The sequence below is a fragment of the Devosia sp. CAU 1758 genome, from assembly GCF_054482695.1.
Genome location: NZ_JBTLRJ010000002.1, coordinates 228,266 through 457,336 on the forward strand (window position 1 = coordinate 228,266; position 229,071 = coordinate 457,336).

The 229,071-nt window shown below is 62.5% G+C and carries 216 protein-coding genes, 2 tRNA genes, 2 pseudogenes and 1 riboswitch (2 of these 221 only partly in view); of the genes and pseudogenes, 103 read left to right on the forward strand and 117 right to left on the reverse strand.

From position 1 onward, the window contains the following. Positions 1-1,332 carry the 5' portion of a cytochrome ubiquinol oxidase subunit I gene (locus tag ACXYMS_RS07160; RefSeq protein ID WP_458904985.1) on the reverse strand. It extends 261 nt beyond the left edge of the window, so the window shows 1,332 of its 1,593 coding nt (coding positions 1-1,332); its start codon is at positions 1,330-1,332; its stop codon lies off the left edge, out of view. Between the two features lie 168 nt (positions 1,333-1,500). Between ACXYMS_RS07160 and cydD the strand changes: the two genes are divergently transcribed. Both cydD and cydC read left to right on the forward strand, forming a co-directional pair. After that, positions 1,501-3,225: a thiol reductant ABC exporter subunit CydD gene (gene cydD / locus ACXYMS_RS07165; protein ID WP_458904987.1), complete on the forward strand. Its 1,725-nt coding sequence runs from the start codon at positions 1,501-1,503 to the stop codon at positions 3,223-3,225. Further along, positions 3,222-4,874: a thiol reductant ABC exporter subunit CydC gene (cydC, locus tag ACXYMS_RS07170; protein WP_458904989.1), complete on the forward strand. Its 1,653-nt coding sequence runs from the start codon at positions 3,222-3,224 to the stop codon at positions 4,872-4,874. The genes cydD and cydC overlap by 4 nt, the downstream gene beginning before the upstream one ends. 80 nt (positions 4,875-4,954) lie before the next feature. On the opposite strand, the gene ACXYMS_RS07175 is transcribed toward cydC, so the two are convergent. Further along, a complete protein-coding gene (locus tag ACXYMS_RS07175; RefSeq protein ID WP_458904990.1) occupies positions 4,955-5,677 on the reverse strand; it encodes a Crp/Fnr family transcriptional regulator in 723 nt (240 codons plus the stop codon). A gap of 194 nt (positions 5,678-5,871) precedes the next feature. Here ACXYMS_RS07175 and ACXYMS_RS07180 point away from each other — a divergent pair, with 194 nt between their 5' ends. The 4 genes from ACXYMS_RS07180 to ACXYMS_RS07195 all read left to right on the forward strand — a co-directional run bounded on the left by ACXYMS_RS07180 (position 5,872) and on the right by ACXYMS_RS07195 (position 9,036). Then, complete coding sequence (locus ACXYMS_RS07180; RefSeq protein ID WP_458904992.1) at positions 5,872-6,096, forward strand: hypothetical protein; 225 nt, start codon at positions 5,872-5,874, stop codon at positions 6,094-6,096. Between the two features lie 70 nt (positions 6,097-6,166). Further along, positions 6,167-8,428, forward strand: coding sequence for a heavy metal translocating P-type ATPase (locus ACXYMS_RS07185; protein ID WP_458904993.1), 2,262 nt, complete (start codon positions 6,167-6,169; stop codon positions 8,426-8,428). Beyond that, positions 8,425-8,832: a Cu(I)-responsive transcriptional regulator gene (gene cueR, locus ACXYMS_RS07190; RefSeq protein WP_458904995.1), complete on the forward strand. Its 408-nt coding sequence runs from the start codon at positions 8,425-8,427 to the stop codon at positions 8,830-8,832. Before ACXYMS_RS07185 ends, cueR begins: the two co-directional genes overlap by 4 nt. Before the next feature lie 3 nt (positions 8,833-8,835). Then, positions 8,836-9,036, forward strand: a complete 201-nt coding sequence (locus ACXYMS_RS07195; protein WP_458904997.1) for a heavy-metal-associated domain-containing protein — start codon at positions 8,836-8,838, stop codon at positions 9,034-9,036. A 231-nt stretch (positions 9,037-9,267) separates the two neighbouring features. On the opposite strand, the gene ACXYMS_RS07200 is transcribed toward ACXYMS_RS07195, so the two are convergent. The 3 genes from ACXYMS_RS07200 to ACXYMS_RS07210 form a co-directional block, all read right to left on the reverse strand. Beyond that, complete coding sequence (locus ACXYMS_RS07200) at positions 9,268-10,221, reverse strand: substrate-binding domain-containing protein (RefSeq protein ID WP_458904999.1); 954 nt, start codon at positions 10,219-10,221, stop codon at positions 9,268-9,270. 77 nt (positions 10,222-10,298) lie between these two features. Further along, positions 10,299-11,303, reverse strand: coding sequence for an ABC transporter permease (locus tag ACXYMS_RS07205; RefSeq protein WP_458905001.1), 1,005 nt, complete (start codon positions 11,301-11,303; stop codon positions 10,299-10,301). Further along, on the reverse strand, positions 11,284-12,825 hold the full coding sequence (locus ACXYMS_RS07210) for a sugar ABC transporter ATP-binding protein (protein WP_458905003.1): 1,542 nt from the start codon (positions 12,823-12,825) through the stop codon (positions 11,284-11,286). Before ACXYMS_RS07210 ends, ACXYMS_RS07205 begins: the two co-directional genes overlap by 20 nt. Positions 12,826-13,029: 204 nt before the next feature. Between ACXYMS_RS07210 and ACXYMS_RS07215 the strand changes: the two genes are divergently transcribed. Beyond that, positions 13,030-14,052, forward strand: coding sequence for a LacI family DNA-binding transcriptional regulator (locus ACXYMS_RS07215; protein WP_458905004.1), 1,023 nt, complete (start codon positions 13,030-13,032; stop codon positions 14,050-14,052). A gap of 146 nt (positions 14,053-14,198) precedes the next feature. Here ACXYMS_RS07215 and ACXYMS_RS07220 read toward each other — a convergent pair whose 3' ends face one another. The 3 genes from ACXYMS_RS07220 to putA form a co-directional block, all read right to left on the reverse strand. After that, entirely contained in the window at positions 14,199-14,696 is a 498-nt protein-coding gene (locus ACXYMS_RS07220) for an SRPBCC domain-containing protein (RefSeq protein ID WP_458905006.1), read from the reverse strand. A gap of 11 nt (positions 14,697-14,707) precedes the next feature. Beyond that, positions 14,708-15,049 (reverse strand): ArsR/SmtB family transcription factor, encoded by a 342-nt coding sequence (locus tag ACXYMS_RS07225; protein ID WP_458905007.1) that lies wholly within the window; start codon positions 15,047-15,049, stop codon positions 14,708-14,710. Positions 15,050-15,168: 119 nt separating this feature from the next. Next, positions 15,169-18,549 carry a bifunctional proline dehydrogenase/L-glutamate gamma-semialdehyde dehydrogenase PutA gene (putA, locus tag ACXYMS_RS07230; protein WP_458905009.1) on the reverse strand — a complete coding sequence of 1,127 codons (3,381 nt, stop codon included), beginning with the start codon at positions 18,547-18,549 and terminating at the stop codon, positions 15,169-15,171. Between the two features lie 109 nt (positions 18,550-18,658). Here putA and cobF point away from each other — a divergent pair, with 109 nt between their 5' ends. Genes cobF through ACXYMS_RS07270 form a run of 8 tightly spaced genes read left to right on the forward strand, consistent with a single transcriptional unit; the run spans position 18,659 to position 25,487 of the window. Further along, positions 18,659-19,387 carry a precorrin-6A synthase (deacetylating) gene (cobF, locus tag ACXYMS_RS07235; RefSeq protein WP_458905010.1) on the forward strand — a complete coding sequence of 243 codons (729 nt, stop codon included), beginning with the start codon at positions 18,659-18,661 and terminating at the stop codon, positions 19,385-19,387. Between the two features lie 54 nt (positions 19,388-19,441). Further along, positions 19,442-20,632, forward strand: coding sequence for a precorrin-3B synthase (gene cobG, locus ACXYMS_RS07240; RefSeq protein WP_458905012.1), 1,191 nt, complete (start codon positions 19,442-19,444; stop codon positions 20,630-20,632). Beyond that, positions 20,629-21,261: a precorrin-8X methylmutase gene (locus ACXYMS_RS07245; RefSeq protein WP_458905014.1), complete on the forward strand. Its 633-nt coding sequence runs from the start codon at positions 20,629-20,631 to the stop codon at positions 21,259-21,261. Before cobG ends, ACXYMS_RS07245 begins: the two co-directional genes overlap by 4 nt. Then, the gene (locus tag ACXYMS_RS07250; RefSeq protein ID WP_458905015.1) at positions 21,258-21,983 is read left to right on the forward strand and encodes a precorrin-2 C(20)-methyltransferase; all 726 of its coding nucleotides are present in this window, start codon (positions 21,258-21,260) and stop codon (positions 21,981-21,983) included. Before ACXYMS_RS07245 ends, ACXYMS_RS07250 begins: the two co-directional genes overlap by 4 nt. Beyond that, a complete protein-coding gene (locus ACXYMS_RS07255) occupies positions 21,980-22,732 on the forward strand; it encodes a precorrin-3B C(17)-methyltransferase (RefSeq protein ID WP_458905017.1) in 753 nt (250 codons plus the stop codon). The genes ACXYMS_RS07250 and ACXYMS_RS07255 overlap by 4 nt, the downstream gene beginning before the upstream one ends. Then, positions 22,732-23,943 carry a precorrin-6y C5,15-methyltransferase (decarboxylating) subunit CbiE gene (cbiE, locus tag ACXYMS_RS07260; protein ID WP_458905019.1) on the forward strand — a complete coding sequence of 404 codons (1,212 nt, stop codon included), beginning with the start codon at positions 22,732-22,734 and terminating at the stop codon, positions 23,941-23,943. The genes ACXYMS_RS07255 and cbiE overlap by 1 nt, the downstream gene beginning before the upstream one ends. Continuing rightward, positions 23,940-24,701: a precorrin-4 C(11)-methyltransferase gene (gene cobM, locus ACXYMS_RS07265; RefSeq protein WP_458905021.1), complete on the forward strand. Its 762-nt coding sequence runs from the start codon at positions 23,940-23,942 to the stop codon at positions 24,699-24,701. Before cbiE ends, cobM begins: the two co-directional genes overlap by 4 nt. A gap of 9 nt (positions 24,702-24,710) precedes the next feature. Then, complete coding sequence (locus ACXYMS_RS07270) at positions 24,711-25,487, forward strand: SDR family NAD(P)-dependent oxidoreductase (RefSeq protein ID WP_458905023.1); 777 nt, start codon at positions 24,711-24,713, stop codon at positions 25,485-25,487. A gap of 5 nt (positions 25,488-25,492) precedes the next feature. Here ACXYMS_RS07270 and ACXYMS_RS07275 read toward each other — a convergent pair whose 3' ends face one another. The 12 genes from ACXYMS_RS07275 to ACXYMS_RS07330 all read right to left on the reverse strand — a co-directional run bounded on the left by ACXYMS_RS07275 (position 25,493) and on the right by ACXYMS_RS07330 (position 38,697). Continuing rightward, complete coding sequence (locus ACXYMS_RS07275) at positions 25,493-26,308, reverse strand: inositol monophosphatase family protein (protein ID WP_458905025.1); 816 nt, start codon at positions 26,306-26,308, stop codon at positions 25,493-25,495. Further along, entirely contained in the window at positions 26,305-27,141 is an 837-nt protein-coding gene (locus tag ACXYMS_RS07280) for a glycerophosphodiester phosphodiesterase (protein WP_458905026.1), read from the reverse strand. Before ACXYMS_RS07280 ends, ACXYMS_RS07275 begins: the two co-directional genes overlap by 4 nt. Continuing rightward, the gene (locus tag ACXYMS_RS07285; protein ID WP_458905028.1) at positions 27,134-28,177 is read right to left on the reverse strand and encodes an ABC transporter ATP-binding protein; all 1,044 of its coding nucleotides are present in this window, start codon (positions 28,175-28,177) and stop codon (positions 27,134-27,136) included. Before ACXYMS_RS07285 ends, ACXYMS_RS07280 begins: the two co-directional genes overlap by 8 nt. A 9-nt stretch (positions 28,178-28,186) precedes the next feature. After that, on the reverse strand, positions 28,187-29,041 hold the full coding sequence (locus tag ACXYMS_RS07290; protein ID WP_458905030.1) for an ABC transporter permease: 855 nt from the start codon (positions 29,039-29,041) through the stop codon (positions 28,187-28,189). A gap of 1 nt (position 29,042) precedes the next feature. Continuing rightward, positions 29,043-29,927 carry an ABC transporter permease gene (locus ACXYMS_RS07295; RefSeq protein ID WP_458905032.1) on the reverse strand — a complete coding sequence of 295 codons (885 nt, stop codon included), beginning with the start codon at positions 29,925-29,927 and terminating at the stop codon, positions 29,043-29,045. Then, entirely contained in the window at positions 29,924-31,075 is a 1,152-nt protein-coding gene (locus ACXYMS_RS07300) for an extracellular solute-binding protein (protein ID WP_458905034.1), read from the reverse strand. Before ACXYMS_RS07300 ends, ACXYMS_RS07295 begins: the two co-directional genes overlap by 4 nt. A 450-nt stretch (positions 31,076-31,525) precedes the next feature. Further along, on the reverse strand, positions 31,526-32,539 hold the full coding sequence (locus tag ACXYMS_RS07305) for a LacI family DNA-binding transcriptional regulator (RefSeq protein ID WP_458905036.1): 1,014 nt from the start codon (positions 32,537-32,539) through the stop codon (positions 31,526-31,528). A 66-nt stretch (positions 32,540-32,605) separates the two neighbouring features. After that, entirely contained in the window at positions 32,606-33,421 is an 816-nt protein-coding gene (locus tag ACXYMS_RS07310; protein WP_458905038.1) for a FadR/GntR family transcriptional regulator, read from the reverse strand. Next, on the reverse strand, positions 33,418-34,224 hold the full coding sequence (locus ACXYMS_RS07315; protein WP_458905040.1) for an ATP-binding cassette domain-containing protein: 807 nt from the start codon (positions 34,222-34,224) through the stop codon (positions 33,418-33,420). Before ACXYMS_RS07315 ends, ACXYMS_RS07310 begins: the two co-directional genes overlap by 4 nt. Next, complete coding sequence (locus ACXYMS_RS07320; RefSeq protein WP_458905042.1) at positions 34,221-36,005, reverse strand: dipeptide/oligopeptide/nickel ABC transporter permease/ATP-binding protein; 1,785 nt, start codon at positions 36,003-36,005, stop codon at positions 34,221-34,223. Before ACXYMS_RS07320 ends, ACXYMS_RS07315 begins: the two co-directional genes overlap by 4 nt. After that, positions 36,002-36,949: an ABC transporter permease gene (locus ACXYMS_RS07325; RefSeq protein ID WP_458905044.1), complete on the reverse strand. Its 948-nt coding sequence runs from the start codon at positions 36,947-36,949 to the stop codon at positions 36,002-36,004. Before ACXYMS_RS07325 ends, ACXYMS_RS07320 begins: the two co-directional genes overlap by 4 nt. 182 nt (positions 36,950-37,131) lie before the next feature. Continuing rightward, the gene (locus ACXYMS_RS07330) at positions 37,132-38,697 is read right to left on the reverse strand and encodes an ABC transporter substrate-binding protein (protein ID WP_458905046.1); all 1,566 of its coding nucleotides are present in this window, start codon (positions 38,695-38,697) and stop codon (positions 37,132-37,134) included. A 133-nt stretch (positions 38,698-38,830) separates the two neighbouring features. On the opposite strand from ACXYMS_RS07330, the gene ACXYMS_RS07335 reads away from it, so the two are divergent. Next, positions 38,831-39,478, forward strand: a complete 648-nt coding sequence (locus ACXYMS_RS07335; RefSeq protein ID WP_458905047.1) for a DUF1028 domain-containing protein — start codon at positions 38,831-38,833, stop codon at positions 39,476-39,478. A 21-nt stretch (positions 39,479-39,499) separates the two neighbouring features. On the opposite strand, the gene ACXYMS_RS07340 is transcribed toward ACXYMS_RS07335, so the two are convergent. Beyond that, the gene (locus ACXYMS_RS07340) at positions 39,500-39,919 is read right to left on the reverse strand and encodes a MarR family winged helix-turn-helix transcriptional regulator (protein ID WP_458905048.1); all 420 of its coding nucleotides are present in this window, start codon (positions 39,917-39,919) and stop codon (positions 39,500-39,502) included. Between the two features lie 362 nt (positions 39,920-40,281). Here ACXYMS_RS07340 and ectA point away from each other — a divergent pair, with 362 nt between their 5' ends. From ectA to ehuA, 9 genes are all read left to right on the forward strand, one after another. Continuing rightward, positions 40,282-40,857, forward strand: coding sequence for a diaminobutyrate acetyltransferase (gene ectA / locus ACXYMS_RS07345; RefSeq protein WP_458905049.1), 576 nt, complete (start codon positions 40,282-40,284; stop codon positions 40,855-40,857). 54 nt (positions 40,858-40,911) lie between these two features. Continuing rightward, a complete protein-coding gene (gene ectB / locus ACXYMS_RS07350; protein ID WP_458905051.1) occupies positions 40,912-42,201 on the forward strand; it encodes a diaminobutyrate--2-oxoglutarate transaminase in 1,290 nt (429 codons plus the stop codon). Between the two features lie 11 nt (positions 42,202-42,212). After that, positions 42,213-42,605, forward strand: coding sequence for an ectoine synthase (locus ACXYMS_RS07355; RefSeq protein ID WP_458905053.1), 393 nt, complete (start codon positions 42,213-42,215; stop codon positions 42,603-42,605). A gap of 35 nt (positions 42,606-42,640) precedes the next feature. Further along, positions 42,641-43,570, forward strand: a complete 930-nt coding sequence (gene thpD / locus ACXYMS_RS07360) for an ectoine hydroxylase (RefSeq protein WP_458905054.1) — start codon at positions 42,641-42,643, stop codon at positions 43,568-43,570. 70 nt (positions 43,571-43,640) lie between these two features. Further along, the gene (locus tag ACXYMS_RS07365; protein WP_458905056.1) at positions 43,641-45,098 is read left to right on the forward strand and encodes an aspartate kinase; all 1,458 of its coding nucleotides are present in this window, start codon (positions 43,641-43,643) and stop codon (positions 45,096-45,098) included. Between the two features lie 72 nt (positions 45,099-45,170). Then, on the forward strand, positions 45,171-46,037 hold the full coding sequence (gene ehuB, locus ACXYMS_RS07370) for an ectoine/hydroxyectoine ABC transporter substrate-binding protein EhuB (protein ID WP_458905057.1): 867 nt from the start codon (positions 45,171-45,173) through the stop codon (positions 46,035-46,037). Positions 46,038-46,119: 82 nt separating this feature from the next. Beyond that, a complete protein-coding gene (ehuC, locus tag ACXYMS_RS07375) occupies positions 46,120-46,791 on the forward strand; it encodes an ectoine/hydroxyectoine ABC transporter permease subunit EhuC (RefSeq protein ID WP_458905059.1) in 672 nt (223 codons plus the stop codon). 3 nt (positions 46,792-46,794) lie between these two features. Continuing rightward, positions 46,795-47,487: an ectoine/hydroxyectoine ABC transporter permease subunit EhuD gene (gene ehuD / locus ACXYMS_RS07380; protein WP_458905060.1), complete on the forward strand. Its 693-nt coding sequence runs from the start codon at positions 46,795-46,797 to the stop codon at positions 47,485-47,487. Then, on the forward strand, positions 47,484-48,260 hold the full coding sequence (gene ehuA / locus ACXYMS_RS07385; protein WP_458905062.1) for an ectoine/hydroxyectoine ABC transporter ATP-binding protein EhuA: 777 nt from the start codon (positions 47,484-47,486) through the stop codon (positions 48,258-48,260). The genes ehuD and ehuA overlap by 4 nt, the downstream gene beginning before the upstream one ends. A 44-nt stretch (positions 48,261-48,304) precedes the next feature. Here ehuA and ACXYMS_RS07390 read toward each other — a convergent pair whose 3' ends face one another. The 9 genes from ACXYMS_RS07390 to ACXYMS_RS07430 all read right to left on the reverse strand — a co-directional run bounded on the left by ACXYMS_RS07390 (position 48,305) and on the right by ACXYMS_RS07430 (position 59,250). Then, entirely contained in the window at positions 48,305-49,966 is a 1,662-nt protein-coding gene (locus tag ACXYMS_RS07390; protein ID WP_458905064.1) for a urocanate hydratase, read from the reverse strand. A gap of 2 nt (positions 49,967-49,968) precedes the next feature. After that, on the reverse strand, positions 49,969-51,057 hold the full coding sequence (locus ACXYMS_RS07395) for a DUF917 domain-containing protein (protein ID WP_458905066.1): 1,089 nt from the start codon (positions 51,055-51,057) through the stop codon (positions 49,969-49,971). After that, on the reverse strand, positions 51,057-52,310 hold the full coding sequence (locus ACXYMS_RS07400; protein ID WP_458905068.1) for a Zn-dependent hydrolase: 1,254 nt from the start codon (positions 52,308-52,310) through the stop codon (positions 51,057-51,059). Before ACXYMS_RS07400 ends, ACXYMS_RS07395 begins: the two co-directional genes overlap by 1 nt. Continuing rightward, positions 52,307-53,668: a dihydroorotase gene (locus ACXYMS_RS07405; protein WP_458905069.1), complete on the reverse strand. Its 1,362-nt coding sequence runs from the start codon at positions 53,666-53,668 to the stop codon at positions 52,307-52,309. The genes ACXYMS_RS07400 and ACXYMS_RS07405 overlap by 4 nt, the downstream gene beginning before the upstream one ends. A gap of 18 nt (positions 53,669-53,686) precedes the next feature. After that, a complete protein-coding gene (locus tag ACXYMS_RS07410; protein ID WP_458905071.1) occupies positions 53,687-54,439 on the reverse strand; it encodes an ABC transporter permease in 753 nt (250 codons plus the stop codon). Then, on the reverse strand, positions 54,436-55,368 hold the full coding sequence (locus tag ACXYMS_RS07415; RefSeq protein ID WP_458905073.1) for an ABC transporter ATP-binding protein: 933 nt from the start codon (positions 55,366-55,368) through the stop codon (positions 54,436-54,438). Before ACXYMS_RS07415 ends, ACXYMS_RS07410 begins: the two co-directional genes overlap by 4 nt. After that, on the reverse strand, positions 55,365-56,555 hold the full coding sequence (locus tag ACXYMS_RS07420; RefSeq protein ID WP_458905075.1) for an ABC transporter permease: 1,191 nt from the start codon (positions 56,553-56,555) through the stop codon (positions 55,365-55,367). Before ACXYMS_RS07420 ends, ACXYMS_RS07415 begins: the two co-directional genes overlap by 4 nt. Before the next feature lie 142 nt (positions 56,556-56,697). Continuing rightward, positions 56,698-57,609 (reverse strand): glycine betaine ABC transporter substrate-binding protein OsmF, encoded by a 912-nt coding sequence (gene osmF / locus ACXYMS_RS07425; protein WP_458905077.1) that lies wholly within the window; start codon positions 57,607-57,609, stop codon positions 56,698-56,700. A 54-nt stretch (positions 57,610-57,663) separates the two neighbouring features. Continuing rightward, entirely contained in the window at positions 57,664-59,250 is a 1,587-nt protein-coding gene (locus ACXYMS_RS07430; RefSeq protein ID WP_458905079.1) for an aromatic amino acid ammonia-lyase, read from the reverse strand. A 132-nt stretch (positions 59,251-59,382) separates the two neighbouring features. Here ACXYMS_RS07430 and ACXYMS_RS07435 point away from each other — a divergent pair, with 132 nt between their 5' ends. The 4 genes from ACXYMS_RS07435 (at position 59,383) to ACXYMS_RS07450 (ending at position 65,670) form a co-directional block, all read left to right on the forward strand. After that, positions 59,383-60,540 (forward strand): LysR family transcriptional regulator, encoded by a 1,158-nt coding sequence (locus tag ACXYMS_RS07435; protein WP_458905081.1) that lies wholly within the window; start codon positions 59,383-59,385, stop codon positions 60,538-60,540. Positions 60,541-60,589: 49 nt separating this feature from the next. Next, positions 60,590-61,975: an FAD-containing oxidoreductase gene (locus ACXYMS_RS07440; protein ID WP_458905083.1), complete on the forward strand. Its 1,386-nt coding sequence runs from the start codon at positions 60,590-60,592 to the stop codon at positions 61,973-61,975. A gap of 576 nt (positions 61,976-62,551) precedes the next feature. Then, positions 62,552-64,471 (forward strand): polysaccharide biosynthesis protein, encoded by a 1,920-nt coding sequence (locus ACXYMS_RS07445; protein ID WP_458905085.1) that lies wholly within the window; start codon positions 62,552-62,554, stop codon positions 64,469-64,471. Further along, the gene (locus tag ACXYMS_RS07450) at positions 64,468-65,670 is read left to right on the forward strand and encodes a sugar transferase (RefSeq protein WP_458905087.1); all 1,203 of its coding nucleotides are present in this window, start codon (positions 64,468-64,470) and stop codon (positions 65,668-65,670) included. The genes ACXYMS_RS07445 and ACXYMS_RS07450 overlap by 4 nt, the downstream gene beginning before the upstream one ends. An 8-nt stretch (positions 65,671-65,678) precedes the next feature. Here the strand turns inward: ACXYMS_RS07450 and ACXYMS_RS07455 are convergent, their stop codons facing one another. From ACXYMS_RS07455 to tviB, 12 genes are all read right to left on the reverse strand, one after another. Beyond that, the gene (locus tag ACXYMS_RS07455; RefSeq protein WP_458905089.1) at positions 65,679-66,860 is read right to left on the reverse strand and encodes a glycosyltransferase family 4 protein; all 1,182 of its coding nucleotides are present in this window, start codon (positions 66,858-66,860) and stop codon (positions 65,679-65,681) included. Beyond that, positions 66,857-68,368 (reverse strand): heparinase II/III family protein, encoded by a 1,512-nt coding sequence (locus ACXYMS_RS07460; protein ID WP_458905091.1) that lies wholly within the window; start codon positions 68,366-68,368, stop codon positions 66,857-66,859. Before ACXYMS_RS07460 ends, ACXYMS_RS07455 begins: the two co-directional genes overlap by 4 nt. A gap of 152 nt (positions 68,369-68,520) precedes the next feature. Beyond that, on the reverse strand, positions 68,521-69,627 hold the full coding sequence (wecB, locus tag ACXYMS_RS07465) for a non-hydrolyzing UDP-N-acetylglucosamine 2-epimerase (protein WP_458905093.1): 1,107 nt from the start codon (positions 69,625-69,627) through the stop codon (positions 68,521-68,523). Between the two features lie 66 nt (positions 69,628-69,693). Next, complete coding sequence (locus tag ACXYMS_RS07470; RefSeq protein ID WP_458905095.1) at positions 69,694-71,817, reverse strand: bi-domain-containing oxidoreductase; 2,124 nt, start codon at positions 71,815-71,817, stop codon at positions 69,694-69,696. Continuing rightward, positions 71,814-72,596: an AglZ/HisF2 family acetamidino modification protein gene (locus ACXYMS_RS07475; protein ID WP_458905097.1), complete on the reverse strand. Its 783-nt coding sequence runs from the start codon at positions 72,594-72,596 to the stop codon at positions 71,814-71,816. Before ACXYMS_RS07475 ends, ACXYMS_RS07470 begins: the two co-directional genes overlap by 4 nt. 1 nt (position 72,597) lies before the next feature. Then, positions 72,598-73,197: an imidazole glycerol phosphate synthase subunit HisH gene (hisH, locus tag ACXYMS_RS07480; RefSeq protein ID WP_458905927.1), complete on the reverse strand. Its 600-nt coding sequence runs from the start codon at positions 73,195-73,197 to the stop codon at positions 72,598-72,600. Between the two features lie 8 nt (positions 73,198-73,205). Next, positions 73,206-74,357 carry an N-acetyl sugar amidotransferase gene (locus ACXYMS_RS07485; RefSeq protein ID WP_458905099.1) on the reverse strand — a complete coding sequence of 384 codons (1,152 nt, stop codon included), beginning with the start codon at positions 74,355-74,357 and terminating at the stop codon, positions 73,206-73,208. After that, complete coding sequence (locus tag ACXYMS_RS07490; protein WP_458905101.1) at positions 74,342-75,424, reverse strand: glycosyltransferase; 1,083 nt, start codon at positions 75,422-75,424, stop codon at positions 74,342-74,344. Before ACXYMS_RS07490 ends, ACXYMS_RS07485 begins: the two co-directional genes overlap by 16 nt. Before the next feature lie 53 nt (positions 75,425-75,477). Next, complete coding sequence (locus ACXYMS_RS07495; protein ID WP_458905103.1) at positions 75,478-76,962, reverse strand: hypothetical protein; 1,485 nt, start codon at positions 76,960-76,962, stop codon at positions 75,478-75,480. A gap of 19 nt (positions 76,963-76,981) precedes the next feature. Then, the gene (locus ACXYMS_RS07500; protein ID WP_458905105.1) at positions 76,982-78,250 is read right to left on the reverse strand and encodes an oligosaccharide flippase family protein; all 1,269 of its coding nucleotides are present in this window, start codon (positions 78,248-78,250) and stop codon (positions 76,982-76,984) included. Positions 78,251-78,313: 63 nt separating this feature from the next. Next, positions 78,314-78,967: an acyltransferase gene (locus ACXYMS_RS07505; protein ID WP_458905107.1), complete on the reverse strand. Its 654-nt coding sequence runs from the start codon at positions 78,965-78,967 to the stop codon at positions 78,314-78,316. 23 nt (positions 78,968-78,990) lie between these two features. Then, entirely contained in the window at positions 78,991-80,274 is a 1,284-nt protein-coding gene (gene tviB / locus ACXYMS_RS07510) for a Vi polysaccharide biosynthesis UDP-N-acetylglucosamine C-6 dehydrogenase TviB (protein ID WP_458905109.1), read from the reverse strand. A 213-nt stretch (positions 80,275-80,487) separates the two neighbouring features. On the opposite strand from tviB, the gene ACXYMS_RS07515 reads away from it, so the two are divergent. The 4 genes from ACXYMS_RS07515 to ACXYMS_RS07530 all read left to right on the forward strand — a co-directional run bounded on the left by ACXYMS_RS07515 (position 80,488) and on the right by ACXYMS_RS07530 (position 84,829). Next, the gene (locus ACXYMS_RS07515) at positions 80,488-81,411 is read left to right on the forward strand and encodes a glycosyltransferase family 2 protein (protein WP_458905110.1); all 924 of its coding nucleotides are present in this window, start codon (positions 80,488-80,490) and stop codon (positions 81,409-81,411) included. Beyond that, entirely contained in the window at positions 81,404-82,087 is a 684-nt protein-coding gene (locus tag ACXYMS_RS07520) for a class I SAM-dependent methyltransferase (RefSeq protein WP_458905111.1), read from the forward strand. The genes ACXYMS_RS07515 and ACXYMS_RS07520 overlap by 8 nt, the downstream gene beginning before the upstream one ends. A gap of 68 nt (positions 82,088-82,155) precedes the next feature. Then, entirely contained in the window at positions 82,156-84,009 is a 1,854-nt protein-coding gene (gene asnB, locus ACXYMS_RS07525) for an asparagine synthase (glutamine-hydrolyzing) (protein ID WP_458905928.1), read from the forward strand. Between the two features lie 7 nt (positions 84,010-84,016). After that, complete coding sequence (locus ACXYMS_RS07530; protein WP_458905113.1) at positions 84,017-84,829, forward strand: class I SAM-dependent methyltransferase; 813 nt, start codon at positions 84,017-84,019, stop codon at positions 84,827-84,829. Between the two features lie 15 nt (positions 84,830-84,844). On the opposite strand, the gene ACXYMS_RS07535 is transcribed toward ACXYMS_RS07530, so the two are convergent. From ACXYMS_RS07535 to ACXYMS_RS07555, 5 genes are read right to left on the reverse strand one after another with little or no spacing between them, the layout of a single operon-like run. After that, positions 84,845-85,270: a DCC1-like thiol-disulfide oxidoreductase family protein gene (locus ACXYMS_RS07535; RefSeq protein ID WP_458905115.1), complete on the reverse strand. Its 426-nt coding sequence runs from the start codon at positions 85,268-85,270 to the stop codon at positions 84,845-84,847. Next, positions 85,245-86,861 (reverse strand): hypothetical protein, encoded by a 1,617-nt coding sequence (locus ACXYMS_RS07540; protein WP_458905117.1) that lies wholly within the window; start codon positions 86,859-86,861, stop codon positions 85,245-85,247. Before ACXYMS_RS07540 ends, ACXYMS_RS07535 begins: the two co-directional genes overlap by 26 nt. 20 nt (positions 86,862-86,881) lie before the next feature. Next, entirely contained in the window at positions 86,882-88,504 is a 1,623-nt protein-coding gene (locus ACXYMS_RS07545) for a hypothetical protein (RefSeq protein WP_458905118.1), read from the reverse strand. A 34-nt stretch (positions 88,505-88,538) separates the two neighbouring features. Further along, positions 88,539-88,889 carry a hypothetical protein gene (locus ACXYMS_RS07550; RefSeq protein ID WP_458905120.1) on the reverse strand — a complete coding sequence of 117 codons (351 nt, stop codon included), beginning with the start codon at positions 88,887-88,889 and terminating at the stop codon, positions 88,539-88,541. Positions 88,890-88,946: 57 nt separating this feature from the next. Next, positions 88,947-90,641 carry a hypothetical protein gene (locus ACXYMS_RS07555; protein ID WP_458905122.1) on the reverse strand — a complete coding sequence of 565 codons (1,695 nt, stop codon included), beginning with the start codon at positions 90,639-90,641 and terminating at the stop codon, positions 88,947-88,949. Between the two features lie 184 nt (positions 90,642-90,825). On the opposite strand from ACXYMS_RS07555, the gene ACXYMS_RS07560 reads away from it, so the two are divergent. Continuing rightward, on the forward strand, positions 90,826-91,848 hold the full coding sequence (locus ACXYMS_RS07560; RefSeq protein WP_458905123.1) for an NAD-dependent epimerase: 1,023 nt from the start codon (positions 90,826-90,828) through the stop codon (positions 91,846-91,848). 149 nt (positions 91,849-91,997) lie between these two features. After that, positions 91,998-92,846, forward strand: a complete 849-nt coding sequence (locus ACXYMS_RS07565) for an FkbM family methyltransferase (protein ID WP_458905125.1) — start codon at positions 91,998-92,000, stop codon at positions 92,844-92,846. A 295-nt stretch (positions 92,847-93,141) separates the two neighbouring features. Here ACXYMS_RS07565 and ACXYMS_RS07570 read toward each other — a convergent pair whose 3' ends face one another. Both ACXYMS_RS07570 and ACXYMS_RS07575 read right to left on the reverse strand, forming a co-directional pair. After that, complete coding sequence (locus ACXYMS_RS07570; RefSeq protein ID WP_458905126.1) at positions 93,142-93,660, reverse strand: hypothetical protein; 519 nt, start codon at positions 93,658-93,660, stop codon at positions 93,142-93,144. Positions 93,661-93,671: 11 nt separating this feature from the next. Further along, a complete protein-coding gene (locus ACXYMS_RS07575; RefSeq protein WP_458905128.1) occupies positions 93,672-95,909 on the reverse strand; it encodes an LPS-assembly protein LptD in 2,238 nt (745 codons plus the stop codon). Positions 95,910-96,221: 312 nt separating this feature from the next. Here ACXYMS_RS07575 and ACXYMS_RS07580 point away from each other — a divergent pair, with 312 nt between their 5' ends. Beyond that, positions 96,222-97,448: an O-antigen ligase family protein gene (locus tag ACXYMS_RS07580; protein WP_458905130.1), complete on the forward strand. Its 1,227-nt coding sequence runs from the start codon at positions 96,222-96,224 to the stop codon at positions 97,446-97,448. 136 nt (positions 97,449-97,584) lie between these two features. On the opposite strand, the gene ACXYMS_RS07585 is transcribed toward ACXYMS_RS07580, so the two are convergent. Then, positions 97,585-97,761, reverse strand: coding sequence for a DUF6634 family protein (locus ACXYMS_RS07585; protein WP_458905930.1), 177 nt, complete (start codon positions 97,759-97,761; stop codon positions 97,585-97,587). On the opposite strand from ACXYMS_RS07585, the gene ACXYMS_RS07590 reads away from it, so the two are divergent. Both ACXYMS_RS07590 and ACXYMS_RS07595 read left to right on the forward strand, forming a co-directional pair. Beyond that, positions 97,717-98,220 (forward strand): hypothetical protein, encoded by a 504-nt coding sequence (locus ACXYMS_RS07590; protein ID WP_458905959.1) that lies wholly within the window; start codon positions 97,717-97,719, stop codon positions 98,218-98,220. The two genes, ACXYMS_RS07585 and ACXYMS_RS07590, sit on opposite strands and share 45 nt — an antisense overlap. Before the next feature lie 17 nt (positions 98,221-98,237). Continuing rightward, the gene (locus ACXYMS_RS07595; protein ID WP_458905131.1) at positions 98,238-99,320 is read left to right on the forward strand and encodes an ABC transporter ATP-binding protein; all 1,083 of its coding nucleotides are present in this window, start codon (positions 98,238-98,240) and stop codon (positions 99,318-99,320) included. A 32-nt stretch (positions 99,321-99,352) separates the two neighbouring features. On the opposite strand, the gene ACXYMS_RS07600 is transcribed toward ACXYMS_RS07595, so the two are convergent. From ACXYMS_RS07600 to ACXYMS_RS07635, 8 genes are all read right to left on the reverse strand, one after another. Next, positions 99,353-100,354, reverse strand: coding sequence for an NAD-dependent epimerase/dehydratase family protein (locus ACXYMS_RS07600; protein WP_458905133.1), 1,002 nt, complete (start codon positions 100,352-100,354; stop codon positions 99,353-99,355). 96 nt (positions 100,355-100,450) lie between these two features. Next, on the reverse strand, positions 100,451-101,461 hold the full coding sequence (locus ACXYMS_RS07605) for an ABC transporter ATP-binding protein (RefSeq protein WP_458905135.1): 1,011 nt from the start codon (positions 101,459-101,461) through the stop codon (positions 100,451-100,453). After that, positions 101,443-102,414: an ABC transporter ATP-binding protein gene (locus ACXYMS_RS07610; protein WP_458905137.1), complete on the reverse strand. Its 972-nt coding sequence runs from the start codon at positions 102,412-102,414 to the stop codon at positions 101,443-101,445. The genes ACXYMS_RS07605 and ACXYMS_RS07610 overlap by 19 nt, the downstream gene beginning before the upstream one ends. Next, positions 102,404-103,441, reverse strand: coding sequence for an ABC transporter permease (locus ACXYMS_RS07615; RefSeq protein ID WP_458905138.1), 1,038 nt, complete (start codon positions 103,439-103,441; stop codon positions 102,404-102,406). The genes ACXYMS_RS07610 and ACXYMS_RS07615 overlap by 11 nt, the downstream gene beginning before the upstream one ends. Before the next feature lie 3 nt (positions 103,442-103,444). Further along, a complete protein-coding gene (locus ACXYMS_RS07620) occupies positions 103,445-104,419 on the reverse strand; it encodes an ABC transporter permease (RefSeq protein WP_458905140.1) in 975 nt (324 codons plus the stop codon). Positions 104,420-104,491: 72 nt separating this feature from the next. Beyond that, complete coding sequence (locus tag ACXYMS_RS07625; RefSeq protein WP_458905142.1) at positions 104,492-106,174, reverse strand: ABC transporter substrate-binding protein; 1,683 nt, start codon at positions 106,172-106,174, stop codon at positions 104,492-104,494. Positions 106,175-106,305: 131 nt separating this feature from the next. Further along, positions 106,306-107,328 carry a LacI family DNA-binding transcriptional regulator gene (locus ACXYMS_RS07630; protein ID WP_458905143.1) on the reverse strand — a complete coding sequence of 341 codons (1,023 nt, stop codon included), beginning with the start codon at positions 107,326-107,328 and terminating at the stop codon, positions 106,306-106,308. A 180-nt stretch (positions 107,329-107,508) separates the two neighbouring features. Continuing rightward, positions 107,509-109,170: a Na/Pi cotransporter family protein gene (locus tag ACXYMS_RS07635; RefSeq protein WP_458905145.1), complete on the reverse strand. Its 1,662-nt coding sequence runs from the start codon at positions 109,168-109,170 to the stop codon at positions 107,509-107,511. Positions 109,171-109,453: 283 nt separating this feature from the next. Here ACXYMS_RS07635 and ugpB point away from each other — a divergent pair, with 283 nt between their 5' ends. The 7 genes from ugpB to ACXYMS_RS07670 all read left to right on the forward strand — a co-directional run bounded on the left by ugpB (position 109,454) and on the right by ACXYMS_RS07670 (position 116,047). Beyond that, positions 109,454-110,779: a sn-glycerol-3-phosphate ABC transporter substrate-binding protein UgpB gene (ugpB, locus tag ACXYMS_RS07640; RefSeq protein ID WP_458905147.1), complete on the forward strand. Its 1,326-nt coding sequence runs from the start codon at positions 109,454-109,456 to the stop codon at positions 110,777-110,779. A 102-nt stretch (positions 110,780-110,881) separates the two neighbouring features. Beyond that, positions 110,882-111,766: a sn-glycerol-3-phosphate ABC transporter permease UgpA gene (gene ugpA / locus ACXYMS_RS07645; RefSeq protein WP_458905149.1), complete on the forward strand. Its 885-nt coding sequence runs from the start codon at positions 110,882-110,884 to the stop codon at positions 111,764-111,766. A 12-nt stretch (positions 111,767-111,778) separates the two neighbouring features. Then, positions 111,779-112,627: a sn-glycerol-3-phosphate ABC transporter permease UgpE gene (gene ugpE / locus ACXYMS_RS07650; RefSeq protein ID WP_458905150.1), complete on the forward strand. Its 849-nt coding sequence runs from the start codon at positions 111,779-111,781 to the stop codon at positions 112,625-112,627. A gap of 3 nt (positions 112,628-112,630) precedes the next feature. Continuing rightward, entirely contained in the window at positions 112,631-113,689 is a 1,059-nt protein-coding gene (locus ACXYMS_RS07655) for a sn-glycerol-3-phosphate import ATP-binding protein UgpC (protein ID WP_458905152.1), read from the forward strand. Positions 113,690-113,731: 42 nt separating this feature from the next. Further along, the gene (locus ACXYMS_RS07660) at positions 113,732-114,478 is read left to right on the forward strand and encodes a glycerophosphodiester phosphodiesterase family protein (protein ID WP_458905154.1); all 747 of its coding nucleotides are present in this window, start codon (positions 113,732-113,734) and stop codon (positions 114,476-114,478) included. Between the two features lie 10 nt (positions 114,479-114,488). Further along, positions 114,489-115,274, forward strand: a complete 786-nt coding sequence (locus tag ACXYMS_RS07665; RefSeq protein ID WP_458905155.1) for a DeoR/GlpR family DNA-binding transcription regulator — start codon at positions 114,489-114,491, stop codon at positions 115,272-115,274. Further along, entirely contained in the window at positions 115,271-116,047 is a 777-nt protein-coding gene (locus tag ACXYMS_RS07670) for an HAD family hydrolase (RefSeq protein ID WP_458905157.1), read from the forward strand. The genes ACXYMS_RS07665 and ACXYMS_RS07670 overlap by 4 nt, the downstream gene beginning before the upstream one ends. Here the strand turns inward: ACXYMS_RS07670 and ACXYMS_RS07675 are convergent. From ACXYMS_RS07675 to ACXYMS_RS07710, 8 genes are read right to left on the reverse strand one after another with little or no spacing between them, the layout of a single operon-like run. Next, complete coding sequence (locus tag ACXYMS_RS07675) at positions 116,044-117,504, reverse strand: carboxylesterase/lipase family protein (protein ID WP_458905159.1); 1,461 nt, start codon at positions 117,502-117,504, stop codon at positions 116,044-116,046. The genes ACXYMS_RS07670 and ACXYMS_RS07675 overlap by 4 nt on opposite strands. Next, positions 117,501-118,445, reverse strand: coding sequence for an ABC transporter ATP-binding protein (locus ACXYMS_RS07680; protein ID WP_458905160.1), 945 nt, complete (start codon positions 118,443-118,445; stop codon positions 117,501-117,503). The genes ACXYMS_RS07675 and ACXYMS_RS07680 overlap by 4 nt, the downstream gene beginning before the upstream one ends. Next, positions 118,442-119,461, reverse strand: a complete 1,020-nt coding sequence (locus ACXYMS_RS07685) for an ABC transporter ATP-binding protein (protein ID WP_458905161.1) — start codon at positions 119,459-119,461, stop codon at positions 118,442-118,444. The genes ACXYMS_RS07680 and ACXYMS_RS07685 overlap by 4 nt, the downstream gene beginning before the upstream one ends. Then, positions 119,458-120,402, reverse strand: coding sequence for an ABC transporter permease (locus ACXYMS_RS07690; protein ID WP_458905163.1), 945 nt, complete (start codon positions 120,400-120,402; stop codon positions 119,458-119,460). Before ACXYMS_RS07690 ends, ACXYMS_RS07685 begins: the two co-directional genes overlap by 4 nt. A gap of 1 nt (position 120,403) precedes the next feature. Then, positions 120,404-121,306 (reverse strand): ABC transporter permease, encoded by a 903-nt coding sequence (locus tag ACXYMS_RS07695; protein ID WP_458905164.1) that lies wholly within the window; start codon positions 121,304-121,306, stop codon positions 120,404-120,406. A gap of 3 nt (positions 121,307-121,309) precedes the next feature. Continuing rightward, a complete protein-coding gene (locus tag ACXYMS_RS07700) occupies positions 121,310-122,881 on the reverse strand; it encodes an ABC transporter substrate-binding protein (RefSeq protein ID WP_458905166.1) in 1,572 nt (523 codons plus the stop codon). Positions 122,882-122,902: 21 nt separating this feature from the next. Then, positions 122,903-123,283: an AtuA-related protein gene (locus ACXYMS_RS07705; RefSeq protein ID WP_458905168.1), complete on the reverse strand. Its 381-nt coding sequence runs from the start codon at positions 123,281-123,283 to the stop codon at positions 122,903-122,905. Then, the gene (locus ACXYMS_RS07710) at positions 123,280-124,644 is read right to left on the reverse strand and encodes an acyclic terpene utilization AtuA family protein (protein WP_458905169.1); all 1,365 of its coding nucleotides are present in this window, start codon (positions 124,642-124,644) and stop codon (positions 123,280-123,282) included. Before ACXYMS_RS07710 ends, ACXYMS_RS07705 begins: the two co-directional genes overlap by 4 nt. Positions 124,645-124,763: 119 nt before the next feature. Between ACXYMS_RS07710 and ACXYMS_RS07715 the strand changes: the two genes are divergently transcribed. Further along, complete coding sequence (locus ACXYMS_RS07715; RefSeq protein ID WP_458905171.1) at positions 124,764-125,438, forward strand: GntR family transcriptional regulator; 675 nt, start codon at positions 124,764-124,766, stop codon at positions 125,436-125,438. A gap of 34 nt (positions 125,439-125,472) precedes the next feature. On the opposite strand, the gene ACXYMS_RS07720 is transcribed toward ACXYMS_RS07715, so the two are convergent. The 6 genes from ACXYMS_RS07720 to ACXYMS_RS07745 all read right to left on the reverse strand — a co-directional run bounded on the left by ACXYMS_RS07720 (position 125,473) and on the right by ACXYMS_RS07745 (position 132,437). Beyond that, entirely contained in the window at positions 125,473-126,492 is a 1,020-nt protein-coding gene (locus ACXYMS_RS07720; RefSeq protein ID WP_458905173.1) for a zinc-binding alcohol dehydrogenase family protein, read from the reverse strand. Positions 126,493-126,643: 151 nt separating this feature from the next. Next, the gene (locus ACXYMS_RS07725) at positions 126,644-127,642 is read right to left on the reverse strand and encodes an ABC transporter permease (RefSeq protein ID WP_458905174.1); all 999 of its coding nucleotides are present in this window, start codon (positions 127,640-127,642) and stop codon (positions 126,644-126,646) included. An 11-nt stretch (positions 127,643-127,653) separates the two neighbouring features. Then, positions 127,654-129,150 carry a sugar ABC transporter ATP-binding protein gene (locus ACXYMS_RS07730; protein WP_458905932.1) on the reverse strand — a complete coding sequence of 499 codons (1,497 nt, stop codon included), beginning with the start codon at positions 129,148-129,150 and terminating at the stop codon, positions 127,654-127,656. Positions 129,151-129,285: 135 nt separating this feature from the next. Then, positions 129,286-130,233, reverse strand: coding sequence for a sugar-binding protein (locus ACXYMS_RS07735; protein ID WP_458905175.1), 948 nt, complete (start codon positions 130,231-130,233; stop codon positions 129,286-129,288). A 159-nt stretch (positions 130,234-130,392) separates the two neighbouring features. Then, a complete protein-coding gene (locus tag ACXYMS_RS07740) occupies positions 130,393-131,367 on the reverse strand; it encodes an NAD-dependent epimerase/dehydratase family protein (protein WP_458905176.1) in 975 nt (324 codons plus the stop codon). Positions 131,368-131,447: 80 nt separating this feature from the next. Then, on the reverse strand, positions 131,448-132,437 hold the full coding sequence (locus ACXYMS_RS07745) for a sugar-binding protein (protein ID WP_458905178.1): 990 nt from the start codon (positions 132,435-132,437) through the stop codon (positions 131,448-131,450). Positions 132,438-132,776: 339 nt separating this feature from the next. Between ACXYMS_RS07745 and ACXYMS_RS07750 the strand changes: the two genes are divergently transcribed. Together ACXYMS_RS07750 and ACXYMS_RS07755 are read left to right on the forward strand one after the other, a co-directional pair. Continuing rightward, positions 132,777-133,517 carry an ATP-binding cassette domain-containing protein gene (locus tag ACXYMS_RS07750; protein ID WP_458905180.1) on the forward strand — a complete coding sequence of 247 codons (741 nt, stop codon included), beginning with the start codon at positions 132,777-132,779 and terminating at the stop codon, positions 133,515-133,517. A gap of 24 nt (positions 133,518-133,541) precedes the next feature. Then, the gene (locus ACXYMS_RS07755) at positions 133,542-134,546 is read left to right on the forward strand and encodes an ABC transporter permease (RefSeq protein WP_458905181.1); all 1,005 of its coding nucleotides are present in this window, start codon (positions 133,542-133,544) and stop codon (positions 134,544-134,546) included. A 35-nt stretch (positions 134,547-134,581) separates the two neighbouring features. Here ACXYMS_RS07755 and ACXYMS_RS07760 read toward each other — a convergent pair whose 3' ends face one another. Continuing rightward, complete coding sequence (locus ACXYMS_RS07760; RefSeq protein ID WP_458905183.1) at positions 134,582-135,652, reverse strand: LacI family DNA-binding transcriptional regulator; 1,071 nt, start codon at positions 135,650-135,652, stop codon at positions 134,582-134,584. A gap of 289 nt (positions 135,653-135,941) precedes the next feature. On the opposite strand from ACXYMS_RS07760, the gene ACXYMS_RS07765 reads away from it, so the two are divergent. The 8 genes from ACXYMS_RS07765 (at position 135,942) to ACXYMS_RS07800 (ending at position 143,220) form a co-directional block, all read left to right on the forward strand. After that, positions 135,942-136,484 (forward strand): cytochrome c oxidase assembly protein, encoded by a 543-nt coding sequence (locus ACXYMS_RS07765; protein ID WP_458905185.1) that lies wholly within the window; start codon positions 135,942-135,944, stop codon positions 136,482-136,484. After that, on the forward strand, positions 136,477-137,568 hold the full coding sequence (locus tag ACXYMS_RS07770; RefSeq protein ID WP_458905187.1) for a c-type cytochrome: 1,092 nt from the start codon (positions 136,477-136,479) through the stop codon (positions 137,566-137,568). The genes ACXYMS_RS07765 and ACXYMS_RS07770 overlap by 8 nt, the downstream gene beginning before the upstream one ends. Then, positions 137,565-138,545 (forward strand): cytochrome c oxidase subunit II, encoded by a 981-nt coding sequence (gene coxB, locus ACXYMS_RS07775; RefSeq protein ID WP_458905189.1) that lies wholly within the window; start codon positions 137,565-137,567, stop codon positions 138,543-138,545. Before ACXYMS_RS07770 ends, coxB (ACXYMS_RS07775) begins: the two co-directional genes overlap by 4 nt. 2 nt (positions 138,546-138,547) lie before the next feature. Further along, positions 138,548-139,612, forward strand: a complete 1,065-nt coding sequence (locus ACXYMS_RS07780; RefSeq protein WP_458905190.1) for a sodium:calcium antiporter — start codon at positions 138,548-138,550, stop codon at positions 139,610-139,612. A gap of 4 nt (positions 139,613-139,616) precedes the next feature. Next, positions 139,617-142,154, forward strand: a complete 2,538-nt coding sequence (gene ctaD / locus ACXYMS_RS07785; RefSeq protein WP_458905191.1) for a cytochrome c oxidase subunit I — start codon at positions 139,617-139,619, stop codon at positions 142,152-142,154. Positions 142,155-142,159: 5 nt separating this feature from the next. Next, the gene (locus tag ACXYMS_RS07790) at positions 142,160-142,531 is read left to right on the forward strand and encodes a hypothetical protein (RefSeq protein ID WP_458905193.1); all 372 of its coding nucleotides are present in this window, start codon (positions 142,160-142,162) and stop codon (positions 142,529-142,531) included. A gap of 80 nt (positions 142,532-142,611) precedes the next feature. After that, entirely contained in the window at positions 142,612-142,857 is a 246-nt protein-coding gene (locus ACXYMS_RS07795; RefSeq protein WP_458905195.1) for a DUF6894 family protein, read from the forward strand. A 93-nt stretch (positions 142,858-142,950) separates the two neighbouring features. After that, positions 142,951-143,220, forward strand: a complete 270-nt coding sequence (locus ACXYMS_RS07800) for a hypothetical protein (protein WP_458905197.1) — start codon at positions 142,951-142,953, stop codon at positions 143,218-143,220. 195 nt (positions 143,221-143,415) lie between these two features. Here the strand turns inward: ACXYMS_RS07800 and ACXYMS_RS07805 are convergent. After that, positions 143,416-143,490 (reverse strand) — tRNA-Gln (locus ACXYMS_RS07805). A 172-nt stretch (positions 143,491-143,662) separates the two neighbouring features. Between ACXYMS_RS07805 and ACXYMS_RS07810 the strand changes: the two genes are divergently transcribed. The 3 genes from ACXYMS_RS07810 to ACXYMS_RS07820 all read left to right on the forward strand — a co-directional run bounded on the left by ACXYMS_RS07810 (position 143,663) and on the right by ACXYMS_RS07820 (position 144,147). Beyond that, positions 143,663-143,739 (forward strand) — tRNA-Pro (locus ACXYMS_RS07810). Continuing rightward, positions 143,714-143,860, forward strand: coding sequence for a hypothetical protein (locus tag ACXYMS_RS07815; RefSeq protein ID WP_458905199.1), 147 nt, complete (start codon positions 143,714-143,716; stop codon positions 143,858-143,860). Before ACXYMS_RS07810 ends, ACXYMS_RS07815 begins: the two co-directional genes overlap by 26 nt. 119 nt (positions 143,861-143,979) lie before the next feature. Beyond that, entirely contained in the window at positions 143,980-144,147 is a 168-nt protein-coding gene (locus tag ACXYMS_RS07820; protein ID WP_458905201.1) for a hypothetical protein, read from the forward strand. Positions 144,148-144,215: 68 nt separating this feature from the next. Here ACXYMS_RS07820 and ACXYMS_RS07825 read toward each other — a convergent pair whose 3' ends face one another. Then, complete coding sequence (locus ACXYMS_RS07825) at positions 144,216-144,830, reverse strand: biotin transporter BioY (RefSeq protein WP_458905203.1); 615 nt, start codon at positions 144,828-144,830, stop codon at positions 144,216-144,218. 94 nt (positions 144,831-144,924) lie between these two features. Here ACXYMS_RS07825 and ACXYMS_RS07830 point away from each other — a divergent pair, with 94 nt between their 5' ends. Then, positions 144,925-145,842, forward strand: a complete 918-nt coding sequence (locus ACXYMS_RS07830; RefSeq protein ID WP_458905205.1) for an MBL fold metallo-hydrolase — start codon at positions 144,925-144,927, stop codon at positions 145,840-145,842. Positions 145,843-146,006: 164 nt separating this feature from the next. Here the strand turns inward: ACXYMS_RS07830 and aroC are convergent, their stop codons facing one another. Then, positions 146,007-147,122 (reverse strand): chorismate synthase, encoded by a 1,116-nt coding sequence (aroC, locus tag ACXYMS_RS07835; protein ID WP_458905206.1) that lies wholly within the window; start codon positions 147,120-147,122, stop codon positions 146,007-146,009. Between the two features lie 48 nt (positions 147,123-147,170). Continuing rightward, entirely contained in the window at positions 147,171-147,812 is a 642-nt protein-coding gene (locus ACXYMS_RS07840; RefSeq protein WP_458905208.1) for a histidine phosphatase family protein, read from the reverse strand. A 119-nt stretch (positions 147,813-147,931) separates the two neighbouring features. Between ACXYMS_RS07840 and ACXYMS_RS07845 the strand changes: the two genes are divergently transcribed. Continuing rightward, positions 147,932-149,347, forward strand: coding sequence for an FAD-binding oxidoreductase (locus tag ACXYMS_RS07845; protein WP_458905210.1), 1,416 nt, complete (start codon positions 147,932-147,934; stop codon positions 149,345-149,347). Positions 149,348-149,453: 106 nt separating this feature from the next. Continuing rightward, on the forward strand, positions 149,454-150,062 hold the full coding sequence (locus ACXYMS_RS07850) for a hemerythrin domain-containing protein (RefSeq protein ID WP_458905212.1): 609 nt from the start codon (positions 149,454-149,456) through the stop codon (positions 150,060-150,062). A gap of 97 nt (positions 150,063-150,159) precedes the next feature. Here the strand turns inward: ACXYMS_RS07850 and ACXYMS_RS07855 are convergent, their stop codons facing one another. Then, complete coding sequence (locus tag ACXYMS_RS07855; RefSeq protein ID WP_458905213.1) at positions 150,160-150,903, reverse strand: SOS response-associated peptidase; 744 nt, start codon at positions 150,901-150,903, stop codon at positions 150,160-150,162. Positions 150,904-150,970: 67 nt separating this feature from the next. On the opposite strand from ACXYMS_RS07855, the gene ACXYMS_RS07860 reads away from it, so the two are divergent. The 3 genes from ACXYMS_RS07860 to ACXYMS_RS07870 all read left to right on the forward strand — a co-directional run bounded on the left by ACXYMS_RS07860 (position 150,971) and on the right by ACXYMS_RS07870 (position 152,287). Next, on the forward strand, positions 150,971-151,372 hold the full coding sequence (locus ACXYMS_RS07860; protein WP_458905214.1) for an NUDIX hydrolase: 402 nt from the start codon (positions 150,971-150,973) through the stop codon (positions 151,370-151,372). Positions 151,373-151,533: 161 nt separating this feature from the next. After that, the gene (locus tag ACXYMS_RS07865) at positions 151,534-151,914 is read left to right on the forward strand and encodes a TIGR02301 family protein (protein WP_458905216.1); all 381 of its coding nucleotides are present in this window, start codon (positions 151,534-151,536) and stop codon (positions 151,912-151,914) included. Positions 151,915-152,008: 94 nt separating this feature from the next. Further along, positions 152,009-152,287, forward strand: a complete 279-nt coding sequence (locus tag ACXYMS_RS07870; RefSeq protein WP_458905218.1) for a hypothetical protein — start codon at positions 152,009-152,011, stop codon at positions 152,285-152,287. Positions 152,288-152,310: 23 nt separating this feature from the next. On the opposite strand, the gene ACXYMS_RS07875 is transcribed toward ACXYMS_RS07870, so the two are convergent. From ACXYMS_RS07875 to ACXYMS_RS07885, 3 genes are all read right to left on the reverse strand, one after another. Then, positions 152,311-152,502, reverse strand: a complete 192-nt coding sequence (locus ACXYMS_RS07875; protein WP_458905219.1) for a hypothetical protein — start codon at positions 152,500-152,502, stop codon at positions 152,311-152,313. Positions 152,503-152,513: 11 nt separating this feature from the next. Further along, a complete protein-coding gene (locus tag ACXYMS_RS07880; RefSeq protein ID WP_458905221.1) occupies positions 152,514-153,020 on the reverse strand; it encodes a ferritin-like domain-containing protein in 507 nt (168 codons plus the stop codon). 111 nt (positions 153,021-153,131) lie between these two features. Beyond that, positions 153,132-154,451, reverse strand: coding sequence for a dihydroorotase (locus tag ACXYMS_RS07885; RefSeq protein ID WP_458905222.1), 1,320 nt, complete (start codon positions 154,449-154,451; stop codon positions 153,132-153,134). 67 nt (positions 154,452-154,518) lie between these two features. On the opposite strand from ACXYMS_RS07885, the gene ygfZ reads away from it, so the two are divergent. From ygfZ to ACXYMS_RS07900, 3 genes are all read left to right on the forward strand, one after another. After that, positions 154,519-155,361, forward strand: coding sequence for a CAF17-like 4Fe-4S cluster assembly/insertion protein YgfZ (gene ygfZ / locus ACXYMS_RS07890; RefSeq protein WP_458905224.1), 843 nt, complete (start codon positions 154,519-154,521; stop codon positions 155,359-155,361). Between the two features lie 60 nt (positions 155,362-155,421). Then, a complete protein-coding gene (locus tag ACXYMS_RS07895) occupies positions 155,422-156,039 on the forward strand; it encodes an HD domain-containing protein (RefSeq protein WP_458905225.1) in 618 nt (205 codons plus the stop codon). 114 nt (positions 156,040-156,153) lie between these two features. Then, complete coding sequence (locus ACXYMS_RS07900) at positions 156,154-156,606, forward strand: hypothetical protein (RefSeq protein WP_458905227.1); 453 nt, start codon at positions 156,154-156,156, stop codon at positions 156,604-156,606. A 7-nt stretch (positions 156,607-156,613) separates the two neighbouring features. On the opposite strand, the gene ACXYMS_RS07905 is transcribed toward ACXYMS_RS07900, so the two are convergent. The 5 genes and pseudogenes from ACXYMS_RS07905 to ACXYMS_RS07925 all read right to left on the reverse strand — a co-directional run. Beyond that, a complete protein-coding gene (locus ACXYMS_RS07905) occupies positions 156,614-157,282 on the reverse strand; it encodes a DUF2306 domain-containing protein (protein ID WP_458905229.1) in 669 nt (222 codons plus the stop codon). A gap of 93 nt (positions 157,283-157,375) precedes the next feature. Further along, a pseudogene (locus ACXYMS_RS07910) lies at positions 157,376-157,804 on the reverse strand (cell wall hydrolase); the annotation flags it as partial. 830 nt (positions 157,805-158,634) lie between these two features. After that, positions 158,635-159,189 carry a hypothetical protein gene (locus ACXYMS_RS07915; RefSeq protein ID WP_458905231.1) on the reverse strand — a complete coding sequence of 185 codons (555 nt, stop codon included), beginning with the start codon at positions 159,187-159,189 and terminating at the stop codon, positions 158,635-158,637. Between the two features lie 81 nt (positions 159,190-159,270). Then, a complete protein-coding gene (locus ACXYMS_RS07920; RefSeq protein WP_458905934.1) occupies positions 159,271-160,395 on the reverse strand; it encodes a putative PEP-binding protein in 1,125 nt (374 codons plus the stop codon). Further along, positions 160,390-161,541, reverse strand: a pseudogene (locus ACXYMS_RS07925) (PEP-utilizing enzyme); the annotation flags it as partial. The gene ACXYMS_RS07920 and the pseudogene ACXYMS_RS07925, both read right to left, overlap by 6 nt. A 120-nt stretch (positions 161,542-161,661) precedes the next feature. On the opposite strand from ACXYMS_RS07925, the gene ispH reads away from it, so the two are divergent. Genes ispH through rnhA form a run of 3 tightly spaced genes read left to right on the forward strand, consistent with a single transcriptional unit; the run spans position 161,662 to position 163,620 of the window. Beyond that, positions 161,662-162,633, forward strand: coding sequence for a 4-hydroxy-3-methylbut-2-enyl diphosphate reductase (gene ispH, locus ACXYMS_RS07930; protein ID WP_458905232.1), 972 nt, complete (start codon positions 161,662-161,664; stop codon positions 162,631-162,633). Beyond that, positions 162,630-163,157, forward strand: coding sequence for a GNAT family N-acetyltransferase (locus tag ACXYMS_RS07935; RefSeq protein ID WP_458905233.1), 528 nt, complete (start codon positions 162,630-162,632; stop codon positions 163,155-163,157). Before ispH ends, ACXYMS_RS07935 begins: the two co-directional genes overlap by 4 nt. Further along, complete coding sequence (rnhA, locus tag ACXYMS_RS07940; protein ID WP_458905234.1) at positions 163,150-163,620, forward strand: ribonuclease HI; 471 nt, start codon at positions 163,150-163,152, stop codon at positions 163,618-163,620. Before ACXYMS_RS07935 ends, rnhA begins: the two co-directional genes overlap by 8 nt. 94 nt (positions 163,621-163,714) lie before the next feature. On the opposite strand, the gene glyS is transcribed toward rnhA, so the two are convergent. From glyS to ACXYMS_RS07955, 3 genes are all read right to left on the reverse strand, one after another. Continuing rightward, positions 163,715-165,739 (reverse strand): glycine--tRNA ligase subunit beta, encoded by a 2,025-nt coding sequence (glyS, locus tag ACXYMS_RS07945; RefSeq protein ID WP_458905235.1) that lies wholly within the window; start codon positions 165,737-165,739, stop codon positions 163,715-163,717. 80 nt (positions 165,740-165,819) lie between these two features. Continuing rightward, positions 165,820-167,718, reverse strand: coding sequence for a DUF2207 domain-containing protein (locus ACXYMS_RS07950; protein ID WP_458905237.1), 1,899 nt, complete (start codon positions 167,716-167,718; stop codon positions 165,820-165,822). Between the two features lie 7 nt (positions 167,719-167,725). Beyond that, positions 167,726-168,283, reverse strand: coding sequence for a LemA family protein (locus ACXYMS_RS07955; protein ID WP_458905239.1), 558 nt, complete (start codon positions 168,281-168,283; stop codon positions 167,726-167,728). Between the two features lie 194 nt (positions 168,284-168,477). Between ACXYMS_RS07955 and ACXYMS_RS07960 the strand changes: the two genes are divergently transcribed. Beyond that, positions 168,478-169,233: a hypothetical protein gene (locus ACXYMS_RS07960; RefSeq protein ID WP_458905241.1), complete on the forward strand. Its 756-nt coding sequence runs from the start codon at positions 168,478-168,480 to the stop codon at positions 169,231-169,233. Between the two features lie 259 nt (positions 169,234-169,492). Beyond that, positions 169,493-169,906 carry a nucleoside diphosphate kinase regulator gene (rnk, locus tag ACXYMS_RS07965; RefSeq protein WP_458905242.1) on the forward strand — a complete coding sequence of 138 codons (414 nt, stop codon included), beginning with the start codon at positions 169,493-169,495 and terminating at the stop codon, positions 169,904-169,906. Between the two features lie 17 nt (positions 169,907-169,923). Here rnk and ACXYMS_RS07970 read toward each other — a convergent pair whose 3' ends face one another. The 4 genes from ACXYMS_RS07970 to ACXYMS_RS07985 all read right to left on the reverse strand — a co-directional run bounded on the left by ACXYMS_RS07970 (position 169,924) and on the right by ACXYMS_RS07985 (position 172,824). Further along, positions 169,924-170,847 (reverse strand): glycine--tRNA ligase subunit alpha, encoded by a 924-nt coding sequence (locus ACXYMS_RS07970; protein ID WP_458905244.1) that lies wholly within the window; start codon positions 170,845-170,847, stop codon positions 169,924-169,926. Positions 170,848-170,964: 117 nt separating this feature from the next. After that, positions 170,965-171,198, reverse strand: coding sequence for a hypothetical protein (locus ACXYMS_RS07975; RefSeq protein ID WP_458905246.1), 234 nt, complete (start codon positions 171,196-171,198; stop codon positions 170,965-170,967). Between the two features lie 9 nt (positions 171,199-171,207). Then, a complete protein-coding gene (locus ACXYMS_RS07980) occupies positions 171,208-172,050 on the reverse strand; it encodes a S49 family peptidase (RefSeq protein WP_458905247.1) in 843 nt (280 codons plus the stop codon). Between the two features lie 48 nt (positions 172,051-172,098). After that, entirely contained in the window at positions 172,099-172,824 is a 726-nt protein-coding gene (locus tag ACXYMS_RS07985) for a tRNA1(Val) (adenine(37)-N6)-methyltransferase (protein ID WP_458905249.1), read from the reverse strand. Between the two features lie 148 nt (positions 172,825-172,972). Here ACXYMS_RS07985 and ACXYMS_RS07990 point away from each other — a divergent pair, with 148 nt between their 5' ends. Beyond that, positions 172,973-173,992, forward strand: coding sequence for a polyprenyl synthetase family protein (locus ACXYMS_RS07990; protein WP_458905250.1), 1,020 nt, complete (start codon positions 172,973-172,975; stop codon positions 173,990-173,992). A gap of 2 nt (positions 173,993-173,994) precedes the next feature. Here ACXYMS_RS07990 and ACXYMS_RS07995 read toward each other — a convergent pair whose 3' ends face one another. The 4 genes from ACXYMS_RS07995 to ACXYMS_RS08010 all read right to left on the reverse strand — a co-directional run bounded on the left by ACXYMS_RS07995 (position 173,995) and on the right by ACXYMS_RS08010 (position 180,865). Then, on the reverse strand, positions 173,995-176,148 hold the full coding sequence (locus ACXYMS_RS07995; protein WP_458905252.1) for a S8 family peptidase: 2,154 nt from the start codon (positions 176,146-176,148) through the stop codon (positions 173,995-173,997). A gap of 347 nt (positions 176,149-176,495) precedes the next feature. Further along, complete coding sequence (locus ACXYMS_RS08000; protein ID WP_458905253.1) at positions 176,496-177,374, reverse strand: 4-(cytidine 5'-diphospho)-2-C-methyl-D-erythritol kinase; 879 nt, start codon at positions 177,372-177,374, stop codon at positions 176,496-176,498. A 7-nt stretch (positions 177,375-177,381) separates the two neighbouring features. Then, entirely contained in the window at positions 177,382-179,115 is a 1,734-nt protein-coding gene (locus ACXYMS_RS08005) for a tetratricopeptide repeat protein (protein WP_458905255.1), read from the reverse strand. Between the two features lie 97 nt (positions 179,116-179,212). After that, positions 179,213-180,865 carry an electron transfer flavoprotein-ubiquinone oxidoreductase gene (locus tag ACXYMS_RS08010; RefSeq protein ID WP_458905257.1) on the reverse strand — a complete coding sequence of 551 codons (1,653 nt, stop codon included), beginning with the start codon at positions 180,863-180,865 and terminating at the stop codon, positions 179,213-179,215. 69 nt (positions 180,866-180,934) lie between these two features. Here ACXYMS_RS08010 and ACXYMS_RS08015 point away from each other — a divergent pair, with 69 nt between their 5' ends. The 3 genes from ACXYMS_RS08015 to moaB all read left to right on the forward strand — a co-directional run bounded on the left by ACXYMS_RS08015 (position 180,935) and on the right by moaB (position 183,683). Then, positions 180,935-181,750 carry a uracil-DNA glycosylase gene (locus tag ACXYMS_RS08015; protein ID WP_458905259.1) on the forward strand — a complete coding sequence of 272 codons (816 nt, stop codon included), beginning with the start codon at positions 180,935-180,937 and terminating at the stop codon, positions 181,748-181,750. 96 nt (positions 181,751-181,846) lie between these two features. After that, positions 181,847-183,169 carry an MFS transporter gene (locus ACXYMS_RS08020; protein WP_458905261.1) on the forward strand — a complete coding sequence of 441 codons (1,323 nt, stop codon included), beginning with the start codon at positions 181,847-181,849 and terminating at the stop codon, positions 183,167-183,169. Continuing rightward, complete coding sequence (gene moaB, locus ACXYMS_RS08025) at positions 183,147-183,683, forward strand: molybdenum cofactor biosynthesis protein B (RefSeq protein WP_458905262.1); 537 nt, start codon at positions 183,147-183,149, stop codon at positions 183,681-183,683. The genes ACXYMS_RS08020 and moaB overlap by 23 nt, the downstream gene beginning before the upstream one ends. A gap of 76 nt (positions 183,684-183,759) precedes the next feature. Here the strand turns inward: moaB and ACXYMS_RS08030 are convergent, their stop codons facing one another. Beyond that, positions 183,760-184,518 carry an SDR family oxidoreductase gene (locus ACXYMS_RS08030; RefSeq protein ID WP_458905264.1) on the reverse strand — a complete coding sequence of 253 codons (759 nt, stop codon included), beginning with the start codon at positions 184,516-184,518 and terminating at the stop codon, positions 183,760-183,762. Further along, positions 184,515-185,024 carry a redoxin family protein gene (locus tag ACXYMS_RS08035; RefSeq protein WP_458905266.1) on the reverse strand — a complete coding sequence of 170 codons (510 nt, stop codon included), beginning with the start codon at positions 185,022-185,024 and terminating at the stop codon, positions 184,515-184,517. Before ACXYMS_RS08035 ends, ACXYMS_RS08030 begins: the two co-directional genes overlap by 4 nt. A 97-nt stretch (positions 185,025-185,121) precedes the next feature. Here ACXYMS_RS08035 and ACXYMS_RS08040 point away from each other — a divergent pair, with 97 nt between their 5' ends. After that, positions 185,122-186,024, forward strand: coding sequence for a LysR family transcriptional regulator (locus ACXYMS_RS08040; RefSeq protein ID WP_458905268.1), 903 nt, complete (start codon positions 185,122-185,124; stop codon positions 186,022-186,024). Between the two features lie 50 nt (positions 186,025-186,074). On the opposite strand, the gene ACXYMS_RS08045 is transcribed toward ACXYMS_RS08040, so the two are convergent. After that, positions 186,075-187,562 carry an MDR family MFS transporter gene (locus ACXYMS_RS08045; protein WP_458905269.1) on the reverse strand — a complete coding sequence of 496 codons (1,488 nt, stop codon included), beginning with the start codon at positions 187,560-187,562 and terminating at the stop codon, positions 186,075-186,077. A gap of 370 nt (positions 187,563-187,932) precedes the next feature. On the opposite strand from ACXYMS_RS08045, the gene ACXYMS_RS08050 reads away from it, so the two are divergent. Continuing rightward, positions 187,933-189,081 carry a PA0069 family radical SAM protein gene (locus tag ACXYMS_RS08050; protein WP_458905271.1) on the forward strand — a complete coding sequence of 383 codons (1,149 nt, stop codon included), beginning with the start codon at positions 187,933-187,935 and terminating at the stop codon, positions 189,079-189,081. Here the strand turns inward: ACXYMS_RS08050 and ACXYMS_RS08055 are convergent. After that, positions 189,078-189,659: a hypothetical protein gene (locus tag ACXYMS_RS08055; RefSeq protein ID WP_458905273.1), complete on the reverse strand. Its 582-nt coding sequence runs from the start codon at positions 189,657-189,659 to the stop codon at positions 189,078-189,080. The two genes, ACXYMS_RS08050 and ACXYMS_RS08055, sit on opposite strands and share 4 nt — an antisense overlap. Positions 189,660-189,730: 71 nt before the next feature. Between ACXYMS_RS08055 and ACXYMS_RS08060 the strand changes: the two genes are divergently transcribed. From ACXYMS_RS08060 to ACXYMS_RS08080, 5 genes are all read left to right on the forward strand, one after another. Beyond that, the gene (locus tag ACXYMS_RS08060) at positions 189,731-190,096 is read left to right on the forward strand and encodes a DUF4180 domain-containing protein (protein WP_458905274.1); all 366 of its coding nucleotides are present in this window, start codon (positions 189,731-189,733) and stop codon (positions 190,094-190,096) included. Positions 190,097-190,098: 2 nt separating this feature from the next. Continuing rightward, positions 190,099-190,791, forward strand: coding sequence for a ribonuclease HII (locus tag ACXYMS_RS08065; RefSeq protein WP_458905276.1), 693 nt, complete (start codon positions 190,099-190,101; stop codon positions 190,789-190,791). Between the two features lie 109 nt (positions 190,792-190,900). After that, entirely contained in the window at positions 190,901-192,010 is a 1,110-nt protein-coding gene (locus ACXYMS_RS08070; RefSeq protein ID WP_458905936.1) for a DNA methyltransferase, read from the forward strand. A 193-nt stretch (positions 192,011-192,203) separates the two neighbouring features. Then, positions 192,204-193,376, forward strand: a complete 1,173-nt coding sequence (locus ACXYMS_RS08075; protein WP_458905278.1) for a GGDEF domain-containing protein — start codon at positions 192,204-192,206, stop codon at positions 193,374-193,376. A gap of 6 nt (positions 193,377-193,382) precedes the next feature. Further along, positions 193,383-193,901 carry a GNAT family N-acetyltransferase gene (locus tag ACXYMS_RS08080; protein ID WP_458905280.1) on the forward strand — a complete coding sequence of 173 codons (519 nt, stop codon included), beginning with the start codon at positions 193,383-193,385 and terminating at the stop codon, positions 193,899-193,901. Here the strand turns inward: ACXYMS_RS08080 and mutY are convergent. Beyond that, a complete protein-coding gene (gene mutY / locus ACXYMS_RS08085; protein ID WP_458905282.1) occupies positions 193,867-194,919 on the reverse strand; it encodes an A/G-specific adenine glycosylase in 1,053 nt (350 codons plus the stop codon). The two genes, ACXYMS_RS08080 and mutY, sit on opposite strands and share 35 nt — an antisense overlap. Before the next feature lie 304 nt (positions 194,920-195,223). Here mutY and ACXYMS_RS08090 point away from each other — a divergent pair, with 304 nt between their 5' ends. The 12 genes from ACXYMS_RS08090 to gcvPB all read left to right on the forward strand — a co-directional run bounded on the left by ACXYMS_RS08090 (position 195,224) and on the right by gcvPB (position 208,133). Then, complete coding sequence (locus ACXYMS_RS08090; protein ID WP_458905283.1) at positions 195,224-195,739, forward strand: DUF721 domain-containing protein; 516 nt, start codon at positions 195,224-195,226, stop codon at positions 195,737-195,739. A 94-nt stretch (positions 195,740-195,833) separates the two neighbouring features. Beyond that, a complete protein-coding gene (locus ACXYMS_RS08095) occupies positions 195,834-196,604 on the forward strand; it encodes a thioredoxin domain-containing protein (protein WP_458905285.1) in 771 nt (256 codons plus the stop codon). 21 nt (positions 196,605-196,625) lie between these two features. Continuing rightward, a complete protein-coding gene (smc, locus tag ACXYMS_RS08100) occupies positions 196,626-200,081 on the forward strand; it encodes a chromosome segregation protein SMC (protein ID WP_458905287.1) in 3,456 nt (1,151 codons plus the stop codon). A gap of 399 nt (positions 200,082-200,480) precedes the next feature. Next, complete coding sequence (locus tag ACXYMS_RS08105; protein WP_458905289.1) at positions 200,481-200,876, forward strand: AtpZ/AtpI family protein; 396 nt, start codon at positions 200,481-200,483, stop codon at positions 200,874-200,876. Positions 200,877-200,894: 18 nt separating this feature from the next. Further along, the gene (locus tag ACXYMS_RS08110; protein ID WP_458905291.1) at positions 200,895-201,674 is read left to right on the forward strand and encodes a F0F1 ATP synthase subunit A; all 780 of its coding nucleotides are present in this window, start codon (positions 200,895-200,897) and stop codon (positions 201,672-201,674) included. 59 nt (positions 201,675-201,733) lie between these two features. Beyond that, positions 201,734-201,961: a F0F1 ATP synthase subunit C gene (locus ACXYMS_RS08115; RefSeq protein ID WP_254675660.1), complete on the forward strand. Its 228-nt coding sequence runs from the start codon at positions 201,734-201,736 to the stop codon at positions 201,959-201,961. A 98-nt stretch (positions 201,962-202,059) separates the two neighbouring features. Next, on the forward strand, positions 202,060-202,713 hold the full coding sequence (locus ACXYMS_RS08120) for a F0F1 ATP synthase subunit B (RefSeq protein ID WP_458905293.1): 654 nt from the start codon (positions 202,060-202,062) through the stop codon (positions 202,711-202,713). A gap of 5 nt (positions 202,714-202,718) precedes the next feature. Beyond that, the gene (locus tag ACXYMS_RS08125; RefSeq protein ID WP_458905294.1) at positions 202,719-203,207 is read left to right on the forward strand and encodes a F0F1 ATP synthase subunit B family protein; all 489 of its coding nucleotides are present in this window, start codon (positions 202,719-202,721) and stop codon (positions 203,205-203,207) included. Positions 203,208-203,472: 265 nt separating this feature from the next. After that, positions 203,473-203,561, forward strand: a riboswitch (glycine riboswitch). A gap of 148 nt (positions 203,562-203,709) precedes the next feature. After that, a complete protein-coding gene (gcvT, locus tag ACXYMS_RS08130) occupies positions 203,710-204,873 on the forward strand; it encodes a glycine cleavage system aminomethyltransferase GcvT (protein ID WP_458905295.1) in 1,164 nt (387 codons plus the stop codon). Positions 204,874-204,880: 7 nt separating this feature from the next. Further along, positions 204,881-205,246, forward strand: coding sequence for a glycine cleavage system protein GcvH (gene gcvH / locus ACXYMS_RS08135; protein ID WP_458905297.1), 366 nt, complete (start codon positions 204,881-204,883; stop codon positions 205,244-205,246). A gap of 2 nt (positions 205,247-205,248) precedes the next feature. Beyond that, the gene (gene gcvPA, locus ACXYMS_RS08140) at positions 205,249-206,592 is read left to right on the forward strand and encodes an aminomethyl-transferring glycine dehydrogenase subunit GcvPA (protein ID WP_458905298.1); all 1,344 of its coding nucleotides are present in this window, start codon (positions 205,249-205,251) and stop codon (positions 206,590-206,592) included. After that, positions 206,589-208,133, forward strand: a complete 1,545-nt coding sequence (gene gcvPB, locus ACXYMS_RS08145; protein ID WP_458905300.1) for an aminomethyl-transferring glycine dehydrogenase subunit GcvPB — start codon at positions 206,589-206,591, stop codon at positions 208,131-208,133. Before gcvPA ends, gcvPB begins: the two co-directional genes overlap by 4 nt. A 124-nt stretch (positions 208,134-208,257) precedes the next feature. Here gcvPB and ACXYMS_RS08150 read toward each other — a convergent pair whose 3' ends face one another. From ACXYMS_RS08150 to ACXYMS_RS08160, 3 genes are all read right to left on the reverse strand, one after another. After that, positions 208,258-208,842 carry a hypothetical protein gene (locus ACXYMS_RS08150; RefSeq protein ID WP_458905301.1) on the reverse strand — a complete coding sequence of 195 codons (585 nt, stop codon included), beginning with the start codon at positions 208,840-208,842 and terminating at the stop codon, positions 208,258-208,260. A gap of 21 nt (positions 208,843-208,863) precedes the next feature. Beyond that, positions 208,864-209,385 carry a redoxin family protein gene (locus tag ACXYMS_RS08155; RefSeq protein ID WP_458905303.1) on the reverse strand — a complete coding sequence of 174 codons (522 nt, stop codon included), beginning with the start codon at positions 209,383-209,385 and terminating at the stop codon, positions 208,864-208,866. Between the two features lie 67 nt (positions 209,386-209,452). After that, positions 209,453-210,289, reverse strand: a complete 837-nt coding sequence (locus tag ACXYMS_RS08160) for a protein-disulfide reductase DsbD domain-containing protein (RefSeq protein WP_458905305.1) — start codon at positions 210,287-210,289, stop codon at positions 209,453-209,455. A gap of 87 nt (positions 210,290-210,376) precedes the next feature. On the opposite strand from ACXYMS_RS08160, the gene ACXYMS_RS08165 reads away from it, so the two are divergent. Further along, positions 210,377-210,982 carry a YqgE/AlgH family protein gene (locus tag ACXYMS_RS08165; RefSeq protein WP_458905937.1) on the forward strand — a complete coding sequence of 202 codons (606 nt, stop codon included), beginning with the start codon at positions 210,377-210,379 and terminating at the stop codon, positions 210,980-210,982. Between the two features lie 167 nt (positions 210,983-211,149). Here ACXYMS_RS08165 and ACXYMS_RS08170 read toward each other — a convergent pair whose 3' ends face one another. The 11 genes from ACXYMS_RS08170 to coxB (ACXYMS_RS08220) form a co-directional block, all read right to left on the reverse strand. Next, positions 211,150-214,029, reverse strand: coding sequence for an EAL domain-containing protein (locus ACXYMS_RS08170; RefSeq protein ID WP_458905307.1), 2,880 nt, complete (start codon positions 214,027-214,029; stop codon positions 211,150-211,152). Positions 214,030-214,210: 181 nt separating this feature from the next. Beyond that, a complete protein-coding gene (locus ACXYMS_RS08175; protein ID WP_458905309.1) occupies positions 214,211-214,795 on the reverse strand; it encodes a GNAT family N-acetyltransferase in 585 nt (194 codons plus the stop codon). A gap of 37 nt (positions 214,796-214,832) precedes the next feature. Further along, positions 214,833-216,095: a M16 family metallopeptidase gene (locus tag ACXYMS_RS08180; RefSeq protein ID WP_458905311.1), complete on the reverse strand. Its 1,263-nt coding sequence runs from the start codon at positions 216,093-216,095 to the stop codon at positions 214,833-214,835. 51 nt (positions 216,096-216,146) lie between these two features. After that, positions 216,147-217,538, reverse strand: a complete 1,392-nt coding sequence (thrC, locus tag ACXYMS_RS08185; RefSeq protein WP_458905312.1) for a threonine synthase — start codon at positions 217,536-217,538, stop codon at positions 216,147-216,149. 68 nt (positions 217,539-217,606) lie between these two features. After that, the gene (locus tag ACXYMS_RS08190) at positions 217,607-218,392 is read right to left on the reverse strand and encodes an SURF1 family protein (RefSeq protein ID WP_458905314.1); all 786 of its coding nucleotides are present in this window, start codon (positions 218,390-218,392) and stop codon (positions 217,607-217,609) included. Positions 218,393-218,454: 62 nt separating this feature from the next. Continuing rightward, positions 218,455-219,291, reverse strand: a complete 837-nt coding sequence (locus ACXYMS_RS08195; protein WP_458905316.1) for a cytochrome c oxidase subunit 3 — start codon at positions 219,289-219,291, stop codon at positions 218,455-218,457. A gap of 2 nt (positions 219,292-219,293) precedes the next feature. Next, positions 219,294-219,860, reverse strand: coding sequence for a cytochrome c oxidase assembly protein (locus ACXYMS_RS08200; protein WP_458905318.1), 567 nt, complete (start codon positions 219,858-219,860; stop codon positions 219,294-219,296). Next, positions 219,860-220,045 carry a hypothetical protein gene (locus tag ACXYMS_RS08205; protein WP_458905320.1) on the reverse strand — a complete coding sequence of 62 codons (186 nt, stop codon included), beginning with the start codon at positions 220,043-220,045 and terminating at the stop codon, positions 219,860-219,862. Before ACXYMS_RS08205 ends, ACXYMS_RS08200 begins: the two co-directional genes overlap by 1 nt. A 2-nt stretch (positions 220,046-220,047) precedes the next feature. Next, on the reverse strand, positions 220,048-220,977 hold the full coding sequence (locus tag ACXYMS_RS08210; RefSeq protein WP_458905322.1) for a heme o synthase: 930 nt from the start codon (positions 220,975-220,977) through the stop codon (positions 220,048-220,050). Between the two features lie 67 nt (positions 220,978-221,044). Further along, on the reverse strand, positions 221,045-222,739 hold the full coding sequence (gene ctaD, locus ACXYMS_RS08215; protein ID WP_458905324.1) for a cytochrome c oxidase subunit I: 1,695 nt from the start codon (positions 222,737-222,739) through the stop codon (positions 221,045-221,047). Between the two features lie 23 nt (positions 222,740-222,762). Further along, on the reverse strand, positions 222,763-223,677 hold the full coding sequence (gene coxB, locus ACXYMS_RS08220) for a cytochrome c oxidase subunit II (RefSeq protein ID WP_458905326.1): 915 nt from the start codon (positions 223,675-223,677) through the stop codon (positions 222,763-222,765). A 328-nt stretch (positions 223,678-224,005) separates the two neighbouring features. Here coxB (ACXYMS_RS08220) and ACXYMS_RS08225 point away from each other — a divergent pair, with 328 nt between their 5' ends. Beyond that, entirely contained in the window at positions 224,006-224,506 is a 501-nt protein-coding gene (locus ACXYMS_RS08225; RefSeq protein WP_458905939.1) for an invasion associated locus B family protein, read from the forward strand. A gap of 17 nt (positions 224,507-224,523) precedes the next feature. After that, positions 224,524-224,772: a PilZ domain-containing protein gene (locus ACXYMS_RS08230; protein ID WP_458905328.1), complete on the forward strand. Its 249-nt coding sequence runs from the start codon at positions 224,524-224,526 to the stop codon at positions 224,770-224,772. Between the two features lie 256 nt (positions 224,773-225,028). Here the strand turns inward: ACXYMS_RS08230 and ACXYMS_RS08235 are convergent, their stop codons facing one another. Next, on the reverse strand, positions 225,029-225,292 hold the full coding sequence (locus tag ACXYMS_RS08235; protein WP_458905329.1) for a hypothetical protein: 264 nt from the start codon (positions 225,290-225,292) through the stop codon (positions 225,029-225,031). Positions 225,293-225,441: 149 nt separating this feature from the next. Here ACXYMS_RS08235 and ACXYMS_RS08240 point away from each other — a divergent pair, with 149 nt between their 5' ends. The 4 genes in view from ACXYMS_RS08240 to ACXYMS_RS08255 are tightly spaced (at most 48 nt apart) and all read left to right on the forward strand, a layout consistent with a single transcriptional unit that may run on beyond the window. Then, positions 225,442-226,329: a LysR family transcriptional regulator gene (locus ACXYMS_RS08240; RefSeq protein ID WP_458905330.1), complete on the forward strand. Its 888-nt coding sequence runs from the start codon at positions 225,442-225,444 to the stop codon at positions 226,327-226,329. 47 nt (positions 226,330-226,376) lie between these two features. Beyond that, positions 226,377-227,993, forward strand: a complete 1,617-nt coding sequence (xseA, locus tag ACXYMS_RS08245) for an exodeoxyribonuclease VII large subunit (protein ID WP_458905331.1) — start codon at positions 226,377-226,379, stop codon at positions 227,991-227,993. Between the two features lie 48 nt (positions 227,994-228,041). Beyond that, on the forward strand, positions 228,042-228,263 hold the full coding sequence (locus ACXYMS_RS08250; protein WP_458905333.1) for a DUF2093 domain-containing protein: 222 nt from the start codon (positions 228,042-228,044) through the stop codon (positions 228,261-228,263). Between the two features lie 11 nt (positions 228,264-228,274). Then, positions 228,275-229,071: the 5' portion of a hypothetical protein gene (locus ACXYMS_RS08255; RefSeq protein ID WP_458905334.1), read on the forward strand. 355 nt of this gene lie beyond the right edge of the window; 797 of the gene's 1,152 nt are visible here — the first part of the coding sequence; the start codon lies at positions 228,275-228,277; the stop codon falls past the right edge of the window.

Consider the following 229,071-nt stretch of genomic DNA (forward strand, 5'->3'; position numbering starts at 1 on the left):
GGCGATGAACCAGCCGCTTTCGATGGCAATCCACGGCGTAGGCAGCAGGAACACCGTGAACCATAGCAGCGGCTTGTTGGTGTCGATCCAGCCACGCGAGGCGCGATAAAACCACACTCCGAAAAAGGCGATGAAGAAGAAGCCCAGCCCCATCATGATGCGGAAGGTCCAGAACAGCGGCCAGACTTCGGGCACCGTATCGGCAGCCGCCATGGCAATCTCGTCATCGGTGGCATTCTGCACATCGACGCGATAGCGCTTCAGCAGCAGGCCATAGCCAAGATCGGCCCAGGTCTCCTCGAATACGGCGCGCGCTTCGGCATTGCCGTCCGCCCGGATTTCCTGCAGGGCCGCATAGGCCACCATGCCCGAGCGGATGCGCTCGTCGGCCCGCTCGACCAGCTCGTTGATGCCTTCAAGTTCTTCGTCCAGCGAACGCGTCGTGATCAGCCCGCCCAGCCAGGGCACCTGAATCTGCCAGATCGGCTCCCCGTCGGCGCCGGGAATGGCGACCACTGTCCATGGGGCCGGAGCCGGCTCGGTGTGGAACGAGGCTTCGATGGCCGCGATCTTCATCTTCTGGTGTTCGGTCGCCACATAGCCGCTCTCGTCCCCCAGTACGACCACCGACAGCGCCGAGGCGAGGCCAAAGCTGGCGGCCACCACGGCGGAGCGCTTGGCCAGTTCGACATGCTTGCCCTTGACCAGGAACAGCGCCGAAATGGAGAGGACGAAGACAGCGCCCGTGACATAGCCGGCGCTCACCGTATGGACAAACTTGGCCTGCGCTACCGAGTTGAAGATCACCGCCATGAAGTCGGTAATTTCCATGCGCATGGTGTCGGGATTGAACTTGGCGCCGACCGGATTCTGCATCCAGCCATTGGCGATCAGGATCCAGAGAGCGGAGAAATTGGCGCCGAACGCCACCAGCCAGGTGACAACCAGATGTCCCATCTTGCTCAGCCGGTCCCAACCAAAGAAGAACAGGCCGACAAATGTCGCTTCCAGGAAGAAGGCCATCAGGCCTTCGATGGCCAGCGGCGCGCCGAACACATCGCCCACATAATGGCTGTAATAGCTCCAGTTCATGCCGAACTGAAATTCCATGACAATGCCGGTTGCCACGCCCATGGCAAAATTGACACCGAACAGCGTGCCCCAGAACAGGGTGGCCTTGCGCCAGATTTCGCGCCCGGTCATCACATAGACACTCTCCATGATCGCCATCATGAAGGACAGACCCAGCGTCAGGGGCACGAATATGAAGTGATACATCGCAGTGGCGGCGAATTGCCATCGCGAGAGATCGACGACGAGCATGTCGGTCATGGCGCGCTCTTGCTCTCTGCTTGCGACGGCCAGACTCGGGCCGCCTTTGCCCCTCATAGCTCAATGAGACTGACCCTCGCCTTGATCCAGATCAAGACCTCCCGACAGGGGCTCAGATAGAGTAGAAGTTTCTCGCCCCGGACAACCTGACACCAGCCAAGAGTTCTCGTGACGACCACAACCGACACCACCAGCGCCAGAGCGCTCAACCGCCTGCATGGAAAGGGTGGTCTGGCGCTTTGGATTGCCATGGCAGCGCCGCTGGTCGGCGGACTGCTACTGGTGTGGCAGGCCTGGGCGCTTTCCGACGTGCTCGGCCGCGCCATCGAGGTGGGGGAGGCTCCGGATGCCCTGGCGCCGGCCATCGGCCTCATTGTCGGCCTGCTTGTCTTGCGCGCGGGACTTGGCGCCGTGGGTGAACAGGCGGGCATTGTCGCCGCCGAGGCAGTCAAGCAGCATCTGCGGCAGGTCCTCTTCACCCATCTGCTGGCGCGCTCGCCGAGAGTCACCGAGACCGCTTCTTCGGGAGCGGCCGCCTCGGCCATTGTCGACCAGGTCGAGGCGCTCGATGGCTATTTCGCCCGCTATCTGCCGGCGGCCCTCCAGGCCGCGCTGCTGCCGCTGGTCTTCGGCGCAGTCATCCTGCCGCTCGACTGGGTCGCGGGTGTGCTGTTCCTCGTCACCGCACCGCTGATCCCGGTGTTCATGGCGCTGATCGGTTGGGGCGCACAGATCGCCACCGACCGCCAGGCACGCGCGCTCAGCCATCTCTCCAGTCGCTTTGCCGACCGCTTGCGCGGATTGCTGACACTAAAACTCTTCGGCCGGGCCGATGCGGAAACCGTCGGGATTGTGGCAGCCAGCGAAGCGCTGCGCCAGCGCACACTCAAGGTGCTGCGTATCGCCTTTCTCTCCTCTGCCGTGCTGGAATTCTTCGCGGCGCTGGGCGTCGCGGGGATCGCGCTCTATGTGGGCCTGACCTTCATCGACTATCTGCACCTGCGCGGCAGCCCGCTCACCCTGCAACTGGGCATGTTCCTGCTGCTGATGGCGCCGGAGGTGTATAATCCGCTGCGCCTGCTCGCCGCCCATTATCATGACCGGTCCACGGCCAAGGCGGGCCTGCTGGAAATCGAGCGCCAGCTCGGCGCTATCCCCGCCCTCCCCGCTTCCCTCTCAGACATCGCCCCGCAAACCGGCGCCGCGCTGGCCATCGAGGTCACCGGCGTCACCCTGCGCACCCCCGATCGCCTGCGCGCCGTGCTGCATGATACCGGCCTCTCAATCCCCGCAGGCCAGCACGTGGCTCTGCTCGGCCCCAGCGGCTCGGGCAAGTCCACGCTGCTCGAAGCACTGGCGGGCCTCCGCGCGCATGAGGGGCTGCTTACCCTCAATGGCCGCTCCCTGGGCGACTGGCCGGAGCCCGAATTGCGGGCCCGCAGCTTCCTCCTCGCGCAGAAGCCGCGCATCATTCACGCCAGCATCGCCGACAATATCGGTCTTGCCCGCCCCGGCGCGTCGCGGACCGAGATCGAGCGGGCCGCCGAGCGCGCCGCGGTGAGCGGCTTTGCCGCTGCCCTGCCCGAGGGGCTCGATACTGTCATCGGCGAGGACGGCGTGGGCTTTTCGGGCGGCCAGGCGCAGCGCGTGGCGCTGGCGCGCCTGTTTCTCCGCGATGCCGGGCTGATCCTCCTCGATGAACCCACGGCCCATCTCGAGGCCAGTCTGGAAGACGAGATCATCGCGTCCATCCTCGCCTATGCAAAAGGCCGCACGCTCATCGTGGCCACGCATTCGCTGGCGGTGGCGGGCCGCATGGACAAGGTCTGGTGCATTGCCGGGAACACCCTGCTCGCCGCGCCCAGACCGAGCTGCAAACGAGGTGTCGCATGAAGGCCCTTCTAACCTTCCTGCCGCTCTTCCGACACCGCAGCCGCGCGCTCCTCTTGGCCCTCTTGCTATCCCTCGTCACGCTAGCCGCTGGCGTTTCGCTTCTAGGAACGTCGGGCTGGTTCATCGCCGCTACGGCCCTCACCACGGCGGGGCTGGGGTTCAACCTCTTTGTCCCCTCCGCCATGGTGCGTGGTCTGTCCTTTATCCGCATCCTGGCGCGTTATGGCGAAAGGCTGGTGGGCCACAATGCCACGCTCAAACTCCTGTCCGATCTGCGCGGCTGGCTCTTTGCCCGGCTCTTTCCACGCCTGCCCATGCCGGATCGCTCCCTGCGCCATGGCGACCTGGTCTCACGCCTCACCGCCGATGTCGATGCGCTCGACACTGCCTTCCTCGTCGCCGTGGGACCGCTGGTTTCGGCCCTGGCAATCGGGACGATCATGACCACGATCCTGGCCGTGCTGCTGCCCTCCGCCGCCCTGCCCTATGGCCTTGCACTGGCCCTGGCGAGCCTGGCGGTGCCCACAAGCATGGTGCTGATCAGCCGCCGCGCCGGGCGCGCCAGCGTGGCAGCGCAGGCTGACCTCCGCATGAAGGTTCTCGACGGCGTCAATGGCCATGCCGACCTGGTGCTGCTTGGCGCCCTGGGCACGACCAGCACCCAGTTCGCCACTGCCAATGAACAGGCCGCCCGCCTGCGCCGGCATCTTGGCGCCGTCACCACTCTGGGCAGCCTGGCAGTGCAGAGCCTGGCCGCCCTGGCGCTTGTGGGCACCCTCTGGGCAGGCCTCGTGGCGCTCGATGCCGGCCATATCGAGGGTCCGGTCATGGCCGGGTTGCTGCTGGCCGTGCTCGGCAGCTTCGAGGTGACCAGCATGATCGTGCGCAGCACCAGCAAGGCAAGCCAGGCGATGGCCGCCGCCGAGCGGCTGGTGGCGCTGGCCGACCTGCCCCTGCCGGTCGCGGAGCCAGCCCATCCCGCTCCCTTGCCCCGTGATGGTGCGCTCCATCTTGACGGCGTCAGCTTTTCCTATCCCGGCCTACCCCGCATTCTTGATGGGCTAAACCTTCACATTGCCCTGGGCGAACGCATCGCCATCACTGGCTCCAGCGGTTCCGGCAAGTCCACCCTGCTGCGCCTGCTGTTGCGTCTGTCAGACCCGCAATCGGGTCAGGTTGCCATTGGCGGCCATGCCCTGCCGGCCTTCGCCAGCGCCGACATTCACGCGCATATGGCGCTGCTCAGCCAGGACAGCCCGGTCTTCATCGACACCATCCGCAACAACCTGCTCATCGGCCGCGCCGATGCCAGCGAGGATGACTTGTGGTCAGCCCTCTCACAGGCGCAACTGGATGATCATGTGCGCGCCCTACCTCGCGGCCTCGACACACTTATGGGCGAAGTCGGGCGCACGTTTTCGGCTGGCCAGGCGCGACGCCTCTGCCTCGCCCGGGCCCTGCTGTCCAATGCGCCGGTGTTGCTGCTCGACGAGCCGACCAATGCGCTCGACCGCGATACCGAGGAAGCCTTCTTCAGGGTCTTGGCCACGGCGACACTTGGGCGCACGGTGATCATGGTCACTCACGCAGCCATTCCCGCCGGGACTGTGGATCGGGTGTTGAGACTGGAAGGTGGGCGGCTGGATTAAAGGTGGCCACGTTCGTTGCCTGCCAAAATGCGCCGCCCTGCCCCGGACCAGTGCTGGCATGGGCCATGGGAAAAAGCCCCTCACCCGCACCTGATCCGCAACCGTGTCAGGTCAGGCACGGTGACATGCCGGTAATTGAGGATTTCGATGACCCCATCGGCCTTGAGCTTGCTGATCTGCCGGCTCACGGTTTCGATGGTGAGGCCCAGGAAGTCGCCAATATCTGCGCGGCTCAGGGGCAGGTCGAAACTGGTCTCCGGCGGCTCCTCGGTCGGATCGATATGGGTGGCAATCAGGTAAAGGAAACTGGCAACCTTTTCGGCTGCCGATTTGCGGCCCAGCGTGACCATCCAGTCCCGCGCTTCGTCAAGCTCGCGTAGGGCCTGCATCATCACCCGGTGTTCGAGTGGCGCACTTTGGGTCAGCAGCGCCTCAAGCGCCGGCTTGGGGATGATGCAGAGATCGACTTCCGAGGCCGCCTCGGCGCTGACCCGGCTTTCCGCAGCAAAGGGTCGGCCCAACAGGTCCGGCGCAAATTGCAGGCCCACAACCTGCTGGCGGCCGTCTTCAAGCACCTTGGAGAGCTTGATGACCCCGCGCAGCACATTGGCATAGCTGACGATAGGCATGGCATCGGCGAGCAGTTCTTCGCCGGCAGCCTTGCGCACACGGCGGGTGGACTTTGCCAGTGTCAACAATTGCTCGGCGTTGAGCGCCCCGCAAATTCCCTGGTGCCGGGCCTCACAACTCTGGCAGAGAATCGGGTCTCCCGAATTGTGAATGTCCTTGCGGAGTGTCTGCATGGTCATGCTCCTGACACCACAAGAAGTAAGACCGCACTCCCCGTAGTATAAGGCGCGAGAATGTCGCTGTGCCAACTGGTCGCATGGACCATGGCGGGTTCTTCCGGACACGAATCCCGTGCGATTTTCTTGCAATTGCGCACTATCACGGTTCGTGGCTGAATAGCGGGATATTGTTAGCCGGAAGAGGTCTTATGCAGGTCAACGTGTTCATATCGGAGGGCACCGCAGGGAACCCGCCCAGCCTGCTGGTGCTGCCCATCGATACCAGCGCCGCCATTCCCCGACATCTGCAGGACCGGGAGTGGAGGCATTTCGCCACCACCATGTCCGAGGACAAACTGCTCGGTGCCAGCGCTGCACGAGTGGAACAGGCGATTGCCGAGGACGGTTACTGCCTCGTCGAGCCCACCGGATAGGGCAGCGGGGCCGCCCCTTGACCTTGCCATGATGGGAAGGTCTATATGCTGGTGGACGAGGTGAAAGATCATGAACAATCACGTCCATCACAACCACTCTTCCGCAGCCGTTTCGCTCAATATCGAGGGCATGACCTGCGCGTCCTGCGTATCGCGCGTGGAAAAGGCCCTGCTCAAGGTCCCCGGGGTCGAAATGGCCACCGTCAACCTCGCGACCGAACGCGCCACCGTCTCGGGGGGTGATGCCGACGCGCTCATCCAAGCCGTGGAAAAGGTGGGGTACAAGGGTAGTGTCAGAAAGGCCGATGCCCCGGCGCATGACCATGCCCATCACCACGATGAGGACGCCGCCGTGCTCAGGCGCGACGTCATCATTGCCGCCATTCCCACGCTACCGCTGTTTCTGGTGGAGATGACCGGTCACCTCTACATGCCTTTCCACATGTGGCTCATGTCTGCCGTCTCCATGGATGTGCTCTGGGTCAGCTATTTCGTGCTCGCCAGTTTCGTGCTGTTCGTACCGGGCCTCCGCTTCTTCAAGGCCGGCATTCCTGCCCTCCTGCGCGGAGCACCGGAGATGAATTCACTGGTGGCGCTTGGTGCGGGAGCCGCCTGGCTCTATTCGAGCGTCGTCACCTTCGCGCCGCAACTGGTGCCGGCCGACACCCGCTATGTCTATTTCGAGGCTGCGGCCGTCATCGTGACGCTGATCCTTGTCGGCCGCTGGCTGGAGGCACTTGCCAAGGGCCGCACCGGCGAGGCCATAAGTCGGCTCATGCAGCAGCAGGCACGCACGGCCCGTATCGAACGTGACGGCAGCGCCGTGGATGTGCCGGTGGATAGCGTGCGCGTCGGCGATGTGGTGCTGGTCCGCCCCGGAGAGAAGGTTGCTGTCGATGGCGAGATCATTGATGGCAATAGCCATGTCGATGAATCGATGATCTCGGGCGAACCCCTGCCGGTGTCCAAATCGGTCGGGGCCAGTGTCGTGGGCGGCACGCTCAATGTCTCGGGCAGCTTCCGTTTCCGCGCCACCAAGGTGGGGGCCGATACCATGCTGGCCCAGATCATCCGCATGGTCGAGGATGCCCAGGCTGGCAAGCTGCCCATCCAGGCGGTCGTTGACCGCATTACGGCGGTCTTCGTGCCCGTCGTCATCGCCCTTGCCATTCTCACGTCCATAATCTGGTTCATTCTGGGGCCAGAGCCAAGCCTCAGCTACGCGCTGGTCAATGCCGTGGCGGTCCTGATCATTGCCTGTCCCTGTGCCATGGGCTTGGCCACACCCATGTCGATCATGGTCGGCACCGGTCGCGCCGCACAGTTGGGCGTGCTGTTCCGCAAGGGCGAAGCCCTGCAACAGCTCCGTGACGCCAGGCTCGTCGCCTTCGACAAGACCGGGACCCTGACCGAAGGCAAGCCGGTGCTGACCGACCTTATCCTCGACGACGATTTCGAGCATGACGAGGTGCTGACGCTAGTCGCTGCCGTCGAATCCCGGTCCGAACATCCCATTGCCACCGCCATCGTTGCGGCCGCCGAAAAGGCCGGGCTGACCCTTGGCACGGTGACCGAGTTCACGTCAAATCCCGGGACTGGCGTCACTGCCCGCGTCGATGGGCGACTGGTCGCAGTTGGGGCGCAAAGCCATATGAGCCACCTCGATTTCTCCGATTTTGCGGATGCCATGGAAAGGCTGTCAGGCGAAGGCAAGACCCCCGTCTTTGCTTCCATCGATGATCGGCTTGCTGCTGCCATCGTGGTGGCCGATAGCATCAAGCCATCGAGCAGGGCGGTGATTGAGGCTCTACACACCATGGGCCTCAAAACCGCAATGATCTCGGGCGATAATCGGCGCACCGCCGAAGCCATTGCCGCAAAGCTAGGTATCGAGGAGGTGCGCGCCGAAGTGCTGCCCGCCGACAAGGTCGAGGCCATCCAGTCGCTGCGCCAGGGCAATCGCGTCATCGCCTATGTCGGTGATGGCATCAACGATGCTCCGGCCCTGGCCGAGGCCGATATCGGCATTGCCGTAGGGTCAGGCACCGACGCCGCTATCGAAAGCGCCGATGTCGTGCTGCTGGGGGGTGATCTCAAGGGCGTCCTCAATGCCTTGACGGTCAGCCGCGCCACGCTGCGCAATATCTGGGAAAACCTGTTCTGGGCCTTTGGCTACAACGCCATTCTGATCCCGGTGGCGGCTGGCTTGCTCTATCCGAGCTTCGGCATCCTGCTCTCGCCCATGATCGGGGCCGGCGCCATGGCCTTTTCATCGATCTTCGTGATCGGCAATGCCCAGCGCCTGCGTGGTGTGAAGGGGGCGACCCCATGAATATCGGAGAAGCCGCAAGCGCCACCGGCGTCTCGGCCAAGATGATCCGCTATTATGAGCAGATCGGTCTGATCCGCGCGCCACTGCGCACCGGCAGCAATTATCGCGTCTATGGCGCCGATGAGGTTCATGTGCTGCGTTTCATCAAGCGGGCCCGCACTCTCGGGTTCTCGATCGAGGAGACCTCCGCCCTGCTTGGCCTCTGGCAGGACCGATCCCGCGCCAGCGCCGAGGTCAAGGATATCGCCAGCGGCCACATTGCCGCCCTCGAGACCAAGATCGCCGAATTGCAGGGGATGGTGAAGACGCTGAGCCATCTCGTCCATTGCTGCGCCGGCGACAACCGCCCTGACTGCCCCATTCTCGACGATCTGGCCGGTACGCCAGCCACCAAAGGACATTGACCCATGACTGACAAGACCACGCTCATCGTTAACGACATGACCTGCGGTCATTGCGTCGGCACCGTGCGCGACGCGCTCGAAGCAGCCCTGCCGGGCACCAAGGTCGACATCGATCTGCCGACCCATAAGGTCAGCTTCACCGGCGACCGCGCCAGGGGCGAAGAGGCCATCCGCGAGGCGGGCTATACGCCGGAGGCGGCGTAACCCCGAAGCCCCTCTATGGTGCGGTGCCGCCGCTCCATAGGCCGTCCTCGGGTCAGGCCCGAGGGCGGCGCGGCGTTTTAGAAAAGTCTCTTGCGTCACTCGTGCAGGGTCCATTTCCCCTTCACAGGGGCATTTCGTGACCCCTGACGAAGCCACAAACCCCTCGAAAGCCAAAGAAAAGGGGCGCCCGGCAATGCCGGTCGCCCCTCTCGTGTCCGTTCCTGGAAGGACTTAGAACGGGCTTTCAGCGTCGAGGAAGCCGTCGACATTGTCCTGGGTGATAACGGTTGAGTCGAGGATGTAGCGACCGGCCACCTGGATGCCACCGGTGAAGTGCGAGGTCGTCAGCTCGATGGCCGTGGCGATCATGGCCGGGCTGTAGCTCACGTCGATCGGGGTCAGCGGATCGCCGGCCTTAACGGCCTGGAGAATCTGCTGCATGCCCGCGCCGCCGACGATGAACATTTCATCTTCACGGCCGGCCTGCTTGATGGCTTCGATGGCGCCCAGGGAGATATCGTCGTCCTGGGTCCAGACAGCGTCGATTTCCGGGAAGCGGGTCAGGAAGTCCTGCATCACGCGGAAGCCGTCATCGCGGTTCCAGTTGGCGAATTCATTCTCGAGGACCATGATGTTGGATCCTTCGACAACGCCCATGAAGCCGTCGAAGCGCTGCTGATCGATCGGGATCGGCATGCCGCGCAGGATGACGATATTGCCGCCGTCGGGCAGGCGTTCCATGATGTATTCGGCGGCATTGGCACCGAGGCCCGGATTGTCACCGGCGACATAGAGGTTTTCCACGCCGTCGATAGAAAGCTGACGATCCACCACGGTCACGAACTTGCCGGCATCCTTGACCTGCTTGATCGCCGAAGTCATCGCGTCCGGGTCGCCGGGCAAAATGACGAGCGCATCGATATTGCGGGTCGAGACCATGTCTTCGATGTCGGCGATCTGCTTTGGCGAGTCGGGCGACGATGCGAACACAAACTCGACATTGTCATAGGTGCCTTCGAGGCGCTCGATGGCCTGCTGGGCGAAATAGTTGACGCCGCCGGTCCAGCCATGGGTTGCGGCCGGAACCGAGACGCCGATGGTCACGGTATCGTCCTGGGCAAGGGCGGTGCCGCCCAGGCCTGTGGCGATGACCGCCGACGCCAGAAGGGTTGTTGCCAGTTTCATTTGTAGTCCTCCCAAAATGCCCTTTTGCGGGCGATGTGAAACTCGTTCATGAAGCGGGTCCAGGACCCGGTCCGGGCCTAGGCGGCGCGCCTTGGGCGCTGCAGCAACACGGCAAGGATGATGATGACGCCCTGGAATGCCCCGTTGAGATACGGGCTGATAATGCTTTGCAGATTCAAAATGTTACCGATCAGGCCGAGGATAATCACCCCCACCACAGTACCCCAGACGCGGCCATAGCCACCCTTGAGCGTGGTGCCGCCGATAATCACCGCCGCAATCGCCTCCAACTCCCACAAAACACCCGTCGTGCTGGATGCCGACCCCAGGCGCGGCACGTAGAGCAATACGGCAACGCCGACCAGAACCCCTTGAAGTATATAGGTAATCAGGCGGACATTCTCGACATTGATGGAGGAGTAGCGGGCCACCTGCTCATTGCTGCCAATGGCGGCACAGTGCCGGCCGAAGGCGGTCCTTCGCATGACGATCTCGCCGCCGATAGCCACAAGAGCGAACACGAGGATGGGATAAGGAATACCCAGCAACCCGTTGTAATAAACCGGGCGATAAACGTCGGCGACCTGGAAGTTGAGCGAGAGCGTGCCGCCATCAGCCAGGAAAGTCACCAGCGAGCGGAAAATACCCATGGTGCCAAGCGTCACGATGAAGGCCTCTATCCGGCCGCGTGTAATCATCAGGCCATTGCCGACGCCGGCGACCCCGCCGAGCAATATGCCTGCGGCCATGCCGGCCAGGATCACGCTCCAGCCGATGCCGAATGAGGGAATCAGCCAGTTCATTACCATGATCATTACGCCGGCGATGACGGCTGCCATCGAGCCGACCGACAGGTCGAGGCCACCCGCAGTGATGACGAAGGTGGCACCAATGGCAATGATGCCGATGAAGCTCGAACGCGCCAGCACATTGGTGATGTTGTTGTAGCTGAGGAAGTGTTCATTGAGCGCAATGCCCAGCAATACCAGCAGCGCCAGTGCCACCAGTGGCCCGATGGTCTTGAGATCGGGGCGAAACCCGCGTGCCGGCTTAGCCGGAATTTCAGGCGCTGATACGCTCATCGTGTCCACTCTGCTTGATGCCCGCGGCGTACCGCATGATCTCTTCTTCGGTGATTTCGGCGCCTTCGAGCACGCCCGCGATGCGTCCGGTGCGCATCACCACGACGCGGTGGCTGAGGCCGATTACTTCCTGCAATTCTGAGGAGATGAGGATGACCGCCTTCCCCTCGGCCGCCAGGGCGGCGATGATGTGATAGATCTGTTGCTTGGTTCCGACATCGATGCCGCGGGTCGGCTCGTCCATGATGATGATGTCGGGTTCGCTTTCCATGGTCTTTCCGAGCATCAACTTCTGCTGATTGCCGCCGGAAAGCCGGCCGACTGCCACCGAGGCATCGCGGGCGCGAACGTCAAAACGACGCACGGCACGCTCCAGCGCCCGATCCTCGCTGGCCGTGTCGAGAAACCCCGCGCGCAGGTGCTTTTCCAGTGTGAGCAGGGTGAGATTGGGCCGCAACCCCATATTGAGCAGCAGGCCTTTGCCCTTACGGTCCTTGGTCATGTAGGCCATGCCCGCATCGACCGACTGGGCAACGCGGGTGAAGCTGACCGGCCGCCCGTTGAGGGTCACGTCGCCGCCGCTCTTGTGCGTCAGGCCGACAACCGCCTCGGCGACGGCCGTGCGGCCGGACCCGATCAGGCCAGCAAAGCCGAGGATTTCGCCGCGCCGCAGATCGAAGGAAATGTTGCTGACGCTCAGGGTTTCGAGGTTGCGGACGCTAAGCACCATTGGTGCATCAACATCCGGCTCGTGCTTGGGCGGATAGAGATTGGACAGTTCGCGCCCGACCATCATCTGGGCGATTGAATCGGGTGTCAGCGCCTCGGTGCCGACGGTTGCGATCAATTGACCGTCTCGCAAGACAGTCACCCTATCGGCAAGTTCCATGATCTCATCGAGTTTATGGCTGATGAATACTACCGCCACGCCACGCGCTGTCAGCCGGCGGATTTGTTCGAACAGGGTCTGGGTTTCGCTTGCCGACAGCACCGCGGTAGGTTCATCCATGATGAGTACCCGCGCGTCGCGGCTGATAGCCTTGGCAATCTCTACCATCTGCTTGTCAGCGACCGACAGACTGCTGATGCGCGCATCGGGATCGACGTGCACGTGCAGGGTTTCCATGACGGTGCGGGCGCGGCGGCGCATCTCGCCATTATCGAGGAAGCCAAACTGTTTCAGTTCACGACCCAAGAAAATCGAATCGGCAACGGTCAGATGTTCCGCCAGGTTCAGTTCCTGATGGATGAGCACAATGCCCATTGCCTCGGCCTTGCCATCAGGCGGCAGTTGAACGGTCTGACCATCAAAACCGATGCTGCCCGATGTAGGCTGCTCAATGCCGGAGAGGATTTTGATGAGGGTGGATTTGCCGGCGCCGTTTTCGCCGATTATGGCATGGACCTCTCCGGGGCAGACGTCAAAATCGATGCTGAACAGCACCGGAATCTCGCCAAAGGATTTCGAGACGCGGCTCGCCGACAAAATCGGCTGCCCACTCTCGCCCTGCGCTTCCCCCATGCGTCGACTCCTCCCTGAGCCCGGCCCGCTTGCTGCGACGCTCTGTACTCAAACGTTGATGTAAAGGTTTTCATGACTGGTGTAAAGGTTTACAAGGTTGGTAATTCCAATAAGCCCGTGGATCAAGCTGGCGGCGCCGGTTTCATCTGCTAAGGGCAAGGGTATGCTGGATTTTTGGGTCTGGCACGGAGGGCGGAGCGTCAAGTGCAGCAGCAAAAGCTGGCCACCATTGAAGACGTTGCGGCCATGGCCGGGGTCTCGATTGCTACGGTGAGCCGCGCCATCAACGAGCCGACTAAGGTCGCCGACGCCACCCGCCGCCGGGTCACCGATGCCGTTGCGCGCACGGGGTACACCACCAATGCCATGGCGCGCTCGCTGCGGATGCGGCGAAGCAACATGATCCTCATCCTTGCGCCGGATGTCGGCGATCCCAATTTCTCCAACATCCTGGTCGGCCTGGAGACCGAGGCCAGCAAGCGCGGCTATGGCCTGTTGATCGGCAACACCCAGAGTGACCCCAGCCGGGAGACTGACTATCTACGATTCATCAGTTCAAATCAGGCCGATGGCTTAATCCTCTTCACAGGCCACCTGCCCTATGGCCTGGGACAAAATCCATCTGAAGGGCGCCTACCTCCAATGGTGGCCGTCAACGAGCCGGTCATTGGCAAAGGCGTGCCATTTGTGGGCGTCGACAATTTCGAGGGCGCCCGGGTCGCCACCGAGCACCTGATCTCTCAAGGCCATCGTCGCATCGCTTATGTGGGTCGTGCACCCCATCGAGAGATCAGCCGCTTGCGCGAGGAGGGCTATCGCGCCGCGTTGGCGGGCGCCGGGCTTTCGACCGATCCGCGCCTGGTCATCGATGGCGACGGCACCACCGAAAGCGGCCGAGCCGCTGCCGAGCTCATGTTCGTGCGCGACGCATTGCCCACTGCCTTCTTCTGCGTCAATGACGCGACAGCCATGGGGGTGATGATCGCACTCAATACCCGTCGCTATGAACTGCCCCGGCAGTTTTCCATCATGGGTTTCGACGACATTTCCTTTGCCAGCTTTCTCACGCCGTCCCTGTCCACCATGAAGCAGCCCCGACACCGGATGGGCGAGGCCGCTATGGAATTGCTGCTGGCGCTATTGGCCGGCGACGAACCTAAATCGCGAGAGGTGCTACTGCGGGCCGAGTTGATCGTACGCAACTCGGTATCCCGGCCGCCGGGCTAGAAGCCTTCGGAGGTACGACAATTGACCGTCTTGGGACTGCGAAGAGGCTGCCCACTTGTGCAACCTTCCAGTACAGGAAATTGCCTGCCGATCAGCGTGTCCAATGAACCCGCCTCTAGCGGACGGACCCGTAGCGCAGCCCTGCTTCAACTGACCTTGAGGCGCTCCAGGATTTCGTCGAATTGCACCATGGAGACATTGGCGCCCCATTCCATTCCGGTGTCGACCGTCGCGTGGCGCATCTCGAAGTCGGGGAAGTTCGAAACCGAGCGATAGTGGGTCTTGCCGTCGCGTTCCTCGAAATGGTGCTCTTCGTAATAGCGTTCGTCTTCCTCGAACGCACCCTCGACAACGAATGTGTTGCGGATCATGCGCATGGGCTCGACCGCAAGGTAGGTGCCGAACATCACCCACTTCGTCCCGTCGGGCGACAGGCCCACTATCCGCCATTTGCCACCGGTGCGAACGTCGTATTCGATGACTTCGTTATTGCCGAAGCCCCACCAGTGAGCGACGTGCTCCTTCTCGGTCCACACCTTCCAGACCAGCGCCAGCGGCGCATCGAAGGTTCGGGACATAATGATCAGCGGCGCGTCGTCGGGCAATTCGGTCATAAAGGGATTGGGAAAGGCCTGGTCATTCATCGGAGTTCTCCTCAGTTCCTGGTGTCCGATTTTGGTGTCTGCAATTGTTTGAGATAGGCGTCGAGCTGTTTGAGGTTCTGTTCCCAGAACCGGCGATAGCTCTCGACATAGCAGGCCACCTCACGCATCGGCGCGGCGTCCAGCTTGCACGGGCGGTATTGCGCCTGCCGGCCACGACTGACCAGGCCTGCCCTCTCAAGCACCTTGATGTGCTTGGAGACGGCGGCCAGCGTCATGTCGAAAGGTCCGGCCAGATCATTGACGCTTGCCTCCCCAAGGGAGAGCCGCGCCAGGATTGCCCGGCGCGTCGGGTCGGCGAGCGCAGCGAGCGTGGTGCTGAGCGGATCAGTCATGGTATGTAAACCCACCTTCATAAACTTATCGGTTTAATACTATTCGGTTTAATATAAGTCAAACCGCAACTGCAGGTAGCGACGTCGCAGCCGAATAGTCCGGCGCTGCAGGGGATAAGCTAGCCTGACACGGCCATAAGGGAGGCGTTGCCGCCCGCTGCTGTCGTATCAATGCAGACGTGGCGTTCGAGGAGCAGTCGGCCGATCTCGTGCGGTCCAGTGACGATCGGCAGCAATGCGCCGTCTCGCTGGCTCAGCGCCTGCCGAATTGACTTCAATTGCCCAGTATCGCCAAACCAGGCGATGGCATCAAAGCCGGCTCCGTGGCGGAGACGATGCAGATCGATCATCGCCGCGGCTTCGCTCCGACACCCCGCCATCCCACCCATTGCCTCTTGTGCGGCGAAGTCTTCCGGAGTTGGGCCGAAGCAAAGCAGCATGCCGCGCGGCACAGCGTAAAGCCGATTGCTCTCGCCTGTTGGTCCCGGCAAGTCGAGCACATCTGATTGCAGGAGTGCGTCCCCGCGTGTGAAACGCGGCAGATAGTGCGGACCTCCAGCCTTGGGGCCGGTGCCGGAAAGGCCCTCGCCGCCAAAGGGCTGGCTGCCGACCACAGCGCCAATCTGGTTGCGATTGACGTAGATATTGCCGGCATGCACCTGCCCGGCCAGCCGCTTCACCCGCGCGGAAATGCGTGTGTGCATGCCGAATGTCAGACCATAGCCGGCAGCATTGATGGATGCGATGACCCTGTCCAGCGCAGCACCCTTGAAGGTGGCCACGTGCAATACCGGTCCAAATATTTCCTCAGGCATTTCCTCGATACCACTGACGCGCAGCATGGTCGGCGCCATAAAAGTGTCGCCAGAGGGTACCGACAATTGGTGGATGACCCGGTCCTGCCGGGCGGCGACATAGGCGGATATTTTGTACTGGGCAGATGCGTCGATGATCGGCCCGACATCAGTCGACAAGTCCCAGGGATTGCCGAGCCGCAATTCATCCATGGCGCCCTTTAACATGTCGATGGTGCGATCGGCGGCTTCGTCCTGCACGTAGAGGATTCGCAGGGCCGAGCAGCGCTGCCCCGCAGACTGGAACGCCGAAGCGATTATGTCGCGCACTGCCTGCTCGGCGAGCGCGGTGTTGTCGACCACCATGGCATTGAGGCCACCGGTTTCCGCAATCAACGGCACGTCGGGCGCGGCATGTTCTGCCAGGGCCTGCTCTATACGCCGGGCGGTGGGCAAAGATCCGGTGAATGCGACACCGGCAATGGCCGGATGAGACGTCAGGGCCGCCCCGACTTCGGGCCCTCCGGGCAGCAATTGTACCGCGTCGTGCGGGATACCCGCCTCGCGCATGAGTTGCACGGCCCTGAAGGCGACCAGCGGTGTCTGCGGGGCCGGCTTGGCCAGCACCGAATTGCCGGTCACCAGCGCCGCAGCGACCTGTCCGGTGAAGATGGCCAGAGGGAAATTCCAGGGCGAAATGCAGACAAAGGGACCTCGCGGCGGCGCAGTTAACCTGGCGGCCTCGTTGGCGTAATAGCGCAGGAAGTCCACTGCCTCGCGCAGTTCGGCCACCGCGTCGGCCCAGGTTTTACCGGCCTCGCGGGCCAATAACGCTAAAAGTTCGGCGGTATTGTTTTCGTAGAGATCGGCAACGCGGCGTAGCATAGCGATGCGCTCGGCCACCTCTACCTTGCACCAGCCTGACGCGGCGGCAGCCGCGATGGCCTCGCCAACCTGCTCCGCACTGACCTCTACAAGGGCGCCAACGACATCGGCATGGTCCGCGGGATTGAGAACCGTGTGCTTCGACCCCTTAAACGATCTGGTGGCACAGAGGGGCACGGCATTCCACCTGTACGTCCTGAATTGTTCGCGCGACACCGCTATCGCGCCAAAGGCAACTGGGTCAGCAAGGTCCAGTCCGGCCGAATTGCGTCTTTGACCAAAGATGCCGGAAGGCGAGGGAATGGCTAAATTGGGGAAAACCGTACCCAGCCCCAGCAGGTTGCCGATAGGGTCTTCGGCTACCGTCTCCGCTGCAATGTCGGCATCGGCAATCTGGTAGACGAACGAGCCATTGGCTCCATTCTCAAGCAGGCGTCGCACCAGATAGGCGAGCAGGTTCCGATGCGCTCCGACAGGAGCATAAATGCGGGTAGTCGTGGCAAAAGTCTGGTGCAGCACGGCGTGCAAGCGCTCGCCCATACCATGCAGGCGCTGGAACTCGTAGCTCTCCTTATTGCGACCCACCGCTGCGGCCAGATGCAGCACGGCGGCGGCCGTGTGCGCATTGTGGGTGGCGAATTGCGGGTAGATCCGAGACGCCGCGAAGAGCTTTCGTGCTGCGGCCATATAGCTCACATCGGTTGCCGCCTTGCGGGCGAACACTGGATAGTCCGGAAGGCCCAGCACCTGTGCCCGCTTGATCTCGGCATCCCAATAGGCGCCCTTGACCAGCCGCACCATGATCCTGCGATCAAGCCGCTCCGCCGTCGCGTCCAGCCAATCGATCAGCGGCAGCACGCGCTTGCCATAGGCCTGCACGACCACACCAAAGCCGTTCCAGCCGGCCAATTCCGGTGTCTCCAATACGGCTTCGATCACGTCGAGCGACAGCTCCAGCCGGTCGGCCTCCTCGGCATCAATGTTAAAACCCAGATTGGCGCGTGCCGCCACCAGTGCCAGTTCTCTAGTCGCCGCAACCAATTCGACCATCACCCGCTCGCGCTGCGCCGCTTCGTAGCGCGGATGAAGTGCGCTGAGCTTGACCGAAATGCCTGGATTGTCGCGCACCGAGCCGTGCACGCAATGAGGCACCAGTGCTTCGATAGCCTTCAAATAAGCATCGAAATACCGTTTGGCGTCATCGGCGGTACGGGCCGCCTCGCCCAGCATGTCGTAGGAATAACGATAGCCACCGGCCTCGGGCCTCCGGGCGTTGGCAATGGCCTCGTCGATGGTGCGCCCGAATACGAATTGGCCGCCCATCAGACGCATGGCATGGCCGACAGCGGTGCGGATCAAGGGCTCGCCCAGTCGTGCGACCGCCCGGTGCAGGGACGATCTCGGCCCGATATTCGGGTCGCCCAGGACCTCGGCGGTGAGGCTGAGGGCCCATGAGGAGAAATTGACCAGCGGACTGGGCGAGCCGCCGAAATGCCGGCCCCAGTCCGCGCCGCCCACCTTGTCATGGATCAGTGCATCGATGGTCTCGCTGTCGGGCACGCGCAGCAGTGCCTCGGCCAGCGACATCAGTGCCAGCCCCTCCTCGCTATCGAGGCTATATTCGGCCAGAAAACTCTCCATCAACCCCAGCCGCGCGTCTTTGCGTACAGCGTTGACCAGTCGCACCGCATGGGCCGAAATCGCATCACGGGCCGCGCCATCCAGCCCCGTCTCGTCGATGAGTTCGCCCACCAGTCGGGCCTCCTCGGCATGAAGCTGGGCGCGGAAGGCTCGGCGGGCGGCGTTTTGGGCAGTTGTCATGGATGAACCCCGGGAAATCAGCCTAACCTGAAGGATGGGAGAGCACCACCAGCTTGCATGCGCTGCGGGGCTCTGCCATTCCGACAGGAGCACAGTGCAGGGAATGCCCATGAAAACCATCCTCGTCGTCGGCATCGGCACCGGTAGCGCCGAATACATGACCGTGGCCGCCATTGAGGCGCTCAACCGGGCCGACGTTCTCTTCGTGCCCGACAAGGGGGCAGGCAAGGCTGGCCTCGCCGACGTTCGGCGTTACATCATCGAGCGCTTCGTGCGCCATCCTGATCCGCGCCAGATTGGCTATTCCGTTCCGCGCCGCGAAGCCGGCAACCCCGACTATGCTCGCAGCGTAGCAGACTGGCATGCCGAGCTTGCCGGCATTTTCGACCTGCTCATATCCGACATCCCTACCGGTGGCACCGGTGCCTTCCTCGTCTGGGGCGATCCCGGAATTTATGATTCGACCCTGCGTATTCTCGAGCGCGTAGCCGAGCCCATTACCGTTGAGGTCGTGCCCGGAATCTCCGCCATCCAGGCGCTTACAGCGGCGCATGGCATTGCCCTCAATCGCATTGGCGAACCGGTCCTGATCACCACCGGCCGGCAGTTTGGACCGTTGAAAACCGACACGGTGGTCATGCTGGATGGGCAACTCGCCTTTCTGCAAGCAGATCCCGACCTTGAGATTTTTTGGGGTGCCTATCTGGGAACGCCAGATCAGATCCTGGTCGCGGGGCGTCTGGGCGATGTTGCAGACAGGATCGTCGCCATGCGCGGAGAGGCACGGGAGCGTCATGGCTGGATCATGGATACCTATCTGCTGCGTAAGCCGCAGTAGTGCTGCACCGGATCGGCTGCTAGAACCGTTTGATCGGATTGAAGCGAGCGCGAATTGAACCACGTCCATGCCATTTTCGACCACAGCGGCACGGCCCGGCGCGGGGCTTGCCCGACCCTGGACCAACCCATGCAGACCGGCGACGGCCTGCTGGCACGCTTGCGCGTTGCCGGCGGATCGCTCACGCCCAAACAGCTGGCAGATATAGCGAAATTGGCTGCCCGGCATGGCAATGGTCTTGTCGAAATCACGGCCCGCGGCAATCTGCAGGTGCGCGGACTGCGTCCGGAAACCGCGCAGCCTTTTGCTCGCGCCATCACGGAACTGCTCGTGGTTGAAACGGGACTTGTCGTGGATATCTCACCGCTTGCCGGTGTTGACCCGCAGGAACGGGCCGATCCGGGGCCCGTGGCCCGGCGCATTCGGGCGGGCGTTGCGGGTTTTGAAGGGCGGCTCGGGCCCAAGGTCAGCGTGGTTATTGATGGTGGGGGGCAGGTTTCGCTTGCCGCCAACAAGGCCGATATCCGTCTTCTGGCACTGGGTGAGGCGCGCTGGGCTGTCACCCTGGGTGGCGGTCATGAACAATATATGAACGAAGACGGCGCTGTCGCCGCCGCACTGGCCCTGCTCGGCGCCCTCGCTGCCATCGGACCGGAGGCGCGGGCGACAGATCTGTTTCCCGTTTCCCTGAATCGATTGGGCGCGACGGCGACCACATCTTCCCCCTCGCATGGGAGACGCGACTTCCAGCTCAGCCAGGGACACACCACCCCTATCGCGCTGCCGTTCGGCCAAATGGACGCTGAAGGATTGATCGCGCTCGCCGAGGCTGCTGACGGCCTGAGGCTGACAATTCTCCGCCTGGCGCCCGACCATACTTTACTGATCGACAATGCCCCGGACAGTCTGGTGCAGGTTGCCTCTACGCTCGGCTTCGTCACTGATCCGGCCGATCCCCGTCGCCGCATCAGCGCCTGCATCGGCAATCTGGGCTGCGCCTCGGGCCATATTGCCGCCCGCCAGATTGCCGCGCGACTGGCACTCGATCTGCCCGCAGGCCAGGACCTGCATGTTTCCGGTTGCGCCAAGGGCTGCGCCCATCCTCGCGCTACCGGGGTGACGCTTGTGGGGCGCGAAGACGGGATTGGCCTTGTCATCAATGGTCGGGCGGGCGATACGCCTCAGCAGATACTCGACGAGACGGCACTGGTCGCTGTACTCGCCCCGGACCGGGACAGGCGATGACGCAATACGACTACATCAAGGACGGCGACAGCATCTATCGCCAGTCCTTCGCGATCATCCGCGCCGAGGCCGATCTTTCCGGCTTTGCCGATGACGAGACAGAACTCGCCGTGCGCATGATCCATGCTGCCGGCATGGTGGAAGCGGCGCAACATTTCGTCTTCGGTCCGGGTTTCGTCACGGCGGCGCGCATCGCATTGAATGCTGGCGCGCCAATCCTCTGCGATGCGGAAATGGTGGCGCGCGGTGTCACTGCTGCCCGCCTGCCCGCCGACAATGATGTCATCTGCACCCTGCGCGACCCGCGCACCCCTGAACTTGCCGCCGCTATCGGCAATACACGGTCGGCGGCCGCGCTGCACCTGTGGGACAAGGATCTCGACGGCGCCGTCGTCGCCATTGGAAACGCGCCAACAGCCCTGTTCCACCTGCTCGAAATGCTGCGGGACGGCGCCCCAAAACCTGCGGCAATCTTAGGCATGCCGGTCGGTTTTGTCGGCGCGGCCGAATCCAAGGACGCCCTTGCCGAAAATTCCTACGGCGTGCCCTTTGCCATTGTGCGCGGGCGGTTGGGCGGCAGCGCTATCACCTCGGCCTGTCTCAATGCCTTGGCGAGGCCGGGCCTGTGAGCGGAAAACTGATCGGCGTCGGCACCGGACCCGGCGACCCGGAACTTTTGACGCTTAAAGCGGTGCGGGCCATTGAACGCGCCGACGTCGTCGCCTTCTTCGCCAAGCGCGGCAATCCGAGCAATGCCCGCGCCATTGTCGCGGCGCATTTCCGCCCCGGCCAGATCGAGGAAGCGCTGGATTATCCGGTGACCACCGAAATCCATCGCCATGACAATGGCTACCGCGACCAGATCCAGGGGTTCTACACCGAAGCCGCCGAGCGCCTGGCCGCACACCTCGACGCCGGGCGTACGGTGGCCGTGCTCAGCGAAGGTGATCCGCTGTTCTATGGCAGCTATATGCACCTCCATGTCCGCCTCGCTCCGCGCTACGACACCGAGGTCATTCCCGGCATAACCGCCATGTCGGGCTGCTGGTCGTCGGCGGGCCTGCCGCTGGTGCAGGGCGACGATATTCTCACCATCTTGCCCGGCACGCTGGATCAGACCGAGTTGGCCCGTCGCCTCAGCGACACACAGGGCGCGGTGATCATGAAGCTCGGGCGCAACTTGCCCAAGGTCCGCGCCGCGCTTGCCGATGCTGGGCGGCTGAATGGCGCGGTCTATGTCGAGCGCGGCACCATGGACAATGGCGCCTCCATCGCCCTGACGGAAAAGCCGAATGACGACGCACCCTATTTCTCGCTGGTGCTGGTGCCCGGCTGGAGCGCGCGGCCATGACCGGCAGGCTGACCATCATCGGGACCGGGCCGGGCAATCCCGGACAGACCACCCCGCAAGCCTTCGAGGCTATCTCGGCCGGCGAACAATTCTTCGGCTATGGCCCCTATCTCGACCGGCTTTCGCTGCGTCCCGACCAGATTTGCATCGCCTCGGATAATCGCGAAGAGATCGACCGTGCCCGCGCCGCGCTCGATGCGGCCTCCAAAGGCGCGTCGGTCTGCGTGGTGTCGGGCGGCGATCCTGGTGTCTTCGCCATGGCCGCGGCCATCTGCGAGGCGGTCGAACACGGCCCGGAAACCTGGCGCCGCCTCGACATCACCATCCTGCCCGGCGTCACGGCCATGCTGGCCGTCGCCGCGCGCGCTGGGGCGCCGCTGGGCCACGACTTCTGTGCCATTTCGCTTTCGGACAATCTCAAGCCTTGGGAATTAATTGAACGCCGCCTGCGCGCCGTGGCGGAGGCGGGCCTCATCATTGCCCTCTACAATCCGATTTCGAAGGCCCGTCCCTGGCAATTGGCGACGGCCTTCAAGCTGTTGCGCGAAGTGCTGCCAGTGACCACGCCGGTCATTTTCGGCCGCGCCATCGGCCGCCCCGACGAGCACTTTGCGGTCGCGCCGCTGGGCGAGGCCGACCAGCAGACCGCCGACATGGCCACCTGCGTGATCATCGGCTCTGCCGAGACCCGGCTCATCGAGCGGCCCGGCATGGACCCGCTCGTCTATTCGCCGCGGGGGGTGGGCTGATGAGCGCGGAATGGCTGACCATAGTCGGCATTGGTGAGGACGGGCTCTATGGTCTGTCGCCCGCCGCCCGCGCGGCCCTGAGCGGGGCCGAGATCGTCTTTGGCGGCGCCCGGCACCTGGAGCTGGCGGCGCCTGCCATCAAGGGTGAGCAACAGGCCTGGACAACACCCTTTTCGGCATCCATCGAAGTGCTGCTGACCAACAGGGGCCGCAAGGTGTGCGTCCTGGCCTCTGGCGACCCCTTCCTTCACGGCGTAGGCGGGACCTTGTCGCGCCATGTCGATCCGGCACAAATGCATGTGATCCCGCACGCTTCGGCCTTCAGTCTTGCCGCTGCCCGATTGGGCTGGCCGCTGCAGGATGTGGTGAGCCTGTCGCTGCATGGCCGCCCCATCGACCTTATCCGCCCTCATCTGCATGCCGCTGCGCGCATTCTGGCGCTGACCTCGGATGAAAAAGGGCCCGGGGCGCTGGCTGCGCTATTGGTTGAAACCGGCTTTGGCCGTTCGATCATCACCGTGCTTGAAGCCCTTGGCGGCCCTCGCGAAACTGTTCGCTCGCAAATGGCCGATGGCTTCACCCTCAGCGAGATCAACCCGCTCAACCTCTGTGCCATAACCGTCGCGCCCCTGCCGGGAGCGCGTATCCTGCCGCTGACACCGGGGCATGAAGACGGGCTGTATGAGCATGACGGGCAGATCACCAAGCGCGATATTCGCGCCCTGACCCTCGCCGCCCTTGCGCCCCGGCGGCACGAACTGCTCTGGGACATAGGCGCGGGCTCTGGGTCCATCGGCATTGAATGGATGCTGGCCGATCCAAGCCTCAGAAGCATTGCCATTGAGGCCGAACCGGAGCGCGCGGCGCGCATAGCCCGCAATGCCCGCAACTCTGGTGTTCCCGATCTTCGCGTGGTGGAAGGACCCGCGCCGCACGTCCTGGCGGGCCTCGACGCTCCGCACGCCATATTTGTGGGTGGCGGGGGCACCGATCCCGGTGTCATGGAGGCGGCACTTTCGGCCCTGCGGCCGGAGGGGCGGCTTGTGGCCAGCGCCGTCAGCATCGAGATGGAGCAGGCCCTGCTCGCGCTTCACGCCGAAAAGGGCGGTGAACTGGTGCGGCTGTCAATTTCCCATGTGGCGCCGCTGGGCAGCATGACAGGCTGGCGACCAGCCATGCCGATCACCCAGTGGCGGTGGAGCAAGCCATGAGAGTGCATTTCATCGGGGCGGGACCGGGCGCTGCCGACCTGATCACCGTGCGTGGCCGCAACCTCCTCGCCCGCTGCCCGGTCTGTCTTTATGCCGGCTCCATCGTGCCAAAAGAGATGCTCGACTGGTGCGGCCCCGGCACACGGCTCGTCGATACCGCGCCGATGTCGCTCGACGAAATCGAGGTTGAATATGTCCGCGCCCATGCCGCTGGTGAAGACGTGGCGCGCCTCCACTCGGGCGACCTGTCGATGTGGAGCGCCGTGGCCGAGCAGATGCGGCGCCTCGACCGGCTCGGCATTTCCTATACCCTCATCCCCGGCGTGCCCGCCTTCGCCGCCGCCGCAGCGGCCCTCGGGCGCGAGTTGACCATTCCTGCCGTGAACCAGAGTGTCGTCCTTACGCGGGTGAGCGGTCGTGCCTCGCCCATGCCAGAGGGCGAAACGCTTTCGGCCTTCGCGGCGACCGGTGCTACCCTGGCAATCCATCTCGCCATCCATTCCCTTGGCAGGGTCGTCGCCGAGTTGCGCCCCTTCTATGGGGATAATTGCCCGGTGGCCGTGGTCGCCTATGCCAGTTGGCCGGGTGAAGTCATCATTCGCGGCACGCTGTCGGATATCGAGGCAAAATTCGATCCGGCCATAGAACGCACCGCCATCATCTTTGTCGGCAAGGGGCTGGCGGCGGAAGATTTTCGCGAGAGTTCGCTCTACGATCCAGACTATCAGCGCCGTTTCCGCGGGCGCGACGGACTTTAGGAGGCCATCATGACTGCACTGACACTCCCAGAATTGAAGGACAAGGCTGTCCTCATCACCGGCGCGTCCACCGGCATTGGCGCGGCTCTGGCCAAGGCCTTTGGCGCCCAGGGCGCCATGGTGGGCGTACACTACAATTCCAGCGCGGATGCGGCCAAGACTGTTGCCGATGCAGTGTTTGCGGCCGGCGGCAGGGCGCATCTGGTGCGCGCCGATGCCTCGAAGTCCGGCGAAATCGCCCGGGCTGTGGAGGAGACCGCCGCCACGTTCGGGTGTCTCGACGGGCTGATCAACAATGCCGGCGGCATGGTTGCGCGCCTGCCCTATGCCGAGATGACCGACGATCATTACGATGCAGTGATGGACCTCAATGGCCGCTCGGTACTGGCGGCAACGCGCGCTGCCTTTCCGCATATGAAGGCCGCCGGAGGCGGCTTTGTCATCAATACGACTTCCATTGCCGCGCGCAATGGCGCCAGCGGCGGCGCGGGTCTTTATGGCTCCTCAAAAGCCTTCGTGGCCAATGTCACGCGCGGCATGGCCAAGGAATTCATCCCCTTCGGCATCCGCGTCAACGCGGTGGCGCCGGGCGTCATCGAAACACCGTTTCATGAGCGCTACTCCACCGAGGCGCAACTCAAGGCGCAATTGGCCACGGTTCCGCAGGGGCGCCTGGGCACCACCGATGATTGCATCGGCGCCTACCTGTTCCTGGCCTGCGCCAGTCTCTCGGGCTATATCATCGGACAGACCATCGAGATCAATGGTGGCATGCTGATGCCTTAGGGCGGTCAGGCGACAGGATTTTTGGGCGGTACGTCCTTGAGGTGATCCACAAGATAGGCCTGAGTCGCCGCATTGGCGACGATGAGGCAGCCGGTTCGCTCGTAAAATTCCGGCCCTCTGCCCCACCAGTCGGAAATAACGCCGCCGGCCTCTTCCACCAGCAGGATGCCAGCTGCCGTGTCGACAAACCCGGTCTCCTCAAAATAGCCGGTGAGACGACCACAAGCGACCCAGGCGCAACTATTGGCCGCACTGCCGACAATGCGCACCGCGCCGATGGGCGCGCGAATGGCATCGAGGCGGGCATAGGCGCCTGGATGAAGGCTGAGATTGGGGGTCGGCAGGCCGGTGCCCACGCACATCATGGCCACGCTGGTTGACTGGCTCACCTTGAGGGGCTCGCCATTGAGGAAGGCGCCGCCGCCTTTTCTGGCGGTGAACATCTCGTCGGCCACGGGATCATAGACCAGACCGCAGAGGGTCTGGTTGCCGCGCCTCAGAGCGATGGTGATGGAGTAGTGCTGGCCATAAATGAAATTGGTGGTGCCATCGATGGGGTCGATCAGCCAGCGATGCTCAGGGTCCGCACCATCCACGGGATCGAATTCCTCGCCCGTCAGGCTCCAGTCGGGGTCAATTTCGAAGAGGCGCTTGCGGATCAGGAGTTCGGACTCGCGGTCGGCGTCGGAGACGAAATCGCCGGGCCCCTTGATGCCGATTTCCAGATCACGAAAATGCTTGAAGTGCTCAAGGGTCAGCGCGCCAGCCTCGCGGGCGGCGGCAACCATCTTGTCGAGAATGCTATCGTAGTCTTTGCTCATGATACAAGGGCGGCGTAGAGCCCCTCCGGATCGTCGGTTGTTATCTGGTCGACCTTGAGTGCCAGCAGGCGCTCGACCTGCGCCACGCTGGTAAGTGTCACCTCGCGAATGGTCCAGGCGTCGATGCGCACACCATGGCGGTGAAAGGCTGCGACGATGTCGAAGCCTTGATCCTCCGCGTGGGTCACGATCTCCCAATGGAGATAAATGAGGTCGGCGCCCGGCAGCGCCGCCATGGCGTCGTCAACGAAGCCGCCAAGATTACCCACGGAGAGGGCCGCCCTAAACCGGTCCTCGTCGCTGGGATCAAAGCCCTTGCGCATGCCCGGCACCGCAGCGGTGAGCCGCTCGATGGCGGCGGCGGAGCCGGATGAGACGATGATATTGGAGGCCATAGGTGCTGTCGCCCGGGCAAAATTGTCGATGGCCCGCGTATCGAGAACGGTCTCGTCTTCCTTGTAGTCGAGTTGCAGCAACGCATCGGGATGGACCTGCCCCTCCGCCATCAACGCGCAGAGATCATCGAGCAGCATCACCGTATCGGGCAGCGGGGCGCCATCATTGCCGCGCAGGTGGAGCTGGCGGATAGTGGCATCGCTGGCGGCCGTGACCGGCCCAGTGCCGGTGGTTTCGCGGTCCAGGGTCAGGTCATGCAGCACGGCAAAGCCCTTGTCGGCCGTGACCACCAGGTCGACCTCGACACTGGCCCCGAGCCGCATGGCTTCAATTATGCGCGCGCCGGTAAAGACCGGATCGGACACCCTGCGCCGGCCCCGGTGCCATTTGAGCCAGGTGCGGTGTCCGTTGCGGTCAACGTAAAGCGGGTCAGTCATGGCCGCTCCGATAGGCACGGGCATTCTCGCGATAGGCCGAGACCGATCGGGGCTCAAGGTCAACGCCCTGCCCGGCGCTGAACAGATCGGGATGGGCAACCATGGCCTTGAGCCGCGTCCCATCGCTGAGGTCGAGATCGACCAGGCCATGAGTGCCATAGTCCGTGACCCGGTGCACCCTGGCCTTGCCGGGTTCGGACGCCACCAGGTCGAGCGCCTCCGGGCGCACGGCCAGCGTTGCCGGGCCATCGGCGATGGGCATCTCGACGGTGAAGCCGGCGCGCTCGAACTGCCCGTTGGAAACTTCGCCATCGACCAGGTTCATCGTGCCGATAAAGCCGGCGACGAACGGCGTCCGGGGTTCGCGATAGATGATGTCCGGCCGGTCGACCTGCTCGGTGCGCCCGTCACGCATGACCACGATGCGGTCGGCCATGGCCAGCGCCTCGTCCTGCCCGTGGGTGACGAAGAGCGTGGTGATCTTCAACCGCTGCTGGATGTCGCGCACTTCCTCGCGCAACCGCTCGCGCAGGTGCTGGTCGAGGCTGGCAAAGGGCTCATCAAGCAGGAGAATCTTTGGTTCCAGCACAAGCGAGCGGGCCAACGCCACACGTTGCTGCTGGCCGCCGGAAAGCTGGTTGACGCCGCGCTTGCCGTAGCCGGCGAGGCCAACCAGTTCGAGCACGGCCTCGACCCTGTCCTTGATTTCGGGGGCCGGCAGGCGCCGCAACTTGAGCCCAAAGGCGAGGTTCTTGAACACATCCATGTGCGTCCAGAGCGCGTGGCTCTGGAACACCATGCCGGTGGGGCGCTTCTCCGGCGGCAGATGGGTGATGTCTTCGCCATCGATGGTGATGAGGCCCGATGTGGGTCGCTCGAAGCCACCGACCATGCGCAAAAGCGTCGACTTGCCCGAGCCGGAGGGACCGAGCAGGCAGACCAGTTCGCCGTTCCCCACTTCGAGCGAGAACGTGTCGACCGCGACGGTATTGCCGGCAAAGACCTTGGAGACGTCGGAAATCTTGAGAACAGACATTTGTTTTCCCTAGCCGCCGAAGCCGCGGGCGAAGGCGCCGCCGCCGATGACACGGCGGGCGAACATGAGAGCGATGAAGGACGGGACCCAGAGCATCACCGAGAGGACGGCGCCATACTGGATGACCATCTGGTTGTTGATGAAGGAGATCATCAGCACCGGCATGGTGCGGATACCCGGCGCCCCGATCAGCCAGGCGCCCTCGGTTTCGTAGAACGTGCCCACAAAACTGAGCAGCACCGCAGCCGCAATGGTCGGGCCGGCCTGTGGCAGCGTAATCGACCAGAAGACCCGCAGAGGGCCGGCCCCGACGTCGCGGGCCGCCTCCTCCATTCGCCGGTCCACAGACTGGAAGGCGGCCACCGGAATCCAGATCATGAACAGCAGGGTGCCCACGAGTTGGATCAGCACTACGCCCCAAAACGTGCCGATCAGGTTCAACTGCAGGAAGATCGCCGCAATGGCGATGAGCAGGCCGAACTTGGGAAAGGCGTGCCCGGCCAGGAACGAGAAGAACAGGATATTGCGACCCGGAAAACTGAGGCGCGCAAAGGCATAGGCCGCGGGCAGGCAGATCGCAGCGGAAAGCAGGGTCACCACGGTCGAAAGTTGCAAGCTGAGCGTGAGCGCGGCCCATACATCGGCGCGGGTCAGGGTCTGGTTCCAGAAACGAAGGCCAAACTGCTGCGGGATGACATTGGGATAGCGCCATACTTCGGTGAAGGCCCAGACACCGACCACCAGCAGCGGCAAGATGACTGCCGCCGACAGGACAACAGCGAACACTATGCCGGTCCAGTCGGCGGGTGCGCGGCTGGCCTCTATGGTGGGAGGGCCGAAAATGGCGGGAACGAAGCGTTGCATGCTACTTCCCCTGATTGCGTGCGACAGAGCGCACATAGAACAGCCCGAAGGCTATGCAGAAGCCGAAGGTGATCACAGCCTGGGTGATGGCATTGAGCGGATCATTCACCTCGCGGAAAGTGCGGTTCATGAACGGTCCCATCATTTCTGGCGAAGCGGGACCCAGCAGGTATGGCAGGGTGAAGGACGAGAAAATGCCCAGCACCGCAAACGAAATAGCCACCAGCACCGAGTTCGAGATGCGTGGCAAGACGATATACCAGAAAACCTGCAGGCGATTGGCGCCGACGTCGCGCGCCGCCTCGATGGCATGGTTGGCCACATTGCCCAGCCCGGACAGCAGGATCAGCACGGTGAGCGGGATATTGTCCCACACCAGTCCGATCACCGGGCCCCACGGGGTGAGATAGGGCGTGCGGATCTTGGGCAGTCCCACGGAATTGAGCACAATGTCGACCATGCCATTGGGGCCGAGTACGCGGATGAAGGCGTAGGCCAGGATGATCGAGGGCACGAACATGGGGAAGATCGCCAGCGCCTGCACATAGGCAGGCAGGCGCCCGGCCGAAAAGCGCAGATAGAGCGCGATTGGCAGGCAGATCACCAGCAGCAGGATGGCGCACATCAGCGTCGTCCACAGCGTGATCGTCAGGTTGTTGATCGAATACTGGTCGGAAAAGAAGAAGACATAGCTGTCGAGGTTGAAACCGAAAGTGCCGGTTTCACCGGGTCGCCACAGGGTGCGGCCGATGGCGTTGATGATCGGCCAGATCACCAGCCAGCCGACAAGGAAGACCGGGACGGCGACGAGCAGGAGGCCGTGAGGCCTCCTGCGTTCCGTGCTTTCGAGAAGCGGCCGTGGTGCCGCCGAAGCCGCGTCGGTCACGAGTTGCGATCGACGTTTGGAGCGACGTTGCGATACCAGCCGTCATTGATCGGGCCAGACCAGTCGCCACCGGGGAAGGTCGGGATGGAGGTCGGCACGATATCGGCAAAGCGCTCGCGCAGTTCGGCCGAGACATAGTCCCAAGAGACGCCGGGGAAGCCGCCCAGCTCGGTCAGGATGGCGCTCTGGATTTCCTCGGACAGGATGAAATCGGCCAGCTTGAGTGAAGCGTCGCGATTGACGCCGTTCTCTATGACGATGGAGCGGGTAAAGCCGCCGGCCAGCGCCAGGTCCTGAAGTTGCACCAGACCGGTCTCAGCGGGCAGAACACCCTGGTCGATGGCCTGCAGCACCTGATCGGACCAGACCGGCGTCATGGTCACCACGCCCTGGGCCAGCAGCTGGATGGACTGGGTATTGCCCGAGGAATAGGCGCCATTGTCATAGAGCGAGGGCGCGATGTCGGCGAGGATTTCCCAAGTCTTACCCAGCGCTTCGTCGCCAAATTCCTGGGTGTAATTGTCGACGGTGAAGGCTGCGGGATCGAGGCCATTGGCCTGGTGAATGGCGCGGCGCACGAAATTACCGCCCGAACCACCCTTGTCGGGACGGTTATAGACGAACTGTCCGGGGTTGGCCTTGATCCAGGTCACCAGATCATCCCAGTTGCGGGGAGCGTCGGCGGCATTGAGCTTGGTGCTGTCATAGGCCAGCAGCACCTGCGAACCGCGATACGGCAGCGAGTAATCGCTTTCGATGGCGAGCGGGTTGACCTTGGAATAGTTGGAAAGCCCGGCTTCCTTGATATTGGCATAGATGCCCGCCTCGATGGCGCCGGCCGGCAACAGAGCGTCGCCGGACTCGAAGAAGTCAGCCTGCGGATCGGCACCCTGCTGCTTGGCGGCCATGGCACGCTCACCAATGGCAATGATACCGGCGCCATCGCCGGCGTCGACCAAATTGAGCATCACGCCGGGATTGGCCGCCTCGAAGGCGGGCTTCACCGTATTGGTCCAGAAATCGAGAATGTTGCTGTCCGAGCTGGTGTACCAGTCGATCACGCCTTCGGCGGCAAAGGACATGCGGGGCAAGAGGGCCAGACCGGCCACACCACCCGCAGCGGAAATCATGAAGTCACGACGTTTCATGTGCTTTCTCCCATCATGGCGACCGTTGCGGTCGCCGCGCGTTTCGTCGCCGAATGCGGAGGCAGCGTATCGGCACTTGGCCGAAATGACGAACCCGGATCGGCACCGGTTCGCCCGCCTCATGGGCCTCCTCCCTCTTGCGACAATGCACGGAAGACGGTCCCAATCTCTTGTCGGGTAACGCCTGCCGCGACGGACGTCGCAACCGCAAGACAACACCCATTAGCGTTTGCACACAAGTGCATTTTTCGCTCTCGTTGGTGGCGTTGATAAGCCGCTTAGATAACGCTTTGATGACAGTCATAAGAATGCGCACGTGTGCAATATATTGCCGCACGTACTGCAAAGCGCCGAAATGGCTGAAGAATCCGGGGTGCAAGAGGCGCACGTTCGGCACCCACGACCGGATCGAAGGGCGAGGGACTGCACAGGTCTGGAGCTGTGAAAAAACTAGGCGCTGGTGGGTCGAACGGAGCGCCGCCAGACGGGAATCGGCTCGATCATGCGCCGCTCGGTGGCGACGCGATCGGGGTGCAGCAACAGGTCCACCACCTCATCGGCCATGGGGTCGAGTGGCTGGCGGAATGTGGTCAACTGATAGGAGGCCCAGCCCGCCTGCTCGATATCGTCAAAGCCGACGACGCAGAGATCGGCGGGGATATCGAGGCCGAATTCCAGTCGCGCCACATCCATGAAACCGAGCGCCAGGAGGTCGGTCACGCAGAAGACACCCTCGGGAGCTTCGGACCGCCCGAACATGCGCCTGGCGGCCTCCTGCCCCGACCCATAGCCCGTCGGGCCTGCTTCGATGACGGTCACCGGCAGGCCGGCTATTCCGGCCGCTTCCACGAACACCTTTTCGCGCTCGACCAGGCTGGCGGTCCGTGCATTGGAGGTCACCAACCCCAGTCGCTGGCACCCGGCGCGACGCAGCAGGAACAGCGCCTCGCGGCCCGCCATGGCGTTGTCGACGCCCAGATTGCTCGATCCCTGCAGCCGCTCGTCGCGGTTGATCAGCACCACCTGCTGCCCATTGGCCAGGCAGGTCTCGATCAGCGAAGCCGGCGGGGTGCCCGAGAGCACCACAGTCGCGTCGGCGCGGTAGTTGAGCGTCTGGCGCAGAGCCGCCGAAACGCTTTCGGTGTCGGTCTCGGTATTGATCACCATAGTGATCTTGCCGGCCTTTTGCAGCTTTCGCGTGAGCACATCGACCATGCGGGCCCTGATAGGCGTGGTCATGTCGGCAACGACCAGGCAGACGATGTTGCTGCGTTCGCGCAGGCCGCGGGCGAGGTGATTGACGTGATAGCCCAGCGCACTGGCTGCTTCGAGCACCTTGCGCCGGGTTGCCTCCGAGACACTGGCGCCATGGGTAAAGGTCCGCGACACCGCCGAGCGCGATACGCCGGCCCGCTCGGCCACCATCTGCGCGCTGACAAAGGACGGAGGTTTCAAATCGCTCATGACGCAGCCGTGGCACAGAGTGCACGCGAGTGTGAAGCGAAAAACGCGCGCGTCAAGGTGCGCGTGTCAGGCCGAGCGTCGGGTCCGGCGCTTGCGCGGTTCGTCCGCCTCGCTGAGGAAACGGTCCGCCAGGCTCGCCTGCAGATGCAGCATGTGCCGCTCTGCTTCGGCCATGTGCTCGGCCAGGATGGCGGCGGCGGCAGCGGAATCTCGGCGGCGCATGGCGGCGATCAGATCGCGCTGGTGCTCGATGCCGGGCTGGCGCAGCACCGGATCGGGCTGGACATAGATGTCCTGCGCTATCGTCAGGTCCTTGAGCAGGCGCTGCAGGAAGCGGCAGGTGAAGGCGAGGATCGGGTTATCGGAATATTCGGCGACCACGCCGTGGAAATCGAGTTCGGCCATGCGCTGGTTCCAGCGTTCGGTCGCGTCAGCTGGTTCGTGGTCATAGATGGCGATGATGGCTTCGAGGCGTTTTAGACCGGCCTCGTCGATATGCGGGGTGGCACTGGCGGCAAGCTGGGGTTCGAGCACCTTCCGCATTTCGTAGATATTGGCGATGCTCAAGTTCTTGGCGAAGAGGAAGTTCGAGAGCAGGCTCATGGCCCGGCCCTCGGACATGCGCTCGATAAAGGCGCCGCCGCCCGGCCCGGTGCGCACCGAGATCAGCCCCTGCACTTCAAGGGCCTTGAGCGCCTCGCGCACCGTGCCCTTGCTTGCTGCAAAATGGGAAAGCAGGTCGCGCTCCTGCGGCAGGCGATCACCCGGCCCCAGGCCGTGCTCGACAATCATCCGCTTGATCGCATCAACAATCTCGTCAGTCCGCTTGCGGCGGGGAAGCCCGGCGCTTGCCGGCGGCGCAATGGGGTCAGGCAGGCTCATGCAGTTTCCGTATTGCCCAGACGCGGCGCGCTGGCGATCAGCGCCCGCGTATAGTCATGCTGCGGGTCGGCAAAGAGCCGGGCCGCCGGCCCCTCCTCCACCACCTCTCCCAGATACATCACGGCGACGCGATCGGAAATCGATTCGACCACGGCCAGGTCATGGCTGATGAACAGGTAGGACAGGCCCAGATCGTCGCGGAGTTGCTGGAGCAGCAGCAGGACCTGGGCCTGCACCGACACATCGAGCGCGCTGACCGGCTCATCGAGCACGAGTATGTGGGCTTCGGCCGCCAGCGCCCGGGCAATGGCAATGCGCTGGGCCTGGCCGCCGGAAAATTCGTGCGGGTAGCGCTCCAGCGTATCGAGCGGCATCTGCACCGCATCGACAAGCTCCTTCTTGCGGCTGGCACGCCTGGCGCGGTCATAGCCGCAGAGCAGGCGCAGCGGCACATCAAGGATTTCGCCAATGGTCTTGCGGGGATTGAGGGAGGCCACCGGGTCCTGGAAGACATATTGGATGGTCCGCCCGAAGGCTGGTGCGCCCTCGGATGCGAGCTTTTCCCATGGCTTGCCATCGATCAGCATGGTGCCCGAACTGGGCTTTTCGAGCCCCACCAGCATGCGCGCCAGCGTCGACTTACCGGAGCCGCTTTCGCCCACAATGCCCAGCGTTTCGCCCCGCTCCAGCGCCAGGGAGATGTTCTTTACCGCGTGAACCTCATTGGCGCTGCGGCCAAACAGGCTCCGCCCGCCGCCGAAGGTCTTCACCAGGTTCTCAATCTGGATGGCTTTCTCGCTCATGCGCCTGCCTCCGTGAAGAGGGGGCGCACCCGGTCGAGAAAGGCGTGGCCCTCGCCCAGTTCCGGCACGCAGGCGATCAAGCGTTTGGTGTAGTCGTGCTGCGGGTCGTTGAGGACGTGCCGCGTTTCCCCCTGCTCGACGATCTCGCCATTCTTCATCACCGCAACGCGGTCGCAGACCTGTGCGACGACGCCGAAATCATGGGTGATCAGCAGCAGCGCCAGCCCGCGCTCGCGGCGCAGATCCTGCAGCAGTTCGAGGATGCGGGCCTGAACGGTGACGTCGAGGGCCGTGGTCGGTTCATCGGCAATGATGATGTCGGGATCATTGGCCAGCGCCATGGCAATGCCGATGCGCTGGCGTTGGCCGCCGGAGAGCTCATGCGGATAGGCATGGATGCGGCTCGCCGCGTCGCGAATGCCGACGGTTTCCATCAGTTCCAGCGCTCTGGCCTGCGCTGCTCGCCGGCCCACAGGCTGGTGGGCGAGGATAGCCTCGGCAATCTGCTCGCCGACGCGATAGAGCGGATGCAGCGTCGTCAGCGGATCCTGGAATACATAGGCGACGCGGGCGCCGCGCAGGGCGATCAGGTCATGGTCGCGTAGCGAAAGCACCTCCCTGCCCGCGACATAGACGCCGCCGCCGGTGATGATGCCGGGTGGCGAGGCCACCAGACCCATGAGCGAGAGCGCCGTCACCGACTTCCCCGAGCCGCTCTCGCCGATCAGCCCCAAGCATTCGCCCCTGTCGAGGCGGAAGCTGATGTTCCGTACGGCCGGGGTCACGCTGTCGCCGGTGTCAAAGCCGGTGGAGAGGTTGTCGACGACCAAAGCGGGGGCGTTGTCCAGGGTTGCAGCGGGCTTTGTCTGGCGGGCGATCTTCGTCACCGGCATGGGACGGTTGAGCGCGCCGGAGCGCAGGCGCGGGTCGAGCATGTCGCGAATGCCGTCGCCGAGCAGGTTGATGCTCATCACCAGCACGAAGATCATGATGCCTGGAATGATCGAGGCATGCGGGGCGGTGAACAGCTGCGCGCGTGCCTGACCCAGCATGGAGCCGAGATCCGAGGTCGGCGGCTGGGCGCCGAGACCCAGAAAGCTGAGGCCAGCGGTCTCCAGAATCATCCAGCCCACGGTGGTGGACATCGTGATGACGATCACCGGCAGGACGTTGGGCAGCACCTCGGTGAAGAGGATGGCCGCATGCCCCTTGCCAGAGAGGCGGGCAGCATCGACGAATTCGCGGTTGCGGATGGAGACTGTGACGCCCCGGATATTGCGGGCAAAGAAGGGGATATTGACGATGGCGATGGCGTAGAGCGCGTTGAGCAGGCCCGGCCCAAGTGCCGCCACGATGGCAATGGCGAGCAGAATATAGGGGAAGGCCATGAGCATATCGACAAAGCGCATGAGAATGCTGTCGGTCGCGCCGCGCGCATAGCCAGCCACGAGACCGATGAGTGACCCGAACAGCGCCGCCAGCGCGGTGGCGCTGACGCCCACCAGCAGCGACACTTGCGTGCCCCAGATCAGGCGCGAAAGGATATCGCGGCCCAGATGGTCAGTGCCGAGCAGGTGACCACTGCTGAAGGGCGGCAGGAGCCGATTGGGCTGGTCGGTTATGTCCGGATTGGGCATGGGCAGGACCGGCGCCAGCAGCGCCAGCAGCACGATGAAGCCAAAGAGGAAAAGCCCGGCCGCCGCCAGGCGATTGGCCATCAGCAATTGCCAATTGCTGCGACGCTTGCGGGCGGGCGGCGGTGTGAGCGCGAGATCGGTCATGCTTTGAGCCTCGGGTCGAGCATGGCCTGGGCAACGTCAGCCAGGAGGTTGACCAGCACATAGACGGTGGCGGCAACCAGCACGCCGCCCTGCACCAGAAGAAGATCGCGGGTCGAGACGGCCTTGATCAGCATCTGCCCCAGGCCCGGCCACTGGAACACAGTCTCGATATAGACGGCGCCCCCCAACACGAAACCGGCCTGGATGCCGAGCACGGGAATGATTGACACCAGAGCGGCGCGGAAGGCGTGACGATAGATAACCGCGTTCTCGCTCAACCCCTTGGCGCGGGCGGTGCGTATGAAATCCTGGCGCAGCACTTCGAGCATGGCGGCACGGGTCAGGCGCGCGACAACGCCGGTAGCGACAATGGCCAGCGTACCGGCCGGCAGGATCAGGTGACGCAGGAGGTCCGGTAGATCGCCGCCGCCATATACCGCATACATGCCCGAGGCCGGCAAGAGCCGCCACTGCACCGCAAAGAACAGGATGAACACCAGCCCAAGGAAGAAAGCCGGCATGGAAATGCCGATCAGCACGAAGAAAGTGACGATGCGGTCGGTCCAGCCGAACTGGCGCACTGCGGAGGCGATGCCGGCCAGAATGCCTAGGACCGAGCAGATGATGAGCGATGCTCCCGCCAGGATCAGCGTGGCGCTGAAGCGTTCCAGCACTTCATCGATGACCGGGCGATTGAGAATGTAGGAACGGCCGAAGTCGCCCTGCAGGAGATTGCCGATCCAGATGACATATTGCTCGGGCCAGGAGCGGTCGAGGCCCAGGGCGCGATTGATGCGCTCGACATTGTCGGGCGTCGCATAGGAACCAAGCAGCGCCTGCGCCGGGTCGCCGGGAATGAGTTTCATCACGAGGAAAACGATGATGGAGAGGCCCAGGATGACAGGTATCGCGGCCAGGAGTCGCTTCCCGATATAGGCGGTCATGTCTGGTCCTCCTTTTGGCAAGCCGGTCCTGTGGGACGGCTAGTTCCCCTCATCCATCTTTCGGGCACCTTCTCCCACAGGGAAAAGGGGATACCGAGACTACGAGCCCACCGAGCCATTCTTCTCCCCATCGGGGTGGCACGTAACGCCGGATGAGGGGGCGCCCCCATCCGGCACTATGCCTACTGCTTGGTCACGTCCCGCAGCACGAGACCGAAATCGGGCTGCAGTTCGAAGTCGCCAACCGCGCTGGTGACCACGGCATTCTGCTTCCAGTTAGCGACAAAGAGCCATGGGGCGTCTTCGTGGGTCAGCGCCTGAACTTCCTTATAAAGTTCGGCACGTTCGTCCGGGTCGGTCGATACCCGAGCCTGGTCAAGCAAGGCGTCCACTTCCGGGTTGGAATAGTAGGACGAGTTGAACCCGCCCTGGTCCGGGAAAGCGGCTGTGCGCAGGGTCAGGAAGGGCAGCGTATCGGGATCCGAGGTCATCCAGGCCATTTCGGCCATGTCCGCCTTGCCTTCGAGACCGGGGTTCACTTCCGAAAGGAAGGTGTTCCACTCATAGGTCTGGATTTCAACGTCCAAGCCCACGGCAGCCAGGTCGGCCTGGATGGCCGTGCCCATGGGCACCGGATCAAGCATGCCTGAGCCGCCTTCGGTAACAAGGAAAGTCAGCGAGGCCCCTTCCGCACCGGCTTCGGCCAGCAACTGCTTAGCCATTTCCGGGTCATAGGGATAGGGATCAACGTCCTCATTGTATGCCCAGTTGAAGGCGGGCGGTATCGGACCGGCTGAGACTTCGGCGATACCCTGGAGCACGTCGTTGACGAGGCTTTCCTTGTTGACCGCATAGTTCACAGCCTGACGTACGCGTACGTCGGTGAACGGGCCTTCCTTGGCATTGAGCATGACGTACCAGACATGCGGCCCCACAGCTTCCACCACCTCGTAATTGGCGTCATCGCGGAACTGGGCGACATTGTCTGGCGGGGTTTCGAGCAGCACGTCGATGCCGCTAGAGAGCATTTCGGCGACACGTGTATTGGCATCGGTAATGGGGCGGAAGATGACCGCCTCAAGCGAAGGAGCGCCGTCCCAATAGTCCTCATTGCGCGAGGCGACAACGCTGGTGTTGGACTGCCATTCCTCGAACTTGAAGGTGCCAGTGCCTACTGGATTGCGGCCATAGTCGGCACCCGACGCCTCGACCGCTGCCGGCGACACGATAAGACCCGTGGGCGAGGCCAGGTTCGACATGAACGGCGCAAAGGCCTCGTTCAGCGTAAACTTGACGGTGAGATCATCCACCACTTCCACATTCTCGACCGAGGAGAAGAAGAAGGAGAGTGGGAACGGGCCAGTCGATGCCTGCGGGTGGTCTTCATCGAGCATGCGGTCGAAGTTGAATTTGACCGCCTCGGCATTGAACGGCGTGCCGTCGTGGAAGGTGACGCCCTCGCGCAGGTTGAACACATATTCCAGCCCATCCTCGGAGATGGTCCAATCGGTTGCGAGCGCTGGCTCGATTTCGAGTGTGCCCGGCTTGTTGCGAACCAGCCCGTCATAGATGTTGACGGCGATGCGGAAATCGTTGGCAGCCGTCGAAACATGCGGATCGAGCGAGGCTGGCTCGGCGATCTGCCCGACAACAAGCACGTTGGGCGGCGTCTGCGCGGCGACAGGGGCAACCAACGCCAGTGCGGTTGCGACGAGTAGCGGGGCTACTCCGGTCCATTTGCGGTTCATGGGCTTTCTCCTTTCGTTCCCTCGCCCTTGCCCCGGTTCTCCCACCGTGTGACAAAGGCTCTGACATATTTATCATCATAAATTTGAATGGGCGTCAATTTATGCTAATAAATTGACCAAGCAGGATGATCGCATGACCTTTTCCATCGTGGCCCATGATCCGCTGACCGGCGCGCTGGGCGTCGCCACCGCCACGGCCGGGCCGATGGTGGGCGCATTGGTTCCCCATGGCGCCAGCGGGTTCGGGATCATCGCCACCCAAGCCCTGACCAATCCCTATCTGGCCTATGACGCGCTGGACCTGCTGGCCGGTGGATCCGATGCACAACAGGCCATGGACAAGGCCGTTGCTGGCGACCCGTCTCCAGAACTGCGCCAGTTCATCATCGTCGACGCCGCCGGAAACACGGCTGGCTGGACCGGGCAATCCTGCCAGGGCGTTGCCGGTCACCTGCTGGGCGCGGGATTCGCCGTTGCCGGCAATCTTGTGGCCAATGACGATGTGCTGCCAGTCATGGCCGCCGCCTTCGGGAATGCCCATAAACTTGACCCGTTGTCGGTCCGATTGCTAGCCGCCATGGAGGCCGGCGCAATCGCCGGGGGCGACCGGCGCGGCGTCGGGTCCGCCGCCATCAAGGTCTTTCACCGGGAACGCTTTCCCCTGCTCGACATCAGGGTTGATTGGTCCGAAACGGCCATGGCCGATCTTCGCGATCTGCATGAAGAAGCGGTAAGCGGCGACTATGCCGAGTTTTTCGCGCTGGTGCCGCGCAGGCCGTAAGATCGCAGCGCCGCGGCAGGTCTATTCCGGTTCGTAGGGGACATCGCCGGCGAGTTCTGCCACATGGTCGATCACCGCTGCGGCCTCGAAATTGTCTTGGCTCAGCATATCCGCCACGCGCTCAAGGGCCGAAACCATCATGGTCTGCTCCCAATCCTTAAGAGCAGAGAATTGCTGGTAGAACTGGGCATGCACGCCATCTGGCGCGATGGTCAGCACCTTCCGGCCTGCCTCAGTCAGCGACAACAGCACCTGGCGGCGATCCTTCTCCCCACGGCGGCGCTGGATCATGCCAGCGCTTTCGAGCCTTTGCAGCAGGGCGGTAGTGGTGGCCTGAGTGATACCCATGCGACCGGCGACATAGCCTGCCGTCTGCTCAATCTCGCCGTCGAGAAGCTGCATGAAAATCAGTTGGGACGGTGTCAGTCCTGTTTCGCGCATGAGCTGTTTTGAGTTCAGCTCCGTGACGCGCAAAATTTTGCGCATGGCCGTCAGGGCAAGTTTGATCCGGTCTTCCACAGTACCACCCGGTGAATATCACAACATTATATCGCCCCCGACAGCCGAACCCAAGCTCGCTCAGCGGCCTTGCACTAGCATATCGTTAGTTTGTACGAAACAGTCTATGGCAATAGTCCGTGATTTTGCACTCATTCAAACATAATTTCACTCAACCGTATCGGCGGAACCCTCTAGAAACTAACAGCATTCGGAGGTTCCTTGCCATTTGGGCAGCACGCCTTGCCGCAGCGACACTGATTTTCGGGTTGAAATTTAGTTAGATATAGCTAAGTTTCGGCGTCATGATATATGGCAATTCAGCGCTGTTCGATGCTGGCGCCCTCGACAGGCACGCAACTAAGGCGCCTGTTGCGGCGATCCGCTCCCCCGAAAGCACCGACGGTGCCAAGGTGTGGTCGCTGATCCAGGCGACAGAATCGCTCGATGACAATTCGCTCTATGCGAACCTGTTGCAGTGCACGCATTTCGCGTCCACCTGCGCCCTTGCCGAGCAGGATGGGGCGGTGGTCGGCTGGGTTTCCGGGCACATTTTACCCGAAGCGCCGGATACCCTGTTCATCTGGCAGGTCTGCGTCAGCGATGCGGCGCGCGGCCAGGGGCTGGGCCGGCGGCTGATCGGCGATGTGCTGGCGCGCCCGGCATGCCGAAACGTAAAGACGCTCCAGTGCACGATCACCGAGGATAACGAGCCGTCCTGGGCACTGTTTACCTCAATCGCGCGCCGGCTCGGGGCGCAGCTTCGTCAGATCGAGCACTTCCTGCGCGACGCGCATTTCGGCGGCCGGCATGACAGCGAATACGCGGTCAGCATCGGCCCCTTCAGCCCGGACCGGATAGCGGCGCTTTCCGGCCCCTAGCGCCCCCTGCCCGAACCCATTCTTTTGACTTCCAACGTCCAGGAGACGTTTCCTATGGCCACCACGACATCGATCACCCCCCTGACCACCTTCGAGCGCGTCGAAAGCCGTGTCCGCTCCTATTCGCGCAGCTTTCCCAAGATGTTCGACAAGGCGCTGGGCGCCACCATCTATGACACACATGGCAAGGCCTATACCGACTTCCTGGCTGGGTGCTCGACGCTTAATTACGGTCACAACGACCCGGACCTGAAGGCGGCGCTGATCGACTATATCTCGGCCGATGGCATTGCCCATGGCCTCGATATGTTCACCGAGGCCAAGGAACATTTCCTCGCCACCTTCGAGCGGCTGATCCTCAAGCCGCGCGACATGAAGCATCAGGTCCAGTTTACCGGCCCGACTGGCGCCAATGCGGTGGAAGCCGCCATGAAGCTGGCGCGCAAGGTCACCGGGCGCACAAATATCATTGCCTTCACCAATGGTTTTCATGGGGTCACGCTCGGCGCCCTGGCGGCGACTGGCAATGGCAAGCATCGGGGCGGCGCTTCGATCCCGCTCGCGGGCGTCACCCGCGCCGCCTATGACGGCTATCATGGCCCGGACATCAACACGGCCGACCTGCTCGACCGCCAGCTTTCCGACCCGTCCAGCGGCGTCGACGCCCCGGCGGCGATCATTCTGGAAACCGTGCAGGGCGAAGGTGGGCTCAATGCCGCCTCCCCGGAATGGCTGCGCCAGATCCAGGCCATTGCAAGGAAGCATGGCGCTCTGTTCATCATCGATGATATCCAGGCCGGCTGCGGTCGCACCGGCGGGTTCTTCTCGTTCGACGGCATGGATCTCTCGCCCGACATCGTCACCATGGCCAAATCGCTTTCGGGCATGGGCCTGCCGCTGGCGGTGACGCTGATCAAGCCGGAGCACGACATCTGGAAGCCGGCCGAACATAACGGCACCTTCCGCGGCAATAACCACGCCTTCATCACCGCTGCTGCAGCACTGGAAAAGTTCTGGGGCGATGATCGCTTTCTCGGCGCAGTGACCGAAAAGGCCCGCTATCTGGGCGACCGGCTCAATGCCATTGCCGATGTTCATGGCCTCACCACGCGGGGGCGCGGCATGATGGTGGGGATCGATGCCGGCTCGGGTGAAAACGCAGCCGCGATCTGCAAGGCGTGCTTTGCCAAGGGCCTGATCATCGAGACCTCGGGCAGCCATGACGAAGTGGTCAAGGTGCTGGCCCCGCTCACCATATCCCTCGACCAGCTGACCGCCGGAGTGGACATCATGGAGGGCGCCTTCGAGGCGGTCCTCGGGTCCCACCGCGCAGCAGCCGAATAAGGACAACCGCAATGATCGTACGCGACCTCGATACCGCACGCCTGGGCGAGCGCCTGGTCCATTCCAACGGCTGGGACAGCACAAGACTGCTGCTGGCCGGCGACAATATGGGTTTCTCTTTCCACATCACCCGCATCCATGCGGGCACCAGCCACGAGTTCCACTACAAGCACCATTTCGAGAGCGTCTATTGCATCTCGGGTGAAGGGCAGATCGAGGAACTCGACACCGGAGTGGTGCACCAGATCCGACCCGGCGTGATGTACGCCCTTGACCTCAATGACCGGCATCGCCTCTCCGCCAGGAGCGAGATGGTGATGGCGTGCTGCTTCAACCCGCCGGTTACCGGACAGGAAGTGCACCGCGAGGACGGCTCCTACGCCCCGATTTCCGAAGACGCGTAGCCGCGTCCCCCAAATTCAAACTGAAAGGCGAAAACATGACCCAGTCAGCTTTCGACACCGCCAATCATGACGACTATCCCACGCGCCTGCCGGCCGAAAAGTGGCAGGAGCGCAAGGACCCCGTGGTCTGGGGCAATTGGAGCCCGGAAGCACCGCTGACGCGCGCGCAGACGGAAAGCTTCGAAAAGAACGGCTACCTGATCCTCAAGGACGTCTTTTCGCCGGCCGAAGTGGCCGCGCTGCAAAAGGAATCCGCCCATATGCGTTCGGGCGAGGCAACAATCGCCGAGGACAATGTCATCACCGAGCCCGGCTCGGACGAGGTGCGCACCGTGTTCCGGCTGGATGAAGAGAACGCGCTGTTCGCGCGCCTGGCCAGTGATCGTCGCATCGCCGGCGCAATCAGTTTCCTGCTCGATGACGAGGTCTATCTCCATCAGTCGCGTCTCAACTACAAGCCGGGCTTTACCGGCAAGGAATTCTACTGGCATTCCGATTTCGAGACCTGGCACGCTGAGGATGGCATGCCGCGCATGCGGGCCATCTCGGCCTCGATCCTCTTGACGGACAATGACGCCCTCAACGGCCCGCTGATGCTGATGCCGGGTACGCACAAGAAGTTTGTTGCCTGTGCCGGCGAGACACCCGAAGACAACCACAAGACTTCGCTCAAGAAGCAGGAAATCGGCGTGCCGTCCCATGATGCGCTGACCAAGATGGCCAAGGAACACGGCATTGACTATGCCTCGGGCAAGGCCGGAACCGTGGTGCTGTTCGACTGCAACACCATGCATGGCTCGAACGGCAATATCACCCCGTTCCCGCGGTCCAACGCGTTCTTCGTCTACAATGCCTGGTCCAACCGGGTGATCGCGCCCTTCGCCGCCAAGGCACCGCGCCCCGCCTTCCTCAGCTCGCGCGATCCCAAGGGTCCGATCAGCATCGAGACCGGAAAGATCGGCTGAGGCCATCGATTTGCACCGAGGCCAACCCACAAGCTCCGCTCCCCGACCAACGGGAGCGGATGGAGACCGCATGACTGACCAGACCCCGCGCCATACCGTCGAAAAGATCGGCGGCACGTCCATGGCCCGCACCAAGGAACTGCTCGACACAGTGCTGATCGGCGACCGCAAGGGCGCCGAACTCTACAACCGCATCTTCGTCGTCTCGGCCTATGCCGGGATCACCGACGACCTGCTGGAGCACAAGAAGTCCGGCAAGCCCGGCGTCTATGCGCTGTTTGCCAGTGCTGAAGGCGGCTGGGTGTGGGGCGACGCCCTCAGCGCCGTCGCCGAAAAGATGTTTGAGCACAATGCCCGCATATTTGCCGACGAGGGCGCGCGCCAGAGCGCCAACCGCTTCGCGCGAGAACGCATCGAGGGCGTGCGCTCCTGCCTAATCGACCTGTCGCGGCTGTGTTCGTTCGGACATTTCCAGCTCCAACAGCACCTGCTGACGGTGCGTGAAATGCTGGCTTCGCTGGGCGAAGCGCATTCCGCCTTCAACACCAGCCTGTTGCTGAACCAGCTTGGCGTGCGTGCCCGAATGATCGACCTGACAGGCTGGCGTGACGAAGGCCAGTACACGCTGGACGAGATCATCGAACGGGCGCTGGCCGATGTGGATCTTTCAAGCGAATTGCCCATCGTCACCGGCTACGCCCAATGTAGCGAAGCGCTGATGGGCACCTATGACCGGGGCTATAGCGAGGTGACGCTGTCGCGGCTGACCGTGGTCACGAAGGCGCGCGAAGCCATCATTCACAAGGAATTCCACCTCTCAAGCGCAGACCCGCGGCTGGTGGCACCGGACGCCGTCCGCGTCATCGGCGAAACCAATTACGACGTAGCCGACCAGCTTTCCAATATGGGGATGGAGGCCATTCACCCTCGTGCCGCCAAGAGCCTGCGGCAGGCCGGCATACCGCTCCGGGTGAAAAATGCGTTTGAACCGGAACATCCCGGAACCGTGATTCGTTCGGACCTCGATGCGCAATCGCCACAGGTCGAGATCGTGACCGGGTTGAAGAACGTCTATGCCTTCGAATTCTACGACCAGGACATGGTCGGAGTGAAGGGTTATGACGCCGAAATTCTGGAAGCGCTGAAGCGCCACAAGGTCTGGATCATCGCCAAGACCTCCAACGCCAATACCATAACGCATTATCTCAAGGGGTCGATGAAGGCGATCAAGCGGGTCGAAAGCGACCTGTCGAAAGCCTTCCCTACCGCCGAGATCGGCCTGCGCAAGGTTGCGATCGTCTCGGCCATCGGGCGCGACCTGGGGTCGACCGCCGTGCTGGTGCAGGCCATGGCCGCGCTGGCTGAGGCCGGCATTGCACCGCTGGGCGTCCACGATCTGCTGCGCAAGGTCGACCTGCAGGTGATCGTCGAACCAGACCAGTTCGAAGCCACAATCGCGGCCCTGCACAAGGGCCTGATCGAAGATTGGGCAGCAGCGCCGCAGCAAAAACTGCACGCCGCCGCCTGAACCTTAGCCGGCTGATTGGATGGGCTCCAGCCGGTTTCGTTGCCCGAAGAAGAAACAACCAGGAGAACACACATGACCACTTTCGGAAAAACCGCAGTCATGGCGCTGTCTGCCATTGCAGCTTCGGCTCTTGCCTCTACCGCTGTCAGCGCCGCAACGCTGTCTGAAATTCAGGAATCGGGCTCGATCCGCATCGCGGTCGCCAATGAGATTCCCTATGGCTATGTCGATCCTAGCGGCGAAGCCATGGGCGCAGGCCCCGATGTCGCCAAGGCAATCATGGAAGAACTGGGCGTCGAGAATATCGAGTGGGTCACCACCAATTTCTCCTCGCTGATCCCGGGTCTGCAGGCCGACCGCTTCGACATGGTCGCGGCCGAAATGGCGATCCTGCCGGATCGCTGCCAGCAGGTGCTCTTCTCCGAGCCCAATACCTCCTATGGTGAAGGCCTGCTGGTTGCCACTGGCAACCCCAAAGGCATCCATGCCTATTCAGACTTCGCGGAAAACCCCGACCTCAAGGTTGCGATCATGGCCGGCGCCGACCAGCTCGAAATGATGCAGAAGCTGGGCGTGGACGAAGCCAATCTCGTCACCATCGCCGCCAATGCCGACGCCATTTCGACGGTCTCGACCGGCCGCGCCGACGCCTATGCCGCTACCAGCCTGACAGCCAGCGGCCTGGCCGACCAGAACGATGGCGTTGAGGTTGCCGGCGACTTCACCGATCCGGTGATCGATGGCGAGGAAGTCCGCAGCTGGGGCGGCTTCACCTTTGCCTCCGGCAATGAAGAGCTGCGCGACGCCGTCAATGGCGCCCTGGCCGAATTCAAGCAGACGCCGGAATGGTCGGAAACCCTGATGGGCTATGGCTTTACCCAGTCGGACGTCGACGGTTCTGGTCAGCGCACCACTGAAGAGCTGTGCACCGCCGACTAATCCGGCGCCACAGACTGATTTGTGGGCGGGTGCTCCGGCGCCCGCCCACAGCGCGTTTCAACCAACGCACGGAAACTGACACATGCATTGGACAGAATATTTTCCGCCCCTGATGGAGGGGGCGTGGGTCACCATCCAACTGACGGCCTATTCGACCATTCTAGGCGCGGCGCTGGCCTTTGTGTTCGGCATCGGCAAACTGTCGTCCAACTGGGCCATCAAGGGTGTTTCGGTCGCCTATATCGAGGTGTTCCGCGGAACGTCCTTGCTGGTGCAGTTGTTCTGGCTCTATTTCGCCCTGCCCATTGCCGGCATGGCTATCGGCGTAGATCTGCGGCTACCGCCGGTGGTGGCGGGGGTTCTGGCGCTGGGCCTCAATATCGGGGCCTATGGCGCCGAAGTGGTGCGCGGCGCCATCCAGTCGGTCCACACGGACCAGCACGAGGCGGCGCGGGCGCTCAATTTCACGCCGCGCCAGACCCTATGGAACATCACCATTCCCCAGGCTATACCCGAGATGATGCCCTCCCTCGGCAATCTGGCGGTGCAGAACCTAAAAGATACCGCGCTGGTCTCGCTGATCAGCCTGGGAGACTTGACCTTCCGCGCCGAGCAGATCCGCAATTTCACCCAGGACAGCACCACCATCTACTCGATGCTGCTGGTCGCCTATTTCGGCATGGCGCTGGTGCTCACCGCCATCATGCGCGGACTTGAAGCCTATGTGAGCCGCTGGCGCACAGCGAGGAGCTGACCCATGCTTTTTGGATATGAATGGGACCTTTCCAGTCCCCTCGCCTTTGCCATTTCCATCCTGCCCATCCTGCTTACGGGCATGGTGGTGACCATCCAGGCGACTGTGCTCGGCTTTCTGGTAGCGCTGGTGCTGGGCCTGGTCTGGGCGGTGCTCAAGGGCGCGCCGTCGCGCTTCATCTCGTGGCCGGCGAAGGTCGTTACCGAATTTATCCGCGATACACCGCTCCTGGTGCAGCTGTTCTTTCTCTATTACGTGCTGCCCGAATACGGAATTGTTCTTCCCGCGTTCATGACGGGGGCCCTGGCCCTGGGCATCCAGTACAGCGCCTATACCTCGGAAGTGTACCGGGCTGGGCTGGAGGCCGTTGGCAGTGACCAGCGCGAGGCGGCGCGGGCGCTGAACCTCTCCTCTGCGCGCACCTTCACCCATATCGTGGTGCCGCAGGCCGTGCCGCGCATAGTACCAGCCATGGGCAATTATCTCGTCTCGATCATGAAGGACGTGCCGGTGCTCTCGGTGGTGACAGTGCTCGAAATGCTCAATGTCGCCAAGATCGTGGGCGATCGCACCTTCGATTATCTCGTGCCGCTGTCCATGGTCGGCGCGCTCTATCTCATCATGACGCTGGTGGCCTCGAGCGGCGTACGGCTGCTCGACACCTGGCTGCCTAAACAGGGGATTCCCTTGAAATGACCGACGAAAACATCATCCAGTTCGACAAGGTGATCAAACGCTTCGGCGACCTGACCGTGCTCGATAAGCTCGATTTCAATGTCAGGAAGGGCGAAAAGGTCTCGATCATCGGGCCTTCCGGCTCGGGCAAGTCGACCGTGCTGCGCATCCTGATGACGCTCGAAAACATCAATGGGGGCATGGTCACGGTTGGCGGCGAGCCGCTGTGGCACGAAAAGGCGCCCGATGGCAGCCTCAAGCCGGCCAGCGAGGCACACTTACGCAAGATGCGTGCGCAGCTCGGCATGGTGTTCCAGCAGTTCAACCTGTTCCCGCATATGAGCGTGCTGCGCAATATCACCGAAGCGCCGACCAAGGTGCTGGGCCTGAGCAAGCAGGATGCCAGGGAGCGCGGCGAGGAATTGCTGGAGCTTGTCGGCCTGGCGGATCAGGCCAGCAAATATCCGCACCAGCTCTCAGGCGGGCAGCAGCAGCGCGTCGGCATTGCGCGGGCGTTGGCCATGCGCCCCAATGTGCTGCTGTTCGACGAGCCGACCTCGGCGCTCGATCCAGAACTGGTGGGCGAGGTGCTCAATGTCATCGGCAAGCTGGCCGAGGAGCATGACCTGACCATGCTGCTGGTGACTCATGAAATGCGCTTTGCCCGCGAAATCTCGGACCGGGTCTGCTTCTTCGACCAGGGCCGCATTCGCGAGGAAGGCGCCCCCGAAGACCTGTTCACTGATCCCAATGAGGAGCGGACTCGGGAGTTCCTGAAGGCCGTGCTGGACTAGCGACCTGTTGACCACCCTTCCATTGCTGCACAAGCGCACCGGACCTAGCCGAGGGCAATATGCCCTATCCCCTTGCGGGCAATCTCGTCATGGCTTTCCTCATATCCAGCATCGGCATAGCGCATGACGCCCAGGGCCGTATCATTGGTCAGGGCGAGGGTCAGACGGTCCGCACCGGAATCGGTGCCGTCGGCCACGATGGTCACGCCCGCCGAGGTCATGTAGCCGGCGTAGCCGCCACCGCCCGAGTGCACAACCACCAGATCGGCCATGGATGAGCAGAGCAACATGGCGTCGAGAATGGGCCAGTCGGCGATGGCATCGGAGCCGTCCTTCATACGCTCGGTCATGATATTGGGATGGGCCATGGCGCCTGCGTCGAGGTGATCACGGCTGAAGGTGACCGGACCGGCCAATTCCCCCCTGCGCACCATCTCGTTGACCGCCAGGGCCAGTTCGGTGCGTTCGCCATGGCCGAGCCAGGCGATGCGCGACGGCAGGCCTTCGAATGGGACGTGACGCCGGGCCAGCTGGATCCAGTTGGTGACGATGCGATTGTCGGGAAACATCTGCAGCAAGCGGTCGTCGATCTTGCGGATATCTTCAGGATCGCCTGATTGAGCCATCCAGCGAAAGGGGCCGATGGCGCGCACAAACAATGGGCGCAAATAGGCTTCGGTGAAGATGCGGATATCGAACGCATTTTCAACTCCGCCTTCCTTGGCGTGGGTTCGGATGAGATTGCCATTATCGAAGACTTCTGCGCCTCGGCCCTGGAATTCGAGCATGGCCCGCACATGATCGACAATGGAGGCCCGGCTGGCCACCATCAGTTTCGCCGGATTTGTCTTGCGCAGTTCGCGTACCTGTTCGAGCGAATATCCCTTTGGCACATAGCCATAGACCAAGTCATGCGCTGAGGTTTGATCGGTCACGATATCGGGCGTGATCCCTCGCCGGGCAATTTCGGGATAAATATCGGCAGCATTACCGACAAGGCCGATGGAGGTCCCGCGTTTCTCGCGCCTGGCTGCCGCGATCATTTCGAGCGCGGTATCGAGATCTGGCGCAACCTCTTCAAGATAGCCGATCTCCTTGCGCTTGGCGGCGCGCTCGGGGTCGATATCGGCACAGAGGATCGCCGCGCCCGCCATGCGACCAGCCAATGGCTGGGCACCGCCCATGCCGCCCAGACCCGCTGTCAGGATAAAGCGCCCCGCCAGATCGCCGTTGAAGCGGTTTTCGGCAATGCGCATGAAGATTTCATAGGTGCCCTGGATGACACCCTGGCTGCCAATATATTGCCAGGCCCCGGCCGTCAGCCCGCCCCAGCAGATCAGACCCTTGCGCTCCAATTCGTAGAACACTTCGGCCTTGGCCCACTGCCCCACGATGTTGCAATTGGCCATGATGACCAGCGGCGCCTTGGCATGGGTTTTGACGAGGCCAATCGGTTTGCCTGACTGTATGATCAGCGTGTGATCCTCGTCCATGGTCTTGAGCGCATGGACAATGGCGTCGTGACTTGCCCAATTGCGAGCCGCCTTGCCGAGGGCGGCATAGACGACGAGATTGTCCGGATCCTCACCAACGCTGAGTACGTTTTCGAGCAGGCGCAGTAGCGCTTCCTGGCGCCAGCCGCGGGCGCGCAGTTCAGTGCCACCGGGAATGGGAAAGCGCGGGTGACGGGAATTGGGTGTCGGCATGTTCAGCCCTCCTTGGACAGGGCATAGCGGGCCAATTCGATTCCCATGGTTTTCTCGACATGAGGATAGACTGCCGGATCGAGGACGCTCGATGACAATGGAATTATGGATTTGGGGACGTGCAGCACGAAGATCGGCATGCCCTCCTCGAGCTGACCAACGCTGAGCGCCTCGCCATCACGAGAAAGCGTGGTGATCACATCAGGAAAGGTCGCCTGGCGGGCGCCATCGCGATCATCGACGGCCATATATTCGTTCATCACATGCAGCACGGCACCGTTCTCGAGTGTGACAGTCCCTACGTCGAAGGCCTCGCTCGTATAGGTCACGGCCTTTCGGGCAATCTTGCCCTCGACGAGGATCGCGCCGCCGGTGGTCTTGACGATTGCGTCGTTGATGGCGCTGCCGCCCTTGGCTTCGGCCGCGATGATGGCCTCGCCGAGCTTCAGTGCCAGCGAAATACCGCCCAGAGCTGCGTGCCGGCGGACATAGCTGGCGCGGACTGGATTGCGGCAGGACGTGATGAACCCGCCGGACATGTCTGCGGCAGTGCGGAGGATCGGGGATACCTTGGCAGTGGCGCCGCGGGTGACCAGCTCGATATAGCGGTTGTCCTCGCGGTTGCCGCCAACAGCAGTCTGGATCATCGGTTCGGGCGAGCCGGCCAAGCCGATGGAGCCCATGTCGCCCGTGGGGTGCGCCCGGATGTCGCCCACGGCGTCGACGACTTTCAATCCCAGCGCGGCTGAGGGCAGCCAGCCGTTGAGCGTGGAAGACTTGCCGTTCTGGCCGACCATCAGGCCAGCCAGTTTCTCGCCCAGCGCATCTTGCAGCAACTGTACGGCCTTGATGTAATCGACGCCGCGCATCTCCCAGGGGGTTGTCGAAGCTGGCGCGCCGATGGCGGCGGCCGTGGCCACCCAGTCATGATCGGCCAGTTCCTCCACCGAGACCAGTTCGGGCTTGCCGATAGAGACAGCTGCATGGCCGAGCATGCGGCCGTGATCTGCCCAGCCACCGCCTCCGGCCGCATAGACCGAGCCACCCTTGACGGCCGCTTCGACGTCTTTCTCGGTGAGGATGCGTCCCATTATGCTTTCTCCTGCAGTTCTTTATCGAGCCGCTGCACTGCGTCGAGCAGCACGGCGGCGCCGAGCGCGATGTCCTCGACCTTGGCGGATTCTTCTGGTGTATGGCTGCGACCCTGGACGCAGGGCACAAAGATCATAGCGGCCCTGGTGATCCGCGCCATCCAGGCGGTATCGTGCCCGGCGCCGGAGGCCATGCGGCGATGACGAGCGCCGGTGGTCTCACAGGCGGCGTCCAGCACGGCGAGGATATCGGCGTCGCAGGGCGTTGGCACATTGTCCGATATGATACGCGGCTCTGGCACGACTACGCCGGTCTGGGCAGCGATGCCCGCCACGCCTTCGCACAGTTCAGCGAGAAAATGCGTCATATCCGAGCGACGTTCGGCCCGGGCATCGATCAGCATAGTGACGCGCGATGGCACCACATTGGCGGCATTGGGTTCCATGCGGAACTCGCCGACCGTGGCCGCGAAGTGGTATTCGCCCGCCGCAAGATCGGTGGCAAAGCGCTCGACCGCCAGCGCGATCCAGGCCGCTGCGGATAGAGCGTCCTTGCGGCTGCCCATGGGTGTGGTGCCGGCATGATCAGCGCGCCCCTCGACCAGGATTTCGATGCGGGTGATCCCGGCGATGGCGGTGACGACACCGACGTCGAGTCCCCCACTTTCCAGCACCGGTCCCTGTTCGATGTGGAGTTCCAGAAACGCGGCGATGTCGCTACGTGTTCGCTGCGCGGCCGCGTTGCCGCCGACTTCGGCTATGGCATTGGCAAGCGTGAGACCAGCGCTTTCGCGGCTGAGCCATTCGTCTGGACGTGTCCCGGAGATGCCGCGACTGCCAACGCAGGACACGCCGAAAATGGAGACCTCCTCAGCGAGGAAGTCGATGATTTCGAGATCGTGGTCGAGTGCTATGCCCTGGTCTGCCAGGGCCCGCGCCACTTCGAGAGCGGCAGATATTCCGGCGATGCCGTCATAGCGGCCGCCATCCGGCACGGTATCGGAATGCGAGCCGAGCATGATCGTGCCGAGGCCCGGTTTCTGGCCCTTTCGGGAGCCGATGAGATTGCCGGCTGCATCGATGTGAGTGGTGAGACCGGCGGCCTCGAACCGGCGGGTCAGCCATTCCCGGCCCTTGAGGAACATGGGCGTGAAGGCGCGGCGGGTGTAGGGGCGGTCGGGCTCGGTAATTGCGGCGAGGGCCGCGATGTCTTCATCGATCCGCGCGGCGCTGGTGGGCAGGTTGCGGATCATGCGCGCGCCTCGGGCCGGACGAAACGACCGTTGCCCGGTTCGGCCAAAACATCCTTACCATCAAACACTTGCCGGCCGCGCAGCCAGGTCCCGGCGATTGTCCAGGGCAGTTCGATGCCGTTATAGGGGCTCCAGCCGACGACGTTATGGCCGCTGCGGGCCGCGTCATAGACCTGCGGGCGATTGACGAGAACGGTGATGTCGGCGTCCTTGCCGGGCTCCAGCGCGCCCTTGATGTGGTCGAGGCGGAAGTGGCGGGCGGGGTTTTCGGCCATCAATTTTGCCGCCCATGTCAGGGGTAAACCATGGTCCAGGAGTCCCTTGATGAACAGCGGCACCATGGCTTCGAGACCGGGGACGCCCGAGGCGTTGGCAAGCATGTCGGGATTGGTCTTGCGGTCCTCGGACCAGCTGACGTGATCGGTCGAGATCAGCGTGACATTGCCGGCCGCGACATGCTCCCAGAGTTTTTCAACTTCGGCGCGCGGGCGGATCGGGGGATTGATCTTGGCCTTGCCGCCGAGCCGGGCGACGTCGTTTTCCTCGTCGAGCGTCAGGTAGTGAATGCAGCACTCTATGCTGGCGGCATAGCCCTGCTCGCGATAGGTGCGGGCGATCTCATAGCCGCGGGCGAGCGAGCAATGGACCACATGGGCCGGGCACCCGGTCTGCGCCCCGGTCTCGTAGATCTGCAGCGAGGCCAGGAGTTCGGTCAGCGGCGGGCGGCTCAGTCCATGGGCGCGATAATCGGTGATCCCCGCGGCCTTGACCTTGGCCATGGCGGCGCGGACCATTTCATCGTCCTCGTTGTGTACGCCGGCCGTCAGACCGGTCTTGGCAACGGCGGCAAAGCACTGTTCCAGGAGAGCCGGCGGGATGCGCGGAAAGCGAATCGGATCTGTGCCGAAGGTCGAGAACTTGAATGCGGCAACGCCCGCCTGTGCCTGTTCGGCGATGCGGGCGGCTCCTTCTTCCGGATTGATGGTGCCGTAGAGTGCAAAATCGACGCGGGCCTGCGGGCTGGCATGATCGACTTTGATACGCACTGCTTGGGCCGAGCAGACCAGATTGCCTTCGTCATAGGGCATGTCGACGATGGTGGTGACACCGCCGGCCGCCGCCGAGCGGGTGGACCAGATGAAATCTTCCTGATCTTTCTGGCTAAGCGAATGGGTCTGGGCGTCGATGGCGCCAGGCAGAATCATGGCGCTACCCAAATCATGGCGATCCCTCGCCTCGGGCCCAACGCCTTCCCCGACCAAAGCGATCTTGCCGTTGCGTACGGCAACATGGCCGCGCGCGATGACGCGGTCCGGAAGGACGATGGTGCCGGTGAGGCTGAGGTCGAAGTCGGACATGTTCAAGTCTTTCCGAAGTCAGGCGTTGGCGCGCGCGCCCTGGCCGGTGCGGCGGGTCAGCGCCCGTTCAATGGCCGAGAGGCCGTCGTAAATCAGCACAGCGAGCGCGCCCACGATGAGCCCGCCCTGCAGCACGAAGGCGGTGTTGCTGGACAGAAGCCCGGCGATGATGACTTCGCCAAGCGTGCGCGCCGCAACGGTGGAGCCGATGGTAGCGGTGGCCAGGGAAATGACCGTGGAGAGGCGCACTCCGGCGAGGATGACCGGCAGGGCCAAGGGGAGCTCAATGCGGACAAGACGTTGCCTGCCGGTCATGCCCATGCCGCGTGCCGCTTCGGTCACCGTGGGCGGAAGCCCGGTGAGGCCGGTCAGGGTATTTTCGAAGATTGGCAGGAGGCCGTAGAGAAACAGGGCCACCAGCGTCGGTGCCGTGCCAAAGCCGAGCAGGGGCACGGCAAGCGCCAGCACGGCGACGGGCGGGAAGGTCTGCCCAACATTGGCGAGGCTGCGGGATAGGGGGAGAAATTCGGCGCCGAAGGGACGCGTCACCAGGATGGCGAGGCCAACGGCGACGGTGGTGGCCAGAGCTGTCGCAATCGCCACGATCATCAAGTGATTTAGTGTCAGGTCCAGGAGGCTGCCCTGATTGTAAACTACCGGCTGGTTGTTCCGGGTCAGTGGCTCGAAGACGAAGGCTAAAGTCTCCGGCCTGATGAGGAACAGCACCAGCAGGGCCAGGACGAGGAGGCGGATGACAAGCCCAATGCTCATGACGGCCTCACAGCGCACCTGGCCAGATCGGCGCGGTTGATACGGCCGACCAGTTTGCCGTTGTCCGTGACAGGCAAGGCTTCGCGCCCCGACCAGAGGCATTCGGCATAGGCCTCGCGCAGGCTGGCAGTGGCGGCAATCGGTTGGCCCGTAGCGTCGCCGGGTTCGACCAAAGAGCTCACCTTTGCCAGCGAGAGCAGCCGGAAGGGACGGTCGCCGCCGATGAGCTCAGCGACGAAATCAGTGGCCGGATTGGCGATGATCTCCTCGGGGGACGCATATTGCAGCAATTCGCCACCATCCATGACAGCGATACGGCTGCCCAGGTGAATGGCCTCTTCCATGTCATGGGTGACCAGCACCACCGTAGTGTTGAACCGTCTCTGGATGGCAAGCAGATCGTCCTGGGCCTTGGCACGGATGACCGGGTCAAGCGCGCCGAAGGGTTCGTCCATGAGGAGAATGTTGGGCTCGGCCGCCAATGCGCGCGCCACGCCGACGCGCTGCTGTTGACCACCCGATAGTTCATTGGGCATGCGGTCACGGAATTTAGCCGGGTCGAGCTGAAACAGAGAAAGCAGTTCATCGATCCGCGCCGATATCCGCGCAGTTTCCCAGCCGAGCAGATGGGGGACCGTGCCGATATTCTGTCCCACGGTGCGGTGCGGAAACAGGCCGTGGCCCTGAATGGCATAACCGATGCGACGGCGCAGTTCATAGGCAGGAACCTCGCGCGTATCCTGCCCGTCAATCAGCACCATGCCAGAGGTCGGCTCGACCAGCCGGTTGACCATGCGCATAAGCGTGGTCTTGCCCGAACCCGAGGTGCCGACGATGGCGCAGAGCTCGCCGGCGCCGATGGTCAGCGAGACCCTGTCGACCACCGTCGTCTGGCCATAGACCTTGGTCAGCTCCTGAATTTCGATCATTGGGCACGCTCCCTGGTGCTGACCATTTCGACAAAGGCATCGAGAACCACGGCAGCGGCAAAGGCCAGGGCGACGGTCGGAACGGCGCCGAGCAAGACCAAATCCATGGCGGTCTGGCCAATGCCCTGGAACACGAAGACGCCGAAGCCGCCCCCGCCGATGAGCGCGGCGATGGTGGCAAGACCGATATTCTGAACGAGCACGATGCGAATGCCGGTGAGGATCACGGGAAAGGCCAGCGGCAGTTCCACGGAAAACAGGCGCTGCCGATTGGTCATGCCCATGCCCCTTGCCGCGTCATTGGCGGCCTCGGGCACATTGACCAGGCCCACCACGGTGTTGGAAACGATGGGCAGCAGCGAATAGGCAAAGAGCGCCACCATGGCCGGGGCGATGCCGATGCCCGAGATGCCGATGGCCGAGGCGCCCGGCACATTGGCAGCGACCCAGGCCAAAGGAGCAATGAGCAACCCGAACAGCGCGATCGAGGGGATGGTCTGGACGATGTTGAGGGTATTGAGCACGGCGGCGCGCAGCGGTTTGACCCGATAGAGCAGGATGCCCAGCGGCACACCGGCAAGGATGGCGATGGCGACCGACCCGAAGGCCAGAAGCAGATGGGTGCGGGCCTCGGCCCAGAAAGCCGGCGCGCGATTGGCGAATTCCTTGAGGATCGACAGATCGTTCCAAGCGCCGCTCCAGAGCAGCGCTGCCATCGCCATCCCGACCACGGCGAGGATGCCGATGCGTTGCCATGGACCGAATTTGAGCCGCGTGAGGGCGTCGGTGACCAGCAGTGCGAAGGCAAAGGTCAATAGCCAGAACCCGGCGCCAGGTGACACCCGGGCAAAGGTGTTGTCAGGGGGTGTCAGAAACGTCGCTGACTGGCCGATAAGGACAAAGAGCGTGGCAAGCACCAGGAAGCCGATACAGAGCTTGGCGAGTGGATGGACCCGCAGAAGCATCGACCCGATGCCGATGAGGACGACGAGGCCGAGCATGACCGCCGAAGAGAGACCGAGAGCGGATGGGACCAGCAGCCCTTCGCCCAGAACGATGCGATTGGCGCGGAAGACGGCAAAGGGAAGGAAGGCCCCGGCGGCGGCGATCAGACCGATCAGCACGCCGAGCTTGTCGAAGACCGGCCATGCGATACGGCTTTGGCCCGTGGTATCGGCGGTCGTCATGCGCGCTCTCGCTTCTGGTGGCAGGCACGTCACTGGGATGGATGCCCCGGTATATCGAGGCCGTCCTTGGCTGGTGGGGTGACGGGCGCGTGGCACGCCACCCCGACAGGCACAGCCTCCGCCAGTGGCGAAGGCCTTGGGCCTAGCTCAGGAAGCCATTGGTGGTCAGAAAGTCGGTGGCCACTGTGGAGGCGGCTTCGCCGCCGACCTGCACCCGGCCGTTGAGCTCCTGCAGCGTTTCAAGGCTGAGCGCCTCGAACACGGGCTTCAGCAATTCCTCGATCTGCGGGTATTCGTTGAGCACTTCCTCACGGATGATCGGCGCGGGCTGATAGACCGGCTGCACACCCTGGTCGTCTTCCAGCACTTTCAGGCCCGAGGGCGCAATACCGCCATCAGTGCCATAGACCATGGCCGCGTTGGCGCCGTTGGTGCCCTGAGCAGCAGCCGCAATGGTGGCCGCGGTGTCACCACCCGACAGGGTGATCAGTTGATCGGGCGAGAGTGTGAAGCCATAGACTTCCTGGAACTTGGGCAAGGCGGCCGGTGAGTTCACAAACTCGGCGGACGCCGCAAGCACCACTTCGCCACCGCCGGCAACATATTCACCGAACTGGGTGAAGGTATCGAGGCCATTGGCGTCGGCCACGTCCTGGCGAACTGCCACGGCCCAGGTGTTGTTGGCGGGCGATGGGGCCAACCAGACGATTTTGTTGGCGTCGTAGTCGAGCTTCTTGGCTTCCTCATAGGCCGACTGGGCATTGTTCCAGAGCGGATCATCGGCGCGTTCGAAGAAGAAGGCAGCATTGCCGGTATATTCGGGATAGATATCGATCTCACCCGCAGTGATGGCCTCGCGCACGATCGGCGTACCGCCGAGCTGGATGCGGTCTTCCACCGGGATATCGTTGGCCTCGAGCACCTGCTTGATGATGTTGCCGAGCACGCCGCCTTCGGTGTCGATCTTGGAAGAAACGACCACCTGTGCCTGCGCGGCGGTCATGGTCAGCGTGAGCGCGGCGGCCGCACCCAGAAGCGTTTTCGTTAGGCGCATGACTCTCTCCTTTATGAGCCGGAAATCCCGACTGTCCCTATTCTATATGCACTGTCAGTTCGTGACAGGGGTCGTTCCATCCCCGGTCTGCGGGCCGAGCGCAAAATACTCGTCCAACTCCATAATGACGGAATGCGAAATCAGTTCGTCCACGAAACCGTCAGATGACAAAGCGGCCTCGACAGCCTCGACTTCGGACGAGAGCGGGCGATCCTCAGAATAGAATTCGGCATGGCGGCGCACCAGCCCATAGACCATGCCCGGAACATTGCCCGGACGATCGCCTGAAATGTCCATGGCCTGGGCCGCGAGCAGGCCTTCCAGCGCTGCAAGGCGCCGCAAGGCGCCGATCTGACGCTCGAAGCGCTCGACCACCAGCGGCAGGAAGGCCGCCTCATCCTCGAGGCCATTGGCGACCACCAGGGATTGGGCGGAAATAGAGTTGGAAAGCGAGAGGCAGCGCACGTAAAGCTCGCCGGCCAGCTTGATGATCGGACCAAAGCCCGTAGCGATGGCGCCGGGCGCCACCAGATTGACCGGCAAGTTGCGGCGGCCGCCATTGCCCAGGAGCACGCAACGGTTGAAGGAGTTGCGCGCAACGTGTGCCAGGGCCAGTTGGGCCGTCTGCAGAAAGACCGTGACATCGAGTGGCAATGAGCCGCCCGAGGTGAGAACCTGGCCACCGGCGACGACCGGATTGTCGTCGGTGCGCCCGGTCGCGGCGAGCACGGTGCGGCCGGCCACGACAAGACTTTCGAAGGCGGTGGCAAACACCTGGCTCATCATGCGGATGGAGAGCGGATCCTGCACATGCGTGCCGGTCGGCCAGTGCCAGCCCATGGCGTTGAAGTAGAGCCAGGCGCCGATGCCGGCCTCGCGCTCGGTGCCGACATGGGCGACGGCCTTCCATGGGTCGCGAGAGGCGCCAAGGGCCCCCGCTGTCGTCAATCCCGTAGCCAGCATGACACGCACAGTGCTCGCGGCCTGCCGGATGGCGCGCATGGCTGCCGCGTAGCCCACGGCGTTGGTCGACACCGAGGCGAGACTGTCGCGCGGCGCAAGTTTGACCGGGGCAAGCCCTGCGCGGGACAGGGCTTCGGCGGCTGGCAAGCGCTCTCCGGCATAATATGCTTCCCCAACGCCGGTCAGCACGGCGCCGATCTGACCCATCAGCCCGATATCGGCGCAGCCAATGGAGCCAGTACGCCGCACGACCGGAATAACATCGGCTTCCAGCAGGCGCTGATAGGTCTCGACCAGTTCCGGCGTACAGCCGACACGGCCCGTCAGAGCCATATTGATGCGGATCGCCAAGGCGTTGCGGATAACGTCCAGCGGGAAAGCGCTGCCGGTGCCAAAATGGTGGGCGCGGACCAGCCCGGTACTGAATGCTTCCAGATCGGCGTCCGACCAGGAGATATCCTTCATGGCCCCGACCCCAGTGGTGGCGCCGTAGACTGGCTGGCCCGAATTGATCGTGTCTTCCATGACCTCGCGGGCGTCCTGCACCCGTTCCAAGGCCGCCGCATCGGCAATAATGGTCGCCTGACGCGCACCGATGCGTACGAAATCGGCAAAGCTCAGCGGTTTGCCCAGCAGTCGGATTGAGGCTGTCGGTATGGTTGTCGTTGCTGCGGTCACGTCTTCCAATTCCCCTGCTTCCGGGACGCTATTGAATAATCTGAGGTCACGGGATATCCCAAAAGCTGAACAGGCTATGTTTTGTTTGTGGGCACTCAGGCGCCGTGCTCAACAATGAGGCGGGACCCCTCCATGGACACCGCGACACTGCTGATCGTCGATGCAATCCTGCGGGAGCGCAGCCTGCGCGGCGCCGCCCGCATTTCCGGCCGGCCGGTATCCAGCATATCTGCTGCGCTTGACCGCTTCGAGAACGCCGTTTCCGCCACGCTTTGCCAGCGGGCGGGAACGGGACTGGTTTTTTCCCTGGAGGCCGGCCGCATGGCGCCCGCGCTGTCGAAAGCCGCCCTCTTGGCCCGGGCCCTTTTTGCCGAGCAGAGCGATCCTTTCGCATCCGCAGTCCAACTGCAAGCGCTGGAGCGGTTTGTTGAAGTGGCAGAGCGTGGCAGCATCCGCCAGGCGGCTCGGGCATTGCGACTGGGACAGCCCCAATTGTCGCGGCAATTGGCCCATCTGGAAGGGGCGCTGGGACGGCGATTGCTGGCGCGCGGAACGGGCGGCTCGGCATTGAGCGCGGACGGCGACATCGTGCGCGGTCATGTGATTGCCTTGCTGCACCTGTGGGGCCGCATTTCGCGCACTTCCGAGGACCGGTTTCGCCGGACACAGGCGACGGTCCGCCTCGGGTCGATCATGCCCCTGGGCTATGAAAGCGAAATTGCCCGCCAGCTTGCCAAGTTGACCGCCAACTGGATCTCCATGCACCCCAGGCAGCCGCTTTTCGTCAGTTCGACGACTGCAGAGGAACTGCTGCGGGGCCTCAAGAATGGCAGTTTCGATCTTGTCCTGCTCGATACCGAGCGGCCGCCCGAGGATCTCGAGGGCACGCTAATCGTCACCTCCGCACTGGCCATCGTGGGCGCAAGAGGAACCGACATCGCCGCGGCTTTGCGCGAGCGGGCCATTGCCGTGCCCAGTCCGCGCAGCGGCCTGCGCCTGTGCATCGACCACCTGCTTGAAACAACTTTTGACGAGCGGGCGCGGGATCAGCTGAACCTTCTTGAGATCGATTCCATTCCGGTTATTCTCAACCTCGTACTGCATTATGACTTCGTCTCGGTGCTGCCGCTGGCATCGGTCGCGAGCATTGGACCGGAACTGAACTGCATCCCGCTGCCCGCGGGTTTCAACATGCAGTATTGGCTTTGCTGGCTGAAATCATCCGCGGGCGCGGCAGCGGGCGCGGCGGTGCTGGAAGCCCTAAAGCGGGCAAGTCTTGCCGGGAACTAGCCGCAGCGGCGGCGCGAAATAGCGACGTTCAAACCAAGGGACCAGCACCATGCATCGAAAATTCGACGCCATCATCATCGGAGCAGGACAGGCTGGCCCCCCACTCGCGGGGCGCCTTACAGACGTCGGGATGACAGTCGCCCTCGTGGAGCGGGGGCCCGTCGGAGGCACGTGCGTCAACACCGGATGCACGCCGACCAAGGCGATGGTGGCCAGCGCCAAGATCGCCCATTCCGTCGCTCATGCGGCCGAACATGGCGTTCACATTCCATCGGCGGCAAAAATCGACTTCCCGGCCATTCTCGAGCGAGCTCTGGGCATCAGCGCCAAATCGCGCACGGGGCTTGAGGATTGGCTTGGCTCGATGGATGGCCTCACCCTGTTGCGCGGGCAGGCCCGGTTCGTCGATGCGGAAACCATCCGAGTTGGCGAGGATACAATCGGTGCGGACAGGGTATTCCTCAATGTCGGCGCTCGGGCCAATAATCCGGACCTGCCCGGTCTTGATCAGATCGACGCGCTTACCAGCGCCGACATGTTCAGCCTCCGCGCGCTTCCCGAGCATCTGGTCATCGTGGGCGGAAGCTATATCGGCCTAGAATTTGCGCAAATGTTTCGCCGGTTTGGGTCGCGGGTTACGGTGATCGAGAAAAGCGGACACCTCGCCAGTCGCGAAGATAATGATGTCTCGGATGCCATCCGCGATATCCTCGAGGCGGAGGATATCGATGTGCGCACCAATGCCGAATGTATTCGCTTTTCCCGGTCGGGCGACGGGCGGCCAGCGGTGAGTGTCTCGTGCAAGGAGGGGGCGCCGGAGATTGTCGGCTCCCATGTCCTACTAGCCCTGGGCCGAAGACCCAATACGGATGAACTGGGTCTGGAAGCGGCCGGCGTGGCGTGTGGCGAGCGCGGCTATGTGAGCGTCAATGACCAGCTTGAAACCAATGTGCCTGGAATCTGGGCCTTGGGCGATTGCAATGGGCACGGCGCGTTCACCCATACATCCTACAACGACTATGAGATTGTCGCAGCCAATCTACTGGATGGGGGCGATCGCAAGGTCTCGGATCGCATCTCGACCTATGGTCTGTTCATCGACCCCCCGCTTGGCCGGGCGGGCTTGTCCGAGGCCGAGGCGATCGAGAAGGGGCACAAGGTTCTTGTGGGCAAGCGGCCGATGACCAGAGTGAGCCGCGCCGTGGAGAAGGGCGAAACACAGGGCCTCATGAAGATCGTGGTGGACGCCGAAAGCCGCGCCATTCTCGGAGGCGCGATTCTCGGGCCGGGTGGCGACGAGGCCATCCATGCCATCGTCGACATGATGCATCTTGGGGCAAATGCGGATGACCTGACGCGCGTGATGCATATCCATCCCACCGTGTCGGAGCTGCTTCCGACAATCGCAGGAGAGCTTGAGACGCATCCATCATAGTTCGAAAGACCCCAAAGCCGACACAGAGTATGGCTGATTTTGATCTGGCCGCTGTTGGTCGAGACCGGGCGCATTTTCCAGGAGGCGTGGAGACCGACTGTAACTCTTTGGGGCAGCTCAGGTGACCCGCGATGTTCGCTGCCGCGCGGTAGAGATAGGACCGGTGAGTGTGTGAGCGCGAGCCGTTTCGCCCTAGCCTGATTTCATCCGTAGTAGCGGGACCTATCGCGTTGAGGCGTTTTCTCCCGCAATGAATGGGCCTTCGGTAATGGTAAGCTCGGACTGGCGAGGTGTGGCGTGCGTACCGGCAGCCCATTGGCCTACGCTAGTGAACCATGTCAGGGAGTTTGACCCGAGTGGATTAGCTCCCCAAGAGCATGGGAGCGCAGGGCGTTAGCCGGTTGGAAAGTGGGATTACGTGTGGCGTGACGATGGGATTACAGCTAAAGGGCTGTCTAGAGTTTAAGCGGTGTTGCCTGGATGACTAGACCACGCAGCCAGAACCGAGAAATCGCGACGTAGTTAGTCCGATCACCTCTCGGCAGCGAGGTGGGACACCACGAGTTCAGAGTGAGCATGTTAGGGACACTTCGATCAAAAATTGTCGGCCTTCCGCGAAACTGGAAGAAGGCCATACTTATTTGCTTCGATATTGCTGCGCTGACGATTGCGCTGTGGGCAAGCTTTTCTCTCCGGCTGGATCGCTGGTCATTGCCGCGCGACTTGGCCGAGATTGCCATCCTAATATCGGCGCCTGCGGTGGCCGTACCCCTCTTTGTTCGCATGGGCCTCTACCGCGCCGTTGTCAGATACCTTCCGGAGCGCGCATTATGGACCATGATCCAGGCCGTGACGGTCTCGGTGGTGTTTTGGGTGCTGGTTACCTACTTTTCTCAGCTAATGGCAAAAACGGTCGTACCGCGCTCCGTTCCGATTATTTATTGGGCACTCGCTACCATCGTAATCTGCGGCAGCCGCTTTGCCGCGAAGTGGGTCTTCTGGCCATCGGTCGCCGGAACGTGGCGGACGCGACCGGCGATGATGATCTACGGTGCCGGTCAGGCAGGTACTCAACTCGCAATGTCGCTGCGACAGTCACACTTCGTCGTCGGCTTTATTGATGATGACCACGCACTGTATCGGCGGGAAGTGGCCGGGCTGCGTGTCTATTCGCCCAGCCAACTGCCCGCGCTTATTCGCACCTATGGCGTCAAAAAGGTCATCCTTTCGATCCCCTCCCTCACAGCCAGCCGCCGGAAAGAGATCGTAGCCGAGCTCAGTGGACACGGCGTGACCGCTCAGACCATTCCCAGCGTCATGGATCTGGTGACCGGCAGGTACATGGTCAGTCAGGTGAGAGACATCGAGATCGACGAACTGCTCGGCCGCTCGTCGGTGCCGCCCGACCTCGATCTGATCAAGGAAGTGATCGTCGGCAGAACGATCATGGTAACCGGAGCGGGCGGATCGATAGGGTCCGAACTTTGCCGGAAGATCGCGCGCTGGCACCCGCAACGTCTTGTGCTCTACGAAGCAAACGAATTTGCGCTCTACAACATTCATCGCGAACTTGAGGCGCTGGGTGACGTCACGGTGGTGCCGGTTCTCGGCTCGGTGACGGACGAGAACCGTGCTTCGGAGACTATGCGCCAACATGGTGTCGAGGTGGTGTACCACGCCGCTGCACACAAGCACGTACCGCTGGTCGAAGCTAACGCGCTTGAGGGCATCAGAAACAATGTCTTTGGCACCAAAACTCTTGCCGAAACGGCATTCCGATTGGGCGTTAAGGACTTCGTGCTCATTTCTACCGACAAGGCAGTACGCCCAACCAACGTGATGGGAGCGACCAAGCGGTGGGCGGAACTGATTGTCCGCGACCTGGCCGATCAGGCGGCGAAAAAGCAGTCCGGCCAGCGCTTCAGCGCGGTTCGTTTCGGCAACGTGCTGGGGTCCAACGGGTCGGTGGTGCCTCTGTTCAAGGAGCAGATCGCGCATGGCGGGCCGGTCACCCTCACCGATTCGCGAATGACCCGCTACTTCATGTCCATCCAGGAGGCAGCGGAGTTGATCGTGCAGGCCGGCGCCTTGTCCAATGGCGGTGACGTTTTTCTGCTCGATATGGGCGAGCCGGTGCTCATTTCGGAACTCGCCGAGAACATGGTCCGCCTTGCCGGGCTGTCAGTGCGATCCGCGAAAAACCCTGAAGGTGACATCGAAATCGTGGCTGTGGGCAAGCGTGCGGGAGAAAAGCTCTTCGAGGAGCTCTTTTACGACGAATCGACCGCGGCAAGGACGCGACATCCTAGGATCCTCTACGCTGACACCGCGAACTTTGATTCGATTTGTGACGCCCTGCGGGAGCTGCGCCTAGCTCTCGAGCAGGAAGATGAGCCGCATGCGCGCCATGTGCTGTTCGACATCGTTACACGGAGCGACTCCAACGCCTCGACGGTCTCCGACGGAGATATATCCCGGCCCGGCGTATCGCTGTGAAGATCGTAGTCACTGGCGCCAGCGGCTTTGTCGGCCGACAGATCGTCCCCCGCCTGCTGCAGGCTGGAGCGAGGCTGTTGCTTGTAGGACGTACGCCTGAAACTCTGCGGGCAACATTTCCCAGTTGCCAGTGCATATCATATTCCGAACTGGCCAGTGCCGGGCGGGGGTTCGATTTGCTGTTGCATCTCGCGGTACGCAACAATGGTGATCCCGGCTCCTATGAGGATTTCGCCGGGGTAAACGTCGACCTTGCACTGGAGACTTGCCTCTCCGCCCGCGACGCAGGCATAGGGCGCTTCGTCTATGTTTCGTCAACACATGCCCTAGACGACCGAAACCTGTCGCCCTACGCCACAAGCAAGCGGGCCGCGCGCGATGCGCTGGACGAGTTGACGGGGATAGAACGGACTTTCCTCTACCTGCCGGCCGTTACCGGCGCGGGGTCGTCCGGGAGACTGGGGGCACTGAGCGAGCTCCCCGGCCCGTTGCGGTCGAGCGCAATGACGATCTTGGGGGCATTGAAACCGACTGTCGATGCCGGACGGTTATCGGCAACGATCCTAGAGCTGACTTCGTGCGCCGCGGCCTCGCCGTCATCCCTCATTGTTAGCAACGGGCAGGCCGGGAACATAGCTTTTACTGTCTCCAAGCGCGCAATTGACCTGGGTTTCGCCTTGGCCGTGCTGGCTTTGCTATGGTGGGCGATGATCCTTGTCTGGATCGCTGTCAAACTGCAGTCGCCGGGGCCGGGAATCTTCCGGCAGCAGCGGGTCGGATATAACGAGCGGGTGTTTACATGCTACAAGTTCCGGACAATGCAGGAGTCGACGCCTCAGCTTGGCACACATCAAGTGTCCGCTTCGGCGGTGACACCCTTGGGCAGGTTTTTGCGGCGCTCTAAGCTGGATGAACTACCACAAGTCTTCAACATCCTGCTCAATCAGATGAGCCTGATTGGTCCCCGTCCCTGCCTGCCCTCACAGACCGAACTGATTGAAGCGCGCCGGGCACGTGGCGTCTTCAAGATAAAACCGGGAATAAGCGGACTTGCCCAAATCAACAACGTGGATATGAGCGACCCGCCCCTGCTGGCCGAATGGGACCACCGCTATATTGACCTGCAGAGCTTGCTGCTCGACCTGCGCATTATCCTGGCCACGGCGCGGGGCGGCGGGTCCGGAGACCGAACTAAGTAGGCGCGAACTTAGTTCTTGTTCCCGAGCGCAAGAATGTCCCTCGCCATTTCTTCCATGATGACCGACCGCGCAAACTTCGCCCTGAACGCCTGCCTGTTGATGGGGCCGCTCAGGTCCATTTGACCGAAGGCGTCAACCATCCCTTCCACATCACAGGGATGGAATACGGCGCTGCCTGCGGCCTCCCGCAGCAGAAACTCGGCCGCGGAACCGGCGACCCCAGCGAGAATCGGCTTGCCAGTCGCGGCATACTCGAAGATTTTCGAAGGCAGAACCTTCCGGAATGCATCTATGTCGTTGAGATGCAGAAACAGGACGTCGGCCGCCCGATAATGCTCTTGAAGATGGGCACGCGGCATCGCACCTAGAAGCTCGACATTGCGCACGCCGCCGGCAGCCAGACCCGCTTCGAGTTGGCGACGGCGGCCACCGTCGCCAATGACGCGAAATCTCGCTCGCCCGTCCAGCAGCATTGCCGCCTCCGGCAGGATATTATGCAGCCCCTGCCCGTCGCCGATATTGCCGGCATAGAGGACCAGCGGCAGTTCCTCTGAAGGCGTGGGCGCCTTCGTGAAATCTGCAGTCAAAAACTCTTCGTCGATGCCGTTCGTGAAAACCTTCAGATCCGCGTTCGGAGCAACTGACCGCACATGATCCAAAAATCCTACAGAGACGACGTTGAGACGCTTCGCGGACCGGAACGTCCGCCTCTCGAGCCAGCGCATGAAGGGCAGCACCAGACGCACGGCGTTGCCCTTGAGCAGGTCCGAGATGGTATCAGTGAAAAGATCCCGTATATCCAGGTATAGCGGCGCCCTGACCTTGCGCGATATCCAGGCGCCAAGTGCAGCAGTCATCAGCCGCGATGAAGTGGCGAAGACAATATCCCAGTGCCCGTCTCGCGTAGCGGACATCGCCGCGCGAGCATAGCTGAGAAATGCGCGGGATTGATCCACCATACCACTCTTGTGCGGCGGCAGCGCGATCCGCGTTACTTTGACGCCGGGTTCGTCGCCAAAGGCTTCTGTGACCGTCTCCAGTGAACTGTAGCGGTTGGGTACCGTTGTGATGACGTCGATCAGCAGGTCTTGGCCCGCGACCTTGCACAGCGCATCCACCAGCGCCTTGGTCCGGAACGAACCGGCGCTGAGGTCAGGCGGGTAGTAGAAGCTCAGGATGAGAACCCTCATGGCGCCATTCCTATCATGGTCTCATGTGCCCAAGGCAGGCTGCCGGTATATGATATCACGATGCGGCTGGTTGGAACCGATACCCCGAAACGCGGGTGCCAGGTCGCCGGCTCGATGGTCAGCACTGCATCTCCGGACGCTCGCAGCACCATGATCTTTGCACCTTCGGCATCGGCAACGCAAACGGCGCCTGCTTCATGGACGAAAGGCAGCAGACCCTCGCCGAGCGGGAATACGATGCGGATGCTGTGCTGACCTGTGCCGGTTATTTCGTCTCGCACGACCAGCTCGCTTTCGCTCAGGTCCAGTGATCGGCGATGGTGACGTATGCCATTGCGTCCGAAGTAGCCGTCATGGGCGGCGGAGGCATGGACCGAACTGCTTCCACCCACAAACGTGGCGTCCAGCACCTTGGCCCGGCGGCCGACACGGAATCCGCTCCAGACGTCAGAGGAGTTGCTGTCGTCTACCGTTACGGTGGCATGCGCCGGCGTCGAGCGTTGACGGAGCCGCTCGGGGCCCACGCCATACTCGGAGGTGCCGCCGTTGACGATCACGCGGCGTTCCCCGATCGATATCTCGATGGAGAGCGTGTCCGCGTGGCCGTGGGCAGGCAAGTAGGTCGGGCCAACCACGGCCATGTCGAACAGAACCAGCATGCCCCCTGCCTCAAGACGCGCGTAGCCGCTGCTGGACAGCCACAGCGAGCCGGTGGACTGTGCAACGGGAAAGCCGAGCCTACCGGCATAGGCAATCACTTCGGCAACCGAAGGCGCGATGCCCAGCGCAGCGTCATTGAAGAAGCTGATCTCGCCATCGGCATGGCACAGGGTTTTGAGCCACTGGCCCATGGGGCCAACACGGCTGGTGAGCATGTCGCCGAGCGGTGCCGACGATGGAAAGACCGCATCGGGCGCGGTCCCGATCATGTTCAGGAGATCGAGAACGTCTTCGTATGCCAGCACATGATACATCGTGCTGAGTTCGAAATGACCACCGTCAGGCAGGATTTGCTCTTCGATTTCTTTCGACAGGATTGCGGCGCCCTGCTTCAGCCAGCCTTGCGCCTCCTTGCCCTCGAAGTATAACCCGGCAAAGACCAGTGCCTTAGCATTGGCGAAAAGATGATTGCCGAGCAGGTGCCACTCGAGCCGCTGCGCAAGGTATCGGGTCTGTGTGGCAAGGCTCAGCGCGAACCCCTCTGGCAGCGAGGCGCCTGCACGGGCCCACTTGATCCAGTTCACGATGCGCAACGAGGTGGGGTATGGCTCCCATCCGACACCCGCGCCAGGGGCGTTTTGTCGTATCCAGCTGTCGATTATGTCGTGCTGCCAGTCGTTCCGGGAAGCGGCGTCAACTGCATTGAGGTCATCAAAATAGTGCTGGTTGTACCGCCACAGTTTTGACCGGGCAGGACCGTCCCATCCGATCTCGTCGAGTTGGCCAGTGAGGTTGAGAAACTCGAAGCACCGCGCCGCGGGCAGGCTCGGGCTGCGTCGCGCAGGCATGACCCAGCGACCTGCAGGTTCGCGCAAGGGCGGCGGCGGAGACAAATCCGGACGAGGCCGGGCCATGCGGAACCAGGCGCGTCCATAAATCTGGACGGGGCGAAGGTGGCGCAGCGTGTGCCAGTAGCGTAGGATTTTTCCAGGCACTGCCGCTAGGATCCTGCGGATCGGGCAAGCGGCAGCGTTTCAAGCACGTCGACGATACGCTCGGCGGCCCGGCCGTCCCACTTGTCGGGAATGCCACCCTCCTTCCACGAACCCGCGAAGAGCCTGTCGAGCGCCGGCCGAAGCGCGGCAGGATCGGTGCCGATCAACTCGTTGGTGCCGACTTCCACCGTCTCGGGGCGCTCGGTCGAGTCGCGGAGCGTCAGGCACGGTACACCCATCACGGTGCACTCTTCCGTGATGCCGCCTGAATCGGTAATGACGGCTTTGGCACCTCTGACAAGATAATTGAATTCGAGGTAACCCTGCGGCTCGACCAACTGGATGTTGGACGGAATGTCAGCCATCTCCTGGAGTGTTGTCACTGTTCTGGGGTGGGCCGGATAGATAACTGGCAGCGCCCGTGTTGCTGCGCCGATGGCCTTGAGCAGCCTGGCGAAGTGCCCGTCCCGGTCGACATTTGAGGGTCGGTGGAGCGTCATGACGAAGTAACCGCCTGCCTCCAGGGCGAGCTCGTCGAAGAAGGCTGGCTTGATCAGGCGGTCGATGTTGGACAGCAGGGCGTCGATCATCGTGTTGCCAACGAAGTGTATCCGGCTGTCGGCGACGCCACTCCTCAGCAGGGTGTCAGTGGCACCCTGGCTGGTGGTAAAGAACCAGTTGCTGATCGCATCGGTGGCCAGCCGATTGATCTCCTCAGGCATTGTCCAGTCACCTGAGCGGATACCCGCCTCCACATGGGCGACCGGAATGCGGAGCTTCTGCGCGGCAATGGCGCAGGCCAGGGTGGAGTTCACGTCGCCGACGACCAGACAGAGGTCGCATGGCGCCTCCAGAAGCAGCTTCTCATAGCGCACCATGATCGCGGCGGTTTGCTCGGCCTGGCTGCCGGAACCGACCAGCAGGTTCACCTCCGGCTCGGGTATGCCCAACTGGCGGAAGAAGTTGCCCGACATGCGCTCGTCATAGTGTTGACCGGTATGCACAATCCGGCAGGTCACCGTGGTCTTGCCTGCCCGCCTGGCGATTTCGTGGGCGATGGGCGCCACCTTCATGAAGTTAGGGCGCGCGCCCACGATCATGTCTACCAGCATGGTGTCCGTCTTGTGTACGAGGAAGACTATGACAGCTGCAGAACAAGCACCTGCCGTTGATGAACCCTAGTCCCTGGCGGCTTCCGCCAGTTCTATCGAAATCCGGCTGACTTCAAATATCTCGCCGACGTCGATGGGCGCCGGCCCGCCATTGCGCAGCGCGGCCATGAACGCGCCGACGCAGGCCTGATTACCCTTGTCCTGCCGCCAGAGGTTTAGCGATGAGAAGCCGTCCCATCCCCAGCCGCGCATCCTGCGGAAATTGTCCAGTTGCAATACCCGCCCCGCACAGAATACCTCCAGTCGTTCCTTTGGAAAGGCCCGGTGCCCGTTCGCCAGATAATGGATGGTACCCACCGACCCGTCGGCAAAGCTGAGCACGATGGTCGCTTTGTCGTCACGCGGTCCGGCCGAGGCGGCCCTGCCAAGGGTGACGATGTGCTGGGCCGTGATTCTGGCGCCTGACAGGTGGCGCAGCAAGTCGATGAAGTGGCAGGCCTCGCCGATGATCCTGCCACCACCGACAGCACTGTCCTGTGTCCAGTGGTCAGATGGGATGCTGCCGGCATTGACTGTCATCACGAAGCTCTTGGGGCCAGCCACTGCGTCGAGCAGAGCCTTCATCCTGGTGACCTGTGCGGCAAACCTCCGGTTGAAGCCGACCATCAGCAGCTGGCCTGGCCGGCTGGCAACCTCGGCTTCAATCGCTGCGAGTTCGTCGTGAGTCAGGCACAGTGGCTTTTCGCAGAAGACGTGCTTTCCCGCCTGAAGCGCGGCCAAAACCTGGCGCGCGTGCAAGTCGTGCCTGGTCGCGACGACGATTGCATCGGCGTCTGAATCGGCAATTGCGGCTGCGCCGTCGGTGCTGACCTGCAGAAAACCGAATTTGCGGCCGGTGTGCACGGCGCTCACGCCGGCTCCGCTGACAACGGTCCGAAGGACGGCACCCGCTGCCTTGAAGGCAGGAATGAGCACGCGTGCCGCGTAGTTGCCCGCCCCCAGGAAGCTGACCGCAGCTCCCCCTGCCGCTATGGACGGCTTCGGCAGCTCAACTGTCCGCAACGCCTGGCCCGCGACGTGTGCACCGGCAAAATTCAGCACGATACCCAGAGACGGCTCGCCCGAAACCAGCAGGCCGAAAGCGTCGGCGGCGTTTTCCAGGTCAAAGCGGTGGGAGATCAGCGGACCAACATCGAGCGCGCCGGATGCCATCAGATCCAGCACGGCTTCGAAATTGCGCTGTTCCGTCCAGCGCACGAAGCCCACGGGGTAGTCCTGTCCACCCTCTTCATAGGCGGGGTCGTAGCGGCCGGGGCCATAGGAGCAACTGACCTGGAACGTGAGTTCCTTGCGGTAGAAATCGGCGCGTGACAGTTCCAGTCCCGTCACCCCCACCAGGACGATCCGACCGCGCTGGCGACACATCTTGGCCGCCTGCGTGACCGGATCGCTGCTCTTGGTCGAGGCGGTGATGATGACCGCATCCATGCCGACGCCGCGGGAAAATGCCGAGGCGGCGAGCTGAGCATCCTCGCCGCCGCCAACCTGCACCGTCTCGGCGCCAAACTGCCGGGCCAGGGCCAGGCGTTGCGGATCGGGATCAAGTCCCAGTACACGGACGCCCTGCGCGCGCAGCATCTGCACGGTGAGCAGTCCGATCATGCCCAGGCCGATCACGGCAACCGCTTCACCGAGCGTCGGATTGACCAGCCGGATCCCCTGCAGGCCGATCGCGGCGAGCACGGTGAAGGCCGCCTTCTCGTCGCCGACAGCGTCCGGAACACGGGCGCAGAGGTTCTTGGGAACAACCACGATCTCGGCATGCTTGCCGTTGCTGACAACGCGATCACCGATTGCGAATCCGTCGACGCCGCTACCGATCTCGCTGACCCGGCCCACATTGCAGTAGCCAAGCGCCAGCGGTTGATCCAGCTTGCTGCGAACGGCATCAAGCGTCGTGGCCAGCCCGTCGGTGGCGACCTTGGCCAGCACGGCACGGACCTGGTCCGGCTGCTGCCGCGCCTTGCTGATCAGGTTGGCGCGCCCGAACTCCACCAGCATGCGCTCGGTGCCCGCGGACACGACGGTCGCCGAGGTCTCGATCGCCAGATGCCCGGCCCCGGCGCGTGGCGCCGGAATTTCAGCGACCTCGACCTGGCCGTCATTGAGACTTTGTAAGATCTGCTTCACGCCGCAATCCCCGCACGCATCAACAACTGCTCCCGCTCCACCGGGTTCGGATAGTTGATCAAAACTGCCCTGTATTTGCCCTTGAACACGAACAGGCTGCCGGCGGCCGCCCCGACGATCCCGAAAGCGCCGATGAGCCGCTCGATATCCGCCAGCGATCCGGCGCCGCCGAGGACAGTCATCGGCAAATGAATCGCATTGCGCATCCTGGTGATCAGATCAATGTCGTAACCCTTCATTTCGCCGTCATGGTCTACCGAGTTGACCACGATTTCACCGGCCCCCAGGGCTTCCAACTTCTGTGCAAAGACGACCGGATCAATGCCCGTGCGCTTCGTGGCATTGTGCGTCACGACGTCGTACTTCTTCAGCAGCCCGCCTCGCTTGACGTCCAGAACGACCGCGATGCTCTGGCTGCCCACGGTCGCCGCCGCCTCGGAAATCAATTCCGGTCGCGCAACTGCAGCGGCGCTCATGGCGATCTTCTCTACGCCCAGTTGAATGATGTCGCCTACCTGCGCGCTTGAGCTGACACCCCCGCCATAGCACAGGGGCATCCGGCACTCGGTCGCGAGGGCCGAGATCACCTTGTAGTTTGGGGGCCTGCCTTCCCGTGTGGCATCGATGTCCAGCACGATCAGTTCGTCCACTTCCTTCTCGTTGAAGATGCGAACGGCGTTGATCGGGTCACCGACATATTTGGGACTGCCGAACTTCTGCGTCTTGTACAGCCCGCCCTTGTGGATGAGCAGTGTCGGTATGATCCGCGGTCGTAACACGCTAAGCCTCCGCGAAATTCTGCAGCAGCTTTATGCCCCACTGATGGCTCTTCTCCGGGTGAAACTGAGTCCCGTAGACATTGCCCGAGGCCACGGCGGAGACAAACGATGTTCCATAGGTCGTCCGGGCAAGAACGTCCTGCTCGCGGTTCGCGGTGACGACAAAGGAATGCAGGAAGTAGTAGCGCGGCTTTTCAATGTTGCGGAACAGGGACTGACCGTTGGCCGTAGTCACGTCATTCCAGCCCATATGTGGCAGGCGAGTTCTCTGGTTGAGGCGTTCCACGTCAAGTCGGACGACGTTCGCATCGATCCAGCCCAGCCCTGCCATCTGGCCCTCGTCGCTGCGCTTGGCCATCATCTGCATGCCCACGCAGACCCCCAGGACGTCAACTTTGCGATTGAGCACGAGGTCGTCCAGGGTGTCACGCATGCCTGACTCATTGAGCCGGCTCATAGCCCAATCAAAAGCGCCGACACCCGGCAGGATGATCTTGGTTGCCTGGGACAGAACCTCTGCAGTCCTTGCGGCAACCACCGGCAAGCCAAGCCGCTTATATATGTTCTCGAATGCCCGGATGTTGCCGAGACCATAGTCCACAAGTGTGATCAACGCTTGCCGCCAATCTCAAGACCAAGTGCACGCATCACCCAGGCCCCGACCTCATAGATCTGCCCCTGCGACTTGAAGTCCTTATAGCTGCGTTTGGGCAAGGTCATGTAGCTGTTCAGTTCGTCGACCGAGATCCCAAGCTTGCTGGCCACGAACTCCAGGTCGTAGCGAATGGTGCTCTCGTCGAAGGATGGCTTCTTGAGCAGCTCAACGGCCTCGTCCCGCGTCATCTGTCCCGTCAGGATCAGGCTGGAATATTGTACCTTGCGAACATCGTAGCCGAAGCGCTGCGGTAACCAGTAGCTCTCGTAGAACCGGGTGAATCGAGACTCGAAATGTTTCTGTGGGTACGGCTGCCAGCCGAAGCGGGACACCAGGGCGGCCATCGCCTCGCTCTTGATGTATGGCAGGTGATTGAGCGGGCGAACCGCCTTGATACCTTTGACATAGGGCAAAACGATCTTGTGCCAGACGATGGAAGTCAAAGGATAGTTGTGCAGCGGTCGCTGCCCATACTTGTGGTGAATATCTTTGATCTGCCGAGAGTCCGATTGATAATACATCCACTCGACAGGATTACGCACACACTCGGTCGACAGGTTCCCCCCCGTCAGAATGTACTTGACGTTATACTTGTCGGCAAACTTGTACATTGTCGCAAAGAAGGCATTGTCCTGGGGTGCATCCAGGTGCGACACCCCGGACTTGAAGAATGCCAACTGGAGATCTTTCATCTCCTCCCAATCAATCACCTCGGTGAACAGGTCAAGCCCAAGCCCGTCTACCAATCGTTCGATGTTGTTGACCGCCTCTTGGCTGTTCCAGCCGGCATCGACGTGGAAGACCAGGGGCCGCAATCCCAGTTTTTCTTTGGCGATGTAGGTCAGATAGGAACTGTCAATGCCTCCGCTCATCCCGATGATGCAGTCGAAATCCTTGCCTTCACCTTCCTTCTTGATGCTCTCTACCAATGTATCAAGGGCGCGTGCGCCCCGTTCGTCGGTGTGCCATCCGGGGAGGGTCCTGGCGTAGAAAGTTCGGCAATGATCGCAAACGCCGTGCTCGTCAAATTTGATCACGGAGTCGGTCGTGTCCATGACGCAGTTTGAACAGACCTGAGCGTTGCTGGAAGTCATCGTTGATAGCATTTCATGGTTTCGGCCAGGAAGGCGAGGGTCTCGTCGGCGCATCGGCGCCAGCTATAGTTTTCGGAAAGGCGTTGCGCTCGGGTACGAACGCGATCTCTGAGTTCACTGTCTACAATGAGTGCGGCAACTGCACGGTGTATCGAGCCATCGTCTTCGGGATCGAAATACGTCCCGCCGTTCTCGAGAACCTCAGGCATGGGCCCTCGAGAAGAGCTGGCAATCGGCAGCCCCGCCGCCATTCCCTCAAGGAGAGTGTTCGGCATATTTTCGCAGCTGGAGGCAAAGATAAATAGGTCCGCTTGAGAAAGGCGTTCTGGAAGGTCGCTATGAGCGACAAAATCCACCGCCTTAACATACTCACTCTTGGGATCGCTTTGCCTGATTTGGGCATCCAGTTTTTCCTGCGCCGCTCCGCGCCCCCCACCAATCAGGGTCAGGTTGACGTTGAACCCATCGCGGCGAAGCGACTCGACGGCCCGCACGACCACCCACTGATGCTTGTAAGGGGCAGAGTTTGATACGTACACGCATTCGATGGCCTCACCGTTGCTTGGCCAGGGCTTGCGTTGGTCAGCCCTTAACCGAAACGCTTCGCCGACGCCATGTGGAATTTGGCGCACATTGGCCAGTTTTCCGCACGATTTCTGGATCACATCCGCAGCGTACGCCGTCAGAAAGATCGCGCCCGAGGCGCGCCGCAGTGAGCTATTTTGCATATGGCGCAGCAGCAGCAGCCGCAACCCAGCCCTGCCCCAGCCGAACCGATCGATTTCGCCCGGCTCGTAGGACAGCATGTCCCGGCTCATCGTTACCGATGGGCTGAAACGTGAGACGGTTCCTGCATCCGTATTAAGGACGATCGAGCACTTCTGATTGGCAAGCTCCCTGGAGAACGTCGCGCGCTGCCAGTGCAACTGGTGAAAAATCGACTGCTCCAGTGCGGCAGGATTGTGTCGCACCAGCCAAGGCCGATCGGGCAGCTTGTTGAGCAAGGCGCCGTAGGACCAGACATGCACCGACTCGAATCCGAACTGTTCCGGCGTGGCGTTCTCCAGCAGTCCGATCAAATGCGCCCGGGCCCCGCCTGAACGGTTGCGGGATGCGTCAATTCCCAGCCGCATTACTTGGGCCCAAACTGGAGGTCGTGCCGTCGTGCCACCGTACGAAACAGCTTCCATGCCACCTGACACGCCAGAAGGAACCCGAAAAGCAGCATCAACTTGTACATGTAGATGTAGCCGTACCACGCCAGGCGGGGCAGATAGAAAACCGAGGCGAGCGACCAGGCCGCTATCAGACCGGAGGCAGCAAATCTGCCCAGCAGGCTGAAATATTTGCCGACGAGAAAGGCTAGGGCTATGGCCCCCATGATACCAAAATTCAGGTAGGCTTCTGCCGCGAAATGACTACCCCCCAAGGTGTCAGCCTCGCGCATCAGAACCTCTGACATATCCTCCGCCCGTCCCGGAAACCAGTTCAGGCGGCTCGGCACTATCCGATACACATATTGCTGAAGCGTCTTGCCATATTGCCACTGCAGCTTCCGTGTCTCGGTTAGGCCAACGATCGCGACAAGGGTATAAGCCGATGGGCCGATCGTGGACAAAGCAACGCCCCGGCTGAGTCCGGTGTGAATAGCGAGTTCTCGAGCGTTCGCCACGGCGGATTGCAATGTCGGAGCCGCGGCTTCCACTTGCGGGAGTGGAGCCACCTGAGGTGTCAGTGACGAAGTAGGCTGGGACACCCGCGTCGGCGGAGCAAAAACCGCGTGGGATCGCAACAACCCCACGCTCTCGAACATCAGCAGCACAGAGACCGCCATCACCAGCGCGGCAGGCACCCGCCGCCAGTTGATCACCCCGCCCAACACCGACCATACCCGCGGCCCGTGAGCCGCAAAGACTAGGATCGGCAACATCGACTGGATTAGGATTTCACTGCGATTTCCATGAAACAGCCAATAGGCGATCACCGCATACCAGAAAACATAATCGTACCAGCGACTCATCCGAGTGCGGACCATGTACCAGGCGGAGGCAGCGCAATAAAGTACCGGCCACCCCGAGAACCAGCCCGTGCTAGCGGGTTCAACCTCGCCATAGTTGCCGGACAGTATGGTGGAAGTCCTGTTCGCAAGTACGGTCGTGACCACCATGCACACCGCCAGCGCCAGGGTGCCCGGCCATGGGGAGCGCTCTTGGACGCGCAGCAACGACACCAGACCGCCCTGCCGCCTGTCACTGCGCGCTGTGGCTACGACCAGCGCGGCACACTGGAACAGAACGATGGCAAGTGCCTTGGCAATCCACTCGGGCTGATGAAAGCCGATCCTCAAGGATGAGCCCAGCGCCACCAGCGAAGCATCCGAAACATGCGATATCAGCAGCGGGTAGGCCGACGCGAGCAGCAGGAGCACCATAACCAGACTGGCGCTTGGGTCAGTCGGCGACGGGCGCAACGCCACTATCGTGAGGCACAATGAAACGGCTGCCACGAGCACCAGAGTCGCGTCATCAAGCAGGACGGTGCCCAGCCCCGCCAACGCAAGCAGGGCCGCGAACACCGCATACTCAAACTGCCAACTTTGCCTCTCCAGCATGAGCAATTGCGCAGCCGGTGTTTGTCTAGCTTGAGACACTCCGCGCTCCCGAAATCCGATACATGCCGAAGCTCACCAGCATCCATGCCAGGGTGGCAATCGCGCCCGAAGTAGCCGCGCCCACGGCTCCAAGGCTGGGAATCAATGCTACCGACAACCCTACATTGAGAACGATGCACAATAGGAGGCCTGGCAGGGCCCGATGAGCCCCCGCGCTCATTACCAGGCTGTGGTGGTAGAGCGCAAACAGGCAAAGAGTGGCTTCGTTGAGCAGCAAGATCTGCAGTACAGGACCGCTCGCCGCAAACTCTGGCCCAAAAATCATCGCTTGGACTGACCCCGCAAAAGCACCAACACATACGACTACCGGCAATGCAAAAGCCAAAGCGGCAAGTTGGGCCTTGCGGATCAATTGCCGAAGTAGTTCGCTATCGCGGCTGGCCTGTGCCTGAGCCAGGAGCGGCATGACCCAAGACTGAACACCTGCCAAGCCTATGCCCGCAAGCGACGCGGTTTGCTGAGCGACTCGGTAATACCCTGTTTCGGTGTGGTTCGCCAGAGCCCCCGTCAGCATGAGGGAGATATGAGTGACCACGGCACTTGCCAGTGTGATGGCGAGGACGGGGCCGAAGGCCCTCAGCCAGTTGCGCGGGTTGACCTTGATCGTGCTTGCCGCATATCCGGCGATGGTTCTGAGCTGCAGGCGCATCAGCAGCCAGGCAAGGGTAGCGGCGGCGACGATCGCTGCCGCCTGAAGCACCAGGGCCTGGTGCGCGCCCATCACCGCGCCCGAAAGCAGATAGAGCCCGATCAGCACCAGAAAGAGCACCGGTCGAGCTATGGCATCGGGCACCTGACCGAGAATGCGCCAACCCAGCGCTCTCGTTATGGCCCCAAGGTTCGCGGCAAGTGGATAGGCAGCGCTCAGGGCAATGACGAAAAGCAGGCTCTCGATCGAGGTCCAGCCGATCCATACCACGACCAGCCCAACAACAAAGACTGCCAGGCTGTACCCGGCCGCCAGCATACAAGTCGCCCAGAACAGTCCGTTGACCGCGCCCCAGTCGTCGACATCCCGGGCCGTCGCTATCTCCCGGGTCAGGAACTGGGTCCAGCCGGAAAACAGAGGTGTAGCGGCGAAGATCGCGAATGTGACAAGGAGCGAAAAGTAGCCCAGCGCTTCAGGCCCCAGGTAGCGGGCCAGAATCGCGCCGGTGAGGAAAGACGCTGGCAAGGCGGCAAACCGGACGACCACGCTCGCCAAGATTTCCGTTCGGTCCCTTTTGAACTTCAACGCCAATCCACCCGGTTGACTCTCGCCATTGCTTGAGGAAGCGACCCGCTGAAGATCGCGCGTCTATCCGGCATATGTGTCCGGATGATGGGCGTGCCGAAGAAACGGCTGGATGAAGTATGTGTCGTTCGGATCAAGCGTCTTGACCTGCACGGCAGGGTTGCCCGCCAAAAGGATATACGTGGTAAGGCTCGGCTTGCTGACGACGGCGCCCATGCCAACGAACGTCCCCTTGGCGACATTGGCCCCGGGTACAAAGCTGCAGCCGGCACCAACATAGCACCACTCGGCAATCTCTATGGGCCGGATGTCTTCGAATTTGCTGGGACTCAGTCCATGAGTGAACAGCTTTGAACTGCGTCCGGCAAGGATCGAGTTCGCGCCCATCGAGATGTTCCCTGAAGCCTCGAGGAAATGGAACCGCCGGATCGAGCAGTTTCGGCCCATGAGAAGGGCGCCTATGCCCCCTCCGGCAATCCAGTTGAAGTCGCCGATCTTGGACCCCGTCGCCAGCGACAGCGTCTTCAAGTTCCAGATCAGGTTCATATGCCCGATATTGACGTGGTCACCGATCTCGATCGTGCGGGCATTGATGATCGAGAAACCGATGTAGCAGCCCTTGCCGATCTTTGCGCCCGTCAAGCGCAATATGGGCAGCTTGAGCACACTCGGAAGGATGCTGAGACCGATGACTAACAGAAGTCGGACAACTCGCATTGCCGGGCACCGCCTAAGTTGCACTACAAACGGAGGTCGGATTCACTGCTACCGAACACGCTCTTGATATCCATGAGCACATGGTTCTCCCGACCAAGCGCCCGAAGCGCCTCGGCCCCCGCAGAGGCGAACATGTCATGGGCCACTGCCAGCACGATTCCATCATACTGGCCCTTGCCGGGCTCTGACACCAAGTCCAGACCATACTCGTGCTGGGCCTGTTCAGGGTCGGCCCAGGGATCGTGAACGTCGACGTGGGCGCCGTAGTCCTGCAATTCCCTTATAACGTCGATCACCCGGCTATTGCGCAAATCCGGGCAATTTTCCTTGAATGCGAGGCCCATGACCAGCACCTTGGCGCCCTCAACATGGATGCGCCGTTTCAGCATGGCCTTGACCATGCGCTCTGCGACGTAGCGCCCCATGCCATCGTTCAGACGGCGTCCGGCCAGAACGATTTCCGGGTGATACCCCACCGCCTGCGCCTTGAATGTCAGGTAGTAGGGATCAACGCCGATGCAGTGCCCGCCGACTAGGCCGGGTCGAAACGGCAGGAAATTCCACTTGGTGCCGGCGGCCCTCAACACGGCATCTGTGTCCAGTGACAACTTGTCGAAGATCATCGCCAGTTCGTTGATCAGGGCGATATTGAGATCGCGCTGGGTGTTCTCGATGACCTTGGCGGCCTCTGCGACCATGATAGACTCTGCCTTGTAAGTGCCGGCGGTAATGATCTGGCGGTAGAGGGCATCAACCAGCTCGGCAACTTCCGGAGTTGATCCGGACGTGACCTTGCGGATGTCGGGAAGGCGGTGGATCTTGTCCCCCGGATTGATGCGCTCGGGCGAATAGCCGGCGAAGAAGTCGACATTGTATTTCAGGCCCGAAACGCGCTCCAGAACCGGAACGCATTCTTCCTCGGTAGCTCCGGGATAGACGGTAGACTCGTACACGACAATGCTGCCTGCCCTGATTGCCTTGCCCACCAGTTCGGAGGCCGAGTAGAGCGGCCCGAAATCAGGGCGCTTGTGCTCGTCGATCGGGGTGGGCACCGTGACGATGAAAAGGTGGCAGGAAGCTAGGTCCGCAGGATCCGCCGAGAAGCGCAGATGCTGGGCCGTCGCCAGTTCGTCGGCGCTGACCTCACGGGTTGCATCGTTGCCATCCCGCAGCGCAGCAATACGCTTCCCACTGATGTCGAAGCCCAGCACGGATCGGGTCTTGCCGAACTCCACCGCCAACGGCAGGCCCACATAGCCAAGCCCGATCACGGCTATTTTCAGGTCTTCAAGGGGTCGCAAAATCACGCCGCGCTCCGATTCCAATGAAAATCGGGCCTTCCATAGCATCTTTGGGGCCTGATGCCAGTCCTTGGCGGACGATAGTGAAGGGCCAGGATGCGCTCCGCACCATCACCGCTTGAAGACGGTTTCCGTTATATGTAAAAGCCGCGCTAGTCGGATGCGGTCGTCGCCGGCGCGAGATGCTTCCTGTTTTGCAGGCTATTGAGAGTATTGCCAGTGGCAGACGCCCGCCCCAAGAGCGGCTATCCACGCCTGAGCGTGTTAGTCCCCGCCTACAATGAAGAGGATGGCATCGCCAGCGTCATCGCCGATCTGCAACTGCACCTGACCGACTTCGAGATCATCGTCATTGACGATTGCAGTACCGACAAGACAGCCGAGCGCGCTTCAGCGTTCGAAGGCGTGCGTGTCATCCGACTCCCCTATAATCATGGCTATGGCGCTGCACTGCGCCGAGGAATCGAGGCTGCTACCGGCGACACGATCGCCTGGTTCGACGCCGATGGAGAGCATCGTGCCGAAGACCTCGCTGCCATGGTCCTGCGCTTGCACGACGAAAGGCTCGGGGCGGTTCTCGGCGCTCGTCAGGCCTCCGTCTCGGGTTCCCGACTCGCTGGAAAACTCTTGATTCGGCTGTTCGCCGTGCTGCTCGGGCTGGGCTATGTGCGGGATTTCAACTGCGGTCTGCGCCTGTTTCAGCGTGATATCATTGAGCGTTTTCTGCTTCTGCTTCCCGAAGGCTACAGTGCCAGCACGACCAGTACGTTCCTCACCATCCGCCTTCACATTCCCTTCCGCTTCCACCCGATCACGCTGCGCCCCCGCATTGGCGAGAGCAAGGTCAGACTGGCGGACGGCTTCAAGACGCTGGTTACGGTGCTCCGCATCGCCAGCCTTCTGCAGCCCCTCCGTCTGTTCGGCGCCATAGCCAGCGGCTTGGCGTTTGCAGGCCTGGTATACAGCGCCGTGGTAATGATCGTGAATGGACAGGGTCTGCCCGTCCTGGGTGGCGTGATGATCATCAGCGCATTTCTCATCTATGCGTTGGCGGTGCTCGCCGATCAACTCAGCTTGTTGCGGCTCCAGCACAGCATGGATGTCGGTCTAACGAAGCTGCGAAGCCGGGATGCTCATGACTGACAAGCTCGCCAACGCCTTTCACGATGCGCCGCCCCCCGAATGGGCACTCCGGCAGCGCAAGTCTGCGCCCCAGCAAGCGTGGGATTTCCTTGGTGCGCCCCTGCGCATGGTCGTGCTTCCCGATCATCAGTCGGAACGGTTGCACTTGACCTCGCTGCGTGCCGAGCGTCTGCGCATCTGCCTGCCCGAACTGCGCGGCCGCGTGCTGGATATCGGGTGTGGTGACAACATGCTGCTGCGGCTCTACCGGTCGCATTCGCCTGGGCAACCGAGCACGGACAGCGTCGGGGTCGATGTTCATCCATGGTCCGAGGAGGTCATTCAGATCACCAGCTCGGCCGAGCTGCCGTTTGACAATGGCTCTTTCGACACCATCACCTATCTTGCCTGTCTCAATCATATTCCCGAGCGCGCGGAGGCTCTCAAGGAAGCCAATCGCCTCTTGCCATCTGGCGGCCGAGTGGTCGCTACCATGATCGGTTCGTTCGTGGGCAAAGTCGGACATGCCATATGGTGGTATAGCGAGGATAAGGAGCGCGAGATGCATCCCGACGAGCTGATGGGACTGGATGTGGCCGAGATGAAGCGATTGATCGCGGATGCGGGTCTGACGCTGACCGGGCACCGCACCTTCGGTTATGGCCTCAATAATCTCTTCGTGGCGGAGAAGCCTTAGCGGCTATGTGTGGCATTGCCGGACTCATCAACTTCGACCGCAGGCCGATTGACCAGGTATTGGACCAGATGGCCGATGCCCTGGCCCATCGTGGGCCAGACCAGAACGGGGTCTGGCGCCACATTCATCCAGCACACAAGATAGGTCTGGCGCATCGCCGGCTGTCCATACGGGATCTGTCTACCGCGGGACGGCAACCCATGGTGAGCCAGTGGGGCAACTGGGTCATCACTTTCAATGGCGAAATCTACAACGACGGCCCGATGGCGCAGGCACTGGCCGCCGAGCATGGCGTTGAAATGCGGACGTCATGCGATACCGAGGTTCTGATCGAGGCCCTGGCCTGCCGCGGCCCGGTCGCCATCCGCGACCTCAACGGCATTTTTGCATTCGGCGCCTATGACACAGCCAGGGGCGAGCTGCTGTTGGCGCGCGACGCCTTTGGCGTCAAGCCTCTCTACCTCTGGCGTGCACCGGACGGGAAAAGGCTGGCCTTCGCTTCCGAGGTCAAGTCGTTCCTGGCCATTCCCGGCTTTGGCCGGCGCATCGATCCCCATGCGCTGGCGACCCTTCTGGCTCAGGGTTATGTGGGGCCCGAAAGCTCGCTGATGGCCGACGTGGTCAGCATAGCCCCCGGCCAGGTCCTCCGCATCGGCCCCGACGGCGAGGCCAGTGAACTGTTCCGCGTCTCCACCAGCCTGAAGGCCGGCACGCCCGGCCAACAGGTGACCATCGATGACGCGGCGGCCTGGCTCCGCCCGCACTTCGAGGCCGCTGTCCTGAGACAGCGAAGCTCGGATGTACCACTGGCCGTGTGGCAGTCTGGGGGCGTTGACTCCAGCCTTGTTAACGCGGCCTGCGGTGCGCCACGCCCTCGTGCACTGACCGTCGGCAGCAGCAATGCCAGCTTTGACGAGTCGGGCCCCGCGCGGGTCATTTCGGACCTTCTGGGCTCGTCTCTCGACGTCATACAGCTCGATACCGATGCCGATGAGGCGCCGGCATCGGACGTCTTTGCCGATCTCGTCTGGCATATGGACGGGGAGCTGGCCGACAGCTCCGCTCTAGCCGTCAAGCGGCTCTCGGCGGCCACCAAACGTCATGCAACCGTTGTCCTGTCCGGAGATGGGGCCGACGAGCTCTTCGGGGGCTATGCGACCTATGCGGCAACCAGACTAGCGAGCCGCGTTGGGCACATTGTCCCGGGCGGTCCGGCGCGTGCCGCTGCGCGCTTGCTGCTTGCCCAGTCCGCCTCCGGCGCCAGTCGCTACCCGAAGCTGGAATGGGTCGCCCGGTTCCTGCAGGGCCTGCCCCAGGGCCACCTCGCCCACAGCGAATGGCGACGGTATGCCATGCCCTGGGATATGGAAGGGCTGCTAGGGAGCACTGGTGGGGATCCCCTATTGGATTACCGGATGGCGATAGCAGACGCGCGCGGCCTAGACAAGGCGGGGGATCCGGCAAGCTGGGGTCAGGCGGCCGACCTCTCCTACTACCTGCCCGGCGACATGCTCATGAAAGTTGACCGCATGAGCATGGCACATGGCGTCGAGGCTCGCGTCCCGTTCCTCGATCTGGAGTTCGTGGGACAACTTCAGGGCATGGCGTCGGCGTTGCGCCTGCCATCACACGGCGAGACCAAGCCGCTGCTGCGGCGCATGCTTGCGAGCTACGGACTGCCGCCAGAAATCGTGAAGCGGAAAAAGACTGGGTTCAATGTGCCGTTGGCCAGCGAACTGCGCGGCAGATATCGCACCGCGCTGACCGATCTTCTGATCGAGGGCAGCTACGTAGAACCCTACCTGAGTGCGGATTACACGCGAAACCTCGCTCGCGAACATCTCGTCGGCTCAGGCAATCATGCCTATTTGCTGTGGACACTGATGACTTTCGCCCAGTGGCGCAAGCATCTTGGACCGTAGGAGCACAATGGCAGACCGGATACGCGAGAAAACAGAGCAGACCATCGCCGATTTCGGCGACCAGTGGTCGCGCTACACCGACAATGATGGCTTCTATGCCAGCCAGGAGATGTTCGCGGACATCGTCGGGCCGCTGCTGCCGACTGAGGCCCTCGCAGGCGCCCGGTGTGCCGAGGTGGGGGCCGGCTCAGGTCGTATCACCCTGATGCTGCTAAGATGCGGTGCGGCTCATGTGACCGCCATCGAACCGTCCCGCGCCGCGGAAGTTCTACGGCTCAATATCGCCGACTTTGCCGACAAGGTCACCATCGAGCAGGAGCGGGGCGACAAATTCGCTGTCGGCGGCCTCGATTATGTGGTCTCGATCGGCGTGTTGCACCACATTCCGGACCCAGGCTCCACGGTGCAGCGCATGTTCCAGTCGCTGAGGCCTGGCGGACAGGCCCTTATCTGGCTCTACGGGCGGGAAGGAAATGCTGCATATTTGAGTGTGGTCGAACCGCTACGCTGGGTCACTCAAAAACTGCCCGTACAAGTCAATGCCGGCATCGCCTGGCTCCTCTATGTACCCTTGGCGGCCTATATCAGACTATGCCGCTGGCTTCCGCTGCCCATGCACCACTATATGCGCAGTGTGCTCGCACCATTGGCCAAGGGCGATGTCCATCTGGTTATCGTCGATCAGTTGAACCCTGCTTGGGCGAAGTACTATCGCGAAGACGAGGCACGCGAGCTACTGGCCGCCGCCGGGTTTACGGATGTGACGCTTTATCACCGGCACGGCTATAGCTGGACGGTACGAGGAACACGACCTGAGTAAGGCTGGCAGCCAGAGCTAAAGCTCGAATGTATCCTTCAGGCTCCGCTTTCCCAGCAATCGCAAGGTGAAATTGCGACCCGCCCGCAGGACCGGATAGAGTAGGCGCGAAACGGTCGGCGAATGAAATATGGCCGCGTTGAGCTTGTTGAACACGTCGCTGCGACTGCTCATCAGCGCCAGGCGATTGATGCAGTCGGCCCCGTAGTAAATCTCGCCGTTGAGCACCAGTGCCATGCCTTGGTCAAGCGGCATACCGGCCGTTTCAAACTCGCGCACCAGGTCCGGCCGTTCGCGGGCATCCACCAATTGCAGGCGGTTCAGCGACTCCCGGAGTCGTTGATAGGCCACAAAGCGCGAACAGAACGGGCATTCGCCATCGTAGATCACGACGGCCTTTCCGGCCCATTCAGGGCGCTCACTGAGCTTGGACAGCGAACTCATAGCGAGAGTTTCCTACCGGGATCCGCGTGACGCGACCATCCGGACCAACCGAGACGCAGCTTGCGTCGACAGCCAACACATAGGACTGCACTGAGCGGAGATCAAGCGCGGCAAATTCGTCATATCCCCAGGGGGAAGACCAGATGTGGTGAGGGTAAATGTCGTAGACAAATCGGCCACTGCCGTCTGCCGAGAGTTCCAGCGCCTGAGCGTGGTGATGATCGATCACCGCTTGGATACGGACGCGCGCCTCGCTGGGCAATGTCCACGGCCGTGCCGCGGCGGGGCAGTCCTGCTGCATCTCACGCAGGATGTTCGCGTCTCCTGTCGTGCCCCAGGTGCCAGTGGGCAGGTAGCTGCCCATGGCCCCCGTGAAGCGCTGCTGGGCCACGCCGATGGAGTCGTTGAGGAAGAAATTGGACGGCACCCGAACCGCTTCGCCGTCCGACGTCACAGCCTCGAACATCACCTTGTTCACCCCGCCGGTGTCGAACCAGGCCAGCCGCGCGATGGTGAACGACAAGTATGGCGCCGCCAGCACAACCAGGCAGCCGAACACAAGGGTCGCCCTGGGTACTGGCCGGGCCTGACGGCGCATGGCGTCGAATGCCAGCACGAACGCCGCATTGAGCACGATCCATTTCCAGAAGAAAATGGCCGACAATAGGAAGATGGCGACATGAATGAGATCGTAGAAGAAGGTCAGCACCGCCGACATGCGCAGCGACAGCAGCACGAATAGCGCGGCAAGCTGGCTGACCACGACTGCAGCGTTGAGCGGAGTGTTGGCGATGACCAGCCACTGGTAGAGCCAAGACTCTCCAGAGACGATGTTGGGCAGCACCAGCATCCCCAGATCCTGCGTGTGCACTGTCAACATGTATGTCGGATTCTGCAGGATCCAGGTCAGCGGCGTGGCGTTAGCCAGGAAGACCTTGTCCAATCCCGAATAGAAATAGTTGGACAGGTGGATGCCGGCGAGGGCGACGACGCAGCCAATGAAATACTGCTCGGGCGCAGCCAGAACATGGCCTGATCGGCTCCAGGGCAGGACCTTTGCTCGGGATGCCAGCAGTTGGAATACTGTGTAGAGGGCGAGGAATACCCCTGTCATCAGGGCCAGATCAGGGATGATGATGTAGTCGGAGCGCCCCGAAATCGCTCCGCCGATCGACTCGCCGAGGGCAACTTTGGACCATTGTAGCGCAATGGCGGGAACCAGCACCAATGCCGGGCGGAATATGGCCAGCGACCCGATAAGCACCGGGATCCAGACACTGTTCGTCCATTCCGGCTCCAGCCCGAGATCGTAAGTCTGCCACGACCCTGCTAGGTAAATCACGCAGTTGAGGTTGATGGCGAAGAGCACTGCCATGAATGGGAATGGCAACGCGCTTCGCTTCCAGCCTAGCCCGAGCAGCAACAGTCCCGAAATCAGAGCTACCCGGAGCGGACTGCTCCCCCGCAGCAGCCCGAGTTCACCCTCGAGCAGGGCAAAGACCACCAGCGCAACGACCAGCAGCCCGATGACCACACCGGTTTCCTTGAAAAGTCGCCCGGCACGGGGGGCTACCGCATTCGCTAAGCTCAAGGCGTCCCCCTAACCAGGTCTCACTCCGTGCCAATTGGGAACCTATAGCGGGCAGTCCCCACCGGAATCCGCGAGACATCGCCCTGCGCGCTGACCGAAACGCATCTGGCATCAATGACCAACTCGTACAATTGCACCGTTCGCAGATCAAGGTTCGCGAACGCCCCGAACATCCACGGCGCCGACCAGATATGATGCGGGTAGAAATCGTAGGAAAACCGGCCACTGCCGTCCTGCGAAAGCGTGATCGCCAGGTCGTGATACTTGCCGATCAGCGTCGACACCAGCTTTCGGTAGTTGTCGGACAATTCCCAAGGCTGCGCGCTCTGCACGCACTGTGTCATCATGGCGTCGAATACGCCCGCATCGCTAGTTGTCCCCCACGTGCCGGTGGGCAGGAATCCGGGCATGGCGCCGGCAAATTTCTGCCGGGCGATGATTAGTGAACCATCGAGATAAAAGTTTGATGGCACGGTAACGCGGGTACCTTCATCCGTGACCGCCTCGATCCGGACCTCGACAACGCCAGGCGTATCGAACCACGCCAGCTTGGCGATGCTGAACGAGACGAAGGGTGCCCCCACAACGATAGCGCATCCCAGCAGAGAAACGGCACGTGGCAGCACAATTCTGCTTCGCCTGATACTGTCGAAAGCCAGCACGAATCCTGCGTTGAGAATGATCCACTTCCAGAAGAAGATTGCCGAAAGTGCAAAGATCGCCAAGTGCATCAGGTCATAAAACACGGTCACCGCCGTCGAGGCCCGCATCGAGAACAAAACAAGGACCACGAGCAACTGAGAGATCAGTACCGCGATGTTGATCGGTACATTCAGCATGGTGACGTAGGGCAGGATATTGGATCCGGATCCCAGGACGTTGGGCAGGGTCATCAGGCCGAAATCGGCGGTGTGGATGGCCAGAAAATAGGTCGGGTTCTCCAGTACCCAGGTCAGCGGCGATGCGCCCGGCAAGATCAACTTCTCCAGACCAGAATAGAAATAGTTCGAAAAATGAACGCCCGCCAACGCCACCACGCAGGAGACGAAATAGAAATCCCTGTCGAGGCTCGGAAATTTCCAGCGGTGCTGTTCCGGAATTTTGGCGGAAACCACGGCATGGATGGACAGGACAGCCATAAAGAGGACAGTCAAAATCGCCAGGTCCGGAATGATGATATAGTCGGCACTGCTCGATACGCCCGAGCCGAACTCCCGCGCCAGATGCACCTTCGACCATTGCATGGCGATGGCAGGAACCAGAAGGAAGGCCGGCCGGAAAAGCGCGAGGATGCCAAACGCCACGGGCACCCACACCGAGTCCGCTGCCGGATTGTCGAAACCCAACTGATAGGTCGGCCACGCGCCTGCGAGATAGACCACGCAGTCGACATTGATCACGAGCAGGATCGCCTGGGCGGAAAATGGCAGATCCTTCCTTTGCCATCGGGCACCGATGATCATGATTGCGGAAAGAACAGTGAACTGGCCAGCGCCAGGACGTTGCAAGACATCTCCAATACTGATCAGCGCATGGAAGCACGCAAACGCAATGGCGATCAGTGAAATCGCCACCATCGTCTGGGACGGGTGCGGCGTCTTGGCGGACGCGACGCCGTTTGCGATATCTTCCGATGCGCTCAACGCTGCCCTCAGCCCCTCTTCGCCCCCTGCCCGCTCAAGCGCCGTGGTTGATCAGGCCCAGCACGGCGACACCCGACAGGATCAGGGCCATACTGACAAAGTGCAGTGGTTGCAGGTTTTCAGAAAACAGCCACCATCCGGCTATTGGCACCAGCAGGAACACCAGCGACAAGGACAGATAGCTTGAACTCAGCGACGCAAATCGGAGGGCGTAGAACCACAGCACCTGTCCTGCGCAGGATACAAGAAAGCCGACAACGATGATCGCCAGCACCTTCGGCGCGAAGATACCAGCCTCCGCTTTGGATTCCTCGGCAGCAAATTTCATTATCACCTGCGCCGATGCAGCGATGAGCGAGATCAACAGGAGCAATACCCAGTTCATGATACGTCTTTCTGGTCCATGACCATTCTTGTGCCGGCCAATGGGGGCAAACTAGCATTATGGGAGAGGCGTTACGGCCACCACACTTCCCAGACGATTTTGGAATACGATGCGCCCTACCCCCGCCAGCAGGTCTGGCTCTATCGGGTCGGTGACGACCACGTAGTCCGCGCCAACTGCCTGTCCCAGCATCACCCAGCGTCGGGCCACACCGGATTCGTCACTGTCGCGCACCGAAACGAATTCCCGCATTGCTGCCAAGCTGCTGCCCAGCTTTCCATGATTTGAATAGGCCAGCCAGCCGATGTCCTTCCAGTCGAAAGCGAGGGGTCGGCGCGCCAATGCCCGAATCGAAGGGCCCAGAGCGCGGGCGAAAAACGTCGCATTGGGCGGGGTCTCGTCACGGATAAATGCGAGCATTTCGCCCGCTGGGTCATCCGGCATCGGCGACGGGCACACCAGTTCGCCGCGCAGCCAGCACTGGATACCGGCTACGGGCCCAGCATTCTGCTCCATAACGGGCGGAAAGTGCACAGCGCCAAGCCAGAACACCATAACAACGGTCGGAAAGTACCGGCCCAAGCGGACACCGGAAAACCGGGTCGCACCCCAGACCGCTAGCAGCAGCAGCAGCGGTACCACGTAGCGAACCGCCCGGACGAGATCAAGCTGCAGCGGCTGCCGCCCCGCCATTCGCGAGGCGACGTTTTCAAGCACTGGAACCACGCAGGACAGAATGAACAGGCATGCGAGCAGGACGACGACTGCTAACAGTTTCCCGCGATCCTCTGCATCGTCGCCCCGCCACACCAGTGCCGCTCCCAGCCCGGCCATGCCCAGCAGCAGGACACGCGGTCCGGACAGGATCGAAGCCAAGCTGCTCACAACACCATTGAAGACGTCGACATATTCTTCGGAGTAGCGCAGGCGCGTCGCCTGGTCCGTGAGCGCCGGATCTGCGCCATTCCGCGCATAAAGAATGTCGGAAACGTACTGGCCGAAATTTGGTGCGATGATGACGAGGAACAGGAGACCGCTGACCAACGCAAGACCCGCTAGGCGAAGCGGAGTTGCTTTGCGATAGCCCTGCACCAGCATAGCTGCCATCATCGACAGCGCCACCGGTGGACCCGAAGCCGGGTGCAGCCAAAAGGCAAAGCCGGCAAGGAGAAAAGTCGCGAGCCAGTATCTGACGTCGTCACCGGCCTGCAACATCAGCAGGATCAAGAACGGGAAGTAGGCGCTGAACAGTACCCTCGGCTGTGCCTCCTGGAACAGCCCCCAGTAGTCACCCGCGACAGTCTCAAGGGAGAAGGTGCAGGCCAGCGCAAGCATCAGCCCCGCAAACCTGCTGCCTGTGACATGACATCCAAGCAGATACCAGCCGAGTAGAAACGCGAACGACGATATGCCCTTGAGCGCCCTCATCACGTCGTCGGGCTGGCCCAGGCCTGCCATCTCCGACAGTTGGAACAGCACGACGTTGATGTTGTTGTAGAAGGTGTAGTTGGACGGCGTGTCGAAGAGAAAATCCAACGCATATAGGTCCGGATAGAGACCGGCCAGCGCCCGCGTCAGGATCATGGTGCTGTCTCCCCCAAGTATCGGGCCCGGGGTAACGGCGAAGGCTCCGGCGAAATCGGCAAAGCCCAGAACAGCGAAGAGCAGAACGATGAAAACGTCCGGATCGCTGTCACGCGCTGCAGGCGGCCTCATGGCATCCCCCGGATCATCGTTGTTTTCCTCGCTCAACTTGGCGTCCAGGTTTGGATGTGAGGAGGAGCGCATGAAGTCAATGCCATTCTCACGTTCTCGGCTTGATATTCGCTTCCCTACACCATGTACCAATCGATCTGGGCAAGCGCTTGCGCATGCTCTATGAGAAGGCCCGGCAGCCAACAGGTGTGCCGAATCTGCATGCAATCAGGACATCCCAGTGAAGATTCTTGTTACGGGCAGCGCCGGCTTCATCGGCTTCCATGTGGCCAAGCGGCTTATCGGCCGCGGCGACGAAGTGGTCGGGGTCGACGTCGTCAATGACTATTACGACCCTGCCCTGAAGGAAGCGCGTCTCCAGATTTTGAATGAATTGAGCACCCAGCAGGGTGCGCGCTACCAGTTCGTGCGTGGCAACTTGGCCGATCGCGACGTAGTTGATGCTCTGTTTGGCGACCACCGGTTCGATCGCGTCATCCATTTGGCCGCGCAAGCCGGGGTGCGATACAGCATTGAGAACCCCCACTCCTACGTTGAAAGCAATATCATTGCCTTCACCAACATCCTTGAGGCTTGCCGGCATGCTCAGGTGGAACACCTGACCTATGCGTCGACTTCGAGCGTTTATGGTGCCAACACCAAGATGCCGTTCTCTGAGCATGACGGTGTGGATCATCCCCTTCAGTTCTATGCTGCAACAAAGCGCGCCAATGAACTGATGGCGCATAGCTACAGCAATCTTTTTGCACTCCCGACGACCGGCCTGCGGTTCTTTACGGTTTACGGGCCATGGGGGCGACCGGACATGGCGCTCTTCAAGTTTACCCAGAAAATGCTGTCCGGCGAGCCCATCCCCGTCTTCAATTTTGGCAACCACACCCGTGACTTTACCTATGTCGACGACATTGCCGAGGGGGTCATACGCGCCAGTGACAAGATTGCAGCGGCCGATCCGGAATGGGACAGCGCAAATCCCGACCCGGCCACCAGCAATGCCCCGTTCCGCCTGCTGAACGTGGGTAACAGCAACCCGGTGACACTATCGGCCTATATCGAGGCTCTGGAACGCGCCCTGGGCGTCAAGGCGATTCTGGATTTGCTTCCGTTGCAGCCGGGCGACGTGCCCAATACGTCTTCCGATGTCAGCGAGCTGCAGACACTGGTGGGATATAAACCCGACACGAGCATCGATGACGGCGTCGGAGCATTCGTTGTCTGGTATCGAGACTATTATGGCGTTTAGGCGCGTATTCGGCAGATTTGCGACGGGTTGTCCGGTGCCTCCGAGAATGCAGCGGGTCGAAAACCCGGTCAGCGGCCAGATGCCGGATGACCTTGTGGCACATCGCCTGATGTTGAATACTTCAGCAGCATGCGCAGGGGGCATTTAATATGACTGTCAACACCAATCTTGCCGCGGCCTACCTGAAGCTGAGTACGCCTATCCGTCGACGTGGATTCAAGCGGTTCATGAGTGTCGTCAATTACGTATTTCCATTTGGCGCTGCGGCCAGGGTCACCATGCCCGTAAATGGAGGCGAATTTGCTTTCCCGGCAGGCGATCGTTACTGGCTTTATTACTTGCTCACTAATACCCCTTATGAACCCGAACTCCTGCATCTGCTCGATCATCTGGCCGAGATGCCGTCGTTGTTCTTAGATTGCGGTGCCAATATGGGATATTGGTCCGTCGTCATGAGCGCCACCGTTCCGACTGTATCCATCGAAGCCTCGAGCGAAAGTTTTGGTTGGTTGCAGCAAAATCGGACCGGAAACTCAAACCGGTTCCAGGTCATTCACGCCGCCATAACGGATGGATCTACTCAATTTGTGTCATTCTCGAAGACCGGTCACTCGGCTGGACGCCACATTTCGGATAGTGGTGAAACCGAACGCATCCCCACCGTGACAGTCGATCAGTTGGTCGCGCAAACGCCGCGGAACGCAACTGGCCCGATCCTGGTGAAGCTGGACGTGGAAGGTGTGGAGGTGGAAGCATTTCGGGGCGCGACCGCCACCTTGCAGGGGAACTCCCTTTTTCTTTACGAAGACCACGGCAAGGACCAAGATTGCATCCCGACCGCCTACCTCCTTGGGGAGGGCCGGCGTGTTTGTTTTGTCTCCGAGGCGGGGGACGTTGTCCCCATCCGGTCAATTGACGATGCGCGTGCTGTCAAAGCCAATGCGTACACCGGCTACAACTTCGTTGCGCTGGGCGATAGGGCGGAGTTGTCGCTCTGAATTCTGTTTTCAGCAATCCGCTGGCCGGTGCAAGTGTGTCAGTCCACGTATCGAGAAACCTCGCTCGGCATAATATTTGCTCGCGTTGTAGCGAAATGGCTCGCTGAGGCTTTGCCGAAGAGCAGACTCTTTGTGGCCGGGATCCATGTGTCCCGCCCTGCCGCTGAGGTCCCGAGTGAGGACGAGACAGTTGCTCTCCTGTGGGGTTCGCCGATTATGACAATCGACCGCCACAGCAGTTTGTTGCGTGGCTGAATCAGTCACGGTCGGCCGGGGGCGCGCGAATGTCCGAAAGCTAGCGGACTTGTACGATTGCTTCGGAGGGCCTGTACTTAGCTAGGATAGCCGCCCGAATTGCTTCCGCGGTGCTGCGTGCCGCCGCTTCCTGCGTCCCGGAGGCCGATGCGATTTCAACTGGCGTCAGCTTGCCTGTTTGGTAGCTCGTATCGGAAAAGCGCGTGGTCTCGAAAAGGACGATGCCGCCCTGCGAAATCGTCGCCGTTGCCGTGACACGGATATTGGCCGGCCTTGAGACGGAAAAGGCATTCGAGACCGACCCGGGCAGCCCGCCGGCCGAGGCGGAGATGTCCAACACCGGATCAAGCGGACTTGCCTCGCCTGGAAAAGCAACCTTGAGGCGGTCGAGAATGATCTGCTCGAGGCGGCTATTGGATGGCGCGAAATTGAAACGGGCCGACGCGAGGCTTCCATCGGTAGCTCGATCACCATATACGGGGGCAAAGCTGGTGCATCCGGCCAGCAGGCCGAGGAGAGTCAAGGCAATGGCGATGGGCAGGAGCTTATGTTTCTTCACGTTCCGCCTCCCTATTCCAACCAGCTCTTGATCGGCACGGCGCCCGAATAGCCGACATCCAGCCCAGCGGGCGCCAGCAGCCTGAAGGTTGCCGTGGCGCGCAGATCATTGGCTGACCTGTGGGTCGGGCCAGTTCGCGTCACCGCTCCGGAGACGACCAGATAGCCATCATTGTAGGTGACGCCACCGCCAACCTGAAGGTAACTGCCGGCGTCGATATCCCAGTAAGCGTTGCCGCTCACGGTCCAGTACTCTGCCACTGGGAGCGAGAGTTCCACGCCGACCTCGTGCATATCGCGAATATTACCAGTCGCCGGCGTCGCGGCGGCAAAGCCGTAGTTGAGCGCGCCGGACCAGCCGTCCCGACCATAACTGACACCCAGCCCGGCACGGGTGAGAGCAAACGTGCTGGTATCAACCTGGACCTTGGCGCCTGCCTTGAGGGTATCGGCCAGTGATCCATAGGCGCCCAGCACCGCGTAGGAGCTCGCGTTCTCCAGCCCGGAGGCTACGCCGACCTGCTGCCGGTTGGGCGCAGCGAACGCATTGGTACCGGCCAGCTGGAACGACTGCCCGCCGACCAATTCGAAATAGCTGCCATCGTCGAGGCTGGCCAGATACCGACCGCCGACATTGAGGCGGAGGCCGGTCTCCTGCCGGTCAATGCCGGTAAAACGGTTGTAGCTGAACACATTGGTGTCGTCGAACACCAGGCTTTGGGAGTCCTCATTGGTGATCCCAGGAGCGATATTGGACGCACCCCGATAGACGATCTGGCCAATCGGCTCGATCAGGTGGGTGACGCCATTGCCATAGGCCGCCAACGGATAGCGGATATCGAGGGCAGCAATCGGGGTTGCGCTGAGGAGCGTCTGGGCAGCGGGAGCCGAGGCCAGCGCGCTATTGCCGTCATAGCCTGCCCCATCCAGCCGAAGCCCGAGGAACGGGGTGATGACGGCTCCCCCGGCGATCCACTGGTTTTGCCAGCTGGCCTGCGCCATGCCGTGGATACGGGTGCCGGCATAGCCATAGTCATAGGGGATGCCATTGACCGTGGTGGTCGAGTCAGCGGCGCGCGTGATGGCGAGCAGCCGCCCCTCGACCTCGATCCGCCCGCCACCATCAGGGATGGCGAAAGTGCGGGCGACCCGGACATTGGGCAGGGCTATGCCCTGCTGGTCGCGAGTCTGTTGGGTGTTGTTGCCAAGCAGATTGACCTGCTGGATGCGCGCGTCGATATAGGTGTCATCGGAGAGGTGCGTCGCATAGACCTCGTTGACAGCCGAGCGCCGCGGGTCCAGCAGGTAATCGGCGAAATAGGCGCTGTCGGTGAAAACCGAATAGGCGGCTCCGAGTGTCCAGTCCTCGACCGGCTTCAATTCGCCGGCGGCCTGGACAGCGCCGCGCCAATCGCGCTGCGCGTCGGCGAAGGTGAAGGCCATCTTGTTGAACTGGTAGAGACCGGAGGCCTTGATGCTGAACGATCCCCGGTCGAAACGCTGTATCCACTCGGCCCCCATGAGGAAGCCCTGCCCGCTCAGAAGCGTGGGCGAGAGGATAATGCTGGTGTGCCGGGTCGAATAGACGGCAAAAGGCAGCTCGACCTTGACCCCGATTTCCTCGCTATAGCCAAGACTGGGCTTGGGGATGGATTCAAGGGCCTCATTGCTCATGTCGGGCAGCCAGAGATAAGGCAGCCAGGCAACGGGTATCCCGAGCAGCGCGATGGAGGGTTGCTCGAGGGTGATCGAATTGTCCTCGGCGTTCTGAACGATTCGAGCGGCGCTGATCGACCAGCCGATGCGGTGACCCGATGTGCTGATGCATTCCCCGCAAGGGGCATATTGCGCATTGGTCAGGATGGAGTTCAGCACCTGGTCAAACTCGGCACTGTCTGCCGTGATGCGGGAGCCGTCGTGGGCCGTCAGGGTCATGCTATCGAGCACGGCCCGCTTAAATCCGCCCGTCAGGTTCAGCGTGTCACTGCGCGATACATTGCCGGCCGGGTCGGTGACGGTGGCATCACCGATTAATTCCATTTCGCCGGCATCGCGGCGGTAGACCAGTTCGCGGCCAGTCAGGACATAGCCGCTGACGCGCAAGACGACATCGCCACGGGCGACGATGACATTGTTGACGGAGTCGAAGACCAGTTCCTCGGCCTCGATGGCCGTCGGCGCTGACGGGTCAATGGGCGCGCTGAAGAAGTCCTGCGGCAACAGTCCCTGCGCAAGGGTGGGCTGAACCATAGCCAGGCCTGTCGTGACCAAGGCCATTGAGCCAAGCAAAGCTGCGCCTATGCCGGACTTCACGGCAAAGTCCCCCCTGCGCTATGTGCTCTGGATACTCGGCTCGGCATTGACCACACTACGCTGATACAAGAAAACGCAACGCCGTCCAAAGCCGAAACGCCCGTGGCCGACAAACTACCGGTCAATGTAAAGGCGGGCAATGAAGAATGTACGAATCGGCGGGAAAGTGACCTGCCTGCCAGCAGTGCTGGCCAGGCATTCTCAATCGCGCGCTTGCCGGCCGAATATCACACAGCTATTTGAAGGCCCATGACATCGAACCCCAAGATCATCATCCCCTTCATCGCCCTCACGGCCGTTCTCGCCATAGGGCCGGTTGCTCCGGAAGCCGGGAACATCCTCTTCTTGGTCGCAGGTGGGACCGCAATTGCGTTCATGTGGCCCGGCGCCCTGCGGGAGCTTGTACGCCCTGTCGCGTGGATGCCGCTGGCCGGGCTTGCCCTGATCGCCGTCGCCTACACGGCAAGTGCTGGTGTGGCGGGTCTTTCCGGCCTGCTCTATTTCACGCCCATGCTGGCTGTGTGGCCTCTTCTAGCCGCGTTTCGGGGGACTGATTTGGGTGAGCATGGGTTGCTGTTGGGCATTCTGGCCCTTTGCGGGGCTTCCGGTGCCGCCATCATGGCGCTGAGCGAGGTACAGGCAACAGGAACCGTCAGGGCAGGCGCTGCAATCGCCAACCCCATTCACTTCGCAGATGTCGCCTTGTTAGTCGGCTTCCTTGGCCTGATCGGAATGGCCTTTGCTCGCTCGTATTGGCGCATACTGTTTGTGGTCGCCCCGATCATGTCTGTCATTGCGGTGGCACTATCGGGCACTCGCGGCGCCGTTGTCGCGGTCATGGCCATGCTCCTTGCCTTCGCCGTTAGCATCGCCGCTGTGCAATTGGTCAGCCGTCGCCTTGTGCTTGCCGGAACCGTCGTGCTGGTGGCGATCGGCGCATTAGCCTTGGCCGTGGGTGGAAGTCAGATATCGGGCATCGAGCGCGTCCTGTCAGATATCGCCGAAACCCTGGCGCATGGGGCCCCGACGGACAATTCCACCGATGTACGCCTCCAAATGTATCTCGGTGGGGCCCGTGCGGTTCTGGAGGCCCCGATTTTCGGCCATGGTCCGCTGGCATTTACTGCAGTTGCCGACAGCCTCGCGGATATGCCATTCGGGAACACGCCTCACCTGCACAACGACATCATCGACATGGCTGCCAGCGGCGGCATTCTTGGACTTACTACCTACTTTCTCATGGTGCTGGCACCCTTGGTCGAGGCGTTTCGCGCACCAGCTTCTGCAGTTCGCCCGTGGACAATTGTTCTGGCTTCGACCCTTGTCACCGGATTTTTTGTCATGGGGCTGACCAATGCCATGTTCGGTATTCTGACGGTCACCACCTCCTTTGCAGCCGTTTGTGTGATGATCGGTATGCTGGGGAATTCGACGGTCTCGTCCGATGCGGCGGAAGCGGAAGCCACCGATCTATAGGCTTTACTGGAAATCACAGTTCCTACACCGCGTTTCGGAGTTTGATCGCGTCCGTCTGTGCCGTCCAGCAACTATGGCGCGGGCGACTTGGACGATGACGAATCACGCCCATCTCCGGCGCGTGGCAGGTCTACCTCTACCCCAAAGGATAATCCGAAGGTTCTCCCAAGACATAGAACCGTGACAATGTCCTTGCCCAATTAAGATGCGTGGCATCAAGACCGATCAGATAGGAGGTCTGGATCAGCGGCCGATCGCCGAGCCTGGGATGACCGATGACAGTGCCCACCAGGATGACGCGCTGCGGACCCAGTTCGACGAAGTGCCAGTTGTGAAGCCGCGGGGCGCGATCGAGCGTTTCCGGCCCCGGACGCCAGCCGGAGGCATGTTCGGCCAGATGGAAGTACCTCAGGTCTTCGAGGCCAAGGGAAAATGGTACATGCTGTTCTGCACCGACGGATCGCACTGGTCCGAAGCTTACAAGCGGATCAACCCGGAGACTCCGGTGCGCGGAACGCACTATTTGATGGCCAACGATCCGTTTGGTCCGTGGGACGTGGCGCCGGGCGCCTTTTTCGATGGCGCACAGGGCAGCCGATATGCCGGCAAGATCGTCGAGACGGACGATGGACTGGTGTTCATGGGCTTCCGGCATGATGCGGCTGACGGTTCGTTCGTCGGCCAGGTTTCTGATCCCATTCCTGTCAGGATGGACCAAGACGGCCTGCTCCACACCGAACTCGACAAACTTCCACCCGGTGCCCGGGTCTAGGGCACAAGAAGATCATCATGGCCGGTTTGAGCCTGAACCAGATCCGCAAGACCTATGGCAAGGTCGAAGTCATAAAGGGCGTCGATCTCGAGATCGAGCACGGCGAGTTCGTGGTTTTTGTCGGCCCATCGGGATGCGGCAAGTCCACGCTGTTGCGCATGATCGCGGGGCTCGAGGACATCACCGGCGGTGAGCTGAAAATCGGGGACCGGCTGGTCAATACCGTGCAGCCGCGAGACCGTGGCGTCGCCATGGTGTTCCAGTCCTATGCGCTCTATCCGCACATGAGTGTCTACGACAATGTCGGCTTTGGTCTCAGGCTCAAGAAGACGCCGAAAGACGAACGCGACGCCAAGATCCGCGAAGCCGCGCGCATCCTGCAAATGGAGCATCTGCTGGACCGCAAACCGGCCCAACTCCCTGGTGGGCAGCGACAGCGCGTCGCTATCGGCCGTGCCATTGTCCGGCAGCCCGAGGTATTTCTGTTCGACGAGCCCCTGTCGAACCTCGATGCGTCCTTACGCATGGACATGCGGATGGAGATTTCCAAGCTCCATCAAGACCTCGGCGCCACCATGATCTACGTCACCCACGACCAGGTCGAGGCCATGACCCTGGCCGACAAGATCGTGGTGCTCAATGGCGGCGTGGTGCAGCAGGTCGGTTCGCCTCTCGAGCTCTATCACCGCCCGGCCAACCTGTTCGTGGCCGGCTTCATCGGCTCGCCCAAGATGAACTTCGTCGAGGTTATGGTCGACGCGGCCGATAAGGGTTCAATTCGAATATCCAGCCCAACCATGCGCGCCATCTCCGTCCCGATTGCAGGGGGTGGCCAGAAGGCCGGTGACACCCTGACGCTCGGCGTGCGCCCCTATGACTTCAAGCCGACGCCAAACGGACCCTTTACCGGAGCCGTCACATTGGTCGAGCACCTGGGTAACGAGACCATCGTCAATATGTCGCTGCCCAGCGGGCAACACCTGATCGTGGCACTGGACGGCGACACCGCCTGCAGCGTTGGTCAGAGCCTGACGTTGGGTTTCGCGGCAGAGAAGGCCGCCCTCTTCGACCAGACTGGCCATCGGATCAATCTCAAATAGGCGCTGCGCATTTGGCGGACCATCGCCAAGGGTCACGCGACGGCATAGTATCCCCGATACCAATCCACAAAATGGGCAACACCCGTTTTGACATCCGTTTCCGGCAAGGTTCCAAGAAGGGCGCGCAACAGGCTGGTGTCTGACTGCGTTGCAACGACATCGCCGGGCTGCATGCCTATGAGGTTGAGAATTGCCTCGCGGCCAAGGGCAGTCTCGATTGCCTTGATAAAGTCCATCAGCTCGACCGGCTGGCCTCCCGCGATATTGAGCGTCCGGAACGGCGCTATGGGCGAAAGGCTGTCTCCCTCAAAACTTTGACCCGGCATTGGTGGCAGCCCGCCAAGGTCAGCGATGGCATCGACGAGATCATCCACGTAGGTGAAATCCCGCCGCATTTTTCCGTGGCCATAGACATCTATCGGCCGCCCATTGAGGATTGCTTCGGTGAATTTGAACAGCGCCATGTCCGGCCGACCCCATGGACCATAGACGGTGAAGAAGCGGACGCAGGTGGATGCAATGCCGAACAGGTGAGCATAGGAGTGCACCAGAGCCTCGCCCGATCTTTTGGTCGCAGCATACAGCGATGCCTGCGCATCGGTCCGGTCCGTTTCTGCAAAGGGCATTTTGGTGTTGCCGCCATAGACTGAACTTGTCGATGCAAAAACCAGGTGCCGGGGCGGGAAACGGCGCAAGGTCTCAAGTAGATTGGCGGTCCCGACGACGTTGGACTGAATGTAGCTCTTCGGCTGCTCGAGGCTGTAACGGACGCCGGCCTGGGCGGCCAGATGATAGACCACTTCTGGAACTGCTTCCTTGATCGAAGCGTCCAGAGTCTCGGCATCCTCCAGCATGGCTTGTATCTGGCGAAAACGCCCATGCTGCTCAAGCAGAGCAACACGCGCACGTTTCAAAGCCGGGTCATAATACTCGGTGAAACCATCGTAGCCGACGACGTCGTGGCCATCTTCAAGCAGACGGCGCGCCAGATGGAATCCTATGAAGCCTGCGGTGCCGGTAACTAATACTCGCATTGTTCTCTGTCCTGCCATGCTTATCGGCCACGCAAGGCGCGTGGAGCGGCTTGTTAAAGCATGAGCCGGGCGCGAACCCAATCCCTACTGGACTAACTACAGATTATGGCAGCGCACTCTGTGACCTGGTCCCACCATGGTCGGCCCCGGCATAGTTTCCTTGCAGACCGAACTTACCCTGGGGCAGCGCGAGACGAAGGGGCAGCCGAGGCTGTCTCGCGTCCAGACAGGAATATCGACGGCGCGGCGTGCCCGTCCGGTTTCGATCTTGCGGCTGGGGTTGGGGACGGATTCGATCAGGAGCTGGGTATAGGGGTGGCGGGGATTGTCGGTGATGTCCTGGCTGGGTCCCTGCTCCACCAGATGGCCGGCATACATCACCGCCGTTTCCTCGGCGAAGTATCGCGCCGTGGCGATGTCGTGGGTAATGTAGAGCGCAGCCAGATGCCGTTGCTGCTTGATGTCCTCGAGGAGGTTGAGAACGCCCAACCGTACCGAGACGTCGAGCATGGAGGTTGGCTCATCAGCCAGCAGCACGTCAGGCTGCACCGACAGCGCCCGGGCAATGGCGACACGCTGGCGCTGACCGCCAGAGAGTTCGTGTGGACGCCGCTTGAGATAGTCGGCCGCCGGCCGTAGCCCCACGCTTTCAAGCAGGGACAGCATCTCGGCCTCGATCGCCTTTCCCTTGAGATCGGGGCGATGCAGGCGGATCGGACGCTCAAGGTGATAGCCGATAGTCTGGGTGGGATTAAGAGACCCGAAGGGATCCTGGAAGATCATCTGCACCTGCGCGCGATATTGCTGCATGCGCTTGCCGTGAAAGTCGGTGATATTCTCTCCACGATAGCGGATGGCGCCGCCGGTCGGCTGATAGGCGCCGGCCAACATGCGGGCGCAGGTAGACTTGCCAGACCCTGACTCGCCGACCAGCGCCAGCGCCCTGCCCCTGACCAGTTTCAGGGACACGCCGGAAAGCGCCTTGAGGAAAGTCTGGTTGAGAAAGGCACCGCCAAGAACGAATTCCTTGTCGATATTGTCCATTTCGAGGACCGGACCATCGGCCAGTTCGGTGGCCCCGCGTCGTTCTAGCTCAATAAGTGACATGCGGCCTGGCTCCGGTGTTCTGGGTAAAAGCGCAATTCGGGGACCTCCGCGTGGCAGACGTCCATGGCGTGAGGGCAGCGTGGCGAGAACCGGCAACCCTGCGGCAGGTCGCGCAGGTCGGGCGGCGTACCGGCTATGCCCTCCATGCGGACACGGGGCCCGGTCAGCGGCGGAAAGCTGTTGCCAAGCGCACGCGTGTACGGATGCTGGGGATTAGTGAGAATGGCTTCCGAGGGCGCGACCTCGACCAGTTCGCCTGAATACATGACGCCGATGCGGTCGCAGAACTCGATCATCAGCCCCAGGTCATGAGTGATGAACAGAACCGAGAAGCCGAGCCGGTTCTTGAGTTCCACGATCTGCTCGATGATGTCGCGCTGCACCACCACGTCGAGCGCGGTGGTTGGCTCATCCATGATGATGAGCTTGGGTTGCAGAGCCAGGGCGATGGCAATGCAGATGCGCTGGCGCATGCCGCCGGAGAACTGGTGGGGAAAATCGTCAAGGCGCTTTGACGGGATGCCGACCAGTTCAAACAGCTCGACCGCACGGGCGCGGGCGCCGTCCTTGCCCAATTGCGGCTCGTGCGTTTCGATCACGTCCATGATCTGCTCGGCGACCGGGATGACCGGATTGAGCGCGTTCATGGCCGACTGGAAGACGAAGCTGACCTCGTTCCAGCGATATGCCTTCAATCGGGCCTTGTCGAACTTCAGCACATCTTCGCCATTGAGACGCACTTGCCCGCCCGAAACCAAGCCCGGCAGGCGGGTCAGCCGCGCCAGCGCAAAGGCGACGGTGGACTTGCCGCAACCGCTTTCGCCGGCCAAGCCAAAGGCCTCCCCCTCGCGGATGTCGAAGTCGATACCATTGACGGCGCGGGCCATGGAGTGGTCCCCGACATAATCGACGGTGAGGTTCCTGACTTCGATCAATGTCCGATCAGAATACATCGGCGCTTCTCCCGCGGCTGTTAAGGAACTTGCGGATCAACCCGATCTTGCGCGAAGCACGCAATTGCGGGTTTGTGATTTCGTCCACCGAGAAGTTGACCATCACCAGCGCAGCGCCGGTGAGCATGATGGCAATGCAGGGTGGCCAGATTTCCCACCAGGCATTGCTCTGGAGGGCCAAGTTGTTCTGGGCCCAAAACAGCATGGTGCCCCAGGTGATGGCATTGGGATCGCCCAGGCCGATAAATTCCAATGCCGCTTCGGCAAGAATGGCCGCTATGGTTCCCAGCACCAGCCCACTCATGAAGAAGCTCAGCATGTTGGGGAAGATTTCGATGAGGATGATCCGCCATTTCTTTTCGCCCAGCAATTCGGCAGACAGCACGAATTCGCGGGTGCGCAGCGACAGGGTCTGCGTTCGGATGGTGCGGGCCGACCAGCCCCAGCCAGTCGCAGCCAGGACCACGCCGATCACCCAGGGCGAGGCGGTCTCCACCATCGTGGCAATAACGATGATGAGCGGCAGCCCCGGCAGCACCAGCACCACATTGACGAAAAAGGTGAGGATGTCGTCGACACGTCCGCCGAAATAGCCTGCGGAAATGCCGACGGCTAGGCCGACCAGCGCCGCCGTGAACCCGGCCCCAAAGCCGACGGTGAGGCTGATCCGGCCGCCATAGGCCAGTTGGGTGAAGACGTCCTTGCCCATCCGGGTGGTGCCGAGCACGTGTTCCTGGCTGGGCATGACATGGGGGCCACCGGCCCGGCGATTGGGATTGTAGTCGCTCAGCATGGGGCCAAAAATCGAGAAGAGGATCAGCGCCAGAAGAACGATGACGCCCGTCATCCCCTTGGGGTTGGTGGCGAAGGCGGCGAGGCCGGGCGGCAGATGGCTAGTCCAGCCGGGACGGGCCTTGACGCGCAATTCCTTCATCAGTTGCGCCTGGCTGGGCGCGGCGGACGCCATGGCCGCGGCGTCGAGGCGATCGGTAAGGGAATAGGATGATGGCTGGGTGATTTCGGTCATGGCTCAGCCTTTCCTCAGCCGCGGATCGAGAATGACATTGGCGATGTCGGACAGGAGATTGGCGACCAGAACCGCCGTGGTCAGCAGCAGAAGCTGGCCCTGAATGAAGGAATAATCCCTCGAGCCGATGGCGGTGAACGTGAATTTGCCGAGGCCCGGATAGTTGAACACTTGCTCGGTCACCAGCGCCCCGCCCAGCATGTAGCCAACGGAGAGCGCCAGCGAGGTGATCTGCGGAAGAATGGCGTTGCGCGCCACGTAGCGGTATTTCACCCGGTTGTCGGACAGACCCTTGGCCCGCGCGAGGATGACAAAATCATCGTTGAGCAGGTTGATCATGACGTTGCGCATGCCCAAGTGCCAGCCGCCAAAACTCACGAGGAAAATGGACAGTACCGGTAGGGTGGCATGATAGAGTACGCTGCCGATGAACTGGAAATCGAAGGCCGCCAACAAGTTCGGATCGTGCGCGCGCCCGAGGGGAAACCAGCGCAGCTGCAGCGAAAACGCATAGAACAGCACCAACGCTACGATAGCGGGCGTGAAGGCGTTCATCATGACGTTGATGGGCGTGAAAAAGCTGTCGAAAAATCCGCCCCGATTCCAGGCGGCATGGATGCCCATGATCGAACCGATGGTGAAGGCCAGCGCGATGGCGAGGCCGACCAGAACCAGCGTCCAGGTCGCGCCATAGAACAGCAGCGACGCAGTGGGCTCGGGGAATTGGACCGTCGAGATACCGAAATCGAGCCGGAACACACTGCCAATATAGGTGAGGTACTGCTCCCACAGGCTCCCTTCCAGTCCGTAGGACTGGCGGATGGCCGCAACCTGGGACTCGTTTAGGCGTCCCTGAAATGAGGCAATGATGCGATCGGAGGGATCGCCCGGCATCAGGCGCGGGATCAAGAAATTGAAGGTAATCGCTAGAAAAAACGCCGCGAAATAGAACGCGAGGCGTCTGGCCAGGAAGATCATGGCGGTCCGGTCCTTTCCACGGAAAAACCGGCGGGGCCCTTGGGAGGCAAGGGTCCCGCCGCGAGCACGAGCCTAGAACTCGGCGCCTTCGATAGGCTTCAGCGCCAGAGCATGCCAGACGCGCTCACGCGTGCCGTCATGGACCTGCGGACGGAACTTCTGGTCGTCCTCGGTGACCCAACCGGAGAACCGACGGGTCGAGTACTCGTACCAGATCGGGTTCGCGAACAGCGAGATGACCGGCAGGTTCTCAGCCACGGCCTTATGGATGTCGGTGAGGGCCGACTTTTGGGTGGCTTCGTCGGCCGAGCCCTTGAAGACGTCCAGAGCCGCCTCAACTTCGGGGATCTGCATCTGGTGCATGGCCTGAAAGTCGATCTGGCCCTCGACCATCAGGCGTGGATTGAACATGGGCGAGTACTGGTTGTAGGGCGTGGGGCCGCCATTGGTCCACATGACGTAAACGTCGAAATCGCCACGCGGCACGGCATCGAACCAAGCGCCCTGATCCACAGTCTTCAGCGAAGCGTTGACGCCGACATCCTGCAGGTTTTCGGCCACGGTCTGCCCGGTATTGACCCAGTCGGTCCAGCCCGACGGCATCGATATGCCGAAGGCAATCGGGGTCCCATCAGGATTGTCACGCCAGCCGTCACCGTCGGCATCGACGAAGCCGGCGGCGTCGAGGATGGCAATGGCTTCGTCCGGATTGTACTCCATCAGGGCCTTATAGGGTTCAAGAGCCGCCTCGTCGTACCAGGTGTTGTACATTTCACCGGTGCCGATGGGGAACTTGGTCGCCGTGGTCAAGCCGAAGGTCGAGATGTCGAGCAGGGTCTGGCGGTCGATGGCGACCGACATGGCCTTGCGGAACTCGAGGTTGTCGAACGGGGCCTTGGTGGTGTTGAGCTGCAGGTTCACGTCCGAACCGGCCGGGAGCCAGTAATTGTTGAACTCGGACTGCGGCAGGAAGGTCACGTCGGGATCGGTGAGGCCGTCGCCGAGCCAGTCGAGATCGCCGGCCGAAAGCGCGGCCACGGTCTGCTCGTTGCCATTCATCTGCGGGAAGCGCAGGCAATCGATGGCGTTGTCGTCGTTGTAGCGGCTGAGCTCATTGCGGCACAGATCATGGCCATTTCGCGAGAAATTGGCCGGCTTGGTCCAGGGACCGGTGGCGACGACCTCTAGGTTTGCGTAGTTCTTGGGATCGTCCACGCTGCTCCAGACATGCTCGGGCAGCGGGTAGAGACCGTTGAGACCATAGCGGGCCAGGGCGTCTGGCTCGTTGAGGGTGAACTTGACGGTCAGATCGTCGATCTTCTCGGCACCTGTGACATTGCCGGTCTCGCCATTGTAGACGTCAATGCCCATCGGATAGTCAGGATGTGCCTTGGCATATTCGAAGCTGAACACCACGTCGTCGGCATTGAAGTCCTCGCCATCGCTCCACTTGACGCCTTCGCGCAGCGTGTAGGTGATGGATTTGAGGTCTTCGCCGATCTCCCAGCCGACGGCCAGCGCCTCTTCGTTTTCACCCGGATGCCAGATATTGTCGATCCAGAGCGGCTCGTAGGCAAAGTCGCGCATGCGCTGCTGCGGGCCGGTTGGGTTGTTGGGGTTGTAATTCTCCACCATTGCATCGGTGTGATAGGGCAGCAGGCGCAGGATGACCTGGTCCTGGGCCAGTACTGGCGCGGTGACGGCCAGCGCGGCTACCCCAACGCTCAACAGAGCAATGGCCCTGATCGATTTCATAGTAAGTCCCTCCACTTGTTTCTCCTCCTCGTGGAACAGCTATTATGGGATCGATCCCACACTCCTTATGGGATCGGTATTCCTTGTTGTTTCTTGGTCCGGCATTGCGTCATCGCTGACCGGCGCAGCGTTCAGGCAACCTCCCTTTGCTGTCGTGGCGCGGCGACGCTTGCCCGGACCACGAGGCTGGTATCGACAGTCGATTGCAGGGGACCCGTTCCGGGTTCTCCGAGCAATTTGAGCAGGAGCGAGGCCGCGACCTCGCCCAGTGTATCAACGGGCTGGCGCACCGTGGTCAAAGGCGGCCACAGATGCTTGGCATGAAAGGCATCGTCGAACCCCATGACTGATACATCATCGGGCACGCGCAGCCCCGCATCGCGCAGGGCCAACAGCACGCCGGCGGCCATGTCGTCGTCACCCGCAAAGATGGCCGTGAAGTCTCGTCCGGATTCGATCAGATCGCGGGTTGCGGCATAACCGAAGTCCTGATGGAAGATGCCGTTGACGATATGGATGTCTTCAAGGCCCAGCCCATGCTCGTTAAGCGCGGTGGCGATCCCCTGCATGCGGGCCATTGTATCGCCAAAATCCACCTGACCGGACAGATGCACGATCCTGCGGTGGCCCTGCTCGAGCAAATGGTTCATGGCGGCCCGCGCGCCGTTGAAATTGTCGAGGACCACCCTGCCCCGCGACACCGGGCACTGATTGTGGCCAATGGAAACCACCGGAACCCGCGCCTTGCGGACGATGTCCACAACGTCCTCGCGCATGGGCCGTTCGAGATAGACCACGATGCCGTCGCAGGACCGGTCGACCAGCTCGATGATGGCGCGCGCCTCCTCGTCCTGGTCGGCATAACCAGAGGACACGATGAGCGACTTGCCGGCCGGACGGGTCGCGCGCTGCACGCCATAGATCATGTTAGCGAAATAGGGCGTACCGACGTCGACCACGACCGCGCCGATTAGATTGGAGCGATTGGATCGCAGGGCCTGTGCCATGGTGTTGGGGCGGTAGCCGAGATCGGCAATGGCCGTCTCGATGGCCTTGCGCTTGGATTCGGACACATAGCCATTGCCGGCCACCACCCTCGAAACGGTGGAGCGTGATACGCCCGCGCGTCTTGATACGTCGGTGATGGTGACCATACCGCCCGTGTCCTCCCTGCCGGCCTCTTGTGGGACCGATCCCATAAATCATGAAATCGATTGCACCCCGGAGTCAAGCGCAGCCCGAATAATTTGCTATAGTCGTTTTCTACCAAGGGTTTACGCTGTGCATTTCGGCGCCGCAGGCCAAAAATGCTACCCGAACGACGAACAACGGCTCTAGACCTTGTCGCCAACCAGTTTGGTGGGAAGCAGTTCGCCCTGCTCGCTCAGGATCGAATAGGCGATGCCGGTGAGAAGCGAATTGATGCGGCGCAGGGCGTGCATTGTTTCCAGGTGCAACTCGCTGGTTTCGAAACTGTTCGGATCGCCGGAGCGAAGACGGGCGAAATGTTGCTCCATGCTGCGCCGCTCCATCAGCCCGATCTCGTCTTTTTCGGCCACGAGCTGGCGGGCGGATTCGGCATCCTCGGAGACCAGAACATTGAGCGCCAGTTGCATATTGGCCAGCACGCGCGCGTGCAAATCGGTCAGTTCCTGCCAGCCCTGTTGCGAGAAGGCCAGGCGCCGTTCGGATTTCTGGTCGGCCACCCGAAGCAATTGGCGGGCGACGATATCGCCGGCCTGTTCGAGGCCGATGGCAAAGGTGCTCAGGTCCGAGGCGCGCCGCGTCTGGTCAGCATCCATCTGATCCCAGTCGAGGCGCGTGAGAAACAGCTTGATCGCGTGGTTGGCGTCGTCGACCTCTGGCTCGAGGTCCTTGACGCGGCGGATGGCGGATTTGTCGCCGCTGCGGACGATCTCCATCACCGGCTGCAGCATGACTTCGACCATCTCGCTCATGCGCAGCAATTCGCGGGTGGCGCTGGCCAATGAGGCGTCGATATTGCCATTAGGATCAACGACTAAGGCGGTGCGGCGAAGGCGGGCGATGTCGGATTGCCCCGGCGGCGGCGTATCCTTGACCAGCCAAGTCATCAGGGCCTCGACCGGCCGGGTGAGCGGCAAGCCAATGGCCAGGACCCCGATATTGAACAGGATATGAACAAGACTGGCCTGCTGACCGACTGTTCCGGGCAGACCGAGCTGATGGACCTGCAGGAATTGAAGCAGCACGAGGCAAATCAGCGCCGCACCGCCGCGCAGGGCCAGGGCGCCTGCCGCGATCCGGCGCGCGCGCACATCGGCGCCGCGGGTCATGCCGAAGGCGATCAACGTGCCGCCCAGATTGGCGCCGAGCAGGAAGGCGGCGGCGACCTCGATGGGTATGACCCCGGCAGTGCCGAAGGTGATGATGACCAGGACACTGGCCACGGATGAATAAGAGGCCCAGGTAATCAGCGCAGCAACGGCAAAGCTGGTCCAGAGGTCGCCCCGCAGATAGGTCACTACGGCGGCCAGGACGTCGCTGTCGCGCCAGGGCGCGGTCGCCTCGGAGACCATTTCGAGCGACAGCAGCACGAAGGCGACGCCGAGGATCATGCGCCCGACCTGCTTGGTTCGGCGCTCAGTGCCCCGCAGGAAGAGCAATCCGCCGATGATGATCAGCGGGGCGGTCAGTAGTGACAGGTCAAAAGAGAGAATGCTGGCGACGAAGGCCGATCCCAGATAGGCGCCCAGCATGAGGGCAAGGCCGGTCGCAACCGACATCAAGCCGCCGCCGGCAAAGCTTGCGGCAAGGGCGGCAACCGCCGTTGAGCTCTGCAGCGCAAACGCCAGCGCCATGCCAATGGCCGCGGCTCCCAGCCTGTTGCGCTCCGCCCGGCCCAGGGTTCGCTTGAGTTCGGCCGCATAGGCCCTCTCCACCGCCGTTCGGACCATGCGCACGGCCCAAAGCAACAGGACGATGGCAGCGATCAGCTGCACGGCGATGAAATACACGCAACCCTCCTCCGACGACGCAGACGCGCCAGTGTCACATGATGTTCACATGAACCAAGCACTTGCAACATTAGAGATATTCACAGTCCGAACCTGCGATTCCGCATTGTCACATACCTGTTAAGTGGCTGATTTAGAAGCGCACTCAGGTTGGCTTATATGGTCGGCCGCCTTCCCCCGATGTTCATATGAACATTTCCTGTTTGCAAAGGATGATTCGATGCTGTCAAATGTCACCAAGCTCGGGACGAGGAGGTCTCAGGGCAATAACAAGGGAGTGAGCATGTCCAAGAACACTTTGTGCCTGTCCGTGGGGCTGGCCGCCGTCCTCACGGCAACCCCGGCAATTGCCCAGACCGAAATCGCCTGGTGGCACGCCATGGATGCCCAACTGGGTGAGCGGCTGGAAGGCATAGCCAACGGCTTTAACGAGAGCCAGGACGAATTCGTCGTCGTTCCCACCTACAAGGGTACGTACCCCGAGACGCTGACCGCCGCCATTGCCGCCTTCCGCGCCAATGAGCAGCCAGCCATCGTGCAGGTCTTTGAAGTGGGCACCGGCACCATGATGGCCGCCAAGGGCGCCGTGAACCCGGTCCACTCGCTGATGACCGACAATGGCGAGGCCTGGGACCCCAGTGGTTTCCTCGCTCCGGTCACCGGCTATTACTCGGACACCGATGGCAACATCCTGTCGATGCCGTTCAACTCATCTACCCCGATCATGTACTACAACAAGGACGTGTTCGAAGAGGCCGGGCTTGATCCGGAAGTGCCACCCAAGACATGGGCCGAACTTGAAACCATGGGTCGGCAGATCATGGAATCGGGTGCAGCACCTTGTGCCCTCAGCAGTGCCTGGATCACCTGGATCCAGACCGAAAATCTCTCGGCAATCCACGACCAGCCGTTCGGCACGCTCGAGAACGGTTTCGGTGGCCTCGCGACTGAATTCACCTTCAATGGTCCCGTTCAGGTCAAACACTGGGAAAACCTCAAGAAATGGGCTGACGAAGGCCTGTTCCAGTATGGTGGTCCTGTCGGCGGTGCCGATGCTGGTCCGAAGTTCTACTCTCAGGAATGCGCGATCTTCATGAACTCCTCGGCAGGGCGCGCTGGTGTCATTGCCAATGCCACGGAGTTCGATGTCGGCTTCGCGCCACTTCCCTATTATGACGACGTTATCTCCGAACCAAAGAACTCGATCATCGGCGGCGCCACCCTCTGGGTCCTCAATGGCAAGGATCCAGCAGTGTACGAAGGCGTAGCCAAGTTCTTCAGTTACCTGTCGAGCCCTGAAGTCCAGGCTGACTGGCACCAGGCGACCGGCTACCTGCCGATCACCAATGCCGCCTACGACCTGGGCAAGGAGCAGGGCTACTACGAAGCCAATCCGGGTTCGGATATAGCCATCAACCAGATCACCCGCGGCACGCCAACGGCCAATTCCAAGGGTGTCCGCTTTGGCAACCTGACCCAGGCTCGTGGCGTGGTCGACGAAGAGTTCGAGGCTCTTCTCGCCGGCAACAAGACCGCCCAGGAGGCACTCGACGCCGCCGTTGAACGTGGCAACCAGATCCTGCGCGACTTCGAAGCCGCCAACCAGTGACCTCCCCGGACCGCCCGCGGCCTCGGCCGTGGGCGGTCCTCCCGGGCAGCCTCGTGCCGCCCGCTCGTCCAGTGGTGACCGTCGGGGGAGTTCTCGGCCCAAATGCAAACCAAGCGCACGATCTTTCCCAACAGGTTGCTACCCTACGCCCTGCTGGCTCCCCAATTGGCGGTGACCCTGATCTTCTTCATCTGGCCTGCAGCGCAGGCGGTGAAGTCGTCCTTCGAGCGCGAAGACCCCTTCGGCTTCCGCACCACGTTCATCTGGTTCGAGAATTATTCGCGCCTGTTTTCGGACCCGGGCTATGTGAATTCACTGTCCAAGACGGCCGTCTTTGCCGTTTCGGTGACGCTGCTGTCGATGTCGCTGTCGCTCATCCTGGCGGTCGCGGTCAACCGGGTGCTACGCTCCAATCGCTTCTATACCACCCTGCTGGTGTGGCCCTACGCGGTGGCGCCAGTGGTCGTCGGCATCCTGTGGTGGTTCATGTTCAACCCCAACATTGGCATCGCGCCGTACCTGCTTCGCGGCTTGGGGATCGACTGGAATCACCGCGTCGACGGCAACCAGGCCATGATCTTTGTGGTCATCGCCGCGAGCTGGAAGCAGATATCCTACAATTTCCTGTTCTTCGTGGCCGGTCTGCAATCGGTTCCCCAATCGCTGACCGAGGCCGCGGCAATCGATGGCGCCGGACCGTTCAAGCGGTTCTGGACCATCGTCTTCCCACTGCTCTCCCCAACCACGTTCTTTCTGCTCATCGTCAACATCAACTACGCCATGTTCGACACGTTCGGCCTCATCGACTCCACGACCTCAGGCGGACCGAACCAGGCCACGAACCTGCTGGTCTACAAGGTCTATGCCGACGGCTTCCTGGGCCTCAACATCGGTTCGTCCGCCGCCCAGTCGGTGGTGCTGATGGCCATCGTGATCGTCCTTACCGCCATCCAGTTCCGCTTTATCGAGCGGCGCGTACAATATTGAGGAGCGCCAGACATGGTTGAAAATCGTCCCCTGCTCGCCTTCCTCACCCATCTGGTGCTGATCGTCGGCGTCGTCATCGTGGTCTTCCCAGTGTATCTCGCCTTCATCGCCTCCACCCATGGCAGCGGTGACTTTATGCGCGGACTGGTGCCCCTGCTCCCGGGTCCGTACCTGATCGAGAATTACGGCCACATGCTCACGGTCGGCATCTCGACCTCGGGCGCCCCGCCGCTCTGGATCATGCTGCTGAACTCGCTGATTATCGCGGTCATCATCGCGGTGGGCAAGATCGCCATCTCGCTGCTGAGCGCTTATGCAATCGTGTTCTTCAAGTTCCCGTTCCGCATGGTGGCGTTCTGGATCATCTTCATCACGCTGATGTTGCCGGTCGAGGTGCGCATCATCCCCACCTTTGCGGTGGTGGCCAATCTGGGGCTGCTCAATTCCTATGTGGGGTTGACCCTGCCGCTCATCGCCTCGGCCACAGCGACATTCCTGTTCCGCCAGTTCTTCCTCACCGTGCCGGACGAGCTGATGGAAGCGGCGCGGGTGGATGGTGCAGGGCCGATGAGGTTTTTCCGCGACATCCTCATGCCGCTCAGCCGCACCAATATCGCGGCGCTCTTCGTCATCCTCTTCATCTATGGCTGGGTGCAGTATCTCTGGCCGCTGCTGGTGACCACCGACAGCAAATATTACACCGTCGTCATGGGCATCAAACGCCTCGCCGCCAGTGCCGATTCCGAACCGCTGTGGAACCTGGTCATGGCAGCGGTGATCCTGGCCATGCTGCCCCCCGTCCTTGTCGTCATCTTCATGCAGCGCCTGTTCGTCAAGGGCCTGGTCGAAACGGAGAAATAAGCCATGGCAACGATCGACCTGATCGACCTCAAGAAGAACTACGGCAATATACTGGCCGTCAAAGGCGTCAATCTCAGGGTGGCCGACGGCGAACTGATCGTGCTGGTCGGACCCTCAGGCTGCGGCAAGTCCACATTGTTGCGCATGGTGGCCGGACTCGAGGCCGTCACCTCGGGCCGGATCGAGATCGGCGGGCGCGACGTGGTCAAGGCCGAACCGGCTGAGCGCGACATTGCCATGGTGTTCCAAAATTATGCGCTCTATCCGCATATGAGCGTGCGCGGCAATCTGGAGTATGGCCTCAAGAATCGCGGCACGCCGCGCGAGGAGATCGACCGTCGGGTCAACGAAGCCGCCGACATCCTCGAGATCGGGGCCCTGCTTGACCGCAAACCGCGCCAATTGTCGGGCGGGCAGCGGCAGCGCGTCGCCATGGGTCGCGCTATCGTCCGCGAACCGGCAGCGTTCCTGTTCGATGAACCGCTCAGCAATCTCGACGCCAAGCTGCGCGTGCAGATGCGGGTGGAGATCCGCAAGCTCCAGCGGCGCCTCAAGACGACCAGTCTCTACGTGACCCATGACCAGCTCGAGGCCATGACCCTGGCCGACCGGCTGGTGGTGATGAATGGCGGTCTGGTGGAACAGATCGGCACGCCCACGGAGGTCTATGATCATCCCGCGACACTGTTCGTGGCCGGGTTCATCGGGTCGCCGCCGATGAACCTGATCGACTTGTCTTCACTGGCCGACAAGACCGGACTGGGCGCATTGCCAGCGAATACTGACATTGTCGGCATCCGCCCCGATGCTCTGTTCCTCACCCCGAGGGAGGGCACGGCGTTTTCCATGCAGGGCACAGTTGAACTGCTCGAACCCATCGGCGGCGAGAGCCACCTGCATGTGCGCCTGGACAGCTCCGGCCAGTCGGTGATTCTGAGCGTTCCCGGACGTCCCGAGATCGCCGAGGGGTCGGCCGTGACTGTTCACGCGCGCCTCGCCGATATCCATCCTTTCAACTCCGGGACGGGGCGGCGCACCGACGAACGTGCCGCAAATCTCTAGCAACAGCCTGAGGGCCTGCCACCCCTTTCACAAAGACGCGTCATGACACTCAACTCTTCCATTGGTCCCGCGCGGGACGAAGTCCAGGCCCATCGTGGCGCTTCGGCTATAGCGCCGGAGAACACTATTGCCGCCTTTCGCGCAGCGGCCGAAGCGGGCGCCAAATGGGTGGAGCTCGACGTGGCGCTCAGCGCCGACGAGCGGCTGGTGGTGATCCATGACGACAGTGTCGATCGGACGAGTTCGGGCAAGGGCTCGCTGGGTGTGCTGACGCAGAGCGAGATTGCCGGCTTTGACGCCGGGAGCTGGTTCGATCCACGCTTTGCGGGGGAACGCATCCCGACGCTGGCCGAGACCATCGCCGCCCTGGGCACGCTCGGCCTCAGCGCCAATGTCGAGATCAAGCAGCACCAACACCACAGGTCGCTCGACCAGCTGGTTCGTGCCGTGCAGGCCGATATCAGCCAGCGCGCGGCCGGCACCGAGATCATGATTTCGAGCTTTGACCCGGAAGCGCTCAAGGCCATGCATGCGCTGGAGCCAGACCTGGAAATGGCCATGCTCTGGGGACGGCCACCCGAGGACTGGGCCGAGCAGTTGGCTGCCATTCCGGCCAGCACCATCCACATGCATTTCAAGGCGCTGAGCATCGGCATGCTGGAAGAAACAACTCGGCGTGGACTGAAAGTGCGGGCCTGGACTTGCAACGACCCGGTTCAGCTCATCTCCTTCTGGAGCGCGGGGCTGACCGGGGTCATCACCGACGACCCGAAGGTGTTCCTCGGGTAGTGGGGCCAATATGGGGCAAGACATGCTGTCGGGCCGGCAAGGCGACATTCTGGCCCTGATCGAGGCCGACGGGGCTCAATATATCGAGCAACTCGCGGGCCGCTACGGGGTCACGACCCAGACCATACGGCGCGACATCAACGCGCTGTGTGACCTGGGCTATGCGCGCCGCTTCCATGGTGGCGTGGATGCGCCGGTGGGCAATCGCAACATTCCGATCAATGCCCGCGCCGCGCTCAACAGCGCAGTCAAGCAGCGTATTGCCCGCCGCATCGCTGCCGCCATCGAGCCGGGTTCGACCGTGTTCATGGGCATTGGCAGCACGGTGCAGTTTGTGGCCGAGGCGCTGCGCGGGCATGTGGGCCTGCGGGTGGTCACCAATAATATAGATGTGGCGCTGATGCTGTGTGATGCACCGCAGGTCGAGGTGCACATGACCGGGGGCCTGCTGCGCCACAATGACCGCGACGTGGTGGGCGCAGATAGCCTGCAGTTCTTCGAAAAATTCTATGCCTCCTATGCCGTCATTGGCGCCGGCGCGCTCAACCCGCAAAAGGGTGTGCTCGATTTCAGCTATTCGGAGGCCCAGACGACCACGACGCTCATCGCCAATTCGAGGGTGCAGTTCCTGGCGGCCGATGTCAGCAAATGGACACGCGACGCTTCGGTTCGCGTCGTGCCGTTCGAACGCATCACGGCCCTGTTCACCGACACGTTGCCCGTGGACGGGATCGCGGCGGCGGCCCTGAGCGCGGCCGGCACGGAGATCGTGCTGTGCGACGAGGAGCCGGCGTGATGTTCCAGGGCCCTGCTCCCGCCGCGGAAGATCTGAGCGGTGTGCGCTATCTGTTCACCGATATTGACGACACGCTGACCACGGAGGGCCATCTGTTGCCCCAGACCTATCAGGCCCTGTGGGATCTGCATGATGCCGGCATCAGCATCGTGCCGGTTACCGGCGGATCGGCCGGCTGGTGCGAGCATATCGTGCGCGCCTGGCCGGTGGTCGCGGCCATTGGCGAAAGCGGCGCCTTCGTCATGAGGGCCCAGGGCAATCGAGCCAGTTTCGAGTTCTGGGAAGACGAAGCCCTGCAGCTGCAGCGCAAGGAGCAGCACCTTGCGGCCATATTGCCGCTGCTGGGTAGGCGGTTCCAGTTGGCCCATGACCAGCGGCTGCGGGTGGCCGATGTGGCCGTGGACATTGTCGGGCATGACCGCGTCGAGGTCGATGCGCTGGCCGCCCGCATTCGCGCCATGGGCGGCACGGTGGCCATCAGCTCAGTGCATATCAACACCTGGCTCGGTGATTACGACAAGAAGGCGATGAGCCAGCGGGTGCTGCAACGCCTCGGTGTCGAGGACAGCGATGTCGCCCGTTTCGTCTCCTTTGTGGGGGACTCGCGCAATGACGCCCCCATGTTCAGCTATGTGGGCAAGTCGTTCGGTGTCGCCAATATCGTTCCGATCCTTGGCGACCTGCCAGCCAAGCCGCGCTGGATCACCAGCAGCCCGGCTGGACTGGGCTTTGTCGAAATCGCACGGGCGCTGCTGGATGCACGCGGCCGCTAAGGCGGCGCGCTGACCCAATTGCTGTCAGTTTCGCCGAAATGCCGGATGGCCTGCGGTTCGCCAAAGGCGGGCCATTGGGCGTTGCCGGTTCTGGCAAAGGCCAGTAGCGACCGGGACATGGTGGCGGCCAGCGCGGCGGCTGTCTCATCACCCATTGCCAGGGGTACGCGCGCCAGATCGCCGAAGGCGAAGGGCTCATCAAGGCCGTGCGCAGCACCGAGGCGACCGCCTTCGAAGCCAGGCACCCAGGAGAATTCATAGGCGAAGCCCATACCTCCGGCCGCTGCATGGGTTTCGAGCGTTTTCAACGCCGGATCGCGATAGATGGCGCGGGAGAGGAAGATTTCCTCATATTCGGTGAAGCCCAATCCGGGCCGTTGGGCTTCCAGTGCGTCAAGGCTTGCTTCCGCCGTGGCTGCGCCAAACCGCGCAAGAGACGCCAGCAGGGCCTGGCGCGTCTCCACTACTGGCATCATGCCGAAGGCGTACCACATGCGCGCCTCGTCACGCGTCCAGCCCGCGACGACCTGGTGGTCGCGGAAGCGGCCGGAGGCGATAGCATCGAGGGGATGGCGCTGCAGGCTGGTCCCGTCGAGAACGATGCCGAAGGTGCGGCCACCCGGCGCATTGCGCTCGCCCAGATGGGTGGCCAGCACCTGATCCTGTACCGTAAGGATGGTCTCGACCGGCAGGGTTCGCAAGGCGTGTTCGTCGCCCGGCGCCACGCCGCTGCGCTCGAGAAAGTCGGCGGCCAGGGCGGTGGCGGTCTCCGGCGCAATGATGCGGCTGGCGGGTCCGCTCATCAGCCAGACGCGGCGATAGAGGTGAGCGAGGTCGTCGACCCCGAACAGGGCCGAAATGGTGAACGCGCCCGAGGACATGCCGACCAGGGTGACATTGTCGGGGTCGCCGCCAAAGGCGGCAATATTGTCGTGGACCCAATGGAGGGCCGCGATCAAATCGAGCATGCCGCGATTGGCCGCCGCATAGTCCGGCCCGAAGGCCTCGCCCAGATGCAGGAAGCCCAGGGCCCCGACCCGCATATTGGGCCGCACCAGCACAACGTCGCCCCGATGCGCAAAGCCAGCCTCGTCGAGATTGCCGCCCTGGGCCGCGCCACTCTGGAAGCCGCCGCCAAAGGCGTGGACAATCACCGGGCGACGGCGTTCATCGGCAGCCGGTGTGTAGACATTGAGATTGAGGCAGTCCTCGCCGGTTTCAAAGCCATCGCCCTGCGGCGCCCATGCCGGCGCCTTACGGATGGCCTGGGGCGGGGCAAAACGATAGTCTGTCGCATCCACCAGGCCTGCATTGTCCAGCGCGACAGGCGGCCTGAACCGGCGCTCACCCAAAGGCGGCTCGGCATAGGGGATGCCGAGGAAGCGGTCTCCCCGCTCGTCCCGCAGGCCGCGATAGGTCGCCCGGCCACTGGGGACCTGGACAATGCCGTCACTCATGCCGCCGCGACCCCGTCCAGGAGGTGACAGGCCGCTTTCTGGCCACCGCCCAGATCACGCATGACCGGCTTGTCGGTGGTGCAGCGGGCAAAGGCATGCGGGCACCTGGTGCGAAATGCGCAACCAGAGGGCACGGCATGAGCGCTGGGAATTTCACCCTTGAGCCGCGCCCTCTGGCCGCTTCCTTTGCCTGGGGCAGAGGCAAGAAGCGCTTGCGTGTAAGGGTGGGCCGGCGCGCCATAGATGCGATCACGCGGGCCCTGTTCAATGATTTCGCCGAGATACATGACGCCGATTTCGTCGCACATGAACTGCACCACGCGCAGGTCGTGGGAGATGAAGAGCATGGTGGTGCCATGCCGGTCCTGTAGGTCGCGCATCAGGTTGAGCACCTGCGCCTGTACCGAGACGTCCAGCGCGCTGACCGGCTCGTCGGCAACGATCATTTCGGGATTGGTCGCGAGCGCCCTTGCGATGGCGATGCGCTGGCGCTGGCCGCCGGAAAATTCGTGCGGATAGCGGTCGAGCGCGGCGCGCGGCATGCTGACTTCGGCCAGCAGCCGCTCGGCGGTCCTGAGTTGCTCGGCAGGCGTACCGATGCCGTGAACCAGTTGGGGTTCGACCAGGGCGTCGCGCACGCTCATGCGCGGATTGAGCGAGCCGAACGGATCCTGGAAGATCATCTGCATGTGCCGCCGCTCGGCACGCAGGTCGCGTGCGGAGAGGCCTGCAAGGTCGCGTCCGCGAAAGCTTATGGCACCGCTGGTGGGTTCGACGAGGCGCAAAACCAGCCGGGCGGTTGTGGATTTGCCCGAACCCGACTCCCCAACGAGGCCAAATGTCTTGCCCTTGGGTATGCTGAAGCTGACATCGCGCACCGCCTTGACGGCCTTGAACGATTTGGAGAGGCCCGTGACGGAAAGGATGGTTTCGGTGCTCATCGATTGCCCTCCAGCGGGTGCCAGCACCGGGCATGGGTCTGACCGTGCCGTTCGAGCGATGGACGGGTCTGGCATTGTTGGTCGGCGCGGGTGCAGCGCGGGGCAAAACGGCACCCCTCGGGCCACTGCCCCACAGGCGGCACCGTGCCCAGGATTGGAGTCAACCGGGTACGGCCATCGTCATGAGCCGGGATGGCGTCGATCAAGCCGCGCGCATAGGGATGGGTTGGGGCACTGACGATATCGGCGCTGAGGCCGCGCTCGACCACGTCACCGGCATACATGACCACTGCCTTCTCGCAGAAATCGCCGACCACTTCGAGGTCGTGAGTAATGAACAGCATGGCAAGGTTCAATTCGCGTCGCATGTCCTCGAGCAGGTCGAGCACCTGGGCCTGAATGGTCACATCGAGCGCCGTGGTCGGCTCGTCGGCAATGATCAGCGAGGGGCCGCAGGAAATGGCGAGAGCAATCATCACCCGCTGGCGCATGCCGCCCGAGAGTTCATGCACATAGCCCTTGAGGATGTCGCGGGCGCGAGGAATGCCGACCCGATCGAGCAGTCCGGCGGCGCGATTGGTCGCCTCGGCGTGACTCAGCCCCAGATTGTGGCGGAGCGTATCGGTCATCTGCCGGCCGATGGAGAGCGTGGGGTGCAGCGCGGTCATCGGCTCCTGGAAGATGAAGCCCATATGCCGTCCGCAAAGCCGACGCCGATCTCCCGGGGACAGGTTCGAAATGACCTTACCATTGAGTGTGATCGTGCCGGTTATGACGGCGTTTTCTGGAGCAATGCCCATGATGGCCGAGGCAGTGATGGACTTGCCGCAACCGCTCTCGCCCACCAGCGCAACCGCTTCACCCTGGCGGATGGAGAAGGAGACATCGGTCACGATGGGCAGGAGGCCATCGGCATTGCGCAGCGACAGGGTGAGATTGTCGACATCCAGGACAATGGGGGCTTGCGGAACCGGCGAGAGATGGTCGGCCGGCAGCGGATTGAGGTGCGCGGTCATTGGTAACGGATCCGAGGGTCAAGAATGGCGTAGATGAGGTCGATGGCGAGATTGAGCACCGCCAGTACCAGCGAAATGGTGAGCACACCGCCCTCGACCAGCGGATAGTCGCGCCGTCCGACGGCCTCGACCAGCATGCGGCCAAGGCCGGGCAGCGCGAAGATGATCTCGATGGCCACCGCCCCGCCCAGCATGTAGCCGGCAGAAAGGCCTGCCACAGTTACAACCGGCATGGCGGCAGTGCGCATGGCATATTGGCCGATCACCTTGCTCTCGGGTAGGCCCTGGGCCCGCGCCGTGGTGATATAGGGTTCGTTGAGCACATCGAGCATGGACGAGCGCATCATGCGGGTCATGAGCGCGGACTGCCGGACGCCCAGCGCCAATGCCGGCAGGAAAATGGTCGATGCGAAGGCGATCACGCCCGCCGATGGCGGATTGTATCCGGCCACCGGGAACCAGCGCAGCGTCACCGCGAAGATAAAGATCAGCAACAGGGCGAACCAGAATTCTGGCAGCGATATGCCCAGCACCGCCGTGGTCACCACGCCGCGGTCAATCGGCCTGTTGCGGTTCATGGCCGAGATCAGGCCCATGGTGATGCCGATGACAATCGCCAGGGTCAGCGCCACCAGGGTGAGCATGATCGTCACGCCGGCATAGCGCGGGATGATCTGCATGACCGGCTCGCGGAAGAAGATCGAATTGCCCAGGTCGAGCGTGACGATGCCCTTGAGCCAGAGCAGGAACTGCACCCAGATGGGTTGGTCGAGGCCGAGTTGGGTCCGCAGTGCCGCGATCTGTTCGGTGGTGGCCTGATCGCCCAGCATCATGCCGGCGGGATCGCCGGGCGACAGGCGCAGCAGCAGGAATACCAGGATCAGCGGCACGAAGATCGTGGGCAGGATCAGAAGAAAGCGTTTTCCGAGATAGCGCAGCATGTCAGCGCCTCCGTGCCAGGCGCGGATCGAGAATATCGCGCAGACTGTCGCCCAAAAGATTGAGCGCGAGAATGGTGGACATCAGCGCCAGGCCGGGAAACAGCACGATCCAGGGTGCCTGGGCGATGTAGTTTCGGGCCTCGGTCAGCGCATTGCCCCAACTCAATTCCTTGGGGCCGATGCCCACGCCGATAAAGCTCAGGCCGGCCTCGCCAAGAACAGCGGCAGAAAAGATGAAAGAGGCCTGCACCAGTATGGGGGAGCTGACGGCGGGCAGGATGTAGCGGGTGAAAAGGCGCAATGTGGGCACACCCACGGCGCGCGCGGCCTCGATCATCTGCAATTCACGCACCACCAGCACCTGTCCGCGCACGATGCGCAGTGAGGGGGCGATGAGAACGATGGAGAGCGCGGTGATGACGGTGGTCATGGACGGTCCCATGATGCCGGCGGCGGCGGTGGCGAGGACAATGCCGGGAAAGGCCATGAGGCCATCGACAAGGCGCATCAGCACCACGTCGATCTGACGATAGAAGCCAGAAATGGCCCCGAGAACCACGGCAATGGACATGGAGATGAGCGTCACCACCAGCCCCACGAAAAGCGAGGTGCGGCCGCCATGCAGCACCATCTTGAACATGTCGCGCCCGAGATTGTCGGTGCCGAACAGATGTTCGGCGCCGGGCGGGATGAAGCGGTCGGCAGGGCTGACCCTGAGCGGATTGCCCGGCGCCAGGAGCGGTGCAAGCACCGCGCTGAGCGCCAGGACAGTCAGCATGATGATCGACGCCATGGCCGTCGGATTGGCCAGAAGCCGCTGCCAGACCGACTTGTTGGTGGTGACGAAGGCCTCTTCGTCACCACCGGACAGGCGGTCGGGAGATGTCGCCTGGTTGAGCGTCATTGATCAACTCTGCGGGGGTGGGGCGACATTGTAGAAGTCGCCGGAGCGCGAAGGAATGCGGGCCGGGTTACCGACGCCGACGCGAATGCCGTACATGTTCGACTCGGTCCCGTATTTGATGAATGGGAACTGATCATAGGCCAGCTCGTGGATCTTCTCGAAGATGGCCTTGCGGGCATCGGGATCAATCGTGGTGGCGATTTCCTGCATCAGCGCCATCTTTTCCGGATCTTCCCAGAAGCCGGGATAGCTGGCGTTGAGATAGGCGATCGAGGTCGGATCGACATAGGTCGGCAGGAAGCTCGAGAAGGCGTCCATCTGGGCGGCATCGGCACGGGCCTGAATGTAGTTGGCCATGGGCGATTCCACGATTTCGACGTTGATGCCGTATTCCTCGAGCTGCTGGGATGCGGTGATCGCGGTGAGGAAATGCTTCTGGTACTGCTCGGAGGCCACCAGCCAGCGGATCGACTCGCCATTGTAGTCGGATGCAGCCAGGTATTCCCTGACCTTGTCCGGATTGGGCGTCCCGAAGCCTTCGGGAACACCGGCGGTGGTGTACCAGAACGAATTGGGATCGGGGATCCAGCTCGGGTCCAGGGTGTAGAATTCGGGATTGCCCACCGAGGCGAGCATGATCGGCTCCATTTCCAGCGCGTGATAGATGGCGCGGCGCAGATTGACGTCGGCAATGACCCCTTCCCTGGTGTTGAACACCACGGTCAGGGACTGGTTGTTAGGCACGACCACGGCCTCGGTATTGGGGTCGTTCTGCAGGGCATCGTAGAAGTCGCTCGGCAGCTCGTTGGCGATATCGATTTCGCCGGTGATCAGCGAGTCACGACGCACAGAGGCTTCCGGCATCAGGCGGAAGATGATCTGGTCGGCATAGGCATGCTTCATGCCCGAGGCACTGGAGCTTGGTTCGCTGCGGGCTGCGTATTCGTCCCAGCGGGTCATGGTAACGCCCTGGTCCGGCTGGTATTCGCTCAGCACATAGGGGCCGGTGCAGTCGAGGCCGCGGGTCGCCTCGGTCGGGGATGCGCCTTCGAGCGAGGACGTGGACATGATCACGGCCTGGGTGCCGGCCAGGAGACCGGGAATGATGGGCGAGGGCGAAGCCAGCTCGAACACCACCGTCTTGTCGTCCGGGGCAGTGATGGCAGTAACCGCACCCTTGAGCGCCGCACCGATGCCGGCCGCTTCGCGGAAACGCTCGAGCGAGGCCACCACATCGGCAGAGGTGAGGGCGGCGCCGGAATGGAACTTCAAGCCATCGCGCAAGGTGACGGTCAGGCTGGTGCCATCCTCGCTATAGGCAAAGCTTTCGGCCAGCATCGGCTGGGGCGTCCAGCTCTCATCGAGCGCGAACAGGCCCTCGCAGATCACGCCGGCCGTGGCCCAGTTGACGCCGAAGGTGGTGACCACCGGGTCGGGGGACGGCGCCATCTGCGAAATGGCGACACGCAGGGTGCCGCCCTGCGGATATTCCTGCGCCAGCACCGGTTGTGCGACGACCAGCGCCAGTGACGATCCGGCCAGCAAGGCCCCGCGCATGAGACTGTCCAGTTTCATTCCTATTCCTCCCTTTTGCCCTTAGCGGGCGGTTTGCAGAACAGACGGCGCCAACGGCGTTTCGCCTGGTTCGACGGGCACGGGGATCTCCATTCCCAGCACCAGATAGCTCAGGCACTTGCCGTGGGAATCCACGCCAAGGCTGGAATTGACACCGCCTTCGAGGGCATCCTCGATGACGAAATTGAGGGCTGCGAGCCGGGGCAGCTCATAGCGGGTCACCTTGGTGACGCCGCGATGGGCAAAGAGAGCCGCGACACGTTCTTCGGTCACTTCGGCCAGCAGCACCGGCCAGTGGCGGGGATCGTAGGCGATGACGTTGATATTGAGCCGGTTGCCCTTGTCGCCCGAGCGGCCATGGGCAATCTGGTGCAGGCTGACGATGCGGGCGGGGTCGTTCATGACTCGCCTCCGACAAAGTGGAAGCCCATATCCACCAGTTCGCGCGGCACCATGTGGGACAGGGTCCGCACGCGCGGCCGGACGCTTTGGCGCACGCCCCCGCCCCCGGCAGGCCCGCAGCAATAAAGGGCGTTGACCTCCTGAACGGCCTGTTCGACCTCGCGCTGCGACTTGCCGCCAAAGGCAAAGCGCACGCGATAATCCCCGCTCGGCGCGTCGTCGAAATCGGCCAGCAGATCGCCTTCGTCACTGTTGAAAACGCTCACGGCCCCGATGATGTCGGCGCGGTGACGGACCGGCAGGTCGCGGCGGCGCACGCGCTCATTGATGGTGGTGATGGCCAGCCGCGCCCGTGCCAGTGCATTGGGCCCGGCATAGGAAATTTCGGCTTCCCCCAGCCAATCGCCAAAAAAGCTCACCGTCGCCTTGAGCTGGCGCGGCGCCTGGTGGCCCTGCGCGCCGGTAACCAGCACGCGATCCGGCCCAACCTGGCTGAGTTCGACATTGGTGATGTCTAGGGTCACATCCGGGGTGAGATAGGCGGCGGGATCGTGGATCTCGTAGAGCAATTGCTCCTTGACGGTCCGCAGGTCGACCAGCCCGCCCGTCCCCGGCGCCTTGGTGATGAAAAAGCTGCCATCGGCGTCCACTTCGGCGATAGGGAAGCCGATATCGGCCGTTCCGGGAACATCCTTGAAGCCGGGATCGGCAAAAAAACCACCCGATACCTGGGAGCCGCATTCGAGCAGGTGCCCGACCAGCGTGCCCGCCGCAATTCGATCCAGATCGTCCCAAGACCAGTTGAAATGGGCCACCAGAGGTCCAAGGGCCAAAGCGGGATCGGCGACGCGCCCGGTCACGACGACCTGGGCGCCAGCCCGGATGGCATCGGCGATGGCGGCGGCACCCAGATAGGCATTGACGGCAATGACGGCGCCATCCAGGTCCGGCAGTCGTCCGTCGCCGTCCCAGCGCTCGGTCTGGGCCAGGTCCACCCGGCCCACCAGGTCGTCGCCCGTGACGATGGCGATCCGCAAGGGTCCCACGCCCAGCCGCCTGGCGAGGTCCTGGATGGCCCGCGCCGCCGCCGGCGGATTGGCCTGACCGAAATTGCCGACGATGACGATGCCTGCTGCGACACAGCGGGCGAGGATGGGTTCAAGCAGATCGTCCAGCAGCGGCTCGAAGCCGCGCTGCGGGTTTTCCCGCTTGGCGATCTGCCCCAGCGCCAGGGTGCGCTCGCCCAGGGTCTCGAAGATAACGGCACCGCCCTCGCCGGCAGCGGCGATTGCCGCCACCACCGATTGCGGGGCGTCGATGCGGTCGCCCGAAAAGCCAGCGCCACTGCCAATGCGAAACACGTTGACCCTCCCTGATCGCCATTATCATCGGAATGATTATCGATAATGTCAACGATGATTGTCTGGCTGTGGAGAATTGGTTAGGTTGGCAGGGTCTGGAGCACGGATTCGAGGACCGCATGCGGGTTGCCAAGCCACTGACGGAACAGGCCAAAAGCTGGGATTCTGTGTATCGCGACCTGCAGCGGCAGATCATTGCGGGCCAGTTGCGTCCCCGCGAGCGCCTGGTGGAGGACGAGATCATCGATCGCACCGGCGCCACCCGCCATGCGGTGCGGCGGGCCTTTGACGAGCTGGAACGGGTTGGCCTGGTGGTGCGGCAGCCCAACAAGGGCGTCCAGGTGCGCGACTATTCCATCACCGAGGTGGAAGAGCTCTACGAAATCCGTGAGTGCCTGGAGACGAGGGCCGCGACGCATTTCGACCGCCCCGCCGGACCCGAACTGGTGGCCCAGCTAACCGACATTGCCACGCGCCACCGCGAGGCCTCACGCAGCCAGCGCTATGCCGAGGTCTTTTCACTCAACAATGATTTCCACGAAGTGCTGTATCGCGCCGCCGGCAACCAGCAGCTGGCCGACGCGATTCTACACTACACCTTCGCCACCCACCCCATCCGCACCCGCGCGTTTCCGAGCGAGGAACTGCGTGAGATCGCCATCGGCCAGCATTTCGACATGATCGACACCATCGCCCGGGGTGCGCCGGAGGAGCTGGCCGACATCATCCGCCGGCATATCCAGGGTCCGAAGGAATTCTATCTCAAGGCCACCTATATCCAGGGTGCGATATAGCCTCCGGCTACACGGGTGTCGGGCTTGGAAAGCGCTACGTGGCTCCGTCCATGGCCACCATGATCTTGGTGTAGCTGCCGGGCGCCCGGTCCCACTTCTCCAGGGCCGCGGGCGCCTCATGCAACGGCACGGTGGCGCTGATAATGAGATCGCCGGCATCCGGACTCGATTTCAGCCATTCGATGACATGGTCGAAATCGGAACGCAGCGCATTGCGCGAGCCCCTGATGTCAATCTCCTTGGTGATGAACTGCTTGGTGTCATAGGCAATCGGCTGCTTGGCATAGCCGATATAGACCACCCGGCCGCACTGGCCCACGATATCGACCGCCAAGAGGAACGTCGTCGGCGCGCCGACAGCCTCGATGACGACGTCCGGGCCATCGGGGACCAGTTCGGCAATCCTCTTCGCCACGTCGTTGCCGCCCGGGACAACATGGGTGGCGCCCAGCTTCCCGGCAATGTCGAGTTTCTGGGGGCTGAGGTCGACGGCGATCACCGTTGCTCCCTGCCGCAGGCACCCCATCAGCGCTCCGAGGCCGATCATGCCGCATCCGAGCACAACGACGGTTTCGTCCCGCGAGACCCCTGCCCTTTGCACGGCGTGAAAGCCCACCGAACAAGGCTCCACCAGCGCGGCATCGCGCAGGCTGAGGCCGGACGTGGCGATCACCTTGTCGCGCGGCACGACCACCCGCCCGGTCATGGCGCCTTCGCGCTGCACGCCCATGGTCTGGTTATTGACGCAGGCATTGGGGCGGCCCGCCCGACAGGCACGGCAATCTCCGCAGTTAAAATAGGGCAACACGGTCGCCGTCGCGCCCAGCGCCAGGTCGTCGACGCCATCGCCCAAGGCGGCGACCGTGCCGGCGATTTCGTGACCGGGCACCCTTGGATAGCTCACCAGCGGGTTGAGGCCCCGAAAGGAGGTGAGGTCAGAGCCGCAATAGCCGACATAGGTGATGTCGAGGGCCACCTCGCCCGGCCCGGGCTCCGGCACGCCGATATCGACAAGAGAAATGGCATTGGGGCCAGTGATGCAAACCGCTTTCATTGGTCGTCACTTTCCAGAATTGTCGTGGTGCCGGCAGCAAGGCCGGACGTGATCACGTTCGCACAGACAATGCTGCCGGCATAGCCGGTTGGTGCGGTTGCGACCATGACGGGCCAAGGCGCAATATGGTCTGTCCCGGTGACGTCTGCTTTCACCCGGGGGCCACAGTCTCCTTGCCAAGGGCATCGAGCGCCCGCGTCGCGCGCCGCTTCTGGCGATAGCGGTTGAACTGCTGGTCGGCGAGCACACCCGCCAGGATGACGCCGCCCATGACCGCGAAATTGAGCGATGAAGGAATGCCGAGCAGGTTCACCAGGTTCTGCAATTGCTGCAACAGCACTGCCCCCAGGATCACCCCGACTATTGAGCCCTCGCCGCCGCGCAGGGAGAAGCCGCCCAGCACCGCCGCGGCAATGGCGTAGAGTTCGTAGAAATTGCCATGCGAGGATGGCTGCACCGACCGGGTGAACATGGCGAAATAGATTGCCGCGATCGAGGTCAGCACGGCACAGATGACATAGGCCGAGGTGATCACCAGACCGGTCCGCACGCCGGAATAGCGGGCCGCGTCCTCATTCTTGCCCACGGCCTGAAGGTGACGACCATAGACGGAGCGATGCAGGACGAACCAGCAGATCACCCCGATGATGATCATGGCATAGAAGGAATGCGGGATCCCGAAGGAGCGCCCGATGGTCAGCCATTCCAGTTCGGGATAGCTGGCGCCGAACGGGAAGCCTGCCGTTGCTTCCCCGGTATAGCCGCGCGCCACGCCGCGATAAATCAGAAGGCCGCAGAGCGTGACCACGAAAGGTTGCATCTTGAGCCTGGTGATGAGCAGGCCATGCGCCAGCCCCATCAGCGTGCCCACCAAGACGGTGATGGCCATGGCCAGCGGCCAGGGCACGCCGAACCGGCCGACCAGATCCACGAAGATCACCCCCAACAGGGCGATCATCGAACCCACCGAGAGATCGATGCCCCCGGTCATGATGACGAAGCCCTGGCCGATGGCGAAGAGCCCGAACAGGCCGATCAGGTTCGCGGTATTGCCCAGATTGATGGGCGAGAGGAAGAGCGGGTTGCGCATATAGACGATCGCGCCCACCACGATGATCAGGACCGCCAGTCCCATGTCTTTTTTCTGCATTGCACTGGTCCCTAATTGGCGCCGACGGCGAGCCTGAGCACATTGTGTTCGGAGAATTCGGCGCGCGGCAGCGATCCAGTGACCTGGCCCTCCCGCAGCACCACGATACGGTCGGAAACTCCGATGACTTCCTCCATATCGCTCGAAATCATCATCACCCCGACGCCGGCCTCGGCCAGCGCCCGCATGAGCTTGTAGATTTCCCATTTCGCGCCGACATCGATGCCGCGCGTCGGCTCGTCGAAGATGATGAGCCGGGGCTTCATGGAGAGCCACTTGCCCAGAACCACTTTCTGCTGGTTGCCGCCCGAGAGTTCCGCGGCATTGCGCAGGACATCGGCCGCCCTGATGTCGAGCTTCCGGCGCTGGGTCTCGGCCCGCTCCTCGACCAAGGCGTGCGAGACGAGGCCGTTGAGGCTCACCGCGCCCAGATCGGCCAGCGAAATATTCTCGCAGATCGAACTTTCAAGCACGAGCCCGGTGCGCTTGCGGTCCTCGGGCACCAGGTAGAGACCGGCCTGGATAGCTTCGCGTGGCGAGGCGGCACGGAACGGGTTTCCCGCCAGCACGACTTCGCCTTCCAGCACCGGCGCGATGCCGAATATGGCCTCGGCGAGTTCCGTGCGGCCCGCGCCGACCAGCCCGGCCACGCCCAGAATTTCACCCGATCGCAGTTCGAGATCGGCCCTGGCCCTGGGGTTGGCGCCGATCCGCACCCCCTTGAGCGACAGGATGATTTCGCCAGCCGGGTGGCTTGGAGGCATGTAGAGGGATTTGAGGTCGCGCCCGATCATCAGGCGAATCATGGCGTCGTGACTGATCCGGTCGCGGTCGAGTTCGCCCGCGACATGGCCATCGCGCAGGCCAAAGACGCGGTCAGCGCAATCCTCGACCTCGCCCAGGCGATGGGAAATGTAGATGACGGCAATGCCCTGCGCCTTGAGATCGGCAATGACCTTCATCAGGGTTCGCGTCTCGGAAAGCGTCAGGGAAGAGGTCGGCTCATCCATGATGACGACGCGGGCGTCGATGGAGAGCGCCTTGGCGATTTCGAGCAATTGCCGCTCGGCCAGCGACAGTTCGGCCACCGGTGTTTGGGGGCGGAACGTCGCCCCCACGCGCGCCAGCAGCGGGCGGGCAGCATCATGCATGGCCTTGAGGTCAAGGAGACGAAAGACGCCGGCCCGGAGCTCCCGGCCCAGGAACATGTTCGCCGCAACGTCGAGATTATCGAAGACGTTGAGTTCCTGGTGCACGAAGGCGATCCCTGCCGCCTGCGACTGGGTTACCGAAAGCTGGTCATGGGCCACATTGTCGATGATGATCCTGCCCGAGCTAGGAGCAATCACCCCGCCGAGCACCTTCATGAGCGTCGACTTGCCGGCGCCGTTCTCGCCGATCAGGGCCAGGACTTCGCCGGCCCTGACGGAGAGGGTGACGTTGGAGAGGGCCACCACGCCGGGGTAGACCTTGGAAATGTTCTCGAGCACCAGCAGGGGGTGCGGCATCGCGTCGTGGGACTTCATATTCAGGCAACCTGAAAAAGCGGCAACGGCACCCAGGTGCCGCTCAACATACTCTTGGCGTGACAGGCACGCACCGGGTCAAATCTCGACCCGGTGCGGCTGCGCTGGCTGGGAGGATTACCCGCCGATGCGCTCCTTGAGTTCGGCCTCGAAGGCATCGACATTGGACGCGTCGATGACTTTGGTCGGAACAATGATCAGGCCGTCGTCCGGCACGCCCGAAGTGTCACCCTCGAGATATTTGGCCATCAGGTGCATGCCCTGATAGCCCCACTGGTAGGGGTCCTGCACGACGGTGCCGGCAAAGCTGCCCTCGCGGACGGCACCCAGGGTGATCGGATCCTCGTCGAAGGCAATGACCGTAACCTCGCCCAGTTTGCCGGCGGCCTGCAGCGCTTCATAGATCTTGGGCGGGTTGTAGGAATAGAACCCGATCATGCAGTTGATATCCGGATTGGCCGCCAGCACGTCATCGACATTGGAGCGGGCACGAGCGAAGTCCACGTCGTCGCCACGCACATCGACCAGTTCAATGCCGCTGCCTTCGACCGCCTGGCGAAAGCCGGCAATGCGCTCGATGGCATTGTCGGCACCGAGGAAGCCGACAAAGCCCATGCACTTGGCCCCATCGGGCAAGGCGGCAACGGCGATCTCGCCGGCCTGGACGCCGGCCAGGGTATTGGACGAGCCCAGATAGGCAATGCGGTTGCTGTCGGGTGCGTCGCTGTCGGTGGTGAACAGCGGCACCTGTGCGGCGATGCGGTTGAAGGCGTCGACGGAGTTCTTCGGATCGGCCGAGGAAATCATGATGGCATCGGTGCCGGCGGCCACCAGATCGTCCATCAGAGCATTCTGCAGCGCAGCAGTACCCTGTGCGGGATAGCGGAACTGCAGATCATAGCCGGGCAGCTCGGCCTGTGCCTTGGCCACGCCGGCCTCGGCCAGCTTCCAGAAATCGGAAGCCGCATTGACCACGAAGGCCAGTTGCGGCTTGTCCTGTGCGACGGCGTGGCCGGCCAGAACGGCGGCCAGGGCGGCGACTGAAACGGCAAGTTTGAGTTTCATAATAATCCTCCCATACCGAGGGTGTGTCCTGCACCGCACCTCGGCCTTCCATGAATGTCCCGCTGCACTGCGTGCCGCGGAACGGTGATATCCCCGCCGGATCGGGCCTGTTCTCTGGCAGGTCCCTCGCCGGTCGGCGGATATGGCTTGATCGCGCGTCTATCCGGGGTACCAGATGATGCGCGGATCGTCGGGCGCACGGACATAGTCCCAGGCCCGGTCGACAAGGGTGTGCAGATCGACCCACGGCTTCCAGCCCAGCGTCAGGCGAGCCTTGGCGTTGTCGAGCCAATTGCTGTGAAAAGAGGTGCTGATCTCGGCGACCGGCAGGGCGCGGCTCGTGCGCAGGTAGTGCGCCACCTGGCCATAATCGACCGGCTCGTCCATCGCGATATTGAAGAGCTGCCCCGCGCTGGCGGGGTGATCGATCGCCACCAGGATGGCGGCAACCAGATCATCGACGTGAATGAAACTGCGCCTGAGGGGCGCGCCGCGTGCGTCGCGCAGCAGCGGTACGCTGGCCGAACGGGCGTGGCGGGCAATGGCCTCGGCGCTCAGAAGCTCGCTCCAGGGTGGGCCGCCGAACTGGTCGCTGAAGCTCAGCGCATAGCGGAAATCGTCCTTTTCCACGATCCATGGCGCGCGCAGGCAGCTGCCATTGATCCCGTACTGGATGCCATACTGCTCCAGCATGACCTCTTCGAGCACCTTGGTCAGCGCGTAGCAGCCCGGATAGGCGCGGCGCGGCGCGGTCTCGGTGATGGGCACTTCGTAATCCTGAAAGACATGTCCGACCGAACAATCGCCGCTCAGCAGCAGGAATTGCTGGGTGCCGGCCGTCGCCCGGAAGGCCTCGAGCAGGTTGAACATGCCCTTGACGCCGACATCCATGGCCAGGTCGGGGGATTCCTTGACCGCCGCCATATGCAGCACATGGGTCACCCCCTCCATGGCGGCGCGCATGGCCGCTGCATCGGAGAGCGAGGCGCGCACGATCTCGACCCTGGGGTGTTCGATTGTCCGGTTGTTGCAGATCGCCCGGATGGACCAGCCGGCGAACTTTTCCGCCGCGACAAAGGCGGGCAGGAAATTGGAGCCGACCTTTCCGGTGATGCCGGTGACCAGAAGCCTCACTTGCAGAAGTCCTTTTGAACGCTCTTCACACAAAAACATCGCGGACACGGCGCCGAGGCGCCATGTCCAGACGTGAGAAATCACTGGGCGCAGAAGCCCGGCTCTTCGCGAGTGCAGACATCGAGCCCGGTATAGATCGGGTCTTCCACCGTCTCGCCATTGATCAGCTGGATCATGACATCGGGTGAGCGCTGGCCCATTTCGAACGGCCGCTGGCCGATCTGGGCGTGGCTGCGACCTTCATTGAAGGCCTGGACCTGCGGCGGCAGGGTGTCGCCGGCCACGATGATCAGGTCATTGCTGTCGAGGCGATCCATGACCTGGTCGGTGACCTGGGCATAGGCCTGGGGTGCGAACTGCGCCCAGCCGCCGATCAGGATGAAGGCGTCCAGGTCCGGATTGGCGGTGAACACGTCCGCCATCTGCTGGTTGGCCAGGTCGATCTGGTCATTGGTGAAGACCGGGCAGCCTTCGATTTCGCTCCAGCCGCCCTCGCCGGCCAGGCGGTCGGTACCCTTGGCTCCGGCAATGGTGTCGCGGAAGCCGGCGGCGCGGGCATTGATATTGTCGGCCGCGACATTGCCCAGCTGCAGGCAGACAGAACCGCCCTCTGGTTTCAGGCGCTGGGCCTGCTCGGCCATCATCACGCCCATCAGGTAATTATCGGTGCCCAGGAACGTGGCGCGCAGTGACCGATCGGCTTCGGAAAGATCGGCGTCCACGGTCATCACCGGAACATCGGGGGCGATTTCGCGCAGGCGATTGGCCATGGCCGGCGCATTGGACGGGGAAATGGCGATCGCCGCCACGCCCCTGGTGATCAGGTCATCGACCAGCTGCACCTGGCCCGATTCGTCGGCGCTCGAAGCCGGTCCGGTATACAGGCACTCATACTCGGAATCGGGGTTATTCGCCGCCCAGTCCTGGCAGCCCAGGTTGATCTGCTCGAAGAACGGATTGTCCAGGCCCTTGACCACGATGGCCAGGGTCTTCTTGTCCTGCGCCTGGGCGCCCCCGGCAGCCAGCGCGAGAACCGCAACGGCAGCCGCAATGTGATTTACGTACCTCAAAGTGTCTACTCCTCCCGTGTGATTGAACCGACGAGCCGGGCTTTGGTCCCTGGTTCCCGTCGGCGATCGCCATGCCCGCTCATGCAAGCAAGCGCAACGAACCTCCCCTGCGGACCCGCCGAACGCATCGTCCGGGACCGCTTCACTGATCAATTTCCTGTGGACTGATCATATTATGTGATAATATAAGCGCACATCGACATTGATCGTCAAGCATGAAATGCAGCGCGTTTTACGTCGGCAAGACTGCGCAAAACGGCGTGGTTTGGGCTAGGATGCGCCGGCTCCTTTCTGGGAGGGAAGGGCCGGATTTACAAAAGCAGGCAGAAGGGGAGGCGCATGAGCGCGCTGCAATTAGCAAATATTACCAAGAGCTTCGGCGCCATCCATGCGCTCATGGATGTATCACTGACCATCGAGCCCGGAGAAGTCGTCGGGCTGATGGGAGACAATGGCGCGGGCAAGTCGACGCTGGTGAAAGTGATCGCGGGCAATTTCGCGCCCACCAGCGGCGAGCTTTTCCTGGACGGCAAGAAGGTGGAATTCCACAAGCCGCTCGACGCCCAGCGGGCCGGGATTGAGGTGGTCTATCAGGACCTGGCCATCTGCAACAATCTCTCGGCCGCTTCCAATGTGTTTCTCGGTCGCGAGATGACCCGGCAGATCGGCCCGATCAGGATCATCGACTATCAGGGCATGCGCATCCGGGCCGCAGAGCTTTTCGCGCGGCTGAAGTCCGAAACGCGACCACGCGACCTGGTCAAGCGCATGTCGGGCGGGCAGCGGCAGGCCGTGGCCATTGCCCGGACGCTGCTTTCCGATGCCAGCATCGTGCTGATGGACGAGCCGACCGCCGCCATTTCAGTGCGGCAGGTAGCCGAAGTGCTCAACCTGATCCGGCACCTGCGTGACCACGGCATCGCCGTGGTGCTGATCAGCCACCGCATGCCCGACGTGTTCCAGGTTGCCGACAAGATCGCCGTGTTGCGCCGCGGGCGCCTCGTGGCCAGCAAGCGCGCCGCCGATTCATCAGCCGAGGAGGTCACCGGCCTCATTACCGGCGCGATCGAGATGGCCTGAGCGGCCCCCGAGAGGAAGAGTATCATGTCCCAATCCAATTCCCTGACGGACGTCATCGACCAGTCCGAACACCGCAGCCTGATTTCGCGCCTAGCGAGCCATCAGATTTTCTGGGTCTTCATGGCCGCCGTATTGGCGTGCCTGGCGCTATCGCTGCTCACCGATACGTTCGCCACCGAGCGAAACCTGTTCAACGTGTCGCGCAATTTCGCCTTTGTTGGCATCATCGCCCTGGGCATGACCGCGGTCATTGCCTCGGGTGGCATCGACCTGTCCGTCGGCTCCACAGTGGTGCTCTCGGCCATGACGGTCGCCGTCCTGATGTCCTCGGGCATGCCAATCTGGGTGGGCATCCCCACGGCCCTCCTGGTCTCGGTGGCGGTCGGCGTGGTCAATGGCGTGCTGATCGCCTATGCGGGCATGCCGGCCTTTGTGGTGACCCTGGGCATGCTCTCGGTGGCCCGCTCGCTGGCCATGGTGCTCTCGAACAACAAAATGATCTATGAGTTCGGGCCGGACCACACCACCCTCCTGGGACTGGGCGGGGGATCAACATTCGGCCTGCCCAATCCGCTGATCATTCTCGCCGCGCTCGCGCTACTGACCGGGTTCCTGTTCAAATGGACGCGCTGGGGACAACACATCTTTGCCATGGGTGGCAATGAACAGGCCGCCAAGCTGACCGGCATTGCCGTCAAGCAGCTCAAGGTTTCGGTCTATGTGTTCTCGGCTGTCACGGCCGGCATTACCGGCGTGCTCGAAGTCGGCTGGCTGGGAGGGGTCACCACCAATCTCGGGCAGGCCATGGAACTCTCGGTCATTGCCGCCGCCGTCATTGGCGGCGCCAACCTGGCCGGCGGGGTGGGCACTGCCTTTGGGGCGGTCGTGGGGGCCCTGCTGATCGAGGTGATCCGCAACAGCCTGATCCTTTTGGGCATCAGCACCTTCTGGCAGGGCGCCTTTGTCGGCTCCTTCATCGTGATCGCCGTGGCGTTTGATCGGTTCCGCAATGCCCGCTCGTCCGACTGATTGACACAAGCCAATCGTGCGGCGCGGTGGCCCTGCTACTGCGCCGCCACCTGCTCGGCGTCCATGTCCGCACTCGGACGGGTCGAGCCCCGAACGATCAATTCACATTCCACCTTGATGCGCGTCGTGCGGGCATCGAGCCCGCCCGCGCTATCGAGCAGCAGTTCGGCGGCCGTCTGCCCCATTTCATATTGCGGCAGCACCAGCGTGGTCAGCGGCGGATGCAGGAAGCGGGCGATTTCCCGATCGTCGAACCCGATCACGGCCACATCCTCAGGGATCCTGCGGCCAAGCTGCTTAAGGGCCTCGATGCACCCCATGGCCATCAGGTCATTGGCACAGAAAATGGCATCGGGCGGCTGATCCATGGCCATGAGTTCCATCGTCATTTCGAAGCCTGACGATGGCTCCCAATTGCCCGGCTTGACCAAGGCCGGCTCAAACACCAGGTCATGGGTGGCCAGCGCCTGCTTGTAGCCCTTGAGCCGGTCGCGCGGATTATCCAGGCCCTGCTGTCCATTGATCATGCCGATGCGCCGGCGTCCCAGCCCGATCAGGTGATCGGTGGCCACCCTGCCCGCCAGGAGATCAGCCGGCAGCACCGCGGGCAGCGCACCTTCTTCATCATAGCAGTTCACCAGCACGGTCCGATGTGCCGCAAAGGCCGGCGGCAGCCCGACGGCGCGGGTGAGAATGGTGCCATAGACCACGCCCAGGAGAGACTGATCCCGCATGCCCAGGAGAATATTGGTTTCCATGTCCGCGTCGCCATGGCTGACGGCCATCAGCGCATTGACGCCAAATTCGAGGGCCTTGTCGCGCACGCCCTCGAAGGCCAGCGACATCCAGGGATCGGTCGAGGCCTCGTCGGCAATGAACAGGATGGTCGATTTGCCCGCGCTTGCCGTCCTGGGGCCGCGGCGCACGAATTTGTAGTTCAGCCGCTCGGCGGCCTCGGTGACGCGCCGGCGTGTGGCATCGGTCAGCCGCGCCATCTTGCTGCCGCTCAGCACCAGGGAGACCGTTGCCTGGGACACGCCAGCTGCGGCGGCCACATCCATCATGGTGGGACGCGTGCCTGCAGCTTGTCGCTTTGATTTTACCATGGACCTGCTCGAACCTGCCGCTCGACTATTCTGATGAGCGTCTCGGTGAATAACTATAGCAAGCGAATCGAGGTGATGCCCAGTTCCGGCACGACCGCATCTTCCATCATCTCACTGTTTCCTAAAAAAAGGCCGACGTCGAGCGGTTAGCGAATAGATTGGGCTAGGACCAGGCAGGGCCCGTAGTCCGCACTTATTAGCGTCCCCATCAACCGCCAGCCCGGTTTTTGGCAACCAAGTGACAACCTAATAATTATGTCCCTCAGACAAGGGGGATAGTCGGGCTGCCATGGGGCATCTTACAACACATATGCTGCAGCATCTCGCGCTGATGAACCTAGTGGTGCCGCTGGCGATACTCATCTTTCGCGGGCACCTGCACCAGCGCTGGCTCGCGCGCAGCTGGCCCTGGGCCACAGCGGCGCAGATTGTACTCCTCTGGTCCTGGCACAGCCCCGCAGCACTGGGTGCGGCCATGGCCAGCCCAGTACTGATGATATTGATGCATGCCAGTCTGGCGGCCACAGCAGCCTTTTTCTGGGGTAGCATTGCTGCCATGACCCGCGAGGAAAGCTGGCGGGCGCTGATTGCCTTGCTGGTAACCGGCAAGCTATTTTGCCTTCTTGGCGCGCTCTTGGTCTTTTCGCCCAACCAACTTTTCGAACTGGGCATGGCACACCACCACCCTATGGGCGCGCAGATGCTCGCGGATCAGCAGATGGCCGGGATGCTCATGCTGATCGCCTGTCCGCTGAGCTATGTCGCGGCCGGCATCGCTCTGGCCGGGCGATGGTTCTTTTCCCTCGAACAGGATGGAAGGGCCCATGGCTGAGGAGAAGGTGGTCAAGGTTCGGCAATTGACGCGGTGGCAGCGCATCGGCTTCGCCAGCCTGTTGGTGGTCGGTGCCATGGTCATTGGCGGCGTGGTTTTCGTGCTTTCGGGTATCTACAATATCGGCGCTTCGCGTGAGCATTGGTCGTTTACCAACTTCGTCATCACTATATTGCGGGACCGCTCGGTCTCGGTTGCGGCGAGCAATATCGACGTGCCGGACCTTGAAGACCTCGATCTCTATCGGCTTGGACGCGAGCACTTTCTCGGTGCCTGCACCAGCTGTCACGGCGTTCCCGGCCAGCCGCTCAACCCAATCTATGCCAACATGCTGCCCCAGCCGCCGGACCTGACCGGCGCCTTCGAGGACTATGGCGCCAGGGAGGTATTCTGGATCATCGATCACGGCCTCAAATATACCGGCATGCCGGCGTGGCCGGGGGATGATCGACCCGATGAAGTCTGGTCGATGGTGGCCTATCTGAAACGCCTGAATGAGGAGGGGCCGCAGGACGAAGCGGCATTTGCCGAAACAGCAGAGAACGCGCGGAAACTCGATACTTGCGGGCGCTGCCATGGCGATGCAGGGACTGAGCCAGTCAGCACTCTTGTTCCGCGCCTCGATGGCCTTCCAGAGGCGTATCTGGTCCGGGCGCTTGAGGAATATCGAGACGGCTTGCGGGCCAGCGGCTTCATGGCCCCGATCGCACACGACATGGGCGATGACGAGATCGCCGATATGGCTGCCTATTACGCGGGTCTGACGGCCGGTGGCATTGGCGGGCGGGCCGATCCCGCCTTGGTGGCCCGTGGACTTGAAATCGCCGCAGGGGGTATTTCGGAGCAGGACGTTCCGGCGTGCGCCAGTTGTCATAATGGAAGCGATCCACAGGTGCCACCGCTCGCTGGTCAATCAGCGCGGTATATGGAAACGCAGTTGAAGGTGTGGCGAAACGGCGACTATCGCAGCGGCTCCGCCTACGGGCGGCTGATGGCTTTCATCGCCAAACGCCTGGATGCGCAGGACGCAGAGGCCGTCAGCGCCTATTACGAAAGCCTGGCGCCCGCGGAGGTCTCCCCATGAGGCGGTGGCTATTGCTGACATTGCTGCCGGTGCTGGCGGGGTGTTCTGCACAGCAGTCGGCGCTGGTTCCGACGGGGGCTGAGGCCGAGCGCATCAATGTGCTGTTCTGGATAATGACTATTGGCGGAGCAGCCATTCTCCTGCTGGTCATCGTACTTGCGGCGCTTGCCATTCTAGGTGGTGACGCCCTGCGCCAGCGGCTCGCCAGCGAAAGCTTGATCAACTGGCTGGGCATCGCCTTTCCCGTGGTCGTGCTGAGCGTCTTGCTGATCTATGGATTTGTGCTGCTGCGCGCCGGTGCCGTCGACCGTGAAGGGAGCACGGATCTTCGCATCGCGATCAGCGGAGAACAGTGGTGGTGGCGCGTCACCTACCACACCGCGGATGGACAAATCGTTGAAACTGCTAATGAAATCCACCTGCCGGTTGGCCAGCCGGTAACGCTGGACCTGACCACGGCCGACGTCATCCACAGCTTCTGGGCGCCAAGCCTGGCCGGGAAGCTCGACATGATCCCCGGCCGAACCAACCAGATGACCATTACCGCGACCCAGCCGGGTATCACGCGGGGGCAATGCGCCGAATATTGCGGTGGCGCCCATGCTTTCATGTCATTTCACGTCGTCGCGCATGCGCCTGACGAGTTCGAGGCGTGGCTGGCGCGCGAGGCAGCTCCGGCTGCCAAGCCCGAAGGCGAGGTCCTGGCCAACGGTCATGAACAGTTCCTGAACGCAGGCTGTGGCGGTTGCCATACCGTGCGGGGAACTCCGGCCAACGGGCGTATCGGGCCTGATCTCACCCATGTGGGCGGCCGCCATTCCCTGGCGGCGGCCACGCTGCCCAATACGGCGGAGGCCATTGCAGCGTTCATCGTCAATAACCAGCACATCAAGCCTGAAAACCGCATGCCCGAATACGCGACCTTTTCGGAGGCACAATTGCGGGACCTTGCCGCCTATCTCGAAAGTCTGCGCTAGCCATGTTCGATTTCACCAGTGCCCCCATCTGGATGAATTTTGCGATCTTCGCGGTGGCGGCGGTCGTCGTCTGGTTCGCCGGCGCGCGGATCACCGGCTATGCCAACGCCATCAGCGTCAAGACCGGCATCGGGCAGGCAGCAATCGGCATGTTACTTCTTGGCGGCATCACTTCGCTGCCCGAGATTGGAGCCACCGTAACCGGTGCGGCGACGGGCGCTTCGTTGCTGGCGGTCAATAATCTCTTCGGTTCGATTGCGGCGCAGGTGGTCATTCTCGCCATTGTCGACGTCACCATACGCGGCAAGGCGCTCACCTCGGAAATCCCCGACCCCATGGTCATGCTGCAGGGCGGGCTCAACATCCTGCTCATCAGCATTGCCACCGCCGGCATTACCGTGGGCGACGTATCGATCCTGGGGATCGGCGCCTGGGCCTGGGCCAGTGCTTTCGCCTATGGGTTCAGCATCTATGTGTTGTCCCAGTCGGAAGGACGCAAATCCTGGGTGGCGGCGCGCGGGGGCAAAGAAGATGCAAGGCTGAAACAGCAGCAGAAAAAGGCACAGGACGAGGCGAACAAGGAACATTCCGAAATGTCGCTGCGCAAGATCATCCTGTGGACGGCCGCTCTCGCCCTGGTCATTCTGGTGGCGGGGTATTTCCTGTCGCGCACCGGCGACGCGGTTTCTCAGCAGACCGGGCTTGGCGGCAGCGCCGTGGGGTTCGTACTGCTGGCCTTCGCGACCTCGCTGCCGGAATTCAGCACGGCGATCACAGCGGCCAAGTCCGGTCTCTACACGCTTGCAGTATCGGATATTCTGGGCACGAACCTTATCAATATCGGCCTCATCTTCGTGGTGGACGCGGTGGCGCAGGGTGAGCCAGTGCTGTCACAGGCCGGCGCGTTTGGCGCTTTCGGGGCGCTGCTGGGGATCGCCGTGACGGCGCTATTCGTCATCGGCATGGCCGAGCGTGGCGACAAGACGGTGTTTCGAATGGGTCTCGATTCCATGGCGGTTTTAGTCTGCTATGGCGGGGGCCTGGTTATCCTGTTCTTCCTGAGGTGAGATCATGAACGAGAGCAGGCGCCCATCTCTGCCCAATCCCGACCCTCGCCCTGAGGGAGAACTGGAGCAACTCAAGCGCATCTGGGCCACGCCGGGCGGGTTCCGCATTTTCACGGCCGTCAACAATACGGTCGTGGGCACGCTCTATATCGGCGCGGCTTTCCTGTTCTTCATCATGGCCGGCATCCTGGCACTGCTGATGCGCACGCAACTGGCGGTGGGCGACAACACCTTCCTCAGCCAAGACCTCTACAACCAGATGTTCACGACGCACGGCACGACGATGATGTTCCTCTTCGCCGTGCCGGCGGTGGAGGCACTCGGTGTGCTGCTGCTGCCCCAGATGCTGGCCGCGCGCGACCTGCCGTTCCCGCGTCTCTCGGCTTTCGCCATCTGGGCTTATATCATCGGCGGACTGGTCTTCTTCTCGACCATTTTCTACGACATGGCCCCCAAGGGCGGCTGGTTCATGTATCCGCCGCTGACGCTCAAGGAATATTCGCCGGGCGACAATGCCGATTTCTGGCTGCTCGGGATCGGCTTTATCGAAATCTCGGCCATAGCCGGCGCCATCGAGATCATTGTGGGCGTGCTGCGCACGCGGCCGCCGGGTATGACCCTGGCCAAGATGCCGATCTTTGCCTGGGCCATGCTGATCTTTGCGGCAATGATCGTCTTCGCCTTCCCCGCCGTGATCCTGGCCACCATGCTGCTCGAGATCGAGCGCGCCTTCGGTTGGCCGTTCTTCACCGCTGAACTGGGAGGCGACGCGCTGCTATGGCAGCACCTGTTCTGGTTCTTCGGGCACCCGGAAGTTTATATCATCTTCCTGCCGGCGGCCGGACTGGTGTCGATGATGATCCCGACCATGGCCCAGACGCCGCTGGTGGGTTACCGCCTGATCGTGGTTGCCTTGATTGCCACCGGCTTTTTCAGCTTCGGGCTCTGGGTCCACCATATGTTCACCACGGGCATTCCGGGCCTGAGCCTGGCATTCTTTTCGGCGGCCAGCATGGCCGTGGCGATCCCGTCGGGCATCCAGGTATTTTCCTGGATCGCGACCATGGCAGCGGGGCGCCAGCGCTTCCGCATCACCGTCCCGTCGCTGTTCATCCTGGGGTTCCTGTTCATCTTCGTGCTGGGCGGGCTCACTGGCGTCATGGTGGCCGTAGTCCCGTTCGACTTCCAGGCGCATGACAGCTATTTCATCGTGGCCCATTTCCACTATGTGCTAGTGGGCGGCATGGTGTTTCCGCTGTTCGCCACTTTCTACTATTGGGCCCCTGTCGTCAGCAGCAGGATGCTCTCGGAACGTCTCGGCAGATGGTCCTTCTGGCTGATGTTCATCGGTTTCAACACCGCCTTCTTTCCCATGCACATCACCGGTCTTTCGGGCATGCCGCGTCGCGTCTGGACCTATCCGTCCAATCTGGGCTGGGATGTTCTCAATTCCATCTCGACGGCCGGCGCCTTCATCATGGCCGCGGGCGTCGGGGTGTTCATTATCGATCTCATTCGCAATTTCCGGGTCGGCGAGGGCGGGCCGCAGAATCCATGGGGCGCCGGTACGCTCGAGTTTCTGCCCAACGGCGTCTATTCGACGCGCTCCATCCCCCATGTCACCAGCCGCGAACCGGTCTGGGACAATCCGAACCTGCCGGAGGAGGTAGAGAAGGGGCATCACTACTTGCCCAATGCACCGACCGGCGGGCGGGAAACTCTGGTCACCTCGGCCATCGAGGCCAAGCCGCAATATGTGCTGCAAATGCCGGGACCGGGCTGGACGCCGCTCATCGCTGCGGTCGGCACGGCAGGATTTTTCCTGCTGCTGACCATCAAGCAGGTGCACCTGGCCACAGCATTCGGCGTGCTGGCAATCATCGCCTGCCTGGTCTGGACCTGGCACCTCGACCGGCCCAGCAAGGGGGAGGTCGAGGTCGCCAAGGGCTTACGTCTGCCCACCTATATCACCGGCCCGCTTTCGCACAGCTGGTGGGCCATGGTGGTGCTGATGCTGGTCGCCGCCTCGCTCTATGTCAGCTATTTCTTCTCCTATCTTTATCTCTGGACCGTATCGCCCGAGGTGTGGGCGCCAGCCGGTGCGCCAGCGCCGCCTTCCCTGATCTACCCCGGGCTTTCCGCGTTGATGTTCATGCTTGGCGCGGCATGCATGGTCTGGTGCGGCGCCCTGCTGCCAAACGAAAGCCGCCGGCACTGGGGTGGAATGGCGTTGCTGATCGTTGCTGCCCTGCTAATGGTCGGGGCAGTGGGTCTGGAGATCTGGGGTCACGTGCAGACCGGGCTCGTACCGACCAGCTCATCCTATGGCGCCATGGTCTACATGGCTTCGGTGCTGGCGGCCCAGATCGGCTTTGTCGTGGTGATCATGTGCCTGTTTGCCGCCGCGCGTCTCGGAACCAGCCAGCTCGATGCGCAGCGGCGCGTCACCTTCGACAACGCGGCGCTGCTCTACTACTACGCCGTCGGTCAGGGCCTCTTTGGCCTGCTGCTGGTGCATGGCTTTCCACGGATGCTGGGGTGAGCGCGATGGATGACCGCAACTCGTCCCGGCAGATGATCGGCACACTCGTATTCCTGATCGCAGGTCCCATTCTATGGGCTATCGATCTGATGCTGATCTACGGCGCGCAGTCATCGCTCTGCGCCTTTGGAGCCCTGCCCCTGCCGGGCGTCAGTATCATTGTCGGCGGCACTTCGGTTGGTCTCGCCCTAATGGCCGGCGGCATCTGGCTGTGGCCCGAGCCCTCCTTCAGAACGCTCGCAGGGACATCGCCACCGACTGACCAATGGCCATTTCTCCGTGGCACCATGCGCCTATTAGCAGCGCTGTCGGCGCTCGCCATGCTCTACTTCGCGGCCGCTGCCCTGCTGCTGCCGGCATGCGGCGGCTTGCGTTAGCCGCCGACATTGAATGTGAACGATGACGGCGCAACCGATCCGGCCGATGGCGCCTTTTGTGGAGGTGTAAGGAGGCCAGATTGCCGAAATACTATTTTCACGTCCGCCAAGCCAATGGCTCCGTTTCCAATGAAACTTTTGACGCTGAATTTGATAACGACGAGGCCGCGCGTGAGGAAGCTGGCCAGGCCCTCGCGGAAATGGCGAGAGACACTGTTCCCCTGAGGGGCATCGCCGAGTTTGAAGTGTGCGTGCGGGATCAAAGCGGACACGAGATCGCCCGGCGCTGGGCTCGTTTCGTGGCCGATGACTATGCCTCAGCATGACGCCATACTGACGGTCTATCGTAGCCGCTTCCAGCAGCAATTGACGATGTGCTCGACTGACGATGCCTCGCGCTATTGGGAGGGTCTGGTGGCATGACCCTTCTTGGCTATCACGCATCTCACGAACAATTTGCGCCAAGCGAGCTGCTGCAACTGGTCATCGCCGCCGAGCAGGCCGGGTTTGCCTGTGCCCATTCTTCCGACCATTTCCATCCCTGGAATTTTTCGCAGGGACAATCGGGACATACATGGACATGGCTCGGCGCTGCCATGCAGGCCACCGCCCTGCCCTTTGCCATCGTCTCCGCTCTCAATGAGGGCATTACCGGGGAGGGCCGACGGTGTCTGGCCCCATATATCTGAGAACAACTTTTTTGCTTCTTGAACGCGCTGCTCAATTTGACCGCGAAAGGGGGTGAATTGCGGCAGAGTCGGGCAATAGACGTGATTGCTCGCCCTGCAGACAAGCGCGCTACCGCCGGGCCACGTCTCCGGTTTCGCGGCACGTACAGGTGGAATTGCCTGAAAGGTCAGGGGACGGGAGGTGAGCGAAAGATTTGGCTGGGGCGCCAGGATTCGAACCTGGGAATGCCGGTACCAAAAACCGGTGCCTTACCGCTTGGCGACGCCCCAACTTGGCGCGGTTCCTACACCGTTCGGCGGCACTGCGCAACACGATCCGACGGCAGACAAAAGGTTGCGAGAAGCGCTTGAACCGCATCGGGAGCGCAGCTATAAAGCCGCCACATCGCGACGGGGCCGGACAATCTGCCGGCCCGGTTTTTCCGGCATGTTGCGACACTGACGGAGTATAGCGCAGCCTGGTAGCGCACCTGCTTCGGGAGCAGGGGGTCGAGTGTTCGAATCACTCTACTCCGACCAATCAACCCCGGCGTCTGCGGACGTCGGGGTTTTTTACACTGAACTGCGCCGGGTCTGGTCGATCAACTTCCTGATTCTGGCCGGGCTGATGATGCCGCCGGCCGTGGTGCCGACCATCTAGCTTTTGCAGTCCATTGGCCTCTTTGCCAGCTGCATGCGCTGACCTGATCCAGGTGGGTCTATGGCCTGTCGTTTTCGATCCCGCTCTATCGGGCCTTTATCGTCACCATTCCCAGCGAGTTGGACGAGGCCACTATCATCTATGGCGCGCGACCGCTCGAGGTTTTCTCTCGGGTCATCCTGCCGCCGTTCTGGCCGGTGACCGTCACCAATGCCGGGCTGTTGGACCCAAACAGAGCGCTGCTCTTCGACACCAATGACAGGGCCATTCCGGCGACCGCAGCCTGATTTATGACGGCGCAAATAGAAAGGGCCGGCGCTCGGCGCCGGCCCTTTCCTGCATTCAAAGGCAGACTTCAGCGCTTGTCGCCGAACAGGCTCCACAGGCCCGTCACGGTCAGGGCCGCGAAGGCCATCTTGAGCGTGTCCCAGATGAGGAAGGGCTGCACGGCCTTAGCAAAGGCGGACGCGACCACATTGGTCTGGTCCACCCACTGGGCGGCACCGGCCATGGCCACCAGCCAGGCAAAGCCAAAGGCATATAGCACAGCCGTCGCCGCCAACATGCCGCCGAACAGGGTGAAGGGCTTGCTCGAAGCACCGCGGTCGGCCGCATAGCCGACGATACCGGCCTGGAACAGGAAGCCCACGAGGAAGCCGCCGGTGGGGCCGACGAGATAGGCCATGCCGCCGCCTGCTGCGAAAACCGGCAGGCCAAAAGCGCCTTCAATGAGGTAGGCGGCGACCGTTGCGACGCCGATGCGCATGCCAAAAGCAGCGGCCAGAGCGGCGATGGCAAAGCTCTGCAGCGTCACCGGAACGGGCCAGACGGGCACGTTGACCTTGGCGGCGGCGGTGATGAGCAGCGTGCCCAAAAGCACGATTGCGGCATTGGTTGCCAGCTTGGCGACGCCGCTCCTGGGCTGGAATGCGCCGAGCAGCGTATTGGGCGTGGTCAAAGTCACAGCCATTTCATACCTTCCATGCTTGAAGTGAGCTGCGCTGTCCTTCATGGCGAACGCAGTTCCGTCCCCAGCTTCATACTTTCTCGTTACCAGCAGTGCAATGGCGTCCACCTCCCAGGCCCCGGTCTACAACACCGATTTTTCACCGCAAACTGGCAAGCCCGTGGACGAGGCGCCGGGGGTCGTGCGCATCACAGCACCCAATGCTTCGGCCTATACTTTCACCGGCACCAACAGTTTTCTTCTTGGCCATGAGCGGCTTTCGCTGGTCGATCCTGGGCCTATGGACCGCGCCCATGAGGCAGCGCTCCTGGCCGCGATTGGCGGGCGCAGGGTTGAGGCCATAATTCTCACGCATACTCATCGCGATCACAGCGCATCGGCCAAGTCCTGGCGCGTACGGCTGGATGCGCCACTCTGGTTCGGCGGGCAGCACCGGCTCTCGCGACCCCTGCGGCGATTCGAGAGCAATCCGATTCGCAATTCGTGCGACTGGGACCTCGTGCCCGACCGGACACTGGTCGATGGCGAAACTGTTGAGACCGGCGACATTGCTGTCACCGTGCACACCACGCCCGGCCATTGCGCCAATCACCTGGCCTTCGGGATAGCGGGCACAAACACGCTGTTGTCCGGCGACCATGTCATGGGCTGGAATTCGACCCTGGTTTCGGTGCCCGACGGGTCAATGGCCGACTATCTCAGCTCGCTCGACAAGGTCATCGTCCTCCCCTTTGCCCGTTACTTGCCAGCCCATGGCGGGCCTATTGCCGATGGACGAGCGCATGCGGCTGCGTTGAAGGTGCACCGGCAGCGCCGCAATGAACAGGTGATCGCCGCGGTGCGAGATGGCGCGCGAGACGTGGGCGCAGTGGTCGAGGCCATCTACCCCACGCAGCCGGTGCAGGTGCGGCTGGCGGCACGCATGACCATCATGGCGCATGTGGAATATCTGGAGGGGTTGGGGGTGTTGAAGGTGCGGCGGGGGACTTTCGGGGTTGAACTGCGTGCTGTCTGAGCGCCGGTCCCCTCCCTCCCCTTGATGGGGAGGGTAGCGGTGCTCGGTCCGCAGGACCGTAGCAAAGCTGGGTGGGGTGGCCTTGTTCAGAGGCCGGTGTGCATGGCCCACCCCACCCTCAGTCCCTCCCCATCAAGGGGAGGGAGGCGATGAACAGCCGCCTCTCAGTTCCGCTGAAACCCCACCGCCCCCTCGCGCCCGGTCTGCCCGCGATGGCGCAGCATGTGGTCGGCCAGAACCAGAGCCATCATGGCTTCGCCCACCGGCACGGCACGGATGCCGACGCAGGGATCGTGGCGGCCCTTGGTGATGATGTCGGTGTCCTCGTTTGCCGTAGTCACGGTCTGGCGCGGGGTGAGGATGGACGAGGTGGGCTTGACCGCGAAGCGGCAGACCACCGGATCGCCATTGGACACGCCGCCAAGGATGCCGCCGGCATGGTTGGAAAGGAAATAGGGGCGCTCTTCAGCCGCCCGCATCTGGTCGGCATTCTCGACGCCGGTGAGGCCCGCCGCCTCGAAGCCGGCGCCGATTTCCACGGCCTTGACCGCATTGATGCTCATCATGGCCGAGGCCAGGTCGGCGCTCAACTTGCCATAGATCGGGGCGCCCCAACCGGCGGGCACACCCTCGGCCACCACCTCGATGACGGCTCCGGCCGAATTGCCGTCCTTGCGCAAGCCATCAAGATAGTCGGCCCAGAGCTCGGCCGTCTTGGCGTCGGCGCAGAAGAATGGGTTCTCTACGACCTGATCCCAGTCAAAGCGCGCGTAGTCAATCTTGTGCGGGCCCATCTGCACGAGACTGGCGCGGATGGTCACCCCAGCCAGCACCTGCCGGGCGACCGCGCCGGCCGCAACGCGCGCTGCCGTTTCGCGGGCCGAAGTGCGGCCGCCGCCCCGATAGTCGCGGATGCCATATTTCTGGTCATAGGTGTAGTCGGCGTGGCCCGGACGATATTTGTCCCGGATTTCCGAATAATCCTTGGAGCGCTGGTCGGTGTTCTCGATCAGGAGCGAAATCGGCGTGCCGGTCGTGCGCGGGCCGTCGGTGCGCTCGTCCTCGAACACGCCCGAGAGGATTTTGACCGCATCATCCTCGCGGCGCTGGGTCGTGAATTTTGACTGGCCGGGCTTCCTGCGATCGAGGTCGCGCTGGATGACTTCGGGGGTCAGTATGAGGCCCGGCGGGCAACCGTCGACCACCACGCCCAGCGCCGGTCCATGGCTCTCGCCCCAGGTGGTGAAACGGAAAAGATGCCCGAACGTATTGAAAGACATGGCGCGGCCCCGGTTGTGTCGGCTTTTTAGGAGCGGCAGACCGTCCGGTCAATCGACGGTCGCGTCCCAGGTGTTCTGCGCCGAATAGAGCGTCATCCGGCGGCCGGCGAAATGGGCGATAACCCCCTGCGGCGGCGGCCAGTTGAGCACATCGCCGCGCGGCGTGCCTTCCACCAGGTGCCGCAGCACGCGCAGCACGCCACCATGAGCGACGACGACGGCGTGGTGGGTCAGTTCACGGGCAAAATCGAGCAGGCGCGCGGCGACATCGTCATAATTTTCGCCGCCCTCCGGCCGGAATTGCCAATAGCTTTCGTCGCGTTCGCCCGGAGCCAGCGCCGCAAACTCGCGAGAAATCTCGGCATGTAGCCGACCCTCGAAATCGCCAAAGGAAATCTCGATCAGGCGATTGTCATGGATTACCGGCGGGAGGTCGATATCAAAGGCAGCCCGCATGCGATCCATGGTTTCGGCAGCGCGGCTGAGCGGCGAGGCGAACCAATTGAGCGAAGCCGGATCGACACCATCGCGCTCCAGCAGTTCGCGCAGCAGATGGCCATTGGCATCGGCCTGTAATTGCCCGGTGCGATTGAGCGGAATATCGCGGCTGCCCTGATAGCGCTGCTCGCGGTTCCAGTCGGTCTCGCCGTGTCGGGCAAAGTAGAAATCGGGCCAGTCGGGGGTGGTCATGCACATTCACGCGCCCAAGGGCGCGGCCTAAGCTGGAGTCGGTGGTCCGGTTGTGGCACATGGGAGATGGGGCGGGCAAGCGCAGCCCCCTCATAGCTCTTATGATTCATGGGGTTCGCATGTCCCTTACAGCCGCCCGGATCGCCGCCGACCTAGCCGCCATCGCGGGGAGTGACGCGGTCATTGCCGATACCAGCAGGATGGGGGCCTTTCTCAACGAGCCGCGCAAGCGCTTCCATCAGAATGCGGCTGCCGTAGTGACGCCAGCAGACGTGGCAGCGGTGCAGGCGGTCATGCGCTGGGCCAATGAAAACCGCGTCGGCATCATTCCGCAGGGTGGCAATACCGGGCTGGTCGGTGCACAGGTGCCGTTCTCGGGGCATGAAGTGATCCTCAGCCTTCACAACCTCGACCGTATCCGAAGCATCGACGGGGCCGCCGGGGTCATGACCGCGGAGGCCGGGGTCATCCTCGAAAACGCCCATAGAGCGGCTGAAGCCGAAGGGGCCATGTTCCCGCTGTGGCTGGCCTCGCAGGGGTCGGCCCGCATCGGCGGCGTGCTTTCGTCCAATGCCGGAGGAGTCAATGTGCTGGCCTATGGCAATGCGCGCGAGCTGACCATGGGGATTGAGGCCGTCCTCGCCGACGGGCGGCTTTATCAGGGACTCAATGCGCTCAAGAAAGATAATACCGGCTACGACCTCAAGGACCTCTTGGTCGGCGCCGAGGGAACGCTAGGGATCATCACGGCAGCGAGCCTCAAACTCTATCCCCTTCCCGAGGACTACGAGACTGCCATCGTCAATATCGCCTCGCCGGAGGCGGCGCTGGACCTGTTCCAGCTGATGCGCCAGCGCGTCGGCGGCCGCCTCAATGCCTTCGAGCTGATCCCCTGGATCGGCCTGGATATCCAACTTCGCCACGGCATGCTCGATGCCGACCCGACGGCCAGCGCCTCGCCCTGGTATGCGCTGATCGAGCTCACTCGCATGGCGGGCACCGAAGCCGGCTCGCTGCAATCGGCGCTGGAAGCGGCCTTCGAGGAGGCACTCATCTCGGATGCCGTATTGGCGGAGTCGCTTGCCGACCGGACGCGCATGTGGTCATTCCGCGAGCAGATGAGCGAATGCCAGAGCCGCGAGGGCGCCTCGATCAAGCATGACGTTTCGGTGCCCATCGCTGCCATCCCGGCCCTGATTGCGGAGGGCGTGGCTGCCGCCGAAAGGCTCAGCCCCGGCATTCGGCCGGTGCCGTTCGGGCATGTGGGCGATGGCAATATCCACTTCAACTTCTCCATGCCTGTGGGCGCCGATCCCAAGGGTTTCATGGCGCAGTATGATGAGGCCATGCATGAGGCGATCTACGAGGTGGTGCTGCGCCATGGCGGCTCTGTCTCGGCGGAACACGGCATCGGCCAGCTCAAGGTGGAGCTGCTCAAACAGGTCAAGGATCCGGTGGCGCTGGAGATGATGCGGGCCATCAAGGCAGCGCTGGACCCGAATGGGATACTCAATCCGGGGAAGATGCTCGGCTAGCTCTCTTTTCGAGCGAACACACATTGCAGTCTTCTGGCGAGGCCCGGGGCGGTACGGCGGCTTGGACTGATCAGGCGCCCGCCATCTATCTCCCCCGGTCACTCCCATGTGCCTTCTTGCACCCGGCCCCGGCGCAGCCCATTTCTGCCCCATGCTGCTCAAAGACATTCAATTTCTCGACGACGCCACGCGTCCCGCCATTCCCGAACTCCCCGGCATCACCGAGGCCCAAAAGGCACCGGGCGAGCACCTGAAGCAAATCCACAACCATCTGCGTGACAACATGGTGGTGCTTGGCCGCCTGATCGAGCGCGCCGCCCAGGGAAAGGCGAGTGCCGACGAGGTGAAGACGGAAACCGCCGACCTCGTCATGGTCTCGAACTATCGGCGCTTCGGGACGCTGTGCGGGCAGTATTGCCAGTTCGTCCATGGCCACCATTCCATCGAAGATTATGCGGTGTTCCCCGGCATCGCGGCCCAAGGCCCGGCCTTCAAAGCCATTGTCGACCGTTTGCAGGCCGAGCATGTGGTGGTGCATCAATTGCTCGAAAAGCTGATCGACGCACTCATCGCCCTGGCCGATGCACCTGGACGCTCCAATTTCGAGGACGCAGTCACCGTGTTCCGGGCGCTGGAGAAAGTGCTGCTCAGCCACCTGCACTATGAGGAAGAATCCATCGGCGACGCGCTGGGCTATTTCGAGATCGGGGTTTAGGGAAACCCAAATCCTGAGGTTAGGCCCGAACCCCTCATCCGCCCCTTCGGGGCACCTTCTCCCTCAGGGAGAGAAGGGAAGTGGGGTGCTGGTCTTCTCAGAACAAATCCATCTGCCCGCCGCCTCCGGCCATTTTTTTCGGCCTGGCCGCTGGCGGTTCGGGCTTTTCCAGGGATACCGGCTCGATCAGGCCCGGATCATCGTCGCGGGCTGAATTGACCCGGGTCGAGACCGGGTGAAACCTCAGCACCCCATCTTCCAGCGGCAGCACCATCTGCGTCGCCTCCTGCGACCGCACTTCGCGTACATTGAGCCAATCATCCTGCTGTCCCTCATCGAGCAGGATCGCCGGCATGCGGTCATGGATCACCGAGAGCTGTGGATTGGCGGCCACGGTGATGGTGGCGACGCTGTCGACCTCCTCGCCATTGGGACCCATCCAGGTCGAATAGAGTCCGGCCAGGGCCATGGGCTGCCCGTCGGCGCGGGTGATGTAATAGGGCTGTTTTTTCTTGTCCGGACCCGTGTGCCATTCGTAATAGCCGCTGGCCGGCAGGATGCAGCGGCCATGCTTGACCCGGTCACGGAAGGCGGGCTTGTCAGCCATGCTTTCGGCCCGCGCATTGACCAGCAGCGGAAATTCGCGCGGGTCCTTGACCCAGCCGGGCACGAAGCCCCAGCGGGCGAAATGCGCCTCGCGCCGCCCTTCGGCCTCCCAGATGGCGACGATGGGCTGGGTGGGCGCGATATTGTAGCGCGGCACGATCTCGACACTGTTGAGCAGCTTGAACAATTCCACCATCATTTCGGGCGGCAGGGTCGAGGCGTAGCGTCCGCACATGACGTGTCTCCTTTACCTCTGCAGAGGTAAGCTCTCGGGAGCCGAATCGCAAACCAGTCAGCCCAGAATGACCGACCAACCCAACGCCGCCAGCGTCGCGCTTGTCCGCGATGGCAAGGTGCTTCTTATCAAGCGCGCCTATGCGCCCTACCAGAACCTGTGGACCTTTCCCGGTGGGCGCATGGACCCGGGGGAGAGTGTGGAGCAATGCGCCATTCGCGAGGTGCAGGAAGAGCTGGGCGTGACCATTCGCAATCCGCAACTGGCGCTGGTGCAGGGACTTGGCCGCGACGGCACCTATCGCCTGGCGGTCTTCGCCACCACCGATTTTTCCGGCTTCATCCGACCTTCCGACGAGATCAGCGACCACAAATGGGCCGATCCGGGCATGCTCCCGGCCTTGCGCACCACCTCACGGCTCGATGACGTGATCAGAGAGTGCTTCAAGGTTCTGGGGCAAAGCTGGTAAGACAGACTATGCTTCTGAATCTCTTCTTGCATCATCGTGCGCGTCAGCACCCCTCCCCATCCCTCCCCGTCGAGGGGAGGGTGCCCGGCCGGTGGTGGTGGCAGGTCCGAGCCTCAAACTCGGTGCGACACCTCCCCCTTGACGGGGGAGGTCGGGTGGGGGTGACCACACGCTCAAGGCTCAAGCTTTGGGTCGCAGCGATCTTGTGTTCTGCCACCTTCGCCGCCCCTGCCCTCGCCATCGACCCGCCCTATCAGCGGCAGATGGAGCGGCTAGCCGAGATCATGGGCAGCCTCTATTTCCTGCAGCCGCTATGCAAGGCGGGGGACGAGGATTGGCGCACCCAGGCCGCCGAGTTGATTGACCTGGACGAGCCCGACGAAGATCGGCGGCAACGCCTGGCCGGGGCGTTCAACACCGGCTACGCTGCGTTTTCGCGGTTTCATCGGCAATGCACCCCGGCCTCACAGGAAGCGCTGGCACGGCTGTTGACCGAGGCCCAGAAGCTGGCGCGGGACATCCATACGCGCTTTGCCGAATAGGCGAAGCCGGTTGGTCCATGCAATTGCCTACCCGCCGTTAACCTTCGACTTACTTCCCCCGGACAGTGGCGAATGGGCATGCTATGCCCGCACCATGAGCACGACCAAGACTCTCTTCTCGCCCGCTTCGGGAATCGGCCCGTTCGACCGCAATCAGTCCGAGCGGCAGCTGGCGCTGGAATACCTGGCGGAAGCCTGGAACAGCGCTGAGGAAGACGGGATCGACTCGTCCTCGCTGGCGCATGCCTCGCTGTTCGCCGCACTCGCCACTTTCGTGAAGATGCATGGCGACGAGGCGACTGCGGACCTGGTGGAACAGCTTCCGGATCGCATTCGCAATGGCGAATACAATCTAGAACGGGTGCTTCAATAGCAGCCGTGCCGGCATGGCTGGGTTCAAATACCGCCGCCCGCGAGGTAAAAGACCGTGCCGCCGATGACGATGAACAGCAACACGACCACGACGATGCGGACGATGCTAGAATAGCCGCTACCCAGCGCGGCCTTTTCGGCCGGACCTTGCCCGCTCTCGGTTATCCGGCGATCAGTCTCTGACCTGGCACCGCCATCATGCGGATTGCTGCTCATCGACACAGTCATCACTTCTTTGCGTCGACGCCGCTGCTGCTAAGCGAAGCGTAGCGCAGGGTCAGTGGCTGTATCTGCTGGTCCAGCCAATCCGCCATTGCCAGTTCCTCGTCGAGGTTGGCCTGCAGCAAAGTAACCGCGTCGGCTTCACCGCTCCCTTCGGCGAGCGCCACCAAGGACTTGTAGGCGGCAATCTCGTAATGTTCGAAGGCAAAGTTGGCGAAGCTGTTCTTGACGATTTCGTCGGGCGCCATTGTGTGTCCGATGGCAGCCATCGAGCCTGCCATGCTCAGTGCCGTGTCTTTGAGGGCTGACCGATCGCCGCCTACACGGTCCAAAAGCTGATCGAGACGTTCGATCTGCTTTTCAGTTTCAGCAATATGCTGCTCTATCCGCTCGGCTACTTCCGGATAATGCTCGATCCGCTTCACCTGGGGGCGCAGGATAGAAAGCGCCTGATTTTCCATGGCGTGAGCGTTGCGAAGGCCGGTGATGTAAATATCCTGGGTATCGGGCATTGAAATCTCCAATCAAATGCCCGCTCAACGCAACAACCCCGCGATAGGCTCCATCATCATTCAGCTGGCAGCATCAGCGTTGCGACTGCTTAGTTTGGCCGGTGCCTGCTGCTAGAGCGCCTCCAGGAACCGCATGGGCTGGCCCACGCTCGGCGTCACCAGTTCGCCCTGCCACATCACTTTATTGCCGCGCACGATCGTGCCGACGGGCCATCCGGTGACCGTCACGCCATCATAGGGTGTCCAGCCGGCGCGGCTCTTGATCCACTGGTTGGTGATGGTCTCTCGGCGCTTCATATCGACAATGGTCAGGTCAGCGTCATAACCCACTGCGATGCGGCCCTTGCCGGCAATGCCGAACAGGCGATTAGGGCCGTGGCTGGTCATGTCGACAAAGCGTTGGAGGCTCAGCTTTCCCGCATTCACGTGGTCGAGCATGGTGGGCACCAGCGTCTGCACCCCGGTCATTCCCGAATGGCTCTGGGGGTAAGGATGGTCCTTTTCCTCGCGCGTATGCGGCGCGTGGTCGGAGCCCAGGATATCGGCCACCCCATTGGCCACGCCCTTCCAGATTCCCTCCCGATGCGCCTTGTCGCGCACCGGCGGGTTCATCTGGGCATAGGTGCCCAGACGGGTATAGGCCGTCTCGTCCAGCGTCAGGTGGTGCGGGGTGACCTCGACGCTGGCCACATCCTTGTGGTCGGCGAGATAAACCATTTCGTCGGCTGTTGAAATGTGCAGCACATGGATGCGCTTGCCGGTCTTGTGCGCAAGGTTGACCAGCCGCGTCGTGCAGTTCATCGCCACTTCGGGCGAGCGCCAGACCGGGTGGCTGGACGGATCGCCCGGCACACGCAGGCCCTTGCGCTCTTCGAGCATGAACTCGTCTTCGGAATGGAAGGCGGCGCGGCGCGAGATGGCCCGCAGGATGGCCTCAACACCATCATCGTCGGCCACCAGCAGCGAGCCGGTGGACGAGCCCATAAACACCTTTACGCCAGCGCAGCCGGGCAGCTTTTCGAGCATGGGCAATTCGCCCACATTCTCGTGGGTACCACCGATATAGAAGGCGAAGTCGCAATGCATGCGATTGGTGCCGGCGGCGATCTTGGCCTCGAAGGTCTCGCGGGTCGTGGTCAGCGGATTGGTATTGGGCATTTCGAACACGCCCGTCACCCCGCCCATGACCGCGCCCAGCGAACCGCTTTCGAGGTCCTCCTTGTGCGTAAGGCCCGGCTCGCGGAAATGCACCTGGGTATCGATGACGCCTGGCAGGATGTGGAGACCCATGCAGTCGATGGTTTCGGCGGCCACGCCCTCAATGGTGCCTAGCGCAGCAATCCTGCCGTTTGTGACGGCGATATCTGCCAGACTCTCGCCATCGTGGTTCACGAGCGTGGCGTTCTTGAAAATCGTGTCGTACTGCGCCATGTCTCGGGTCCCGCCGCTGGTCATACTCATGGCCGGTTTAGCACGGGCGACCGACGAGGCAAGTCTCATGACCATCCATCTGCGTGCCGACCGCGCCGTGTTCCGGTTTTCCGGGCCCGATGCCCACAGGCTGCTCAACGATGTCGTCACCGGAAAAATTCCGAGTGAAGACAATGGCGAGGGCGAGGTCGCCGCCGCATGGGCGCTGCTTTCACCCCAGGGCAAGATCCTCGCAGAGGGCCTGGCGGGACATGCCGAGGACGCGCTCTGGTTGGATGTTCACCAGTCTGTGGCGGACGACTTCTTCAAACGCATGAAAATGTACCGCTTGCGGGCGCAGGTGGTGATCGACGACATGCGTGAGACGCATCGTGTCGGGTTTGCGCAGGACGCCGAGCCGGACGGCATTAGACACACGGATCGGCTGGGACCGATCGATATGGGTTGGCGCGTGATTGCGCCGGTGGAGGCGACGGGCGACTGGGTTCAGGACGACGCGTTTTATCAAGTCCAGCGCATTGATACCGGCATCGTGCATCAGGGCAATGACTTCCCCGCCAATGACGCTTTCGCCCATGATGTCGGCATGGACATTCTTGACGGCATCGACTTCGCCAAGGGTTGCTATGTCGGGCAGGAAGTTGTCTCCCGCATGAAGCATCGCGGCACTGCAAGGCGGCGGCCCGTCATCGTCTCGGGCGTGGATGCCCCGGCGGGTACCCCCCTCATGGCCGGCACGCGCGAAGCCGGCATTATCGGCCAGGTCGTCAATGGCGCCGCTGTCGCCATCGCCCGCCTCGACCGGATCACCGATTTGGCTGCGGTGACGGTCGGCGGGAAGCCGGTCAGAATTGCTCTGCCGGTCTGGGCGAATTATCAGTTGGGGGACGCCGTTTCAGAAGACGAGTGACCGCAGCTTCTCGAATCGCGCTATGGCTGGTGGCAACGTTCCGCTAGCTGTTTGATGCCGATGTCCCGCCAAAGCGCCCGCGCCTGGCAGCGCATGCTGTCCGGCCGCCGTCTCGATATTCTCGACCCCTCGCCCGTCGATGTGGAGCTTTCCGACATCGCCCATGGGCTCGCGCGCGTTGCCCGCTGGAATGGCCAGACTCAGGGCGATTATCCCTTTTCGGTGGCGCAGCATTCCGTGCTGGTGCTCGAACTGTTTCGCGCCTCGAACCCCGAAGCCAGCGCCGTGGCCCTGCTGCAAGCGCTGCTGCATGATGCGCCTGAATATGTGATGGGCGACATCATCTCACCCTTCAAGGCGGCGATGGGCGGCAATTACAAGGACGTGGAAAACCGTCTGCTCTCGGCCATCTTCCTGCGCTTTTCGCTGCCCGCCACCATGAGCGTGGCCCTGGCCAAGCTGGTCAAGAAGGCCGACCGAGAGGCTGCGTTCTTCGAGGCTACGCATCTGGCCGGTTTCGACCCGGGCGAAGCGCGACGCCTCTTCGGCGAACCGGGGCAGTCGGCCTTCGATGTCGACGCCTTCGACCGGCTCATCCGCCCGTGGCCAACGCAACAGGCCCATGAGCGATTCATTGAGGCGTTCGAAAGCATTAGCTCGTCCCTTCCGGGCCGCTGACCGGGGCTGTGGAGATTAACCCTAAGACGATTTAGCCGTTCCGCGACCGAACATTCATGGTTACTGATCCGTTAAGGCATGTGTGCCGAAGTGGAACAGAACGGGATATCCGCCATGAACCTGCCGACTCGCCATATGCTCATTGGCATGACCCTCGGCGCCGTCTGCGCCACCGCGCTGGCTGTGATCGGACCGGGCTTTGTGCTCGAAACCTTTGCCGATGAAATGCCGGCAGGCTTCGACACGAACAAACTCGTCAAGTTCGACGGTCGCGAGTATGAGATCGATCATGCCGACTGGGTCTCCACCGACCCGCTCTCGAGCGCAACGGTAAAGAAGATCGAGGGTGGACGGGTGAGCTATGTCAACATCACCACGACCGCCACCGGTACCTATTCCACTGATGGCCTCACCTCAAAACACGTGCTCTATCCCGGGATCGACGTCACCGAGGTGATCCCGAGCCGCCGTAACCTCGTGCGGTTCTGGAGCAATGGCAACTGGTTCAGCTTCTCGAGCCGCGCCGGCAATTCCTTCCTGCGCCTGAGTGGTCCCGCCTTTCCCTAAGCGTTTGTCAGGCGTGCGCCGGAACACGCTGGCCGCCCGCGGCGCCGCGGCGCTTCAATGCCCACTGCGCCACAGCCATATTGATGACCCAGGCGCTGCCGAGCATCACATCCCCCATGATCGGGGTTGGCTCGCCCAGAAGCAGCATCCAGGGAATGCCGATCAGCATTTGCGTACTGGCGCCCAGGCCCAGCGCATAGGCGCGAATCATGCTGGCGCGGTGCGCATCGAAGCGACGTTGCCGCGCTGCGTTGAAGCCGTGCAGCAGGAAAATCAGCATGCCCGATCCGGCAGCGAGACGGAACCAGTAGAGCAGAGGGCCTTCACTCCCGAGATGCGGGTAAAACTGGGTCAACCACAGAGCCGACAGCGCTGCCACCACCCCGGCAACGACCAGAACCCGGCCGGAGAGCCGATGCCAGCGGCCGCGGCGCAGCGACGTGGAGAATTGCAAGGCTCCGAGCAGCGCAAATAGGCAACCGCCGATGACGTGCAGGATCACCGCCGCCGGCATGACGAAGAAGCGGGATGTGTCCGCCACCATTTCTGGGGTGGCGCCGAAGTCGGCAAAGCGCATCACCATCCGTCCTATGGCGACCAGTACCGGCAGGAAGCCGAGAATGAGCAGCGCCGTGAGGACCAGCCAACCGCTCGATTTGCTTGTCGCAGTCGTCATGACGTTCTCCATGTTTCCATAGCGCAGAAGAACCACGGATCAACGTCATGCGAAATTGCAGATAATTGTCGAACGCTTATGCGCTAGCGCATATCACCCGAACAACCAGCCGCTTTTGAACTTGTAAAAGACGTGCAGCCCGATCTGGGTCAACTTGGTCATGCGCGGAGCCCAGGCGGGACGCACATAGGTGGCGTGGTAGTGGGTCGCCTCGCCCACCTCGGTCAGGTAGAGCTCGCCGCTGGTGACCTTTCCGGCAATCTCCTCGGCCTGGTCCCATGGACGACGTTCGGTGACGGTCTCGGGAATACCATCGCAGGCAAAGGAGAACTGGCAGGAATTGCGCCGGTTCTGGTTCTGGAACACCACGCCGCAAATGGTGTCGGGGTAGCGGTGATCCTTGACCCGATTGAGCACGACCTGGGCCACTGCGACCTGACCGCGATAGGCCTCGCCGCGCGCCTCGAAATAGATGGCGGTGGCGAGGCACCACATTTCCCTCTCGGAAAGGCCGGCCATCGGCTCGCCCTGCAATTCGGTGACGGTCGCGGGGGCGGTAGCGCGGGCATAGGCGAGGGTTTCGGGAATCGCTTCGGGTAGAGTGACCCCCGACAGGCTCTCGTCGGATTTCGGGGCAATGCCGGCAATGGCGTCAAGCGCGGCGGCAGCATTGGGATGAAGCGCGGCGACGGACATGCGCGGTCCGGCCTCTTCACCGGAGGCATCGTCGGCCTGGGCAATGCTGGATTGGCCCAACGCCGCCGGATCAGTGGGGGCACGCAGCGCAGCGATCCGCATCCGCGCGGTTTCGAAGCTCCTCGAAATCGACAGCGCATCCATAGCCGGCCGCACACGGTCCGTCTTCTCGGCGCGATTGGGACCGGTAAAGCTGACGCTGTCGAACAGATGATTGACCGAGCCGGTGATGACCGGATCGACCCCGGAATAGCTCAGGCTAGCCTGGGCAATGGCAATTTCCTGCGTGTGGCCGGGCATTCCTGCCATGCCAGGGGGCGCGGAGCCCGGGCCGAAAGCGGCGCCAGCAAGGCCGATATAGGCAAGGGGCGCCATGATTGCCATCGCCAGCGTCCTGGTGACGACAACACCTCGGCTAACCGCTCTGACCGGGCGCGATTGCGCCACCGGCCGGTGGGAAAGGGCCATAAATACTACTCAACGCTACGCAACACGAACTACGCGCGGCAAATGTGACGCTCAAATGCCGACAGTCGTGATGATCGGTTATTAAGGTTAGCGCTGGGTAAATGAGTTTCGAGGCGCACAGAGGGCGCTGATGTGGCGGGGCTGGGGCAGTTCCGCGAGCGGGGTGCGACAAATGTGCCGCGGGACCATCATTGTGCGCAGGCGGCGACGACCGGGGCGACATCCTGGGCAAAGGCATCGACGCGGAAGCGCACCGACAATGAGCGGGTGCTAGCCGGGGTGACCCGCACCGTAAGGTTTGTGGCGCCCGCCAGGCCATCGAGAAAGGTCTGCGCATCGCGGGTATTGTCGATCAGGATGGCGGTATTGTCGGCGTTAACCGGCAGGGTCGAGGATCGAGCGCGGGACAGGTCGTACTGCATGGTGATGCCGGTATCGCGGCCCAGTGCCGACATGGTGTTGCCGGCGAAAGCAAAGGCCACTTGCAGGACATTTGCCTCGCAGGACACAGTGATGGTTGCCGGGGCACGGCCTGTGGGACGGGCCGGGATCAACTGCTCGGACTCAAGGGTTATGCTTGCCGTCTGCGGCGCTTCGCCATCGGGCCGGAAAAGATCGTCGTAGCAGGCTAGGCGCTCGCCATCCTGATCGATTGCGGCGCATTGTGCGCCCGATTGCGCGGCGGCCGGCAGGCCAAGCCCGGCAAGCACTGGCAAAGCCAGGACAAAAGCTAGTCTTTTCACGAACGCAATGCCTCTTCCCACTCGCGGCCATCAAGCACCGCTCTTTTTACCTGTCACATATAGGTACGCGACAATTGCAGTTTAAGCTGCACTCTGCGCCAGGGTCAGCCGGGCAACCGGTACACGATAGGGTGAGCAGGAGACATAGTCGACGCCCAATCCGGCGAAGAACTTCAGCGAGGCCGGGTCGCCCGCATGTTCGCCACAGATGCCGATCTTGAGGCGAGGATTGGCCGCCCTGCCCCGGGCAATGGCAATGGATATCATTTCCCCCACACCCTTTTCGTCAATGGTGACGAAAGGATCGCGCTCATAAACGCCCTTGCGCTGATAGGCGGCCAGGAAGGCCGGCGCATCGTCACGGGAAATGCCGAAGGTGGTCTGGGTCAGATCGTTGGTGCCAAAGGAGATGAAATCGACCATGGAGGCGATGTCGCCGGCCCGCAGGCAGGCCCGTGGCAATTCGATCATGGTCCCAAAGGAGAACCGCACCCGATCCGACCGGGTCAGGCCAGAATTGTCGAGCATGGCAAGGACCCGCTCGCGCACCCAGGAGACCTCGGTGGCCGTGGATACGAAGGGCACCATGACCTCGATGAGCACTGGTTCGGCCTGCGTCTCGCTGGCAGCGCGGGCACCGGCCAATACCGCCTGCATCTGCATCTGCAGGATTTCGGGATAGGTGATGGCCAGCCTGACGCCGCGATGCCCAAGCATGGGATTGATCTCGGCAATGCGTTCCAGCCTGAGCCTGAGAGCTCGCACCGCGACCCCCAGCGAAGCCGCTGTTTCCTCGATTTCCTCGTCGGTGCGGGGCAGGAATTCGTGCAGGGGCGGGTCGAACAGGCGCACCGTGACGGGTAGCCCCTTCATGGCCGAGAACAGCGCCGAATAGTCTCCCGTCTGGTAGTCGACCAGTCCCGCAATGGCGCGCGAGCGGGCATCCTCGTCTTCGGAAAGGATCATGCGCCGCAGCGCCACCATGCGTTCGGGCGAGAAGAACATGTGTTCCGAGCGGGCCAGGCCGATGCCCTCGGCGCCAAAGCTCAAGGCCGTTTGCGCCGATTCGACGGTTTCCACATTGGTGCGCACGGCAATGGTGCGGCTGGCGTCGGACCAGCCCAGGAGCTTGCCGATTGTCCCGCCGATCTGCGGCTGGGCCAGTGGCAGGCTGCCCAGATAAACGGCGCCATCGGTGCCATCGATGGTGAGGCGATCCCCGGCGCGAAACTCGCGGTCACCAATGCGGCAGATCATCTCCACAGTGTCGACGGTGAGGCTGCGCACCCCCGCAACGCAGGGCTTGCCGGTAATGCGGGCGATGACGCCAGCATGGCTCGACATGCCGCCACGAGCAGTGAGGATGCCCGTAGCCGCCTTCATGCCTTCGATATCGGCGGGGCCGGTCTCATTGACGACGAGAATGCAATGCTTGCCGCGCGCCCGCAGGCGTGCCGCGTCGTCGGGATTGAAGGTGATGATGCCGCTGGCGGCGCCGGGCGAAACGCCCAGCCCCATGGCAATGGGCGTCGCCTCCTCGGGTGATTTGAGGCGCGGATGCAGCATCAGCGCCAGCCGTCCGGCGTCGACACGCGTGACGGCGCTATGAGGGGTCCAGACCTTGCGTTCAACCCGGTCCACCGCGGCTTCCAGCTCGGCTCCCGCACTGGCCTGCACCGGGCGCGCGGACAGGAACTGCACCCGATCACGGTCGATGGCAACAAGGCAGGCCATATGGCGACCGGCCTTGGCATCGAGCAGCGTAATCAGGGAATTGACCTCTTCGGGCAGGCGCGGAAGGGCGCTGCCATTGAGTGGTGCCGGCCCCAGAGCACCGCTGGTCGAATTGCGGGTGAGGAATTGTTCGACCTCGCCCTCTGAGAGCGCCTGCACCAGCACGATCTGGCGGGCACGATCGTCGTCCTGGCGCGGGCCGGTCCAGCCTCGCCCGAAAAAGCCATAGCTTTCGAAGGCCTGCTTAATGGCCTTGGCCAGCGGGCGGGTGGGGTCGACGGCATCCTCGGGCGCCTTGGGGGCGGCAATGCCGAGCCGTGCCGGTGCCAACCCGCTATTGTGAGTGGTTGCCGAGGTCCGCACGACAAGTTGGGGCGGCTGTTCATCCCTGGCGACAAGCTTGTAAAGGCAAGCCACCCAATGGGTGCGCAGCCTGGTGTCCTGCCGTCCACGTTCGGCCTGCAGTTCCTCCCAGGCAGCGCGGGTGATGGCAATGGTCGGCACAGTGGGAAAGCCGGCTTCGCAGACGCGGAAAATCCAGCGCGCCTTGCCGGTGAGCAGCTTCAACTGGCCGGCGCTCAGGTTCGCCTTCCCCATCGCCGGGGCAATCGCAAACATTTCCTGCGCCAAACTCACCTGGAACCGCCCTGGTCATACTATCACCTGCATATTGCCTATGCCCTGCCCCGGCTGCAACAGCACTTGACTTGAGGAAGCGACGAAAGCATCTGATCTGACATGGAAAAAAGGCCGCATCTCGATATTCTGCTCTGCGCTCCGCGCGGTTTTTGCGCCGGCGTCGACCGCGCGATCCAGATCGTGGAGCTGGCGCTCCAAAAATATGGCGCGCCGGTCTATGTGCGCCACGCCATCGTGCACAACAAATATGTGGTGGAGGGCCTCAAGGCCAAGGGCGCCGTGTTTGTGGAGGAACTCGAGGAGATTCCGGACACCGAGGCACCTGTCGTATTCTCGGCCCATGGCGTGCCCAAAAGTGTCCCTGCTGATGCCCGCGCGCGCAACATGTTCTTCCTCGACGCCACCTGCCCGCTGGTCAGCAAGGTGCATGTGGAAGCCTCGCGCCATTTCGAGGAAGGCCACGAGATCGTGCTGATCGGGCATGCCGGTCACCCCGAAGTGATCGGCACGATGGGGCAATTGCCGACCGGGGCGGTGACGCTGATCGAGACTGTCGCAGACGCCAATGCCTTCACCCCCAAAAACCCCGAAACGCTGGCCTTCGTGACGCAGACGACGCTGAGCGTCGATGACACGCGCGAAATCGTTGCCGCGCTGCGTGCCCGTTTCCCGTCCATCAATGGCCCTCACAAGGAAGACATCTGCTACGCCACCACCAATCGGCAGGAATCGATCAAGGCGGTGGCACCGCTGGTGGACGCAATGATTGTTGTCGGCTCGCCGCACTCCTCAAATTCGCAGCGGCTGGTGGAAGTGGCGCTGCGCTCGGGCTGCAAAGTCGCCACGCTGGTCGACCGGGCCAGCGATATCGACTGGTCGCTCTACGGCAATCTCACAAGGCTTGGGGTCAGTGCCGGAGCATCGGCGCCGGAGAGCCTGGTCGAAGAAGTGATCGACGCCTTTGCCGCGCGCTATGACGTGAAAGTCGAGACCAAGACCACTGCGGAAGAAAACATCGCCTTCAACATTCCCCGTGTGCTGCGCGACCTGGAAACGGCCTCGGGCCGATGAGCACGCTGGACCTGTTCGAGACCGAACGGCTGGTGCTGTCCGGGTGGCGGCCGGACCAAGTCGATGATCTAGTGGCGCTACACGGCAATCCCAATGTTTCGCGCTATCTGACGCCCAGCGGCGCACCCTGGACGCGCGAGCAGGCCGAGAAGGCCGTGGCCCACTGGATCGAACTGTTCGAAAGCCATCAGTTCGGCAAGCTGCGCCTTCGTCGCAAGAGCGATGGGGTCTTCATCGGCCGGGCCGGGTTCGGCATTTATCCCCCCTCCGGTGAACCTGAAATAGGCTACGCCCTGTTCGAGGATCATCACGGGTCGGGATATGCCAAGGAAGCGGCGGCGGGGTTGCGCGACTGGTTCTTTGCCAACAACAAGGGCGAACACTTCATCGGCATGGCCGACACCCGCAACGCCCCCTCCCTCGCGATCCTCGAAAAGATCGGCATGGAAAAGACGCATGTCGCGGTCGACTATCTCGGGCTCACCTGCCAGTTCCACATCTATCGGCGGCCGGTCCATGTCTGACTCGGTCATCATCCATACCGACGGCGCCTGTTCGGGCAATCCCGGTCCCGGCGGCTGGGGCGCGATCCTGCAGTTCGGACCGCACCGCAAGGAATTGAAGGGTGGCGAAGCGCTGACCACCAATAACAGGATGGAGCTGACGGCGGCCATCGAGGCGCTCAATGCGCTCACCCGCGCCTGCACGGTGGACCTGCATACCGACAGCCAATATGTGAAAAACGGCGTGCAGAGCTGGATTCACGGCTGGAAGAAGAACGGCTGGCGCACCGCCGACAAGAAGCCGGTCAAGAATGTCGAGCTCTGGCAGGCGCTGGATGAGGCCACCAAGCGGCATGACATCTCCTGGCACTGGGTCAAGGGCCATGCCGGGGACGAACTCAATGAACGCGCCGATGAACTGGCGCGCGAAGGTATGGCGCCGTTCAAGCCGAAGCGGGCTGCGGGTCTCGTGCCGCCGGTCTAGACCTGCTTAGGAAACATCCGCTTTACAGCACCCCAGGCCGGCTTCAGCGATGGCGAAACCGGATCAAAGGCGCACGGTTCCCCCCGGGCGTTTCCTAGCCAGCCACTTTTCCGAAATCGGCTACCAGGCGCATGGTGTCACGGAGACGCGCGAGCAGGTTGAGACGGTTGGCGCGGACGGCGGGGTCCGTATCATTGACCAGAACCTCCGTGAAGAAGGCATCCACTGGTGCACGCAGCGTCGCCAGTTCCACCATGGCACCCTTGTAGTCGTCGTTGCCGACATGGGCGGCCACGGCGGCTTGGACGGCATCGACGGCAAAGGCCAAAGCGGTTTCCTCAGCCAATTTCAGGGCCGCCTGGTCGACGGTGCCGGCATAGGCCATGCCGTCCTTCTTTTCCTCGGCGGCGAGGATATTGGCCGCCCGCTTGTAGCCGGCCAACAGATTGGCGCCGTCATCGGTGGCGAGCAGGGTGGACAGAGCCTCGGCGCGCTGGGTGATCTGGAGAATGTCGTTGCTGTCAGCGGCAATGACGGCATCGACCAGATCGTGGCGAGCGCCTGCATCGCGGAGGGTGACCTTGAGGCGTTCATGGAAGAAGGCCAGGAGGTCCGGCTCGACTGCGAGGGGGAACCGCAAGCCGTTCTCGGAGATGATGCGGATGACACCCAGGGCCGCACGGCGCAGCGCGAAGGGGTCGCGCGAGCCGGTGGGCTTTTCGTCAATAGACCAGAACCCCGAGAGCATGTTGAGCTTGTCGGCCAGCGCCACGGCAATGGACACCGGCTCGGTTGGCACGCGGTCCGAGGGCCCGACGGGCTTATAATGCATCTCCAGCGCATTGGCGATTTCTGCCGGTTCGCCTTGCGCGGTCGCGTAGTAGCGCCCCATCAAGCCCTGCAATTCGGGGAACTCGCCGACCATGCCGGTGACAAGGTCCGCCTTGGCGAGCATGGCGGCACGACGGGTCTTGTCGACATCGGCGCCCACCTTTGGGGCGATTTCTGCGGCCAGGTGCACCAGGCGCTCAACCATGGCAAACTGGGTGCCCAGCCTGGCGTGGAACACCATGTCCTCGAGCTTGGGCAGGCCGTGCTCAAGCGGAATGGCAAGGTCGCCCTGATAGAAAAAGGCTGCATCGGAGAGGCGGGCGCGGATCACGCGCTCATTTCCGGCCACTACAACTGCGCCGCCATCGGCCGGTATGGTATTGGAAGTAATGATGAAATTGGGCGCCAGCTTACCCGAAGAATCGCGCAGGCAGAAGCATTTCTGATTGGCGCGGATGGTGGCGATGATGACTTCCTCGGGCAGCTTGAGGAATTCGGGATCGAATGACCCCATCATAACATTGGGCCACTCGACCAGCCCGGCCACCTCTTCGAGCAAGCCTTCGTCGTGAATGACACTAAGCCCTTGAGCGAACGCAAGATTATCGGCATCGGTGCGGATAATGTCCTTGCGGCGATCGATGTCGAGCACCACTTTTGCGCGCTCCAGCGCGACGAGATAATCATCGAAGCGTTTCACGCGGATGGCATCGGGCGCGTGGAACCGGTGCCCGAAAGTGGTCTGGCCGGACTCCAGGCCCCCGATCATGAACGGTACCTGAACGGGTTCGTCGTTCTCGGTGCCAAAGGTCGCGGTGATGGCGCGCAGCGGGCGCACCCAGTTGAAGCTCCCCGAGCCCCAGCGCATGGACTTGGCCCAGCTAAAGTCGACAATCACCTTTGGCAGGATGGTCGAGAGAAGGTCGACGGCGTCGGCGCCCGGCTTTTCGATGAGGGCGACGTAGAAATCGCCCTTCTTGGGGTCACCCACGACCTTGGCCTGGTCAATCGAGGCTAGCCCAGCCGCGCGCAGGAAGCCGTCGATGGCAGGTTGCGGGGCGCCGACCTTGGGGCCCTTCTTTTCCTCCCGTGTATCAGGCGAGCGGTCCGGCAGGCCCGAGACGGTCAAAGCCAGGCGGCGCGGCGTGACAAAGGCTCTGGCGCCCTCATAAACCAGACCCGCATCGACCAGTGCATTGGTGACGGCTTTCTTGAGGTCTTCGGCCGCGCGGCGCTGGAAGCGGGCGGGAATTTCCTCGGAGAAGAGTTCGAGCAGCAGTTCGGGCATGGTGGCAACCGGTCTTTTAGAGGCGTGTGCGTGATTAGCGCGGGGGCGCGGGCATGTCTATCGGCTCAGGCCGGCTTTGGCTACCAGCCGCCACCGCCGCCGCCACCGCCGCCGCCGCCCGATGAGCCGCCACCGCCCGAGCCGGAAGAACTGGCCTGCACCGGCTGGGCCGCGACCATGGCCGCCGCCATGCCCGAGGAGGCGGTGCTGATGGCGCGGGAAATGCCGCCGGACGAGAAGGACCGGCTTCCTGAATACCAGTGCGGAGAATAGGAGCCGTCACGATCGGGCCCGGCATTGCGCTTGAGCTCAGCTTCGAAATGCTCGGACCAGGGCTTTTCGACCTCCAGCGCAATGGCATAGGGCAGGATGCGCTCGAAGCGGTCCACGGTCATGGGTGGCTCGTCGACAATGTTGAGCCGGTTCCGCTCGGCGGTTTCGAGGTAGAGCCTGAAGCCCTCGATCTCGTCCATGACCTTGCGGCCCTGCACGGTGGGCGCGCGCATCAGTACCGTGAAGATCACGCAGATCACCACCATGGAGCCCGCAGCAAGGGCCGCTGAATTGATGGTGATGCCGGTAAAGGTTTCGAGCAGGCCGCCACCCAGATTGAAGGCGAAGATGCCTGCCCAGATAAAGATCATGAAGCGCTGGAACAGACCGCCGGACTTGATGGCGCTGAACACGACCCCACCGATGATGCCGACAAAGACACCGCCAAACACCGCGAAGACCAGCCAGACCGGGTCAAGTACATCGAATACGACCATGGCCACGACCATCGCTGCGGCGAGCACGTAGCCCAGCCCGGCAAATAGCCAATTGTGGTTGAACCAGGTCTTGCGGTTCTCGCTCTCGATGGCGCTGATGAATTCGGTGCGCTTGGTCCCCAGGTCCCTGCCATTGGCCTTATCGAAAGTGACCGCGCCGCGACCCTGGAAATAGGAGAACAGCACCTGCTCGCCCACCGGCAGTTTGCTGTCAGGCTGCTTGCCGGTGACGGCGACAGTCAGCGTCTTTTCCAGATTCTTGATGGTCACGAGGCCCTTGACCCCGAGATTGAAGATGGCCGCCGTCATGGCGGTCCAGCCCGCATTGGCAAAGCCCCATTTGTGGACGAAGTGGGTCAAGGCGGGTGAGAAATCGCGGGGCGGATGGAAGAGAGGAATGATGGTGCCCTTGGGCGGATCGCGCCCGACCCGCATCCAGGCGGAGAAATTATACACCAGCAGCAGAATCACGGCGAGGACAGGCAGCCAGACTTCGCGCAGGTCCGAGGCGGTCTGAAGCAGCGCGTCCATGCCCTCAGGATAGGAGATGACGCCCTTCTGGAACGACACGGAAAAGGTCATGCCCTCGCCCGGCGCCAAAACCCGCTGGGTGCGGAAGATGGCCGTGGTGTCGTTCTCGCGGGTGACGCTCACCGCCCGTTCCGTTGAACCGGCAGCGCCGGTATAGGCGGAGAGATCGTTCAGCACCGCGCCCTGGGGCAGGCGCACCCGGGCCACCGAGGTGAGGATGGGAAAGTCCCAGTAATTGCCAGTGGCGTTCCAATAGAGCTCGTCACCCTTCTTGGTGGGGCGCGCCATGCGGTCCATGGTGTAGGAAATGGTATATCGGTGCTCGCCGCTGGACAGAAACACATCCGGATCACCGATCCAGATGCGCTGGAAATCGCCCATGCGCTCGACCCGGAACATCTCGGGCCGCCCGGCGCGGGTCACAGCCTCGACATCGAGATCTATGCGGATCTTGTGACCGCTATCGCCCACCATGGTCACCGGAATGTCGCGATAGATGCCGCGCCTGATCTGGTTGCCCTCGGCGTTTACGTCGATGGTTTCAAGCACCGCGACTGAACCATCGGTGCGCAGTTCGACATCGGTGGCAAAGGCGCGGATTTCCTCGCGCGCCATAGTGGGCGCGACCAGCGTAGCCAGCAATACCAAAGCAAGGATCAGGCGGGCAATGACTCGCATGACGGTATCAGAACTTGACCTGCGGCACGGCGCGTTCGGCCTCGTTTTCCAGTTCGAAATATTCGGCCTGCTCGAACTTGAACCCGTTGGCGACGAGGTTCGAGGGGAAACTCTCCACCTGGATGTTGAGGTTGCGCACGGCGCCATTGTAGTAGCGGCGCGACATCTGGATTTCGTCTTCCACAGTTTGCAGCGCAGCCTGGAATTCAAGGAAGGTGGTATTGGCCTTGAGGTCGGGATAGGCCTCGGCAATAGCCAGCAAGCGCCCGAGAGCAGCACTCAACTCGCCTTCGGCCCTGGCGCGGGCCTCGGGACCGGATGCGGCGGCGCTGGTAGCCTTGGCGCGGGCATTGACGACGGCATCGAGCGTTTCGCGCTCATGGGCCATATAGCCTTTGACCGTTTCCATCAGGTTGGGGATGAGATCGGTGCGGCGCTTCAATTGCACGTCGATGCCCGACCAGCCCTCGCGCACCATCTGCCGGTTGGACACCAGGCTGTTGTAGATGACAATGGCGTAGCCGATAACGCCGACGACCAGGGCGAGAATGACCCAACCGAACATGTGTGCTCCCTCAAGCTTTTCGCGGCGGAGACTGGCAGTTTGCAAGGCTGTTGGCAACGACGTTTGGCTTGCCCGGCATGCTTGCCGGAAACCGATACGTTCCTTAGTAGTTGAACATCAGTTTGCGAAACCGGGGCACGGCTGTGGGGGCAGGCCGCGCCCTGTTCTGGTTTGCGCCCCATGGATGACACTTCATGGGTTTTCGCATTTTTCGGCACGCCGTCCGCATGGTCTTCTCACAACTCGGCGACGCCCTGCGCATCTCCGCGCTGTTGTACATCGTGACTTTCGCAGTGTCTGTCGGCCTGGCATTTCTGGCAGCCAGCCAGGCGCCCGTGCCTGCGCCGGGCACTCCGGCCACGCTCACCTGGGACAGTGCGGTGTCTACCGTGGTGAGCGTCGTGCTCTATCTCTGGATCGCGGTCGGTTGGCATCGCTTCGTGCTGTTGAATGAACAGCCTAACGCGGTCCTGCCGCAGGTGCATGGCGACCGGATGCTGGCTTACCTTGGGCGGCTGGTGCAGACATTTCTGGTCTTGTTGCTGCCCGCAATTGTGGTGGTTTTCCTAGTGATATCGCTGGCAATGGCAATGGGCGGCAACGAAATCATGGTCATGCTGCTGTCGATCGTGACCATCTTCGTCATGACCTTCGTCAGCTACAGGTTGTCCCCCATGCTGCCGGGCGCGGCCGTGGGCCAAGGTCTTGGCGTTGCCGAGGCGTGGAAGACCACGCGCGGAACTGGCATGGCAATCCTGGGGCTGGCTATCGTATCCGCCATCGCCGCTGTTGCCATCGACATTCCAGGGACCTTGATGCTGTCGCAGTCCAATGGCCTTGTATTTGGACTGATCTGGCTGGCTCTGTCAGGCTGGGTAAAGCTCATTGTTGGCGTCAGCATCATCACGACGCTCTATGGTGTCTATGTCGAGAAGCGCACGATCGCCTAGCTAACAGCGTGCGCTATCTTTAGGAGCCGGGCTTGACTTCCCGGCTTCAATCCCTAGCTTTCTAAGCATGAACACGCGCCCAAGCCATCGCTGCAATATCCTCATCGAAGGATAGACACCCTAGGCATGCCCGCGCCGGAGCCTGTTTAGGGTTCCGCACTTTCCCGCATGCCGCCGGCGCACGTTTCATAGCTTCCCAAGAAATCCTCTCCGCGAGCGCAGCCATCCCAGCGCGCATCGGACCATCAAGGACAAGACAATGACTGACATCCGCCGCGACCTGACCCCGCCGCTGACCCTGGGCAAGGCCGACCACGCAAAGCTCACCGCGCTGGCCGAGGCGGGCCTCGACCGCAATCCGGAACTCGCCGAAGTGCTGCTCTCGGAGCTGGAGCGCGCCAAGATTGTGGCTGACGACAAGCTGCCCGAGGGCGTGGTGCGCATGGGCGGCCGGGTCACCTACCAGACCAATGCGGGTCAGGAGCAGACCGTGACGCTGGTTTATCCGGCCGAAGCCGACATTGCCCAGGGCCGAGCCTCGGTGATGACGCCCATCGGCGCAGCCCTGATCGGCCTCAAGGCCGGCCAGTCCATCACCTGGCACGACCGCGCCGACAAGCGCCACAAGTTGACGGTGGTGAGGGTCGAGGCGCCGGCTCTCAGCGAGGGCTGATCAACAAGCGGCGCGGGCTATTCCGCGCCGCCGCCGGCGGTTTGCAGCCAGGCTTCGCCGCAGGCCTTGGCCAGTTCGCGGATGCGCAGGATGTAGCTCTGGCGCTCGGTGACCGAGATGACGCCGCGGGCGTCGAGCATGTTGAAATTGTGCGAGGCCTTGACGACCTGTTCATAGGCCGGGATGGCCATGGTCTGGCGATTGGCCTCGGCGCCTTTCTTGAGAATGGCGCGGCATTCCTTTTCCGCATCCTCGAAGTGGCGGAAGAGGATTTCGGTGTCGGCGGCCTCGAAATTGTACTTTGACTGTTCCTGCTCGTTCTGCAGGAAGACATCGCCATAGCTGACCTTTTCATCGCCCTCGCGGCCGTTAAAATTGAGGTCGTAGACGTTTTCGACGCCCTGCACATACATGGCGAGGCGTTCGAGGCCATAGGTGATTTCGCCCGGCACCGGGGAGCATTCAAAGCCGGCGACCTGCTGGAAATAGGTGAACTGGCTCACCTCCATGCCGTCGCACCAGCATTCCCAGCCCAGGCCCCAGGCGCCCAGGGTCGGGCTTTCCCAGTCGTCCTCGACGAAGCGGATATCGTGGACCGAGGCGTCGAGGCCGATGGCCGCCAGCGAATCCAGATAGAGCTGCTGGATATTGTCCGGCGAGGGCTTCAGGATCACCTGGAACTGGTAATAGTGCTGGAGCCGGTTGGGGTTCTCGCCATAGCGCCCGTCCTTGGGCCGGCGGCTGGGCTGCACATAGGCAGCGTTCCAGGGCTTGGGGCCGAGGGCCCGCAGCGTAGTGGCCGTGTGGAAGGTACCCGCGCCCATCTGCATGTCGAATGGCTGCAGAATGACGCAACCCTGCTCGGCCCAGAACTGCTGGAGCGTCAAGATCAGACCCTGGAACGAGTTCCTGGGGTCCATATGGGCGGGGCGAGAGGTCATCGGCTAAATCCTGCAACAATCCTGGCCGGTCGCGTTTCCGAACCGCAAAACCGGCTCCCACTTTTGCTGGAAACGCTCCGAGACGGGACAAACCTCTAGTTTGGTGGCTCCAAGCGGTCAATGCCGCTTGTCGGCATCATCCTTGTCCTTGGGACGATAGGTGCCGTCGTCGCCGCGCTTGAGATCGATGACGCCGGGCTTGTCGCGCTCGGCGCGATCTCGCTCGCGGGCGATGCGCTTGGCCTCCTCGGCATCGGCATTGAACTTGCCGGACCAGTCCTTCCAGATGCGGCGCACGCCGAAATAGATCAGCAGGGCGAGAGCGGCGAAGAGCAGAATACGCAGCAGCATGGGTGAACCCTAGAGGCCGAGGCGCGCCCAGACGGCGCGGTCCTCGATGGAGGTGGTGACGTCATCTACCACGCCTTGGGCCGAGAATCCCAGCCGCGGCAGTGCGAAGAAGGGGCGTTTGGGCGCGATGGGGCGCAGCACCACTTCGGGGCCGAAACGCTGGCGCAGAATGGTGTGGAGATCGCCAATGGCATCGACCAGGCCCAGCTCGACGCCGCGCAGGCCAGTCCACCATTCGCCAGTGAACAGGGTGTCGGCATCGGCCTTGAGGCGTCCCCGGCGTCCCTCCTGGACATGCTTGATGAACACCTCATGAATATCGAGCTCGAAACGCTTGATGCGCTCGATGTCCTCGGCTTTTTCGGGCAGGAAGGGATCGAGCGTCGACTTGTTGCGGCCGGCCGTATGGACGCGGCGCTCGATGCCGAGCTTGTCGATGGCGCCGACGAAACCGAAGGTGGCCATGATGACGCCGATGGAGCCGACGATGGAAGAGGGATCGACGAAGATCTCGTCCCCCGCCACGGCGATGAAATAGCCGCCCGAGGCGGCCGCGTCCTCGACAAAGACCAACACAGGTTTCCCGTGCTGGTCAGCAAGATCGCGGATGCGCTTGGAGATCAGCCGGCTCTGCACCGGGGAGCCGCCGGGCGAATTGATGACGATCGCCACCGCTGGCGCCGATTTCATGCCGAAAGCCTTGGCCAGCAACGGCTCGACCGTGGCGATGTTGAGCCGGCCCGGACGCTGCTCGGCGGCGATGACGCCGTGCAGCCGCACCACGGGGATGACGGGCGGGCGGCGCACCAGGCGGCTCAGCCAATTGCGTTTCGGGGCGGGCGTTTCGGGCATGTCCACTCCTCGGGAATTGTCGACCTATTTAGGGAAGCCCCCGGGCGATTACCAGTCCAGCAGTGCCGACCCTTTGAGGATGGCGTCGAACTCGGGCACAAAGCCATTGCCCTCCGCCCCATGCATTGCACGCGTCGAGAGCAGGGTCAGCGGCGCGCGCGATCCCTTGACGCCGCGCATGAGCACGCGGCTCGCCGGTTCGCCGGGGCGCGGCGACAGCGGCAGGACCTGCACGGCACCGAAACGGGGTTCGAAGGCGGCAAGGAGAGAGGCGAGCCCCGTGGCGGGGTAGATGACAATGGCCGTACCGCCCGCTTTCGCCGCGGCGGTTGCGCAGCGGACCCAGTGGTCGAGCGCCTCGGCATCCATATGGCGGGCATTGGCCCGGCTGGTGTCGGTGGCCTGCGTCCCCTGCCCGGCCCCAAAAAACGGCGGATTGGCAATAATCGCGTCATAGGCATTGTCCGCCAGCCCGGCAGTACGGCGCTCACTGGCCTTGGCCAGAATATCGATGGCCAGTACCATCGCACGATCGGAAAAACCATTGTCCGCGATATTGGCTCTGGCGAGATCAAGTGTTGGCGGATCGCGCTCGACAAGATCGGCCCGTTCCGCCCGCGCCAGCGCCAGTGCCACCAGGCCCGCCGTGCCGACGCCGGCGCCCAGATCAAGCAGACGGCCAGTGCCCGCCGGGACCGACGCGCCAAGCAGCACGCTGTCCAGCCCGGCGCGAAAGCCGTTGCGGGGCTGCGACAGAGTGAGGCGACCGCCCAAAAAGGCATCGCGCGTGACGGTTTGTTGTTTTACAAATTCAGTTGGCTGGTCTAGGGACATCGCACCCGGATGGCTGGTTTGCTGCGACCATATATGGCCCGGCGCATCGGTCTCAACCCGATTTGCCAGCGAAGGCAACAAGGACTTTATGGCGGTGTCAGTTCTGCCCCAGATCAAGGAAGCGCCAGCGACGAACCCGGTCGAGCGGCTGATGGCCGCGACGGCTGAGGATATGGCACGTGTTAATGCGCTGATCCTGGAGCGCGCGCATAGCCATGTCGACATGGTCCCCGAGCTGGCCCGCTATCTCATCGACAGCGGCGGCAAGCGCCTGCGGCCCATGCTGACCGTGGCCGCAGCGATCCTGTTTGGCAAGGGCAATGGCAGCGCCGTCAATTTCGCCGCTGCCGTCGAATTCATGCACAATGCCACCCTGCTCCACGACGACGTGGTGGACGAGAGCGACCTGCGCCGCGGCAAGCCGGCGGCCCGCATGGTCTGGGGCAACAAGGCCTCGATTCTCGTGGGGGATTTCCTGCTCGGCCAGGCCTTCATGATGATGGCGGAAACCCGTGATGTCGACGCGCTGGGCGTGCTTTCGGCCGCCTCTGCGGTGATGGCCGAGGGCGAGGTTTTCCAACTCTCCAAGACCGGCGATCTCGACACCAGTGCCGAAGACTATGCCGAAGTCATCCGCGCCAAGACTGCCGTATTGTTCGAGGCGGCCTGCGAAGTGGGCGCCATGTCGGGTGGCGCCGACGCGGCCGGACGCAAGGCGTTGGCGCTTTACGGCCTCGAACTGGGCAATGCCTTCCAGCTGGTCGATGACGCGCTCGATTATGGCGGGCAGTCGGGCACGCTGGGCAAGAATGTCGGCGACGATCTGCGCGAGGGCAAGATGACCCTGCCGGTGATCCTGGCGCTCGAAGCGGCTTCGGAGGGTGAGCGCGCCATCATCGCCTCGGCGCTCGGCAAAGCCGAAGCCACTGATCTCGAAGTGCATCAGGTGGTGGCGATCTTCAACCGCCATGACACGCTCAACCGGACGCTGGCCAAGGCGCAGGACCATGCCAGGGCAGCGATCGCCGCCCTGTCCGACCTGCCCGAGAGCGAGATGAAGACCATCCTCGCCGAGGTCGTCGTGCACAGCGTCAGCCGCGCGAACTGATCCTAGAATCCCTGGCGATAGCCTAGCATCGCGCCGGTGCCGGTCTGGCCCGCCACATGGCCGAAATTGATGGATTGCTTCAGGCCAAAGCTCACCGAGGCCTGGTTGGGCAAGCTGGCCTGATAAGACATTCCAAGATCGAGTTGCCGCCCGGATGATGCCAAATCGGCGCTGGAGGTCTGGTTGACGATACTGCCATCAGCCAAGCGCGCCACCGGACGGGTCGTTTCCAACGTACCGGTTTCGATTCTCAAAGGCTGGGACATCGACAAGGTCAGGCGATCCCCCGCAGCCAGTGCATCGGCAAAACTGGCGCCAAACTCCATTCCCGAGAAGGTTAGGCCCGATAGATCGGATATGATGCCATCGCCGCCGCCCTGACGCGCCATCGCTCCATATTCGAAGCGACCGAACAATGTCAGGTCCGGGGCAACCGGCTGCTCCAGCCCAAGGCTCAGCGCGCCGATGGCGCTACCGTCACCCAAATCGAAGGCGGCTCCGCCATCGAGACCCATGACCGCCCCCTGCTCCCCGGCGAGGGTCGCGCCGAGGCGAAACTGCCCATTGCCAACCGGCAGGGACAAGGTCATGCCAGCGCCTGCAAATGCGCCATTGTCCACCGCACCGTGTTCCGCTGCGAACCCATAAGTGGTCAGTTCGCCTCCTGCGCCGACAGGAGCAATTGAAGCGACCAACAGGCTTTCTCCAGCCATTGAGAGCACCGAAGCCTCGCCACCCATTCCGGAAAAACTGGTCACGGCGCCGGCGAGATCGTCGGTATGGAACAGATTTAAAACCTCATGCCCCTCATCAATGCTGGCCTGTCCGGGGAGGCGCGGCAGCACGGTCGCCGGCGCGGTTTGCACAGCACTGGCCGAAGACACCGAAAAGGCGCGATTGAGCGCATCGAAAACTGCCAATTGTTGCGGCCCGAGAGCCCGGGCCAGCGAATCGCCAAAGCTGGCCGGTGCGGTAATGGTGCTTTCGGAGAGACTATGACGTTCTGCGCTGTTGACGCTGGCGCCGCTGAGTACCGATACCGAACCGATCGGGCTGAGGGCGGCACGGATATCCATGACACCATGGCCCCACTCATCCGAATAGCCGTGCGAGACACCGTTGCCGTAGTCGATCGTACCGGCAAGCGGAACACCCTGGGCGGAAAACCAGGAATTGTCTGCGCTGGCCAGCAGGCGTTGCGCCCATTCGGACGGCGTCATGTCGGGGAAGGCCTCTGCAAGCAGTGCGACGGCCCCGGCTACCTGAGGCGCGACAAAGGAGGTGCCGAACCCACTGCGATAGTCACTATCGCTTCCATTCCAGGCCGCGCGGGTGATGCCGTCACCGGCCAGGCAGAATTTTGCGGCCCGACCACAGGCAGCCGAAAGGCGCACCGCACGGGTGATATCGCCATTGCCATTGATTTCGAAATAGCCATTGGCCGCGGCAATCCAGGCTTCGGCCAGGCGTGGTTCGAAATAGGGCAAGGTCGCCATGATGTCGCCAGAAGTCAGGTTGCCATTGTTCGAGAGTGCCCAAACGACGACGCCCGAATTCTGGAAGCTATCCAACGCGTTGAGATAGCCCTGCCAATTGTTCGAACCGTAACCCAGCGTTGCATTCAACCCCTGCGCGGTCGTGTGACCCGGGTGGCTATCGAGGTAGGTTTTCAAGTTCTGCGAGGAAATGTCAAAGCCCCAGGAATTGTTCTGGGCGACGGCACTCAGCCCGGCAGCGGCCAGGGTACCAGCTGTAACATTGGCGATGTCGAAGCCTGCCCCTGAAGGCGCGAACGAGGTCAGATGCAGATCGGCGCCGGGTGCCACACCGTGCATTCCGACCCCATCTTTCTTCCCCGCGGCAATAGAGGCGACGAAGGTGCCATGTCCATCATCAGGCAATAGCCCAGTCGCAGTGATGCTCTTGCCGGCCAACTCCTGATGCGTCAGCCGAAAGCCGTCGTCGACTATGGCAATGGTCTGGCCGGCGCCAATCAGCCCAGCGGAATGAGCCCAGTTGACACCATGCAGAACAAAGGCCGCCGACTGGGTTCCTTTCTGCGAGACGCCGCAACCAACGGTGGCGCAGCTTGCATCGCTGGCGCGGAACTCTGCCGATGCGGCAATGGCAGCGGCTTGCGCGGCATCGAAGGACACACCTCGACCGGCCCAGCTGGTGCTGGGAGCGGGGGTAAACACATGGGATGGGACAGAACTGGCGCCGCCACCACCCGTGCTGCTGCTGCCGGAAGAGCTGTCACCACCGGGGGACGATGAGGATCCACCACCGGAACAAGCCGCGACAGCCATTGTCAGACCAAGGGCTGCGAACTTCAGTACTGTATGGAGAGGCACGTTATGGGGATCCGCAACAAGACGAACGCCGCCGACAAATGCCCGCGTGTTCACAAATAGATGCGCCCCGAGCACTTAATACCTGAATCGGCGAGCATTCAAAACCGATTACAGGATGGTTTTCGATCACGTTTTCGCAGGAGCGGGATCTAACCGGGACCAGAAACTGCGGCGGCGGCGACCCAATGTTCCGGATACAGGTGCCTGAGATGGTTAGCCGCCTCGTGCGCCTGGCCCTCCGAGCCAAAGAGACCGAACACGGTGGCGCCGGAGCCCGACATTCGGGCCAGGACGCATCCCGAGGTGACGGCCAGTTCATCCACCAGTGCGCCAATTTCGGGCACCAGCTTGACCGCCGGCGGTTCCAAATCGTTGCGGGTTTCGCTGAGCCAGAGGCCCAACTGGGCCGGGCGGGTCAGTGGGTCTGGCAGCGCCGGCAACGGGTAATTGTCATGGGTGCGCAGGCGGCGAAACACATCGGCGGTCGCCACGGGAACCATCGGATTGACCAGGGTGATGTAGAGCGCGGGAAATTCGGGCAGCGGCGCCAGGATTTCACCGACGCCGCGCGCTACCAATGGACGGGATAGCAGGCAGGCCGGCACATCGGCCCCAAGGCCCGCGGCAAGGTCGGTCAAATCGGGCACTGGTATTGGCTCGGGCGCCAGCGCCGCCATCATCCTCAGAGCCGCCGCGGCATCGGCAGAACCGCCGCCAATGCCAGCGGCGATCGGCAGGTTCTTGACCAGATGCAGGCTGAGGCCGGGGGGCGACAGCTCCGGCCAACGCGCACGGAAGGCGGCGACGGCGCGCAACACCAGATTGGTCGGCCCGGCACCCAATCCTGCGCCGAACGGTCCGGCAATCGTGAGGCTGTCCGCCTCGGCCACACTGGCTTCGAGATCGTCGAAGATATCGGCGAAAACGATCAGGCTTTCCAGGTCGTGATAGCCATCCTCGCGCCGGCGCGTGACATGCAGCGCCAGGTTGATCTTGGCCGGCGCGGTCTGGAACAGGGTCTTGCCCATGGCCGGATTATTCGGTCTCGGTTTCCGGCGTCAGCCCTTCGGCCAGCTTGGGTGTCACGCGCTCGGCGACATTGCCGACCTCATCCACCGAGCGAGCAATGTTCCACTGGAAACGCGCTTCCAGCCGGCGTCCGGCCTTCCAGTAGGCGTCGCCCAGATGGTCGTTGATCTCGGGGTCGTTGGGCAACAGCATCACCGCCCGTTCGAGCGTCTCAACGGCCTCTTCCATGCGGTCGAGCTTGTAGAAAGCCCAGCCGAGTGAATCGATGATGTAGCCATCCTGGGGCTGGGCCTCGACGGCCATCTCGATCATTTCGAGCGCCCGCTCCAGATGCATGTCCTGGTCGATCCAGCTATAGCCCAGATAGTTGAGCACCTGGGGCTGATCGGGATTAAGTTCGAGCGCCTTGAGGAAATCGGCCTCGGCCTTGGGCCATTCCTTTGCCCGCTCATAGGCGATGCCGCGTACGTAGTAGAAGCGCCAGTCGGCGGGGGATTCGCCGCCGGAAATTTCCAGCGCTTTGCCATAGGCTTCGGCCGCGCCCAGATAGTCCTCGTCATAGCGCAGCAGATCGCCCAATACCGAAACGGCATCGAGATCGTCAGGCCGGGTGGCGACGATGTTTTTCAGGCGCCGTATGGCCTCGGCGCGGTCGCCTGTGGCGTCGAGATTTTGCGCTACCCTGACCACGGCCATGGGCTTGAGCGGAGAAATGACGGGAATGGCATCGTAGATGGCATTGGCCGCGTCGTGCTGGCCGGCCTCGTCGAGCAACTGGCCCAGCGCCATGGAGATCAGGTCGGCGCCTGGATCGAGATAGATGCCGAGGCGCAGGAAGACCAGCGCCAGGTCGGCGCTGCCATCACGCGACAGTGCAACGCCAATGCCATGGAACATCTCGGCCGCGCCGACCTGCACATTGGTAGCGAAGACGCCCGGGCGACGACCGGATTCAACTGCCTCGCGCACGATGTTGATGATCGGGTGGGAGAGGCCCTCAGCCTCGAAGGCATCGAGCACATCGCGCGCCGCATCGAACTGACCATCATTGGCCAGCATGCGGGCATAGACCTCGGCCATGCGCGCCACATAGGGCTCGTTCTCGAAGGCGCGGGCAGCCAATTCGAGCGCCAGCTCGGAATCGCCGGCGGCTTCGGCCATCAATGCCCGATGAAAGATAAGGAACTCGTCCAGGCCATTGGCGCCGAGTTCCTGCATCAGTACCTGCGCTTCATCGCCGCGATTGTCGCCCACCAGCGCCCAAGCCCGCAGAATGCCGGCAGTGATACCGCTGAAACTGTCCTGCGAGATGGTGGCCAGCTGCCGAGCGGCCGCGCCATAGCGGCGCTCCTTGAGCGCTTCGGTCGCCACGATCAGTTCGGCAAGTTCGTTCTGGGCATCGAGTTCGAGCATGCGGCGGGCGGTCGAGGCGGCCTTGCCGATCTGCCCGTCAGTCGCCAGTGCCACGAAGGCTCGCTCAATCAGGATCGGATTGTCCCAGTCGGCCTGTGCCGCATCGGAAAAATAGCGGGCAGCCTCGTCGGTGCGTAGATCCTTGAGGGCCTGCTGCCCGGCCATATAGGCGCCGGTGACACTGGGCCGGAATAGTTCGAGCATATCCTGGGCCGCCTGCTGCACGGAGAGGCTGGCGCCGGTCTGGGCGGCAAGGGGTGTAGCCATCAGGGCAAGCAGGGCGGCCATGGTCAGGCGCCACGCCCGTCGATTGAAATGCAGGATCACGTGCTCAGTCTCTCCCTTTGCCGATGCCGGCAGCGCTTGGGCGCAAAGATTGTCCGTTTTGCGGCTGCGCCGCAAGGCCGGGCTGTTATGCGCGGGGTTACATTCCGCTGTAATTGGGACCGCTGCCGCCTTCGGGCGGGACCCAGGTGATATTGCCGGCCGGATCCTTGATGTCGCAGGTCTTGCAGTGAACGCAATTGGCGGCATGAATTCGGAACACCGGCTCGCCGCCCTCCTCGGCCAGTTCATAGACACCTGCAGGGCAATAAAGCGGCGCCGGCTCGCCATAGCGCGGCAGGTTTTCGCGGATCGGTACCGTTGGGTCGGCCAGCTTCAGATGCACCGGCTGGTCTTCGTCATGGGCCAGATTGGCCAGGAAAACCGACGAGGACCGGTCAAAGGTCAATTTGCCGTCAGAGCGGGCATATTGGCGCGGCGTTACCTCCGCAAGGGGGCGAAGCCTGGTGTTGTCAGGCGTTTTCCAGGTCTGGGTGCCAAAGGGCGAAAACCGCAGCACGGTCTGGCACCACATGTCGAAGCCACCAAGGAAAGCGCCGAACAGCGTGCCAAACCGGTTCCAGAGCGGCTTGAGGTTACGGACGCCCCGCAACTCCTTCTCGATGCCGGTGGAGAGAATGTGGTGTCCCAAATCCTCTATCAAGTCGTGCTGACGGCCGGCGGCGATGGCTTCGCCCATCGCATCGGCGGCGCCGATGCCCGAAAGAATCGCATTGTGAATGGCCTTGAGGCGCGGCGCGTTCATGAAGCCTGCCGCGCAGCCAATCAGGCCACCGCCGGCAAAGGCAAGGTCGGGAACTGCCTGCAAGCCGCCGGCAGTCAGTGCGCGGGCGCCATAGCTGAGGCGCGTCGCCCCTTCGAGCAGGGGCGCGATGGACTTATGGGTCTTAAAGCGCTGGAATTCGTCGAAGGGTGAGAGCGTGGGGTCGGCATAGTCGAGATGGACGACGAGGCCGAGATAGAGTTTGCGGTCTTCTGCATGATAGGCAAAGCCGCCACCGCCGGTAGCATTGTCGAGCGGGAAGCCGAGATAGTGGTCGACCTTGCCGGGCCGGTGGCGGTCGGCGGGGATCTCCCAGACTTCCTTGATGCCAAGGCCGAACTTTTGCGGGCTGGCGTTTCGGGCCAGGTCGAAATCGCCAATGACCTGTTTGGCCAGCGACCCGCGAGCGCCTTCGGCGATCAGCGTGTACCTGGCTTCGAGCGCAATGCCCTGAGCGTGGCCGGGTTTCGGATTGCCCTCGGCGTCAAGGCCGAGATCGCCGGTAATGATCCCGCGCACCGGGCCATTGCCGTCGCGCAGCACGTCGATCGCAGCGGTCATGGGAAAGATATCGACGCCCAGTGCGGCCGCCTGCTCGCCCAGCCAGCGCACCAGATCGCCCAGGCTGACAATGACCCCGTCCTTGGTGCGCATCTGGGGCGGCACCAGCAGGTGGGGGAAGGCGAAGTCTGCGTTGCTGGTGAGGAAATGATAGGTGTCGCTTGTGACGTCAGGGCCGATCGGAGCGCCCTCGAGCCGCCAGTCGGGGGTGAGGGCATCGAGGCCAACCGGGTCCATGACGGCGCCCGAAAGGATGTGCCCGCCGATCTCGGCCGCCTTTTCCACCACCGTCACGGCGATGTCGGGATGGCGCTGTTTGAGCCGGATCGCTGCAGCCAGGCCTGAGGGGCCGGCGCCGACGATCAGCACATCGGTGGCGAGCGTTTCACGATTGCCGGCTTCTGCCATGGTGGATAGATCCTCTGGGGCTCTGCGGGCGACTGGTCGCCTTGGACGGGGTGTGACATAACGGGGCCGATGTCTCAAGATCGACCGCTCAACAATGCCGAACTGGTCTCGGTGCTCGACTGGTATCGAGCCGCCGGGGTGGATATTGCCGTGATTGACGAGCCGGTCGACCGCTTTGCGCAGAGGCCCCCGGCCCCCGTGGCGATGCCACACCGTGCGGCTGCCCCCGCAAGCCAGCCGGTGGCGCCGGTGCCGCAGCAGGCCGGCCCCATTGGGGGCGACCCGAGTGCAGCGCGCCAGCTTGCTGCCTCTGCCCAGTCGCTGGAACAATTGCGAGAAATTCTGGACAATTATGATGGCTGCGGACTGAAATTCCGCGCCACCCAACTGGTATTTGCCGATGGCAATCCGAAAGCAAAAATCATGCTGATCGGGGAGGCTCCCGGGGCCGAGGAGGACCGGCAGGGCAAGCCGTTTGTCGGTCACTCGGGGCAATTGCTCGACCGCATGCTGGGCGCCATTGGGCTCGATCGTACGCAGGTCTATATCGTCAATACCGTACCTTGGCGGCCGCCTGGCAATCGCGCGCCGACGCCCGAGGAACTGGAATTGTGCCTGCCCTTTTTCAAACGGCAGGTGGAACTGGTGGCGCCCAAGCTGGTGATGACGCTAGGCGGGCCGGCCATGCAGACGGTTTTCCAGACCAGCAATGGCATCATCAAGATGCGCGGCAAATGGCAGGATGTTGCCATCGGCAGCCATCAGATGCCGGCCCTGCCGACGCTGCATCCGGCCTATCTGCTGCGCAATCCGGCTGCCAAACAGCAGGCGTGGCGCGACATGCTGAGTTTCCGCGAGAGGGTGGAAGACCTGGGACTGCACTGATCCGATTTCGGGGCTGTCCAGCGCAACTTGACGCGCTATGGTCGCGTTCGAGTGATTTGCACCGTTCCGAGTAATATCAAAGGCTTCCGCCGCGTCATGGCTTCCGTCATCAAGATTTATGCCCTGTTTGTGGGATCGGCCCTGTTGATGTTCGGGGGTGGCTTGCAGGGGTTGCTGCTCTCTGTGCGCGGTGCGGAGGAGGGCTTCTCGCTGCTTGCGCTAGGCCTGATCGGCACAGGATGGTCGGTGGGGTTCGTCGCCGGCTCGCTGACTGTGCCGCTGGTGGTGCGCAATGTAGGCCATATCAGGGCCTTTTCAGTGATGGCCGCGATCGGCACCATCACCATCCTACTCAACCTTTTGTGGATCAACGACTTCAGCTGGATCGTGCTGCGCGCACTCTCCGGCTTCTGCTTTGCCGGCGCGGCGATGATCGTGGAAAGCTGGCTCAACGAAGTCTCGGACAATCGGAGCCGCGGTACCATCTTCTCGATCTATGTGACCATCAACATGGCGGCCTCGACCCTGGGGCAGATTGCCATGTCGGTCACCGGCACGGCGGGCTATCTGCCCTTTGTCATCGGCGCCATCAGCTTCATCTGCGCCGTGTTGCCCACGGCCCTCACCTCCAGCCCGCAGCCCAAGCCGCTACAATCGGCGCGGGTGGATATCGGGCTGCTCTACCGCACCTCGCCAGTCGCGGCGATTGCTGCTTTTTCGGTCGGCATGGCGAACGGCGCGTTCGGTACTTTGGCGCCGGTTTATGGCTATGAACAGGGGCTCGATGCCAGCGGCATCGCCCTGCTGTTTGCCGTCGCCGCCATTCTGGGTGCGGTGGCGCAGGTTCCGTTTGGACGCCTTTCGGATCGCATTGACCGGCGACTGGTGCTGATCGGGCTCTCCGGTTTTGCGGCGCTAGTCGGCGCGCTGACGGTGTTGATCAATCCCAGCGCCGGCTGGGGCATGTATGTGCTGTTTGCCGCCTATGGCTTTGCCGCCAACCCTATCTATGCGGTGGCGGTCGCCCATGCCAACGACTTCGCGCGTGACGGTGATTTCGCCAAGATCGCCGGAGGCATGCTGCTGATCCTAGGCGTCGGGCTTGCTATCGGACCGGCCGTTGCCTCGCTGATCATGGGAGCCTGGAGCCCGGTCGGGCTGTTCGTTGTCACCGCCACCTTCCATGGTGCCCTGGCCGGCACGGCTTATCTGCGCATGCGCGTGCGCAAGAGCCCGGATGGGTCCAAGGCGCCGTTCCAGCCGGTCGGCGACAAGCAGGTGACGCCAGAGAGCTTTGTTCTCGACCCGCGCGCTGATAGTGATGCCGACGAGATTCCGGTGCAGCGCGAAGCGGCTGTGCCGGATGAATTGATCGAGACAGTGGGCGGTGATAGCGATGTTCAAGACGGCAAGATTTGAGGACCGGGCATTCAGGCCGCTTTCCATCGCCGTCATTGCCGTATCCGATACGCGAACGCTGGAAACCGACACGGGCGGAGCGCTGCTCAAGTCCCTGCTGGAAGCCGACGGACATCACTGCTTTGAACGGCAGGTGGTGCGTGACGAAATCCAGCTCGTGCGCGCCGCCGTGCAGGCCTATGTCGCCAACCCCAAGGTCGATGTGATCCTGACCACCGGCGGGACCGGATTTTCCGGGCGCGACATCACCCCGGAAGCGGTCGAGCCGCTGTTCGACAAGCGCATGGAAGGCTTTTCGGTGCTGTTCCACCAATATTCCGCAAGTACGGTAGGCACCAGCTCCATGCAATCGCGCGCCACGGCGGGGCTGATCGGCACGACCTTCGTCTTCTGCCTGCCCGGCTCGCGCGGCGCCTGCCGCGACGCCTGGGAGGGCATTCTCACCCACCAGCTCGATTACCGGCACAAGCCGTGCAATTTCGTCGAACTGATGCCGCGGCTGGACGAGCGGTGAAGTCACGGCCCCGACTAACGCCAAACTGAGCTGGCGGCATTCAACCCGCCAGCTCGGGGCGCTAGCTGCGCGACACTCAGCTATGCGGCAAGCCGGCCAGTTTGCGCCCCTCTTCGGTCTTGAGTGAAAAGTCCGTACCCAGGAAACGGTCTGCTTCCGGCGTCGACAGCCACGCGATCGACTGGGCCACCCAAAGTGGCGCGATGTGGACGTTGGGGTCCAGGCGACTGACGGGGTTGAGGCCCGAGCGTCGAATGGCCCCCTGCATACCCGTGGCCACGGTGCCGGGACTGATTCCCAGTGCACGAATGCCCTTGGCACGCAGCTCCAGATCGAGGCACGCAGTCAGGGCGCGCAAGCCCGCCTTGCTGGCACAGTAGTGGCTCCAACCCTCCAGCGGGGCAATGGCTGCGCCGGAGCTGACATTGATGATGGTGCCGCCGCCTGCCTTCAGCATCGCAGGCAGAACCGCATGCGTAACGGCAAATGCGCCCACCAGATTGGTTTGCACAACGCCTGCCCAGGCAGCAGGATCACTGTCTTCGACCCTTGCTATGGGCTCGATAGTCCCCGCATTGTTGATGAGGATGTCTATCCCACCCAATTCGGCGATAACCGCACCAATGGCAGCCGGAACGGCCGACAAGTCAGCGAGATCGCAGAGCGCCTCGATCACCTCGGCATGGCCTGACATTGCGGCAGGCCGCCTGTTCACCATGGCAAGTCGCGCGCCGTTCCGAGCGAACAGATCTACGATTGCCGCCCCAATGCCACGAGTGGCACCGGTGATCACAACACGTTTTCCTGACAGCACTGAGCGCATATCGAAGCTCATCGTGCGCCACCCCGGGGATGGATGGCATTGTCCCGGTCGTAGGTAAGGCCAGCCAACAAGGCTTCAAGATCGGGCCGGGCGTAGGGTGCATTGCTGATCTGGACCAGGTGCAGGCGACCTTGTGCATCCACGGCAAAGGCCGCCGGTTCGGCAAAGGGGCCGGCAGCACCTGTGTCGCCAGCCGGGCTCATGCGGACCCCAAGCCCCCGCATCTGGTCAACGGACAGGCCCACGGCGACCGGTCCATTATAGCCCGTTTCGGTCAGCAGCGGCTGTGTCCGCTCCGCGCTGTCTGCTGATGTCAGCACTAGGTTAAAACCGGCCTCGGCAAAGCGCGGGCGAAGGGCTTCAGCCGCGGTGAGGTATGCTCTGCACATGGGGCAATGGGCGCCGCGATAGATGACGAGAAGGTGCCAGTGACCAGCGCCGAAGGTGACGTCCTCCCCGGTCAGCAGGCTCAGGGACATCGGCGGAAAGGCAGCGCCAGGCTCGATAGAAGGCATCATCTTGTGTGCTCCAGGTGTTTACAAGCGCTCTGGTATCGCATGCAAAAATATGGAAAAATGGACGCAATGCCCCCTCACTCATTCCAAAATTGCATCAATGAAGCTCAGTCTGCTCGAATTGCTTGTGAGTGCTGCAGATGCGGGGAGCTTTGCCGCTGCCGCCGACAGGCATCAAACTGACCCCTCGACCGTCTCGCGCCAGATTGCCGCGCTCGAAAGGCAGCTGGGCGGACGGTTGTTCGAGCGCAACACGCGGCATCTGTCGCTGACTGAAACCGGTGCCAATGTGCTGGTGCATGCGCGTCATATCCTGACCGAAATGGAGGCGCTTCGGGACTGCGTTGGTGAAGCGGCTAACAAGGTGCGGGGTAAAGTTCGGCTCTCGGCGTCGGTGGCCTATGGCGAAAGGCGGGTTGTGCCCCTATTGGGGCGACTGCAGGAAAGGCATCCCGAGCTCAAGCTTGAGCTGGTTCTCACCGAGACCCAGCAGGACCTGGTATCGGAAGGGATCGACCTAGCCCTCAGGCATGCTTCGCATGTGTCGGGTGATGTTGTGGCGGCCCGCTTGCATGGCACGGGCTATATCCTCTGTTGCTCGCCCGCATTCGCCGCGCGACACGGCACGCCGGAGACCCTTGGTGACCTCGGGCGGTTCGCTTGCCTTGCCTATGCCCTTCCGGGCATGGGCGAGCGGTGGTTCCGGCTTGGCGAGGCGAGGCCGGCCAACCCGGTCATTGTCGACCCCGCAATGTCGATAAGCTCACCCCTGGCGCTGCGGCGCGCCTGCCTCGACGGGGCCGGCATTGCCCTATTGGCCGACTGGCTGGTGGAAGACGATATCCGGATGAACCAGCTCGTTGCGCTGCTTCCCAACGAGAGGCTTTCGCCTTCGGTTGGGGAAAACGCCGCGTGGCTGGTCTATCCATCGCGGCCTTATCAGCCCCGGCGTGTCCGCGTGGTCATAGACTTTCTGAAGCAGGTGCTGGGTGCGGGCTCATAAGGAAAAGGCGCCGGATTGCTCCGGCGCCTTATTGGTTGAATTCTGGCAGATCAGTGCCCGCCGGCGTGTCCCGGCATGCCGCCTTCGGGCTTGCGGATGAAGAATGCCGCAAGGATGGCGAAAAGCGAGATGATCGCGCCGACGAGGAAGGCGAGGCGGATACCGCCGGCCAGGGCCTCGACCGGGTCAATGCCTTCGGCGGAAAGGGCGGCCGTGCGGATGGTCATGAGCGCGATGAAGAGCGCAATGCCAGCCGCGCCGGCCAGCTGCTGCACCGAGCCGAGGACGGCGGAGGCATGGGAGTAGAGCTCCATGCGCACCGAGCCCATGGACGAGGTGAAGACCGGCGTGAAGATCAGCGCCAGACCGACGCTGAGTACCATGTGACCCGCCAGCAGCGCCCAGGGCGAGGTATCCTGACCGACCGTGGTCAGTGCCCAGAGGACGACCGAGACCAGGATCGTTCCCGGCACGGCCAAAACGGTGGGACCGACCCGGTCAAACAGCCGCCCGACGAAAGGTCCCATCAGACCCATGATCAGGCCACCCGGCAAAAGCAGAAGGCCGGTCTGCAGCGTGTCGAGGCCGACGACGTTCTGGGTATAGATGGGCAACAGGATAATCGTACCGAACAGGGCCATCATGGCGATCAACATTAGGCTGACCGACACGGTGTAATTGCGAGACTGGAAGACGCGCAGATCAAGCAAGGCGCGGTCGTCGCGCTGCAGCACCAGCTGGCGCCAGATGAAGGTGGCCATGGCCACAACGCCAACGGCGATTGGCACCCAGAGCGGGATCATCGGGGGCTCGCCGACATGAGCGAAACTCTCGCCAAGGCCGGAGAGACCATAGACAAGACCACCAAAAGCCAGCGCAGAGAGCACGACCGAAAGATAGTCAAGCGGTGCATAGCGCGGGGTAGAGACATTGCGGATGCGCAGCGCACCTAGAACCAGCGCCCCCACGGCGATGGGCAAGGTGAAGTAGAACATGAACCGCCAGTCGAAATTGGCCAGGATGAAGCCGCCAATGGTCGGGCCGATGGCCGGCGCCACCGACATGACGATGGAGATATTGCCCATGGTCTTGCCGCGCGCCTCCGGGGGCACCAGCGTCATCACCGTGGTCATCAGCAGCGGCATCATGATGGCAGTGCCCACTGCCTGCACCACACGGCCGGCAATGAGCAGTTCGATGCCGGGCGCCAGGGCGCAGATCAGGGTGCCGATGGTGAAGATCGAAATGGCCAGAAGAAAGATCGGCCGTGTGTTGAGCCGCTGCAGCAGGAAGCCGGTGATCGGGATCACCACTGCCATGGTGAGCAGGAAGGCTGTGGTCAGCCACTGCGCGAGGCTGGCGGCGACGCCCAGATCCGCCATCAGATGGGGAATGGCCACGCTCATGATGGTTTCGTTGAGAAACACCACAAAGGTGGAGACCAGGAGGATGGCTATGACCAGCCTGTTACGTGCGGCGTTGTCGGGATGGTGCGGCGCAATATCGGGCGCGGCATCCATGGTGGCTTCCATTGTCATGTTCATGTCCCTCGAGAGAATCGTGTTGCCCATGCGACGGGGAGGACCGTCAGCTTTCGACACGGTGTTCCGAAATTTCTGCGACAGGCATTGTCAGCAGCGAATGGTCTGGTGCTCCGGCGCGGATCGTAGGGTCAGACGCGTCGGACACGAAAATTTGCGCGGGGCCGAATGAGCCTTGTTGGGCGCCGTTGTCTACGCCCGTCGGGGCCGCGCGTAAAGTCTTGCAATGCATGGGCACCATGCCGATATATATTGCGGCAGCGGTCGATATCGCTGTTGTGTTCTTGTTCTGTTCTCATCTACCTGATAGCATTGTCATGCGTTGGAGGAAGCCGATTCCCTCCCCGCGCAGCCAGGAGACAGGACCATGGCCCTTTATCAGGCCCCCTCTTTTGAAGCCCTCGAACGCCTGAGCCGCAGCCGCGATGCTGATCTGGCGCGGCGCGAACTGGTACAGCCCGACCGCATTCGCGGGCGAGGCGCCCAGACCAATCGCACCGGACGATTCGAGACGCACCAGCGCGACAGCTTCGACGATGGCTGGGGCAATGTCGAACCGATGCCGGTGTTCGAGACCGTCGAACATATCGAGCGCGCTAAATCCATCATCACCACCAATGACAGCCCGGACATTGGCTTCGAGCGGTCGATCAATGCCTATCGGGGCTGCGAGCATGGCTGCTCCTATTGCTATGCGCGACCCAGCCACGCCTATCTGGGGCATTCGGCGGGGGTGGATTTCGAGCGCGACATTTATGTGAAAGCCAATGCGGTGGAGGCCCTGCGGACGGAGCTGGCCGCGAAGAATTATCGCGCCAGGCCCATCGCCATGGGAACCAATACCGACCCCTACCAGCCGTCCGAACGGACCCATAAGCTGACGCGCGGCATTCTCGAGGTTATGCAGGAGACAAGGCACCCGGTGATGATCACCACCAAGTCAGCACTGATCGTGCGCGACCTCGACATCCTCACCGAACTGGCAAAGCTGGGGCTGGTGAAGGTGGCGCTCTCGGTCACCTCGATGGACCACAAGCTGAGCCGCAAGATGGAGCCGCGCGCCTCCTCTCCGGCAAGGCGGCTGGAGGCCATCAAGCTGTTGAGTGAAGCGGGCATCCCGACGGCCATCTTTGCCTCGCCGATGATCCCGGCGATCAACGACATGGAACTCGAACGTATTCTCGATGCCGGCAAGGCACAGGGGGCGATCAGCGCCTCGATGATCCTGCTGCGCCTGCCCGGCGAGGTGCGCGACGTGTTCCGTGAGTGGCTCTTGCGGCATTTCCCCGACCGGGTGCGCCATGTGCTCTCGCTGGTGCGCGATACAAGGGGCGGGCGCGACAATGATCCGCGCTTCGGCACCCGCATGACCGGCGAAGGGCCCTACGCGACCCTGTTGCGCCAGCGTTTCGAGAAGGCGCGCGAGCGCTATGGTCTCGAGGCCAAGCTGCCGCCGTTGCGCGCCGACCTCTTCGTGCCGCCCAAGGTGGACAGCCCGCAGATGAGCCTGTTCTAGTAGTCCTTCACCTTGCGGGCATAGGTGGCCATGAAATCGAGCGAGGCCAGCACGCCACGCAATGATAGCCAGGTTTCGACAGGGTCCTCCTGCCCGATCAGCGGCACCGAGAGGGTCACTGCGTTGCGGTCTTTCATCGTGTCGATAAGAGCGGCAAGCCGCTCGGGATCGGAGATGAAGAACTGGTTGATGGTGTTGTGCCGGGTTTCAATGTCCGTGCCCAAGGCCAGCTCTATCGGGTCCTCGCCGCCGAAACGGAGGGATATGGGCCGCGAGGGATCGTACCCGCCCTCATCGGGCGACACCGTTATGGCAAGGTCGATCTCGCCGTCGAGACGGTCGCGGATGAGTGTCAGCTTGTAGGCTGGCAGGCCCGCGCCATTGAGCTCCTGGCTACCGGTGCTGGCAAAGCAGGAATAGCCGTAATAGTCGGCGGAATCCTCGACGATGGCATCGGGGCAGGCCGCGAGCCAATCGCGATTATACTCGCGCCATTCGCCGAAAGGATGGTGGAAGGGTTCGGCCACTACCGGGCCGGCCAGCACCAGAAATGCCAAAAGGCCTGCTGCTTTGCGCATAAACGTCTCTCTCGCCTTTGCCCCCCGGCCAGACTCTTGTATCAGCAAGTGGCAACCGGGAACATATCGTCATGGCCGTGGAGACCATCAACAGGATCAATGTGTTTTTCGTCGCTTCCGAGGGTGCCGCCCTCAGCAGCGAACAGGACGCGCTTGACCTTCTGGGCGAAACCTATGGCACCGAAACCGACATGATCGTGGTTCCGGCAAGCCGGTTCGCGCCGGAATTCTTCGACCTGAGCACGCGCATGGCCGGGCATTTCTTCCAGAAATTGCAGAACTACAAAATGCGCCTGGTGATCCTGGGCAATGTTTCGCAGCCATTGGCGGCGAGCAAGGCGCTGCGCGATTTCGTCGGCGAGACCAATCGCATCGGGCATCATCTGTTTGCCGCAGATCGCACGGCGCTTGACGCCGCGCTGAGCCAGAAGGGCTGACAATGGCACGCAGAACCAAGGCGGCCGAAGTGGAGAGCGCATTGTTTGCGCCGGAAGCCGGATTCCCCGATTTCAGCCATGAGGAGATGCTGCTGGCGCAGGGGGCACGCTGCGTCGTGGGAGTCGACGAGGCCGGGCGCGGTCCGCTGGCCGGACCGGTGGTGGTTGCCGCCGTGCGGCTCGATCCGGACAACATTCCCCAAGGCCTTAATGACAGCAAGAAGCTGACGGCCGAGCGGCGCGAGGCGCTGTTCGAAGAGATCATGGCCTCGGCCGAGGTTGCCGTGGTCTCGGCACCGCCCGACGCCATTGTCCTGCTCAATATTCGCGGGGCGACGCTGGCCGCCATGGCCCGGGCCGTGCGGGCCCTGCCCTGCCCGGCCGACCGGGTATTGGTGGACGGGCGCGACGTGCCGCCCGGCCTGCCCTGCCCCGGCATTGCGCTGATCGGTGGGGACGGGCGCAGCGTCTCGGTCGCTGCGGCCTCGATCGTGGCCAAGGTGGTGCGGGACCGCATGTGCGAAATCATGGATTGCGATGCGCCTCATTTCGGTTTTTCCGGGCACAAGGGCTATGGCACGGCGGCCCATCTGGCGGCGCTGAACCTGCATGGTCCCTGCCGCCATCACCGCAATGAGTTTGCCCCGGTCGCCGCGCTTCTGGTGCAGAAAACCACTATCAAAATGGTGGGTTAACCCCTCGCTAACCCCTTGCGAACGCTCCATTAACCCCTAGCCGATATAACGGGATTGTTAGTACTGCGTTAGGGTTAAGTGCATGTTGCGTACCGCGCGTACGGCCCGTATGGCCGATGCGGAAAGGGAGGGCACACGCCTTCCGATCGATACTATCCTTGTGGGCGATTGCATCGACCACATGAATAGTTTGCCGGCCGGCTCCATCGATCTCATTTTCGCAGATCCCCCTTATAATCTGCAACTTGAACAGGGTCTCACCCGTCCCGACCAGTCCAAGGTCGATGCGGTGGATGATGACTGGGACAAGTTCGACAGTTTTGCCCATTACGATGCCTTTACCCGCGGCTGGCTCAAGGCCGCACGGCGGCTGCTGAAGCCGGACGGCGCTATATGGGTCATCGGCTCCTATCACAATATCTTCCGGGTCGGCACGGCGCTGCAGGACCTCGATTTCTGGATGCTCAACGACGTGGTCTGGCGCAAGGCCAACCCGATGCCGAATTTTCGCGGCACGCGCTTTACCAATGCGCATGAAACGCTGATCTGGGCCGCCAAGAGCCAGAAGAGCCGCGTGACCTTCAATTATGAGGCCATGAAGCTGGCCAATGACGATACGCAGATGCGGAGCGACTGGCTGTTCCCGATCTGCACCGGCTCGGAGCGACTCAAGGACGAGGACGACGGCAAGCTGCATCCGACACAGAAGCCCGAAGCCCTGTTGTTCCGTATTCTCAATGCCACGACCAAGCCGGGCGACATCGTGCTCGACCCGTTTTTCGGCACCGGCACGACTGGCGCCGTGGCGCGAAAACTCGGCCGGCATTTCATCGGCATCGAACGCGAGGCCAGTTATATCGCCGGCGCTCGCGAGCGCATCGCCTCGATCCGTCCCGGTGTGTTCGAAGCCCTGCAATCGGTGACACCCAAGCGCAAGGAAGCCCGGATTCCCTTCGGTTCGCTGGTCGAACAGGGGATGCTTGAAATTGGCACGCAACTTTTCGACTTAACGAGACGTTACTCTGCCATGGTTCGTGCAGACGGCTCCCTCGTCTCAGGTCCCCACCAAGGTTCGATCCATCGGGTCGGCGCATTGGTCCAAGGCTCTGAGTCATGCAACGGGTGGACTTTCTGGCACCACGAACAGCATGGACGTATCGAACCGATTGACTCCCTTCGGGCCGATATCCGTCAAAAACTTGATTTGCTTTCTGCCTGACCCTGACCTCCAATCCTCCCTCAGGCTCTAATCACTGGCCGCCGGTTCGTCCGGCGGCCTTTTTCTTTGTCTCAGTGTGCCAATGTTCCCTTAATCATGATCCAACGTGATCATGGGTTCAAACCATTCTAAGCCCGGTATTAACCTCATCTGGTCCAGATCTGAGCGCTATCGAAGCGTAAGGAACCACGAGATGACGATTTTGGTGGGGCTCAACATTGTGATAGCCGCCATCCTGGCCATCACGTCCGCGCTTAGCCTGGGGGCCAGTATCGGCATGCGCGGTAATCGGCCCATGGCGCTTTTCGGTCTGGCGCTGCTTCTGGGCAGCGCACAAACGGTCATCATGTCCTATACCGAGGGCGCCACCGAACTCATCGCAGCTGCCGTGCTTGCACCGGCTGCCTATTATATCGTCGGCGCAGCCATCTGTCTGATGGCGCCCCGATCGCGGCCCAATTTTCGGGTGGCGATGATTGCCGCCGTTCTCTCGATAGTTGCAACCCTGCTGGCTATCACCGGTATCGTCTATTTCCTGCAGCTCCTCCTTGTGCAACTGGCCTGCGGGATCACCGTCACTTATGCCGCGATTGAGATGACGCGTCGGTGGCGCGGCAGTCTGCTGGACAGTAGCATCGTCGCGGGATTGTGGTTGGTGACGGCCTGCTCGCTGGTGCGCATTCCGCTACTCTTCCTGCATTACGGTCTCGACGTCACCTCCGAGATATTCCGCAACTCGATGCTGGAAACGGTCCTCCTGAGCATTTCCGGCCTTTCAGCGCCGCTGCTGATCTTCCTGCTCATCGCCCGCAATATTGGTGACACGCTGGCCGCGTATCAGCAACAATCGGAGCGGGACCCGCTGACCGGGCTGCTCAACCGGCGCGGCGTGGATGCGCTCGCCGCCACCCCGGCCAGGAATGGAGGCGCGGTAATCTTCTGCGACATCGACCACTTCAAGATGGTCAATGATCGCTTCGGGCACCAGGCAGGCGACGAGGTGATCCGCAGCTGCGCACGCATCCTCTTGGGCGCGGGGTACCCGGCGGGGCGGATGGGGGGCGAGGAATTCTCGGTGATCCTTGAGGGCCTCCAGCAGCAGGAGGCAATCGATCTTGCCGAGATGTTCCGTGCGCGCATGTTCAACGCCCGGCATGCGGAACTGGACGAGGATGCGCGGGTGAGCGCCAGCTTCGGGGTGGCGTGCTTTGCGCCCGGCTCCACACCACAATCGGCTTTTGCGGTGGCCGACCAAGCCCTATATAAGGCCAAGCGAGACGGGCGGAACAGGGTCGTCTCTGAGCCCGCGCCAGCCGCCCCCGCCCTGTCCGAGCCAACGGTGCTGGTTCCCCGACACGTCGCCTGAGGGCTTATGCCGATAACCATTCGACCGATCACCCTGGCAGATGCCGAGATCTTCCACGACGTGCTCGACAGCGTCGCCAGGGAACGCCGTTTCCTCAGACTGACCAGCGCTCCACCGCTGGAGCGCTCGCGCAGCTTCATTTCCAGTAATCTGACCAATGGCAATCCGCAGTTCGTGGCGCTCGATGATGGCATCCTGGTGGGCTGGTGCGACATCTGCCGGAGCGAGGAGACCGGATCGGAACATTGCGGCTCGCTGGGCATGGGGCTGCTGGCCAGCCATCGCGGCCTGGGGATTGGCACAAATCTGCTTGCTGCCACGCTCAATGCAGCGCGCACCGGCTTTCATCGGGTCGAACTGGATGTTTATGCGTCCAACACATCCGCCATCACGCTTTATGAAAAGGTCGGATTTGCCCATGAGGGCCGGCGCCGTAACGCCCTGCTGCGCGATGGACTATACGAAGACATCGTCATGATGGGGATGCTGCTCAATCCAGTCCCGCCTCGGCCAGCACTTTCCTGAACAATGTCGGCAGCGCTTCCCCCTTGAGGGCGCCGCGGTCTGCCCACCAGCCGCCATCCAGCCCATCCGGCGGAACCACGGCCGACCAGACGTCCAGTTCCAGGCGGAAATGGGTGAAGACATGCACGACCTGGCCACGATGGCGCCAGTCGGCTGCAAGGGGATAGGCAGGCGTTGGGAGTTCGGCGCTCCAATCGGAGGTTGGCACCTCGGTCATGCCCGCCAGAAGCCCCTTGGCGGGGCGGCTCTGGAGATAGACGTCGCCGTCTTCATCCAGCATGACATAGGCGTGACCCCTGCGCACCGGGCGCTCTGCCTTGAGCGGCTTGACGGGATAGCGCGTCGGTTCACCCTCCGCCCTCCCCTCGCAGCCATCCTGAAGCGGGCAGACCAGGCACATGGCGGCACGCGGGGCGCAGATGGTGGCGCCCAGATCCATCATCGCCTGGGCAAAGTCGCCGGCACGCTCGGGGACCGCCAATTGCAGCGCGGTGCGCAAGTGCGCCTTGGCGTCGCGCACCGGCACATCGAGCGCGTAATAGCGGGCCAGCACCCGGTCGAGATTGCCGTCGAGCACGGCGATGCGCTCATCAAAGCAGATGGCAGCAATGGCTGCACTGGTATAGGCGCCAATGCCGGGCAGGGACTGCAATCGGTCAGAGGTGTCGGGAAAGACGCCGGCATGCTGCTGCACCACGGCCACAGCGCAGGCATGGAGGTTCCTCGCTCGCGCGTAATAGCCGAGCCCCGCCCATTCGCGCAGGACCGTATCGAGCGGGGCGGCGGCGAGGGCGTGCACATTGGGCCAGAGGCTGGTGAAGCGGGTGAAATATGCCTTTACCGCCGCCACCGTGGTCTGTTGCAGCATCACCTCGCTCAGCCAGACGCGATAGGGATCGGGGCGAATGCCCTGCCTACGATCTGCCGGCGACACCCGCCAGGGGAGATCGCGCGCATGGCGATCGTACCAGGCGAGCACGGCGGGCGCGTCTATGGGGTGGGGATTGGCGAGGGGCATGGGTGAGGGATAGCGTTTTCCGAGCGGGGGCGAAAGGCCCGGACGCCTGCGTTCATCGTCTCCCTCCCCCTTGTGGGGAGGGATCAAGGGTGGGGGTTCCGACCCTCCACAAATAAGGAGCATGTGGACAGCCCGACACCCCCACCCTGCTCGATTCAACGGACTTAGCGTGGCGCTAAGTCCTATCTCGCTTCCCTCCCCACAAGGGGGGAGGGTGGGCAGGAGCCGAAGCCTCGGTGGTCAGAGGTAACACGTACCTGGCTCCAAGCTTGCCACAGGGGAGCCGCAGCGCTACTCCAGCACAATGTCCAAGGACGAGCTGCCCGAATTCAAACGCCGCAACAGGACGCTGTCGGTCGCCGATGCGCTTTCGGGCGCGCTGGACCCGGTGCTGAAGAAGCGCGGCTTTGCCGGGCGGGATATCATCAATCACTGGCGTTCCATTGCCCCGCCGCCCTTTGAAGCCACCACCCTGCCCGACAAGCTGAGCTGGCCGCGCGGCGAGCGCAGCGCGGAAGGCGCCACACTCTATCTGCGCTGTGCACCGGGACAGGCGCTGTTCGCCCAGCATGAGGCGCCGACCATCGCCGCGGCGGTCAATCGCTATTTCGGCTATGTGCTTGTCAAAGATGTCCGATTGTCGGCAGAGCCATTCACCCCCGGTTCAGGCCGGAAGCCGCATAAACCCCATCAACCGAGCCAGAGCGATATTGCAAAGGTCGGCAAGGCGACCGAAATGGTCGAAGACAATGATCTGCGGGAAGCGTTGCAGGCCCTCGGGCTGGCGCTCTCAAGCAGGTCCGGGAAAAAGGGACTGTAGAGCCGTTCACCCCCAAGTGATGGCGATGCCCACTTGCCGACACCATCGCCATGTGTAGTGTCGCCTCGCAAGAAAAAATTCAGGAGCCGCAGACGTGAAGTTCAACCGCCGCGAGACAATCATCCTGGCCGCAGCCGCTTCGGCTGTCAGCCTCTCGGGCCTTTCGAGCGCGCAGGCTGCCGAAGGCGACATGATCGATACTGCCAGGTTGATGGAGCCGGCCGGCGGTCTCACCGACAAGGTCGAGGGCAATGCCGACGCCCCCGTGACCGTGGTCGAATATGCCTCGCCCACCTGCCCGCATTGCGCCTCCTTCCACAATACGGTCTATGAGCCGTTCAAGGCGGCCTATATCGACACCGGCAAGGTCAAGTTCATCGTCCGCCCCTTCGCGCGCAATGCGCTGGACGCAGCCATTTTCCTGCTCGCCGAAGCGTCGGGCGAGGAGAACTACCACAACGTGGTTGCCACCTATTTCAAGACGCAGAACGAGTGGGGAACCTCGGACAAGCCGCGCGACGCGCTGTTTGCGGTAGCCCAGCAGCTCGGTTTTACCGAGGAAAGCTTTTCTGCCGCCTTGACGAATCAGGAGGTGTTCACCGCGATTGAAGCCCAGCGCGAACAGGCCCTGGATGAATTCGGGCTGACGGGGACTCCGACATTCTATGTCAACGGCAAGACACTTTCCGGCGGCAAGACACTCGAGCAGCTCGCTGCCGAAATCGACCCGCTTGTGCCTGCCGATTTCGCCGCACCTGCCACCAGCACCGAAGCGCCCGCAACCGATCCGATGGTTCCGGCGACCGATGCAGTGGCCCCGGCCAACGAGATGGCTCCGACCAACGAAGTGGCTCCTGCCAACTGATTTTGCCAGGCGGGTGAACGCATGAAGTTCTCCCGCCTCAAGCTGCACGGCTTCAAGTCGTTTTCCGATGAGACCGTGCTCGTCATGGAGCCCGGCCTTACTGGTATTGTCGGGCCCAATGGCTGCGGCAAGTCCAATCTCGTCGAGGCGATGCGCTGGGTCATGGGGGAAAGCTCCTACAAGGCCATGCGCGCCTCGGGCATGGACGATGTCATCTTTTCCGGCTCCGGCAGCCGGCCGGCCCGCAACAGCGCCGAAGTGACGCTTGTCCTCGACAATTCGCACCGAACTGCGCCGGCGGCGCTCAACACGGCCGATGTGCTGGAAGTCACGCGCCGTATCGAGCGCGAGGCCGGGTCGGTCTATCGCGTCAATGGCAAGGAAGTGCGGGCCCGCGACGTGCAATTGCTGTTTGCCGACGCCTCGACCGGTGCCCATTCGCCCGCCATGGTGCGGCAGGGGCAAATCGGCGAGCTGATTTCGGCCAAGCCCACGGCGCGCCGGGCGTTGCTCGAAGAGGCTGCCGGCATTTCGGGGTTGCATTCGCGCCGTCACGAGGCCGAACTGCGCCTGCGGGCTGCGGAGGGCAATCTCGAACGCGTGGACGATGTCATTGCCCAGGTCGAGAGCCAGCTTGAGACCCTCAAGCGCCAGGCCCGGCTGGCCACCCGCTATCGCGGGCTTTCGGGCGATATCCGCCGCACCGAAGCGACGCTGTTCCATATCCGCTGGGTTGCGACCCGCGTGGCGGAGAAGGAAACCGAGGCGGCGCAGGCAGTGCTCATTCGCCAGCTTGCCGACGCCATCCATGCCGAACTGGCAGCGCAGAAGGCCGTCGAAAATACCGAGGCGGCGCTGACGCCGCTGCGTGAACGCGAGGCGGTGACCGGCGCGGTCTTGCAGCGCTATACGATCCTGGCAGAGCAATTGGCCGATGAAGCCCGGCGCATCAGCCAGCGCCGAGCGGAGCTGGAAGACCGGTTACGCCAGATTGCCGCCGATGGCATGCGCGAACGCGAACTGGTGAGCGAGGCCCAGGCGACCCTCCAGGCCTATCAGGATGAACAGAAGCAGCTGACCGCCGAGCAGGAAGCCGCGCAGAGCGAATTCGATACTGCGCGCGTCACGGCGGACGCCGCCCGCAGCGCCGTCGCGGAAGCCGATGAACTGGCCCGGCAGGCCGCCGAGGCGCTGGCCCAATTGCGCGCGCGCCGCAATCAGGCCGAGCGCAACCTGGCCGATGCCCGGACCCGGCAAGCGCGACTCGCCCAGCAATTGACCGAGGTCGAGGCTGACCAGGCCAAGGTGATCGCCGCGCTCGATGCTGACGAGACCATCACCGCAAGGCGCAGCGCGCTGGATGCCGCCCAGGCTGCCGCCGGTTCTGCCGAAGCGGCGGCGCTTGCGGCAGAGGAAGAGGCCAGTTCGGCCCAGCTGAAACTCGACGCCGCCCGACCCCGACTTGCCGAACTCGACGCGCTGGTGACGCGGCTGGACGCGGAAGCGGCGACCCTTGGCAAGATGCTCAATACCGGCGCGGGCCTGTGGCCGGCGGTGGTCGACGAACTCTCGGTCGAGCCGGGATATGAAACCGCACTGGGCGCGGCGCTGGGCGATGATCTCGAAGCTTCGTCCGATGCAGGTGCCCCCCTGCACTGGTCGATAGCCATCGACAGCCATGACGATCCGGCGTTGCCGCAGGGCGCCGAACCGCTCAGCCGGCATGTCACGGGCACCGAATTGCTCAGGCGCAGGCTGAATCAGATCGGCCTGGTCGATGCGGTGGATGGGCCAGCGCTCATGAAGGCGCTCAAGCCAGGCCAGCGGCTGGTGACGATAGAGGGTGCACTCTGGCGCTGGGATGGTTTTGTTGCCGCGGCTGACGCTCCGAGCGCGGCGGCGCAGAGGCTGGCGCAGCGCAACCGGCTGGCCGAACTCGATGAAGAAATTCTCCGCGCCAAGGGCGAGCGCAATGGCTGGAGGCGCGATGTCGAAGCGCTGACCGCGACCCTCGATGCTGCGCGGCAGGCCGAACGCGGCCGCCGCGAAGACTGGCGCCGCGCCCAGCATGCCATCGGCGCGGCGCAATCCGAACTGGACAAGGCACAGCGCGCCATGGGCGACCTGGCCACCCGCCGCTCGACCCTGGAGGAAGCGCAGACGCGGCTCGCCGCCAGCCTGGCCGAGGCCGAGGCCATGCGCGCCGAGGCCGAAAGGGCCATAAGTGAAACCGGCGATGAGACCGAAGTGGCCGCACAGGCCGCGAAAGCGCAGCAGCGCTTGAGCGATTTGCGCGACCGGGCCGACCAGGCGCGCCTGAAGCTGGGCAATGTGGAAGCGGCGGCGCGCATGCGCAGTGCGCGCCTCGACCAACTCGGCCGCGACAGTGCGGCATGGCAGCGTCGGCGCGACGGGGCAGAGGGGCAATTGGCCACGCTGGACCAACGGACCGCAGAGGTTGAGGCCCAGCTTGCCAGTCTCGCGGAAGCGCCGGACGGCTTCGCCAGCCGCAAGGCGCAGCTTGACGACCAGATCGATATCGCCAAAGCCGACCACCAGACCTCCGGGGATCGGCTCAACGCCGCCCAGACGGCGTGGCGCGAGGCGGACCGCGCCCACAAGGGCGCCGGCGAGACGCTCAATGCCGTCCGCATCGAGCTAACCCGCATCGAGGAGCGGCTCAAGGGCAGCATCGCCCAGCGCCAGCAGATCGAGCGGCAGATCGAGGAATCGCTGGGCATTCCGGCCAGCAAGACGCTTGAAGCCTCCGGCATCCGTGCCGAAGAAGCTTTGCCGCCCGAACAGGCCACCGAGCACAAGCTCGACCGGCTGAAGGCCGAGCGCGAACGGCTGGGCGGAGTCAATCTTTCGGCCGAGAAGGAAGCCGGGGAGGTCCAGGAAAAGTTGGACACCATGGTCCGCGACCGCAATGACATCATCGACGCCATCGCCAAGCTGCGCGGCGGCATTGCCTCGCTCAACCGCGAAGGGCGCGCCCGACTCAACGAGGCCTTCTTCAAGGTCAATGCTTATTTCCAGGAGCTGTTCACGACGCTGTTCGGCGGCGGTACAGCGGAACTGAGTTTTGTCGAAAGCGACGACCCGCTCGAAGCTGGGCTTGAAATCATTGCCCGGCCGCCAGGCAAGAAGCCGCAGACCATGACGCTGCTCTCGGGCGGCGAGCAGGCCCTGACGGCGATGAGCCTGATCTTTGCGGTGTTCCTGACCAATCCGGCGCCGATCTGCGTGCTGGACGAGGTCGATGCCCCGCTCGACGACGCCAATGTCGAGCGCTTCTGCAACCTGCTCGACAATATGCGCGAGCGGACCAATACCCGCTTCATGGTCATCACCCACAATCCGATCACCATGAGCCGGGTCGACCGCCTGTTCGGCGTCACCATGGCCGAACGCGGGGTGTCGCAACTGGTGTCGGTGGATCTGACGACGGCGGAAAGTTTTAGGGAGGCGGTGTAGTTTGGGCATTGCCCCGCTCTTGGCAAGTCTGCTCGAAATGGCTCCATCCAGGGGCCAAAGAACACCATGCTGCCCTCGGGCCTGACCCGAGGGCCTCCTTCCATAAACTCCGTCAACGTGCAGATGGCTAACAGTCCTCGGGTCAGGCCCGAGGACGGTTCCGAGGTTGGTGCGACATCTGCATTGACCCCAGAATCCCCCTCCCCTACTCCGACTCCGCTGTCGCGGGGATGTGGACAGCATGCCGCACCCCCATCGCGGAGCGGATTTTCGTTTTATAACAATGCCTTACGCAGCGCCCGCCCGCCTTGACACCAAATAGGGCCACCACTATGTTGCGCGCGACTTAAAAGGGCGCCCCGGATAACGGGAAAACGGCCGGCCACAAGGGAGCAGCGGATGACCAGTTCGCCAGACGACCAGGGCCAGCCAAATAGCGCTCGGGGGGTGACGCACGATCTTGCATCGCGTATTGCCTCTGCCAAGCGGGAGCGCGAACGGGAGGACAACAGATCCAACCGAGATGCTTCCCCGGAGATGAGCGGCCTGGCGCGCGGTTTGCGCATCGGCACCGAGTTCATCGCCGCGGTCCTGGTGGGCGCCGGTATCGGCTATCTCATCGACCTTGGACTGGGAACCAGCCCCTGGGGCTTGCTCATCTTGTTTTTGATGGGCTTTGCCGCTGGAATCCTGAACGTCATCCGAGTGGTGGCGGAAATGAATGCCGCCTCGCCTGCCCCGCCGGGTTCCGATCTTGGACCTGACGCGGAGGATGAAGAGCGGAATGAGAACTGATGACGCTTAGAGGGCTCCATGGCCGGTACTGACCCGATCCACCAGTTTGTCATCACTGACATCTTCGAGCTGTTCACCCTTGGCGGTGATGGCGCCGAAGGGTCGGGCACCACCTTTGCCTTTACCAACTCGGCCCTGTTCATGGTGCTGACGGTGGCGACAATCACCGCCTTCCTGCTGATCTCGACGGCAGGCAAGAAGCTGGTTCCGACCCGTGGCCAGCTCAGCGCCGAACTGCTCTACGAGTTCGTGGCGGGAATGGTGCGAAGTTCTGCCGGAACCGCCGGCATGAAGTTCTTCCCGCTGGTGTTCTGTCTCTTCACCTTCATTCTCTTTGCCAACATGTTCGGCATGGTGCCCTATTTCTTCACGGTCACCAGCCACATCATCGTCACCTTCGCCCTGTCGATGCTGGTGTTCCTGACTGTCATCGTCTATGGCTTCGTCAAGAACGGGCCGAAGTTCCTCAAGCTCTTCGTCCCCGCCGGCATTCCGCTGCCGATCCTCTTCATTGTGACGCCGATCGAGATCATTTCCTTCCTCTCGCGTCCCATCAGCCTCTCGGTCCGACTGTTCGGCAATATCCTTGCCGGTCACATCACCCTCAAGGTCTTTACCGGCTTTGCGGTCATGATGATTGCGGCCCTTGGCGCCTTCGGCTGGGCTGCCGCTATCCTGCCCATGCTGATGGCAATCGCCCTGACCGGCCTCGAGTTTCTCGTCGGTGCAGTCCAGGCCTATGTCTTCGCGGTCCTGACCTGCATGTATCTCAACGACGCGATCCACCCGTCCCACTAACCACCCCTTCCCGGCGGATGGCCCGCCGGAACCAAATAGTCGCTTGAAAGGACATTAAAATGGAAGCTGAAGCCGCAAAGTTCATCGGTGCCGGTATCGCAACCTTCGGTATGGCTGGCGCCGCCATTGGCGTGGCCAACATCTTCGGTAACTTCCTCTCGGGTGCCCTGCGCAACCCGTCGGCTGCTCCGAGCCAGTTCGGTAACCTGATTTTCGGCTTCGCCGTGACCGAAGCACTGGGCATCTTCTCGTTCCTGGTTGCCCTGATCCTGCTGTTCGTCGCCTAAGACGAACCTGCATAGAATTGCCGCAGCCGGACCCAGGTTCGGCTGCGCCCTTCTCCGGCCGTCGGCCGGTTGACCGGATTTAACGGGACCTCGACCAGATGGTAACGCAAGCCTACGCCCAAGAAGCGGAAACGCCGATCGAGGAGAACCTCGACCAGGCAATCGACGCCACCCATGGCGAACCCATTCCTGGCGCAACGGGTCATGATGATCCGACTGCTGACACGCATGCCACGACCGAAGCCCATGGCGACGAAGGCCATTCGGACGTGTTTCCGCCCTTCGACCCGGCAACCTTCCCCAGCCAGCTCCTGTGGCTCGCCATTACCTTTGGCGCGCTCTACATCCTGATGAGCAAGCTGGCCCTGCCCCGCATCGGGGGGATCCTCGAAAACCGCAAGACCTTGATCGACACTGATCTCGCGGCTGCCGATGCGGATCGCCAGAAGACCGACGCAGCCATTGCTGCCTATGAGAAGGCCCTGGCGGAAGCCCGCGGCAAGGCTCAGGGCATTGCCAACCAGACCCGCGAGACCATCAAGGCGGACCTGGCCGCCAAGCGCTTGGCTGCCGAGGCCGATCTCAGCGCCAAGGTCAGTGCTGCGGAAGCCCGCATCGCCCAGGCCAAGGGCGAGGCTCTCACTCATGTCGACGAGATTGCTGCCGAAACGGCCCAGGCCGTTGTCAGCCAGCTTGTCGGAGACGTTCCTGCCGACAGCGTGCGCGCTGCCGTCGCCAAGGTTAAGGGGTAAAAGCCATGCCATATTGGTTGGATAACAGCTTCTTTGCCATGCTGGCCCTGGTCATCTTCCTGGGCCTGATGGTGTATTTTGGCGTGCCGAAAATCATCGCCAAGATGCTCGACAGCAAGATCAAGCAGATCGAGACCGACATTGCCGAGGCCAAGCGCCTGCGCAATGAAGCCGCCGCTCTGCTCGTCGAGTACGAGCAGAAGCGCGTGGCTGCCGAAAAGGAAGCCGAGAGCATTGTCGCCGCTGCCAAGGAAGAGGCGGAGCGCCTGACCGTGGAAGCCCAGGCGTCGCTGGCCGACCTGGTGGCCCGCCGCACCAAGGCCGTGGAGGACAAGATTGCCCAGGCCGAGTCCCAGGCCGTGGCCGAAGTGCGTGCCCGTTCCGCCGACATTGCCATCGAGGCCGCCCGCGTTGTGCTGGCCGACCAGATGAGCAAGCAAGGCGGCAAGGTCGTCGATGCCGCCATCGCCGATGTCAGCAGCAAGTTGAACTAGGACCGATCGCATCTCACCAGAATTGAAGGCGGGCAGCGATGCCCGCCTTTTTTGTTGGACATGGCCTTTGCAGAGTGGCACCCCCTCTCCCCTTGTGTGAGAGGGACAGCAATTCCGCGTTCAACTGAACAGGGTGAGCGGTTCTCTCCGCGCGCTCCGAGCTATGTCTGGGCCTGAGCCCCTCATCCGCCCTTCGGGCACCTTCTCCCTCAAGGGGAGAAGGGAGAAAGCCCGATTGACGCCCCGTGGAATCTCCACCATGGTGCCGGTGACTGCGGGAGAGACTGGCCACGCGCCAGCGCCGAAGGAGCAACCGCCCCGGAAACTCTCAGGCCAATGGACCGCAGTCGGGTCAAACACTCTGGAAAGCAGGCCGGCAACGGCCTCTCCGAAGGAGCAACCGGCGCTCAGCCGGGAAATCTCTCAGGGCAAGGACAGAGGGGGCACGCAGACCGCTAACCAGCGGAGCCTTGTCGTGCCGCCTCTGAACCCGTGAGACCCTATGGCCCAAGCCAGTTCCGAAGTCCTCAAGCAGACCCCGCTCCATGAGCGCCATGTGATCGCCGGTGGCCGCATGGTGCCGTTCGGCGGCTATGACCTGCCGGTGCAATACCCCACCGGGATCATGGCCGAGCACAAATGGACGCGCGAGCAGGCGGGCTTGTTCGATGTCAGCCACATGGGCCCGAGCTTTCTCATGCTCTCCAATCCCAGTGGCGATGCCGAGGCCGACCATGCCGCCATCGCCGCCGTGATCGAGCCGCTGATCTGCGGCGACATTGCCGGATTGAAGCCCGGCCAGATCCGCTACACGCTGTTGCTCAACGAGAGCGGTGGCGCCATTGACGACCTGATGGTTGCCCGCTCACCACTGATGGCCGGTGGGCTCTATATCGTGGTCAATGCCGGGACCAAGGACGATGACTTCGCCCTGATCGAGGCGGCGGCGGGCGAGAGGGCCAGGCTGATCCGCGCCGATGGCGACTATGCGCTCCTCGCCCTGCAGGGCCCCGAGGCGGTCAATGTCATGGCTTCGCAAATCCCCGAGGCAGCCGATCTGGGGTTCATGAATTACGGCGCCTTCAACTGGGGCAAGGACACGGTTTTCGTCGCCCGCTCCGGCTATACCGGCGAAGACGGGTTCGAAATCCTGGTCAACCGGCACGAGGCCGTGGCGCTCTGGGATGCCCTGCTCGCCGACACCCGCGTCAAGCCGATTGGCCTGGGCGCCCGCGACAGCCTGCGCCTTGAGGCCGGGTTGCCGCTCTATGGCCATGACCTAGATGAGACCACTTCCCCCATCGAGGCGGATCTGGGCTTCGCTGTGTCCAAGCGTCGCCGCGAGGCTGCCGACTTTCCCGGGGCCAGCCGCATTCTCGCCGAGCGCGACGGTCAGGTCCGCCGAAAGCGGGTCGGCCTCATCGTCGAGGGGGCTCCGGCGCGCGAGGGCGCCGAAATCCTGGACGCTCATGGCACGGCCATTGGCGTGGTCACCAGCGGCGGCTTTGCGCCCTCGCTGGGCAAGGCCATTGCCCTGGGCTTCGTGCCGCCTGACCATGCCGCCATCGGCACGAAATTGCAGGTCTCGGTGCGCGGCCGCGCCCAGCCGGCCGAGATCGTGCACACTCCTTTCGTCCCCCACCGCTATTTCCGCAAGTCAGCCTGAGGCCCCCATGACCACCAAATACACACCCGACCACGAATATATCCGCGTCGAAGGCACGACCGGCACGGTCGGCATCACCAATTATGCCCAGGAACAACTGGGCGATATCGTCTTTGTCGAGCTGCCCGCCGTCGGCAAGGCGCTCAAAAAGGGCGACGAAGCCGCGGTGGTGGAATCGGTCAAGGCCGCCTCGGAAATCTATGCGCCGATGGCCGGCACAGTGACCGAGGTCAACGAGGCGCTGACGGACGAGCCGGGCCTCATCAACAGCGACCCGACCGCAGGCGGCTGGATCTACAAGATTGCCCTTAGCGACGCTGGCGAAATCGACACCCTGCTCGATGATGCGGCCTATGCGGATTTGACGAAGTAAACATGCGCTACCTCCCCCATTCCGACCATGAGCGCGCCGAAATGCTTGGCGTCATCGGCGCTGCCGATATCGACGCGCTGTTCAGCGCCGTGCCGACAGCGGCGCTGAAATCGTTCAAGCTCGACCTGCCCGACCATAGCCCCGAATTCATGGTCGAGGCGCATATGCGGGCGCTTTCCAACAAGAACCACGCGGCCGGCGATGGCCCGTTCTTCGTGGGCGCCGGCGCCTATCGCCACCATGTTCCCGCCACGGTCGACCACCTGATCCAGCGCTCGGAATGGCTCACCGCCTATACGCCGTACCAGCCGGAAATCTCGCAGGGCACGCTACAGATGCTGTTCGAGTTCCAGACCCAGGTGGCCAAGATCACCGGGATGGATGTGGCTAATGCCTCGCTCTATGACGGCTCGACCGGCACGGCCGAGGCGGTGCTGATGGCGCGCCGCCTGACGCGACGAAACAAGATCGTCCTTTCGGGTGGACTGCATCCCCATTACCGCGACGTGGTGAAAGCCTATCTCAAGGATGACGCGGACCTGATTTGTCTCTCCCCCTCGCCGGAGGGGCAAGGCGATATTCTCGACCATATCGATGGCGAGACCGCTGCCATCGTCATTCAGACGCCGGACTTCTACGGCCATCTGCGCGACCTCAAAGGCGCCGCTGACGCGGCCCATGCCGAGGGCGCGCTGCTGATCGTGGTGATCACCGAAGTGGTGTCGCTGGGCCTCCTCGAAGCGCCTGGCGCGCTGGGGGCCGACATTGTCGTGGCCGAAGGCCAGTCGATCGGCAATGCGCTTAATTTCGGTGGGCCCTATCTGGGGCTCATGGCCACCCGCAAGGAATTCATCCGCCAGATGCCGGGGCGGCTCTGCGGGGAAACCGTCGATGCCGATGGCAATCGTGGCTTCGTGCTGACGCTGTCCACGCGCGAGCAGCATATCCGCCGCGAGAAGGCGACGAGCAATATCTGCACCAATTCAGGTCTCTGCGCGCTCGCCTTCTCGATCCATATGGGCCTGCTTGGCGAAGCCGGGTTCACCCGCCTTGCCCGCCTCAACCATGCCAATGCGATCAAGCTCGCCGATGCGCTTGAGAGCGTTCATGGCGTCGAGGTGCTCAACCAGACTTTCTTCAACGAGATGACCATTCGCGTCACCCAGCCCGCCGCCGGTCTGGTCGAACGTCTGGCCCGACGCGGCATTCTGGCGGGCGTTCCCGCCAGCCGATTGCTCCCCGGCGATCCGGGGGTCGACACGCTCATTATTCTCGCCGCAACTGAACTCACCAGTGATGGCGACATTGCCGCCCTTTGCGCCGCACTGACGGAGGAATTGGCATGAGCATGAATACGCAAGGCCGCCCGACCGGCGTGGGCACTGCTGGCACCTCGGCATCCGGCTCCGCATTGCTGCCGGACGAACCGCTGCTGTTCGAAATCGGCGACACTGAACATTCGGGCGTCGACCTGCCCGAGGTGAAGCTGACGACTGATCGCCTCGGCGGCTTCGGCCGCAAGAGCAGGCTGGATCTCGCCGGTCTCACTGAACCGGAAGCCATGCGCCACTATGTGCGGCTGTCGCGCCTCAACCACTCGATTGACAGCGGCATGTATCCGCTGGGTTCGTGCACGATGAAGCACAATCCGCGCCTCAACGAGAAGATGGCGCGGCTGCCGGGCTTTGCCGATATCCACCCGCTGCAACCGGTTTCGACCGTGCAGGGCGCGCTGGAATTGATGAACCAGCTGTCCTATTGGCTGATGACCCTCACCAACACGGCGGCCGTGGCGCTGTCACCCAAGGCGGGCGCGCATGGCGAACTGCTGGGCATGATGGCGATCAAGGCGGCGCAGGACGCGGCTGGCCAGAGCCACCGCAAGATCGTCCTGGTGCCCGAAAGCGCCCATGGCACCAATCCGGCAACGGCGGCGTTTCTCGGCTATTCCGTCAAGCCGATCCCGGCCCGCGATGACGGGACGGTGGATGTGCAGGCGGTCAAGGATGCGCTGTCGCCCGAAGTCGCGGCCATCATGCTAACCAATCCCAATACCTGTGGCCTGTTCGAGCCGCAGGTGATCGAGATCGCACAGGCCGTACATGATGCCGGAGCGTTCTTCTACTGCGATGGCGCCAATTTCAACGCCATCATGGGCGTGGTGCGTCCGGGAGATCTGGGCATCGACGCCATGCATATCAACCTGCACAAAACCTTTTCGACGCCGCATGGCGGCGGCGGGCCGGGTGCGGGTCCGGTGGTGCTCTCCGCAGCCTTGGCGCCCTTTGCGCCGGTGCCCTTCGTGCGCAAGGGGGACAAGGGCCTGGAGCTTGTTGAGCATGTCGAGGGCGAGGCCCTGGGGCGCGTCACCGCCTTCCACGGCCAGATGGGCATGTATGTCCGCGCATTGACCTATATGCTCAGCCATGGCGCCGATGGACTCGCCCAGGCGGCAGAGGATGCCGTGCTCAACGCCAATTACGTCAAGGCACGCTTGCAGCACCTGTTCTCGGTGCCCTTCCCCGACTATCCGACCATGCATGAGGCGCTGTTCGATGACAGCTTCCTCAAGGGCACGGCTGTTTCGACGCTCGACTTTGCCAAGGCGCTGATCGACGAGGGCTTCCACCCCATGACCATGTATTTCCCGCTGGTCGTGCATGGCGCCATGCTGATCGAGCCCACGGAAAGCGAGAGCAAGCAGACGTTAGACCGCTTCTGCGATGTGATGGCGGAACTGGCGAATGACGCGATTTCCGGCAATTCTGCCCGCTTCACCAGCGCGCCGATGAAGGCTCCGCGGCGCCGTCTCGACGAAACCCGCGCGGCGCGCCAACCGATCCTCAAGTGGGAAAAGCCGGCAGACCTGCCCAAGGTGGCGGAATAAGCAAAGGCCCGGAGCATGCTCCGGGCCTTTTCATTTAGGTACTACCCCGCCATTCGAGCCTAGCTCTCAAGGCCTGCTCCCCTCAAATCCCTCCACCGGAGGGATTTGCCCTTCGGGACGGGTCTCAGCCCCTGGTGTCGAAACCGACCCAGATGGTGATGCTCTCACCGCCCAGATAGGGGATGGTGACGTTCTCGACCACCTTGACGAATTCAGTAGCCTGGGCCGGCGGGGTCACGGCCACGGCCAGCGTGTATTTTTCCGAAAATATCGCCTGGCCATCGCGCTCCACGGCAAAGCGAATCGGGGCGTTGACACTGGTCTGGCTGCCGGCGGGGCCGAGCAGGATGCGGCCGGTGACGCCCATATTGACGGTGATCTGACCATTCGAGACCACGCAATTGCGCGAGGTCTCGTCGATCACACCCTGATATTGCAGCGCCTTGGGATCGCCGACGCGACCATTGCCATAGTAAAACATAGCCTCGCCGCCCAACCGCACCTTGATGGGTGGGCATTCGGTGGCGATCACCGGCAGGGCGCTGGTCTGGGCCTGGGCAACGGCCTGCGGGGTGGCGGTAGCGTTCTGCAGATTGGCATTGGCACTGGTGCCGCCACCGAACATGGAGCCCATGGAACAGCCGGCCATGAGCACAGCGAGCCCGCCAAGGGCAGAGAAGCGAAGGGTGGACGTCAGGGTCAAGGTCATGATGTGATTGGCTCCTGGCGACTAGGCAACGGCTTCGAGAGCCATGAGGATGGCAGGCGCGCCGCTGGCGGTGACGCCGGGCGCATCTTCGACGAAAACCGCATCGACCACGCCGTTGCGGATGATCATGGCCGCGCGGGCGAAACGGGTACCCATTCCGGCGCCGGACATGTCCTTGGACATGCCCATGGCCGAGGCCAGCGCGCCATTGCCATCGGCCAGGAAGGCGATGTCGTCGAGCGCGTTGGTCGCCTCGGCCCAGGCTTTCATCACGTGGTGGTCATTGGTCGCTGCGCAGACGATGCGGTCGATGCCGGCCGCGCGCAGCTTTGCGGCATTGGCCACGAAGCCCGGCAGGTGATTGACATGGCAGGTGGGGGTGAAGGCGCCAGGCACCGAGAACAGCACGATTGTCCCCTGCCCCAGTGCTGCGTCGCTGGTGGTGTCCTCGACACCATCCGCAGTCACCAGCTTGATCCCGACTGAGGGGACCGGATTGCCGCGTTCGATCATTGGTGGAAATAGCCCCATTCTCGGCGGCATGGCCGCCCTACTCCAAAACTCAAGACCATGCGATATGCGGCTTTCCCCAAAGGCACAAGGCCGAGGCCTACTGGCCCAGCGCATCCGCATTTGCATCGGTGCCGGATTCTATTGTCCGGCCGACCTTGTAGGCACCCATCGTCGTCATGAAGGACAGATCGACACGCATGCCCTCAAGAACATTATTGTCGTTTTTGCCGATGATGGGAAGCAGCACTAGATCCTGTTGCGGGCTTTTTTGCGGCGCGCCGAATATTGGAGCGCCCGGACCGCCCGCCGCGATCAGGCTTTCGGAATCGACCACGGCGCCGTCGATCTCGACCGCAATTTCCGTCCCGTCAGCGAGAAGGTGAACCGCGCCGACAGGTTCCGGCCCGGTATCCCAGGGGATGGGCACCTCGGCGAGCGCCTGCCGGATGCGCAATTCATTGGCCGCGTCGGATGTGCCGTCCACAGCCGGCAGGACCAGCCGCGCCTGGGCCGGCACGCAGATGTCCGAACAGATGCCCAGTGTCGCCTCCATGTCCACCAATCCGGCGTGGTCCGTCACTGATAGCTCCATGGGGAGAACCGTGCGGCCAAAATAGACATAGTCGAGATAGCCCCCGCTCTCGTGCCGGATGGGATAGGGCCAATGCAGGTTATGCCCGGCAATGCCGCGGGAGGCGGAAAAATCGAGCTGGGTGGGGAGGCCGGTTTCGCCCGGCACAAGCCAATAGGTCTTGGTGTCGTCGGGCATGTCGATTTCGAGCGCGAACAGGGCTTTGCCCGCAGCGTCCACCTGGCCGGCGCTGATCAAGCGAATGGAAACGCCGGGCGCGACTTCCTGCCATGCCGTCTCGCCCGCAATTGCGGGAAGGACGGGGGCGAAAAGGCATAGGGCGCAGGCGAGAAGATAACGCATGGACTGGGATTAGCGCAGCAAATGATGAACGACCAGATAGCACCGCTTCAGGCCTTCGTGATAGTGTCGGGTCCTGCCAAGCTTGGCATGGCGGCTGCTGGCCCCTACAATCGGGCCATGAACAGTCTTGAAGGTCAATTCCTGGTCGCCATGCCCGACATGGACGATGAACGCTTCGCTGGAAGCGTGATCCTGATCGTCGGTCACGGCGAAGAGGGCGCGATGGGGCTTGTCGTCAATCACGAACTGGCCAATCTGCGCTTTGCCGATATCCTGGACGAGCTTGACCTCGGCGATCCCGACGCCGTCATCCGTCTGCCCGACAGTATTCGCGACCGCGCCGTGATGCGGGGCGGGCCGGTGGAAAAAAGCCGCGGCTTCGTGCTGCACTCTGGCGATTACCACAGCGGCAATACCTACAAGGTCACCGAAGATATCGGGCTGACCGCGACGCTGGACGTGCTCAAAGCCATGGCTTTTGGTCCTGCGCCGAGGGCGGCGCTGTTTGCGCTGGGCTGTTGCGGCTGGTCGCCCGGCCAGCTTGAGGACGAGATCAGCGCCAATGGCTGGCTGACGGTTCCGTTCAGCCACGAATTGCTGTTCGAGGTGCCAGTGGACCGGCGTTACGATCAGGCCCTGGCCAGCCTGAATATCACGAGGGCAAGTCTCAGCACCGATGTCGGGCACGGCTGATCGGACCGCCATTCGAGCGTAGCTCTCATGGCCTTCTCGCCTCAGATCGCTCCACCGGAGCGACCTGCAAGGGGACGGCTGATCGGACCGCCATTCGAGCGTAGCTCTCATGGCCTTCTCGCCTCAGATCGCTCCACCGGAGCGACCTGCAAGGGGACGGCTCGAAGCTACTTGCCCATCTGCGCGGCGAGCTTCTTGCCCAGGTCGGCGCCCACCATGGCTGCGCCAAAGGCGAAGCCCTGGGCGTAGCGACAGTTGAGCTGGCGCACGCGCTCGATCTCGTCGAGAGATTCCACGCCCTCGGCCACCACCATCAGGTCAAGATCATTGGCGAGCGCCACGATGGCGCGAATGATTGGCGCCTGGGTATGGGCAATGCCGGTTTCAGTGCCAAGCCGCACGAAGGGCGCCGGGATCTTGATGGTGTCGAAGGGAAAGCGGTGCAGATAGCTCAGGGACGAGTGGCCGGTACCGAAATCGTCCAGCGCCAGTCCCAGACCCATATTGCGCAGGGCCTCGAGCATATAGGCGGAGTGCTCGGGATTGGTCATCACCTGGCTTTCGGTGATCTCGAGCTTGAGGTGACCCGCCAGGTCCGCGTCCTTAGACACCAGATTGCGCATGTCCGTGAGCAGGGTTTCCGAAGCCAGCTGGCTGGGCGAGAGATTGACCGAGATGAAGAATCCGTCGGGCAGGCCAATGGTGGTCATCCAATCCCTGGCCTGGGCTGCCGCCTGCTCAAAGGCAAGACGTCCAAGCTTTTCGATCTGCCCCGAACGCTCGGCCAGGGGCACGAACTCGTCCGGCGTCACCATGCCTCGGGTAGGATGGGTCCAGCGCATCAACGCCTCGGCGCCGGCAATCTGGCCCGATTGGAGGTCCATCACCGGCTGGAACTGCACATGCAGCTCGCCCTGCTTGAGGCCGCGTTCGAGATCTTCCTCGCTGGCCTTGTTGTAAGACGAAATCGAGCGGGCGGAGGCCCTATAGGCCTCAATGCGGTCGCCGCCCAGGCGCTTGGCATAATACATGGCCAGTTCCGCATCGCGCAGCACGTCAGTGGCCGTCGAGGGGTTGCTGTCATAGATGGTGACGCCGATCGAGGCGGTCAGCACCAGGTCGCGATCCCCGAAATTGAACGGCGCCTTGAGCGCCTTGCGGATCTGCTCGGCGGTTTCGGCGATCTTTGCGGCCGCCTGCTCGGATGAGAGGATTACGGCGAACTGGTCGCCGGCGATCCGCGCCACGGTATCGAGCGGGCGCATGATGCGCGAGACGCGCCGGGAAATGGCAAGCAGCACCGAGTCCGCCGCGGAATGTCCGATGCGCTCTTCAAGCTCCATGAAGCGGTCGACATCTATTAGGAACACTGCCGGCTTGGTGCCGCCGGGGGTGCGGGCGCGCACCAGCGCGCGCTCCAGCCGGTCGAGGAAAAGCTGGCGATTGGGCAGGCCTGTAAGGCTGTCATGGACCGCGTCGTGCAGCAGGCGCTCGCGCGATGCGCGATCTTCGGTCACGTCCTGCAAGGTGCCGACGATGCGGTTGACCTGACCATCGCCGCCAAGCACCGGCTTTACCCGCATGCGGAAGGTGCGGAAATTGCCGTCATGGCCGGAGACCCGCATATCGGCAGAGACCTTGCCGCGACGCAGTTCGACCAGCGTATCGAAGGCGGTGCGGAAACGGTCGCGATCGTCGGGGTGGACGCGATCGAGCCAGCGCTTGATTGCGCCGCGCAGGGCGCCGCGTTTCTCGCCCAGGCGCGTTGCCAATTCGTCGCTGACGGTGACGCGGTCGCGCTCGATATTCCAGTCAAAAACGAAATCGCCCGAGCCGGTCAGCGCCAGGGCCCGGCGCTCGACTTCGCTCAAGGTGCCGATGGAGACCTGCCCCTCGGAAAAGGCGTGTTGTACTGCTGTGAAGCCGAGCAGCATGACGATGAGAACGAGGCCCCCGCCCACGGCTGGCTGGGCCACATCATTGGTCACCTGCCCCGAGATCACCAGCCAGGAGTAGAACAGCCAGGCGATAAAGATGATCCAGGTCGGGACCAGCAGCACCGCGCGGTCGTAGCCGCGCAGGGCCAGCAGCAGGATGAGGAAGAAGCCCGAGACCCCAAGCAGGGCCAGCACCAGCCGCGCAATGGTGGCGGCGATGGCGGGCTGGAAGAAGGCAAAGGCGAAGAGCGCCAGGAACAGAGCGGCAAGGCCCAGCGCGAGGTGGATAAAGCGCAGGTGCCAGCGATGGAGATTGAGATAGATGAACAGGAACCCGGCAAGCGTGGTCGCGATGCCGGCCTCGGCGGCGGCGCGCCAGGGTTGCATGCCGCTGGCCGAGAGTCCCAGGATGCGGCCCAGAAGTCCGAAATCGATCAGCAGGTAGGCCAACACCGCCCAGGCGAAAGCAGCCGTTGCCGGAAACACGCCGCGGCCCTTGACCACGAACATGATGGAAAGGAACACCGCCGCCAGCGAGGCCACGCCCAGCACCACGCCGCGGAACAGAGTGAAGGAATTGACATAGTCCCGGTAGGCACTCGGCTCCCACAGGTAGAACTCGGCCAGGTCATCATTGGCCAGTTCGGCAATCACCGTCATGGTGGCACCGGGGTCGAGCGTCACCTCGAAGACGTCGGCCTCCGGATCGCTCAGCCGGACCGGGCGAATGCCGGCGCTGGGGGTGACGGCATTGATGCGGTTTTCGCCCAGGTCGGGCTGGAACACGCCCGAGCCGGGCAACCGGAAGAAAGGGGCGACCAGCAGGCGCTGAATCTGCTGGTCGCTGTCATTGCGCAGCGCGATCAGCGCAAAATAGGGATTGGTGTCGGTATCGCTGGCCAAGACCTCGATGCGCCGGATGATGCCATCGGCGTCGGGCGCGGTGGAGAGCTGCACGCGGCCGTTCTGGCCGGGCACGACTTCGACCACATCGGAGAGATTAACGGCATTGACGTCTTCGGGAACCGAAATGACTTCAAAGCTCTGCGCAGGCGCAAGGCCGGACAGCGCGAACGCAAGACAGATCGCGAGTGCAAACAAGTGACGCATCGGGGGCAGTTATATCCTGCGCTAGGCTTCATTATGGCGGCAGTCCCGGGAACATGCACGAGCCCGAACAAGCCATTGTCTTCTTGATCCTCCAGCGGAGCGCTAACTTGGTACGGGAGATTAACGCTTGCGACAAGCGCTCTAGGCTGTTGCAGCCAGGCAACACACAGGCAATTGCTTTTCAGGCAACCCAGTGCCGGGGGCTGAGGCGCGCTAGTGACCAACGTTCCTCGGTCAGACCCATGAGGACATGGTCTTCCCAGCGGCCGTTGATCTGAAGATAGCGCTCGGCAAAGCCTTCTTCGACAAAGCCGTTCTTTTCGAGCACCCGACGCGAGGCCATGTTGATGGGCAGAAAAGCGGCATGGACCCGGTGCAGGTCCAGGGTCTCGAAGATGAACGGCAGGGTCACTCCGACCGCTTCGGTCATGATGCCCCTGCCAGCATGAATCTCCCCCATCCAATAGCCCAGATTGACGAATTGGGCGGCGCGGCGGCGGATATTGGACAGGGTGATGCCACCAACCAGCTCCGCGTGGCGTCCTTCGCCGGTAAAGATGAAGAAGGTGTAGTCGGTCCCCTCCTCCGCCTCCTGGCGGGCACGCCGCACGCGCATGGCATAGACCCTGCGGGTCAGGTCCAGCTCGGTCCAGCGCGGTTCGAAGGGGCGCAGGAAATCCTTGCTGGCGCGTCGGAGGCTGTACCACGCGTCGTAATCACGCATCTGCGGCAGGCGCAGCATCACGCGTTGCCCGCGCAGGGTCACCAATGGCGCCGGCGAGGACCAGGGCCAGAACATAGGGTCAGCGCAGAAGCGTCTCGCCGATGCTTTCGACATCGGCAAGGCGGCTGATGGGACCGATGCCGGCCAGGGTCGGCGTGCCGGAGGTGAAAATCTGCTCAGCCACATCGCGCACGCGCTGGGCGGTGATGCGGTTGATGCGCTCCACCGTTTCGGCCATGGGGATGGGGCGGCCCCAGAGGATCTGCTGGCGGGCCAACTGGCCGGCGCGCGCCGAAGGGCTTTCGAGCGACATCAGCAGCCCGGCGCGGATCTGGTTGCGGACCCGCACCACTTCCTCGTCGGTGATGCTCTCGGTGGCCCGGCGCAACTCATCAAGGATGACCGGCACCAGTTCGCCCACTTCTTCCTCGCCAGTCGCCGCAGCAACACCGAAGACGCCGCTATCGGCAAAGGCCCAGTGGAAGGAATAGACCGAGTAGCAGAGACCGCGCTTTTCGCGGATTTCCTGGAACAGGCGCGAACTCATGCCGCCACCGAGGATCGATGCCAGCACCTGGGCGGCATAGAAGCCATCGGAATTATAGGCGCGGCCTTCAAAGCCGAGCACGATATGGGCCTGTTCGTGATCCGAAATCAGCCGCTCCTGGCCGCCTCGGTATTCGGCGCGCTGCGGATCGGGCGCGCCATTGGGAGCGAGGTCGCCATAGCGCTCACGCGCCACGGCCACGAGGTCGTCGTGATCGACACGGCCGGCAGCGGCCATCACCATATGGTCGCCCACATAATTGCGGCGCATATATTTGCGCACGGTCTCGGGCGTGAACGCCCGCACCGAATCCACGGTGCCCAGAATGGTGCGGCCGATCGGCTGGGTGGGATAGGCCGCTTCCTGGAACAGATCGAAGACATGGTCGTCGGGATTGTCGCGCGCCGCGCCAATCTCCTGCACGATCACCTGCTTTTCGCGCGCCAGTTCATCCTCTTCGAATGTCGAATTCTGCAGGATGTCGGCCAGGATATCGGCAGCCAGAGCCACATCGTCCTTGAGTACGCGGGCGAAATAGCCGGTATGCTCGATGGAGGTCGCGGCATTGAGATCACCGCCGACGTTCTCGACGGCCTCGGCAATCGCTAGCGCCGTACGGGACTTGGTGCCCTTGAAGGCCATGTGTTCGAGTAGGTGCGAAACGCCGTGCTCGGCCTTGCGCTCGGAGCGGGCTCCAGCCTTGACCCAGACACCCAGGGAGGCGCTTTCAAGATGCGGCATGTCGTCGGTGAGAACCACCATGCCGTTTTCCAGGGTTGTCGATCGTACGCTCACACTGGTCCTCCTGAACCGGCGGCCGAAACGACCGCGGTTCTTCCGTGTCGTTCAGGCGCGGCTGCGAGCCGCGATGAAGTCTTCAATCAGGCGCTGGTCATTGGCCAGCACCGTGACCCGTTCGGGTCGTTCGTAGAGATCGCCCAGCCAGGCCGGCAGGGCCGGCTCGATGCCCGAGGCCTCGGCCACGGCAGCAGGAAACTTGGCGGGATGGGCGGTTGCCAGCGTGACCATCGGCGTCGATGAAGCCGGCAGGCTGCGCGCCACGCCGACGCCAACCGCTGTATGCGGGTCGAGCAGGTAGGCAGAGGCCTTCCGGGTATCGGCAATAACGGCCTTGGTGGCTGCCTCGTCGGTCGTGCCGGCTGCAAAGTCGCGGCGGATGGCGGCAATGGACTTTTCCGGCAGCTCGAAGCCGCGCGACTGCTTGAGGCCGGCCATCATGCGGTTGACCGCATCGGCATCGCGGCCGGCGCTTTCGAACAGCAGGCGCTCGAAATTGGAGGAAATCTGGATATCCATGGACGGGCTGATGGTGGGGGCGACGCCCATCATCTCATAGCGGCCAGTGTCCAGCGTGCGGCGCAGGATGTCATTGGCATTAGTGGCAATCACCAGCTTGTCGATGGGCAGACCCATCGCCTTGGCGCAATAGCCGGCAAAGACGTCGCCGAAATTTCCGGTCGGCACGGTGACGCTGACCTTGCGATGCGGGGCGCCCAGCGACACAGCCGCCGTGAAATAATAGACGATCTGCGCGACGATGCGGCCCCAGTTGATGGAGTTGACGCCCGAGAGGCGCACCCGGTCGCGGAAGGCATGATTGTTGAACATGGCCTTCACCGCGTCCTGGCAATCATCAAAGGTGCCTTCAAGCGCGATGTTGTGGACATTGTCGTCCAACACGGTCGTCATCTGCCGGCGCTGCACTTCGGAGGTGCGGCCTTTTGGGTGCAGGATGAAGATGTCGGTGGTGTCACGGCCCTTAAAGGCCTCGATGGCGGCCGAACCGGTATCGCCCGAAGTGGCCCCGACAATGGTGGCCTTGAGGCCTCGTTCGGCGAGGATATGGTCCATGATGCGGCTGAGGAACTGCATCGCCACGTCCTTGAACGCCAGGGTCGGGCCATGGAACAGTTCAAGCACGAAATGGCCCGGCTCCAGCTCGACCAGCGGCGTCACCGAGGGGTGGCGGAAGGTTGCATAGGCCGCGTCGAGCATGGCCTTGAGTTTTGCGGCGGGAATTTCATCGCCGGTAAAGCGCGAAATGATCGCATAGGCGACATCGGCGTAGGGCTTGCCGGCAAAGGACGCGATTTCCTCGGCGCTGACCTGGGGCCAGGACGCCGGGACATAGAGACCACCATCGGCGGCCAGACCGGCCAGAACTGCATCGGAGAAGCCGAGCGCGGGCGCTTGGCCGCGCGTGGAAACAAACTGCATTCGGGGGAAGAGCCCTTTTAGAATTGTTGCAACCTAGTCAAAGCGGGCGTTGGCCGCAAGGTTTGCGCCTAAGGCGCGCCAGGCTGTTCGCGCCGCGACTGGCGCCAGAGCCAGAAGCCGAGCATGACTATGGCGACAATCGAGAAGCCGTACCAGGTCAGCGCATAGCCGAAGTGGTTGTTGGTGAAGCTGACCACGGTCTCGCCGCCCTGGGGCAGGTCGCCTTCGCCAGTGGCCAGGAGATCGACAAAGAAAGGTGCGATGGGGGCTAGCGCCGGATCCACCATGGCGGCGAGCCGCTCGGGGTCGCGCACCCATTCGATGCGGTCCGACATATTGGCTTCGGGAATCATGAAGCCCGACTTCTCGCCCGGCCGGAAGAGGCCCGTGATCGTTACGCTGCCCGGATCGTCACCATGCAGGTCGCCCAGCGCCGCCTGCTCCTGCATTTCCTGCGGCACGAAGCCGCGATTGACGAAGACGGTGCCGCCTTCATCGAGCACGAATGGCGTCACCACCCAATAGCCCGGTCCGGAGAAGCGACCTCGGGCATTGGCGAGGCTGGTGAACACGGTGACGGTCTGGGTGTAGCGATAGGCGCCGGTCAGGGTGACGGGCTGGAAATTCCAGGCATCGAGGTCAAGGCCGGGCCAATCGGCCGCCGCGGGCGCGGCGACCGGGTCGGCGGTCAGCCGGGTCTCGACGGCTGCGACCAGCGCCTCCTTGTCCCCCAACCGGGCCATCTGCCAATTGCCGAGGAAGACGCAGGTCACGGCAAGTACCAGCATGAGCGCGGCGAACAGCCAATCGCTCCAGCGCAGGCCGGTTCGGCGCGGGACCTCTGCCTTGGTCATCATCCGTCTCCAAAGAAAAAGGGCGCAGCCTTGCCGCGCCCCCTGTTCGAAGTCAGCCGGGCCTAGTGGCTCAGCGCCACGCCCCAGCTGCCCCAGACATAAATCGAGGCAAACAGGAACAGCCATACCACGTCGACGAAGTGCCAGTACCAGGCGGCAAATTCGAAGCCGAGGTGACGCTCGGGCGTAAAGTGGCCCAGATAGGCGCGCCAAAGGCAGACGGCCAGGAAAATGGTGCCGATCAGCACGTGGAAGCCGTGCAAGCCCGTCGCCATGAAGAAGGTGGCGCCGTAGAGATTGCCGCCGAAGCCGAAACCGGCTTCCATATATTCGATGGCCTGCACGCAGGTGAACACGGCCCCCAGCAGAACCGTCAGCCACAGACCATATTTCAGGCCCTGGCGGTCACCTTCGAGCAGCGCATGGTGCGCCCAGGTCACGGTCGTTCCCGATGTCAACAGCAGTAGCGTATTGAACAGCGGCAGGTGGAACGGGTCGAACAGTTCGATGCCGGTGGGCGGCCAATGCCCGCCGGTGAAGGCAACGCGGGCATATTGCTCGATGTCATCGACGCGGAAGAAGCCATCGAAATAGGCCCAGAAGAAGCCGAAGAAGACCATCACCTCCGAAGCGATGAACAGCATCATGCCGTAGCGATGGTGCATCTGCACAACCGGGGTGTGACTAACACCGTCATTGGCTTCCTTCACCACGTCGGCCCACCAGGCGTAGAAGCTATAGAGCACCCCAATCAGGCCCATGAAGAACACCCAAGGGGTCCAGTCCTGCATCCAGGCGACGGCACCGATCATCATGACCAGCACCGCGACTGACATCACGAAGGGCCAGGGACTGGGCTCCACCATGTGATAGTCGTGGTTCTTTTCAATGGCGGACATGTTCAGCTTCCCTCACTGTCTGAAGCGTAGAAGGTATAAGAGAGCGTAATCTCTTTGATGGTGTTGAGCTCGTGGTTCTCGTCGATATCGGGATCGACGAAAAAGACGATGGGCATATCCACCGTTTCACCGGGCTGCAGCGTCTGCTCGGTAAAGCAGAAGCATTCGATCTTGTTGAAATAGATGCCGGCCTTTTCGGGCACGACATTGAAGACCGCCTGACCCGTGACCGGCTTGTCGGAATGGTTGGTCGCCACATAATTGACCGTATCGACGCGCCCGATCTGGTCGGTGATCGAGGCGGCGGGCGTCACGGTCCAATCGAGGGCGCGGTCGACATTGACGTCGAAGCGCACCTTCATTTCCCGGGCGATGACGCCCTTGGGATTGTCCGAGGCAACCTGGGTGGTGCCACCAAAGCCGGTGACCTGGCAGAACAGCTGATAAAGCGGTACCGAGGCGAAGGCGAGGCCGACCATGCCGACGGCAATGCCGGCCAGCATCAGGCCGACCCGCTGATTGTGGCGGCCGGGGCCCGAACCCTCATATGGTGCGCTGGCGTCTGCCATTACATGGCCCGATCAAACAATGCCGGGCCCATCTTGATGAGGGTCAGCAGGTAGAAAGTGAGGGCAAAGAGCGCCAGGGCCACAGCCAGGGCAATCGAGCGGCGGCGGCGCTGCTTGCGGAACGCGGCTTCCTGCTCCTTGGTCATGCCATTGGGGGCCAACTTGGCGCCGGTTTCGGTAGCCATGTTCAGATCACTCCCATGCGCAAGGCGATATTGTCGGTGAGCAGTGCCAGGAACAGCACGAAGAGATAGCTCAGCGAAAAGGTGAAGAGCGAACGGGCCATGCGACGCATTTCGGTGCCGGCGGGCGCGCGCAGCAGGCGGAAAGCGAACCAGACGAAGCTCAGGCCGGTGATGGCAGCCACGGCGCCATAGATCCAGCCCGAAAAGCCCAGCCAGACCGGCAGCAGGCTCGATGCGGCCAGGATCACCGAATAGGCGAATATCTGCCACTTGGTGGATTTCTCGCCAGCGACATTGGGCATCATGGGAATGCCGGCGGCGCCGTAGTCACCCTGCTTGTAGAGCGCCAGGGCCCAGAAATGCGGCGGGGTCCAAAGGAAGATGATGAGGAAGAGCGCAAAGCTCTCCCAGCTCAGCGTGCCGGTGATAGCGGCCCAGCCAACCATTGGGGGGAACGCGCCGGCGGCACCGCCGATGACGATGTTCTGTGGCGTCGCGCGCTTGAGCCACATCGTGTAGACGACGGCGTAAAAGAAGATGGTGAAGGCGAGGAACGCGCCCGCGACCCAATTGGTGGCGAGGCCCAGCAGCGTCACCGAGAAGACCGAAAGGATCAGACCGAAGGCCAGGGCTTCGCCGGGGCTCATGCGGCCGGCCGGGATGGGACGGTTCTGCGTGCGGCTCATGATGGCGTCGATATCGGCGTCATACCACATATTGAGCGCGCCCGAGGCCCCTGCTCCGATGGCGATGCAGGCAATGGCAATCAGGCCGATGAAGGGATTGACGCCACCCGGCGCCACCAGCATGCCGACCAGGGCGGTGAAGACGACCAGCGACATGACGCGGGGCTTGAGCAGGGCGAGGTAATCCTCGACCCGCGCACCGCCGGCATAGGCGGAGACTTCCCTGCTGTCGTCAACTAGAGCCACTGGTCATTCCTTTTTGGGGTGTGGATCGCACCGGGGCGCGATCCACCAATCTTGTCGTCCGGCCTGCTTAGTGGGCGTCGCGGGACTCGATCTTGGGCAGGGTCGAGAACTGGTGGAACGGCGGCGGCGAGGAAAGGGTCCATTCCAGCGTCGTCGCGCCGTCACCCCAGGGATTGTCGCCCGCCGGGCGCTTCTTACGGCTGGCTTCCCAGGTGGCGTAGAAGAAGATGATCATGGCCACGAAGGTGATGTAATAGCCGACCGAGGAGACGCGGTTCCACAAAGCGAAGGCATCGGGATAGTCAATGTAGCGGCGCGGCATGCCGGCCAGGCCCAGGAAGTGCTGCGGGAAGAAGATCAGGTTCACGCCGACGAACATGACCCAGAAGTGCAGCTTGCCCAGGAACTCGTTGTACATGTAGCCGAACATCTTGGGGTACCAGTAGTACCAGCCGGCAAAGATCGAGAACACGGCACCGAGCGAAAGCACATAGTGGAAATGTGCCACCACATAATAGGTGTCGTGGAGAGCCCGGTCCGCGCCGGCATTGGCCAGCACCACGCCGGTCACACCGCCTACGGTGAACAGGAAGATGAAGCCGATGGCCCAGAGCATGGGCGTGCGGAAGGTGATGGAGCCGCCCCACATCGTGGCGATCCAGGAGAAGATCTTGACGCCCGTAGGCACCGCGATGACCATGGTGGCAGCCACAAAATAGCGCTGCACGTCGAGGCTGAGGCCGGTGGTGTACATGTGGTGCGCCCACACGACGAAACCGACAAAGCCGATCGCCACCATGGCATAGGCCATGGCCATGTAGCCGAACACGGGCTTGCGGCTGAACGTCGCCACGATATGGCTGACAATGCCGAAGCCGGGCAGGATCATGATGTACACTTCGGGGTGGCCGAAGAACCAGAACAGGTGCTGGTAGAGCACCGGATCGCCGCCGCCTTCGGGAGAGAAGAAGGTGGTGCCGAAATTGCGGTCGGTCAGCATCATGGTGATGGCGCCGGCCAGCACAGGCAGGGCCAGCAGCAGCAGGAAAGCGGTAACCAGTACGGACCAGGCAAAGAGCGGCATCTTGTGCAGCGTCATGCCCGGAGCGCGCATGTTGAGGATGGTGGTGATCAGGTTGATCGCACCCAGAATCGAGCTGACACCGGCGACGTGGAGCGAGAAGATCACAAAATCGGTGGCCGGGCCCGGATGACCCGTGGTCGAGAGCGGCGGATAGGCCGTCCAGCCGCCGCCGAATCCGAGGGCACCCGAGGGACCCTCGAAGAACATGGAGAGGATGGTCAGCAGCAGCGCCGGGGGCAACAGCCAGAAGGCGACATTGTTGATGCGCGGGAAGGCCGTGTCGGGCGCACCCACCATCAGCGGCGCGAAGTAGTTGGCAAAACCACCCATGGTCGCGGGCATGACGGTGAAGAACACCATGATCAGCGCGTGGGCGGAAACAAAGACGTTGAACATGTGCTTGCCGGCATCGATGGCGCTATCGCCTTCAAGACCGTAGGACATGGCCGCCAGACCGTGGAAAATCTGGATGCCGGGCTCCTGCAGTTCGAGGCGCATGGCGCCCGAGAGCAGGCCGCCGATCACACCGGCAAAGATGGAGAACACCAGGTACATGATCCCGATGTCTTTGTGATTGGTGGAATAGACCCAGCGCCGCCAGCCCGTGGGGGTGTGGTGATCGTGGCTGGCGTGGTCGTGCCCGGTGGCATGGGCTTCGAGGTTTGCAGTGTTTGCCATTTGGTTTTCCTCTGACCCTTTTCTTACAGCGCCGGCAGCACGGCAGCGGCCGTGGCGTAGTCGCGGCTTTCTTCAAAAGCCCCCATGAAGGCCTCGAACTCCTCGGCCGTCACGACGCGCACGGCGATGGGCATGAAGGCATGGTCCTTGCCGCACAGTTCCGAGCATTGACCATAGTAGAGACCGGTTTCGCGGGCGTTGAACCAGGTTTCGTTCAAGCGCCCGGGCACGGCGTCGATCTTGATGCCGAAGGAGGGCACCGCAAAAGCATGGATCACGCCGGTCGGGCTGGCGGTAATCTGCATGCGCACGGTGGTGTCGACGGGCACGACCAGCTCGTTGTTGACGGCCAGCAGGCGCGGCTGGCCGGGCTTCAACTCGGCAATCTCGGCTTCGGAGAGAATATTGGAGTCAAAGGCCACGCCCTGGTCCACATATTCGTAGTTCCAATACCACTGCTCGCCCGAAGCCTTGACGGTCAGCGTTGCGGCCGGAACGTCGACTTCGGCGGAGAACAGGTTGGCGCCCAGATATTTGCGCTCTCCATCTGGCACCGTCAGCTGGTCGGACAACACGCCGAAAGAGGGAATGGCAATGACCGCAAGGATCAGGACCGGCACCACCGTCCAGATCACCTCAACCAGCGTGTTGTGGGTGAAGCGCGCCGGAACCGGGTTGGCCTTGGCGTTGAAACGCACCATGATGATGATCAGAAGCGCCAGCACCAGCAGCACAATCAGCGAGATCGTCCACATCAGGATGCCGTCATGGAAGACCACGATGGAATCCATGATCGGGGTCACCGATTCCTGCAGGTGGTACTGACCCGGCGCAGGATGGCCGCGACCGACGTCCTGGGCTGCTGCCATTGTCGGCACCAGTGCCAGCGCGGTCGCCGTAGCGACACCCATTTTCCTAAAGAACTGCCCGGTCACCATATACCCCCTATCGACATGTTCTGGCGGCGTGCACCGAAGCAGGAAGGGCTAGATAGCGGCATAGCGAACGCCGCCCCGACTCAACTTCGGAGCGCAAAACTCGTGGTTGACCTAAACCACATTGCTTTGCCTGAGTCTATTGCGGCCTTGGGCTGCGGCGCTGCGGCAAATTGGTGCCTAACCGGGCGTTCGCCGCCTCACCAGTGCCGCAGTTTACCCTGAAAACCGGCCGGAATTCAGGGCTTTGGTTGACAGGTGCGGGCACGTATCGGAAACAGACCGAACTCATGCGCAAAGCGCCGATTCGGCAGGAGCAGTGATAGAAGTGATGGTCTGGGCAAAGCGGCTTGGTGTGCTTGGTGCGATCGGAATGTGCCTCTTGGCAGCGCCCGCCATGGCGCAGGGCACGGTGCGCGCCGAATATGGCGATTGGCAGATGAGCTGCGACACGCCGCCCGGCGCCAGCTTCGAGCAATGCGCCATCATCCAGAATGTGCTGGCCGAGGATCAACCCAATGTGGGCCTTTCGGTGATCGTGCTGCGCACTGCCGACCGCGAGGCGCGCCTGCTGCGGGTGCTGGCGCCGCTTGGCGTCCTGCTGCCCAACGGGCTGGGCCTCAATGTCGATGGGACCGATCTGGGCCGGGTGGCCTTCGTGCGCTGCCTGCCCAATGGCTGCATTGCGGAGGTGGAATTGGACGAGGACATCATAAAGGTACTCTCCGAGGGCACCGATGCCATCTTCGTGGTGTTCAAGACGCCGGAGGAAGGCGTGGGCATCCCGGTTTCCCTCAACGGCTTTGCCGAAGGCTTTGCCGCCCTGCCCTGAGACCGGCGGAGACATCAATGACGAATGAAGACAGCCGCGAAACCCAGCGCCGCCGCACCCTCAAGGGCGGCAAGATCGTGGTCAATGACGGGTTCTCGACATTCGACTGCACCATCCGCAACCTATCCGAGAAAGGCGCGAAGCTGGTGGTGAGCAGTTCGCTGGCTATTCCGCAGCGCTTTGGGCTGGCCCTGGATGATGGTAGGCGTTTCGAGTGCGAGCTGGCCTGGCGCACGGAAACCGAGATCGGCGTGCGTTTCCTCTGACGCCGAAAAAAAACCGGGCACATGCGCTGCATGGCCCGGCAAGTCGTCAGGAAACGGGACCGGCGGCAAAACCGGCCCGGGAGATGGGACGCCCACATGCAACATGTTCGTCCCAACAGGGGCGGTGCATGAGCGGCAAAAGTTGGAGGCTTTTGCGATGCGATCACGCAACCAAACAGGATAAGGTCCATCCATACCGACAGTGCCGGACTGGATCATTGCCCCGGCGGCCGCCACGACCGGCCGCGCTTTTCTTTCAACCGCGGGCGTTGCGCGCCCTGGCGGCGTTCAGAACCATGCTCGCCGTCCGGCCATTGCGCGCGCGCATGGCCTCGACAACATCCTGAGCCGAAATTCCGAGGTCGCGCAGCCGGGCCTGATCAAGCTCAAGCAGGCTGACCAGAGCGGTGCGACGGGTGCGAGCGGCAAGTGCCTGGGCGAACCAGGCGATGAGGGCACGAATGGGGTTAACGTGCGAGCCAGCCGCGACCGACCGCTCGCCAGGTAGCGAGAGAGCCATCTTCAAGTCTCCAGGGTCAAGGAAAGCCACCGGAGGGAGCCGGTGGGGTTCGACACTTCGTTGTATCGATGATCCATGAATAGCGCACTGGACTTCCATTCGTCTAACAAATAGATTTCATCCCAACGATCAATTTGGGTGATGTAGACATGGCAGCCCCCCTCGACCTCGATCAGTTGCAGAGCTTTTGCGCCATTGCCGATTGCGGCAGCTTTACCGAAGCGGCGCGACGGGTGAACAAGACCCAGTCCGCAGTGTCGATGCAGATCAAGCGGCTGGAAGAGCGGCTCGGGCATTCGCTGCTGACGCGGGACGGGCGCAGTGTCAGCCTCACCCATCATGGCGAGCTGCTCTATGAGCGGGCGCGCAAGATGCTGCGCACCAATGCAGAAATCCTCGATCACTTCAACGACGGGGACCTTGCCGGCTCGATCCGCTTCGGCGTGCCGGACGACTATGCAGTGCGCCTGCTGCCGGTGATCCTCTCCAGCTTCCAGCGCACCCATCCCAAGATCGCCGTGGACGTGGCCTGCATGGCCTCGGAGCAATTGCTCGAGGGCATGAAGGCGGGGCGCTACGATCTCATCGTCTTTACCCAGGGCACCGACCACAATTTCGGCGAGCTGTTCCGCACCGAGAAGATGTTCTGGGTGTCGAGCCATGGCGGCAGGGCGCTGGCCAGCGAGCCGCTCGCCATTGCCTGCGGTCCCAATTGCTGCATCTGGCGCAAGGACGCCATGGAGCAGCTTGATCGCTCTGGGCTCGACTATCGCGTTGCCTATACCTCGTCCAATGCCACGGCGATCTCCTCAGCCGTGCTGTCAGACCTGGCGGTGGGCTTCCTGCCGGAAAGCGCGCTGCAACCGGGCATGCGCGTCATCGGCGAGGAGTATGGCCTGCCGCGCCTTGCCGAAGCCCAGATCGCCCTGATGCGGTCGAGCCACGCTTATGGCGGCATCTATGACGCGCTAGCCAACCATATCGTGCAGTCCATGGGCAATCTGGAGCAGCCGGTGCAGGCGGCAGCGGCAGAGTAGATCGCATGGCGGCTTGACCCCCACTCGGCTTTGTCGCACCACAGGGCATGACTGAAACGCTTACCAACGCTGCCGAATTTACCGTTTCCGAGATCGCCCAGGCGGTGAAGCGGACGGTGGAGGACGAATTCGGCCATGTGCGGGTGCGCGGAGAAATTTCCGGCTTTCGCGGCCAACACTCTTCGGGCCACGCCTACTTCACCCTCAAGGATGATGCGGCCTCCATCGATGCGGTGGTGTGGAAGGGTAGCTATGGCCGGCTCGCGTTCAAGCCCCAGGAGGGGCTGGAAGTCATCGCTACCGGGCGGCTGACTACATTTCCGCGTTCATCCAAATATCAGATCGTGATCGAGAATATCGAGCCGGCTGGTGCCGGGGCGCTGATGGCGCTGCTGGAAGAACGCCGGAAGACGCTGCTGGCCGAGGGGCTGTTCGCACGGGAGCGCAAGCGGCCCCTGCCCTACCTGCCGCGCGTCATCGGCGTCATCACTTCGCCGACCGGCGCGGTGATCCGCGATATCCTGCACCGGCTCGACGACCGCTTCCCCAGCCATGTGCTGGTGTGGCCGGTGCGGGTGCAGGGCGAGACCAGCGCGCCCGAAGTGGTCAATGCCATTGAAGGCTTCAACGCCATGCTGACCGATGGGCTCATTCCCCGCCCCGACCTGTTGATCGTGGCGCGCGGCGGCGGCTCGATCGAGGATCTCTGGGGCTTCAACGAGGAAGCGGTGGTACGGGCTGTTGCGGCTTCCGGCATTCCGGTCATTTCGGCCGTGGGTCACGAGACCGACACCACGCTGATCGACTATGCCTCCGACATGCGGGCGCCGACCCCGACCGCGGCCGCCGAGGCCGCCGTGCCGGTGCGGGCCGAACTCATCGCCTATGTCGATGACCAGGGCAGCCGACAGCGGCAGGCCGCGCGAAGGAGCCTTGCCAGCCTGAAGGACGGGTTGCGCGCCGCCGCCGCGGGCCTGCCGCGCCCGGCCGACCTGGTATCGACGCAGCGGCAGAGCCTCGACATGGCATCGAGCCAGTTGTCGGGCGCGCTCCGCCATTTCGTCCAGGCCCGGCGCATTGCCTTTTCCAACCTTGCCGCCGCCATGCAGCCGCGCCTGGTGCGGCAGAGGCATGCGGAACTGGGCGAAAAGCTGGTCAATCTCAATCGGCGTGGCCAGTCCGGGCTAGTCAAGAGCGTCGAACGCGCGCGACTGACCTTCGATCCGTGCGCGCGCCAATTGCCCCAGGCGGTGGCCACTTCGCTTGAACGCAAGCAGACAACGCTGGGTCGGTTGTTGCCGCGCCTGTCGGCACAACCGCTCCGCGCCGATCTCCGCCATGCGCGGGGCCAGCTTGTGCCCTTGAGCCAGCGCCTCGAGCTTGCCGGCGGGCAGGTGATCGTCACGCGCCGCCAACAATTGGAGCAATTGCGCAAGCTTCTGGAAACCCTGAGTTATCGCAATGTCTTGGCGCGGGGCTATGCGCTGGTACAGGACGATGGAGGCAATGTGGTCAGCAGCCAGTCCGCCGCCCGGCCGGGCGGCGCGCTGAACCTGAGCTTTGCCGATGGCGAGGTGGGTGTCATCGTGGCAGGGGCTCCGGCGCCGCGCCGCAAGGCGACCCGGTCCGGACCTGATGATGGAACACAGGAAAGTCTCTTTTGAAGAGCGGCGCTGTCCGATATACCAGCCGCACAGGCAAGGAATGATGGCATGAACATCTTCGACAAGGGGTTTGCCCCCGCCGAGGCAAGCCTGCGCTATCTCGACGGCGACTATGTCGTGCTCAAGCCCGGCAGCTTCGTGCGCTGCGCGATTTCAGGCAAGCCGATCCCGCTGGATGAATTGTTTTACTGGAGCGTCGACCGGCAGGAGCCCTATGCCGATGCCGTGGCTGCCCACACCGCATTCGAGCGTTTCGGCCGGGGTCACTAAGGGTGACCAAGGTGGCGTCGCGTCAACGCTTCCTGGTCATTTCCAACGGACACGGTGAAGACGCCATTGCGGCCCAGTTGATCGCAAGGCTTCCCGCACAAGTGTCCGCCGATGCCTATCCGATGATCGGCAGCGGCAAGGCTTATGACAGCATCTGTCCAGTGGTCGGGCCGCGCGCGAGCCTGGCTTCGGAGGGCTGGCGCAATGTGAAAGGTTCACTGCGCCGCGACATCGTCAATGGGGGCCTCCTCACAATCCCCCCGGCGCTGAAATTCCTGCGCGCAATGCGCGGGCGCTATGATCGCGTCATAGTTGTGGGCGACATGGTGGGGGTGCTGGCGTGCCTGGTCACCGGAAACCGGGAACTCATCTATATCGACGTCTACAAGACCGGTGCCGCGCGACTCTATTCGTCGCTGGAACGGATGGCCATCAAGCGGGCCTGCGCGCTGGCCTTCTGCCGGGCCGACAACCTCGCCGCGCTGTTGCGTCAGGGCGGCGTGGATGCCCGGTCCGCGGGCAATCTGATGATGGATACCATTCCGCGCGGTGATTACGACGCGGCGGCGCGGCGCACACAGGCGCTGGCGGTTACGCTGCTGCCCGGCAGCCGGGCGCTGACGGGGGAAAGTTTTGCCCTGCAGATCAATGCGCTGCGACGCGTTCCGGTCGAGCACCGCCCCGATATTTTCCTGGCCGTGGCCGGCAATGTCAGCGTCGAAGACCTGGCGAAGGCCGCCGGCCTTGCCCGCATGCCCCTGCTCTCCAGCGAACCAGACGATCTGGGGACGCTCAGCGGCGATGGGCT

Coding starts and splice junctions, on each gene's coding strand:
- ACXYMS_RS07410 (WP_458905071.1), bottom strand. CDS start 54,439: ATGAGCATTGGGCTTGTCATCCGCCTCCTCGTCCTGGCCCTGCTGGTG.
- ACXYMS_RS08110 (WP_458905291.1), top strand. CDS start 200,895: ATGGCCGGTACTGACCCGATCCACCAGTTTGTCATCACTGACATCTTC.
- ACXYMS_RS07455 (WP_458905089.1), bottom strand. CDS start 66,860: ATGAGGGTTCTCATCCTGAGCTTCTACTACCCGCCTGACCTCAGCGCC.
- ACXYMS_RS08060 (WP_458905274.1), top strand. CDS start 189,731: ATGGCCGTGGAGACCATCAACAGGATCAATGTGTTTTTCGTCGCTTCC.
- ACXYMS_RS08120 (WP_458905293.1), top strand. CDS start 202,060: ATGGTAACGCAAGCCTACGCCCAAGAAGCGGAAACGCCGATCGAGGAG.
- ACXYMS_RS07210 (WP_458905003.1), bottom strand. CDS start 12,825: ATGGGGGAAGCGCAGGGCGAGAGTGGGCAGCCGATTTTGTCGGCGAGC.
- ehuD (WP_458905060.1), top strand. CDS start 46,795: ATGCTTTTTGGATATGAATGGGACCTTTCCAGTCCCCTCGCCTTTGCC.
- ACXYMS_RS07415 (WP_458905073.1), bottom strand. CDS start 55,368: ATGATCGAAATTCAGGAGCTGACCAAGGTCTATGGCCAGACGACGGTG.
- thpD (WP_458905054.1), top strand. CDS start 42,641: ATGACCCAGTCAGCTTTCGACACCGCCAATCATGACGACTATCCCACG.
- ugpB (WP_458905147.1), top strand. CDS start 109,454: ATGTCCAAGAACACTTTGTGCCTGTCCGTGGGGCTGGCCGCCGTCCTC.
- ACXYMS_RS08160 (WP_458905305.1), bottom strand. CDS start 210,289: ATGCGTTATCTTCTCGCCTGCGCCCTATGCCTTTTCGCCCCCGTCCTT.
- ACXYMS_RS07630 (WP_458905143.1), bottom strand. CDS start 107,328: ATGGTCACCATCACCGACGTATCAAGACGCGCGGGCGTATCACGCTCC.
- ACXYMS_RS07255 (WP_458905017.1), top strand. CDS start 21,980: ATGACCGGCAGGCTGACCATCATCGGGACCGGGCCGGGCAATCCCGGA.
- ACXYMS_RS07705 (WP_458905168.1), bottom strand. CDS start 123,283: ATGAACGACCCCGCCCGCATCGTCAGCCTGCACCAGATTGCCCATGGC.
- ACXYMS_RS08035 (WP_458905266.1), bottom strand. CDS start 185,024: ATGATGCCTTCTATCGAGCCTGGCGCTGCCTTTCCGCCGATGTCCCTG.
- ACXYMS_RS07885 (WP_458905222.1), bottom strand. CDS start 154,451: ATGGCGCAGTACGACACGATTTTCAAGAACGCCACGCTCGTGAACCAC.
- ACXYMS_RS07615 (WP_458905138.1), bottom strand. CDS start 103,441: ATGACCGAAATCACCCAGCCATCATCCTATTCCCTTACCGATCGCCTC.
- ACXYMS_RS07780 (WP_458905190.1), top strand. CDS start 138,548: ATGTTCGATTTCACCAGTGCCCCCATCTGGATGAATTTTGCGATCTTC.
- ACXYMS_RS07315 (WP_458905040.1), bottom strand. CDS start 34,224: ATGAGCGAGAAAGCCATCCAGATTGAGAACCTGGTGAAGACCTTCGGC.
- ACXYMS_RS07220 (WP_458905006.1), bottom strand. CDS start 14,696: ATGAATGACCAGGCCTTTCCCAATCCCTTTATGACCGAATTGCCCGAC.
- ACXYMS_RS07730 (WP_458905932.1), bottom strand. CDS start 129,150: ATGCCGCACCCCCTGCTGGTGCTCGAGAACATTTCCAAGGTCTACCCC.
- ACXYMS_RS07325 (WP_458905044.1), bottom strand. CDS start 36,949: ATGACCGCCTATATCGGGAAGCGACTCCTGGCCGCGATACCTGTCATC.
- ACXYMS_RS07435 (WP_458905081.1), top strand. CDS start 59,383: ATGGACACCGCGACACTGCTGATCGTCGATGCAATCCTGCGGGAGCGC.
- ACXYMS_RS08070 (WP_458905936.1), top strand. CDS start 190,901: ATGGCCGATGCGGAAAGGGAGGGCACACGCCTTCCGATCGATACTATC.
- ACXYMS_RS08235 (WP_458905329.1), bottom strand. CDS start 225,292: ATGGCTCTCTCGCTACCTGGCGAGCGGTCGGTCGCGGCTGGCTCGCAC.
- ACXYMS_RS07305 (WP_458905036.1), bottom strand. CDS start 32,539: ATGAGCGATTTGAAACCTCCGTCCTTTGTCAGCGCGCAGATGGTGGCC.
- ugpE (WP_458905150.1), top strand. CDS start 111,779: ATGGTTGAAAATCGTCCCCTGCTCGCCTTCCTCACCCATCTGGTGCTG.
- ACXYMS_RS07610 (WP_458905137.1), bottom strand. CDS start 102,414: ATGTATTCTGATCGGACATTGATCGAAGTCAGGAACCTCACCGTCGAT.
- ACXYMS_RS07270 (WP_458905023.1), top strand. CDS start 24,711: ATGACTGCACTGACACTCCCAGAATTGAAGGACAAGGCTGTCCTCATC.
- ACXYMS_RS08030 (WP_458905264.1), bottom strand. CDS start 184,518: ATGAGCTTCGATATGCGCTCAGTGCTGTCAGGAAAACGTGTTGTGATC.
- ACXYMS_RS07905 (WP_458905229.1), bottom strand. CDS start 157,282: ATGACGACTGCGACAAGCAAATCGAGCGGTTGGCTGGTCCTCACGGCG.
- ACXYMS_RS07695 (WP_458905164.1), bottom strand. CDS start 121,306: ATGACGCTCAACCAGGCGACATCTCCCGACCGCCTGTCCGGTGGTGAC.
- ACXYMS_RS08225 (WP_458905939.1), top strand. CDS start 224,006: ATGGTCTGGGCAAAGCGGCTTGGTGTGCTTGGTGCGATCGGAATGTGC.
- ACXYMS_RS07340 (WP_458905048.1), bottom strand. CDS start 39,919: ATGCGCGAAACAGGACTGACACCGTCCCAACTGATTTTCATGCAGCTT.
- ACXYMS_RS07980 (WP_458905247.1), bottom strand. CDS start 172,050: ATGCCCGAAACGCCCGCCCCGAAACGCAATTGGCTGAGCCGCCTGGTG.
- ACXYMS_RS07300 (WP_458905034.1), bottom strand. CDS start 31,075: ATGAAACGTCGTGACTTCATGATTTCCGCTGCGGGTGGTGTGGCCGGT.
- ACXYMS_RS07535 (WP_458905115.1), bottom strand. CDS start 85,270: ATGAGTTCGCTGTCCAAGCTCAGTGAGCGCCCTGAATGGGCCGGAAAG.
- osmF (WP_458905077.1), bottom strand. CDS start 57,609: ATGCGCCTAACGAAAACGCTTCTGGGTGCGGCCGCCGCGCTCACGCTG.
- ACXYMS_RS07900 (WP_458905227.1), top strand. CDS start 156,154: ATGAACCTGCCGACTCGCCATATGCTCATTGGCATGACCCTCGGCGCC.
- coxB (WP_458905326.1), bottom strand. CDS start 223,677: ATGGTGACCGGGCAGTTCTTTAGGAAAATGGGTGTCGCTACGGCGACC.
- ACXYMS_RS07875 (WP_458905219.1), bottom strand. CDS start 152,502: ATGAGCAGCAATCCGCATGATGGCGGTGCCAGGTCAGAGACTGATCGC.
- ACXYMS_RS07355 (WP_458905053.1), top strand. CDS start 42,213: ATGATCGTACGCGACCTCGATACCGCACGCCTGGGCGAGCGCCTGGTC.
- ACXYMS_RS07715 (WP_458905171.1), top strand. CDS start 124,764: ATGCGGGTTGCCAAGCCACTGACGGAACAGGCCAAAAGCTGGGATTCT.
- ACXYMS_RS08230 (WP_458905328.1), top strand. CDS start 224,524: ATGACGAATGAAGACAGCCGCGAAACCCAGCGCCGCCGCACCCTCAAG.
- ACXYMS_RS07850 (WP_458905212.1), top strand. CDS start 149,454: ATGTGCCTTCTTGCACCCGGCCCCGGCGCAGCCCATTTCTGCCCCATG.
- ACXYMS_RS08055 (WP_458905273.1), bottom strand. CDS start 189,659: ATGCGCAAAGCAGCAGGCCTTTTGGCATTTCTGGTGCTGGCCGGCCCG.
- ACXYMS_RS07550 (WP_458905120.1), bottom strand. CDS start 88,889: ATGAACTGGGTATTGCTCCTGTTGATCTCGCTCATCGCTGCATCGGCG.
- ACXYMS_RS07420 (WP_458905075.1), bottom strand. CDS start 56,555: ATGACGACCGCCGATACCACGGGCCAAAGCCGTATCGCATGGCCGGTC.
- ACXYMS_RS07365 (WP_458905056.1), top strand. CDS start 43,641: ATGACTGACCAGACCCCGCGCCATACCGTCGAAAAGATCGGCGGCACG.
- ACXYMS_RS07200 (WP_458904999.1), bottom strand. CDS start 10,221: ATGAAACTGGCAACAACCCTTCTGGCGTCGGCGGTCATCGCCACAGGC.
- ACXYMS_RS07395 (WP_458905066.1), bottom strand. CDS start 51,057: ATGGGACGCATCCTCACCGAGAAAGACGTCGAAGCGGCCGTCAAGGGT.
- ACXYMS_RS08200 (WP_458905318.1), bottom strand. CDS start 219,860: ATGGCAGACGCCAGCGCACCATATGAGGGTTCGGGCCCCGGCCGCCAC.
- ACXYMS_RS07605 (WP_458905135.1), bottom strand. CDS start 101,461: ATGTCACTTATTGAGCTAGAACGACGCGGGGCCACCGAACTGGCCGAT.
- ACXYMS_RS07530 (WP_458905113.1), top strand. CDS start 84,017: ATGGCAGACCGGATACGCGAGAAAACAGAGCAGACCATCGCCGATTTC.
- ACXYMS_RS08250 (WP_458905333.1), top strand. CDS start 228,042: ATGAACATCTTCGACAAGGGGTTTGCCCCCGCCGAGGCAAGCCTGCGC.
- aroC (WP_458905206.1), bottom strand. CDS start 147,122: ATGTCTTTCAATACGTTCGGGCATCTTTTCCGTTTCACCACCTGGGGC.
- xseA (WP_458905331.1), top strand. CDS start 226,377: ATGACTGAAACGCTTACCAACGCTGCCGAATTTACCGTTTCCGAGATC.
- ACXYMS_RS07285 (WP_458905028.1), bottom strand. CDS start 28,177: ATGTCTGTTCTCAAGATTTCCGACGTCTCCAAGGTCTTTGCCGGCAAT.
- ACXYMS_RS07685 (WP_458905161.1), bottom strand. CDS start 119,461: ATGACCGCGCACCTCAATCCGCTGCCGGCCGACCATCTCTCGCCGGTT.
- ACXYMS_RS07725 (WP_458905174.1), bottom strand. CDS start 127,642: ATGCAGAAAAAAGACATGGGACTGGCGGTCCTGATCATCGTGGTGGGC.
- gcvH (WP_458905297.1), top strand. CDS start 204,881: ATGACCACCAAATACACACCCGACCACGAATATATCCGCGTCGAAGGC.
- gcvPA (WP_458905298.1), top strand. CDS start 205,249: ATGCGCTACCTCCCCCATTCCGACCATGAGCGCGCCGAAATGCTTGGC.
- ACXYMS_RS07280 (WP_458905026.1), bottom strand. CDS start 27,141: ATGACTGACCCGCTTTACGTTGACCGCAACGGACACCGCACCTGGCTC.
- ACXYMS_RS08000 (WP_458905253.1), bottom strand. CDS start 177,374: ATGGGCAAGACCCTGTTCCAGACCGCGCCGGCCAAGATCAACCTGGCG.
- ACXYMS_RS08065 (WP_458905276.1), top strand. CDS start 190,099: ATGGCACGCAGAACCAAGGCGGCCGAAGTGGAGAGCGCATTGTTTGCG.
- ehuA (WP_458905062.1), top strand. CDS start 47,484: ATGACCGACGAAAACATCATCCAGTTCGACAAGGTGATCAAACGCTTC.
- ctaD (WP_458905191.1), top strand. CDS start 139,617: ATGAACGAGAGCAGGCGCCCATCTCTGCCCAATCCCGACCCTCGCCCT.
- ACXYMS_RS07680 (WP_458905160.1), bottom strand. CDS start 118,445: ATGAGCACCGAAACCATCCTTTCCGTCACGGGCCTCTCCAAATCGTTC.
- ACXYMS_RS07770 (WP_458905187.1), top strand. CDS start 136,477: ATGGCTGAGGAGAAGGTGGTCAAGGTTCGGCAATTGACGCGGTGGCAG.
- glyS (WP_458905235.1), bottom strand. CDS start 165,739: ATGCCCGAACTGCTGCTCGAACTCTTCTCCGAGGAAATTCCCGCCCGC.
- ACXYMS_RS07870 (WP_458905218.1), top strand. CDS start 152,009: ATGAGCACGACCAAGACTCTCTTCTCGCCCGCTTCGGGAATCGGCCCG.
- ACXYMS_RS08155 (WP_458905303.1), bottom strand. CDS start 209,385: ATGCCGCCGAGAATGGGGCTATTTCCACCAATGATCGAACGCGGCAAT.
- mutY (WP_458905282.1), bottom strand. CDS start 194,919: ATGCCCCTCGCCAATCCCCACCCCATAGACGCGCCCGCCGTGCTCGCC.
- ACXYMS_RS07195 (WP_458904997.1), top strand. CDS start 8,836: ATGACTGACAAGACCACGCTCATCGTTAACGACATGACCTGCGGTCAT.
- ACXYMS_RS07180 (WP_458904992.1), top strand. CDS start 5,872: ATGCAGGTCAACGTGTTCATATCGGAGGGCACCGCAGGGAACCCGCCC.
- ACXYMS_RS07520 (WP_458905111.1), top strand. CDS start 81,404: ATGACTGACAAGCTCGCCAACGCCTTTCACGATGCGCCGCCCCCCGAA.
- ygfZ (WP_458905224.1), top strand. CDS start 154,519: ATGACCATCCATCTGCGTGCCGACCGCGCCGTGTTCCGGTTTTCCGGG.
- ACXYMS_RS07700 (WP_458905166.1), bottom strand. CDS start 122,881: ATGAAACTGGACAGTCTCATGCGCGGGGCCTTGCTGGCCGGATCGTCA.
- ectB (WP_458905051.1), top strand. CDS start 40,912: ATGGCCACCACGACATCGATCACCCCCCTGACCACCTTCGAGCGCGTC.
- coxB (WP_458905189.1), top strand. CDS start 137,565: ATGAGGCGGTGGCTATTGCTGACATTGCTGCCGGTGCTGGCGGGGTGT.
- ACXYMS_RS08045 (WP_458905269.1), bottom strand. CDS start 187,562: ATGACAATGGAAGCCACCATGGATGCCGCGCCCGATATTGCGCCGCAC.
- ACXYMS_RS07825 (WP_458905203.1), bottom strand. CDS start 144,830: ATGGCTGTGACTTTGACCACGCCCAATACGCTGCTCGGCGCATTCCAG.
- cobM (WP_458905021.1), top strand. CDS start 23,940: ATGAGAGTGCATTTCATCGGGGCGGGACCGGGCGCTGCCGACCTGATC.
- gcvPB (WP_458905300.1), top strand. CDS start 206,589: ATGAGCATGAATACGCAAGGCCGCCCGACCGGCGTGGGCACTGCTGGC.
- ACXYMS_RS08205 (WP_458905320.1), bottom strand. CDS start 220,045: ATGGCTACCGAAACCGGCGCCAAGTTGGCCCCCAATGGCATGACCAAG.
- ACXYMS_RS07440 (WP_458905083.1), top strand. CDS start 60,590: ATGCATCGAAAATTCGACGCCATCATCATCGGAGCAGGACAGGCTGGC.
- thrC (WP_458905312.1), bottom strand. CDS start 217,538: ATGCAGTTTGTTTCCACGCGCGGCCAAGCGCCCGCGCTCGGCTTCTCC.
- ACXYMS_RS08170 (WP_458905307.1), bottom strand. CDS start 214,029: ATGCGTCACTTGTTTGCACTCGCGATCTGTCTTGCGTTCGCGCTGTCC.
- ACXYMS_RS07955 (WP_458905239.1), bottom strand. CDS start 168,283: ATGTTCGGTTGGGTCATTCTCGCCCTGGTCGTCGGCGTTATCGGCTAC.
- ACXYMS_RS07335 (WP_458905047.1), top strand. CDS start 38,831: ATGACCTTTTCCATCGTGGCCCATGATCCGCTGACCGGCGCGCTGGGC.
- smc (WP_458905287.1), top strand. CDS start 196,626: ATGAAGTTCTCCCGCCTCAAGCTGCACGGCTTCAAGTCGTTTTCCGAT.
- ACXYMS_RS07855 (WP_458905213.1), bottom strand. CDS start 150,903: ATGTGCGGACGCTACGCCTCGACCCTGCCGCCCGAAATGATGGTGGAA.
- ACXYMS_RS08080 (WP_458905280.1), top strand. CDS start 193,383: ATGCCGATAACCATTCGACCGATCACCCTGGCAGATGCCGAGATCTTC.
- ACXYMS_RS08090 (WP_458905283.1), top strand. CDS start 195,224: ATGTCCAAGGACGAGCTGCCCGAATTCAAACGCCGCAACAGGACGCTG.
- moaB (WP_458905262.1), top strand. CDS start 183,147: ATGTTCAAGACGGCAAGATTTGAGGACCGGGCATTCAGGCCGCTTTCC.
- ACXYMS_RS08165 (WP_458905937.1), top strand. CDS start 210,377: ATGGCGGCTGCTGGCCCCTACAATCGGGCCATGAACAGTCTTGAAGGT.
- ACXYMS_RS08240 (WP_458905330.1), top strand. CDS start 225,442: ATGGCAGCCCCCCTCGACCTCGATCAGTTGCAGAGCTTTTGCGCCATT.
- ACXYMS_RS07390 (WP_458905064.1), bottom strand. CDS start 49,966: ATGCCGACACCCAATTCCCGTCACCCGCGCTTTCCCATTCCCGGTGGC.
- ehuB (WP_458905057.1), top strand. CDS start 45,171: ATGACCACTTTCGGAAAAACCGCAGTCATGGCGCTGTCTGCCATTGCA.
- ACXYMS_RS07675 (WP_458905159.1), bottom strand. CDS start 117,504: ATGAGTGACGGCATTGTCCAGGTCCCCAGTGGCCGGGCGACCTATCGC.
- ACXYMS_RS07765 (WP_458905185.1), top strand. CDS start 135,942: ATGGGGCATCTTACAACACATATGCTGCAGCATCTCGCGCTGATGAAC.
- ACXYMS_RS08015 (WP_458905259.1), top strand. CDS start 180,935: ATGTCTCAAGATCGACCGCTCAACAATGCCGAACTGGTCTCGGTGCTC.
- ACXYMS_RS07750 (WP_458905180.1), top strand. CDS start 132,777: ATGAGCGCGCTGCAATTAGCAAATATTACCAAGAGCTTCGGCGCCATC.
- ACXYMS_RS07690 (WP_458905163.1), bottom strand. CDS start 120,402: ATGCTGCGCTATCTCGGAAAACGCTTTCTTCTGATCCTGCCCACGATC.
- ACXYMS_RS07275 (WP_458905025.1), bottom strand. CDS start 26,308: ATGAGCAAAGACTACGATAGCATTCTCGACAAGATGGTTGCCGCCGCC.
- wecB (WP_458905093.1), bottom strand. CDS start 69,627: ATGCTGGTAGACATGATCGTGGGCGCGCGCCCTAACTTCATGAAGGTG.
- ACXYMS_RS07895 (WP_458905225.1), top strand. CDS start 155,422: ATGTCCCGCCAAAGCGCCCGCGCCTGGCAGCGCATGCTGTCCGGCCGC.
- ACXYMS_RS08125 (WP_458905294.1), top strand. CDS start 202,719: ATGCCATATTGGTTGGATAACAGCTTCTTTGCCATGCTGGCCCTGGTC.
- ACXYMS_RS07620 (WP_458905140.1), bottom strand. CDS start 104,419: ATGATCTTCCTGGCCAGACGCCTCGCGTTCTATTTCGCGGCGTTTTTT.
- gcvT (WP_458905295.1), top strand. CDS start 203,710: ATGGCCCAAGCCAGTTCCGAAGTCCTCAAGCAGACCCCGCTCCATGAG.
- ACXYMS_RS07600 (WP_458905133.1), bottom strand. CDS start 100,354: ATGCGAGTATTAGTTACCGGCACCGCAGGCTTCATAGGATTCCATCTG.
- ACXYMS_RS07880 (WP_458905221.1), bottom strand. CDS start 153,020: ATGCCCGATACCCAGGATATTTACATCACCGGCCTTCGCAACGCTCAC.
- ACXYMS_RS07830 (WP_458905205.1), top strand. CDS start 144,925: ATGGCGTCCACCTCCCAGGCCCCGGTCTACAACACCGATTTTTCACCG.
- ACXYMS_RS08010 (WP_458905257.1), bottom strand. CDS start 180,865: ATGGCAGAAGCCGGCAATCGTGAAACGCTCGCCACCGATGTGCTGATC.
- ACXYMS_RS07860 (WP_458905214.1), top strand. CDS start 150,971: ATGACCGACCAACCCAACGCCGCCAGCGTCGCGCTTGTCCGCGATGGC.
- ACXYMS_RS07790 (WP_458905193.1), top strand. CDS start 142,160: ATGGATGACCGCAACTCGTCCCGGCAGATGATCGGCACACTCGTATTC.
- ACXYMS_RS07575 (WP_458905128.1), bottom strand. CDS start 95,909: ATGGTTCAGCCCACCCTTGCGCAGGGACTGTTGCCGCAGGACTTCTTC.
- ACXYMS_RS07185 (WP_458904993.1), top strand. CDS start 6,167: ATGAACAATCACGTCCATCACAACCACTCTTCCGCAGCCGTTTCGCTC.
- ACXYMS_RS07590 (WP_458905959.1), top strand. CDS start 97,717: ATGACCGATGACAGTGCCCACCAGGATGACGCGCTGCGGACCCAGTTC.
- cueR (WP_458904995.1), top strand. CDS start 8,425: ATGAATATCGGAGAAGCCGCAAGCGCCACCGGCGTCTCGGCCAAGATG.
- ACXYMS_RS07205 (WP_458905001.1), bottom strand. CDS start 11,303: ATGAGCGTATCAGCGCCTGAAATTCCGGCTAAGCCGGCACGCGGGTTT.
- ACXYMS_RS08050 (WP_458905271.1), top strand. CDS start 187,933: ATGGCCCTTTATCAGGCCCCCTCTTTTGAAGCCCTCGAACGCCTGAGC.
- rnhA (WP_458905234.1), top strand. CDS start 163,150: ATGTCTGACTCGGTCATCATCCATACCGACGGCGCCTGTTCGGGCAAT.
- ACXYMS_RS08150 (WP_458905301.1), bottom strand. CDS start 208,842: ATGACCTTGACCCTGACGTCCACCCTTCGCTTCTCTGCCCTTGGCGGG.
- ACXYMS_RS07310 (WP_458905038.1), bottom strand. CDS start 33,421: ATGAGCCTGCCTGACCCCATTGCGCCGCCGGCAAGCGCCGGGCTTCCC.
- putA (WP_458905009.1), bottom strand. CDS start 18,549: ATGACAACTGCCCAAAACGCCGCCCGCCGAGCCTTCCGCGCCCAGCTT.
- ACXYMS_RS07505 (WP_458905107.1), bottom strand. CDS start 78,967: ATGCGAGTTGTCCGACTTCTGTTAGTCATCGGTCTCAGCATCCTTCCG.
- ACXYMS_RS07755 (WP_458905181.1), top strand. CDS start 133,542: ATGTCCCAATCCAATTCCCTGACGGACGTCATCGACCAGTCCGAACAC.
- ACXYMS_RS07405 (WP_458905069.1), bottom strand. CDS start 53,668: ATGTCCGACTTCGACCTCAGCCTCACCGGCACCATCGTCCTTCCGGAC.
- ACXYMS_RS07225 (WP_458905007.1), bottom strand. CDS start 15,049: ATGACTGATCCGCTCAGCACCACGCTCGCTGCGCTCGCCGACCCGACG.
- ACXYMS_RS07800 (WP_458905197.1), top strand. CDS start 142,951: ATGACCCTTCTTGGCTATCACGCATCTCACGAACAATTTGCGCCAAGC.
- ACXYMS_RS07485 (WP_458905099.1), bottom strand. CDS start 74,357: ATGCTATCAACGATGACTTCCAGCAACGCTCAGGTCTGTTCAAACTGC.
- ACXYMS_RS08115 (WP_254675660.1), top strand. CDS start 201,734: ATGGAAGCTGAAGCCGCAAAGTTCATCGGTGCCGGTATCGCAACCTTC.
- ACXYMS_RS07840 (WP_458905208.1), bottom strand. CDS start 147,812: ATGACCACCCCCGACTGGCCCGATTTCTACTTTGCCCGACACGGCGAG.
- ACXYMS_RS07760 (WP_458905183.1), bottom strand. CDS start 135,652: ATGGTAAAATCAAAGCGACAAGCTGCAGGCACGCGTCCCACCATGATG.
- ACXYMS_RS07580 (WP_458905130.1), top strand. CDS start 96,222: ATGACATCGAACCCCAAGATCATCATCCCCTTCATCGCCCTCACGGCC.
- ACXYMS_RS08040 (WP_458905268.1), top strand. CDS start 185,122: ATGAAGCTCAGTCTGCTCGAATTGCTTGTGAGTGCTGCAGATGCGGGG.
- cbiE (WP_458905019.1), top strand. CDS start 22,732: ATGAGCGCGGAATGGCTGACCATAGTCGGCATTGGTGAGGACGGGCTC.
- ACXYMS_RS07960 (WP_458905241.1), top strand. CDS start 168,478: ATGGGTTTTCGCATTTTTCGGCACGCCGTCCGCATGGTCTTCTCACAA.
- ehuC (WP_458905059.1), top strand. CDS start 46,120: ATGCATTGGACAGAATATTTTCCGCCCCTGATGGAGGGGGCGTGGGTC.
- ACXYMS_RS07245 (WP_458905014.1), top strand. CDS start 20,629: ATGACGCAATACGACTACATCAAGGACGGCGACAGCATCTATCGCCAG.
- ACXYMS_RS07655 (WP_458905152.1), top strand. CDS start 112,631: ATGGCAACGATCGACCTGATCGACCTCAAGAAGAACTACGGCAATATA.
- ACXYMS_RS07660 (WP_458905154.1), top strand. CDS start 113,732: ATGACACTCAACTCTTCCATTGGTCCCGCGCGGGACGAAGTCCAGGCC.
- asnB (WP_458905928.1), top strand. CDS start 82,156: ATGGCCGATGCCCTGGCCCATCGTGGGCCAGACCAGAACGGGGTCTGG.
- ACXYMS_RS07595 (WP_458905131.1), top strand. CDS start 98,238: ATGGCCGGTTTGAGCCTGAACCAGATCCGCAAGACCTATGGCAAGGTC.
- cydC (WP_458904989.1), top strand. CDS start 3,222: ATGAAGGCCCTTCTAACCTTCCTGCCGCTCTTCCGACACCGCAGCCGC.
- ACXYMS_RS08190 (WP_458905314.1), bottom strand. CDS start 218,392: ATGACCAAGGCAGAGGTCCCGCGCCGAACCGGCCTGCGCTGGAGCGAT.
- ACXYMS_RS07460 (WP_458905091.1), bottom strand. CDS start 68,368: ATGCCTGCGCGACGCAGCCCGAGCCTGCCCGCGGCGCGGTGCTTCGAG.
- ectA (WP_458905049.1), top strand. CDS start 40,282: ATGATATATGGCAATTCAGCGCTGTTCGATGCTGGCGCCCTCGACAGG.
- ugpA (WP_458905149.1), top strand. CDS start 110,882: ATGCAAACCAAGCGCACGATCTTTCCCAACAGGTTGCTACCCTACGCC.
- ctaD (WP_458905324.1), bottom strand. CDS start 222,739: ATGGCAAACACTGCAAACCTCGAAGCCCATGCCACCGGGCACGACCAC.
- ACXYMS_RS07720 (WP_458905173.1), bottom strand. CDS start 126,492: ATGAAAGCGGTTTGCATCACTGGCCCCAATGCCATTTCTCTTGTCGAT.
- ACXYMS_RS07175 (WP_458904990.1), bottom strand. CDS start 5,677: ATGCAGACACTCCGCAAGGACATTCACAATTCGGGAGACCCGATTCTC.
- ACXYMS_RS07625 (WP_458905142.1), bottom strand. CDS start 106,174: ATGAAATCGATCAGGGCCATTGCTCTGTTGAGCGTTGGGGTAGCCGCG.
- ACXYMS_RS07665 (WP_458905155.1), top strand. CDS start 114,489: ATGGGGCAAGACATGCTGTCGGGCCGGCAAGGCGACATTCTGGCCCTG.
- ACXYMS_RS07990 (WP_458905250.1), top strand. CDS start 172,973: ATGGCGGTGTCAGTTCTGCCCCAGATCAAGGAAGCGCCAGCGACGAAC.
- ACXYMS_RS07445 (WP_458905085.1), top strand. CDS start 62,552: ATGTTAGGGACACTTCGATCAAAAATTGTCGGCCTTCCGCGAAACTGG.
- ACXYMS_RS07935 (WP_458905233.1), top strand. CDS start 162,630: ATGAGCACGCTGGACCTGTTCGAGACCGAACGGCTGGTGCTGTCCGGG.
- ACXYMS_RS08105 (WP_458905289.1), top strand. CDS start 200,481: ATGACCAGTTCGCCAGACGACCAGGGCCAGCCAAATAGCGCTCGGGGG.
- ACXYMS_RS07975 (WP_458905246.1), bottom strand. CDS start 171,198: ATGCTGCTGCGTATTCTGCTCTTCGCCGCTCTCGCCCTGCTGATCTAT.
- ACXYMS_RS07290 (WP_458905030.1), bottom strand. CDS start 29,041: ATGCAACGCTTCGTTCCCGCCATTTTCGGCCCTCCCACCATAGAGGCC.
- ACXYMS_RS07950 (WP_458905237.1), bottom strand. CDS start 167,718: ATGCGAGTCATTGCCCGCCTGATCCTTGCTTTGGTATTGCTGGCTACG.
- ACXYMS_RS08195 (WP_458905316.1), bottom strand. CDS start 219,291: ATGTCCGCCATTGAAAAGAACCACGACTATCACATGGTGGAGCCCAGT.
- ACXYMS_RS08075 (WP_458905278.1), top strand. CDS start 192,204: ATGACGATTTTGGTGGGGCTCAACATTGTGATAGCCGCCATCCTGGCC.
- ACXYMS_RS07400 (WP_458905068.1), bottom strand. CDS start 52,310: ATGATCCGCAACCTGCCCACCAGCGCCGCGCGGATCGATGAAGACATC.
- ispH (WP_458905232.1), top strand. CDS start 161,662: ATGGAAAAAAGGCCGCATCTCGATATTCTGCTCTGCGCTCCGCGCGGT.
- ACXYMS_RS07565 (WP_458905125.1), top strand. CDS start 91,998: ATGACTGTCAACACCAATCTTGCCGCGGCCTACCTGAAGCTGAGTACG.
- ACXYMS_RS07845 (WP_458905210.1), top strand. CDS start 147,932: ATGTCCCTTACAGCCGCCCGGATCGCCGCCGACCTAGCCGCCATCGCG.
- cobF (WP_458905010.1), top strand. CDS start 18,659: ATGAAAACCATCCTCGTCGTCGGCATCGGCACCGGTAGCGCCGAATAC.
- ACXYMS_RS08020 (WP_458905261.1), top strand. CDS start 181,847: ATGGCTTCCGTCATCAAGATTTATGCCCTGTTTGTGGGATCGGCCCTG.
- ACXYMS_RS07970 (WP_458905244.1), bottom strand. CDS start 170,847: ATGACCTCTCGCCCCGCCCATATGGACCCCAGGAACTCGTTCCAGGGT.
- rnk (WP_458905242.1), top strand. CDS start 169,493: ATGACTGACATCCGCCGCGACCTGACCCCGCCGCTGACCCTGGGCAAG.
- ACXYMS_RS07330 (WP_458905046.1), bottom strand. CDS start 38,697: ATGAACCGCAAATGGACCGGAGTAGCCCCGCTACTCGTCGCAACCGCA.
- ACXYMS_RS07320 (WP_458905042.1), bottom strand. CDS start 36,005: ATGACCGATCTCGCGCTCACACCGCCGCCCGCCCGCAAGCGTCGCAGC.
- ACXYMS_RS07735 (WP_458905175.1), bottom strand. CDS start 130,233: ATGAAACTCAAACTTGCCGTTTCAGTCGCCGCCCTGGCCGCCGTTCTG.